Origin of the sequence: Mesorhizobium sp. M0615 (assembly GCF_040320805.1) — a bacterium.
GTDB lineage: Bacteria > Pseudomonadota > Alphaproteobacteria > Rhizobiales > Rhizobiaceae > Mesorhizobium.
The window spans coordinates 1-230,686 of record NZ_JAMYQI010000009.1 but is presented as its reverse complement, the minus strand read 5'-3'; the positions used below and the strand labels follow the sequence as shown (position 1 = coordinate 230,686).

The 230,686-nt window shown below is 64.0% G+C and carries 202 protein-coding genes and 1 pseudogene (1 of these 203 cut by a window edge); 75 read left to right on the top strand and 128 right to left on the bottom strand.

Annotated features, from left to right (window positions below):
• Both NKI46_RS18000 and NKI46_RS17995 read left to right on the top strand, forming a co-directional pair.
• Positions 1 to 1,115, top strand: partial view of a cytochrome P450 gene (locus NKI46_RS18000; RefSeq protein WP_352498027.1) — the 3' portion only. It extends 79 nt beyond the left edge of the window; only the last 1,115 of its 1,194 coding nucleotides appear in the window; its start codon lies beyond the left edge, outside the window; its stop codon occupies positions 1,113 to 1,115.
• Positions 1,112 to 2,599 (top strand): aldehyde dehydrogenase, encoded by a 1,488-nt coding sequence (locus NKI46_RS17995; RefSeq protein WP_023818585.1) that lies wholly within the window; start codon positions 1,112 to 1,114, stop codon positions 2,597 to 2,599. Before NKI46_RS18000 ends, NKI46_RS17995 begins: the two co-directional genes overlap by 4 nt.
• A 177-nt stretch (positions 2,600 to 2,776) precedes the next feature.
• Here NKI46_RS17995 and NKI46_RS17990 read toward each other — a convergent pair whose 3' ends face one another.
• A complete protein-coding gene (locus tag NKI46_RS17990) occupies positions 2,777 to 5,065 on the bottom strand; it encodes a mechanosensitive ion channel family protein (RefSeq protein ID WP_352747204.1) in 2,289 nt (762 codons plus the stop codon).
• A 282-nt stretch (positions 5,066 to 5,347) separates the two neighbouring features.
• On the opposite strand from NKI46_RS17990, the gene NKI46_RS17985 reads away from it, so the two are divergent.
• The 8 genes from NKI46_RS17985 (at position 5,348) to NKI46_RS17950 (ending at position 16,275) form a co-directional block, all read left to right on the top strand.
• Positions 5,348 to 5,950 (top strand): ANTAR domain-containing response regulator, encoded by a 603-nt coding sequence (locus NKI46_RS17985; RefSeq protein ID WP_023667842.1) that lies wholly within the window; start codon positions 5,348 to 5,350, stop codon positions 5,948 to 5,950.
• 2 nt (positions 5,951 to 5,952) lie between these two features.
• The gene (locus NKI46_RS17980) at positions 5,953 to 7,191 is read left to right on the top strand and encodes a CmpA/NrtA family ABC transporter substrate-binding protein (RefSeq protein ID WP_352747289.1); all 1,239 of its coding nucleotides are present in this window, start codon (positions 5,953 to 5,955) and stop codon (positions 7,189 to 7,191) included.
• Between the two features lie 338 nt (positions 7,192 to 7,529).
• Positions 7,530 to 8,858 carry a CmpA/NrtA family ABC transporter substrate-binding protein gene (locus NKI46_RS17975; RefSeq protein WP_352747201.1) on the top strand — a complete coding sequence of 443 codons (1,329 nt, stop codon included), beginning with the start codon at positions 7,530 to 7,532 and terminating at the stop codon, positions 8,856 to 8,858.
• A 92-nt stretch (positions 8,859 to 8,950) separates the two neighbouring features.
• Positions 8,951 to 9,841, top strand: coding sequence for a nitrate ABC transporter permease (gene ntrB / locus NKI46_RS17970; protein WP_352747198.1), 891 nt, complete (start codon positions 8,951 to 8,953; stop codon positions 9,839 to 9,841).
• An 11-nt stretch (positions 9,842 to 9,852) separates the two neighbouring features.
• Positions 9,853 to 10,650, top strand: coding sequence for an ABC transporter ATP-binding protein (locus tag NKI46_RS17965; protein ID WP_023682696.1), 798 nt, complete (start codon positions 9,853 to 9,855; stop codon positions 10,648 to 10,650).
• A 4-nt stretch (positions 10,651 to 10,654) separates the two neighbouring features.
• Complete coding sequence (nirB, locus tag NKI46_RS17960) at positions 10,655 to 13,105, top strand: nitrite reductase large subunit NirB (protein WP_352747195.1); 2,451 nt, start codon at positions 10,655 to 10,657, stop codon at positions 13,103 to 13,105.
• 5 nt (positions 13,106 to 13,110) lie between these two features.
• Positions 13,111 to 13,434: a nitrite reductase small subunit NirD gene (gene nirD, locus NKI46_RS17955; protein ID WP_352747194.1), complete on the top strand. Its 324-nt coding sequence runs from the start codon at positions 13,111 to 13,113 to the stop codon at positions 13,432 to 13,434.
• 3 nt (positions 13,435 to 13,437) lie between these two features.
• The gene (locus NKI46_RS17950) at positions 13,438 to 16,275 is read left to right on the top strand and encodes a molybdopterin-dependent oxidoreductase (protein WP_352747192.1); all 2,838 of its coding nucleotides are present in this window, start codon (positions 13,438 to 13,440) and stop codon (positions 16,273 to 16,275) included.
• Positions 16,276 to 16,406: 131 nt separating this feature from the next.
• Here NKI46_RS17950 and NKI46_RS17945 read toward each other — a convergent pair whose 3' ends face one another.
• From NKI46_RS17945 to NKI46_RS17925, 5 genes are read right to left on the bottom strand one after another with little or no spacing between them, the layout of a single operon-like run.
• A complete protein-coding gene (locus tag NKI46_RS17945; protein ID WP_023682692.1) occupies positions 16,407 to 17,702 on the bottom strand; it encodes an NAD(P)/FAD-dependent oxidoreductase in 1,296 nt (431 codons plus the stop codon).
• Positions 17,699 to 18,682, bottom strand: coding sequence for a branched-chain amino acid ABC transporter permease (locus NKI46_RS17940; RefSeq protein WP_023682691.1), 984 nt, complete (start codon positions 18,680 to 18,682; stop codon positions 17,699 to 17,701). The genes NKI46_RS17945 and NKI46_RS17940 overlap by 4 nt, the downstream gene beginning before the upstream one ends.
• Positions 18,679 to 19,587 carry a branched-chain amino acid ABC transporter permease gene (locus tag NKI46_RS17935; RefSeq protein ID WP_023745643.1) on the bottom strand — a complete coding sequence of 303 codons (909 nt, stop codon included), beginning with the start codon at positions 19,585 to 19,587 and terminating at the stop codon, positions 18,679 to 18,681. Before NKI46_RS17935 ends, NKI46_RS17940 begins: the two co-directional genes overlap by 4 nt.
• On the bottom strand, positions 19,584 to 20,333 hold the full coding sequence (locus NKI46_RS17930) for a branched-chain amino acid ABC transporter ATP-binding protein (RefSeq protein WP_352460170.1): 750 nt from the start codon (positions 20,331 to 20,333) through the stop codon (positions 19,584 to 19,586). Before NKI46_RS17930 ends, NKI46_RS17935 begins: the two co-directional genes overlap by 4 nt.
• Positions 20,330 to 21,130, bottom strand: a complete 801-nt coding sequence (locus NKI46_RS17925; RefSeq protein WP_352460169.1) for an ABC transporter ATP-binding protein — start codon at positions 21,128 to 21,130, stop codon at positions 20,330 to 20,332. The genes NKI46_RS17930 and NKI46_RS17925 overlap by 4 nt, the downstream gene beginning before the upstream one ends.
• Positions 21,131 to 21,253: 123 nt before the next feature.
• Between NKI46_RS17925 and NKI46_RS17920 the strand changes: the two genes are divergently transcribed.
• The 6 genes from NKI46_RS17920 to NKI46_RS17895 are packed head-to-tail and all read left to right on the top strand — an operon-like array spanning position 21,254 to position 25,593.
• Complete coding sequence (locus NKI46_RS17920; RefSeq protein ID WP_023686960.1) at positions 21,254 to 21,976, top strand: GntR family transcriptional regulator; 723 nt, start codon at positions 21,254 to 21,256, stop codon at positions 21,974 to 21,976.
• Position 21,977: 1 nt separating this feature from the next.
• The gene (locus NKI46_RS17915) at positions 21,978 to 22,466 is read left to right on the top strand and encodes a DUF3830 family protein (protein WP_023738365.1); all 489 of its coding nucleotides are present in this window, start codon (positions 21,978 to 21,980) and stop codon (positions 22,464 to 22,466) included.
• Positions 22,467 to 22,820 (top strand): TIGR04076 family protein, encoded by a 354-nt coding sequence (locus tag NKI46_RS17910; protein WP_023738366.1) that lies wholly within the window; start codon positions 22,467 to 22,469, stop codon positions 22,818 to 22,820.
• Positions 22,817 to 23,872, top strand: coding sequence for an aldo/keto reductase (locus NKI46_RS17905; protein WP_023738367.1), 1,056 nt, complete (start codon positions 22,817 to 22,819; stop codon positions 23,870 to 23,872). Before NKI46_RS17910 ends, NKI46_RS17905 begins: the two co-directional genes overlap by 4 nt.
• Positions 23,869 to 24,297, top strand: coding sequence for a hypothetical protein (locus NKI46_RS17900; protein ID WP_023667860.1), 429 nt, complete (start codon positions 23,869 to 23,871; stop codon positions 24,295 to 24,297). The genes NKI46_RS17905 and NKI46_RS17900 overlap by 4 nt, the downstream gene beginning before the upstream one ends.
• Before the next feature lie 36 nt (positions 24,298 to 24,333).
• The gene (locus tag NKI46_RS17895) at positions 24,334 to 25,593 is read left to right on the top strand and encodes an ABC transporter substrate-binding protein (protein WP_023692246.1); all 1,260 of its coding nucleotides are present in this window, start codon (positions 24,334 to 24,336) and stop codon (positions 25,591 to 25,593) included.
• Between the two features lie 81 nt (positions 25,594 to 25,674).
• On the opposite strand, the gene NKI46_RS17890 is transcribed toward NKI46_RS17895, so the two are convergent.
• The 10 genes from NKI46_RS17890 to NKI46_RS17845 all read right to left on the bottom strand — a co-directional run bounded on the left by NKI46_RS17890 (position 25,675) and on the right by NKI46_RS17845 (position 35,499).
• A complete protein-coding gene (locus tag NKI46_RS17890) occupies positions 25,675 to 26,697 on the bottom strand; it encodes a LacI family DNA-binding transcriptional regulator (protein WP_023738368.1) in 1,023 nt (340 codons plus the stop codon).
• Complete coding sequence (locus NKI46_RS17885) at positions 26,691 to 27,482, bottom strand: transporter substrate-binding domain-containing protein (protein ID WP_023726283.1); 792 nt, start codon at positions 27,480 to 27,482, stop codon at positions 26,691 to 26,693. The genes NKI46_RS17890 and NKI46_RS17885 overlap by 7 nt, the downstream gene beginning before the upstream one ends.
• Positions 27,483 to 27,499: 17 nt before the next feature.
• Positions 27,500 to 28,420, bottom strand: coding sequence for an isoaspartyl peptidase/L-asparaginase (locus tag NKI46_RS17880; protein ID WP_352460167.1), 921 nt, complete (start codon positions 28,418 to 28,420; stop codon positions 27,500 to 27,502).
• Positions 28,421 to 28,422: 2 nt separating this feature from the next.
• A complete protein-coding gene (locus tag NKI46_RS17875; protein ID WP_023710015.1) occupies positions 28,423 to 29,157 on the bottom strand; it encodes an amino acid ABC transporter ATP-binding protein in 735 nt (244 codons plus the stop codon).
• 1 nt (position 29,158) lies between these two features.
• Positions 29,159 to 29,830, bottom strand: coding sequence for an amino acid ABC transporter permease (locus NKI46_RS17870; protein ID WP_023825949.1), 672 nt, complete (start codon positions 29,828 to 29,830; stop codon positions 29,159 to 29,161).
• On the bottom strand, positions 29,830 to 30,501 hold the full coding sequence (locus tag NKI46_RS17865; RefSeq protein WP_352460166.1) for an amino acid ABC transporter permease: 672 nt from the start codon (positions 30,499 to 30,501) through the stop codon (positions 29,830 to 29,832). Before NKI46_RS17865 ends, NKI46_RS17870 begins: the two co-directional genes overlap by 1 nt.
• Before the next feature lie 357 nt (positions 30,502 to 30,858).
• On the bottom strand, positions 30,859 to 31,968 hold the full coding sequence (locus NKI46_RS17860; protein ID WP_352460165.1) for an alcohol dehydrogenase family protein: 1,110 nt from the start codon (positions 31,966 to 31,968) through the stop codon (positions 30,859 to 30,861).
• A 9-nt stretch (positions 31,969 to 31,977) separates the two neighbouring features.
• Positions 31,978 to 33,357, bottom strand: coding sequence for an aspartate aminotransferase family protein (locus NKI46_RS17855; protein ID WP_352460164.1), 1,380 nt, complete (start codon positions 33,355 to 33,357; stop codon positions 31,978 to 31,980).
• Between the two features lie 30 nt (positions 33,358 to 33,387).
• Positions 33,388 to 34,881 (bottom strand): NAD-dependent succinate-semialdehyde dehydrogenase, encoded by a 1,494-nt coding sequence (locus tag NKI46_RS17850; RefSeq protein WP_352460163.1) that lies wholly within the window; start codon positions 34,879 to 34,881, stop codon positions 33,388 to 33,390.
• Positions 34,882 to 35,010: 129 nt separating this feature from the next.
• Positions 35,011 to 35,499, bottom strand: coding sequence for an Lrp/AsnC family transcriptional regulator (locus tag NKI46_RS17845; protein ID WP_023686966.1), 489 nt, complete (start codon positions 35,497 to 35,499; stop codon positions 35,011 to 35,013).
• 82 nt (positions 35,500 to 35,581) lie between these two features.
• Here NKI46_RS17845 and ehuR point away from each other — a divergent pair, with 82 nt between their 5' ends.
• From ehuR to doeB, 10 genes are all read left to right on the top strand, one after another.
• Complete coding sequence (gene ehuR, locus NKI46_RS17840) at positions 35,582 to 36,967, top strand: MocR-like ectoine utilization transcription factor EhuR (protein ID WP_023682676.1); 1,386 nt, start codon at positions 35,582 to 35,584, stop codon at positions 36,965 to 36,967.
• Positions 36,968 to 37,090: 123 nt separating this feature from the next.
• Entirely contained in the window at positions 37,091 to 37,876 is a 786-nt protein-coding gene (gene ehuA / locus NKI46_RS17835; protein WP_023682675.1) for an ectoine/hydroxyectoine ABC transporter ATP-binding protein EhuA, read from the top strand.
• Positions 37,877 to 37,939: 63 nt separating this feature from the next.
• Positions 37,940 to 38,791: an ectoine/hydroxyectoine ABC transporter substrate-binding protein EhuB gene (ehuB, locus tag NKI46_RS17830; RefSeq protein WP_023682674.1), complete on the top strand. Its 852-nt coding sequence runs from the start codon at positions 37,940 to 37,942 to the stop codon at positions 38,789 to 38,791.
• 206 nt (positions 38,792 to 38,997) lie between these two features.
• The gene (ehuC, locus tag NKI46_RS17825) at positions 38,998 to 39,657 is read left to right on the top strand and encodes an ectoine/hydroxyectoine ABC transporter permease subunit EhuC (protein ID WP_023738378.1); all 660 of its coding nucleotides are present in this window, start codon (positions 38,998 to 39,000) and stop codon (positions 39,655 to 39,657) included.
• The gene (gene ehuD / locus NKI46_RS17820; RefSeq protein WP_023729203.1) at positions 39,657 to 40,316 is read left to right on the top strand and encodes an ectoine/hydroxyectoine ABC transporter permease subunit EhuD; all 660 of its coding nucleotides are present in this window, start codon (positions 39,657 to 39,659) and stop codon (positions 40,314 to 40,316) included. The genes ehuC and ehuD overlap by 1 nt, the downstream gene beginning before the upstream one ends.
• 8 nt (positions 40,317 to 40,324) lie before the next feature.
• The gene (eutA, locus tag NKI46_RS17815; RefSeq protein WP_023686971.1) at positions 40,325 to 41,104 is read left to right on the top strand and encodes an ectoine utilization protein EutA; all 780 of its coding nucleotides are present in this window, start codon (positions 40,325 to 40,327) and stop codon (positions 41,102 to 41,104) included.
• Positions 41,105 to 41,109: 5 nt separating this feature from the next.
• Positions 41,110 to 42,096 carry a hydroxyectoine utilization dehydratase EutB gene (gene eutB / locus NKI46_RS17810; protein WP_352460161.1) on the top strand — a complete coding sequence of 329 codons (987 nt, stop codon included), beginning with the start codon at positions 41,110 to 41,112 and terminating at the stop codon, positions 42,094 to 42,096.
• A 232-nt stretch (positions 42,097 to 42,328) separates the two neighbouring features.
• Positions 42,329 to 43,321: a cyclodeaminase gene (locus NKI46_RS17805; RefSeq protein WP_352460160.1), complete on the top strand. Its 993-nt coding sequence runs from the start codon at positions 42,329 to 42,331 to the stop codon at positions 43,319 to 43,321.
• A gap of 38 nt (positions 43,322 to 43,359) precedes the next feature.
• Positions 43,360 to 44,538, top strand: a complete 1,179-nt coding sequence (gene doeA / locus NKI46_RS17800; protein ID WP_023738380.1) for an ectoine hydrolase DoeA — start codon at positions 43,360 to 43,362, stop codon at positions 44,536 to 44,538.
• A gap of 5 nt (positions 44,539 to 44,543) precedes the next feature.
• A complete protein-coding gene (gene doeB, locus NKI46_RS17795) occupies positions 44,544 to 45,548 on the top strand; it encodes a N(2)-acetyl-L-2,4-diaminobutanoate deacetylase DoeB (protein ID WP_023738381.1) in 1,005 nt (334 codons plus the stop codon).
• Positions 45,549 to 45,573: 25 nt separating this feature from the next.
• Here the strand turns inward: doeB and NKI46_RS17790 are convergent, their stop codons facing one another.
• On the bottom strand, positions 45,574 to 47,070 hold the full coding sequence (locus NKI46_RS17790) for an aldehyde dehydrogenase family protein (RefSeq protein WP_352514639.1): 1,497 nt from the start codon (positions 47,068 to 47,070) through the stop codon (positions 45,574 to 45,576).
• A 532-nt stretch (positions 47,071 to 47,602) separates the two neighbouring features.
• On the bottom strand, positions 47,603 to 49,120 hold the full coding sequence (locus tag NKI46_RS17785; RefSeq protein ID WP_031245143.1) for a winged helix-turn-helix domain-containing tetratricopeptide repeat protein: 1,518 nt from the start codon (positions 49,118 to 49,120) through the stop codon (positions 47,603 to 47,605).
• Positions 49,121 to 49,372: 252 nt separating this feature from the next.
• Between NKI46_RS17785 and NKI46_RS17780 the strand changes: the two genes are divergently transcribed.
• Both NKI46_RS17780 and NKI46_RS17775 read left to right on the top strand, forming a co-directional pair.
• Complete coding sequence (locus NKI46_RS17780; RefSeq protein ID WP_023729208.1) at positions 49,373 to 49,600, top strand: DUF1127 domain-containing protein; 228 nt, start codon at positions 49,373 to 49,375, stop codon at positions 49,598 to 49,600.
• 102 nt (positions 49,601 to 49,702) lie between these two features.
• Complete coding sequence (locus NKI46_RS17775) at positions 49,703 to 50,884, top strand: MFS transporter (protein ID WP_023704772.1); 1,182 nt, start codon at positions 49,703 to 49,705, stop codon at positions 50,882 to 50,884.
• Here NKI46_RS17775 and NKI46_RS17770 read toward each other — a convergent pair.
• The 5 genes from NKI46_RS17770 to NKI46_RS17750 all read right to left on the bottom strand — a co-directional run bounded on the left by NKI46_RS17770 (position 50,875) and on the right by NKI46_RS17750 (position 56,642).
• Complete coding sequence (locus NKI46_RS17770; protein ID WP_023682661.1) at positions 50,875 to 51,009, bottom strand: hypothetical protein; 135 nt, start codon at positions 51,007 to 51,009, stop codon at positions 50,875 to 50,877. The genes NKI46_RS17775 and NKI46_RS17770 overlap by 10 nt on opposite strands.
• A 212-nt stretch (positions 51,010 to 51,221) precedes the next feature.
• Positions 51,222 to 51,386, bottom strand: a complete 165-nt coding sequence (locus tag NKI46_RS17765; protein WP_023667887.1) for a DUF3309 family protein — start codon at positions 51,384 to 51,386, stop codon at positions 51,222 to 51,224.
• A 363-nt stretch (positions 51,387 to 51,749) separates the two neighbouring features.
• Entirely contained in the window at positions 51,750 to 53,636 is a 1,887-nt protein-coding gene (locus NKI46_RS17760; protein WP_352747179.1) for an ABC transporter ATP-binding protein, read from the bottom strand.
• Entirely contained in the window at positions 53,636 to 55,525 is a 1,890-nt protein-coding gene (locus tag NKI46_RS17755) for an ABC transporter ATP-binding protein (protein ID WP_502896819.1), read from the bottom strand. Before NKI46_RS17755 ends, NKI46_RS17760 begins: the two co-directional genes overlap by 1 nt.
• 202 nt (positions 55,526 to 55,727) lie before the next feature.
• Positions 55,728 to 56,642: a dihydrodipicolinate synthase family protein gene (locus tag NKI46_RS17750; protein WP_352460151.1), complete on the bottom strand. Its 915-nt coding sequence runs from the start codon at positions 56,640 to 56,642 to the stop codon at positions 55,728 to 55,730.
• A gap of 264 nt (positions 56,643 to 56,906) precedes the next feature.
• Between NKI46_RS17750 and NKI46_RS17745 the strand changes: the two genes are divergently transcribed.
• Positions 56,907 to 57,839: a LysR family transcriptional regulator gene (locus NKI46_RS17745; RefSeq protein ID WP_352460150.1), complete on the top strand. Its 933-nt coding sequence runs from the start codon at positions 56,907 to 56,909 to the stop codon at positions 57,837 to 57,839.
• Here NKI46_RS17745 and NKI46_RS17740 read toward each other — a convergent pair.
• The 3 genes from NKI46_RS17740 to NKI46_RS17730 form a co-directional block, all read right to left on the bottom strand.
• Complete coding sequence (locus NKI46_RS17740; protein ID WP_352460149.1) at positions 57,790 to 58,521, bottom strand: SDR family oxidoreductase; 732 nt, start codon at positions 58,519 to 58,521, stop codon at positions 57,790 to 57,792. The two genes, NKI46_RS17745 and NKI46_RS17740, sit on opposite strands and share 50 nt — an antisense overlap.
• A 163-nt stretch (positions 58,522 to 58,684) precedes the next feature.
• On the bottom strand, positions 58,685 to 59,293 hold the full coding sequence (locus NKI46_RS17735; RefSeq protein ID WP_352460148.1) for an NAD(P)-dependent oxidoreductase: 609 nt from the start codon (positions 59,291 to 59,293) through the stop codon (positions 58,685 to 58,687).
• Between the two features lie 52 nt (positions 59,294 to 59,345).
• On the bottom strand, positions 59,346 to 59,981 hold the full coding sequence (locus NKI46_RS17730) for a DsbA family protein (protein ID WP_352460147.1): 636 nt from the start codon (positions 59,979 to 59,981) through the stop codon (positions 59,346 to 59,348).
• 102 nt (positions 59,982 to 60,083) lie between these two features.
• Between NKI46_RS17730 and NKI46_RS17725 the strand changes: the two genes are divergently transcribed.
• The 3 genes from NKI46_RS17725 to frp all read left to right on the top strand — a co-directional run bounded on the left by NKI46_RS17725 (position 60,084) and on the right by frp (position 61,781).
• On the top strand, positions 60,084 to 60,995 hold the full coding sequence (locus tag NKI46_RS17725) for a LysR substrate-binding domain-containing protein (RefSeq protein WP_023699792.1): 912 nt from the start codon (positions 60,084 to 60,086) through the stop codon (positions 60,993 to 60,995).
• 96 nt (positions 60,996 to 61,091) lie between these two features.
• Entirely contained in the window at positions 61,092 to 61,367 is a 276-nt protein-coding gene (locus NKI46_RS17720) for a hypothetical protein (RefSeq protein WP_023729215.1), read from the top strand.
• 78 nt (positions 61,368 to 61,445) lie between these two features.
• Positions 61,446 to 61,781, top strand: a complete 336-nt coding sequence (gene frp / locus NKI46_RS17715) for a fluorescence recovery protein (RefSeq protein ID WP_023738388.1) — start codon at positions 61,446 to 61,448, stop codon at positions 61,779 to 61,781.
• Positions 61,782 to 61,858: 77 nt separating this feature from the next.
• Here the strand turns inward: frp and NKI46_RS17710 are convergent, their stop codons facing one another.
• From NKI46_RS17710 to NKI46_RS17670, 9 genes are all read right to left on the bottom strand, one after another.
• Positions 61,859 to 62,887: an ROK family protein gene (locus tag NKI46_RS17710; protein WP_023738389.1), complete on the bottom strand. Its 1,029-nt coding sequence runs from the start codon at positions 62,885 to 62,887 to the stop codon at positions 61,859 to 61,861.
• Positions 62,887 to 63,612 (bottom strand): ribulose-phosphate 3-epimerase, encoded by a 726-nt coding sequence (locus NKI46_RS17705; RefSeq protein ID WP_023714874.1) that lies wholly within the window; start codon positions 63,610 to 63,612, stop codon positions 62,887 to 62,889. The genes NKI46_RS17710 and NKI46_RS17705 overlap by 1 nt, the downstream gene beginning before the upstream one ends.
• 4 nt (positions 63,613 to 63,616) lie before the next feature.
• Positions 63,617 to 64,438 carry a sugar phosphate isomerase/epimerase family protein gene (locus tag NKI46_RS17700; RefSeq protein ID WP_352747170.1) on the bottom strand — a complete coding sequence of 274 codons (822 nt, stop codon included), beginning with the start codon at positions 64,436 to 64,438 and terminating at the stop codon, positions 63,617 to 63,619.
• 38 nt (positions 64,439 to 64,476) lie between these two features.
• Positions 64,477 to 65,319, bottom strand: a complete 843-nt coding sequence (locus NKI46_RS17695) for a carbohydrate ABC transporter permease (RefSeq protein ID WP_023726308.1) — start codon at positions 65,317 to 65,319, stop codon at positions 64,477 to 64,479.
• 4 nt (positions 65,320 to 65,323) lie between these two features.
• Positions 65,324 to 66,220: a carbohydrate ABC transporter permease gene (locus tag NKI46_RS17690; protein ID WP_023738391.1), complete on the bottom strand. Its 897-nt coding sequence runs from the start codon at positions 66,218 to 66,220 to the stop codon at positions 65,324 to 65,326.
• Positions 66,221 to 66,359: 139 nt separating this feature from the next.
• Positions 66,360 to 67,607 carry an ABC transporter substrate-binding protein gene (locus NKI46_RS17685; protein WP_352747167.1) on the bottom strand — a complete coding sequence of 416 codons (1,248 nt, stop codon included), beginning with the start codon at positions 67,605 to 67,607 and terminating at the stop codon, positions 66,360 to 66,362.
• Positions 67,608 to 67,722: 115 nt separating this feature from the next.
• Positions 67,723 to 68,868, bottom strand: a complete 1,146-nt coding sequence (locus NKI46_RS17680; protein ID WP_023682644.1) for an ABC transporter ATP-binding protein — start codon at positions 68,866 to 68,868, stop codon at positions 67,723 to 67,725.
• 90 nt (positions 68,869 to 68,958) lie between these two features.
• On the bottom strand, positions 68,959 to 69,909 hold the full coding sequence (locus tag NKI46_RS17675; RefSeq protein WP_352514642.1) for a PfkB family carbohydrate kinase: 951 nt from the start codon (positions 69,907 to 69,909) through the stop codon (positions 68,959 to 68,961).
• A gap of 3 nt (positions 69,910 to 69,912) precedes the next feature.
• Entirely contained in the window at positions 69,913 to 70,713 is an 801-nt protein-coding gene (locus NKI46_RS17670) for a beta/alpha barrel domain-containing protein (RefSeq protein ID WP_023692211.1), read from the bottom strand.
• Between the two features lie 162 nt (positions 70,714 to 70,875).
• On the opposite strand from NKI46_RS17670, the gene NKI46_RS17665 reads away from it, so the two are divergent.
• From NKI46_RS17665 to NKI46_RS17655, 3 genes are all read left to right on the top strand, one after another.
• Positions 70,876 to 71,637, top strand: a complete 762-nt coding sequence (locus tag NKI46_RS17665) for a DeoR/GlpR family DNA-binding transcription regulator (protein WP_352747286.1) — start codon at positions 70,876 to 70,878, stop codon at positions 71,635 to 71,637.
• A 254-nt stretch (positions 71,638 to 71,891) separates the two neighbouring features.
• Positions 71,892 to 73,040, top strand: coding sequence for a Gfo/Idh/MocA family protein (locus tag NKI46_RS17660; protein WP_023714869.1), 1,149 nt, complete (start codon positions 71,892 to 71,894; stop codon positions 73,038 to 73,040).
• Between the two features lie 13 nt (positions 73,041 to 73,053).
• Positions 73,054 to 74,031, top strand: a complete 978-nt coding sequence (locus tag NKI46_RS17655; protein ID WP_031197971.1) for an alpha/beta hydrolase — start codon at positions 73,054 to 73,056, stop codon at positions 74,029 to 74,031.
• Here the strand turns inward: NKI46_RS17655 and NKI46_RS17650 are convergent.
• Complete coding sequence (locus tag NKI46_RS17650; RefSeq protein WP_031197970.1) at positions 74,019 to 75,083, bottom strand: LacI family DNA-binding transcriptional regulator; 1,065 nt, start codon at positions 75,081 to 75,083, stop codon at positions 74,019 to 74,021. The genes NKI46_RS17655 and NKI46_RS17650 overlap by 13 nt on opposite strands.
• A 224-nt stretch (positions 75,084 to 75,307) precedes the next feature.
• Between NKI46_RS17650 and NKI46_RS17645 the strand changes: the two genes are divergently transcribed.
• Positions 75,308 to 76,693, top strand: coding sequence for an FAD-binding oxidoreductase (locus NKI46_RS17645; RefSeq protein WP_023667911.1), 1,386 nt, complete (start codon positions 75,308 to 75,310; stop codon positions 76,691 to 76,693).
• Positions 76,694 to 76,706: 13 nt separating this feature from the next.
• Here the strand turns inward: NKI46_RS17645 and NKI46_RS17640 are convergent, their stop codons facing one another.
• Positions 76,707 to 77,351, bottom strand: coding sequence for a YjbE family putative metal transport protein (locus tag NKI46_RS17640; RefSeq protein ID WP_023667912.1), 645 nt, complete (start codon positions 77,349 to 77,351; stop codon positions 76,707 to 76,709).
• A 257-nt stretch (positions 77,352 to 77,608) separates the two neighbouring features.
• On the opposite strand from NKI46_RS17640, the gene NKI46_RS17635 reads away from it, so the two are divergent.
• The 3 genes from NKI46_RS17635 to NKI46_RS17625 all read left to right on the top strand — a co-directional run bounded on the left by NKI46_RS17635 (position 77,609) and on the right by NKI46_RS17625 (position 80,797).
• Entirely contained in the window at positions 77,609 to 78,250 is a 642-nt protein-coding gene (locus NKI46_RS17635; RefSeq protein ID WP_352747162.1) for a ThuA domain-containing protein, read from the top strand.
• Between the two features lie 139 nt (positions 78,251 to 78,389).
• Positions 78,390 to 79,496, top strand: a complete 1,107-nt coding sequence (locus NKI46_RS17630; protein WP_352747159.1) for an OmpA family protein — start codon at positions 78,390 to 78,392, stop codon at positions 79,494 to 79,496.
• Between the two features lie 56 nt (positions 79,497 to 79,552).
• Positions 79,553 to 80,797, top strand: a complete 1,245-nt coding sequence (locus tag NKI46_RS17625) for a caspase family protein (RefSeq protein WP_352460812.1) — start codon at positions 79,553 to 79,555, stop codon at positions 80,795 to 80,797.
• A 58-nt stretch (positions 80,798 to 80,855) separates the two neighbouring features.
• On the opposite strand, the gene NKI46_RS17620 is transcribed toward NKI46_RS17625, so the two are convergent.
• Positions 80,856 to 81,419 carry a DUF6931 family protein gene (locus NKI46_RS17620; protein WP_352460806.1) on the bottom strand — a complete coding sequence of 188 codons (564 nt, stop codon included), beginning with the start codon at positions 81,417 to 81,419 and terminating at the stop codon, positions 80,856 to 80,858.
• A 229-nt stretch (positions 81,420 to 81,648) separates the two neighbouring features.
• On the opposite strand from NKI46_RS17620, the gene NKI46_RS17615 reads away from it, so the two are divergent.
• On the top strand, positions 81,649 to 82,185 hold the full coding sequence (locus NKI46_RS17615; RefSeq protein ID WP_352460805.1) for an OmpA family protein: 537 nt from the start codon (positions 81,649 to 81,651) through the stop codon (positions 82,183 to 82,185).
• Positions 82,186 to 82,273: 88 nt separating this feature from the next.
• Here the strand turns inward: NKI46_RS17615 and NKI46_RS17610 are convergent, their stop codons facing one another.
• From NKI46_RS17610 to tagH (NKI46_RS17575), 8 genes are all read right to left on the bottom strand, one after another.
• Positions 82,274 to 83,929, bottom strand: a complete 1,656-nt coding sequence (locus tag NKI46_RS17610) for a caspase family protein (protein WP_352460804.1) — start codon at positions 83,927 to 83,929, stop codon at positions 82,274 to 82,276.
• 223 nt (positions 83,930 to 84,152) lie between these two features.
• Positions 84,153 to 86,549, bottom strand: coding sequence for a M23 family metallopeptidase (locus tag NKI46_RS17605; protein ID WP_352747155.1), 2,397 nt, complete (start codon positions 86,547 to 86,549; stop codon positions 84,153 to 84,155).
• On the bottom strand, positions 86,546 to 86,959 hold the full coding sequence (locus NKI46_RS17600; protein ID WP_023738403.1) for a DUF1036 domain-containing protein: 414 nt from the start codon (positions 86,957 to 86,959) through the stop codon (positions 86,546 to 86,548). The genes NKI46_RS17605 and NKI46_RS17600 overlap by 4 nt, the downstream gene beginning before the upstream one ends.
• A gap of 59 nt (positions 86,960 to 87,018) precedes the next feature.
• Positions 87,019 to 89,430: a serine/threonine-protein kinase gene (locus NKI46_RS17595; protein WP_023738404.1), complete on the bottom strand. Its 2,412-nt coding sequence runs from the start codon at positions 89,428 to 89,430 to the stop codon at positions 87,019 to 87,021.
• Positions 89,427 to 90,185 carry a PP2C family protein-serine/threonine phosphatase gene (locus NKI46_RS17590; RefSeq protein ID WP_023692196.1) on the bottom strand — a complete coding sequence of 253 codons (759 nt, stop codon included), beginning with the start codon at positions 90,183 to 90,185 and terminating at the stop codon, positions 89,427 to 89,429. Before NKI46_RS17590 ends, NKI46_RS17595 begins: the two co-directional genes overlap by 4 nt.
• Positions 90,186 to 90,342: 157 nt before the next feature.
• Positions 90,343 to 93,864 carry a type VI secretion system membrane subunit TssM gene (tssM, locus tag NKI46_RS17585; RefSeq protein WP_023738405.1) on the bottom strand — a complete coding sequence of 1,174 codons (3,522 nt, stop codon included), beginning with the start codon at positions 93,862 to 93,864 and terminating at the stop codon, positions 90,343 to 90,345.
• A complete protein-coding gene (gene tssL / locus NKI46_RS17580) occupies positions 93,861 to 95,387 on the bottom strand; it encodes a type VI secretion system protein TssL, long form (RefSeq protein ID WP_023738406.1) in 1,527 nt (508 codons plus the stop codon). Before tssL ends, tssM (NKI46_RS17585) begins: the two co-directional genes overlap by 4 nt.
• 250 nt (positions 95,388 to 95,637) lie before the next feature.
• Complete coding sequence (gene tagH / locus NKI46_RS17575) at positions 95,638 to 96,660, bottom strand: type VI secretion system-associated FHA domain protein TagH (RefSeq protein ID WP_023738407.1); 1,023 nt, start codon at positions 96,658 to 96,660, stop codon at positions 95,638 to 95,640.
• Positions 96,661 to 96,931: 271 nt separating this feature from the next.
• Between tagH (NKI46_RS17575) and NKI46_RS17570 the strand changes: the two genes are divergently transcribed.
• The 3 genes from NKI46_RS17570 to NKI46_RS17560 are packed head-to-tail and all read left to right on the top strand — an operon-like array spanning position 96,932 to position 100,872.
• The gene (locus NKI46_RS17570; RefSeq protein WP_023704806.1) at positions 96,932 to 99,265 is read left to right on the top strand and encodes a type VI secretion system Vgr family protein; all 2,334 of its coding nucleotides are present in this window, start codon (positions 96,932 to 96,934) and stop codon (positions 99,263 to 99,265) included.
• A gap of 7 nt (positions 99,266 to 99,272) precedes the next feature.
• The gene (locus tag NKI46_RS17565) at positions 99,273 to 99,698 is read left to right on the top strand and encodes a DUF6484 domain-containing protein (protein WP_023682625.1); all 426 of its coding nucleotides are present in this window, start codon (positions 99,273 to 99,275) and stop codon (positions 99,696 to 99,698) included.
• A gap of 10 nt (positions 99,699 to 99,708) precedes the next feature.
• Positions 99,709 to 100,872, top strand: a complete 1,164-nt coding sequence (locus tag NKI46_RS17560) for a hypothetical protein (protein WP_023704807.1) — start codon at positions 99,709 to 99,711, stop codon at positions 100,870 to 100,872.
• A gap of 33 nt (positions 100,873 to 100,905) precedes the next feature.
• Here NKI46_RS17560 and NKI46_RS17555 read toward each other — a convergent pair whose 3' ends face one another.
• The 18 genes from NKI46_RS17555 to tssA form a co-directional block, all read right to left on the bottom strand.
• Complete coding sequence (locus NKI46_RS17555; protein ID WP_023682623.1) at positions 100,906 to 101,952, bottom strand: hypothetical protein; 1,047 nt, start codon at positions 101,950 to 101,952, stop codon at positions 100,906 to 100,908.
• Positions 101,940 to 103,031, bottom strand: a complete 1,092-nt coding sequence (locus tag NKI46_RS17550; protein WP_023682622.1) for a DUF2169 family type VI secretion system accessory protein — start codon at positions 103,029 to 103,031, stop codon at positions 101,940 to 101,942. The genes NKI46_RS17555 and NKI46_RS17550 overlap by 13 nt, the downstream gene beginning before the upstream one ends.
• Before the next feature lie 3 nt (positions 103,032 to 103,034).
• Positions 103,035 to 103,514 carry a hypothetical protein gene (locus tag NKI46_RS17545; RefSeq protein ID WP_023682621.1) on the bottom strand — a complete coding sequence of 160 codons (480 nt, stop codon included), beginning with the start codon at positions 103,512 to 103,514 and terminating at the stop codon, positions 103,035 to 103,037.
• Positions 103,515 to 103,532: 18 nt separating this feature from the next.
• On the bottom strand, positions 103,533 to 103,982 hold the full coding sequence (locus NKI46_RS17540; protein ID WP_023682620.1) for a hypothetical protein: 450 nt from the start codon (positions 103,980 to 103,982) through the stop codon (positions 103,533 to 103,535).
• Positions 103,983 to 103,985: 3 nt separating this feature from the next.
• The gene (locus NKI46_RS17535; RefSeq protein WP_023708137.1) at positions 103,986 to 104,825 is read right to left on the bottom strand and encodes a DUF4150 domain-containing protein; all 840 of its coding nucleotides are present in this window, start codon (positions 104,823 to 104,825) and stop codon (positions 103,986 to 103,988) included.
• Positions 104,826 to 104,857: 32 nt separating this feature from the next.
• On the bottom strand, positions 104,858 to 105,394 hold the full coding sequence (gene tagF / locus NKI46_RS17530; RefSeq protein ID WP_023704809.1) for a type VI secretion system-associated protein TagF: 537 nt from the start codon (positions 105,392 to 105,394) through the stop codon (positions 104,858 to 104,860).
• Complete coding sequence (gene tssM, locus NKI46_RS17525) at positions 105,376 to 108,915, bottom strand: type VI secretion system membrane subunit TssM (protein WP_352460799.1); 3,540 nt, start codon at positions 108,913 to 108,915, stop codon at positions 105,376 to 105,378. The genes tagF and tssM (NKI46_RS17525) overlap by 19 nt, the downstream gene beginning before the upstream one ends.
• Before the next feature lies 1 nt (position 108,916).
• A complete protein-coding gene (gene icmH / locus NKI46_RS17520) occupies positions 108,917 to 110,242 on the bottom strand; it encodes a type IVB secretion system protein IcmH/DotU (RefSeq protein ID WP_023804377.1) in 1,326 nt (441 codons plus the stop codon).
• Positions 110,243 to 110,246: 4 nt separating this feature from the next.
• Entirely contained in the window at positions 110,247 to 111,581 is a 1,335-nt protein-coding gene (gene tssK / locus NKI46_RS17515; RefSeq protein ID WP_023709959.1) for a type VI secretion system baseplate subunit TssK, read from the bottom strand.
• Positions 111,582 to 111,737: 156 nt separating this feature from the next.
• Positions 111,738 to 112,190 (bottom strand): type VI secretion system lipoprotein TssJ, encoded by a 453-nt coding sequence (tssJ, locus tag NKI46_RS17510; RefSeq protein WP_352747147.1) that lies wholly within the window; start codon positions 112,188 to 112,190, stop codon positions 111,738 to 111,740.
• A 3-nt stretch (positions 112,191 to 112,193) separates the two neighbouring features.
• Entirely contained in the window at positions 112,194 to 113,675 is a 1,482-nt protein-coding gene (gene tagH, locus NKI46_RS17505) for a type VI secretion system-associated FHA domain protein TagH (protein ID WP_352561273.1), read from the bottom strand.
• Positions 113,672 to 114,715, bottom strand: coding sequence for a type VI secretion system baseplate subunit TssG (tssG, locus tag NKI46_RS17500; RefSeq protein ID WP_352747143.1), 1,044 nt, complete (start codon positions 114,713 to 114,715; stop codon positions 113,672 to 113,674). Before tssG ends, tagH (NKI46_RS17505) begins: the two co-directional genes overlap by 4 nt.
• Entirely contained in the window at positions 114,679 to 116,553 is a 1,875-nt protein-coding gene (gene tssF, locus NKI46_RS17495) for a type VI secretion system baseplate subunit TssF (RefSeq protein ID WP_352747140.1), read from the bottom strand. The genes tssG and tssF overlap by 37 nt, the downstream gene beginning before the upstream one ends.
• Before the next feature lie 3 nt (positions 116,554 to 116,556).
• On the bottom strand, positions 116,557 to 117,312 hold the full coding sequence (gene tssE / locus NKI46_RS17490; RefSeq protein WP_023714850.1) for a type VI secretion system baseplate subunit TssE: 756 nt from the start codon (positions 117,310 to 117,312) through the stop codon (positions 116,557 to 116,559).
• Positions 117,299 to 117,748 carry an Hcp family type VI secretion system effector gene (locus NKI46_RS17485; protein ID WP_023673716.1) on the bottom strand — a complete coding sequence of 150 codons (450 nt, stop codon included), beginning with the start codon at positions 117,746 to 117,748 and terminating at the stop codon, positions 117,299 to 117,301. The genes tssE and NKI46_RS17485 overlap by 14 nt, the downstream gene beginning before the upstream one ends.
• A 52-nt stretch (positions 117,749 to 117,800) precedes the next feature.
• Positions 117,801 to 119,306, bottom strand: a complete 1,506-nt coding sequence (gene tssC, locus NKI46_RS17480) for a type VI secretion system contractile sheath large subunit (RefSeq protein ID WP_023682611.1) — start codon at positions 119,304 to 119,306, stop codon at positions 117,801 to 117,803.
• A gap of 3 nt (positions 119,307 to 119,309) precedes the next feature.
• Complete coding sequence (gene tssB / locus NKI46_RS17475; RefSeq protein WP_023673718.1) at positions 119,310 to 119,846, bottom strand: type VI secretion system contractile sheath small subunit; 537 nt, start codon at positions 119,844 to 119,846, stop codon at positions 119,310 to 119,312.
• A 6-nt stretch (positions 119,847 to 119,852) separates the two neighbouring features.
• Positions 119,853 to 121,031, bottom strand: a complete 1,179-nt coding sequence (gene tssA / locus NKI46_RS17470) for a type VI secretion system protein TssA (protein WP_023701537.1) — start codon at positions 121,029 to 121,031, stop codon at positions 119,853 to 119,855.
• A 324-nt stretch (positions 121,032 to 121,355) separates the two neighbouring features.
• On the opposite strand from tssA, the gene tssH reads away from it, so the two are divergent.
• Positions 121,356 to 124,160: a type VI secretion system ATPase TssH gene (gene tssH / locus NKI46_RS17465; protein ID WP_023823513.1), complete on the top strand. Its 2,805-nt coding sequence runs from the start codon at positions 121,356 to 121,358 to the stop codon at positions 124,158 to 124,160.
• Here the strand turns inward: tssH and NKI46_RS17460 are convergent, their stop codons facing one another.
• From NKI46_RS17460 to NKI46_RS17435, 6 genes are all read right to left on the bottom strand, one after another.
• A complete protein-coding gene (locus NKI46_RS17460) occupies positions 124,161 to 125,396 on the bottom strand; it encodes a VWA domain-containing protein (protein WP_023823512.1) in 1,236 nt (411 codons plus the stop codon). It abuts the gene before it with no gap.
• A 2-nt stretch (positions 125,397 to 125,398) separates the two neighbouring features.
• Positions 125,399 to 127,651, bottom strand: coding sequence for a DUF5682 family protein (locus NKI46_RS17455; protein ID WP_352460791.1), 2,253 nt, complete (start codon positions 127,649 to 127,651; stop codon positions 125,399 to 125,401).
• A 4-nt stretch (positions 127,652 to 127,655) separates the two neighbouring features.
• Entirely contained in the window at positions 127,656 to 128,735 is a 1,080-nt protein-coding gene (locus NKI46_RS17450) for an ATP-binding protein (protein WP_023673899.1), read from the bottom strand.
• Between the two features lie 19 nt (positions 128,736 to 128,754).
• Positions 128,755 to 130,188: a DUF5691 domain-containing protein gene (locus tag NKI46_RS17445; RefSeq protein ID WP_023738416.1), complete on the bottom strand. Its 1,434-nt coding sequence runs from the start codon at positions 130,186 to 130,188 to the stop codon at positions 128,755 to 128,757.
• Positions 130,185 to 131,588, bottom strand: a complete 1,404-nt coding sequence (locus NKI46_RS17440; RefSeq protein WP_352747135.1) for an SWIM zinc finger family protein — start codon at positions 131,586 to 131,588, stop codon at positions 130,185 to 130,187. Before NKI46_RS17440 ends, NKI46_RS17445 begins: the two co-directional genes overlap by 4 nt.
• A 98-nt stretch (positions 131,589 to 131,686) precedes the next feature.
• The gene (locus NKI46_RS17435) at positions 131,687 to 132,226 is read right to left on the bottom strand and encodes an Lrp/AsnC family transcriptional regulator (protein WP_023687041.1); all 540 of its coding nucleotides are present in this window, start codon (positions 132,224 to 132,226) and stop codon (positions 131,687 to 131,689) included.
• Between the two features lie 48 nt (positions 132,227 to 132,274).
• Here NKI46_RS17435 and NKI46_RS17430 point away from each other — a divergent pair, with 48 nt between their 5' ends.
• Entirely contained in the window at positions 132,275 to 133,453 is a 1,179-nt protein-coding gene (locus NKI46_RS17430) for an MFS transporter (protein WP_023825978.1), read from the top strand.
• A gap of 60 nt (positions 133,454 to 133,513) precedes the next feature.
• Positions 133,514 to 133,933 carry a GNAT family N-acetyltransferase gene (locus tag NKI46_RS17425; RefSeq protein ID WP_352747132.1) on the top strand — a complete coding sequence of 140 codons (420 nt, stop codon included), beginning with the start codon at positions 133,514 to 133,516 and terminating at the stop codon, positions 133,931 to 133,933.
• On the opposite strand, the gene NKI46_RS17420 is transcribed toward NKI46_RS17425, so the two are convergent.
• Positions 133,930 to 135,045 carry an anhydro-N-acetylmuramic acid kinase gene (locus tag NKI46_RS17420; RefSeq protein WP_023701528.1) on the bottom strand — a complete coding sequence of 372 codons (1,116 nt, stop codon included), beginning with the start codon at positions 135,043 to 135,045 and terminating at the stop codon, positions 133,930 to 133,932. The two genes, NKI46_RS17425 and NKI46_RS17420, sit on opposite strands and share 4 nt — an antisense overlap.
• 213 nt (positions 135,046 to 135,258) lie before the next feature.
• On the opposite strand from NKI46_RS17420, the gene NKI46_RS17415 reads away from it, so the two are divergent.
• From NKI46_RS17415 to NKI46_RS17395, 5 genes are all read left to right on the top strand, one after another.
• On the top strand, positions 135,259 to 135,942 hold the full coding sequence (locus NKI46_RS17415; RefSeq protein WP_023668581.1) for an SDR family NAD(P)-dependent oxidoreductase: 684 nt from the start codon (positions 135,259 to 135,261) through the stop codon (positions 135,940 to 135,942).
• Positions 135,943 to 136,114: 172 nt separating this feature from the next.
• A complete protein-coding gene (locus NKI46_RS17410; RefSeq protein WP_023668580.1) occupies positions 136,115 to 136,969 on the top strand; it encodes a MetQ/NlpA family lipoprotein in 855 nt (284 codons plus the stop codon).
• An 83-nt stretch (positions 136,970 to 137,052) separates the two neighbouring features.
• Positions 137,053 to 138,141, top strand: coding sequence for a methionine ABC transporter ATP-binding protein (locus NKI46_RS17405; RefSeq protein ID WP_023687042.1), 1,089 nt, complete (start codon positions 137,053 to 137,055; stop codon positions 138,139 to 138,141).
• Positions 138,122 to 138,778 (top strand): methionine ABC transporter permease, encoded by a 657-nt coding sequence (locus NKI46_RS17400; RefSeq protein ID WP_023668578.1) that lies wholly within the window; start codon positions 138,122 to 138,124, stop codon positions 138,776 to 138,778. Before NKI46_RS17405 ends, NKI46_RS17400 begins: the two co-directional genes overlap by 20 nt.
• A 136-nt stretch (positions 138,779 to 138,914) precedes the next feature.
• Positions 138,915 to 139,979 (top strand): isopenicillin N synthase family dioxygenase, encoded by a 1,065-nt coding sequence (locus NKI46_RS17395; protein WP_352747128.1) that lies wholly within the window; start codon positions 138,915 to 138,917, stop codon positions 139,977 to 139,979.
• A gap of 201 nt (positions 139,980 to 140,180) precedes the next feature.
• On the opposite strand, the gene fba is transcribed toward NKI46_RS17395, so the two are convergent.
• The 3 genes from fba to mtnK all read right to left on the bottom strand — a co-directional run bounded on the left by fba (position 140,181) and on the right by mtnK (position 143,927).
• The gene (fba, locus tag NKI46_RS17390; protein WP_352625580.1) at positions 140,181 to 141,245 is read right to left on the bottom strand and encodes a class II fructose-bisphosphate aldolase; all 1,065 of its coding nucleotides are present in this window, start codon (positions 141,243 to 141,245) and stop codon (positions 140,181 to 140,183) included.
• 316 nt (positions 141,246 to 141,561) lie between these two features.
• On the bottom strand, positions 141,562 to 142,656 hold the full coding sequence (gene mtnA, locus NKI46_RS17385; protein WP_023668575.1) for an S-methyl-5-thioribose-1-phosphate isomerase: 1,095 nt from the start codon (positions 142,654 to 142,656) through the stop codon (positions 141,562 to 141,564).
• The gene (mtnK, locus tag NKI46_RS17380; RefSeq protein WP_352747125.1) at positions 142,653 to 143,927 is read right to left on the bottom strand and encodes an S-methyl-5-thioribose kinase; all 1,275 of its coding nucleotides are present in this window, start codon (positions 143,925 to 143,927) and stop codon (positions 142,653 to 142,655) included. The genes mtnA and mtnK overlap by 4 nt, the downstream gene beginning before the upstream one ends.
• Before the next feature lie 137 nt (positions 143,928 to 144,064).
• Here mtnK and NKI46_RS17375 point away from each other — a divergent pair, with 137 nt between their 5' ends.
• The 3 genes from NKI46_RS17375 to NKI46_RS17365 all read left to right on the top strand — a co-directional run bounded on the left by NKI46_RS17375 (position 144,065) and on the right by NKI46_RS17365 (position 147,746).
• Entirely contained in the window at positions 144,065 to 145,576 is a 1,512-nt protein-coding gene (locus NKI46_RS17375) for a sugar ABC transporter ATP-binding protein (protein WP_023735628.1), read from the top strand.
• A 74-nt stretch (positions 145,577 to 145,650) separates the two neighbouring features.
• Positions 145,651 to 146,646 carry an ABC transporter permease gene (locus NKI46_RS17370; protein ID WP_023668572.1) on the top strand — a complete coding sequence of 332 codons (996 nt, stop codon included), beginning with the start codon at positions 145,651 to 145,653 and terminating at the stop codon, positions 146,644 to 146,646.
• 47 nt (positions 146,647 to 146,693) lie between these two features.
• Positions 146,694 to 147,746, top strand: a complete 1,053-nt coding sequence (locus tag NKI46_RS17365) for a substrate-binding domain-containing protein (RefSeq protein ID WP_023692173.1) — start codon at positions 146,694 to 146,696, stop codon at positions 147,744 to 147,746.
• Positions 147,747 to 147,816: 70 nt separating this feature from the next.
• Here NKI46_RS17365 and NKI46_RS17360 read toward each other — a convergent pair whose 3' ends face one another.
• From NKI46_RS17360 to NKI46_RS17340, 5 genes and pseudogenes are all read right to left on the bottom strand, one after another.
• Complete coding sequence (locus NKI46_RS17360) at positions 147,817 to 148,065, bottom strand: type II toxin-antitoxin system RelE/ParE family toxin (protein WP_023684448.1); 249 nt, start codon at positions 148,063 to 148,065, stop codon at positions 147,817 to 147,819.
• A 32-nt stretch (positions 148,066 to 148,097) separates the two neighbouring features.
• The gene (locus NKI46_RS17355; RefSeq protein WP_023692171.1) at positions 148,098 to 148,358 is read right to left on the bottom strand and encodes a ribbon-helix-helix domain-containing protein; all 261 of its coding nucleotides are present in this window, start codon (positions 148,356 to 148,358) and stop codon (positions 148,098 to 148,100) included.
• Between the two features lie 88 nt (positions 148,359 to 148,446).
• Positions 148,447 to 148,793: pseudogene (locus tag NKI46_RS17350) on the bottom strand (D-alanine--D-alanine ligase A); the annotation flags it as partial.
• A gap of 213 nt (positions 148,794 to 149,006) precedes the next feature.
• Positions 149,007 to 151,061, bottom strand: a complete 2,055-nt coding sequence (locus tag NKI46_RS17345; protein ID WP_352747121.1) for a bifunctional aldolase/short-chain dehydrogenase — start codon at positions 151,059 to 151,061, stop codon at positions 149,007 to 149,009.
• A 94-nt stretch (positions 151,062 to 151,155) separates the two neighbouring features.
• Positions 151,156 to 152,127, bottom strand: coding sequence for a sugar-binding transcriptional regulator (locus tag NKI46_RS17340; protein WP_023696641.1), 972 nt, complete (start codon positions 152,125 to 152,127; stop codon positions 151,156 to 151,158).
• A 190-nt stretch (positions 152,128 to 152,317) separates the two neighbouring features.
• Here NKI46_RS17340 and NKI46_RS17335 point away from each other — a divergent pair, with 190 nt between their 5' ends.
• The 5 genes from NKI46_RS17335 (at position 152,318) to NKI46_RS17315 (ending at position 160,932) form a co-directional block, all read left to right on the top strand.
• Positions 152,318 to 153,958: an acyl-CoA synthetase gene (locus NKI46_RS17335; protein WP_023684444.1), complete on the top strand. Its 1,641-nt coding sequence runs from the start codon at positions 152,318 to 152,320 to the stop codon at positions 153,956 to 153,958.
• A gap of 153 nt (positions 153,959 to 154,111) precedes the next feature.
• Entirely contained in the window at positions 154,112 to 154,717 is a 606-nt protein-coding gene (locus tag NKI46_RS17330; protein ID WP_023668564.1) for a TetR/AcrR family transcriptional regulator, read from the top strand.
• Between the two features lie 58 nt (positions 154,718 to 154,775).
• Positions 154,776 to 155,915, top strand: coding sequence for an efflux RND transporter periplasmic adaptor subunit (locus NKI46_RS17325; RefSeq protein WP_031243088.1), 1,140 nt, complete (start codon positions 154,776 to 154,778; stop codon positions 155,913 to 155,915).
• Between the two features lie 248 nt (positions 155,916 to 156,163).
• Positions 156,164 to 159,301, top strand: a complete 3,138-nt coding sequence (locus tag NKI46_RS17320) for an efflux RND transporter permease subunit (protein WP_023729265.1) — start codon at positions 156,164 to 156,166, stop codon at positions 159,299 to 159,301.
• Positions 159,302 to 159,576: 275 nt separating this feature from the next.
• Positions 159,577 to 160,932 carry an LLM class flavin-dependent oxidoreductase gene (locus NKI46_RS17315; RefSeq protein ID WP_023704836.1) on the top strand — a complete coding sequence of 452 codons (1,356 nt, stop codon included), beginning with the start codon at positions 159,577 to 159,579 and terminating at the stop codon, positions 160,930 to 160,932.
• 62 nt (positions 160,933 to 160,994) lie between these two features.
• On the opposite strand, the gene NKI46_RS17310 is transcribed toward NKI46_RS17315, so the two are convergent.
• The 16 genes from NKI46_RS17310 to NKI46_RS17235 all read right to left on the bottom strand — a co-directional run bounded on the left by NKI46_RS17310 (position 160,995) and on the right by NKI46_RS17235 (position 178,739).
• Positions 160,995 to 162,704 (bottom strand): trimethylamine N-oxide permease, encoded by a 1,710-nt coding sequence (locus tag NKI46_RS17310; RefSeq protein ID WP_352747116.1) that lies wholly within the window; start codon positions 162,702 to 162,704, stop codon positions 160,995 to 160,997.
• A gap of 307 nt (positions 162,705 to 163,011) precedes the next feature.
• Positions 163,012 to 165,381 carry a trimethylamine N-oxide demethylase gene (locus NKI46_RS17305; RefSeq protein ID WP_352747113.1) on the bottom strand — a complete coding sequence of 790 codons (2,370 nt, stop codon included), beginning with the start codon at positions 165,379 to 165,381 and terminating at the stop codon, positions 163,012 to 163,014.
• Positions 165,382 to 165,636: 255 nt separating this feature from the next.
• Complete coding sequence (locus NKI46_RS17300; protein ID WP_352747110.1) at positions 165,637 to 166,263, bottom strand: sarcosine oxidase subunit gamma; 627 nt, start codon at positions 166,261 to 166,263, stop codon at positions 165,637 to 165,639.
• Positions 166,256 to 169,249 carry a sarcosine oxidase subunit alpha gene (locus tag NKI46_RS17295; protein ID WP_352747108.1) on the bottom strand — a complete coding sequence of 998 codons (2,994 nt, stop codon included), beginning with the start codon at positions 169,247 to 169,249 and terminating at the stop codon, positions 166,256 to 166,258. The genes NKI46_RS17300 and NKI46_RS17295 overlap by 8 nt, the downstream gene beginning before the upstream one ends.
• Positions 169,250 to 169,432: 183 nt before the next feature.
• Positions 169,433 to 169,708, bottom strand: coding sequence for a sarcosine oxidase subunit delta (locus NKI46_RS17290; protein ID WP_023732171.1), 276 nt, complete (start codon positions 169,706 to 169,708; stop codon positions 169,433 to 169,435).
• A gap of 10 nt (positions 169,709 to 169,718) precedes the next feature.
• Positions 169,719 to 170,972 carry a sarcosine oxidase subunit beta family protein gene (locus NKI46_RS17285; RefSeq protein WP_023732170.1) on the bottom strand — a complete coding sequence of 418 codons (1,254 nt, stop codon included), beginning with the start codon at positions 170,970 to 170,972 and terminating at the stop codon, positions 169,719 to 169,721.
• 36 nt (positions 170,973 to 171,008) lie between these two features.
• Positions 171,009 to 172,316, bottom strand: coding sequence for a type III glutamate--ammonia ligase (gene glnT, locus NKI46_RS17280; protein ID WP_023696631.1), 1,308 nt, complete (start codon positions 172,314 to 172,316; stop codon positions 171,009 to 171,011).
• Between the two features lie 30 nt (positions 172,317 to 172,346).
• Positions 172,347 to 173,675 carry an FMN-binding glutamate synthase family protein gene (locus NKI46_RS17275; RefSeq protein WP_023668552.1) on the bottom strand — a complete coding sequence of 443 codons (1,329 nt, stop codon included), beginning with the start codon at positions 173,673 to 173,675 and terminating at the stop codon, positions 172,347 to 172,349.
• A gap of 6 nt (positions 173,676 to 173,681) precedes the next feature.
• Positions 173,682 to 174,410 (bottom strand): GltB/FmdC/FwdC-like GXGXG domain-containing protein, encoded by a 729-nt coding sequence (locus NKI46_RS17270; protein ID WP_023668551.1) that lies wholly within the window; start codon positions 174,408 to 174,410, stop codon positions 173,682 to 173,684.
• Between the two features lie 4 nt (positions 174,411 to 174,414).
• Positions 174,415 to 175,311 carry a class II glutamine amidotransferase gene (locus NKI46_RS17265; RefSeq protein WP_023668550.1) on the bottom strand — a complete coding sequence of 299 codons (897 nt, stop codon included), beginning with the start codon at positions 175,309 to 175,311 and terminating at the stop codon, positions 174,415 to 174,417.
• 84 nt (positions 175,312 to 175,395) lie between these two features.
• Positions 175,396 to 175,719 (bottom strand): hypothetical protein, encoded by a 324-nt coding sequence (locus NKI46_RS17260; protein WP_023738434.1) that lies wholly within the window; start codon positions 175,717 to 175,719, stop codon positions 175,396 to 175,398.
• On the bottom strand, positions 175,716 to 176,405 hold the full coding sequence (locus NKI46_RS17255) for a hypothetical protein (RefSeq protein WP_352747104.1): 690 nt from the start codon (positions 176,403 to 176,405) through the stop codon (positions 175,716 to 175,718). The genes NKI46_RS17260 and NKI46_RS17255 overlap by 4 nt, the downstream gene beginning before the upstream one ends.
• 42 nt (positions 176,406 to 176,447) lie before the next feature.
• On the bottom strand, positions 176,448 to 177,842 hold the full coding sequence (locus NKI46_RS17250) for an APC family permease (protein WP_023668547.1): 1,395 nt from the start codon (positions 177,840 to 177,842) through the stop codon (positions 176,448 to 176,450).
• A gap of 14 nt (positions 177,843 to 177,856) precedes the next feature.
• Complete coding sequence (locus NKI46_RS17245) at positions 177,857 to 178,018, bottom strand: hypothetical protein (protein WP_023668546.1); 162 nt, start codon at positions 178,016 to 178,018, stop codon at positions 177,857 to 177,859.
• A gap of 27 nt (positions 178,019 to 178,045) precedes the next feature.
• Positions 178,046 to 178,423, bottom strand: a complete 378-nt coding sequence (locus NKI46_RS17240; protein ID WP_023668545.1) for a hypothetical protein — start codon at positions 178,421 to 178,423, stop codon at positions 178,046 to 178,048.
• Between the two features lie 28 nt (positions 178,424 to 178,451).
• Positions 178,452 to 178,739: a hypothetical protein gene (locus tag NKI46_RS17235; protein WP_023684429.1), complete on the bottom strand. Its 288-nt coding sequence runs from the start codon at positions 178,737 to 178,739 to the stop codon at positions 178,452 to 178,454.
• A 286-nt stretch (positions 178,740 to 179,025) separates the two neighbouring features.
• Between NKI46_RS17235 and NKI46_RS17230 the strand changes: the two genes are divergently transcribed.
• The 4 genes from NKI46_RS17230 to NKI46_RS17215 are packed head-to-tail and all read left to right on the top strand — an operon-like array spanning position 179,026 to position 182,810.
• Positions 179,026 to 180,159 (top strand): aminomethyl transferase family protein, encoded by a 1,134-nt coding sequence (locus tag NKI46_RS17230; RefSeq protein ID WP_023668543.1) that lies wholly within the window; start codon positions 179,026 to 179,028, stop codon positions 180,157 to 180,159.
• Positions 180,160 to 180,201: 42 nt separating this feature from the next.
• Entirely contained in the window at positions 180,202 to 180,798 is a 597-nt protein-coding gene (locus tag NKI46_RS17225) for a dimethylamine monooxygenase subunit DmmA family protein (protein WP_023668542.1), read from the top strand.
• Positions 180,795 to 181,760 carry a PDR/VanB family oxidoreductase gene (locus tag NKI46_RS17220; protein ID WP_023687064.1) on the top strand — a complete coding sequence of 322 codons (966 nt, stop codon included), beginning with the start codon at positions 180,795 to 180,797 and terminating at the stop codon, positions 181,758 to 181,760. Before NKI46_RS17225 ends, NKI46_RS17220 begins: the two co-directional genes overlap by 4 nt.
• 9 nt (positions 181,761 to 181,769) lie before the next feature.
• Positions 181,770 to 182,810, top strand: coding sequence for a heme-dependent oxidative N-demethylase family protein (locus NKI46_RS17215; RefSeq protein WP_023687065.1), 1,041 nt, complete (start codon positions 181,770 to 181,772; stop codon positions 182,808 to 182,810).
• A gap of 122 nt (positions 182,811 to 182,932) precedes the next feature.
• Here NKI46_RS17215 and NKI46_RS17210 read toward each other — a convergent pair whose 3' ends face one another.
• Complete coding sequence (locus tag NKI46_RS17210) at positions 182,933 to 183,643, bottom strand: helix-turn-helix domain-containing protein (protein WP_023687066.1); 711 nt, start codon at positions 183,641 to 183,643, stop codon at positions 182,933 to 182,935.
• 267 nt (positions 183,644 to 183,910) lie between these two features.
• Here NKI46_RS17210 and NKI46_RS17205 point away from each other — a divergent pair, with 267 nt between their 5' ends.
• Positions 183,911 to 185,269, top strand: coding sequence for a trimethylamine monooxygenase (locus NKI46_RS17205; protein WP_023668538.1), 1,359 nt, complete (start codon positions 183,911 to 183,913; stop codon positions 185,267 to 185,269).
• A gap of 41 nt (positions 185,270 to 185,310) precedes the next feature.
• Here NKI46_RS17205 and NKI46_RS17200 read toward each other — a convergent pair whose 3' ends face one another.
• The 11 genes from NKI46_RS17200 to NKI46_RS17150 form a co-directional block, all read right to left on the bottom strand.
• Positions 185,311 to 186,105, bottom strand: a complete 795-nt coding sequence (locus tag NKI46_RS17200) for a hypothetical protein (protein ID WP_352747101.1) — start codon at positions 186,103 to 186,105, stop codon at positions 185,311 to 185,313.
• Positions 186,106 to 186,260: 155 nt separating this feature from the next.
• Positions 186,261 to 186,398: a hypothetical protein gene (locus NKI46_RS17195; protein ID WP_023726364.1), complete on the bottom strand. Its 138-nt coding sequence runs from the start codon at positions 186,396 to 186,398 to the stop codon at positions 186,261 to 186,263.
• Between the two features lie 4 nt (positions 186,399 to 186,402).
• Positions 186,403 to 187,203: a hypothetical protein gene (locus NKI46_RS17190; RefSeq protein WP_023738438.1), complete on the bottom strand. Its 801-nt coding sequence runs from the start codon at positions 187,201 to 187,203 to the stop codon at positions 186,403 to 186,405.
• A gap of 7 nt (positions 187,204 to 187,210) precedes the next feature.
• The gene (locus tag NKI46_RS17185) at positions 187,211 to 189,190 is read right to left on the bottom strand and encodes an ABC transporter permease (RefSeq protein WP_023735615.1); all 1,980 of its coding nucleotides are present in this window, start codon (positions 189,188 to 189,190) and stop codon (positions 187,211 to 187,213) included.
• A complete protein-coding gene (locus NKI46_RS17180; protein ID WP_352655981.1) occupies positions 189,187 to 190,266 on the bottom strand; it encodes a quaternary amine ABC transporter ATP-binding protein in 1,080 nt (359 codons plus the stop codon). Before NKI46_RS17180 ends, NKI46_RS17185 begins: the two co-directional genes overlap by 4 nt.
• Before the next feature lie 72 nt (positions 190,267 to 190,338).
• On the bottom strand, positions 190,339 to 191,313 hold the full coding sequence (locus NKI46_RS17175; protein WP_023709181.1) for an ABC transporter substrate-binding protein: 975 nt from the start codon (positions 191,311 to 191,313) through the stop codon (positions 190,339 to 190,341).
• A gap of 425 nt (positions 191,314 to 191,738) precedes the next feature.
• Entirely contained in the window at positions 191,739 to 192,557 is an 819-nt protein-coding gene (locus tag NKI46_RS17170; protein WP_050593112.1) for an SDR family oxidoreductase, read from the bottom strand.
• A complete protein-coding gene (locus NKI46_RS17165) occupies positions 192,535 to 193,299 on the bottom strand; it encodes an SDR family oxidoreductase (protein ID WP_023684416.1) in 765 nt (254 codons plus the stop codon). Before NKI46_RS17165 ends, NKI46_RS17170 begins: the two co-directional genes overlap by 23 nt.
• A gap of 106 nt (positions 193,300 to 193,405) precedes the next feature.
• Complete coding sequence (locus tag NKI46_RS17160) at positions 193,406 to 194,914, bottom strand: sugar ABC transporter ATP-binding protein (RefSeq protein ID WP_023687072.1); 1,509 nt, start codon at positions 194,912 to 194,914, stop codon at positions 193,406 to 193,408.
• A 29-nt stretch (positions 194,915 to 194,943) separates the two neighbouring features.
• Positions 194,944 to 195,882 (bottom strand): sugar ABC transporter substrate-binding protein, encoded by a 939-nt coding sequence (locus NKI46_RS17155; protein ID WP_023668529.1) that lies wholly within the window; start codon positions 195,880 to 195,882, stop codon positions 194,944 to 194,946.
• A gap of 129 nt (positions 195,883 to 196,011) precedes the next feature.
• Positions 196,012 to 196,995 carry an ABC transporter permease gene (locus NKI46_RS17150; protein WP_050587411.1) on the bottom strand — a complete coding sequence of 328 codons (984 nt, stop codon included), beginning with the start codon at positions 196,993 to 196,995 and terminating at the stop codon, positions 196,012 to 196,014.
• Between the two features lie 284 nt (positions 196,996 to 197,279).
• Here NKI46_RS17150 and NKI46_RS17145 point away from each other — a divergent pair, with 284 nt between their 5' ends.
• On the top strand, positions 197,280 to 198,242 hold the full coding sequence (locus NKI46_RS17145; RefSeq protein WP_023668527.1) for a sugar-binding transcriptional regulator: 963 nt from the start codon (positions 197,280 to 197,282) through the stop codon (positions 198,240 to 198,242).
• Between the two features lie 16 nt (positions 198,243 to 198,258).
• Here the strand turns inward: NKI46_RS17145 and NKI46_RS17140 are convergent, their stop codons facing one another.
• From NKI46_RS17140 to NKI46_RS17105, 8 genes are all read right to left on the bottom strand, one after another.
• A complete protein-coding gene (locus tag NKI46_RS17140; RefSeq protein ID WP_156929750.1) occupies positions 198,259 to 198,852 on the bottom strand; it encodes a hypothetical protein in 594 nt (197 codons plus the stop codon).
• A gap of 96 nt (positions 198,853 to 198,948) precedes the next feature.
• The gene (locus tag NKI46_RS17135) at positions 198,949 to 200,436 is read right to left on the bottom strand and encodes a xylulokinase (RefSeq protein ID WP_023696611.1); all 1,488 of its coding nucleotides are present in this window, start codon (positions 200,434 to 200,436) and stop codon (positions 198,949 to 198,951) included.
• 20 nt (positions 200,437 to 200,456) lie between these two features.
• Positions 200,457 to 201,779, bottom strand: a complete 1,323-nt coding sequence (locus NKI46_RS17130; RefSeq protein ID WP_023668524.1) for an NAD(P)H-dependent oxidoreductase — start codon at positions 201,777 to 201,779, stop codon at positions 200,457 to 200,459.
• A 161-nt stretch (positions 201,780 to 201,940) separates the two neighbouring features.
• Positions 201,941 to 203,044 carry a mandelate racemase/muconate lactonizing enzyme family protein gene (locus NKI46_RS17125; protein WP_023738443.1) on the bottom strand — a complete coding sequence of 368 codons (1,104 nt, stop codon included), beginning with the start codon at positions 203,042 to 203,044 and terminating at the stop codon, positions 201,941 to 201,943.
• Positions 203,045 to 203,061: 17 nt separating this feature from the next.
• Positions 203,062 to 203,769, bottom strand: a complete 708-nt coding sequence (locus NKI46_RS17120; protein ID WP_023738444.1) for a GntR family transcriptional regulator — start codon at positions 203,767 to 203,769, stop codon at positions 203,062 to 203,064.
• A 180-nt stretch (positions 203,770 to 203,949) separates the two neighbouring features.
• Complete coding sequence (locus NKI46_RS17115; RefSeq protein WP_023692135.1) at positions 203,950 to 205,104, bottom strand: efflux RND transporter periplasmic adaptor subunit; 1,155 nt, start codon at positions 205,102 to 205,104, stop codon at positions 203,950 to 203,952.
• Positions 205,105 to 205,118: 14 nt separating this feature from the next.
• Entirely contained in the window at positions 205,119 to 208,307 is a 3,189-nt protein-coding gene (locus tag NKI46_RS17110) for an efflux RND transporter permease subunit (protein ID WP_023735605.1), read from the bottom strand.
• Positions 208,301 to 208,561 carry a hypothetical protein gene (locus tag NKI46_RS17105; protein WP_023692134.1) on the bottom strand — a complete coding sequence of 87 codons (261 nt, stop codon included), beginning with the start codon at positions 208,559 to 208,561 and terminating at the stop codon, positions 208,301 to 208,303. Before NKI46_RS17105 ends, NKI46_RS17110 begins: the two co-directional genes overlap by 7 nt.
• A gap of 242 nt (positions 208,562 to 208,803) precedes the next feature.
• Between NKI46_RS17105 and NKI46_RS17100 the strand changes: the two genes are divergently transcribed.
• A complete protein-coding gene (locus NKI46_RS17100; RefSeq protein ID WP_023668517.1) occupies positions 208,804 to 209,385 on the top strand; it encodes a TetR/AcrR family transcriptional regulator in 582 nt (193 codons plus the stop codon).
• Positions 209,386 to 209,721: 336 nt separating this feature from the next.
• On the opposite strand, the gene NKI46_RS17095 is transcribed toward NKI46_RS17100, so the two are convergent.
• From NKI46_RS17095 to NKI46_RS17065, 7 genes are all read right to left on the bottom strand, one after another.
• The gene (locus NKI46_RS17095) at positions 209,722 to 210,744 is read right to left on the bottom strand and encodes a LacI family DNA-binding transcriptional regulator (protein ID WP_023668516.1); all 1,023 of its coding nucleotides are present in this window, start codon (positions 210,742 to 210,744) and stop codon (positions 209,722 to 209,724) included.
• Positions 210,745 to 210,880: 136 nt separating this feature from the next.
• Entirely contained in the window at positions 210,881 to 211,675 is a 795-nt protein-coding gene (locus NKI46_RS17090; protein WP_023668515.1) for an ATP-binding cassette domain-containing protein, read from the bottom strand.
• A gap of 4 nt (positions 211,676 to 211,679) precedes the next feature.
• A complete protein-coding gene (locus tag NKI46_RS17085) occupies positions 211,680 to 212,666 on the bottom strand; it encodes an ABC transporter permease (protein ID WP_023668514.1) in 987 nt (328 codons plus the stop codon).
• A gap of 109 nt (positions 212,667 to 212,775) precedes the next feature.
• The gene (locus tag NKI46_RS17080) at positions 212,776 to 213,708 is read right to left on the bottom strand and encodes a substrate-binding domain-containing protein (protein ID WP_023687083.1); all 933 of its coding nucleotides are present in this window, start codon (positions 213,706 to 213,708) and stop codon (positions 212,776 to 212,778) included.
• 296 nt (positions 213,709 to 214,004) lie between these two features.
• Positions 214,005 to 215,033 carry an ABC transporter permease gene (locus NKI46_RS17075; RefSeq protein ID WP_196814808.1) on the bottom strand — a complete coding sequence of 343 codons (1,029 nt, stop codon included), beginning with the start codon at positions 215,031 to 215,033 and terminating at the stop codon, positions 214,005 to 214,007.
• Complete coding sequence (locus NKI46_RS17070; protein WP_352514468.1) at positions 215,030 to 216,574, bottom strand: sugar ABC transporter ATP-binding protein; 1,545 nt, start codon at positions 216,572 to 216,574, stop codon at positions 215,030 to 215,032. The genes NKI46_RS17075 and NKI46_RS17070 overlap by 4 nt, the downstream gene beginning before the upstream one ends.
• 137 nt (positions 216,575 to 216,711) lie before the next feature.
• Positions 216,712 to 217,869: a fumarylacetoacetate hydrolase family protein gene (locus NKI46_RS17065; protein WP_352514469.1), complete on the bottom strand. Its 1,158-nt coding sequence runs from the start codon at positions 217,867 to 217,869 to the stop codon at positions 216,712 to 216,714.
• Between the two features lie 176 nt (positions 217,870 to 218,045).
• Between NKI46_RS17065 and NKI46_RS17060 the strand changes: the two genes are divergently transcribed.
• The 6 genes from NKI46_RS17060 (at position 218,046) to NKI46_RS17035 (ending at position 224,141) form a co-directional block, all read left to right on the top strand.
• Complete coding sequence (locus NKI46_RS17060; RefSeq protein ID WP_352747092.1) at positions 218,046 to 219,323, top strand: NAD(P)/FAD-dependent oxidoreductase; 1,278 nt, start codon at positions 218,046 to 218,048, stop codon at positions 219,321 to 219,323.
• Between the two features lie 96 nt (positions 219,324 to 219,419).
• On the top strand, positions 219,420 to 220,301 hold the full coding sequence (locus NKI46_RS17055; RefSeq protein WP_023747934.1) for an ABC transporter permease: 882 nt from the start codon (positions 219,420 to 219,422) through the stop codon (positions 220,299 to 220,301).
• Entirely contained in the window at positions 220,298 to 221,125 is an 828-nt protein-coding gene (locus NKI46_RS17050; RefSeq protein WP_023709184.1) for an ABC transporter permease, read from the top strand. The genes NKI46_RS17055 and NKI46_RS17050 overlap by 4 nt, the downstream gene beginning before the upstream one ends.
• 25 nt (positions 221,126 to 221,150) lie before the next feature.
• Positions 221,151 to 222,257, top strand: a complete 1,107-nt coding sequence (locus NKI46_RS17045; protein ID WP_023668506.1) for an ABC transporter substrate-binding protein — start codon at positions 221,151 to 221,153, stop codon at positions 222,255 to 222,257.
• 209 nt (positions 222,258 to 222,466) lie between these two features.
• Positions 222,467 to 223,066, top strand: coding sequence for a helix-turn-helix domain-containing protein (locus NKI46_RS17040; protein WP_023684396.1), 600 nt, complete (start codon positions 222,467 to 222,469; stop codon positions 223,064 to 223,066).
• The gene (locus NKI46_RS17035; protein WP_352747089.1) at positions 223,056 to 224,141 is read left to right on the top strand and encodes an ABC transporter ATP-binding protein; all 1,086 of its coding nucleotides are present in this window, start codon (positions 223,056 to 223,058) and stop codon (positions 224,139 to 224,141) included. The genes NKI46_RS17040 and NKI46_RS17035 overlap by 11 nt, the downstream gene beginning before the upstream one ends.
• Before the next feature lie 440 nt (positions 224,142 to 224,581).
• Here the strand turns inward: NKI46_RS17035 and NKI46_RS17030 are convergent, their stop codons facing one another.
• Positions 224,582 to 225,286 carry an SOS response-associated peptidase gene (locus NKI46_RS17030; protein ID WP_352747087.1) on the bottom strand — a complete coding sequence of 235 codons (705 nt, stop codon included), beginning with the start codon at positions 225,284 to 225,286 and terminating at the stop codon, positions 224,582 to 224,584.
• 188 nt (positions 225,287 to 225,474) lie between these two features.
• Between NKI46_RS17030 and NKI46_RS17025 the strand changes: the two genes are divergently transcribed.
• Positions 225,475 to 225,828, top strand: coding sequence for a nuclear transport factor 2 family protein (locus tag NKI46_RS17025; RefSeq protein ID WP_023668502.1), 354 nt, complete (start codon positions 225,475 to 225,477; stop codon positions 225,826 to 225,828).
• 89 nt (positions 225,829 to 225,917) lie between these two features.
• On the opposite strand, the gene NKI46_RS17020 is transcribed toward NKI46_RS17025, so the two are convergent.
• Complete coding sequence (locus tag NKI46_RS17020) at positions 225,918 to 226,397, bottom strand: SRPBCC family protein (RefSeq protein ID WP_352747084.1); 480 nt, start codon at positions 226,395 to 226,397, stop codon at positions 225,918 to 225,920.
• A complete protein-coding gene (locus tag NKI46_RS17015; protein ID WP_023687094.1) occupies positions 226,394 to 226,750 on the bottom strand; it encodes an ArsR/SmtB family transcription factor in 357 nt (118 codons plus the stop codon). Before NKI46_RS17015 ends, NKI46_RS17020 begins: the two co-directional genes overlap by 4 nt.
• A gap of 165 nt (positions 226,751 to 226,915) precedes the next feature.
• Between NKI46_RS17015 and NKI46_RS17010 the strand changes: the two genes are divergently transcribed.
• Positions 226,916 to 227,263: an ArsC family reductase gene (locus NKI46_RS17010; RefSeq protein WP_023709906.1), complete on the top strand. Its 348-nt coding sequence runs from the start codon at positions 226,916 to 226,918 to the stop codon at positions 227,261 to 227,263.
• A 210-nt stretch (positions 227,264 to 227,473) separates the two neighbouring features.
• Here the strand turns inward: NKI46_RS17010 and NKI46_RS17005 are convergent, their stop codons facing one another.
• The 3 genes from NKI46_RS17005 to NKI46_RS16995 all read right to left on the bottom strand — a co-directional run bounded on the left by NKI46_RS17005 (position 227,474) and on the right by NKI46_RS16995 (position 230,104).
• Entirely contained in the window at positions 227,474 to 227,830 is a 357-nt protein-coding gene (locus NKI46_RS17005) for a DUF488 domain-containing protein (RefSeq protein WP_352747082.1), read from the bottom strand.
• 16 nt (positions 227,831 to 227,846) lie between these two features.
• Complete coding sequence (locus tag NKI46_RS17000) at positions 227,847 to 229,103, bottom strand: aminopeptidase (RefSeq protein ID WP_352747079.1); 1,257 nt, start codon at positions 229,101 to 229,103, stop codon at positions 227,847 to 227,849.
• 86 nt (positions 229,104 to 229,189) lie between these two features.
• Entirely contained in the window at positions 229,190 to 230,104 is a 915-nt protein-coding gene (locus NKI46_RS16995) for a LysR substrate-binding domain-containing protein (protein WP_023752591.1), read from the bottom strand.
• A gap of 94 nt (positions 230,105 to 230,198) precedes the next feature.
• On the opposite strand from NKI46_RS16995, the gene NKI46_RS16990 reads away from it, so the two are divergent.
• Complete coding sequence (locus NKI46_RS16990; protein WP_023684387.1) at positions 230,199 to 230,402, top strand: hypothetical protein; 204 nt, start codon at positions 230,199 to 230,201, stop codon at positions 230,400 to 230,402.
• Positions 230,403 to 230,686: the final 284 nt, after the last annotated feature.

Genomic DNA, 230,686 nt, shown 5'->3' with positions numbered 1-230,686 from the left:
CGCCTGTCGCTTTCGTGCCGGCGGTCAATCTCTGGTTCGTCACCCGCTGGAAGGACGTCGAGACCGTCGCAAAGTCACCCGACATCTTCTCCGCCGTCGTCGGTACGTCTCCGGTCGAACGCTCGTTCGGCAAGCCGACCATCCTGACCACCGACGGCGAAACGCATAGACAGCTGCGCCAAGGCGTCGATCCGAAATACCGGCCGCGCACCGTCGCCGCCTATGCCGGCGATCTCGTACGGTCGATTGCCGAACCTTTTCTCGACCGGATCGCCGAACAAGGCTCCGCCGAGCTGATGGCGGATTATTTCGAGCCGGTGTCGACGCTCAGCCTGGCGCGCTCGCTTGGCCTTGCCGACATCGACATGCCGACGCTGCGCCGCTGGTTCTATGGCCTTGCGCAGGGCGCCATCAATTTCGAGAACGACCCGAAGCGGCAAGAGATCGCCGACGCGATCAGCGCCGAGGTCGGCGCAGCCATCCGGCCGACTCTGGATAGACTGGCGCGCGCACCCGACGACTCGGCGCTGTCGCATATGCTGCATGACGGCATGCCGGAAGGCACGACGCGGCCGATCGATTTCTTGATGCCAAGCATCAAGGTCATCCTGCTTGGCGGCATGCAGGAGCCCGGACATGGTGCCGGTTCGATCCTCGCCGGCCTGCTTGCGCATCCCGAACAATTGCGGCAGGTGCTCGCCGATCCCGAGACCTTTGTGCCCAGGGCTGTCGATGAAGGCTTGCGCTGGGTGGCGCCGATCGGCACCCAGACGCGGCAGACGACGCGGGCGGTCGAGCTTGGCGGCGTAACGATCCCTGCCGGCGCCGCGGTCGCTGCACTTGTCTCCTCGGCAAGCCGCGACGAGAGCCGCTTTGCCGATCCAGACCGCTTCGACATCAACCGCAGGGAAGGCAATCATGCCGCCTTCGGCTTTGGTCATCATTTCTGTTCGGGCCGGTTTTTCGCGCGCGAGCAGATGTGCCTTGCATTAAGGCTGCTGCTCCTGCGCTTCCCCGATCTCAGCCTGGTGCCGGGCAAGGTGCCGGTGTTTCGCGGCTGGGAATTCCGAGCGCCAACCACGTTGTATGTTTCCCTGGGAGTCCGCCACCAATGATCAGCCAGAATGCCATCGACGCGCTGCGCAAGACGGAGATCGGCGAGCGGGGCTTGTTTATCGACGGCGTACAGGCCGCAGCGACGAGCGGCGCGACGCTGGCGGTGATTTCGCCGATCGACGGCCGCCCTTTTGCCAGCATCGCCGACGGCAATGCCGCCGACATCGATCGCGCGGTCCGATCGGCGCGAAAAGCATTCGAGAAGGGTTCATGGTCGCGCGCCGCCCCTGCCTTTCGCAAGAAGGTGCTGACGAAATTTGCCGAGCTGATCGAAGAACATGTCGACGAACTGGTCGTGCTTGGCGTGCGCGACAACGGCACCGAGATCGGCATGGCCTACAAGGCCGAGCCACTGTCGGCGGCCGGCACCATCCGCTACTACGCCGAGGCGATCGACAAGGTCTATGGCGAGATCGCGCCGACGGCCGACAATGTGCTCGGGCTGATCCACAGGGAGCCACTCGGTGTCGTCGGCGTCATCGTGCCGTGGAACTTCCCGCTGATGATCGGCGCCTGGAAGATTGCGCCCGCACTGGCCACCGGCAACAGCGTCGTCGTCAAGCCGCCGGAGATCGCCTCGCTGACCTTGCTGCGGCTGGCCGAACTCGCAAGCGAGGCTGGACTTCCCGAAGGCGTGTTCAACGTCGTTACCGGGCATGGTGCTGTCGCCGGCGAAGCGCTTGGCCTCCACATGGATGTCGACGCCATCGCCTTTACCGGATCGGGGCCGGTCGGCCGGCGGCTGCTCGAATACTCCGCCCGTTCCAATTTGAAGCGGGTCTTCCTCGAGCTTGGCGGCAAGTCGCCCAACATCGTCTTTGCCGACGCTCCGGACCTGAAGCAGGCGGCGGTCGTCTCGGCCAACGGCATCTTTCGCAATTCAGGCCAGGTCTGCGTGGCGGGCTCGCGTCTGCTCGTCCAGTCGTCGGTCTATGATCTTTTCATGGACGAACTTGTCTCGGCAACCACGCGGCTCAAGGTCGGCGACCCGCTCGATCTCGCCAGCGATATCGGTGCGGTATCGAGCGCCGAACAGCTGGACAAGAATCTCGGCTTCGTCGCCATGGCGCAAGCCGAAGGCGCCCGTCTCGTCGCCGGTGGCGAACGGATACTGACCGAGACCGGCGGCAGCTACATGGCGCCGACGATCTTCGAGAACGTGACGCAAGAGATGCAGTTGGCGCGCGAGGAGGTGTTCGGACCGGTGCTCGGCGTGATGCGCTTCGAGACCGAGGAGGAGGCGGTGCATCTCGCCAACTCCACTGTCTACGGACTTGCCTCGGCGGTGTGGACCGCCAATCTTTCCACGGCCCATCGCATGGTGCGCGCCATCAACGCCGGTGTCGTCCACGTCAACACCTATGGCGGAGCCGATATCACCGTGCCGCTTGGCGGCGTCAAACAGTCCGGTTTCGGCCGTGACAAGTCGCTGCATGCGCTGGAGAAATTTGTCGACCTCAAGACCGCCTGGATTGCGCTCTGAGCCTTGCGGAAAGGCCAGCGTATCTGCTCTTTTCGTCAAGCTTGGCCTCAGAAACGCCACGCTGGTGCTGGTTGGCGGCGATCGCGTCACCGCTATCGGCAGTTCCGACTAGCGTGGTGTCGTGGGTCCTGGTTTTGCGCGGAAAGCCGTGTTGCGGCCGGCCGGTATCACGGCGTCCTACTCCGTTGTGCTCGCTTTTTTTCTGCGCCGATTGGTGTGCGACTGGGCGACGGCCATTCGTAATTCGGGTGTGACCTCCAAAGGCGCATTCTCTGTCCCATGCGGGTCTTGCAGCCCCTGGACGTGGACGGTCGGGAATGGGAGTTCGATGCCCTGCTCCTTGAAGGCCTGGCGGAGGCGCAAAAAGAACCTGCCTTTCATGCTGAAGGCGCCTCCAGGTCTGGTCGTAACCTTGACCCTCAAGACGATGCCGTACTCGCCGAACTCCTGCACGCCCTGCATCTTGATCGGTTCGATCACCCAGTGTTTGAACCCCGGATCTTCGGCCAGTTCCAGGCCAATTCGCTTGATCAGTTTGCGAGCAAAGTCGATATCGGTGTCATAGCCAACGGTGATGTTGAATTTGTCGGTGACCCAGTCACGGCTCTGGTTCTGCACGGCGCCGAGTTCACCGAAAGGTATCGTGAACAGCGGACCACGATGGTGGCGCAGCTTCACCGAGCGCAGCGAAAAGCTCTCCACCGTACCCCTGTAGCTGCCCGATGAAATGTATTCGCCGACACGGAAAGCATCGTCGAGCAGATAAAACACGCCAGAGATCACGTCCTTGACGATGGTTTGCGCGCCAAAACCCACCGCGACGCCGACGACGCCGGCGCCGGCGATCAGCGGGCCGATCTGGATGCCGATCGAAGCGAGCATCATCAGCACCGCCATCACGATGATCACTGCTAGCAGAATGTTCTGGATGATCGGCAACAGCGTGTGCAGCCGCGCCTGATGCGGATCGAGGGTGAGGATGTCTTCTTCGCTCACCACCGCTTGCGGTATCGCGACGCCCAGCTTTCGTTCGATCAAGGCTTTGATGATCGACCAGCCGAAATCGGCAGCAAGGGCAATGACCACGACGTTGATCAAGCCGCGCAATATGAGCATGGTGGTCGTATCGCTGCCGCGCATGGATTGCATGTCCAGGCCCAGTACGCGTGCGAGAAGGTAAGCCGCCGCGAGGATGAAAATCATCCGGATACCGCGATCGATGACAGCGATCGTCACCGCCGGGATCGTCGGCCGGCCCGCATCTTCCGAACCGGGCCGCAGGACGAAATTAACCCCGCGCTCTGTCAGCACAATTGCCAAAGGCAGGAAGAATGCGGTGAAGGTAAACCAGAAGAATGTGTAGAGGCCGGCAATGCGTTCGAGGAACAGAACGACGAAATAAGCCGTCAACAACCATGTCACTGCCGTGTGACCGCTGTGGCGCGCGCCGTCTCGCTGCGTCCTTGGCCGACGCCAAATGGCCAGCAGGAAGAGCAACAGCAGGATGAAATCGGCGCCGACGGACAGGACCATCATTCCGTCCTGGTCTATGCCGAGACCCGGCAAGAGGACAAACGCGGCGGCGAAGAAGGCGAAAACGCCGACGATCCGGGGCAGCCAATAAGCCCAATGGTCAGCAGCTCCGTTGGTGATCGGCAGGGCACGAACCTCGATGGCGTGCTCGACCTCCATGAAAGAAGGGACGAGCGTGGCCATCACGTATAGGCGCACAGCCCACGTAAAGACCGCAGCCATCAGAAATGTCAGCACAATCTCGCGGATGAGCGCTGGCCAGTCGAACAGCATGAACGCACCGGCGCTGCCCAGCGCGAACGAGCCGATCATCATGCTGGAATAAAGCGTGCGGCCGCCGATCTTCTTGGCCCGCCCGATGGGCGTATCTCTGGGTTGCGCGATGATCCAAAGACGAAATGGACGGGTGAGCTTGTATATTGCCCAGGTGAGCGCCAGGCCGGCAGCGATAAAGATCGCAATCAGCACCAATATGCTGACGGGGCCCTTGCTGGACATATCGTCCATTGTCTGGGCCCGGACGCATGCGAACTGGCCCGGCAGTGTGGGCACGGTTCGCACGATTTTCTCGATGTGATGCTTGATCCGATCGAGCGTCGAGGATGCCATTGTATTCATCTGGCTCGGTGCGGCCACGGCGTCGGCCGGCGGAGCGCCAGCCTCGGCAGGCGCTTCCGTTGATCCAGCGGCCTGATTTCGTTGCTCGGCCACCCAGGCCTTCACCGACGGATCGTCGAGAAGCTCGAACAGCTGTTTGACCTTCTCGGGCGCGACGGCGGCCGGTGACTGCGCCTGTGCCGGGCCAGCCAGCAGGAGGGCGATGCCAAGGATGAGCGGCCCGGCAATCAGGGCAAACATCGTCGTCAGGCCTCCGAGACGCCGTGCCGGGCGCGCCAGCTTGCTGGCTCCCAATCGTCGTTTCATGAGCAGCATCGTGCGGTAACCTTCCGGTCAGATCGGCGAGCAAGGACAGCTATGTCCGTCGTTGCCCCCACCTTTAACAAGCCGATGTTGCGGTGCAAGTCTCATCGCACCTAGACCGTTGGGTAGGGCACCAGGCGACCGGCAAGGCTGTCATCACCAGCGCCAGCGTTGCGCTGCGTTCCTTGTCCCGACCACCTAGACCGGGTCGTTGTCGGTCGTCGGTTGCTCCGCGGCGGGAGCCTGTGACCATGCCGCATTGCACAATTTTGCGACCTTGCCCACAATGCACGCATGGTCCGCAGCTCACTCGCCGTCCTGGTCATCGACGAAAACCGTATCCGCGCCGCGATCATCGAGGCAGGTTTGCGCGAGGCCGGCCATGAGCGGGTCACCGTCATCCACGACGTGACCGGCATTGCGCGGCGCATCGCCGAGATCGAGCCGGACGTCATCGTCATCGACCTGGAAAACCCGAACCGCGACATGCTGGAAAACATGTTCCAGCTGTCGCGTGCGGTGAAGCGGCCGATCGCCATGTTCGTCGACCGATCGGACCAGGCATCGATCGAAGCGGCGGTCGATGCCGGCGTTTCGGCCTATGTCGTCGACGGCCTCAGGCAAGAGCGCGTCAAGCCGATCCTGGACATGGCGGTCAGCCGCTTCAACGCTTTCTCGCGCATGGCGCGCGAGCTGGAAGAGGTTCGAGGGGAGCTTGAGAGCCGCAAGGTGATCGACCGTGCCAAGGGCATCCTGATGAAGTCGCGCGGCCTGACCGAAGAGGCCGCCTACACGCTGCTGCGCAAGACGGCGATGAACCAGAACCGCAAGATCGGCGACATTGCCCAGAGCCTGGTGACTGCCGCCGGGCTGCTCGGGCCGTCGGAGGACGAATGAGCATGAGCGCCGAGCACCAGATCACCGCCGGCTTCATGCCGCTCTTCGACAGTGCCGTGCTGGTTGCGGCGGGTGAGCTTGGATTTGCCGCACGCGAGGGCATCGATCTCACACTGCACCGCGAGACCTCCTGGGCCAACATCCGCGACCGCATCGCCATCGGCCATTTCCACCTGGCGCACATGCTGGGGCCGATGCCGCTCGCCTGCAATCTCGGGCTGACGCCGCTTGCTTCCGAGACCATCGTGCCGTTTTCGCTCGGGCTTGGCGGCAATTGCGTCACCATCTCCAACGCCGTCTGGGAAGGCATGGCGGCACACGGCGCCATACCCGATCTCGAGCCCGCGCGCGCGGGCGCAGCCCTTCGTGCCTTCATTCGCGAGCGCGCCGGGGCTGGCGGCGATCCGCTGCGCTTTGCCGTGGTGCACCCGCATTCGGGGCATAATTACGAACTGCGCTACTGGCTTGCCGGGTGCGGCATCGATCCGGAGCGCGAGATCGAGATCGTCATCGTGCCACCGCCCTTCATGGCCGATGCGCTGGTCGCCGGGCGGATCGACGGCTACTGCGTCGGCGAGCCCTGGAACAGCGCCTCGGTCGCCGCCGGCACCGGCCATATCGTCACCATCAAGGCGCTGCTGTGGCGCAACAGTCCGGAGAAGGTGATCGGCGTGCGCAAGGCCTGGTCGCAGGAGAACCCGGTCGCGCTGGCAGCATTGCTGCGCGCGCTGCATCATTCGGCGCGCTGGTGCCAGGATCCGGGCAACCACGCCGAACTGGCTGGTGTGATGGCTCAAGCTGGCTTCCTCGGCCTGCCACCAGCTGTCCAGATGCCGATCCTGACCGGCCATCTTGAACTGGGCGGCGGCGCCGAACTGGATGTCGACGACTTCTTCCTGCCCTTCGACAAGGCGGCGAACTTTCCGTGGAAGAGCCATGCGCTGTGGTTCTATACGCAGATGGTGCGCTGGGGGCATGTCGAGCACACGCCGGAAAACCTTGCTATCGCCCGTGACTGCTACCGTCCGGACCTCTACCGCTCGGCGCTAAAGCCGCTTGGCGTTGCACTTCCCGGCGCCAATGCGAAGGTCGAGGGCGCGCTTAAGGTCGCCACGGCTGTCGGTGCGACTGGGGCAGGCTTGGTGCTTGGGCCGGACGGCTTCTTCGACGGTCAGACCTTCGACCCCGACGAGATCGACGGCTATATAGCGCGCCAGAAAGTCGCTCGCGCGGAAGCCTGATCATTCTCGCGCCATTCTTGTGCATTGCACAAAAAATGTGCGTGCGATTGCTGTAATGAACAATCTTTGACCTGCTTGCGATGTCGCCTCGCGTGCCGGCGTCTGGCGCGTAATGTTGATTTCATTTAGGTTTTTCGTTTCACTCAGAACTGGCACGGTTCCTGCTTTGAATTAGCCAGACCCTTCGCGGGTCACGGAACAGGCGTCCAATGGCGGGCGCCACAGGCAAAGCTGCCGCTCAGGTCAACGACGCGATCCCGGATGTACGGACGCGCGAGGCCTGGACGGCGGCTTTTTTGTTTTGGGCCACTCGACGAAGCGTTCAACCGGAGATCACGATGAAAGAAAAAATAGGGAAATGGATCGGGACGGGAACATCGCTCAAGGATGTGACGCGCCGCGATTTTCTTGTCAGCAGCGCCATGACGGCCGGCCTGTTCGTGGCGGCCCGCAAGCTCTTCCCCTCGGGCGCCTATGCCGCCACGACCGCTCCGGAGGTCACCGGCGCCAAGCTCGGCTTCATCGCGCTGACCGACGCGGCGCCGCTGATGATCGCCAAGGAGAAGGGGCTGTTCGCCAAGTTCGGCATGCCCGACGTCGAGGTGATCAAGCAGGCCTCCTGGGGCGCGACGCGCGACAATCTGATGCTCGGCGGCGAAGCCAACGGCATCGACGGCGCTCACATCCTGACGCCGCTGCCCTATCTCATGCACACCGGCAAGGTGACGCAGAACAACCAGCCGATGCCGATGGCTATCGTGGCGCGGCTCAACTACGACTGCCAGGGCATTTCGGTTGCGCAGGAATACGCCGGCACCGGTGTCGGCCTCGACGCCTCCAAGCTGAAGGACGCCTTCGCCGCCAAGAAGGCGGCCGGCAAGGAAATCAAGGCCGCCATGACGTTCCCGGGCGGCACGCATGATTTGTGGCTGCGCTATTGGCTGGCCGCCGGCGGCATCGATCCCGACAAGGACGTCTCGACCATCGTCGTGCCGCCGCCGCAGATGGTCGCCAACATGAAAGTCGGCAACATGGACGTGTTCTGCGTTGGCGAACCGTGGAACGAACAGCTCGTCCACCAGGGCGTTGGTTTCACCGCCGCCACCACCGGCGAACTGTGGAAGGGTCATCCCGAAAAGGCGCTCGGCCTCCGCGCCGAATTCATCGACAAATACCCGAACGCCACCAAGGCGATCGTGATGGCCGTCATGGAGGCCCAGCAATGGTGTGAGCCCACGGAGAACAAGGACGAGATGGCCGCCATCATCGGCAAGCGGCAATGGATGAACGTGCCTGTCGCCGACATTATCGGCCGCCTCAAGGGCGACATCAACTACGGCAATGGCCGCGTGGCCACCGGCACTGACCTCTACATGAAACTCTGGAAGGGTGGCGTCTCCTATCCCTACAAGAGCCACGACAGCTGGTTCCTCGCCGAAAACATCCGTTGGGGAAAATTCGCGCCGACCACCGACATCAAGACGCTGGTCGATCAGGTCAATCGCGAGGATATCTGGCGCGAGGCGGCGAAGGATCTCGGCGTTGCCGCAGCCGATATTCCGGCCTCGTCGTCGCGCGGCGTCGAGACCTTCTTCGACGGCAAGATTTTCGACCCGGCCAACCCGTCGGCCTATCTCGACAGCCTGAAGATCAAGGCATCGGCTTGACCAGCGCAAACGGCGCGTTCCGCCGTTTGTCGCCCCAGCGCAACGGCGCTTCGCCGTTGTCGACCGCATCGACCCCGGAGTTATTGTCAGACATGTCCATCCAAGCCATTGAGGAAACCACGGTGAAGGCGTTCCCCGCGAAGCCTGCCGCGGTCATCGCTTTCACCGCCAGGGCGCGGCGCCGCTTCGACCCGATCGCGATCGCCGGCAGGCTGGCCACCGCCCTGGTGCCGCCGGTCATCGTTATCGCCTTCATGCTGGTCGTGTGGCAGATCGCCTGCTCGTCGCCGACCGCCAGCCTGCCGCCGCCCAGCCAGGTGTGGAACGAGGCCTATGACCTGATCGCGCATCCGTTCTTCAACAACGGCCCGCAGGATATCGGCCTTGCGTGGCGGGTGCTGATCTCTCTGCAGCGCGTCGCCATCGGCTTCGGCCTGGCGGCGATCGTCGGCGTCGCGCTCGGCGCCCTGGTCGGCCAGTCGATCTGGGCCATGCGTGGCCTCGATCCGGTGTTCCAGATACTGCGCACCGTGCCGCCGCTGGCCTGGTTGCCGCTGTCGCTGGCTGCTTTCCGCGATTCCAGCCCGTCGGCGCTGTTCGTTATCTTCATCACCTCGATCTGGCCGATCATCATCAACACCGCCGTCGGCGTGCGCAACATTCCCGAAGACTACCGCAACGTCTCGCGCATCCTGCGGCTCAACCAGTTCGAATTTTTCGTCAAGATCATGGTTCCGGCGGCTGCACCTTACATCTTCACCGGCTTAAGGATCGGCATCGGCCTGTCCTGGCTCGCCATCGTCGCCGCCGAAATGCTGACCGGCGGCGTCGGCATCGGCTTCTTCATCTGGGACGCCTGGAACTCGTCGCGGCTGCCCGACATCATCGTCGCGCTCGCCTATATCGGCGTCACCGGCTTCTGCCTCGACCGCCTGGTCGCGGCAGTCGGCTCTTTCGTCACCCGCGGCACAACGGCAAAGTGAGGAGAAGGGCGATGACGGCCTATCTGAAGCTCGACCATATCGACAAATCCTTTGCCCGCGGCGGTCAGGTCAGCGAGGTGCTCAAGGACATCAGGCTGACCATCGACAAGGGCGAATTCGTCTCCATCATCGGCCATTCCGGCTGTGGCAAGTCGACCTTGCTCAATCTGATCGCCGGGCTGACCAAGGTTTCCGCCGGCGCCGTGCTGCTCGAAAACAAGGAGGTCGACAGCCCCGGACCCGAGCGCGCCGTGGTGTTTCAGAACCACAGCCTGCTGCCATGGCTCACCGTCTACGAAAACATCAGCCTGGCGGTATCGAAAGTCTTTGGTCGTTCCAAGAGCAGGACCGAACGGCATGACTGGATCATGCGCAATCTCGATCTCGTGCAGATGGCCCATGCCAAGGACAAGCGGCCGGCCGAGATATCGGGCGGCATGAAGCAGCGCGTCGGCATTGCCCGGGCGCTTGCCATGGAGCCGAAGATCCTGTTGCTCGACGAGCCGTTCGGAGCGCTCGACGCGCTGACGCGCGCCCATCTGCAGGATGCGGTGATGGACATCCATTCCCGGCTTGGCTCGACGACGATCATGATCACCCACGATGTCGACGAGGCGGTGCTGTTGTCCGACCGCATCGTCATGATGACCAACGGTCCAGCGGCGACCATCGGCGAGGTGCTGGCGGTGCCGCTGGCGCGGCCGCGTCGCCGAGTCGAACTCTCTTCCGACCGCACCTTTTTGCGCTGCCGCGAAGCGGTGCTGAAGTTCCTCTATGAACGTCATCGCTTCGTCGAAGCCGCGGAGTAACGCCATGACCGAAAAACTCGTCATCATCGGCAACGGCATGGCCCCTGGGCGCATGCTGGAGCATCTGCTCGAACAGGCGCCGGGCCGCTACACCGTGACCATCTTCAACGCCGAGCCGCGGGTGAACTACGACCGCATCATGCTGTCGCCGGTTCTCTCCGGCGAAAAGGCCTATGAGGAAATCATCATCCACGGCGACGGCTGGTACATCGCCAACAACATCACCCTCTACAAGGGTCACAAGATCGTCGCCATCGACCGGGCGGCCAGGACCGTCACCTCCGACCACGGCGTCACCGAGCCTTACGACAAGCTCGTCATCGCCACCGGATCGGTGCCCTTTATCATTCCGGTGCCCGGCCATGATCTGCCGGGGGTGCTGACCTATCGCGACCTCGACGATGTTCAGGCCATGATGCTTGCCGCCCAGTCGCGCGCCAAGGCCGTGGTCATCGGCGGCGGCCTGCTCGGGCTGGAGGCGGCAGCAGGTTTGAACGCCCAAGGCATGGACGTCACCGTGCTGCATGTCATGCCGACATTGATGGAGCGTCAGCTCGATCCAGCCGCCGGCTATCTCCTGCAGCGCGCGGTGGAACAGCGCGGCATCAAGGTCATCACCAAGGCCAACACCCAGGCGATCACCGGCAACGGCAAGGTCGGGCAGGTGGAGCTTGCCGACGGCACTATTATCCCGGCAACGCTGGTGGTGATGGCGGTCGGCATCCGGCCGAATGCGGCGCTGGCCAGGGAGGCCGGCATAGCCGTCAATCGTGGTATTGTGGTCGATGCCGGCATGCGCAGCAACGACCCCGACATCTACGCGCTCGGCGAATGCGCCGAGGTCTACGGCCAGGTCTACGGGCTGGTCGCGCCGCTCTATGAGATGGCGCGCGTTGCCGCGAACCAGTTGGCCGGCAACGAGGCAGCGGCCTTCGTCCACATGGACACGCCGACCAAGCTCAAGGTCACCGGCATCGACCTGTTCTCGCTTGGCGACTTCGCCGAAGGCGAGGACCGCCAGGAGATCGTGTTGCGCGATGCCGCCGCCGGCGTCTACAAGCGCCTTGTCCTGAAAGACGACCGCATCATCGGCACCGTGCTTTATGGCGAGACGGCGGATGGGGCCTGGTTCAACGATCTCAAGAAGAAGCAGACCGACATATCGGAGATGCGCGACACGCTCATCTTCGGCCAGTCCTACCAGGGGGGTGCCCCGCTGGACCCTATGGCGGCCGTTGCAGCCTTGCCGGATGATGCGGAAATCTGCGGCTGCAACGGCGTTTGCAAGGGCAAGATCACTGGCGCGATCACGGCCAAGGGCCTGGCTTCGCTCGACGACGTGCGCGCCCACACCAAGGCATCGGCTTCCTGCGGTTCGTGCACCGGGCTGGTCGAGAAGCTGATGGTGCTGACCATCGGCGACAAATACAACCCGGCGGCCGTGCAACCGATGTGCGGCTGCACCACGCTCGGTCATGACGAGGTGCGCCGGCTGATCATCGCCAAGAGCCTGAAGACCATTCCCGCCGTCATGCAGGAGCTGGAATGGACGACCTCCTGCGGCTGCGCAAAATGTCGGCCGGCGCTCAACTACTACCTCGTCTGCGACTGGCCGAACGATTACGCCGACGACTATCAGTCGCGCTTCATCAACGAACGCGTCCACGCCAACATCCAGAAGGACGGCACCTATTCGGTGGTGCCGCGCATGTGGGGCGGCGTCACCAACGCCGCCGAACTGCGCGCCATCGCCGACGTCGTCGACAAGTTCGAGATACCGATGGTCAAGGTCACCGGCGGCCAGCGCATCGACATGCTGGGCATCCGCAAGGAGGATCTGCCGGCGGTGTGGGCCGATCTCGGCCAGGCCGGCTTCGTCTCAGGCCATGCTTACGCCAAGGGCCTGCGCACGGTGAAGACCTGTGTCGGCTCCGACTGGTGCCGCTTCGGCACGCAGGATTCGACCGGCCTCGGCATTCGCATCGAGAAATTCATGTGGGGCTCGTGGACCCCGGCCAAGGTTAAGATGGCGGTGTCGGGCTGTCCGCGTAACTGCGCCGAGGCGACCTGCAAGGATGTCGGCGTGATCTGTGTCGACAGTGGCTACGAGATCCATTTCGCCGGCGCCGCCGGCCTCGACATCAAGGGCACCGAAGTGCTTGGCCTAGTCAAGACCGAGGACGAGGCGCTGGAGCATATCGTGGCGCTGACGCAGATGTATCGCGAGCAGGGCCGCTATCTCGAGCGCATCTACAAATGGGCCAAGCGCATCGGCATCCCCGAGATCAAGCGCCAGATCATGGACGACGGTGCAAAGCGCAAGGCCTATTACGAGCGCTTCGTCTTCAGCCAGAAATTCGCCCAGGTCGACCCGTGGTCGGAACGCGTCTCCGGCAAGGACAAGCACGAGTTCCGGCCAATGGCTTCTGTCGGGTTTGCGCAGGCGGCGGAGTGATCAAAATGGACTGGATATCGATCGGCTCACTCTCCGACATCCCGCGGCGTGGCGCGCGCTGCGTCGACACACCCGAGGGTAAGATCGCCGTCTTCCGCACGCAGGACGATCAGGTCTACGCCATCGACGATCATTGCCCGCACAGAGGTGGGCCGCTGAGCCAAGGCATCGTCCACGGCACCGCCGTCACCTGTCCCTTGCACAATTGGGTCATCTCGCTGGAGACGGGCAAGGCGCTCGGCGCCGACGAGGGCGCCGTGCGCACCATTCCTGTGCGGATCGAGGGCGAGCTCCTGTTCATGAAAGCGCTGGCCAGCCGCGCGGCCTGAAGCATGGAACTGGGCGAAGCGCGCGAGGTGAGGACCACCTGCCCCTATTGCGGGGTGGGTTGCGGCGTGCTGGCGAAAGTCGCCGCCGGCGGTGTACTCCGCGTGCCCGGCGCCCCCGACCAAACCGCGGACATAGGCCGGGGCTGCTCCAAGGGCTCGGCCCTGGCCGAAACCATCGACCTCGACGGCAGGCTGCTCTACCCCGAAATCCACGGTCGCCGTGCCGGCTGGGACGAGGCGCTCGACCGCGTCGCTTCGACCTTTTCGCAAACCATCGCCGAGCACGGTCCTGACTCCGTCGCCTTCTATGTCTCCGGCCAGTTGCTGACCGAAGACTACTATGTCGCCAACAAGCTGATGAAGGGCTTCATCGGCTCGGCCAACATCGACACCAATTCGCGGCTATGCATGGCCTCCTCGGTTGCCGGCCACCGCCGCGCCTTCGGCTCCGACACCGTGCCCGGCACCTACGAGGATCTCGAGCTCGCCGACCTGATCGTGCTGGTCGGCTCCAATCTCGCCTGGTGCCATCCCGTGCTCTTCCAGCGCATCGCGGCGGCCCGGGAAAAACGACCGGAGATGAAGGTCGTGCTGGTCGACCCGCGCCGCACCATGACCGCTGATATCGCCGACATTCACCTGGCGATCGCGCCGGATGGCGACGTTGCTTTGTTCACTGGTCTGCTCGCCTGGCTCGGCCAGCACAACGCACTCGACCGCGCTTACATCACCGCCCACACGACCGGCTTCGGGCAAGCGCTCTTCGCTGCCTCGAAACTCGATCTTGCCGGCGTTGCCGCCGCCACCGGCTTGAGCGAAGAGGAGCTTGCCCGCTTCTATAGCCTGTTTGCCACCACCGCAAAGACAGTGACGGTCTACAGCCAAGGCGTGAACCAGTCGTCTTCGGGCACTGACAAGGTCAACGCCATCATCAACTGCCATCTCGCCACCGGCCGCATCGGCAAACCTGGGGCAGGACCGTTTTCAGTGACCGGCCAGCCCAACGCCATGGGCGGCCGCGAGGTCGGCGGCATGGCCAATATGCTGGCCGCCCATATGGAGATCGAAAACCCCGAGCACCGCGACCGCGTGCAGCGTTTCTGGAATGCGCCGGCCGTCGCCTCAAAGCCCGGTCTGAAGGCGGTCGAGATGTTTCAGGCGATCGCCGCTGGCCGCATCAAGGCATTGTGGATCATGGCCACCAACCCGGTCGATTCGATGCCGGACGCCGATGCCGTCGAGGCAGCGATCAAGGCTTGCCCGTTCGTCGTGGTGTCGGACGTGCTGGCGAGCACGGACACCGTGCGCCACGCTCATGTGCGGCTGCCTGCCGCCGCATGGGGCGAGAAGGACGGCACCGTGACCAATTCAGAGCGCCGCATCTCGCGCCAGCGCAGCTTTCTTGCGGTGCCTGGTGAGGCGCGGCCGGATTGGTTGATCGTCGCCGAGGTGGGCAAGCGGATGGGGTTTGACGAGGCGTTTTCCTATTCGTCGCCAGCGGAAATCTTCGCCGAACACGCCGCGCTGTCGGGGTTCGAGAATGACGGCGCACGGGATTTCGATATTGGTGGTTATGCTGGTGTTGATAAGGAGGCCTATGCAGCGCTTGAGCCTTTCCAATGGCCGGCGCCGAGCCCAGCCATCCCCCTCTGGCCTGCCGGCCATCTCCCCCGCAAGGGGGGAGATCAGCCGTCGCCTCGGCCTTCGCCAATTACCAACGATGCAGAAGATATGCCGGCGTCAAAGCTGCCAATCTCCCCCCTTGCGGGGGAGATGTCCGGCAGGAGAGAGGGGGGTGTTCAAGCGGGACTTGACCCTTCCAACACCCGCTTCTTCGCCAACGGCAATTTCTACAATCCCGACCGCAAGGCCCGCTTCATCGCCATTCGTCCCATCGTCGAGACACGCACCAGCCCGGACTATCCGCTGATCCTCAACACCGGCCGCGTTCGCGACCATTGGCACACAATGACCCGCACCGGCAAAAGCCCACGTCTCTCCCAGCACATGGCCGAGCCCTTCGTCGAGATCCACCCGGCGGATGCCACGCATCACGGCATTGGCGACGCCGACATCGTGCGCGTCTCCAGCCCGCGCGGCGATGTGCTGGTGCGCGCGCTGGTGACGGCACGCCAGCGCCAGGGGAGCGTGTTTGCGCCGATGCACTGGACTGACCAGTTTTCGGCAAAAGGCCGGCTCGACACGCTGACCGCGCCTCTGACCGATCCGGTTTCCGGTCAGCCTGCGCTGAAACATGTCGGCGCCCGCATCGAGAAGTTCGCCGCGAGAGCCTTCGGCTTCGCCGTGGTGCGCCGCAAGCCGGTGGCGGTCGCAGCAGATTACTGGGCCGTGGCCAAATGCAAGGGCGGCTGGCGGGTGGAGCTTGCCTTTGCTGACGACGACATCGACTGGGCTGGTTTTGCTGGTTCGCTTTTCGATGTTCCCGTAGCCGATACGCTCGCTTATCACGACCGCGATACCGGCCAGCATCGTATTGCTGCCTTCGACGACCAGCACCTCGCCGGGGCTTTGTTTATCGCGTCGGGACCGGTGGCGGTTTCGCGGGGTTGGGCGGCACAGCAACTCCAGGAGGTTCACACCAGCCAGCGCGAACGCTTCAGGATCGTCGCCGGTCGCGCCGGCGCCGATCGGCCCGATTCGGGCGCGACCGTCTGCTCCTGTTTCAGCGTCGGGGTCAACCAGATCGCGGCGGCAGTGGCAGCCGGGTGCGCGACAGTCGAAGCCATAGGCGGCGCCCTGAAGGCCGGCACCAATTGCGGCTCCTGCCGGTCCGAGATCCGGGCGGTCATCCAGGCCAATCGGGTTCAGGCTGCGGAGTAGATGCGGCTGGACGGGGAGGGGATCTGAAGATACCCTCTTGGGCCACCAAGGCCATCGATTGCGGAAGGTGGTGGCGGTCCTTTTCGGGCCGCTATGAGCGCGCCGGCAGGGGGATCACCTGGCTTGGCTGTCTAATCCAGCCGGTCGCGCAGGATGCTCCAGGGAAGCAGCATATTCGGCGCATAGCGCACGAGGCTGTGCAGCGGGATCGGCGCTGGCGGCGCGAAGGGGAGCGGCAGATATCGGGCGTCCGTTCCGCTCGCCCAGTCCGCCAGAACTTTGCCCATTGCCGTGGTCATGGCGATGCCGCGGCCGTTGCAGGCGAAGCCGGCGATCAGGCCCGGGCCGAGGTCGATGAGACGCGGCAGGAAATCCGGCACCACCGCCGCCACGCCTGTCCAGCTGTAGGCAAGCGGCGGCAGGTCAGGCAAATCGAGATGCCTGGCGAGCCGTCGCCAAATCGTTTGCGGCAAGCGCGTCTCGGCGCCGGCGCCGACGACATGCATGCCGCCGCTGATCAGCCGGTTCTGGCCATCGAAGCGGCAGGTAAAGAGATTGCGCCTGGTGTCGCCGACGCCCTGGCCGCCCGGCAGCAGGCGCGCTCGTATGGCGCGCGGCAGCGGCGCGGTGGCGATCTGGAAGATTTTCAGCGGGATATAGGTCCGCGCCAAGGTCGGGTTCAGCTCTCCACCATAGGCGTTGGTGGCGACCAAGACCTTGCCCGCTCGCACAGTGCCGGACGCCGTCTTCAAGGCCCAGCCATCCGGAGTGCGGTCGATGGAAGTGACACGCGTCTGCTCGAAGATGCGCGCTCCTGCCTTTTCCGCGGCATCTGCCAGGCCGCGTGCGTACTCGACCGGATTGAGGACACCGCCCGAGTTATCCATCCAACCGCCGGCGTAGCCGCCGATACCGGTGAGCGTCGTGACCGCCATGGCATCGAGCGCAACGGTCGGCCTGCCCCGCGCCGCCCATTGCTCGGCGCGCGATCGCGTCTTTTCCAGCGCGGCGGACGAATGCGCCGGCTGGATCCAACCATTCTGCACAGCGTCGCATTCGATGCCGTGCCTCTTGATCAGGCCGAAGACGAGATCAGCGCTGCCGGCGGCGAAGTCAACCAGGCGCCCGCCGCGCTCGGGTCCGAGTTCGGTGATGATGTCGTCTGGATCCCGCTTGGCGAAGTTCGGAACGACGAAGCCGGCATTCCGGCCGGTCGCACCCCAAGCGATGAATTCGGCTTCGAGGACCGCGACCGAAAGCCCTTTCTCAGAGGCATGCAATGCCGTCGACAGGCCGGAAAAGCCGCCGCCCACAATCGCGAGATCGACGTCGAGTCCGCCTTGCAGCGCGCCCCGGTCGCGGCGGTTGCGGCTGACGGCATGCCAGAGCGAAACGCCATACGCTTGCTGCCGGATCATGGCATTCATGATCCGGCCTCGTTCTCGTTGGCCGCCGCCTTTGTCTGTGTGCCGGGCTTCGGACGGCGCGGCCGGTCGCCGAACAATCCGTTAGGCCGGATCAGCAGGATGACGCAGAGCATGACGCCGATGGCGATGATCTGCAGTGAGGCCGCGCGTGCTTGCTGCTCGGGCGCAAACAGCACGCTGGTCAGCGTGCCCGACCCCGCCCATATCGCCCAGACCAGGATGCTGCCGGCAACGGCGCCGGCATTGCTGCCCGAGCCGCCGACGATCAGCATCACCCAGACCTGGAAGGTCAGGATCGGCAGATAGTTATCGGGCGCGATGAAGCCGGTGAAATGCGCCTGCAAAGCGCCGGCCAGCGCCATGATAGCGCCGCCGACGGCGAAGGCCTGGACGCGGTAGAAGCGCGCGCTCTTGCCCAGCGAAATCGCCGCTCGCTCGTCCTCGCGCAGCGCCTTGAGCACGCGGCCCCAGGGGCTGCGCGACAGGTGCTCCAGAGCGAGATAGGCGATCAGCGTCACAGCCGAAACGACGGCGAGGTTCGACAGGTTGAACAGCAGCGGCGTTTCGGCAAGGCCGCCGAACGGGCGCGGGATGAAACCGATGCCGAACGGGCCGCCGGTTGTTTTCTGCGCGTTGAGCGCGACCAGCTGCACGACGACGGCGACGCCGAAGGTGGTGATTGCCAGGTAGTCGGATCGCAGACGCAGCGTGGCCATGCCGGTAAGTGCTGCGGCGATACCGCCGACGACCATGGCGCCCGCCCAGCCGACCAGGATCGGCAGACCGAAGCCGCCGAAGCGCGCGGCATCGTCCGGGGTCGTCAGCAGCGCCGATGTATAGGCGCCGATGGCGACGAATCCGGCAAGGCCGACATTGAAAAGGCCAGTCAGCCCCCACTGCAGATTGAGCCCCAGTGTGACCAGCGAAAAGATCAGTGCGGTGGTCAGGAAGAAGGCGCCGTAGCCGAGCAGGTCCATCAGCGTTCCCTCACACCAAACAGGCCGATCGGCCGAACGAACAGCACCGCCATCAGGATGATGAAGGAGATTGCGGCGCGCCATTCGGCGCCGATCAGCTGCACCGCACCGGCTTCGGCAAGACCGATGATCAAGCCGCCGAGCACAGCGCCCGGAATGCTGCCGATGCCGCCGAGGATGGCTGCTGCAAACATCGGCAGCAGCATGTCGAAGCCCATGAACGGGCGGATCTGCACCAGAATGCCGATCATCACGCCGGCCACGCAGGCCAGCGCCCCGCCGATGATCCAGGTGACACGCACAACGGAGGCAACGTCGATACCGACGATGCGGGCCAGCGCTGCATTCTGGCTCAGCGCCTGCATGGAGCGGCCGGTCTGCGTGCGTGTCATCAACAGATGCACGCCGAGCACCAGCACTGCGGTCAGCAGCAGCAGCGCGATCTGATCGGGCGTGATGCGGATGCCGAAGCCGACCGGCATGGCGATCTGGATCGCCCGGCTGAAATAGGTCGGGCGTGAGCTGAAGGTGAATTCGAGCAGGCTGCGCAGCGCCATCGAGGCGCCGAAGCTCGCCATCACCACGATGATGGCTTGCCCCTGCGAACGCAGCCGCGAAAACAGCACCTTGTCGAGCAACAGCGCCAGCAGGGCGGTGAAAGTCATGCCGACAACCAGCGCAACCAGCAGCGGCCAGCCGAAAGACAGCGGTCCAATGGGCGCCACCTTGCCGAACATCGCGCCGATGGCGCTGACGACGGCGAGCGTCGCATAGGTTCCCCAGGCCATGAAGTCGCCATGGGCAAAATTCGAGAAGCGCAGGATCGAATAGGTCAGCGTCACGCCGATGGCGCCAAGTCCGATCATCGAGCCGGTCAGCAACCCATCGACGACAAATTGCAGGCTCATGCCGCGCCTTCCTTGCCGGCGTGAGACGGGCGTTGGCCGAGATAGAGTTCGGCGACGACAGGATCGTTCCACAATTCGGACGCCACACCCTCGTGCCGGTCCTTGCCTTCGACCAGCACATAGGCGCGGTCGCCGATGGCCAGCGCTGCCTTGGCGTTCTGTTCGACCAGCAGGATGGTGACGCCGGACCTGCGGATGCCGGCCAGCATCTCGAACACCATCGATACGAATTTCGGCGACAGGCCGGCCGACGGCTCGTCGAGCACCAGCACCTTGGGATGGACGATCAGCGCGCGTGCGACGGCGAGCATCTGCCGCTGTCCGCCCGACAGATTGCCGGCGGCGGTGCGGCGCTGGCGGACGAGGTCGGGGAAGGCCGCATACATTTCCTCGATGCGGGCAGGGATTTCGCGTCGCTCGAGGATGCCGCAGGCGACTTTCAGATTGTCCTCGACCGACATCAGCGGAAAGATGTTCTCCGTCTGCGGTACGAAGGCGAGGCCGAGCCGGACCATGGTGTGGGCGGGCGCGGCGGTTATGTCCTTGCCGTCCAGGAACACCGCGCCGCCGGTGATCGGGACAAGGCCGGCGATCGCCTTGATGAAGCTCGACTTGCCGGCGCCGTTGGGGCCGAGCACGACGACGATCTCCCCCTTGCTGACGGTGATCGAGGCGCCGCGCACGATCGGCACGCCAAGCTCATAGCCGGCTTCGAGGTTGCGCACGTCGAGGACGGTCTCGTTCATGTGGCGCCCCCGAGATAAGCCTCGATGACGCGCGGGTCGCGGGCGACTTCCTCTGCCGTGCCTTCGCTGAGCAACTGGCCGCTCGCCATGACCAGCACGCGGTGGCAGAGCCGCGTTACCATGTCGATATTGTGCTCGATCAGCAGGAAGGTGATGCCGCGCGCGTTGATGTCGCGGATACGGTCGATGATGATCTCGAGCAGCGTCGCGTTGACGCCGGCCGCCGGTTCGTCGAGCAGGATGATCGCCGGGTCGGCCATCATGACGCGGGCGAGTTCGAGCAGCTTGCGCTGGCCGCCGGAAAGCACGCGTGCCGGCTCGTGCGCGAGATGGGTGAGAGTGACCAACTCCAGCAGCTCGAGCGCCTTTGTCCTGGCAGCCCTTTCTTGTGCCGCGACCCGACAAGGCGTGACGAAGTTGGCGAGCAATTTTTCGCCGGCTTGGCCCTGCGCCGCCAGCATGATGTTTTCGATCAGCGTCAGATTGGGCAGGGGGCGCGGGATCTGGAAGGTGCGGCCAAGACCACGGCCGATACGCAGATGAGCGGCTTCGCCGGAGACGCGCGTGCCATTGAGCAGGATATCGCCGCTGGTTGGCAATATGCTGCCCGCCAACAGATCGAACATCGTCGTCTTGCCGGCGCCATTCGGCCCGATCAGGCCGAGGATTTCGCCCGCTTTGACATCAAACGAGACATCGTTGACGGCGACAAGGCCGCCAAAACGCCTGACGACGTTTCGTGCCGTCAGAACCGGCGCACGGGTCTCCTGCCGTTGGCGCTCCGCTGCATCGCTCATCAAACCCTCTGGCCGAAGACGATCGTTGTCGCCTCCTGATTTTGATTTGTGATCACACTTGCTTTGATCACGCTATTCGGCTTTAATTCCATTCGCAAGCCGAAAACGGGGCAAATGCCGGTAATGCAGAAGGCTGCCATCGAAAAGAACAACGAGACGATCGCAGCCCAGCTTACGCCGGTCGGCCGCGAGACCGTGCAGGATCGCGTCTATTCCGAGCTGCGCCGTGCTCTGATCGGTGGCCTTTTCGAGCCGAACCAGGTGCTGACCATCCGCGGTCTTGCCGATGCGCTGGTCACCTCGACCATGCCGGTACGCGAAGCGCTCGGCCGGCTGATCACGGAAAAGGCGCTGGAGGCGCTGCCCAACCGTTCCGTGCGCGTGCCGCCGATCACGCTGGAGCGCATCGACGACCTCCTGCGTGCCCGCTCCCTCATCGAAGGCGAAGCGATCGCGCTTGCCGCCAGGCGCATGAGCCCGCGCCAGATCGCATCGATCGAAGCCATGCTGGGCGAGTGGGACGAGATGCGGGCCCTGAAGCACAAGAAGGATATCGATCGCGAAGCGACGCTCAACCAGAGCTTCCATTTTGAGATCTACCGCTGCTGCGGCTCGGCTGTGCTGATCCCGATGATCGAAAGCCTCTGGCTTCAATCGGGTCCCTGCATCCGCGTCGCCATCTATGCCTTCTCCGAGGCAGGCGAGGTTGATACCGCCCACTATCATCGTCGAATTGTCGCGGCACTTGCCAAACAGGATGCGCAAGCGGCGCGCGAGGCGCTGGTAGCCGACATCAGCCGCCCCTTCGCCTTCCTGCGCGACAAACTTCAATCGGCGAAGGACTGACATGACCAAGCCCGCCATCGGCATCACAGAACCACGCTCGAAGCTTTCCGTGACGGCGCTGCTATTGCCCGAAAAGGCGCCGGAGAATGCCGCCTTCCTGCTGGCGTATCTGGCGCAGCCACGCATCATCCCAGGCATCCATGCGATGTGGACAGGACCGGAAATCTCGTGCCCGGTTCCGTCAGCCGATCTCCAGGGCCAGGCCTATGCCCAGCCTCTGCCACCGGAGAATGCAACGCTGACGCCGCAGCCCGGCGATATCGTGCTGTCCTATGTGCCGCCACGCGTGTGGGGCGGCAATCCCAATGCCATCTTCGATATCGGCCTGTACTACGGGCAGGGGGCGCGGCTGCTGTTCCCGATCGGCTGGCTGGCCGGTAGCGTGGTCGCGCACGTGCTTGCCGGAGAGCGCGATCAGTTTGCCGCCGCCTGCGGCGTCATCCGCCGCAACGGCGCCTGTGACATCACCTTCAGCCTGGTGGAGGCCTGAATGGCCGACGACAGTTTCGAACTCTTCGATCTGCGCGTCGAAGCGGTCATCCCCGAGGGCAGGCCGGTCTATTGCGGCGCCAGGGCCGGCGACTATTTCGAACTCAAGGGCGAAATGCTGTCGCTGCCGGCGGGGCAGGGTTTTTCGATTTATTCGATCTCCGCCGTGTTGCCGCTCCTGGCGGCAAAGCAGCGCCCGACGCATGCAAATGACTGGATGACCTCGGATGCCGAGATCGCCTGTCCCGATCCCAATTGCGCCAGCCGGCTCCGCATTGTCAGGATTGCCAAGCGGCGGTTCAGCCATGCCGAAACCACAGCGGTGCCGCTGCCGAAGGAGACCGACAAAAGATGAGCGCCAGGACGATCGAACTCAGCCCCGGCTATACGATCTCGCGCGTCATCCGCGGCGGCTGGCAGCTCGCCGGTGGCCATGGCGCCGTCGACCGCAGCCAGGCGGTGACCGACCTGATCGCCACTTTCGATGCCGGCATCTGGACCTATGATTGCGCCGACATCTACACCGGCGTCGAGGAACTGATCGGCGCCGCGCGCCTGCGGCTGGCGCGCGATCGCGGTCTCGATGTTGCGGCCAGGATGAAGGTGCACACCAAGCTGGTGCCGGACCTCGAACGACTGGCAAGCATCAGCCGCGACTACATCAGGGGCATCGTCGATCAGTCGCTTCGCAGGCTGAAGACGGAGCGGATCGATCTCGTGCAGTTTCACTGGTGGGATTATGACCAGCCTCGTTACGTCGAGGCGATGGGTTGGCTCGACGAGCTTCGGCTGGAAGGCAAGGTGCGCAATCTCGGCACCACCAATTTCGATACGCCGAGGCTAGCCGAAATCCTCTCCGCGGGCATCCCGCTGGTCAGCCAGCAACTGCAATATTCAGTGCTCGACCAGCGGCCGGCAAACAGCCTTGCGGGTCTTGCCGCTAAGAACGGTGTCCGCTTCCTCTGCTACGGCTCGGTGGCCGGCGGCTTCCTCAGCGACAAATGGCTTGGCGTGGCCGAGCCCTCCACGCCGCTCGAAAACCGCTCGCTGGTCAAATACAAGCTGATCATCGACGACTTCGGCGGCTGGGAGCTGTTCCAGTCCCTGCTCAAGGCGCTGAAAGCGGTCGGCGATCGCCACGGCGTCGACATCGCCACCATCGCCTCGGCATGGGTGCTCGAGCAGCCGCAGGTCGCGGCCGTCATTGTCGGTGCGCGCAACCAGGCACATGCGCTGGCCAATACGAAAATCATGGACGTCGCGCTCGACGCCGACGATCGCGCGCGGATTGCTGCCGCCATCGCACAAGGCACCGGCCTCGCGGGCGATGTCTACACGCTGGAGCGCGACCGTCACGGCCGCCATGGCTCGATCATGCATTACAACCTCAATGCGGGGAAGAAATGAGCGGAGAGCCTTCCCTTTTTTCGCGTGCCAGCGCTGAAATCATCGACCTGCATCGCTTCTTCGTCGACTGGTTTGTCGCCGCGCGAGCCGACGCTGTGGAGTTCGGCCGCTTCGAGGCTGTCATGGGCGAAGGCCTCACCATGGTGGCGCCGAATGGCCAGATCCTCGATCGCGACGCGGTCGTAGATCATGTCCGGACAAGCCGCGCCACTTGCGACGACGGTTTTGCCATATCGATCGAGGACATCAGGCCGGGTTGGCAGGACGCGGACACGATCGTCATCTTCTACATCGAGGCGCAACTGCGCGCCGGCAAACACAGTCGCCGGCAGTCCAGTGCGGTCTTCACCACCAGTTCATCGGCACCAAACGGCGTCGAATGGCGGCATCTGCATGAGACCTGGCTGCAGGCGCCGGAAGGCTGAACAGGCAAAAGTTCAAACAAGAAAAGGGGAACGGCAATGAAGAAGACGATACTTCAAATCACCACAGCACTGGCTCTCGTGACGATGGCCGGCGCCGCACACGCAGCGGACTGCAAGATCACCGTCGGCCTGGTCATGGAGCTCACCGGTCCGGCCGGCGAATACGGCCAGGCCGGCGCGAAGTCCGTCGAAATGGCCTTCCGCGACATCAATGAAGCCGGTGGCGTACGCGGCTGCGATCTCGCAACCGACACGCGCGACAGCCAGAGCCAGGGCAATATCGCGGTCGATGCCGCGACCCAGCTGGTACAGGTCAAGAAGGTGCCGGTGATCATCGGCGGCATCATCTCCTCGGTGTCGATCCCGATTTTGACCTCGGTCACCGGGCCGGCCAAGATCGTGCAGGTGTCGCCGGCTTCGTCCTCGCCGACGCTGACCGCCCTTGGCCGCGACGGCAAGACCAACGGCATCTTCTTCCGCACCATCACGTCGGATGCGCTGCAAGGCGTGGCCGCCGCCAAATACGCCATCGACAAGGGCTTCAAGAAACTGTCGATCATCCATGTCAACAACGACTTCGGCGTCAACATGGTGGCCGAATTCTCGCGTGCCTACAAAGCGCTCGGCGGCACCATCGTCTCCGACACGCCCTATAATGAAAAGCAGTCGAGCTATGCTTCGGAAGTGACGGCGGCGATGGGAGGCGAGCCGGACGGACTCTACCTCGTCAGCACGCCGGTCGACGGCGCAACGGTCGCCCGCACCTGGATATCGCAGGGCGGCGTGCAGAAATTCCTGCTCAATGACGGCATGAACAGCCCGGACTTCATCGAATCCGTCGGCGCCGATTATCTGAAGGATGCCTATGGTACCTCTTCCGGCACCAGCCCGACGGCATCCACCGACTATTTCCTGAAAAACTACAAGGAGTTTTCGGGCATCGAACCGTCGAACCCGGCAGCCGACCGTTCCTATGATGCCGGCGCCATTGTCGGTCTCGCCATTGCCATTGCCGGCTCCGAGGATCCAGCCAAGATCAAGGATGCCATGTACAAGGCGGTCGATCCTGCCGGCACACCGATCTATGCCGGCAAGGACGAGTTCGCCAAGGCGCTCGGCCTGATCAAGGACGGCAAGCCGATCCGCTATGAAGGCGTCATCGGTCCGGTCAGCTTCGACAAATATGGCGACATCACCGGTCCGTTCCGGCTGTGGAAGATCGTCGACGGCAAGGTGACGACCGACGGTGAAATGACAACCGACGACGTCAACGCGCTGCAGGCGAAATTGCAGTAGGCGCCGGTACATTGTCCGGCGCGATCTCCGTTCGATCTCTGGGAGATCGACGCCGGACAAGCAGTCCAACATCGGCGCTAGTTACGCGGTCAAGCGCGAAATCAGCCGGGTCAATATAACGACAGGCGGCTGGCCGGGCATGAAGACCTGCGGATTGGAGAGGGCGCCGACGATATGACCCACATAGTCTGATTTGTCGTAGCCGATTGACGATATCGGGTAGGCGTCGAAATTGGTCAGGGACACATTGTCGAAGCCATAGAGGCGGAAGCGGCTGGGCCGGTTGTCGGGGAAATCCGCCCGGCAGACATCCAGAACACCCATGGCCATCGCGTCGGACGTACAAAAGACCGCATCGGGACAGCCGCGTCCCGTCAGGCCGGCGGCTGCCGCATAGCCCGACTCGTAGGAATAGTCTCCCTGGACCGTCTGCAGCAGTTCAATTCCATGATGCCGGAACGCTTCGAGGTAGTGGCCGATGCGCAGCTGTTCGACCCGCGAGGACGAACGGCCGGTCAGCAGGCTGGCCGTGCGCGCGCGCTTGGCCGCCGCATCCGCCACGGCCTCGACGATGCCGACGCCTTCATCGGGAATGATTGTGGGTGACAGATCGTCATGCAGTCCGTTCAGCATGATGACCAGGTCCGAGCGAAACATGCGCCGCACCGTCGCTGCATCGGCAAAGTCGGAGAACACCACGGCGGCATCGACATGATAGGCAACGCCGTTGCGCAGAAAATCCTCGACCCCTTCCGCCGAGCCGATGCGGATGAGGATGACCTGCTTGCCGATCGACTGGATTGCGTCGAGCAGCCGGTCGAACAGGTCGAGATCTGAAAGGTCGTGAATGTGGTTGACCACGACGGCAACCAGATTGACGGTCTTGGTGGTCAGGCTTTGCGCCAGGAGATTGGGTTTGTAGCCGAGCTGCGCGGCGGCCTGCACGACACGTTCGCGTTTGTCCGCCGAGACCGGTCGCGGTCCGCTCGACAGCGCACGGCTGGCCGCGGCACGCGACACGCCTGCCAGCCGCGCGACATCGGCGATCGTTGCGACGGCGCCTCGAGTGTGCGCCGATCGGTTAACGGTAGTGGGTGTCACCACAGCGGGTTGAGCGCCGGCGGGTTGGAGTCCGGGCCCCACCACTTCTTGTAGGTCGTCTCATAGGTGCCCGACTGGATGAAGTCGGACACGAACATGTCGAGCCAGCGGACGAATTCGGGATCGCCCTTGGCGACCGCGATGCCGATCGGATCGTTGGAATAGAGGCCAGGCAGCGTCACCAGGCTCGGTGTCTTGGTTGCGAGGTAATCGAGCAGCGAGGAATCCTCGATCGCCGCATCGACGCGCTTCTGTTGCAGCTGCAGAACCCCGTCGGGCGCGAACTGGTCGACATAAACGAGCTCTGCGTCCGGCACGGCTGCCTTGAGGAAGGTTTCGCCCGTGGTGCCGCGGCCGACGACAACCTTCTTGCCCGCGAGCCCCTTGAGGTCGGTTATCCCGGCATCCTTCTGGACGATGACGCGCAGCCCGGCCCGGTTGTAGGGGATGGTGAAGTTGACGGTCTTGGCCCGCTCGAGCGTTGCCGAGGTGTTTGCGACCGCGACATCGATCTGTCCCGACACCAGCATGGAAATACGCGCATCGCCCGAGACGTCGACGAACTCGACCGGCACGCCGAGCTTTTGCGCCAGCAGCGTCGCGACATCGACATCGTAGCCGACAGGGTTGTTTTGTGCATCGCGAAAGCCGATCGGCTCGCCGCCGAGCGATACGCCGATGCGAATGGTGCCGCGTGAGCGGATGTCGTCAATCATGCCGGCAAGGGCTGGAAATGCCGAACCGGCCACGATGGCCAGCGCGGCGAAGGCACGCAGTACGGTCTTCATGGTTCCTCTCCTTATTTTCAAGTGACGCGTCTTGCCGCCCGCAATTCGGGTGCGGACATGGAATCCTTCCAGAGCCAGTAGCGGACCTCGCCCTCGCATCTGAAATTCACCACCTCGTGGTTCTGCTCGGCGTCGACGGCGTGGATGACCACTCCGGCCAGGAAGCCGGTGTCGAGTTCAGCCAGTTCCTCGACCGCCAGCGCGACCGCATCCGACAAGGATCGGCCAAGCTTCATGGCCAGCACGACGGTCCGTGCGGTGGCGCAGCGCATCGTCATCTCGCCGGTATGGGTGCACGCCGCCGCGCCATAGCGGCTGTCGGCGTAAAAGCCTGCGCCGGGAATGGGAGAATCGCCGAGCCGGCCCGGATATTTCCACGCCCAGCCCGAGGTCGAACTCGCGGCATGGACGCCGCGCCGCGCATCCGCCGACAGGAAGACGGTGGTGTCGCGGACCCGCTCGGGATCGGTGATAGTACGGCTGAGCGGCGCCAGATCGATATCGGGGAATTTCGCCAGCTGTTGCGGTGTGAGTTCCTGTTGCAGCCGCTCCCACCAGACGCGCTTGCTGTCCTCGAACAAGACTTCGTCTTCGGCAAAACCGATTTCGCTGGCAAAGCGCCGCGCCCCTTCGCCGGTCAGCATCACATGCGGCAGGCGCTTCATTACCTGCTGCGCCAGGGCAGCGACCGCCAAGGTCCTTGGCACGGCGCCGACTGAACCGACCTCTCTTGTATTGCCGTCCATGACGCCGGCGTCGAACTCCATCTCGCCCAGCATGTTCGGCCAGCCGCCATAACCGACGCTGCGAACCTTGACCTCTTTCTCCACCATGCCGATGCCGGCAACCATCGCGTCCAGGCTGACGGCGCCATCGCGCAGCATTTGCACCGAGGTTTCGAATCCCGGCCATGCTTCGTTGTTGGCTAACAGCAGCATTCCTAGTCCTTGCGCATCCTGGAGAGAAACTGCGCAACCCGCGGCTGCGCCCGGCCGCCGTCCGCGGCGAAGAAACGATCCGTTGGCAGATCGACCACCAGCCTGCCCTTGTCGAGGAAGACGATGCGGTTGGAAATCTCGCGCGCGAATTCGATCTCGTGGGTGACGAACAGCATCGTCGTGCCTTGCGCGGCGAGCTTTGCCAGGATGGCCAGCACCTCGGAAGTCATTTCCGGGTCGAGCGCGCTGGTCACTTCATCGAGCAGCAGATAGCGCGGCTGCATGGCGAGCGCCCGGCAGATGCCGACACGCTGGCGCTGCCCGCCCGACAACTGCGCCGGGTAGGCGTTGGCCCGATCGGCGAGGCCGACGGACTCGAGCAGCTTGCGCGCCAGCGCCTCGGCCTCAGGGCGCGGCATCTTCAGCACCTCGATCGGGGCGAGCGTAATGTTCTGAAGCGCGCTCATATGCGGATAGAGGTTGAACAGCTGGAAGACGGTGCCTGAGCGCTTGCGCGCCTCGGCCAGCTCCTTCGGCTTGCTGACATCGAAATCGTCGACCGTGATGCGGCCCGACTTCAGCTTTTCGAGGCCGTTGATGCAACGGATCAGTGTCGACTTGCCGGACCCCGACGACCCGAGGATCGAGACCACTTCGCCGGGCGCGATCGTCAGGTCGACGCCGTCCAGCACAGTGACCTCGCCGAACGCTTTGTGCACGTTTTCGATCTTGAGCATGTTAAAGCCCCCGCCAGGCGCTGTGCGCCCGCAGGCGGTTTTCAAGACGCTCGCCAAGCAGGGCGACCAGCTTTGCCGCGCCATAGTAGAGCAGCCCGACGACGGTCCAGACCGCGAACGGCTTCAAGGTTCGCATGTTGAGGATGTGGCCAATCTTGGTCAGGTCGACGACGCCGATGACAGAAATCAGCGACGTCACCTGAAGCTGGTTGACCAGCAGCGCGACGAGCGGGCCGACCGCGAAGGCGGCAGCCTGGGGCGAAACGATATGGCGCAGGACCTGCCACCGGGTCAGGCCGAAGACACGCGCGGCCTCGACCTGCTCGCGTTCGATCGACTCGATCGCCGAGACCGCGATGACATAGACGAATGCCGCGGTGTTCGCCGACAGAGTGATGGTCGCTGCGGTGACCGGCGTCACCCTTATATGCAACAGCGCCGGCAGGCCGAAGAACACCAGGAACAGCTGCACCAACACCGGCGAGTTCTTCAACAGCTCCGACAGGAAGGTGACGACCTGGGCCAGAACCGGCACACGGTAGAACCGCACCAACGCCCAGCTCAGGCCAATCAGCAGTCCGATCAGAGAGGTGACGAGAAACAGCGCGATGTTGGTGCCGAGACCTTGCGCCAGCAGGATCAGGTCGTAGGAGGTGAAGTCGCTGAACCGCATCAGTCGACCGCCTCCATCATGTCCCGATTGAGATGGCGGTGGAGCAGGGTGACGCCCAGCGAGACCAGATAGGTCAGGGCCGCATAGGCACAGAGCAGCACCACATAGACCTCGAAGGGCCGATAGGTCTGCGAGACCACGATCTGGGCCGAGCCGGTGAGCTCGTTGAGCGTGATGGTCGAGAGGATCGAGGACGTAAGGATCATGTTGATGAGCACGGATCCGAGCGGTCGCACGGAGGTGCGCAGCGCAATCGGCAGCACGATGCGGGTGAAGATCTTGCGCCTGGACAGGCCGCTCACTTCAGCGGCGTCGATGATGCCCTGGTCGATGGCGAGGATGCCGGCGCGAATGATGTCTGAGGCATAGGCGCCGCCGGCAATGGAAAGCGCCACGACGCCGGTGGTGAAGGCGTCGATGTAAATGCCGAGCTCGGGCAGGCCGTAATAGAAGAAGAACAGCTGGACGATGAACGGCACATTGCGGAAGAGATCGACATAGACGAAGGCGATCCGTCGAAGCAGTGCCGAGGCGGAGGTGCGTGCGATCGCCACCAACGCGCCCATGACGACGCTTCCTACCAGCGACAGCGCGCAAGCCGCGGCCGTGAGTTCGGCGCCGCGCGCCAGAAAACCCAGATTCGGGAGCAGAGTGGACAGATCGAAATGCACCGGCGGTCCCCAGTGAAACCGGTTTCACTCTTTTGGCTTTCGCCTCGTCTGTCAAGATGCAGGGTCTGGTTGCCGGCCTGTGGATTGCATTCGTTGCGATGATTCCGGTTCGCCTCATGCGCGCTATGTCTCAAGCGCCGGCAATTCGCCGCCGGCTTTCAGCTTGACGACGCCGCCTATGCCAGCCGCGCGTCGCCGCAAACCTTCGGCCATGGCGGATGGGGCGGCGCCCTCGGTTTTGCCGGTCCCGGCGCCGGCGTCGGATTCGGCTACGTCACCAACCCCATGCTGGGTTCGACGACTCCACGCCGCAAGGTGTTGATGATGCCGTTTACGACGAGCTCTGACGTAGGGGCGTTATGTGCGGATATTCGGGTTCCACATGGCGTCCGGCACGATCACCAGCTTGCCGACGAAATCCTTGGCGATGAAGTCGGCCTGCGCCTTGTGGAAATCGGACAGTTTGTAGACACCGCCGACCAGCGGCCGGATTTTCTTCGCTTCGATGTATCCAACGATGCGGCGGAAGTCGGCGCGCGTCCCCTGGCTCGATCCGTGCAGTTGCAGCTGCTTCAGATACATGGTCCGGAGATCGAGCTGCACAACCGGACCGGCAATCGCGCCGGCGGTGGTGTAGCGGCCTTCGGGCCTCAGGATGCGCAAGAGGTCGTTGAAGATCGCGCCGCCGACGAGATCGGCGACCACATCGATCGGCTGGCCGCCAGTGGCTTCATTCACGGCGGCGGGAAGATCGGCAACCCCACGGGTAATAACCGCTTCGGCGCCGATGTCGCGCACCGCCTGCTCCTTGCCCTTGCCGACGACGGCGTAGGGAATGGCGCCGCGCGCCCGCGCCAGCTGCACGATGCCGGAACCGACGCCGCCCGAGGCGCCGGTGACCAGCACGCGTTCGCCGGCTTTCAGCCCGGCGCGCTCCAGCATCTGTTCGCCGGTGAGGTAGGCGCAGCAGAAGGTGGCGAGTTCGACGTCGCTCATGTCAGTATCGACGAAATGCGCATTCTCGCCCGGCACCGTCTGGTACTCGGCGTACCCGCCGTCGCGACCGTGGCCCATATAGTCAATGTCGGCGAGGGAATCGTCGTCGCGGTTGTAGATCGAAAAATCGACCATTATCCGTTCGCCGATACGGCCCGGGGAAACGCCTTCGCCGACGGCAGCGATGGTGCCGACCGTGTCGGTCCCCTGGATGCGCGGGAAGGTAAGCGTGTTGCCTTGCCGCCGCCACGTCGACACGGCGGCAGCGTCCTCCTCCGTGCCATAGGCGCCCTGGCGTACCCAGACATCGGTGTTGTTCATACCGCAAGCGCTGACCTTAACCAGCACCTCGCCGGCGGCAGGCACAGGCACTTTCACATCGCTGCGATAGACGAGCTTTTCCGGTCCGCCATGCCCGGTGAGCAGCACGGCGGCCATGGTGGCGGGGAGGGTCTTGGTCATGGCATTCATGGGTCGATCTCAGAGATTGGAAAACACGCTGTTGACGGCATCGGCGGTTTTCGAAACGACGATGTCGGCTTCCTCACGCGTCAGGCAGAGCGGCGGCGCGAAGCCTAGTATGTCGCCCTGCGGCATGGCGCGGCCGATGACGCCGCTGGCGGCAAGTGCTGTCGCCACTTGCGGCCCGATCTTGAGCGAGGCGTCGAAGAACACCCGGTCGTCCTTGTCGGCGACAAATTCGACCGCCGCCAGCATGCCATCGCCGCGCACGTCGCCGACGTGTCTGTGCCCGCCGACAGCCTTGGTCAGTTCGGCGCGGAAATAAGCGCCGGTCTCACCGGCGTTCGTCACCAGGTTCAGTTCGTCGATCAGTTCGAGATTGGCGACACCTGCGGCGACGCAGATCGGATGCGCGGCATAGGTCCAGCCATGGCCGAGCGAGCCAAGCTTGTCGGAGCCCTGCACCAGCACCTGCCACATCTTGTCGGCAACGATGACGCCCGACAGCGGTGCATAGGCCGAGGTCAGGCCCTTGGCGATGGTGATCAGGTCCGGCTTGATGCCGTAATGGTCGGAGCCGAACATGGTGCCCAGACGGCCAAAGCCCGTCACCACCTCGTCGGCGACCAGCAGCACGTCATATTTCTTCAGCACCGCCTGGATTTTCTCCCAGTAGCGGGCCGGCGGCGGCACGATGCCGCCAGTACCGAGGATCGGCTCGCCGATGAAGGCGGCGACGGTTTCGGGACCTTCGGCCAGGATCATCTCTTCAAGCTTGTCGGCGCAATGCTGCGAGAACTGCTCCTCGCGCATCGAGCGGTCGGCGCGGCGGAAATAGTAGGGCGCTTCGGTGTGCAGGACCGGCGCGCGCGGCAGGTCGAAGGCGTTGTGGAACAGGTCGAGCCCGGTCAGTGATCCCGTCATCACGCCCGAACCGTGATAGCCGCGCCAGCGCGAGATGATCTTCTTCTTCTCCGGCCGCCCAAGCACGTTGTTGTAGTACCAGATCAGCTTGATGTTGGTTTCGTTGGCGTCCGAACCGGAGAGCCCGAAATAGACCCTGCTCATGCCCTTCGGCGCGCGGTCGATGATCATCTTGGCCAGCGTGATCGAGGCCTCGGTGCCGTGGCCGACATAGGCATGATAGTAGGCGAGGTTTTTCGCCTGGGTGGCGATGGCATCCGCGATCTTTTGGCGGCCATAGCCGACATTGACGCAATAGAGACCGGCAAAGGCATCGATGCTCTTCTTGCCATTGTTGTCCCAGACGGTGACGCCTTCACCGCCGGCCATGATGCGGGTCGGGCTCTCGCCTCGCGCATGCGTGCCCATATGGGTCGAAGGATGGAAGAAATGGTCGCGATCCCAGGCGTTGAGTTCGTTGGACTGGTTGAGCATTTTTGACTCCTTGAGGGATGGCCGGACGGACTATGCGACGTCCAGGCAGAGGTACTTCAGATCGGTGAAAGCTTCGAGCCCATGGCGCGAGCCTTCGCGACCGATGCCGGATTGCTTGACGCCGCCGAAGGGGATCGGCGCGCCGGTGATCTTGACGCGGTTGATAGCGACCATGCCGTAGTCGAGCGCGCGGCCCAGGCGCTGCTGGCGGGCGCCGTTCTCGGTAACGACATAGGCAACCAGGCCATATTCTGTGGCGTTGGCACGGGCGATCACTTCGTCCTCACTGTCGAACGGCGTGACGGCGGCGACCGGCCCAAAGGTCTCCTCGCGCATGATCAGCGCTTCGTCGCTGACATCGGCCAGCAGCGTCGGCTGGTAGAACAGCGGCCCGGCCTGATGCCGCTTGCCGCCGGTGAGACAGCGCGCGCCACGAGCGATGGCATCGGCGACCTGCTCTTCGACCTTTGCGACGGCACGCTCATGCATCAGCGGCCCGATGTCGATCTTGTCGGTAAGGCCGTTGCCGGTGCGCAGCGCCTCGATACGCCTGGCAAAAGCGGCACAGAAGCGATCGTAGATCGGGCGCTGGACGTAGATGCGGTTGGCGGCGAGGCAGTCCTGGCCGGAGGTGGCGAATTTGGCATCGATGGCGATGCTCACCGCCTTGTCCAGATCGGTGTCGGCAAAGACGATCAGCGGCGCGTGGCCCCCAAGCTCCATCACCAGCCGCTTCATCGTCGGCGCGCTCTGTGCCGCGATCAACCGGCCGATCTCCGTCGAGCCGGTAAAGCTCATGGCGCGGACGCGCGGGTCTTCGCACATGCGGCCGACGATGGTTGCAGCCCTTCCGGTGATGACGTTGAAGACACCGGCGGGGATGCCGGCGCGCTCGCCAAGTTCCGCCAGCGCCAGCGCCGACAGCGGCGTCTCGGATGAAGGATGCGCGACGATGGTGCAGCCGGCGGCAAGGGCGGCCGCCGCCTTGCGGGTCAGCATCGCCGCCGGAAAATTCCAAGGCGTGACGACGCCGACGACTCCGAGCGGCTCGCGCCTCACCATCATCTCGGCATTCGGCAGATGGCTGGTGACGCTCTCGGCATTGAGGCGCTTTGCCTCTTCGGCATACCATTCGACGAAAGAGGCGGCATAGTCGATTTCGCCGAGCGATTCCTGCAGCGGCTTGCCCTGTTCCAAAGTCATCAGCAGGGCAAGGTCGTCTTTCGCCGCGATGATCAGCTCGAACCATTTTCGCAGAATTCTCGACCGCTCCTGCGGCAGCAGTGACCGCCAAGCCGGGAAGGCACGCGCGGCGGCACCGATTGCCCTTGTCGTTTGCTGCGCATCGAGCGCGGCGACAAACGCGACCGTCGCGCCTGTGGCCGGATCGGTGACTTCAAAGCTTTCGGCCGCTTCGCTCGCGGTCCAATGCCCATCGACATAGGCAAGCTCGCGCAGCAGCCGGCGGTCGGAGAGGCGGTCGAGCGCCTCATGGCGATGCGAGCGGGCAAAATGCGCGGACATGGTCGAGGCCTCCCGGATCGGACGATGCGGGAAGACTATCGGTCACATGCAGACAGAGAGACTGTTTCGACGCCCTGAAGGAGAGAGAGTCTCTCTATTGTGCCGTCCCGACAGACATTCTCTCCGGGCTTATGCCGACGCCGGCAGCAGGTCGGCTATCGGCAGCACGATTTCGTCCTTCACCGTCTTGGTGACGATGTAGGTGAAGTAGCGGTCGATGCCGATCTCGCGCTCCAGCAGGTCGTCGACCAGCCGCTGATAGGCGTCGATGTCGCGCGTCATCACCTTGACCACATAGTCGACGCCGCCGCCCACCGACCAGCAGGCGACGATTTCGGGGATGTCGCGGATGACGCGTTCGAAGCGGTCGAAATCGGCCTGGCGATGGCTGGCCAGCGTCACCTCCATCAACACGGTGGCGACCGGCGCCACCACGCGCATGGCGATCCTGGCGTGGTAGCCCGAGACGATGCCTGCCTTCTCCAGCTTGCGCAGCCGCATCCAGCACGGCGTCGGCGACAGCCCGACCTGTTCGGCCAGCGCCAGCTTGGTGATGCGCCCGTCGCGCTGGATGGCGTCGAGTATCCTGAGGTCGACCGCGTCGAGTTTCGATGTCATCGGCGTCCGCTTTTTGTCGGCATCACCATGACGGCGCATTATTTCGATTGTCAATTGCACTGATTTCGATCTCTATTAAGTCATGACATCATGGCAACCCGACCCTGCGCTCATCCGCCGGCCAGCCTATCAAACGCTGGCCGACCAGTTCGCCCGCGCCATTCATGACGGGCGGCTGGCCAACGGCGCGCGGCTTCCAACGCATCGAAGGCTGGCAGACGATTTAAAACTGTCGGTGCAGACGGTCAGCCGCGCCTACGAAGAACTGATCCGGCGCGGCCTGATTTCGGGCGAGATCGGCCGTGGCAGCTTTGTCCAGACGCAGCGCCGCGACCCGGAGCCGCCCTATCTGCCGGAGCGCCTCGGCGAGGTCATCGATCTGTCAATCCTGAAGCCGGTCTGCGAGCCGATGCATTTGGAGCGGCTGAAGCAGGCGCTGGGCTGGCTGGCCGAAAACCTGCCATCCAGTTCGGCGTTGTCGTTCCGGCCCAACATGGTGTTCCCGCGTCACCGCGCGGTGGCTGTCGAATGGCTGAAACTGTGTGGGCTCGACACCTCCGCACAGAATATCAGCCTGACCAATGGCGCGACCGCCGGGATGACCGTGGCGCTGATGAGCGTTGCGCCGCCGGGATCGACTGTCGCCACCGAGGCCATCGGCCACCACACGCTGGTGCCGCTGGCGCGCTATCTCGGCTTCAACCTGGAAGGCCTGCCGATCGACGGCAATGGCCTGATCCCGGAGGCGTTGGACGAGGTCTGCCGGCTCACCGACATTCGCGCGGTATTCGTGCAACCGTCGGTGATCAACCCGACGGCGACGCTGATGGACGCTCGGCGGCGCGAAGAGATCGCCGCGGTCGCGCGCAAGCACGACATCGCCATCATCGAGAACGATGTGCTCGGTCCGCTGATCGAGGACCGGCCGCCGCCGGTCGCCGCCTTTGCGCCGGAGCGCACGCTCTACGTCACTTCCTTCACCAAGATCACCGTACCTGGCCTGCGCATCGGCTATCTCGCGGCGCCCGACCGCTATGTCGCCGCCGTTGCCAACCGGCATCTGGTGTCGAACTGGATGGCGACGCCGCTGGTGGCCGAGATCGCCACCAAATGGGTGACCGACGGCACGGCGATGGAACTCGTTCGCTGGCAGCGCGCGGCATTGCGCCGCCGCCAGGACATCGCAGCCGAGGTGCTGGGCGGGGTTGGTTATCGCGCCAGGCGCGACGGGCTGCATGTCTGGTTGCAACTGCCCGCGGACCGTGCCGAGGAAAGCTTCGTCGCCCAGGCCCGCCTGCAAGGCGTGGCGATCGCGCCCGGCACCTCCTTCCGCATCTCGGATGCGCCCTGGCATCCGGCGGTGCGCATCTCGCTCGGCTCGACCACCGAGGGGGAACTGCGCGCCGGCCTCGGCGTTGTCACCAAGTTGCTGCTTGGCGATCCGGAGCATCTGCTGCTCGCAATCTAAGCGGGAATTGCTCTGGAATCATGCAGTGCCGGAAATATTGTCATGATTTTATTTTCCCAATTGACATGATTTGGCGCGTTCCGCATCGTTAAGGGCACAGGCTTCTCCAGCAGGGGAAATTCATTGTCCTCACCCATCATCAAGGTCGACGCCATTTCGAAGAGCTTCGGCTCGTTCAAGGTACTGGACGGCCTGTCGATGCAGGTCATGCCCGGCGAGAAGCTGGCGCTGATCGGCCCGTCCGGCTCGGGCAAGACGACGATCCTGCGAATCCTGATGACGCTGGAGAAGATCGACGGCGGCCATATCCAGATCGATGGCGAGCAGCTCTATCACATGGAGCGCAACGGCCAGCTGCTGCCCGCCGACGAGCGGCACCTGACCAAGATGCGGCAGAAGATCGGCATGGTCTTCCAGCTGTTCAATCTGTTTCCGCACAAATGCGTCATGGATAACGTCACGCTGGCGCCGATGCTGACCAAGGGCACGCCTCGCGCCGCCGCTGAAAAGCGGGCCATGGAACTGCTCGACATGGTCGGCATGGCCGACAAGGCGAAGTCGATGCCGGCGCAGCTGTCCGGCGGCCAGAAGCAGCGCGTGGCGATTGCCCGTGCGCTGGCATTGTCGCCGAAGATCATGCTGTTCGACGAGGTGACGTCGGCCCTCGATCCGGAGCTGGTCGAGGAGGTGATGAATGTCATGCGCAAGCTCGCCGCAGAGACCGACATGACCATGCTGCTGGTCACCCACGAGATGGGCTTTGCCCACGACTTCGCCGACCGCGTGCTGTTCTTCGACCGCGGCAAGATCGTCGAAGAGGGCAAACCAGACGAGATTTTCCGCCATCCAAAGCAGGAGCGCACGCAAGGCTTCCTGAAGAAGATCATCGCGGCCGGACATCGTGTCTGACCGCTTTGCGGGGCGGAAGACCGCCCCAGACAAAACCAAGAAGACAACAAGGAGTTGGGAACAATGAAGAAACTTGGCATTCTGGCCGGCGTCGCCGGTCTCGCACTGACGGCGGTGCTCGCCGCGTCGAGCACCGGTTCGGCCGATGACAGCAAGCTCGAGCAATTGAAGGCACAGGGCTTTGCCCGCGTCGCCATCGCCAACGAGCCGCCCTATACTGCGGTCGCTGCCGACGGCAAGGTTTCGGGTGCGGCGCCCGACGTGGCGCGCGAGGTCTTCAAGCGCCTCGGTGTTGCCGACATCGTCGCTTCCATTTCGGAGTATGGCGCGATGATCCCCGGCCTGCAGGCCGGCCGCTTCGACGTCGTCACCGCCGGCCTGTTCATGAAGCCGGAGCGTTGCGCGGCGGTCGTCTATTCCGAGCCGGTGCTGTGCGACGCCGAGGCGATGTTGGTGAAGAAGGGCAATCCGAAGGGCTTCAAGAGCTACGAGGACGTCGCCAAGGACACGTCGGCCACCATCGGCGCGCCGGGCGGCGGCACCGAGGAGAAGCTGGCGCTCAACGCCGGCGTGCCGCGCGAGCGCGTCATCGTCGTGCCGGACGGCCAGAGCGGCCTGAAGATGCTGCAGGACGGTCGCATCGATGCCTATTCGCTTCCCGTCCTGTCGATCAACGACCTCGTCAAGAAAGCCAACGATCCGAACCTCGAAGTCATCGCCCCGGTGGTCGGCGCGCCGGTCTATTGCGACGGCGCCGCCTTCAAGAAAGGCGATGAGGCCCTGCGCGATGCCTTCGATGTCGAGCTCGCCAAGCTGAAGAAATCCGGCGAGTTCGCCAAGATCATCGAGCCCTACGGCTTCTCGGCCGCAGCCGCGATGTCGACCACGCGGGACAAGCTCTGCGCGGCGAAATAGCGCCGTTTTTGCCTTCTCCCTGTTCACGGGGAGAAGGTGGCCCGAAAGGCCGGATGAGGGGCGGCGCCAGGTTCTGAGAATTTAGCGCTGCCCCTCATCTGCCTGCCCGTCCTCCGCAGCAGCTGCGCTGCAGCTTCGGAGGGTGGACTGGCATCTTCTCTCCGTGAACGGGGAGAAGGAAGCTAACCGCCAACGTTGGAACCCGAATGACCCAGTGGTCCGGCTACCTCGGCCTCATATTGCAGGGAGCGCTTGTCACCATCGAGCTGACGCTGATGGGGTCGGTGCTCGCCCTGATCATGGCCTTCCTCGCCGGCATGGGCCGCGTGTCGCGCTTCTTTGCGCTGCGCTGGCTGGCCACCGCCTATATAGAATTCTTCCGCGGCACCTCGATCTTCGTGCAGCTGTTTTTTGCCTATTTCGTGTTGCCGTTGATCGGCCTCGAACTGACCCCGCTGCAGGCGGGCGTGCTGGCGCTGGGCCTCAATGTCGGCGCCTATGCGGCCGAGGTGGTACGCGGCGCCATCCAGTCGGTCGGCCGCGAACAATATGAAACCTGCATCGCGCTCAACCTCGGCCGCTGGCAAGGCATGCGCCACGTCATCCTGCCGCAGGCGCTACTGGTCATGCTGCCGACCTTCGGCAACAATGCCATCGAACTGCTCAAGGCGACCTCCGTGGTGTCGCTGATCTCGCTCGCCGATCTCACCTTTCAGGCGCAGGTCGTGCGCTCGCAGACCGGCAACACGCTGGCGCCGTTCACCACCATCCTGATCATCTATTTCGCCCTGGCGCTGATCATCTCCTGGGGCGTGCGTTCTCTGGAACGCCGCATGGCGCGCGGCCTCGACGGGGTGCGCGTCTGATGGATTGGGATTGGAACTTCGTTTGGGAAATCCTGCCAACGCTGATCCAGGGCGTGAAGATCACCATCCTGGCGACGCTGCTCGGCTCGGTGCTGGCCGCGATTGTGGGTCTGGGCATCGCGCTGGCGCGACGCTCGCCCAACAAGGTCCTGTCACGCAGCATCGGCTGGGCGGCCGAATTCATCCGCGGCACGCCACTTCTGGTGCAACTTTATTTCATCTTCTATGTCCTGCCGGATTTCGGCATCCTTTTGCCGCCCTTGGTCGCCGGCGTCATCGGGCTCGGCCTGCACTACGGCACCTACACGGCGGAAGTTTATCGCGCCGGCATCGACAACGTGCCGCGCGGCCAGTGGGAGGCGGCCAAGGCCTGCAATCTGAGCGCCACGCAGACCTGGACCAACATCATCATTCCGCAAGCGATCCCACCGATGATCCCGGCTTTGGCCAACTATTTCATCGCCATGTTCAAGGAGACGCCGCTCCTATCGGCGATCACCGTGCTGGAGCTGATGAACCAGGCCAAGAGCGTCGCCAACACCTACTACCGCTACATTGAGCCGATCACGCTGGTCGGCGCTTTCTTCCTCGTCATCAGCCTCTTCTCGGTCGTGCTGCTGCGCTGGCTGGAACATCGCTACGGCAAGATCGAAAGGTAATTCTCAAGATGAAACCGCTGCCCGAAATCAGGCTGATGCCGACAAGGCCGGCGCTCGATGCGCGCCCGCTGGAAAAGCGCGTCGGCCTGATCATCCTTGCCACCGACCACACCAGCGAACCGGATTTCCGCCGCATGGTGGCGAGCGAGCGGGTCGGCGTCTATGTCGCGCGCATTCCCTACAAGAATCCGACGACGCCGGAAAACCTTCGCAAGATGCAGCCGGAGCTGGCGGCGGGCGCCGCGCTGATCCTGCCAGACGAGCCGCTCGACGCGATCTGCTACTCCTGCACCTCGGCCTCGGTGGTGATTGGCGACGCTGAAATCGAGGCCGCGATCCAGTCTGCCAAGCCGGGTGTTCCCGTCGTCACGCCGCCGATGGCCGGCGTGCGCGGGCTGCAGGCGCTGGGCGCGAAAAAGATCAGCATCCTCACCCCTTACACCGTCGAAACCTCCAGGCCGATGGCGACGTATTTCGGCGAGCGCGGCTTTGAGATCGTCAGCTTCACCTGCCTCGGCTTCGAGGATGATCGCGAGATGGCGCGCATTGCGCCGGCAGCGATCGTCGATCTCGCACGCGAGGCGACGCATGCGCAGGCCGATGCACTGTTCGTGTCCTGCACCGCATTGCGCGGAGCGCTCGCGGTTCCCGGCATGGAACAGGCGATCGACCGCCCGGTCGTCACCAGCAATCAGGCCAGCGCCTGGAATTGTTTGCGGTTGTGTGGCGACGGGACGTCGCATCCCGAATTTGGCCGTCTGATGACGCTGCCTTTGCCGCGCGATTGACGATCATGACGACAGTCACCCTTAACGATATTCGTGCCGCCCGGGAGCGAATTGCCGGCAAAATCGAACGCACGCCGACAGGGTTATCTCACAGCCTTTCCGAACGACTGGGCATCCCCGTCCACCTCAAGCTTGAACACCGCCAGACCACCGGCAGCTTCAAGCTGCGCGGCGCCTCGAATGCCGTTACTTCGCTGAGCGCCGAGGAGAAGGCGCGCGGCGTGGTCGCGGCGTCGACCGGCAATCATGGCCGTGCGCTGGCCCATGCCGCGAAGCTCGAAGGCATGCGTGCGGTGATCTGCATGTCGCGACTGGTGCCGGGCAACAAGCTCGACGAAATCCGTCGGCTTGGCGCGGATGTCCGCATCATCGGCAACAGTCAGGACGAGGCGCAGCAGGAGGTCGAACGGCTGGTGGCGCAGGAGGGACTGGTGATGCTGCCGCCCTTCGACCACCCGGCCATCATCGCTGGGCAGGGCACGCTTGGACTGGAGATGATCGAGCAGGTCCCGGATGCCGCTCTCGTCCTCGTCCAGCTTTCCGGTGGCGGCTTGGCCTCGGGCATCGCCGCAGCTATCAAAGGCACTAGCCCCAGGACAAAAGTGATCGGCGTTTCGATGGAACGTGGCGCTGCGATGAAGGCCAGCCTCGACGCCGGCCGGCCGGTCGAGGTTGAAGAACTGCCGACACTGGCGGATTCGCTCGGCGGCGGCATCGGTCTCGACAACCGGCTGACCTTCGCCATGTGCCGCGATCTGCTCGACGACGTGATCCTGCTCACCGAGGACGAGATCGCCGCCGGCATCCGACATGCCTATGAACAAGAGCGCGAGATCGTCGAAGGCGCCGGTGCGGTCGGCATCGCTGCGCTACTCGCCGGCAAGGTCAAGGCGACCGGGCCGGTGGTCGTTCTTCTCTCGGGCCGCAATATCGACATGAACACGCATCGCAAGATCGTCTGCGGTGACGCAATCGCGGAGCGCGCGGCATGAAAACTCTCCCACGCCGAATTCCCGCCCACCCCCCTCTGTCCTGCCGCACATCTCCCCCGCAAGGGGGGAGATCGGCAGCTTCGATGCGGTCGCTGTTCTTGCTGCGCTGGAGATTGGCGAAGGCAGGAGTGCAGTCCAATCTCCCCCCTTGCGGGGGAGATGGCCGGCAGGCCAGAGGGGGGTGTGACGGAACACTATCCTTCGTGGTGCGCGCTAGTACGGAGCGCGACACATGAGTCCGATGACCATCCTCACCGAGAAGGAACTGCGCACAATCGTGACGCTCGATCTCGACGCTGTCGCCTGTGTCGAAGACGCTTTCCGCGCGCTCGCCACATTGCCGGTGGCGATGCCGCCGATTCTGCGGTTGGACATTCACGAGCAGCGCGGCGAGGTCGATGTGAAGTCGGCCTATGTGCCTGGAATAGACGGTTTCGCCGTTAAGATAAGCTCCGGCTTCTTCGACAATCCGAAGCTCGGTCTGCCCAGCGGGGGCGGCATGATGGTGTTGCTCTCGGCAAGAACCGGTGTGGTCGAGGCGCTGCTGCTGGACAATGGCTATCTCACAGATGTCCGCACCGCTGCTGCCGGCGCCGTCGCGGCGAAGCATCTGTCGCGGCCGGATTCGTCCGTCGCCGCAATCTTCGGCGCCGGCGTGCAAGCCGGGCTGCAACTCGAAGCGCTCATGTTGGTGCGGCCGATCGCCGAGGCACGTATCTGGGCGCGCGATGCCGTCAAGGCGGAGGCGGCCGCAGGCGCGCTGCGCGAAAAACTTGGCGTCCTCGTGCGCGCCGAGCCGGATGCAGCCAAAGCAACCATCGGCGCCGACATCATCGTCACCACCACGCCGTCGACCGAGCCGCTGATCAAGGCCGGCTTTGTCGTTGCCGGGCAGCACATCACCGCCATGGGCTCGGATGCCGAACACAAGAACGAGATCGCGCCGGCGATCCTGCGCATGGCCGATCTCTATGTCGCCGACAGCGCCAAGCAGACACGGCGTCTGGGAGAACTGCATCACGCCATCGCATCGGGCGTGATGGGAGCCGATGCCGATGTCACCGAACTCGGCCAGATCATCGCCGGCGAACGGCACGGAAGGCGCTCACCCAGCGATATCACCATTGCCGACCTCACCGGCACCGGCGTGCAGGATACGGCGATCGCCACGCTCGCTCGCGACCGGGCGCGGGCGGCCAATGCCGGAACCATTTTTGAAAGCTGATGCTGGCCGCAAGGCCCAACAAACGAGGACCAAGAACAATGCAGCCGAACCTGAAATTCTCGCGTGGCGAATTTGCGGATCGCCTCGCCAAGACGCGAAAAGCCATGGAGGGGAAAGGCGTCGATCTGCTTGTTATCAGCGACCCATCCAACATGGCCTGGCTGACCGGCTATGATGGCTGGTCGTTCTATGTGCATCAGGCGGTGATCGTGCCACCATCGGGCGAGCCGGTCTGGTACGGTCGCGGCCAGGATGCCAATGGCGCCAAGCGCACCGCCTATCTCGCGCATGACAACATCGTCGGCTATGCCGACCACTACGTGCAGTCGACCGAGCGCCACCCGATGGATTTTTTGGCAAGCGTGCTTAGTGATCGCGGCTGGGGCAAGCTGACCGTCGGCGTCGAGATGGACAATTACTGGTTCTCGGCTGCCGCCTTCGCCGCGTTGCAGAAGCACCTGCCCAACGCCCGCTTCGTCGACGCGACAGCGCTGGTCAATTGGCAGCGCGCGGTGAAGAGCCCGACTGAAATCGACTATATGCGCAAGGCGGCTCGGATCGTCGAAGCCATGCACCAGCGCATCGTCGACAAGATCGAAGTAGGCATGCGCAAATGCGATCTGGTCGCCGAGATCTACGATGCCGGCACGCGCGGTGTCGATGGCGTCGGCGGCGACTATCCGGCGATCGTGCCGCTGCTGCCGTCGGGCGCCGACGCCTCGGCGCCGCATCTCACCTGGGACGACCAGCCGATGAAGTCGGGCGAGGGCACCTTCTTCGAGATCGCCGGCTGCTACAACCGCTACCATTGCCCGCTGTCGCGCACCGTCTTTCTCGGCAAGCCGACACAGGAATTCCTCGATGCCGAGAAGGCGACACTGGAAGGCATGGAGGCGGGGCTGGCGGCGGCAAAGCCCGGCAATGCCTGTGAGGACATCGCCAACGCCTTTTTCGCCGTGTTGAAGAAATATGGCATCGTCAAGGACAACCGCACCGGCTATTCCATCGGTCTCTCGTATCCGCCGGATTGGGGCGAACGCACCATGAGCCTGCGCCCCGGCGACCGCACCGAACTCAAGCCTGGCATGACCTTCCATTTCATGACCGGTCTCTGGCTGGAGACCATGGGACTGGAAATCACCGAATCCATCCTGATCACCGAAACCGGTGTAGAGTGCCTCGCCAATGTACCGCGCAAACTGGTGGTGAAGAATTGAGCCCGATGCCTAGCCTCCGCCCTTCCCCGATCGCCCCGACCGTCGATTTCGACAAGGACGGCGTGCAACATGGTTTCCTGCGCCTGCCCTACAGCCGCGACGACTCGGCCTGGGGTTCGGTGATGATCCCGATCTGCGTCATCCGCAACGGCAAGGGGCCGGCCGCGCTGCTCACCGGCGGCAACCATGGCGACGAGTATGAGGGGCCGCTGGCGCTCTACGATCTCGCCCGCACGCTCGATCCCAAACAGGTCAGCGGCACGGTGATCATCGTGCCGGCGATGAACTATCCGGCCTTTCGCGCCGGCACCCGGACGTCGCCGATCGACAAGGGCAACATGAACCGCTGCTTTCCCGGCCGTCCCGACGGCACGGTGACCGAGAAGATCGCCGACTACTTTCAACGCGAACTGCTGCCGCGCGCCGACCTCGTCTTCGATTTCCACTCCGGCGGCAGGACGCTGGATTTCGTGCCCTTCTGTGCCGCCCACACGGTGCCCGACAAGGCGCTGGAGCAGAAAGCCTTCGACGCGGTCGCCGCGTTCTCGGCCCCGTTCTCGATGCGCATGATCGAGATTGACTCCGTCGGCATGTATGACACGGCGGCCGAGGAATTGGGCAAGGTCTTCGTCAGCACCGAGCTTGGCGGCGGCGGCACCTCGCGTGCCCAGACCGTGCGGATCGCGCGGCGCGGCATCAACAATGTGCTGCGCCATGCCGGTATCCTTGATGGTGCGGTCGAGAAGGGCAGAACTCAGTGGCTCGACATGCCGTCAGGCGATTGTTTCTCCTTCGCCGAGGACGACGGCATGATCGAGACCATGGTCGATCTCGGCGAGCCTGTGAAAGAAGGCGCGGTGCTGGCGCGCATCCATTCCACCGGCCGCACTGGCATCGCCCCGCAGGAGATCAAGGCAAAAATGTCCGGCATGCTGGCTGCGCGGCATTTCCCCGGCCTGGTCAAAGCCGGTGACTGCGCGGCCGTCCTGGCCGTTTTGGTTTCATCGTGATTTCGCATAGAACGCCGCGCGAATATCAGTCGGTCTGGATCCAGACCGACTTGGTCTCCAGATACTCGTGCAGATGCTCGATGCCGCCCTCGCGGCCATAACCCGACATCTTCATGCCGCCGAACGGCACCGCCGGGTCGATGGCATGGTACATGTTGACCCAGACCGAGCCGGCCTTGACCCGGCGCGCAAGCTTGTGGGCGGTGCCCAGATGCGTGGTGAAGATGCCGGCGGCCAGGCCATAGGGCGTCGCATTGGCGCGCGCCACCGCTTCGTCGAGCGTGTCGAAGGGCATCGCCGAAATCACCGGGCCGAAAATCTCCTCGCGCGCGATGGTCATCTGGTCCGACACGGCGCCGAAGACCGTCGGCGCAATGAAGTTGCCGCCATCGTAGAGCTCGCCGGTCAGCCGCGAGCCACCGGCGACCAGTTCGGCGCCTTCGTCGCTGCCGGCCCTGATATAGCCCTCCACCTTGCCTGCCTGCCTGGCATTGATGAGCGGTCCGATTTCCGTCTCTGCCTCGATGCCATGGCCGATCCGCAGTCTGCCGGCGAAATCGGCGAGCCGGCGGACGAACTCGTCATGGATTTCGCGCGCCACGAACAGCCGCGAGCCGGCAATGCAGATCTGGCCCGAATGCACGAACACCGCCATCGCCGCGATCGGAACAGCCTTGTCGATGTCGGCGTCGCGGCAGACGATGATCGGCGACTTGCCGCCGAGCTCCAGCGAAACGCGCTTGAGGTTAGCCACGGCTGCCCGCGCGATGGCCTGGCCGGTCAGCGTCGATCCGGTGAAAACGATCTTGTTGACGTCTGGATGTTCGGCGAGCCGCGCACCGGCTTCGGCCCCGGTGCCGGTGACGACGTTGACGACGCCGTCGGGCACGCCGGCTTCCTGCATCAGTTGCGCGATCAGCAGCGGCGTCAGCGACGCATCCTCGGACGGTTTCAGCACGATGGTGCAGCCTGTCGCCAGCGCCGGCGCGATCTTCCAGATCGAGGCGGCGGTCGGCGCGTTCCAGGGAATGATCGCACCAACGACGCCCACCGGCTCGCGCCGGGTGAAGGTGACGATCTCGCCGGGAATCGAATTGTCGATCGTCTCGCCATGCAGCGCCGTCGCCATGCCGGCATAGAAGCGCAGCATGCCGATGACGCGGCGCCGGTTGGCGAGCGTGCGCGTGATCGGCAGTCCCATATCGAGCGTGTCGGAAACGCTGAGCTCTTCCCAATGCGTCTCGAAGAGATCGGCGATCCTGAGCAGCACGCACTGCCGCTCGTAGGGCGAGAATTTGGACCATGGGCCTTCGAAGGCCGCGCGCGCGGCGGCCACCGCCGAGTCGATATCGGCAGCCCCGCCGCGCGGCACTGTCGCCAGCACCTCGCCTGTTGCCGGATTGAGTGCCTGCATGCCGTGGCCGGACTGCGCCGCGACCCACTTGCCGCCAATGAACATCGGTCGGAATTCGCCATGGTAAAGCGCCGTGGCCTTCGCCTTCGGGTCGAAGTTCAGCGTCATCTCTTCCTCCTCGCAATTCCGTGGCGACTATTACTCCCGCCGCCGACCTCAAACAAGGAAAGCTAAAGGGCGCTCGGACAATCAGATTGCGCGGACTTCCCGATCACGCCAGCCGCTAGAGCGTGATCCAGAAAAGTGGGAAACGGTTTTCGGAAAAGATCATGCTTCGACAAACGGCATCTAGAAAATCACCGGCATCTAGAAAAATCATCGCGAGTTGTCGGAGCGCGTCGCTGAAAGCTCAAGGAGGCAAGCCCGATCATTGCCCACGGCGACCGCGATGCCGGCATTGCAGACGAGAGCGCAACAGGTAGTCGCCAGCCGCCACCCAGCGCTCACCCGTGGCCGGATCGATCGTGGCCGTTCCAGCCGGCTTCACCGTGACAGAGGTTTCGCGCGCCGCTTCGCTGCAATCGCTGTTGGATGACTGCACGCGGAAGCAAGATCGGTCGAGCGGCCTCGCGACTTGCAAACATTGACAGATTGAGCCGCAACCGACGGTGCCTGGCATTCGATCGAGCACGCCGGTCCGTCACTCCGGAAGGCCGGCCTTTCGGAAGCCATCGACGAAATGGTCGAGCGTGGCCGTGTCGCGGAACGGCTCCGTCTCGACCCAGTGGCTGGTGGTGAAATGTGGGTTCGCGACAAGGAACAGGTCGACCTCGGCGCGCGCCTCATCGATCCGGCCGAGTTGCGCAAGGCTTGCCGCAAGGAAACGGCGCGAGCTTGTCCGATACGTCTCGTCCCGGCGCGTCGTCTCGACGGCGGCTTCATAGTCGCGCGCCGCATATTGCGCCTGGCCGAGCGTCAGGTAGTACCAGCTTGCCGGAAACGGGTTCAGCCGGAACGCCTTGCCGATATAGTCGAGGCCGTCCTCGACGCGCCCGGCCAGGACCGCGATGTCGGACAATGTCGCCCAGGCATCGGCCTCGTTCGGGTCGAGTTCGAACGCCTTGGCAAATCCCACATCCGCTTCGTCGAATCTGCGCTCATAGGCAAGCAGGTTGGCAAGCACCCAGTGGCAGCCGGCATCGTTGGGATCGATCGCCACAGCCTTGCGCGCCAGTTCCAGGGCAAGGCCGCGGGCAGGCTCAATGGGCTCTCCCCAATGCACCCATCCCATCCAGTGGTTCATGGCAAGCCAGCGATAGGCTTCGGCATAGTCCGGATCGAGCGCAAGCGCGCGCGTCAGCAACAGATGCGCTTCGCGCGCCGTCTCCGGCGAGACGTCGATCAGGTTGCGGGCCCGCACGCACAGATCGTAGGCCTCGAGATTTCGGGGCCGATTGCGCGGCAGCGGCGCGCGCAGCCGGCCAAGCAGCGCCTCGACGATCTTGGCCGTCACCTCGTCCTGAACGGCAAAGATATCTTCCAGGCCGCGATCGAAGCGGTCTGCCCATAAGTGCTCGCCGCTCAGCGCGTCGACCAGCTGGGCGTTGATGCGCACGCGCCCGGCGGCGCGTCTGGCGCTGCCCTCCAACAGATAGCGCACGCCAAGTTCCCTGGCGACCTCGCGCACATCCACCGCCTTGCCCTTGTAGGCAAAGGTCGAGTTGCGCGCGATGACGAACAGGCCGCCGATCCTCGACAGGTCGGTGATCAGGTCTTCGCTCAACCCGTCGGCAAAGGCTTCCTGCTCGGGGTCGTTGCTGAAATTGGCAAAGGGCAGCACGGCTATCGACGGTTTGGCGGGCAGCGGCAAAGCCTGTCGCTTCTCGTCGCCGAGCTGTTCGATGGCGCCGGCGAAGCGATAGCCGACGCGCGGAACGGTCGATATCCATTCTCCGCCGTTCGTGGCCGGACCCAGCAGCTTGCGCAATTGCGCAATCTGGACGGTGAGGTTGCCTTCCTCAACGGCGGTGCCTGGCCATGCCGCATCCATCAACTCGGCCTTGGCCACGATCTCGCCGGGCCGGGCGACGAGCGCCGCCAGCAGCTGCAGTCCGCGGTGGCCGGCGGCGACGGGAACTTGGTCCCGAAGGAGCGTTCCCGCACCCGGATCGAGCACGAACGGACCAAAGGCAAAGCGCGATCCCTGCATAACGCGCATCTATAGAGCAATTCCAGGAAAGGTGTGAAGGCGGTTTTCCCACGGGAAAGCGCAGAGCGCTTCACGGACGTATGGCGTCAAAACAAAGAGTTGAGCACCTCGTCGTTTCGATGAATCGGCGAGGTGCTCTAACTGCTTTGGAACTTTTGAGAACTATTTGGCCGCGCTTAATTACGGCGCCGTCCGCATGCGGCAGAATTCAACCTCTTTCAAGCCGAGGGCTGTCGCCCCTCAAACCGAATGGAGGTTGCCATGAACGATACCCTTGCTTCTGCTCGTGCAGCCTTGCCGGAAAAGGCGGTGTCATCGGGCCGGCGTCCGACGGGCCCGCGGGGCATGATCGCGGCCTGGCGCGAGCGGATACGCTTTCGCTGGGACCTCAAGCAGATGGCGGAGACCAATCCGCACCTGATCGACGATATCGGTCTGACCAGACGCCAGGTCGAGGCCGAAATCGTCAAACGCTTCTGGCAAGTGTGAGCTGATGTCGCGGATAAGACCCGCCCGCCTGTTTGGGCGTACCGCGGCGTTTTGCCGGCATTTGCACTTGCCGGAACGTGCCGATCCTGCTTCGAAGCCGGCATGAGCGCCGAAGACGCGACGTCACCGCCGGAGAACCACATCGCATGGGCCGCGATGGCCGGCATCATCGCGACAGTTACGGTGTTCGCCATAGCACAGGGGCTGACGTATCCGCTGCTCAGCTTCATCCTGGAACGGCAAGGGACGACACCGGGCCTTATCGGCCTCTCGGCCGCGATGACGCCTCTGGGTTTCATTATATCGTCGCTCTTCACGCCGGCGCTGGTCCGGCGGGTGGGCGCGGCGCGCTTTGCGGTTGTGTGTTCGATCCTGGCAGCAACCGTCCTGATCGCGATTGCCTGGACGCAGGATGTATGGGCCTGGATGCCGTTGCGCTTCCTGCTCGGCTTCTTTGCCAATCCGCTTTACGTGATCAGTGAAACCTGGCTGGTCTCGATCACACCCGCCGCACGCCGAGGCCGCATCATGGGCCTATACTCCTCCATCGTTTCCGCCGGCTTTGGCCTCGGCCCGCTGTCGCTAGGCTTGGTCGGCACGCAAGGATGGCCACCCTTCATCATCGGCAGCGCGGCCTTCCTTGTCTGCGGCCTGATCGTGCTTGCCGTCGCGCCACGCCTGCCCGACATGCCGCGTGAGGGCGAAGCGGTGTCGGTCGGCGGCTTCTTCGCGCTGGCGCCGCTGCTCTTGTTCGCAGTCTTCACGGCTGCCGCCTTCGAGCAAGTCCTGCTTTCGCTGTTCGCGGTCTATGGTGCCGCGCTCGGCAGCACTGAGCAGCGCATCGCTTCGCTCATCACCTGTTTCATCGCCGGCAATGCCGTGCTGCAGGTCGTGCTTGGGCGCGCCGCCGAACGGTTTGGCTCGAAGCCGATGATGCTGTTCTGTGTCCTGGCTTGCCTGGCCGGTTGTTTGCTGTTGCCGTTGCTCTTCGCTACATGGCTTGTCTGGCCGCTCTTCTTCGTCTGGGGCGGGGTCTCGTTCGGGATCTACACGCTGTCGCTGATCCAGCTCGGCGAGCGTTTCACCGGTCAAGCCTTGATCGCCGGCAATGCCGCCTTCGCGTTCGTATGGGGGGTAGGCGGCATCGTCGGCTCACCCGTGGCCGGGCTGGCGATGCAACTGACCGGACATCAGGGACTGCCATTGTCGCTTGGCCTGCTGTGCTGCGTGCTGGTGGTGTTTCTGCTGGCGGAGTTACGGCGGGTTGACCGCGTTCAGGCGTAAGGCGTGCCTGCCATTGCGGCCTTCAGGCCGATGCTGCCCTTGTCGACAATAGCGAGAAAGGCCGGACCCGCCTCGTCGCCGTCCTGGGTTTCTCGAAGCGTCCGATCCGCCTCGATGAACGCCACGGCCGCCAGGCGGGTGTCGGGGTCTGCAGCTTACGCCCGCCGCCTTCGGATAGTGCCACCATTAGGATATCCCAGCTCGTCGCGTTCGCTCTCGCTCGCGCCGACGCCGGCCCAGTCCGGACCAGCAATGTCTTCAGCTGCCATGTCTTCAAACCTCGATGTCAGGCGAAAACGCGGCCGCCGTAGAAACTCGGCGGCCGCCAATGGCGACGCTATATTCGCCCGAGAACAACCAGAATGATCACGATGATCAGCACCAGCCCGAGGCCACCGCCGCCATAGTAACCAGTGCCGTAGAACGGGCCGCCGCCGAGGCCGCTGAAGCCGCCGAGCAACGCGATGATCAGGATGATAATAAGAATGGTACCCAGGCCCATATGCCGTCTCCTTCGCTGCCGCGCCGTTCACGGCGCGGCTCGAAGAACTAAACTCCCAGCATGCCTTCCTGTTCCCCGGCGATTTTCATCCGACGGCTAAGGAACGAAAGCCATCATGACGGCGTTTGCTGAGGTTCAGGCGCAAGCTGCGCGTGCATCGCGCGCCAGGCGGCGCGTAGAATTCAGAATTTACGCGGGATTGCCCTTTAGGCGGCCGGCCGCTCCTCCACCTGAACGCGCGGCAGGCGTGACGCCGGGCTTACGCTGGAAGGCGAGCTGAAACGTGTCGTCATCTGAAGCCGAATTGGTCGACGACGAGTTTTGGCCCCGCACCATTCCCAGTCGAGCTGAACCGGCAGCAGCTCACGTCGCCTTGCCGGCCGGCGCGCCTATGTCTTCCTCGGCAATATCGTCGAACGATGCGTAGTTCATGTTGTAGAGCCTGGCATAGAGGCCCTTGGCCGCCATCAGCTGCTCGTGATTTCCGCTCTCGACGATCTCGCCGTTCTGTAAGACGATGATGCGGTCGGCGCCGCGTATGGTCGCCAGCCGGTGCGCGATGACCAGCCCGGTGCGGCCTTCCAGCAGCGTGACCAGTGCCTTCTGGATCAGCATCTCGGTGTAGGAATCGATGCTCGCCGTCGCCTCGTCCAGCACCAGGATTTTCGCATCCGCCACCAGTGCGCGTGCAAAGCTGATCAGCTGGCGCTGGCCGAGGGACAGATTGCCGCCGCGCTGTTCGAGCTCGGTGTCGTAGCCGTCAGGCAAATGCTCGATGAAGTCGTGCGCGCCAACGGCTTGCGCGGCGCGCACAACCTCTTCGCTGGTAGCCGATGTCTTGTGGTAGCGGATGTTCTCCAGCACCGTGCCGGAAAACAGGAACGGCTCCTGCAGCACCATCGCCACCTGATCGCCGAGCGAATCCTGCGTCACGTCGCGCACATCGTGGCCGCCGACCCGCACCTCGCCCGACCAGACATCATAGAAGCGGTGCACCAGCGCCATGCAGCTCGACTTGCCCGAACCGGTCGGGCCGACAAGCGCAACCGTCTCGCCCGGATTGACGCGGAAGGAGATGTTTTTCAGCACCGGCTGGTTCTGCCGGTAGCCGAAGGTGACGTTCCTGAACTCGACCGAACCGTCCATGTCGCGCGTCAGCGTCACCGCGCCCTGTCTGTCGCTGACGTCGACCGGTACGTCGAGCACTTCGGAGATGCGTTGGCCCGACGCCATGGCGCGCTGCATGACCGAGTACTGCATGGTGAGCGAGCGGATCGGGTCGAAGAAGCGCTGGATATAGAACAGGAACGCCACCATGACGCCGATGTCGAGGCTGTGCGACAGCACCATCGAGCCGCCGACGACGATGACCGTCGCCATCGCAATGCCGGTCAGCGTGTCGACGATCGGCACCATCACCTGCGCATATTTGGCCGAGGTCAGGTGGGTCCTGAGATTGGCCAGCACCTTCTCGTCATAGAGGTCGAAATTGACGTGCTGGCGTTCGAGACTCTGCACCGTGCGCACGCCATGGATGCCTTCCGCCAGCGCCCCATTGGCAATCGAGTTGGTCTCGTGCGCGGCCATGAAAGCGACCTTGGCGCGCGGCAACCAGAACAGGCGCACGACGAACAGCACCGGCATGGTCGACAGCGTCAACAGGCCGAGACGAAAATCGAGCCACAAAAGCACGCTGACGATGCCGAACAGAAGCACGATGTCGCCCACCGACATGACCGACGTCTCAAGGAATTCCTGCATCGAATTGACGTCGCCCTGCAGGCGCGACATCAGCCGGCCCACCTCGGTCTTGTCCATGAAGCTCAGCGAGACGCGCTGCAGATGGCTGAACATGGCGCCGCGCAAATCCGACAGCACATTCTCGGCCACCTTGCCGACGACACTTTCCTGGACATAGCTGGCGCCATAATTGATCAGGATGATCAGAGCGAAGGCGCCGATCGCCCAGTTCATCACCGAGCGGTCGGCCTTCCCCGCCGCCATGCCGTGGTCGATAGCGTAACGGATGACCAGCGGGATCGCCAATTGCGTCAGAGTGAACACCAAAACGGCGGCGACCGAGATGAAGATCCGGCCCTGATACGGTCTCACGAAGCTCCAGATGCGGCGCACGATGCGCGGATCGTAGACCTTGCCGAAGACCTCTTCCTCGTCGCGGTGCGAACCGACGACGGCCCTGGTGGGCCGCCGGCTGGTGTCTTCCTTCTGGTCGTCGTTCTGTGTCGACATCATGCGGCTCCCACCGCCACCGGCAAATCGTCGTCCGGCCGCAGCTGCAGGTCGTAAAGCGCGCGGTAGCGTCCACCCAGCGCCAGCAATTCCTGGTGCATGCCGCGCTCGGCGATGCGGCCATTCTCGACGAACAGGATCTGGTCGGCATGCATCAGCGAGCTCAGCCGGTGCGAGATGATCAGCGTCACGCGGTCCTTGGCGAAGCGCTTCATCGCGGTGCGGATTCGCTGCTCGGTGCCGGCGTCGACAGCCGCGGTGGAATCGTCGAAGACCAGCACCGAAGGCCGCAGCATCAGGGTGCGGGCGATGGTCAGGCGCTGCCGCTGGCCGCCGGAAAGCGATGACCCGCGCTCGCCCACGACCGTGGTGTAGCCGGCCGGAAGCCCGATGATGTAATTGTGCAACTGGGCGTATTCAGCCGCCTGCCCGATGCGGGTCTCGCGCGCCCACGGATTTCCATAGGCGATGTTGTTTTCGATCGAGGTGGTGAACAGGAAGGCGTCCTGCTGCACGACGCCGACCGCCTTGCGCAACGATTGCAGCGTGACCTCGCGTATATCCTGCCCGTCGATGGTGATCGCGCCTGACGTCACATCGTAGAAGCGCGGGATCAGATGCGCGATGGTCGACTTGCCGCTGCCCGGCGGGCCGACAATGCCGACGGTCTCGCCGGACCGGGCCTCGAAGGAAATGCCCGACAGTGCCGGCCGGCCGCCGGCGCCCGCGTAGCGGAAGCCGACATTGTCGAAGCGCAGCACGCCTTCGGTGACCACGAGATCCTTGGCATCGGGCGCATCCTGAATGTCGAGTTCGGCGTCAAGCAGTTCGAACAGCCTTGTGCCGCAGGTCGAGGCGCGGGCGAACGAGTTGACCATCAGCCCGAGCTGGCGCACCGGCATTTGCAGGATGGTCATGAAGGTGAGGAACTGCGCCAGCGTGCCGACGCTGATCTGGCCTGCGATCACCTTCTGGCCACCGAACCACAGCACCAGGCCCATGGCGGCCAGGAAGGAAAAATTCATGGCGCTGGTGTTAGAGACGCGGATGTCGACGCGCTGGTCGGCAAGCTCCAGCGCCGACTTCTTGGCGCGGTCGAATTTTTCCAGCTCATGCCGCTGCGCCGCAAAGGCGCGCACGACGCGGATTCCGCCGAGGTTCTCGTCCATCACCCGGCTCAGCACTGACAGCCGCTCCTGCAGCGTCAGCCAGGTGCTGCGCAGCCTGAGCTGTGTGACCGAGGAGCGCCAGGCGACGAACGGCACGAAACTCAGACTGAGCAGCCCGAGCTCGAGATCGGTGCTGATCAGGAGATAGGAGCCGACGCCGATCAGCACGCCGAGCAGCACCACGCGCAATATGCCGGTGGAAAAGAACATGCGCACGCCGTCGAGGTCGAGCAGGCCAAGCGTAATCAAGTCGCCGGTATGCACCCGGTCATGGAAGGAGAAGCTCAGCCGCTGGATCTTCTCGTAGAAGGCCAGGCGCAGCTCATAGCCGGTGCGGTGGCCAACGGCCTCGCCATAATAATTCTGCGCCATGGCGAAGAGGCCGCGCAGGATGCTGACGACGAGCAAGGTGATCGCCGTCGTCCACAGCGCCTGCTCAGCCGCCGCGCCGCCGCCTCCAGCCATCACGCCTTGCGCCTGGTCGATGGCGTGGCCCAGCAGGCGCGGGATGAACAGCTGCAGCGTCGCGGCGATGAAGGTCGAGGCGATGGTGACCGCAACCTGCCAGGGATGGCGCAACGTCATGCGCACGATGCGCAGCAGCGTGCTGAGGCCCTCGCCCCAGGACGCCTCCGCCACATGGGCAAACGATTTGCCGCGCTTCGCCGCGCCGCTGGTTGCGTCCCTTGCCAAGGAAAATATCCAATCCGGTCCGGACATTAGCCCAGACGAATGAAAACAGACTCAGTTCAGATACCGTGATGGTACGCCTCCATTTTGACCGTTCAAGGGCCAATGGCGGTATCGCACTGTGCCTGAAAGAGGCTGATCGTCCGCGGCTGCCTAAGCCCGAGTCGGCGTTAGAAGCGGCTGGTCGTCACTTTAGGCCGATTGAAAAGATGCGAGCATGCACCAGCCACCATCATGCCCGACCTCGACCAATATGGTCCGCCGCGGGACCGAGCGCAGTGAGCAGCGCCTTGCCGCTTTCCAGCGTCGCATTCTCATGCGGCGCGCGCAGGTTGAGCCAGCGTTTGTCGCCGGAGCGCACCGCCAGCACGGCCTTCATTGCCGGGATCAGGCCTGCATCCTGGATCACCTTGCGGAACGCCCTGATCGCGGCGTCCGCTTCCGTGACGTCTTGGCCAGCGATCGTCGCGTCGTAGAGGGCGCGGATGGCCGCAGCGTTGAGATTGACGGTCGCGGAGATACAGCCCGCAGCACCACTGGCGAGCCCCTTGGTCAGTTGCGCCTCCGAGCTGGGGAACACCGCGACGTCGGGTGCGGCGGCAATCACCGCCGCCGTGTTGTTCCAGTCGCCGGCGCTATCCTTGTAGGCGACGACCGTCTCTGGAAACGCCGCGCTCAACCGGGCGGTCAGGGCAGGGCTTACCGGCACGCCGGAGTTCTGCGGGATGTGGTAGAGGATCATCTTCAGCGCCGGGTTGGCCACCCTTTCGATCAGCTCGCTGTAGTAGCGCGCCTGGCCATCGTCCCCGGCGGCCGTGTAGAAGAACGATGGCAGCACCATCACGGCGGCGCAGCCGAGGCCGACCGCGTGCTTCGACAGTTCGACGGTTTCGGGCAGTGCGGTGACGCCGGTGCCGGGCATCATGCGCCCCGGCGAAATGCCTGATGCAACCAGCCATTCCAGCGCCTGCATGCGCTCGTCGAGCGAGAGCGACAGTGCCTCGCCCGTGGTGCCGAACGGCGACAGCAAATGGGCGCCCTGGCCCAGCACCCATTTGGCATGTGAGATCCACAGGTCACGGGCAATGCGGCCATCGTTCTCGAACGGCGTCAGGATCGGGGCGATGGTTCCTTGCGGGCGGGGCATGTCGGTCCTTCCATCGGTGCTGGAAATCAGCTTGGCATAGAGCATACGTACGATGCGATCTGCCAGAGGCGATCTCTTGGGCCACCGCGCCGGCCGTGGGAAAACTTGCGGGTCATTGCCGCGAAATTCTGGCCCTTCGGTCTGCCGCAACCAGATGACGCCGGCGTCAATGGGTTGCAAATGGACCGGGGTTGCAAATGGACCAGGGTTGCAAGTGGACCAGCCAAGCCCGAAATGTCGAACAGAGACAGATCCGGAAACGGCATGCACCCACGATTGCTCAAGACCTTCCTCGCCGTGGCGCGGCACCGCAACATCACCCGCGCAGCGCGGGAGGTTCATCTGGCGCAGTCGAGCGTCAGCGACCAGATCCAGTCGCTGGAAAGCGAACTTGGTGTCGTCCTCTTCATCCGCTCGCGCCACGGCCTCGACCTGACGACGGCCGGCGACGCGCTGAAACCCTATGCGGAAGAGATTCTGCAACTGGCGGAGGAGGCGCGTATTGCCGTCGAGGCAACGACGGGAATGACCGCCGGAACGGTTACGGTCGGCGCGCTGGAGACGATTGCCACCGTCAGACTTCCGCAATGGCTGGCGGCCTTTCGAGGCGACCACCCGGAGATCGGTCTGCGGCTGAAAATCGCCGGCAGCGATGCCCTGCTGCGGCAGCTCGAAGAGAGCGAGATCGACGTCGCCTTCTGTTTCGACAAGGGCGGTCTGGACGAACGTCTGGCCCGGCGCACGATATTGGCCGAGCCGCTGGTCCTTGTCGCATCAGCTGAGCATGCGGCCGCATCGCGACAGAACGACCTGGCCGCGCTCGCCGCGATGAGTTTCGTGGTGACGGAAACCGGATGCGTCTACCGGCATCTGTTCGACACTGCCTTTGCCGAGATTGCAGCGCCAGAACTTGCCGCCGAAGTCGGCAGCATCGGCGCCATTGGGGGCCTGGTGGCGACTGGTGTCGGCGTGAGCCTGGTGCCGCGGCTGGCCGTTGCCGACGCGCTCGATCGCGGCGAGATCGTCGAATTGCCATGGCCGGGTCCGGCCCGCACGGCGTCGCTGGTCATGATCTGGCGCCGCCGGCGCGTCCAGCCGCCGGCGCTGAAACTGCTGCTGGCGGCCGCGGCCAGGAATTTCGCTGCGCTCAGATCAGCCGGTGACCGCCCTCGACATGCAGAACCGTCCCTGTCGTAAAACCGTTGCCCATCAGAAAGGCGATGGCATCGGCAATGTCGTCCGGCTGTCCGACGCGGCCGACCGGCAGGCGCCTGGCCATTGCATCGAGCGTCTCGTCCTTCTTGTCGCCGGCCACAAAACTCCAGATCGGCGTGTCGACCCAGCCCGGCGAGACGGCGTTGACACGGACCGGCGCCAGCTCGACCGCCAGCGCCCGCACCAACCCTTCCAGCGCAGCGTTGACAGCGGCAACGACCGAGCCGCGCGCCGCCGGCCGGTAGGCGGCAATGCCTGAGGTGAAGGTGATGGAGCCGTTGGCCGAAAGCTGCGGCGCGCCATGCTTGGCGAGCAGCAGCGGCCCGTAGAATTTGCTTTCGACGACCCGCTGCGCCGCCTTCAGGTCGACTGAAGGCAATAGCTCATAGGCGCCTTCGATGTCGGCGGCGGTGCTGACAATATGGTCGAGCCGGCCAGTTCGCTTGAACAGGTCAGCGACCTGATCCTCCCTGGCGATATCGGCCGCGACGGCGCTCAAAGCGGAAGGGTTCTGCAGCGCCTCGCCGGCACGCTTGAGCCTGGCTTCACTGCGGCTGACGATGATGACTTCGGCGCCTGAGTCCAGGCACCGCCTTGCCAACGCCAGCCCCATTCCGGAGCTGCCGCCAATGATAGCGATTTTCGATTTTGCGATGTCTGCCATGTTTCCGTTCCTGTCCTGAACCGCTCCGGCGAGAGTCGCAGACCGGCGGCAGGAGTGGAAACGGAAGAAAGCGATAGTGCCATCGGAGGCTCCGATGGCACTATCGCCGATAGGAACCGACGCGGGCCGCTCCGTCGAGTGCCCGCCTGTCAATGAAGTGCGCTCAGTAGCCGACCGTAAAGCGCTGCTTGATATGCGCCGGCTTTTCGATCTCGTCGGCCATGACGATGGCGTAGTCCTCGAAGGAAATGCTGCTGCCCTTGTCGGACGTCAGCAGCGTGTCCTTGCCGATGCGGTATTTGCCGGTCCGCTCGCCGGCGACGAACAGCGCCGAAGGCGACAGCAAGGTCCAGTCGAGATCGTCGACCGTCCGCAGCGTGTCGAGGAAGTCGGCGCCCTTCTGCGCCTCGGCCTTGTAGATATCAGGGAAGGTCGGCGTGTCGACCAGGCGCTTGCCGGGCGCAACCTCAAGGCTGCCGGCGCCGCCGACGACGAGGTAGCGTTTGACGCCGGAAGCACGCACGGCTGCGACGAGCGTATCGGGATCGCTGTCGAGGAAATGCACCGAGGAGATCACCGCGTCATGACCCTTGATCAGGGCGGCAATGCCATCCTTGTCGAAGACGTCGCCCTTCTTGGCAGTCACGCCCGGAAGTGCCGCGATCTTGTCTGGATGCCGGGCAATGGCGGTGATGCTGTGACCGCGATCGGAGAGTTCCTTAAGCAGGCGCGAGCCGACCTGGCCGGACGCGCCGATAAGTGCGATTTTCATGGGGATTTTCCTTTCGTCTGGGGAGAATTTCGTCTGGGGAGAATTTCTGGGACTACGCCGCCTCGATGTGAGCGACGAGATTGTCGTAGCTGCCGAACAGCGCGTTGGCGCCGATCAGGCGCGGCGCCGTTTGGCCGATCACCGCGAGCGCGGGAACGCCATTGGCATGCAGCCGCTGGAACAATGTCCGCCCGCGGCTGACCAGGTCGTCATGCTTCGCCAGAAACGCCTGCGTCGGCGCTTTCAAAAGCGTTGCCGCGTCGCTCATGCCGGCGTCGGCCAGTACCGCGGCGACGCCGTCAACCGTCACAATATCGCGGCCGTCGACATAGCGGGCATGCTGGATCGCCTTCAGTGCCGCAAGTCGCTGGCGCCAGTCGTCCAGTCCGGCGGCGTTGATGCCCATGGTGGCAGCGGAAGAATCGAGCAAGGTGCCGCTGACATTGAGCACATTGTCGAGATAGGCCTGGCTGAAGCGCTGTCCGCTCAGCCGTGCGATGCGCTGGTCATTGTCCCAGGCATGGGCGGCGAAGCCTGCATCCAGCGGCCGCGCGCCGGCACCGGAGAAAAGCCCCACCGGCAGCAGTTCGAGCGCGGTCCCGGCGGCCAGTCGATCCAGCATCGGCGTGGCGCCATAGCACCAACCGCAGAGCGGGTCGAAAAGATAGGTTAGGGTTACATTGGTCATGGCGGCCTCATTCTGTTGCCCGATAGATGACAGCTGGACGGCTTGCGAAAAATAGCGATCAATCATACAAACTGTCTGATAAAATCGGACAATGAGCGGCCTGTGACCGAACTCCTCAATCTCAACCGGCTCGTCTACTTCGCCACCGTGGTGGAGACCGGCTCGTTCACGGCCGCTGCCGACCGTCTCGATGTTGCCAAGGCTGTGGTCAGCCATCAGGTCGGCAAGCTCGAAGAAGAGCTTGGCGCTACGCTGTTGCGGCGCACGACCCGGCGCGTGACGGCGACCGAAGAGGGTCGTCTGTTCTATGACCGGACCGCGATCATCCTGCGCGAGGCGGAGGCAGCCTATGGCGACATTTCGCAGCGAGCGGCGCAGCCGACGGGGACGCTGCGGCTGACGGCGCCGCTCGATTATGGCGAGAAGGTGGTGGCGCCGACCATCGCCGCCTACATCAGAAAATACCCGAAAATGCGGGTCGAGACGATCTTCGACGATGCGGTCAGCAACCTGGTCGACGAGCAGATCGATCTTGGCATCCGCGTCGGCTGGCTTGCCGATTCCAGCAATCTGGCGCGGCGGCTGGGCAGCCTGCAGCAATTCGTCGTCGCCAGCCCGGAACTGGCCGCCAGGCTGCCTGGGGAAGCCAGCCCCAGGCAGGCGAAGTCGCTGCCCTGGGTCGGCAACGCCCAGTTGCGCGGGGTCGGCCAATGGCTGTTCTCGAGGGGCACGGAAACGGTGCTGGCCGAACTCAACCCCGTCGTCAGCTGCGACAAGACACCAGGCGTGCTGTCCTGCGTGCTGGCCGGCATCGGCCTCGGCATCTTTCCGGATTACAGTGTCGCCGACGACATTGCGCGCGGCCGGCTGGTGCGGGTGTTCGCGGACTGGACCTTGCCGTCCGGTGGCATCCATGCCGTCTTCCCGCCGGCGCGCTTCAGGCCGGCCAAGGTGCGCGCTTTCGTCGACCTCCTGGTTGCAGCCGAACGGCGGCGCGCGCGCAGTGCGGGCTGATTTCGGCACCGGCCGGCAATGCCGGCGAGGGAACCTTTGTTCGGCAGGCGCTTTTGGATATGCTGCGATTCCGAACCGTCAGAAGGGGTACTGCCGATGACCACCAAGATCTTTGCGACCTGCATGCTCGCTCTCGCTGTCGGCTGCAGCCTGTCCACAGCGGCTGTCGCCAAGGACAAGCATCGCCATCGTCAGCCAGAACCCGAACGCTACGTCCCCGCCCATCGCGACCTCATCTACGCCCTGTTCGGCGGCCCGCGCTACTATGACAAAATGCTGATCACCACGGCGGCCGGCCCGTGCTCTTACGACCGGGTCGGGCCGGACGCGAATGCGCTGAACAAGGTCAACGATCACCATTGCGGAAAGTAGATTGGTCCCAACGGCGGGGTTGTCCTGCGTCGCAGGTTTTACCGGCTGACGCCGCCGCGAACACGATAGAGACAGTCGATGACCGCTGGTGAGAAATGGTCTCCGTCCGAAAAGAAAGTCGCCCGCACTGCCCATGACGCAGCGCTGAAGGTGACGCTCGACAAGACGTTGGCTGAACTCAAGAGCAGGGCCCACGTTGCGGCAACGCCTTCCGAAATATGGGATGTCGAAGACTTTCTGCGGCAGCAGCGACGGAAGATCGACCAGATGTTCGCCTATCGGTATTCACAGCTAATACAGGTCTTCGCCAATCTCATCCGGCAAGGCTATCTCGAGGAGAATCTCCTTGTTGGCTTGTCGGAAGACAAGCGGCAAACGATCCGAAAATACGCCAGCTGGAATCGCGAAGGGTAGGGGTCCTCTTCGGGGACCTTGGCGCTGCATTCAAACTGGACCATTCACCATCTTCGCGCGCGCCGCGCAGCTCGAGTTCAGCCATGGCGTGCCTCCGTGGCATCGGCGGTCGCGCCTCTGTCCTTGTCGTCCTGCGCCATCGCCAGCGGCGCACCCGGTTCGCCTTCCCACAGGATCAGGCTGGCGGCGCCGATCAGCCCGGCGCGGTCGCCGAGTTCAGCCTGCACGATCGGCACGTCGCGATAGGCCGGCATCGCCCGCTGCTGGATGACCGCTCTGATCGACGGTGCCAGAAGGTCGAACCCGTTGGAAAGGCCGCCACCCATGACAATCAGATCGGGCGAATAGAGATGCAAGAGATTGGTGAAGCCGATGCCCAGCCATTGTGCTTCCGCCTCGACCAGTTCGAGAGCGTTGGCGTCGCCGGCCTTGGCAGCCTCTACGACATGCCTGGCCGAGACGTCGCCGTCATTTGACAGCCGTCGTAAGAGCGAGCCGTCGCCCGGCGCGGTCAGTCGCGTGGCGCGGCGGCCGAGCGCGGTTCCGGAGGCAACGGCCTCGAAGCAGCCGATGGCGCCGCAAAAGCAGCGGTCGCCTTCACCGGTGATGGTCATGTGGCCGATCTCGGCCGCCAGTCCGCGCCTGCCGTGATAGATGTGGCCATCGGCGACGACGCCGCCGCCAATGCCGGTGGACACAGTCACGAACACCAGCGATCCGCTGCCACGTCCGGCGCCAAAACGCCATTCGCCGAGCGCCGCCGCATTGGCGTCGTTTTCCAGCCGCACCGGCAGCCCGAAATGCCGCCCCAGAATGTCGATCAGCGGCACATCATGCCAGCCGGCCAGCGTTGGCGGCGCAATGACGATCCCCGCCTTGGGGTCGAGTGGCCCCGGCGCACCGACGCCGATGCCGGCGACGTTTGCCTGCGGGTGTTCCCTGAGGAGCGTGCCTGCCAGAGCGACGATCTGGCTGATCACCGCCTCCGATCCCGCACCGGCAAGCGTCGGCGCCGAAGCATGAGCGACGATACGGCCATCGCTCTCGACCAGCGCACCGCGCAGCGCCGTGCCACCGAGATCGAAGGCGAGCGCAAGCTTGGTCATCAGGCGGCGACCTCCAGCCCGTGCAGCCAGGCCATGCGCCGGGCAAGGTCGGGATCGCCGAAGGCCAGCGAGCCCAGCACCACGGTCTCCGCACCTGCGGCGCGCAGCAGCGGCACGGTCTCGTGGCGGATGCCGCCATCGGCGGCAAGCACGATGTCGGCCTCGCGGCCGGCTTTGCGCATCAGCGCGCGCGCCTCGATCAGGCGCGGACACGCCTGCTCCGACAGGCTCTGGCCCTTGACGCCGATGGAGGTGCCGAGCAGCGTCACGAACGCCACTTCCGCCAGGAAGGGCGTGACGGCCGCGACCGGTGTTTCCAGCCGCAGTACCACGCCGGCCTCGGCCCCGAGTTCATGCGCCAGTTTCACGGCGCGCAGGCCGGTCTCGCCGTTTTCGGCGTGCACGCTGATCAGGTCGGCGCCGGCCTCGATGAACTGGCGCGTCTGTTCTTCGACGATCTCGGCTTCGACCATCAAATGGACATGGATCGGCTTCGCGGTGAGCTTGGCGATGCGCGCCACCAGGTCCGGGAAGAACAGGAAGCCAGGGGTGAAGCGGGCGTCGGCGACGTCGATATGATGGACATCGGCATGGGTCTCGATGCGCTTCAAATCGCGCTCCATGTTGGCGAGGTCGGCCGACCACAGCGAGAACTCGCCGATCAGCCGGTTGCGCGGCAGGGCAGCGATCGCGGCGGGGCCGGACAGGGGCTTGTTCGTCGTCATCGTCTCAGGCTCCGTAGCCGCGCATTGTCTGGCGGTTGGCTTTGACGGCGCCGGCAGGGTCGGCGGCGGCCGTTTCGGATTCTTCCTCCAGCACCAGCCAGCCGTTGAAATTGGGTGCAGCACCAGCGATCTCGATCACTTTGGCCGTGTCACAGACGCCCTTGCCGAGCATCGCCCAGGTTCCATTCGCGTCGACATCCTTCAGATGCACATAGCGGATGCGGTCGCGATAAGTGGTGAGCGTATCCGCCATGTCCTGGCCACCGCGCAAGATGTGGCCGGTGTCGGGCACCCAGCCCACCAGCGAGGCGTCGAGCAGCCCGAAGATGCGGTCGTAGTCGGCGCGGTCGAACAGCAGCGTGTTGTGATGCGAGCTTGGATGCACCGCGACCTGGACGCCGGCCTCGCGCCCGAGCTCGCCGGCTTTGTTGTAGACCTCGGCGGCGATGGCAAACTTGTCGTCGCGCGGCCCGTCGGAAACGATCGTGGCCGAGCCCATCGACACCAGCGCGCCGGGAAAGGCGGCGGCGAAGTCGATCCAGCGTTTGGCGGTCTCGAGGTCGGCGCCGATCTCATCCCTGAGCGTGAAACCGCTCTTGGAGCCGAAGGCGAAGGAGACGAGCGTCAGCCCGGATGACTTCAGCGCGGCGCCGAACTCCGTTGGCTTGCCGGCATAGCGGCCGATCATCGTGTCGGTGATCTCGATGCCGGCATAGCCGCCATCGGCGATCGCCTTGAGCAGATCGTCCGGGCCGCCGGCGAAGCGGTCGCCCAGCATTTCCCAGGTAAAGGTCTGGCAGCCGACTTTCAGGTCTTTCACGGTCATCCTTTCATTCCTTGATTCCACCTCGTTGGAGGGACATCCTACTTGACTGAGCCTGCGGTCATGCCGGCGAGGAAGAACCTCTGGGCAACCAGGTAGATGACCAGGAGCGGCAGCGAGCCGAGCACGCTCATCGCCATCATCTGGTTCCATTCGAAGGCGTGTTGCCCCATCAACAACTGGATGCCGATCGGGACGGTGCGCATGGACGTCGACTTCGTCAGTGTCAGCGCAAAGAGAAATTCGTTCCAGCACAACAGGAAGGTGTAGACCGACGTCGCCACGATACCAGGCAGTGAAATCGGAACGATCACCCGCCACAGTGCGGTCCAACTGGTGCCGCCGTCGACAGCCACCGCTTCATCGAGGTCGCGCGGCAAGGTGTTCAGATATCCCGTCATCAGCAGGATCGCATAGGGCAGCGTGAACACCAGGTAAGTCAGGATCAGCGCGACATAGGTGTCGAAGATGCCATACGAGACGACCAGCCCGAAGAACGGGATCAAAAGCGTGATCGGCGGGATCGTCTGCGTGCTGATGATGAGCGTGTTGAGGCTGCCCTTGCCGCGGAAATTGAAACGGCTGAACCCATAGGCCGCCAGCAAGGCGATCAGCACCGTCAGCACGGTCACTGCTCCGGCGACGAAGTAGCTGTTGAAGAAGAAGCGCAGCTTTACCGGATCACCAAGGATGGCCGCATACGCTTCCAGCGTGAAGGCCTTCGGCAGGACGGTTGGCGGCAGGGCAAAGATTTCGGTGTTCGACTTGAACGAGCTGCTCAGCATCCAGTAGATCGGGAAGGCCGCGAAAAAGAGCCCTGCGGCAAGCGCGACATGGAGCGCGGCGGTGATCAGCCTGTCTTTCGGCGTGTGCCTTTTCCTCATGTGACTACCGAGCCTTTTGATAGCGGATGTAGAACAGCGTCAGGCCGAGAGAGATCAGCAGGATGACCACGGCGCTCGCCGAGGCCTGCGACAGGTTGTAGCTCGAAAACGCCAGCTTGTACGTGTAGGTGCTGAGGACCTCGGTCGAGTAGATCGGACCGCCACCCGTCGTTATCCAGATCAATGGAAAGACCTGCATGGTCCAGATGAAGTCGAGCAGCGAGATGCTGATGATGATCGGCATCAGCTGCGGAATGGTGATGAAGATCAGCTTCTGGTAGGCCTTCGCGCCGTCGATATCGGCGGCCTCGTAGAAATCCTTGGGAATGCCCTGCAAGCCTGCGAGCAGGCCGACCATGAAAAGCGGGTAGCCCGCCCAGATGTTGGCGAAGGTGACGGCGTGCAGCGCGGTCGCGGGCGACGAAAACCACTCGACCTTGGAACCGATGATGCCCATCTGCATGAGAACGCTGTTGACGACACCGTTCGGCTCAAGCAGCAGGCGCCAGATCACCGCGATAATCACCGCGGTGAACAGCCAGGGCAGTATGTAGAGCACGCGCAGAATGTTGCGCAGCGTAGGATTGATGCGGTCGCTGTTCAGCATGAGTGCGAAGAGCATGCCGATGGTCATATGGAAGACGACACTCATGCAGGTGAAGTAGAGCGTGTGCCACAGCGAGGCCCAGAACACCGGATCGGCAAAGATCGCCTGGTAGTGTTTCAATCCGGCAAAGGACGGGTCGCGACGCAGCACCGCGCTGTTCTGGAACGAATAGCCAATCACCGTCACCATCGGCAGCAGCATCAGCAGGCCGATTATGAGGAGCGAGGGTGACAGATAGAGATAGGGTGCGACCGCTCGTTTCAGTCGATGGTGGGAGCGCTTCTGCCGAGTCATGTGCCACCCCTGGGGTATGCCTTCAAGAGGAAGGTGCGCTTCGCAAACAGGTCCATCTCAAGTTGCCGATCCGTTGTTGACGGGTGGCCTGGCCGAGGCCGGGCCACCCGGCGGAAGATAGCAAACGGGAACAGGCAGCTCAGAATTTCTCCACCCAGCCCTTTTGAGCGTTGGCTGCGGCTTGTTCCGGAGACTGCTCGCCGGCGAGCATCTTCTGGGCTTCCACATCGAACTTGGTCATCAGGTCTTCGGCCACCGGCAGCCCCGTGAACTCGTTGGCGAGATAGCCGGTCTTGAAGATTTCGAAAGCCTTGGCGAAAGCCTTGTCCGAGGTCACGAAATCGGGCTTGGCGTTGACGTTGCCCGGGAAGGCGTTTGCAAGCGACACGAGCTTGGCATTCACCTTCTCGCTCATCAGATATTGGACGAGCTTCCAGGCTTCATCCTGATGTTTCGAGGCGGCGGAGATGCCGATGCCCCAGGAGGCGTAGGGAAGGCCGCGCTTGCCGCTGTAGTCCGCCACGACCGGGACCGGGATCAGGTCGAAGTTCAGCTTGGGATTGCGTTTGCGGATGAGGTTCACATGCGCAAGCGAGTCGATCATCATTCCGACCCGATCGTTGACGAATTCCTCGACCTTCTCCTGCTCGGTCTTGGTGGCAATGCCGGGCGAGATGACGCCGGCGTCGTTCAGCGATTTGACGAAGGTGAGCATATCGACCACCGGCTTGCCCTCGAGAGCCGGCTTGCCTTCAACCATCATCGATTGGCCCGAGGCCCAGACCCACGACATCAGGTCGTTCTGGACACCGGACGGCGTTTGCAGCGACAGCGGCAGCACCCAGCCATACTGGTTCTTGTCGGCATGGGTCATCTTCTTGGCGGCTTCGAGAAACTCCGCGCGGGTCGACGGCAGCTTGGTGACGCCTGCCTGGGCGGCGAGGTCCAGATTGACGAAGACCGGATAGACGAACGAAGCCACGGGAAACATCACCGCCTTGCCGTCCACCTTGATGATATCCGCGACCTGGGTCTTGTCGAACCCGCTCGCATCCATCATCGGGTTCATGTCGGCTAGCGCACCCTGCGCGTTCAGATTGTTCACCCAGGCGCCGTCGAGACCGACGACGTCGCTGAGCGTTCCGGTTGCGGCGCCGACCGAGATCTGGTCTCGCGTGGTCGCATAGGGACCGCTGACCAGCGTCACCTTGATGCCGGGGTTTGCAGCCTCGAAGTCGTTCATGATTGCCCTGAGCGATCCCGCCGGCAATTCGGGCTCCCACCATTGGGTGAATTCCAGCGTCGTGTCCGCCATGGCGCCGGTTGCACCAAGCAACCATGCGGCCGCGGCTATTTTCAGCATCTCGGGTCGTATCCGAAACATCATTTTCTCCTCCTTCTTCAAGATCGGCCGCACAATGCGGACGATCGTCTGTTCATTCAGAAGCCTTCTTGTATCTTCCGCAGGCACCTCGCTCCCGCCCGCGGTCTTCCGCAGATCTTCAGATCGCCAGATGCGTTTCGGGATCGAAGAAATGGAACTTGGCATCATCCACGGCCAACCGGATTTCCGAGCCGGAGCGGACGGCGCTGATCGGCTCGAACCTCGCCACCGCGTTCGACGCCAGGCCGAAATCATCCACCGCATCCGGATCGCCGGAGTCCACCCGGACCGCGTCGATGTTCATGTGGACGATCTGTTCGGAGCCGAGTTCCTCGATCGAGGTCACCCTGGCCGGTATCGTCTGATACTTGCGACCGGATTCAAGGCTGCTGTCATAAAGATCCTCCGGTCTGATCCCGAACACGACCTTGCGCCCCGCATACGACCTCAAGGCCGGCCTGCGCACGAGGGCTGCATCCTGCAGCCGGACGGCGAAGTCGCGAAAAGCGAGCTCGCCGCCCTTCAGGGTCGCCTCGAAAAGGTTCATCGAAGGAGAGCCGATGAAGCCGGCAACGAAGGCGTTAACCGGCGATTCATAGAGCCTCTTGGGGGTGTCGACCTGCTGCAGCACACCGCCTTTCAGCACCGCGACCCTGTCGCCCATCGTCATCGCTTCGATCTGATCGTGGGTCACGTAAATGGTCGTGACGCCGAGCTGCTTTTGCAGGCTGGTGATTTCGGCGCGCATTTGCACACGCAGTTTCGCATCCAGATTGGAAAGCGGCTCGTCCATGAGAAAGGCGGCCGGCTCGCGCACCATGGCGCGGCCCATGGCAACCCGTTGACGCTGCCCGCCTGACAGGTTCGCGGGTTTGCTGTCCAGCAAAGACGTCAGCTGAAGAGTTTTGGCGATCTCGTCCACGCGCTTCTTGCGCTCGGCCTTCGGCTTGCCTGCCAGCCGCATCGAAAAGGCGATGTTTTCGGATACCGTCATATGCGGGTAGAGCGCGTAGCTCTGAAACACCATCGCGATGTCGCGGTCCTTGGGCGGCATGTCGACGACGTCGACCCCGCCGATCCGAAGGCTGCCGCTGGTGATGTCTTCCAACCCCGCGATCATTCGCAACGCCGTGGATTTGCCGCAGCCGGAAGGCCCGACGAGGATCAAGAACTCGCCGTCCTTGACCGACAGGTTCAACTGGTCGATTGCGCGAAAACTGTTCCCGTAGGTTTTGCAGATCTTCTCAAGAATGACTTCTGCCATATTCCTCCCTCCACAAGTATAAGCCCTGATTTTTTATGATTCTCCTGGGCTTGTGTTCGCCTGCGAAATGTTTCGTCGGATCGTTTCAGGTCATGCTCCAGCATCCACATGCGCATTTTTCAGGTTGACTGCTGACGGCGCGTTCGCCGATGCCAGGAGTTGCGTGACCTGGTCCTCGGTCGGAAGCGCCTCGCGCCCGCCACGCCCCGTTATCGAAACGGCCGCCGCCGCGGCCGCGAATGCCACCCGGCCCGCGGTGTCGGCTCCGCGCGTCAACGCATGGGCATAGGCGCCATGAAAGCAGTCACCCGCGCCTGTGGAGTCGACGACCGCAACCCGGTGCGGGGGCAGGTGCCAGAGACCTGTCTCTTCACGGCCGCGATAGTACACACCCCTGCCTCCATCGGTCAGAACCACGGCGGATCGCGATGGCAACCACAAGGCATCGAGCATCTCGGCAGGCGATCGGCGCCCCGTGGCAGTCCGTGCAAAGCTAAGTGGAACAATGAGATGGTCGCAGAGCGCGATCAGCCGCTCCGTGGCGGGGCCGCTGCTCCATTCGATATCGCCGAGGATCGCAAGGCCGAGATCGCGAGCCCGAGCCACGACATCCAGCGACCCGGTCGCATAGCTATCTACGATCAGGACGGTTGCGCGGCTGAGGATATCGTCCGGAAAGTCCGGAGCGGTGCCCAGCATCGCATCGTCGTCATACGCGATGAACCTTTCCCCGTCCGAGCCGACGGTGATCCGCGAGTGCACCGGGCGCGCGTCGGGATGGCGCGGCGCGAATGCGGTTTCAATACCGCTCGCCACGAGATCGAGCTGCACCGCGTTGTCCGAGGCACTGGCCAGCCATCCGACGAACCCGGCGGTTCCGCCGAGCCGCGCGACGGCGGCCAGCGCCGTCGCGACATTTCCCCCGAAGGCGCGGGTACTTTGCAGAACCTTACCCTTGCCCGCCGACAATGGCTGATCGACGTAGACGATGTCGTCGATCGCAATAGCGCCGAAGCCGAGGATCGAGGGGATGGTGGGCATCGTTCAGGCACCCGCCTTCGCCAGGGCGTCTTGCGCCGAAAGGCCGTCATGGATGACGCCGCGAAAGGCAAGCGCTGCCTTCTCCGGATCGCCGTGCCCCCAGAGATTGCGGCCGACCACGGCGCCGCGCGCGCCGGCACGGATGGCGTCCGCCGTCTGCTGAAGCGCGCCGAGCAGCGTATCGGTCTTTGGACCGCCCGCGATGACAACCGGCACCGGGCAGGTCCGGACGGTCTCCCGGAACGACTCGAAATCGCCGGTGTAGCCGATCTTGATCACGTCGACGCCGGACTCGTAACCGATGCGCGCCGCATAGGCGATCTCGTCGGGGGTGAAGACGATCTTTGCTCCGTCGGTGAAATCGCGAGGGTAGATATGCGCCACCACAGGCATGCCGTAGCGGGCCGCCGCATTCACCGAATCGGTCAGCCAGCGTATGTATTTGCCCTCCGTCGCGCCGCGCACCGGAATGGCCACGGCCAACGCATCGGCGCCCGCGCGCACCGCATCCTCGGGCGTTGCGATCAGCTCGCTGATGCGATCGTCCGCGGTGAAACAGCCCGCCTGAATTACCAGGGAAGCTTTGCCCGCATATTGCGGCCACAGATGGCGCGCAGTGCCAGGCTGGATGCTGACATAGTCGGGTTTGCCCGCCATGACGCGTGCGAGCGCACCCGGCAGGTCGGCAAGGCCGCCTTTGCGCACGTCGCCATAGCCGACGAAGTGGTCGACCGCGCCGCCAAAAAGGTTCCCCGATGGATGCGAGAAGAGGCGCGCGAGACGCACCTTGGTTCCTAGGCTCATGAGTCCAAAATTCCCTGATCGGTTGATTTAAAAATGCTCAATCCAGTGTTTCCGAAAGAAAAAAGAAAAACAATCTTTCGAAAGCTTTCGAATCTGCATATTTCCGGTAAGGTGAGCCGAGGCCGGCGCGATTGCTCGGCGCAGGCAGGCAAGGGCAGGGCAATGTTGTCGGAGCAGAGACGCCAATCGATCCTGGGCGAGGTGCAACGCAGCGGACAGGTTCGCATCAAGGACCTGTCGGACGGGTTTGGCGTGTCGGAGGTCACGGTGCGCTCCGACCTCGAAATACTGGACCGCAAGGGACTGCTGACCAAGACCCGTGGAGGAGCGGTGACCCGGACCACCGATTCGACGACGGCCGCGTTCGCGCGGCGGATGCAAACGAACCTCGACGCAAAGAAGCGCATCGCCCGGGCGGCGCTCGACCTTTTCGAGGACAACCAGTCGATCATCTTCGACGGTGGCTCGACCTTGATGCAGCTTGCCATGCAGTTACCGCCGCTCAGCAATGTCGTGGTCGCGGCCACGGCCATGAATATCGTGCAGCATCTTATGCATCGTCCCGGGCTCGACGTTCATATGATCGGCGGCCGGGTCTATCCCGACACGGTGAGCACGCTGATCACCGATGCCGATACGGCTCTCGGCGGCCTGGTAGCGCATCAGGTCTTTGTTGGAGCGCATGCGGTAGACTCGTCACTGGATGTGGTCGACGTGAACGAAGACATGGCGCGAACGAAGCGAAACCTCGTTCGCATGGCCCGGCGCGTTGTCCTGCTCGCCGATTCGAGCAAATGGGGCGTCAGCGGGACGTCCAAGGCATTTTCGCTGTCGGCCGTCGATGTGGTGATCACCGACGATGGCCTGCCCGGTCCAATACGCAGCGAGCTTGATGGGATCGGGGCCAAGGTGATCTATGCCTGAACCCATCCCGGTCTCTGATGCGCGACGGAAAGCGCGCATGAGCCACGGGCTTCGCAGCGGCCGTCGGCCGTTTTTCATGCCGGTCATGTTCTCCTCCTCACGCTGGCGGCCTCCCAGTGCACGCCAGAATTCTCATAAGCTCTATAAAAATTTTACGCGCGTCAACATTTAAAGTCCTGTATAGCGGATTGCGGGGGGTCGTGGGAACTGCAACGGTTGCGCAGCATGCCCTTGGCTTCGGAGGAAAGCTGGAAATGCACGGAAAATCAGAGACAAAGCTCGGCATCGGTGTCATCGGCTGCGGCAACATCTCGATGACCTATCTGCGCAATGCAGCGCTCTTTGGTGGTGTCGAGCTACGCGCCTGCGCCGACATTTCCGCTGACATGGCCGAGCTGCGCGCCAGGGAATACGGCATCCGCGCCCTCGGCGTTGACGCGCTGCTGGCCGACCCCAATATCGACCTCGTGCTGAACCTGACAATCCCCGCGGCGCATTTCGATATTTCGTTCTCGGCGCTTTCGGCGGGCAAGCACGTCTTCACCGAAAAGCCGTTGGCAACCTCCGCCGCCGACGGCCGCCGGCTTGTCGCCGAGGCCGCGAAGCGCGGCCTGCTGATCGGCTCGGCGCCGGACACATTCCTGGGTGCAGCCGGCCGCCGCGCGCGCCGGCTGATGGATGACGGCGCGATCGGCAAGCCGGTGACCGGCACCGCTTTCATGATGGGACGGGGCATGGAGCACTGGCATCCCAATCCGCAATTCTACTATCAGCCCGGCGGCGGTCCGGTGTTCGACATGGGTCCCTACTACCTGACCATGCTGGTCAACCTGCTCGGACCGGTCGAGCGCGTCATGGCGATGGCGACGCACGGCCAGGAGGAGAGGCTGATCACGGCCGACGGGCCGTTCAAGAACACGACATTCAAGGTCGGCACGCCGACAAACATAGTGTCGCTGCTCGAATTCCGTTCCGGCGCCACCGTCACCTTCGGCGCCTCCTGGGACGTGTTCAAACACTCCAACCATCCGATCGAACTGCACGGCACCGAAGGCTCGCTCAGGCTGCCCGACCCCGACACGTTCGGCGGCACCGTTTCGCTGTCGGAGCGTGGCGCCGACTGGGCCGATTTCGCCAGCGAGAGCGAACTCTATGGCGACCGCAACTGGCCCTATTCCGCGCCCGACCGCGCCAATTACCGCATGCTCGGCGTCGCCGATCTGGCGCGCGCGCTGGCCGCGGGCAGAAAGCCGCGCGCCTCCGGTGAGCTGGCGCTGCATGTGCTTGAGATCATGGAGGCGATCCTGGGTTCGGGCGAAAGCCGTGGCTCGGTTGCCGTCAACGGCACGGTCGACCAGCCGCCGCTGCTTGGCGAAGACGAAGCCGCAACCCTGCTTGCCTGACGGAGGTTCGCCCGTGACGCCACCGTCCCCGTCGCCCCTAGATCCGGAGGCCCGGCATGTGCTCGAGCTCGGCAGCCAGGCCGGCGCGCCGCCGTTCGAAACGGGAACGCCTGAGCAGGCGCGCCGCGCCTACAATGAAGGCTTCCCGACCCTGCAAGGCGAGCGCGAGCTGGTCGCGTCGATCAGCGAGCGCATCATTGCAGGACCCGGCGGTCCGCTGAGGCTCAGGATCTATCGCGGGCAGGGCGCGCCTTCGGCAGGCGCTCCGGCGCTGCTCTATCTCCATGGCGGCGGCTGGGTAATCGGCAATCTCGACTCGCATGACGAGATCTGCCGCTGGTTCGCCAACGAGGCAGTCGCTGTCGTCGTTTCCGTCGACTACCGGCTGGCGCCGGAACACAAATTCCCGGCGGCAATAGAGGATTGCCGCGCAACGCTCAACTTCATGCAAAGCGCGGCGGACGAACTCGGCATCGAGGCTGCCAGCATTGCGGTTGCCGGCGACAGCGCCGGCGGCAATCTCGCTACGGTGCTCGGCCTGCTCACGCGGGGGGACAAAAATCCGCCGGCAGCGCAGCTGCTGTTTTATCCCAACACCGATGCCGGGCAGACGACGGACAGCTATCGCCGCTTCGCCATAGGCTTTGGCCTGACCGCCTCGACCATGGCCTGGTTCCGCGACCATTATGTCCGCAATGCCGCCGACATCGGCGACTGGCGTACCTCACCGCTGAAGGCGGAAAGCCTCGCCGGTGCGCCGCCCACCTTCATCGCCATCGCCGGTCACGACATCCTCGCCGACGAAGGCGAGGCCTATGCCAGGCGTCTGCAGCAGGCTGGCGTGCCGGTCGTGCTGGAACACTGGCCCGGTCAGATCCACGGCTTCGTCTCGATGGGCCGTCACGGCCCGGCAGCGAGACAGGCGGTTGCCGCCGCCATTGCCGCGTGGCGAAGCTTCGATCCTGCCTTTGGAAAGGCTCAAGCGGACTGACGCATCACCAGGGCGGCGTCGAGGCTGACCTTCGGCGCGACGTTTGCCGTATCCTCGTTGAGCAAAGCGAGCAGTGTCTCGACGCTGCGCCCCGCCATGGCGGCAAAATCCTGCGCGATGGTGGTCAGTGCGGGGCAGGTGTAGCGGCTCAGCGGATGGTCGTCATGGGCGGCGATACGCAGGTCGCAATCGGCCTTGCGGCCGATCTTCAGCCCTTTCGCGAAGGCTGCCGCCATCACGCCGAAAGCCAGGCGGTCATTCGCACACAGTATGGTCTTGCCGGGCAGACCTCCGGTCTTGCCGGGCAGACCCCCGGTCTTGCCCGGCAGGCCGCTGGCCCCGAGCATCTGTTCCATCTGCTTGTAGCCGATGCGCTCGAAATCCCATGTGTAGTCTCGGGTGTTGCCGATAACCACCGGCTCCTGGCCAAGTTGACGCATCGCGGCGACGTAACTGTTCAGGCGCTCCGGCGAATTGTGATTGACATGCGGGATGTCGAAATAGACCGGGGCGTCGCCGGAGCGGCAGAGATAGTCGACGATGGTCGAGACGCTCTGGGCATTGTTGTTGCCGACAAAGGGCGTGCCGCCTTCAAGATAGGTGTCGAAATAGACGACCGGCATTGTCTGGGTCAGCTTCTCCAGCGTGCGCCGGTCCGAGCGCAAGCCGAGCGGCGCGATCAGCGCGCCCGAAACTTTCAGCGACAGGATGGTACGTGTCGCCTCCATTTCGAGCTCGGTTGAGCCATGCGAGGAGATGACGATCGGCCAGTAGCCCTCGTCGCGCAGCCTGAGCTCGATGCGGCTGACCATTTCGGAATAGAAGGGATCGGTGACCGTCGGTACGACAATGCCGATGGCGCGGGTGCGCTTGCGGTTGAGGTTGCGGGCAAACAGATTGGGCTGGTAGTCGGACGACCGCAACGCCTCTTCGATGCGCTTGCGCGTTGCCGGCTTGACGCTGGTCGGATCGTCGAAATATTTCGACAGCGTCGGCCTGGAGACGCCGCAGGAGCGGGCGAAATCCTCCATCGTCTTGTGCGTCATTGGCATTCAATCCTCGTCTGGCACGCGCCAGAACCTCGGTCATCCCTTGACGCTGCCCACGGTCCTGCAGCCGGCGCGTCCGCCACGCAACGGCAGACGAAATTTACAGGAAACGTCAGTGGGTTCAACGCGCAATGACAGATTATACCTGCGTAAATTTGTTCAATTGACGCGAAAATTGTCGCGCATCAAAGTCTCGGTCACAAAGAGCGCTGAAAAGTCCAGGCACCATGACACAACAGATCGATCGGCTTCTTTCCCAGCTATATCGTCGGCTCGATGCCGCCGCGATTGTGATCTGCGATGCTATCGATCCGCGCTATGGCGACGACCTCTCCGGCAAGGGCGGCGGCCAGCCCGAACTGGTCTTGCGTCCGCGCAACGCCGCCGACGTCGCCGAAATCCTGCGCCTATGCAGTGGTATCGGCCAGAAGCTGGTCGTCCATGGCGGCCGCACCGGGCTGGCCGGCGGCGCGCGCGTGCAGCCGGGCGAAGCGGTGCTGTCGCTGGAGCGCATGACCGCGGTCGAAGCGCCCGACGGCGCCGCGGCAACCATCATCGCGGAAGCCGGCGCGCCGCTGCAAATGGTGCAGGAAGCGGCCGATGCGTCCGGCCTGATGTTCGGCGTCGATATCGGCGCGCGCGGCACGGCGACGGTCGGCGGCAACATCGCCACCAATGCTGGCGGCATTCGCGTGCTGCGCTACGGCATGTACCGCGCCCAGGTGCTGGGGCTGGAGGCCGTGCTTGCCGACGGCTCGATCCTGACTTCGTTGCGTGGCCTGGCCAAGGACAATTCGGGATACGATCTCAACCAGCTTTTCATTGGCAGCGAAGGCACGCTGGGCGTGGTTACTCGCGCCTGCCTGCGGCTGCATCCCAAGCCCGCCACCGAGGTTGCCGCCTTTTGCGCACTTGGCTCGCTGGAGGCGGCGATTGCGTTGCTGGGGTTGCTCAAGCAGCGGCTCGGGCCCTTGCTTTCGGCCTATGAGGTAAACTTCTCGCCGCTCTACGGCGCCATGATTGCCGGCATGGCCGCGCCGGCGCCGCTGCCTGCCGGCGCGCCGGTTTATGTTTTGGCCGAGATCCAGGGCAACCAGGCCGAGCTGGACGGCGAGCGTTTCGCTTCGGTGCTGATGCAGGCGGTCGAGGACGGCATCGTCGCCGACGTGGTCGTCTCGCAGTCGCCGCGCGAATTCCGTGCGCTATGGGATGTGCGCGAAGAGGCCAACCGCTTCCTGTTTGCGATCGAGGGCATGATCGGCGTCGACATCAGCATCCCGTTGGCGACCATGGCGGGTTTCCTGCGCAACGCCGAAGCCGCGATCCACGCCGTCGACAGCCGCGCCGAGATCTACGTCTTCGGCCATCTCGGCGACGGCAATCTGCACTATCAGGTCGACACCACGGAACCGGCGGCCGCCTATGAGATCATCTATCGCGGCGTGGCGGCATGCGGTGGCGCCGTCTCGGCCGAGCACGGCATCGGCCTCGACAAGAAGAAATGGCTGAACCTCGTGCGCAGCGACGCCGAAATATCAGCCATGCGCCGGCTGAAGGTGGCGTTCGATCCGCACAACATTCTCAACCCAGGGCGGATTTTCGATATCATTTGATCGCCAGGAGAATCTAGCTTGCAACTGGCGAGAGCAGCGCGTGTAAGTCGACCGTTCTCATCTGCTCGACGCCGTCCAGAGTCATATTTCCCGCGACATAGACGATGATTGCCAGACCGAGCCAGCCGATCCAGCGATACCTGGCAAGCAGCGCCGCCACCAGCGTCGAGGCGACCGCCATCAGAACCACCGACAGGATGAGACCGAACACCAGCGCATTCATGTCGTGGGCGGCGGCGCCCGCCACGGCCAGCACATTGTCCAGCGACATCGAGACATCGGCGACGACGATCTGCAGGATCGCGGTGCGCAGCGCCTTGGCCGGCCGCGCCGTCGCAAGTGCTACGGCTTCAGTGTCGACGTCCTCGCCGTCGCCGGCCGAGCGCAACTCCTGGAACATGTTCCAGCACACCCAGAACAAAAGCATGCCGCCGACCAGCATGATCCCCGGAATTTCCAGCAGTTGCACCGCGATCACCGCAAAGACGACGCGGATCACCGCCGCCGCGGCAATGCCGGCGATGATCGCCTTCTGCCGCAACGCCTTGGCGAGGCCTGCGGCCGCCATGCCGATCACCACGACATTGTCGCCAGACAGCACAAGGTTGATGGTGATGACTTCCAGATAAGCGGCGACAGTCGTCTGGTCGAAACTCATAGAGCGGTCTCCCCGGAAGGCTCCGGCTGGTTGCGGCGGATCGGACCGATGTCTGCGCAAACGCGAAGACAGCTGATTTGAGTGCAGCCCGGCATTGAAACAAGACGCCAGCGCGGCCAATCGGTCCTCATCCACGGAATTCATCGCCGGGTCGTGATTTCCGACCAGAAATGCCCGTCCCAGAATGCCCATCATGGAAGGGAAGACAAAAGCGTTCCGCTTGCCTATCAATATTGCCGACCAAAGGAGAGACGAGCATGAGCAAGACGGCACTGATTTTCTGGGGCGGATGGGAGGGTCACACGCCGGCCCGCAGCTCCGCTGTCGTCAGCGAGATATTGACGGGGCATGGCTTCGAAGTGCGGATAGAAGAGGGCACATCGGCGCTCGCCGATCCGCAGCTCCCGGCCATCGATCTGATCGTGCCGGTGATCACCATGTCGACGATCGAGAAACCGGAGCTGCAAAACCTCACCGCCGCCGTCAGCGGCGGAACCGGCCTTGCCGGGTTCCACGGCACCATGGGCGACAGTTTTCGCAACGAGCCGGCCTATCAGTTCATGACCGGCGGCCAATGGGTCGCGCACCCCGGCGACATCATCCACTACCGTGTCGACATCATCAGCGACGATCCGATCGTCAGGGGTATCGAGGGTTTCGCCTACCATTCCGAGCAGTATTACATGCATGTCGACCCGAGCAACGAGGTGCTGGCGACGACGACGTTCAGCGGTGAGCATCTCGACTTCATCGACGGCGTCGTCATGCCCGTGGTCTGGAAGCGCCGCTACGGCAAGGGCCGCGTCTTCTTCAGCGGGCTCGGCCACACCGCGGATGAGTTTTCCGTGCCGCAAATGCGCACCATCTTCGAGCGTGGGGTGCTGTGGGCCAGCCGGTAACCGGGGCCTGTCCGAGCATGCAACGGCGATATCACGCCTCCGCTACTCGCTAAGCCGCGGCTAACGCTCTATGCTGGCTGAGGTCACGGCGTTCGACCGCCGTCATCGCAACTGAAATGTGTTGTCACGGGGGACATGCATGTTCGGGGTCGTCGGATTAGTAAGGCATGGAAAGTGGTCGCAGCGCTGGCGTCCGCCCGCTCTGGTGGTCGTGGTGTTCGGTCTGTTGCTGCTTGCGCCGCAGGCGGCCAACGCGCAGCTGAACTGGACGCTCGATCCGGCGAATTCGACACTCACCTATCAATCGGTGAAGAAGAACACCATTGTCGAAACCAACAAGATCAGGAACCTCTCGGGCACGCTGACATCGGATGGCGCCGCCAAGGTCACGTTCGACCTCAACTCGGTCGACACCGGCATCGACCTTCGCAATGTCCGCATGCGCTTCCTGTTCTTCGAAACCTTTAAATTCCCGACGGCGGAAGTGACGGCGAAAGTCGATCCCGCCGCTTTTGCCGATCTCGCCACCAAACGGCGCATGAGCGCGCATATCCCGTTTCGCCTGAGCCTGCACGGCGTCGACAAGGACCTTGAGGCCGATGTAGTGGTCACCATGATCACCGACAGCATGGTGTCGATCGCCTCGGAGGCGCCGGTCGCCGTGCATGTCGAGGATTTCGGCCTGTTGCCCAACATCGAAAAACTCCAGCAGGCGGCCAATGTCAGCAGCATCGTCCCGACGGCTTCGGTGTCGTTCGACTTCGTCTTCACCGCTGATGGGGCCAAGCCGGCGGCGGCGCCTGCCGGCGCCGCCGCAGCCCCAGCCGATGCCGGGCCGGTCGCCACAGATGCAGGCAAGACGTCCTTCAGCGACGATGAATGCCTGAACAGGTTCGAGGTGCTGTCGCGCACCGGCGCCGTCTATTTTCGCCCAGCCAGCGCTCGGCTCGATGAAAAGAGCCGCCCACTGCTGGCCGAGGTGGTCGGCGTCGTCGGCAAATGTCCGAAACTGAAGGTCGAGGTTTCGGGCCATACCGATTCCGACGGCTCGCCGACGGCCAACAAGAACCTGTCGGAACGGCGCGCCAAGGCGGTCGCCGACGCGATCATCGCTGCGGGCATTCCATCGGCGCAGATCACGGCTTCCGGCTATGGCGAGGAAAAGCCGGTGGCGCCGAACGATACGCCGAAGAACAAGGCGCTGAACCGGCGGATCGAGTTCTCCGCCACGCCGCTCTCCAACTGAGCCGGTCCTTAACTGAGAAGGCCCGTCAACCGAAAAGGAATCCGGTGCGTTTGGACATGATTGCAAGTTGCGGCAACTTCATGCGCGGCATCGGCCTCGCCGTGCTGGCGCTTGCGTTGACCATGACCATTACCATGACCGCGGCCAGTGCCGAACGCCGCATCGCCCTGGTGCTCGGCAATTCCCATTACCGGAACGCGCCGGTGCTGCCCAATCCGGTGAACGATGCGCAGGCAATGTCCGATCGCCTGAAGGGGCTGGGCTTCGAAATCGTCTCCGGCCTCGATCTCACCAAGGCGCAGACGCAGGAAAAGATCGCGCAATTCGCGCGGCAGGTGCGTGGCGCCGATATCGCGCTGTTCTTCTATGCCGGTCATGGCCTGCAGGTCTCGGGCAGGAATTACCTGCTGCCTGTCGATGCGGCGCTGGAGGACGAGACCTCGCTCGACTTCGAAGCCGTGCAGGTGGACTTCATCCTGCGGCAGATGTCGCGCGAGACCAGCATCAGGCTGGTGTTCCTCGACGCCTGCCGCGACAACCCGCTCGCCGATGTGCTTGCCAAGGAGACTGGCGGCGACAGCACGGCAAGCAGCGGCCTTGCCGAAATACCGATCGAGAATGGCGGCGCCGGCACGCTGGTCGCCTTCGCTGCCAGTCCCAACCAGCTCGCCTATGACGGACCGGGCGAGCACTCGCCATTTTCGGCGGCGCTGCTTGCCCATATCGGCGAGGTCAACGTCTCGATCACCGAAGCGATGAACCGGGTTACGTCGGATGTGTTCAAGGCCACAGCCGGACGCCAGCGGCCCTGGATCAACGTTTCGCTGACCACCGATGTCGTGCTTCACAAGGTCGATCTCAAGGCGCCGCTGATCGTCGGCGATTCCGGCGCGGCTGCGCCCGAAGGCGATACGCAGGCGCGCACCGGCGCGGCCGCCAATCCGCCGGGTACGGACGCCGGCGAGCAGGCGCTGGAACAGCTGCGTGAGGAAATTCCGAAGCTGGGCTCGGACGCGCCAGTCCTTTTCGACGTTCCGGTCAATTTCGGCGACCCGGCGATCGACGGCAAGAGCATCGCCCAACTCATCCAGGGCAAGCCGCACTTCAGTCCGGTCGAGGGCCTGGAAAAGTCCGTCTGGGACAACCAGTGCAGCAACTGTCATCAATGGACCGAGGAGCGGCTGTGCGACCAGGCCAAGACCTACGTCACCAATGATGTCTCGGTGTTGCGCCTGCAACACCCGCTGGGCACGCGCTTCAAGGTGGCACTCGGCAAATGGGCGCAAAACGGCTGCAAATGAGACCGCCAACAATGGGTTGGATCAGATTTCAATGAAATCTCATCACGATCCAGAGCAATCAGGCTCGGCGCAGCGCCTCGGTTTCGGCCAGATGGATGCCCATCTCGACAAAGGCGGTGAGCACGGAGAAACGGTCCGCCACCGCAACCCGCGCCAGTCCGGCCAGTATGCCGGCATTGACGGCATGCGCAGCCGGCAGCGGCCGCAGCCTCGACCCGTTGGTCTGCGGCGTCAGGCCATTGATGTGCCGTTGCGCCGCTAGCGCGATCCAGCCGGCAGGCGTGTGCTGCTGCGTCATCGCCGCCCCGGCGACAGCCTCCCGGCGGCTTGCATTGTTGGGGTCGCCGACCCACTCCTGGATCAGTGCCAGCGTTGCGAGGTCCTGCTCTTCGAGCAGCTCGGTCAGATGCCCCAGGCACTCATGGCCCCACCAGATTGCGGCCCGGTCAGGCAGGAGATAGGCGCAAAAGGTAATCGCTTCCTCGGGGATGCGCCCGGCCATCAGCCGGCGGCAGAACTCGAGCGAGGGTTGGTCGGTCGGAACGGCCGTCATGTCCCGGGCGACAGCCGTGGTCGCGGCGAAGAGATCGCGTGCGGTCTGGAATCGAAGCCCGTTGACCATCGCTGCTGTTATCCTCCCCAAGCCCTCACTCAACCCGCCTGCGAGGCGCGGGTCAAGTCTGTCGACCACCACATGTCCATGACGTTGTTCACAGACAAACGCCTCACGGTTTGGTATATTCCACAGCCGACCGTGATCTCGACAGATCATTGTCGAACAGGAAGAGTTGGCCCGGATCCATGGATCGGGCCTGAGTGAAAATCGGATGCTCGAAACGGGAGTAACCGTTATGCAGCGGCACATTTTAGTCTTGGCATTGGCGACCGTGCTTTTCTCGACCCACGTCTATGCCGACCCACTTCAGAGATCGGAAGACATTGTGAAGTTCTTTGCCGGCGCGATCGATCACGGCGCGGCACGCGGGATTTGTGTCGGCACCGAGGACGAGTGCAAGAGCAAGACCAGCCAGAAAGAAAAGCCCCCGGAGAAGACCGGCCTCGATATGCTGATCAATTTCAGCCTGGATTCGTCCGAGCTCGACGCCAAGGCGCGCAGCGAACTCGACGAATTCGCCAAGGCGCTGAAGGACGATCGGCTGAGCAAGCTGTCCTTCGTCGTCGAAGGCTATACCGACGCATCCGGCTCGGCTACCTACAATGAAGGCCTGTCGCAGCGCAGGGCGCAATCGGTCACCGCCTTCCTCGAATCCAACGGCATCGAATCCACCCGCATCAAGGCGGTCGGTCTCGGCGAGGCCAATCCACGCAATCCCGATCCCTACGATCCCGTCAACCGGCGGGTCGAGATGCGGATCAAGGCGCAGTAGCTTCGCCGGCTGCGTCTTCCGGCCGTCGTCAAACACAACGCCGCGCGTCCAACGGACACGCGGCGTTTTTATTGTTTGACATGATCGATCAGTTCTTGAGCACGCCGCCGACCGCTACGCCGGTGCCGAAGATCAGCGCCTTGGTCAGGAAATCATTATTGTCCCGCGGCGGCGGCTCATCCTCGCGCACGACCTCGCGGTTGCGCCTTTTCTGCACGAACTGCTGTTGTCGGCGCGGCTTCTGGGCGTACTGCTTCTTGCGTGGCTTTTCCGCCACCGGCTTCAGCGTGCGGGCCTTCTGCACCACCTGTTTTTTCGGCTTGTCCACGCCGGCCTGGTCGGCCTCATGCTTGGCACGCACGGCCTCCATCATCGGATCCGTCTGGATAACCAGGAACGCCAGTTGCTCGCGCGTCAGGAAAGTGGTCGGAGGCAGCCCGTTCCCCTCTTGCCAGTCGCCGATCGCTTGCCGGGTCTTGGCGCCGATATTTCCGTCGACGCGGCCAAGCTCGTTGCCCAGCGCCTCGACGCGCAATTGCAGGTCGATGCGGCCCTGGCGATCGAGACCGATCGCGTTCTCCGTCGCCTCGGTGCCCAGCACCTTCTTCATGTCGTCCGAAATGCCTACCGAGGTGCGCACGGCAGAACCCGAGTTCGCTTCTTCGGCAGCAAGCGCGGCGACTTCCCGTTCCTGGGCTTTCGGATCGTTCAGCGCATCGATGTTGAGCCGCGCCACCGTGGCGAAGCGGCCATTCGGGAACTGTTCGAGATAGGCTTCGTAGAATGGCGCGGTGTTGCGCTTCGAGGCCTCGTCCCAAAGCCGCTGCTCGACTTCCCACGAAGGCGGTTCGCTGGTGACGAGAGCGGGGGCGGCCGCTGCCGCGGCGTTCGCGTCATCGGCGGCCGGTTTTGCCACCGGCACGGCTTCGGCGGCCGGTTTGCCAAGGAAAACCTCGCGGCCCAGCGATGCGTTGTGCCATGGCCGCTGGCGGCCTTGCGTGGTCTCGGCCACTTCGCCGCGCACCCGCGTCAGCGCGCTCTGGATCTCGACGCCGGGTTCGGTCAGGTGCCTGGCGAGCGCGGTCGAGTAGGGGCTGTCGACGCCGTTGCCGTCAAAGGCGATGGCGCCCGGGTCGGTGGCATAGGCAATCAGGATGCCGCCGGTGCCGACGCCCTCTGATTTAGGGTCGATCGGCGCCAGGCCGGTGCCCAGCGCGGTGGAGCGGGTCTTCGGCATCGCGGCCGCCAGTGTGCGTGCCAGCGGATTGTCGCGGCAGGCATCGAGGATGATGACGCCGACCGCCGGGTCGGGTGGCAATGCGGCCATGAGGTCGTCGATCTGGACGGTGCGGGTCTTGAGATAGGCAGGTGACGTCAATTCGGCGTCGACCGGGATCAAAAAGTTCTTGCCGTCCACCTGCATGCCGTGGCCGGCATAGAAGATGACGGCGAGGTCGGCATCGTAGGACCGCTCGGTGAATTTGCTGATCAGGCTGTGCATGCCGGCATTGTCCTGGTCGACGCCCTCGATCACCTCGAAGCCGGCATTGCGCAGCGTCGATGCGATGAGATGCGCGTCATTGGCCGGATTGGGCAACTCGACGGCATGGACGTATTTGCTGTTGCCGATGACCAGCGCGACGCGTTTGACGCCACCGGCATCCGGCGCCGCCGCCTGGACGGTGCCAAGCGCGGTCAGCACTAACAGAACAATTCCGCTCAAAAGGACGGCAAACGCTTTCATGGGATCGGCCCTCCGCCCCAATGGGGCGCGTTATTGATGGCTGCGCATGCTAAATTTCACCAGCGACTGTATCGCTTCTGCCAAAATGGCTGTTGGGCGTATGTGATCCCAGCCACAGTTTTGGTTCACAAGGACCCAAAAACCTTCCCAAATATCCGCAAACATACCATTCGCCGGCCTCAGAACCAATCGGCTTGGCGAAAGCCGGGGCAAACTGCCAGCTCTAGCCCGGCTCAAGCGTATTTTGGATGGAGCCGACCAGTGCCGTTATCGCCTCCTTGTATTTTTCGAACTCCGGCGATGTCTGGCGGACTTCCGTCGTCGTCTGCTGGCCCGCATCGGTGGTGGCGGGCGTCGGCAATTTGCGGCCCATCTTCCGTTCCGCCCAGTCGACGACGTAGCTAGCGGTCTTGCCGGTAAGAAATGGGTTGGCCTGGATAACGGACGATCCGAGCACGGCGCTCAACTGCGCCGATCCTGGCGACGCCAGCACCTGATGGGCGCCTTCCATGCCGAGGAAATGGCAGAGATAGAGCCGGCCGGCGGTGATCTGGTGGCCACGCGCCTTGAGATAGGCTTCGCCCTCGCGCGCCAGATTGCGCACCATCTCACGCGAGATGGTGGCGTCGTAGCGCAGCGCCAGCAGATCGGCCGTCGACAGCGATCGCGCGAGTTCGGGACGATAGGTGTTCATCATCCGGATCCAGGTCTTGGATATGAACTGGCCGGCGCCTGTCGCCGAAGACAGCGGGTTCTTGGCCCGCGCGCTACCGCCCGATTCGACGTGGACGATACGGTCGGTCAGCGTTTCGACGGCGGGATCGCTGGAAGTGACGGCGATTGCAGCGGTCACTGTTCCGAGCGGATCGATCGCCTGACCGCTCTGATAGAGTTCGAAATGCAAATGTGGCCCGGTCGACAGGCCGGTGGTGCCGATATAGCCGATAATGTCGCCGGCCTTCACCTTGGTGCCGACACCGCTGGCAATGGCGAATTTCGACATATGCGCGTAGCGCGTCTCGCGGCCGCCGCCATGGGCGATCTTGACCACATTGCCGTAGCCGCCGCCGTCGCCCTGGAAGATGATCTCGCCGTCGAAGGCTGCTGCGATCGGGGTCCCCACGGGTGCTGCCCAGTCGACGCCCTTGTGGATGCGAACAACGCCCAGGATCGGATGCTTGCGCGGCCCGAAGGTCGACGTCATGACACCGTTGACCGGCGTCACCATGCCGTTGGCCACCGTCAGCGAGCGCACCTGGTCATCGCCCGAGACGCAGGAAAACTGGCCGTCGCCCTGCTGGAAAACGAAACAATCCAAGCTCTTTTGCGTGCCTTGGATACCGACATAGAGCACCCGTCCGTCGGTCTCGTTCTTGCCGCGCGGCGTCTGCGAATAGATCAGCACAAGGCGCTGGTCCTCGCTGGCGAAAGCATCCAGATCCTGTCCGCGCGACAGATACATAATGGCTTCGCCGATGATGCCGCTCGGCACATTGTTGCGGGCCGCCGTCGAGTAGATCGCGTCGAGCAGGCGGTATTGCCGTTTCTGCGTGCCTTCGGTCTCGGCGCCCGAATAATTGAACAGGTCCTCGCGCACCCACGGGTCGACGCCCGACACGAAGGCGCCCGCCGCGTTGCGTGTCAGCGTGCCGACAAAGACGTTCCTGGCGTAGATCGAAACCTGCATCAGCGACATCGTCGTGGTCTCGCGCGTCGGCCTGAAGCCGCGCATCGCCACGACATAACCAGGCTGCAGGCCGTCCTTGTCGAACAGCGCCTTCAGCGCCTCGCCGGCAAGCTTTGCGTCGTCGGCGGAAAAATGCGCATCGAGCGCCACGCTGTCCAGGCTGCGGTCGTTGAGGATTTTCACGAAAATGTCCTCGGTCGCCTCGAAGCGCTGGTATTCCGAGCTGACGGTGGCAACGCTGGTGTTGTTTTCGACCGGTGTCTTCTGAAAGGCGGGGAGTGCTGCTTCGCCCTCATCGATGGTCTCGCCCCAGCCGGCCTCGGGGTCATCGGCCGCCGCCGATGCACCCGGAGCGACCTGCGGGTCAGGAGCTGGGCCGGAGGCCGCCGGAGCCCCGTCCGCGCCGGGCGATGGTTGAAGATCGTTCTGCAGGTCATTCTGCGGATCGTTGGGTTCGGCGGGTGGCGCGACCGCGGTCTTCCGCTGCGCCTGAAAGAAAGCGAAATCCTCTTGCGTCGACGGGATCGTCGTCATGAATTTTTCGCTGGCGCTCAGCATCACGTCGGAGAGAACCATGATCTGAGGGGAGATGCCGGCCTGGTCGAGCTCCGTCGGGCGCGGCATCCTGCGGCTCTTGGCGGCGCCGGCCTCCGGCGCCAGTGTGATCCACATCGGGTCGCCGGCAAGGTCGATGATGGCCGGCACATAGACCGATGCGTCGGCCGGTACGTCGTCCGAGCCTTCGACGGCGTGCAGTTCCTCGTCCTCGTCGCCGAACGACCAGTAGTCGGCGGTAAGATAGAAGCCGGTGGCAATCGCGGCGAGGACGATTGTCGCCAGGCCAGCCGCCAGCCCGAGCCAGTTCCTGCGCCTGCGCAGCGCGGCGCGCGCCTGCTTCTTTGCCTTGAAGCTGGTGTCGATGCTGTGCGTCACGGCGCGCTTCCGGTCAGGAAGAAGGTCCAGCGCCCCTGTTCCTGGGTGTCGACTTCGAGAAACTTCGCCGCGATATGGCCGCGCTGCCAGCATTCATCGATGCCGCGGATCGAGAACCGCCGCCGCTCGATGCACATGTCGGTGGAGCCTGCCAGAATGGCGTGGCCGAACACATCCGTCGCGTAGATGTAGATGTAGCGGTTGGTCAGCTCCTCGCGAATGACGTTGACGCATTGATTGGCGCCGATGGTCCACCAGCCATCGGTCTGGTCGGCATCGTCGATCTTCTGACCTACGGCAAGATTGACGACGTCGAGCGTCTGGTTGCAGACGGTGAATTCGGCGCGCGCCTGCCCAGTGGAAAGAAGCGCCAGCAACAGCGTCGCAACCGCGCTCGCGGCGAGCTTCACCCGCACATTCCGGGCAAGCAGGACGGGATCTCGGCGACGGCGTTGCATCGGCGTCGGTGCTAGCCGCCGAGGCGGAAATATTTGGCGGTCGCCGAAAATGCCGAACTCCTGGCGCCGATCTCGTCGAGTATCCTGGGCAACAGCACCGAGGCCGGCGTCGGCGTTGTGAAGTCCGCCGCCTTAATGTCCTGCGGCCCGGTGATCACCATGATGATCTGCGGCAACGCCTTGCCTGCCGCCTTGTCGGCGGCGCCGAGCCCGATCGGGATCGAGAAGGTCGCCTTGTCGGCTTGTACGACAACATGGTCGTCGAGGTTGAAGGCGATGCCCCTGTGGTCGATCAGGAACACGCTCGACACCAGCCCGCCATGCGTCACCAGCGTGCCGTCGATCGGCGAGCCGTCCGGCACCGATGTCTGGTCGAGGACAAGCTGCGGCCTGTCGGCCGTGCTCGCGCCCATGAAACGCAGGAAGCCGGTGATCCCGCATTGCGGGGGCTGGATAAGGCGGACGCTGATATCCGGCTCGACATGGAACTTCGCCTGGAATTCCCCAAGCAACTGTTCGAAGGGTGGCACCGACGTGCCGAAGCCCTCGATCGCGACACCCTTGTCGGTGGCCGACGTCACCGTCGCATAAAAACAGTCACCACCATTGAAGGCGCGTACCCAGGTGGCCCGCTCCGCGGCCGCATCGGCCGGTGGCGGCACCTCCGGCTTGGGCACGTTCATGGCAATTTCGGGCTCTGCCGGCTTGTCGGCCTGCTCACCGCTGGCGATATCGGGCTGGCTTGGCTTGGGCTCCGCGGTCGATTCAGGCGCCTGCGTGTCCGGCTTGGGCGCCTGCGCGGCCGGTTCAGGGGCCTGCGCCTTGGGCTCGGGCGCTTGAGCGGTGGGTTCCGGCGCCGGTGCTGTGGGCGTGGGTGCCTCGGCCGTCGGTTCAGGTGTTTGCGTGGCCGGCGCTGTCGCCTTGGGCTCTACCGGCGGACTGACAGGCTCGGGGTTCTTCGCGGCATCGGACTGTGACGGGCCGGATGGCGGTTGCAGCGCGACGGTCTTGTCGGTTGGTGCGGCCGGCAGCGGGGCCGTAGCGCTCGACGCGACTGGCGGCGTCGGCTGCGGCTCGACCGGCGCTTTGGCCTGATCTTCAGCCGGAGTCTCCGCTGGTTGCGGCTTTGGCACCGTCTTCTCGACCGGCGCAGTGTCCGGAACGGGCTTGTCAGCGACGATCGGCTTTGTCAGTTCGGGTTGGAGCGGCTTGCCGGTGTCGGCGACGCGAGGCCGGTCTCCGAATCCCACGATACTCGATGCATAGAGCCCTCCAAGCGATACCACGGCCACCGCCGACAGCACCGCGATCGTCAGATTTCTGCCTGTAGTAGCACGCTTCGGTGGTGTGCTTGCTCGCTTGGGAGTTTCAGCAGCCGGTTTCGGCTGCGACAGGTGCGCCGGGCGCACGTGCGGCACGAAAGACGGCTCCGCCGTGCCGCTTGGCGGGGCCGAACCGAAGCCTTGGGCCGGCGAGTCCCCGACCTTCGAGACAGGCCCTGCGGTCTGCCCGGTTCGCGGCAGGCCGGGCCGGGGCGCGAGCGATGCCGGCGGCAAGGTCGCGTCGCTGTCGTCGCGCGTCAACCGGGCGATTTCGGCCATGCTGGCCGGTCGATCATCCGGGTCAGGCTGCAGCATCGCTTCGACAATGTCCCTGAAATCGGCATCGATGCCGGAGAGATCAGGGACGGTCCGCCGTTTTTCGACGATCTCGTATTGCGAGCCGCCCATGTCGATCGGCTTGCCGCGCAGCGCCGCCGCCAGCACCAGCCCCAGGCTGTAGATGTCGGACTGTTCGCTGACCTCGCCGCCATAGAGCCCGAGCTGCTCGGGGGAGACGTAATTGTATTTTCCGGCAAACTTGCCGCCGATCAGCGTCTCGCCACCGACCGCGGCCGATCGCGCAATGCCGAAATCGATGATCTTTGCCCGCTCGACCCGGCCGCCCGGCAGGATGATGTTGTCGGGCGACAGATCGCGGTGGATGGCGCCGGCCTGGTGCACGGCGCTCAGGCCCGAGGCCAGCCGGTGGCACAGTTTGCGCACATCCGGAGTCGCCATCGCCCCGCCGCGCATGACGTCGTACAGCGACTGGCCGTCGACGAATTCCATCGCCAGATAGGGCCGCCCGATGCCGGGATCTATGGTGAAGACGTGGTAGCGCACGACCGCGTCATGCGACAGATGGTTGAGGATCGAGGCTTCCTTGCGAAACAGCGACAGGATCGTCTGGTCGCGGGCGAATTCCGGCAGCACGATCTTGATCGCGACATGATCGCCGGTCTGGATGTTGTGGCCGCGATAGACTTCGCCCATGCCGCCCGACGCGATGCGTTCGTCGAGCTCGTAGATGCCGCTGAGCTGCGTGCCGACGCTGGTATCCGCCATGTTGGGCAATAGCCGAGTCTTGTCGTCGGAGCTCATCGGTCGCGGCCTTCTGCTCGGGACAGGCCATTGCCTTTGTCTCTGATCTTGACCAGAACGATGGTGACGTTGTCCGTGCCGCCGCGCTCAAGCACCATGGAAAGCAGCTTTTCGCAGGCAGCCTGCGGCGCTGCCGAGAGCACTGCAGCCGCAATCTCCGCGTCACTGACATGCGCCGTCAGGCCGTCCGTGCTGAGGATGAAAATGTCGCCGGCAAGGGTCTCTCCCTGCTGGAAGTCGATGGCGATTTCATCGTTGACGCCGATGGCGCGGGTGATGACGTTGCGGCGCGGCCAGTTCTCCGCTTCGGCCGCGCTGATCGCGCCGCTGTCGAGCAGTTCCTGGACCTCGGTGTGGTCGCGCGAAATCTGCGAGATCGCGGCGTTGCGCACGAGATAGACGCGGCTGTCGCCCGACCACAGGCAGGCGAACCTGCCGTCCATGGCCAGCAGTGCGGCAACGGTGGAGCCGATGGTCACGCCGCGTGAGCGCGAAATCCGGCGGATCTCGGCATGCGCCCGGTTCAGCCGATCCTCAAAGCGGGCGCGCAGATCCGGCGCCGAACTGGCGATGCCGATCGTCGCCAGATGCTCGACAATGCTTGCCGAAGCGACTTCTCCGGCCTCGTGCCCGCCCATGCCGTCGGCCACCACCCAGAGGCCGATCCGCGGCTCGACCAGGAAGCTGTCCTCATTGTGGTCACGCACGCAGCCCTTGTGGCTCACGCCGTAGCTCTCAAAGGCGGCATCGTTCACTTGCCTACGCTCCGCAACGCCTTGGCTGACGTGCCTGGCCAGTCTGCCACAGCCCCATTCATTAGAGTATCGAAATCTAAGCCGCTGATGACGGACCGTGTGGTGCCGCCGCTGTCTCTGCGTCCTGCAATCGCTGGTCCTGCCATGCAATTCCCCATCAGAAAGCCTTCGGACAGCTGAACGCGGAAAGCGCCGGCAGCGTGAATGGGTTGCCGTCCTCCCCGGTCTTGATCGTGTAGGCGACATCCCGTCCGCCGATGACGAAATGCGCTTCGAGACTATCGCCATTGGCGGTGACCTGCCCCTTGTCCAGCAATCGTTTCAAAGCCCAGGGACCGTCGAACTTGATTGCGGACTCGCGGCCGGGCAGCTCCGGCGTCAGGCTGAGACTGGCCGAACCGGTCTTGCCCGGCCACGGAATCAGGCCCGGCGTGTTGCCGGCTTGGGTGGCCTGCAGCACCTGGCCGTCGATATTGAGCAGCGCCATGTCGGCATCGCCATGCAGCGACAGCGGCGTGAAGGTGATGTTGATCGACGGCACCGGCCCGCCGAGCGGAAAGAAAGCCGCGCGGATTTGTGCCGCGAGCTGAAAGTTCTTCAGCGTCGATTTCGCCAGATTGCGGCCGAACCTGGTGTCCTGTTTCCAGTCCCAGTCCTGGCCGCTCATGTCGACCAGCGACGCCAGGTTCTGCGCGAAGAACCGGTCGAGAACCCCGCCCGGAGAAAACAATCTGGCAAAATCCGCCATGGCGACATCGTCGGTGCCGGCGGGGGCAAATGGAAAGCGCCCGGCAATCACCTCCTCGCACGGACGGCCGACGGTCTCCTCCAGCATCTCGTTGAGACGCGTGGTCGATGTTTCGGCGACGGTGCCCTCGAAATCGTCCGCCGCCGCGCTCACCATCCTGGCCAGCGCCTTCGGCAGCCGCGAAGCATTGGCGCGCAACGTCGAGATCTGCAGCTGCAGATTGGCGTTGGCCTGGTCCGTCTGGGCGGGGACATCGGCGGCCAGCCGCACGCTCTGATAGATTTCGCGGAAATTCTGGGTGAGGGCGTCGAGCGGCCGCTGCCCCGGCGCCCCGGCCACCAAAGCCTGGAAAGACCGGAACTGGGCTTCGATGTTGGCGCCGGGATCCTGGTTCTGGGTGTTGACAAAGGCGGCCCCGGCCCGGCTCTGCGATTTGCGCGCCGCAAGCTCGATGCCGATGCGGGCGAGGCCCTTGGCGCGCGCGGCGATTTCCTGGTCGCTGTCTTGAGACGGCGCAGCCGGATTGCGCTCTTGCGTCAAAGCTGTTTCGCGCGCGATGGCCTCGAACAGCTGCATCAGCGGTGAGGTCGGTGATCCCGCTGCGGACAGCGCCAGATATTGCGGTTTGTCGGCGGCCATTGGCTTGAACTTCAACCTGTCGAGCACCTCGTTCCACGCCGCCGCAAAACTCTTGCCGTAGCGGTCGAGAAGTTCCGGGCCGAGCTTGAGCAATTCCTGGTCGAAGCCGCCTTGCTCGCCGCTCGAACCGATCACCCATTGATCGTCGACCAGCGCCTGCGCGCTCTTGGCAAGTTGCGCCAGATAGAAGTCGAAGCCGGCATGGGTGTAGAGACCGGGGACGCGAAGGCCGGCGAGATCGTTTCCGTCATTGCGCTCGAACAGCATCGGCGCTTCCGGGCCGGCTTGCGAGGCCACCGAAAAATCGTCCAGCGCCGCCGCATAGGTGGCCGACTGGATGAGAGCGGTGGCGCGATCGGCAAGGCTCATGCGGCCGAGCGAGCGCTGGGCGGATTCGACCAGCGTGCGGTTGAGTTCGAACGAGGGATCCTGGTCGTTGTCGAGCGCCAGCATGGCGCGCAAATGCTTCTCCAATTGCGCCCGGCCGTCGCGATTGTGGGCGCCGGGATAGCGGTTCTGTTCCCAGTCCAGTTTCAGCCAGGTGACGACCAGTTCGTCATCCACTTTCGGCGCCTTGCCGCCTAGCATCAGGTAAATCTTCAGCGGCTCGTACAGCGCCATCGGATCGGCCATCCTGGCCTCGATCGTGCGTTCGAGCTGGAACAGCAGGCGCGAGCGGAACATGCGCTCCAGCCCTTGCCGGTAGGCAGTCTCGGAAGCCGAAAGGATACGCTCACGCTGGCTGAGGCCGAACGTCGCCGTGGCCGGGGTGGGCTGGTCTCTCGTATCGTAGCCGGCCGGCAGGCCGCGCAGCGCATCGAGCGCGCCGATGACGGTTTCGAGGTCGGCATCCAACACCGTCGTGCTGGCCAGCAGCGGCGCGGCTGTCGCGCGGTATTGGCCTGCCGCCTGGCCGGTCGCGGCGACCAGCGATTTGTTGGTCGTAAAGCTCAGGCCGAGAACGCCAAGCGCGGCGATCGCTATGGCCGCGATCGCTGTCAGGCCGGCGTAGCGGGCGATCGCAACGCGCCTGTCGGCCGCCCTGTCATAGGACACCCAGCCAGACTCGGCGAAAATGACGCGGCTCAACAGATCGTGCAGGAAGAAGCTTTTGCCGGTGCCGGAAAGATGCGCCTGGGCATTCCTGCCGAAACTGCGGCCTATGCTGCCCAGCAACTGGTCGATCGGCGTGCCTTCCTGCGTGCCGGAAGAAAAATACAGGCCGCGCAGGGGGGCGTTCAGCTGCTTGCGCGTCGGCTCGAAAACGCCCTCGAGGAAATTCACGATCCGGCCTTTCAGCGCACCGAGCTGCGCGGCGAAGCCGAAAATGGCGATGCGCGCGACCGGATCGGTCTCCGCCTGCAGCCGCTCGCTCATCTCTTCGGTCAGGCGCTTCACCAGCGCGTCGAATTCGGCTGGCGCTTCTGCGATCATGTTCAGGCCGCGCTCGGCGGTCTGGAAGGTCGCGCCCCACACCTTGCGCCGGCGTGCTTCGTCGAAACCGCCGAAATATTCCATGAATCCGGAGACCAGGTCGGCCTTGGTGAACAGCACGTAGACGGGAAAGCGGACCTTCAGGACCTCGTGGAGTTCCTGCAGGCGGCTGCGGATCTCGGCGTCACGGGCCGCCTGCTCTCCGTCCGCCATCAGATCGGCAAGGCTGATCGCCAGGATGACGCCATTGATCGGCTGACGCGTCCGGTGCCGCTTGAGCAGCGACAGGAACGCCAGCCAGCTTTTGCTGTCGGTCCGTGCATGGGAATCCTGCGTCGTGTAGCGCCCGGCCGTGTCGATCAGCACCGCCTCGTCGGTGAACCACCAGTCGCAATTGCGCGTACCGCCGACACCCGCCACCGGCTGCGCCTGGCCCGACCCGGCAAGCGGAAAGTTCAGGCCGGAATTGACCAGCGCGGTGGTCTTGCCGGCGCCCGGCGGGCCGATGACGATGTACCAGGGGACGTCGTAGAGGAAGTTGCGCTTGCCGCTCGACTGCCTGAGCGTCGCGACTGCTTCGTTCATGCGAGCTTCCAGCACCTTTGCATCGCTGCCGTCATCCTCGGCGCTGGCCATGGCGGCTTCCAGCGCCTTCTGCGCCTTGCGCCTGCGCCAGAACCGGATTGCATAGATGATCGCCACCGTTCCGACGACGATGCCGATGATCGCTGCCCGCAGCCAGATGGGATCCAACGGCCGGGCGCCGGCAAAGCGGATTAACGGGCCGGCGTACCAGACCGCGGCGGCAAAGCCGGCGAGCGCGAGCGCGCTGAAGATGCGCAGCAGCCAGCCGGTCACAGCATCTCCTCCCGCGGGATCATTACATCGACACGGCGGTTTTTGGCGCGGCCCTCCGGCGTTGCATTGTCGGCGATGGGCTCGTCCTCGCCCTTGCCCTCGACCTTTGTCCGCGACGGATCGCTGAAATGCGCTGCGATCATCTTTTCCACCGACTGGGCACGTGCGACGGAGAGGTCGAAATTCGATTTGAAGGCGCTGGTCTTCTTCGGTTTGACGTTGTCGGTGTGGCCGACGATCCGGATCGGCCCGCGCTCCGCGTCGAGAGCCGCCGCGATGCTGGCGGCCACCGGCTCGAACTCCGGCTTGACCTCGGCTCGTCCCGACTGGAACAGCAGGGCGTTGCTGATTTCCACGATGATGAAATCACCCTTAGTGCCGACGCTGACGCCGCGGCCTTCGATCTCCTTGGCCAAGGCAGTGCGGATGCGATCGACCTGCGCAATCGTCGTTGGCGCTGCGACGACTTTCACCTCCTCGGTCAGCGGCACGAAACCGGTGCGCTCGATGGTGACCGGCGTCGCCGGATTGAGCGCCAGCAACTCGCCGGCAACAGCCTCGCCATCATTGGTGATGAGCACGCGCAGCGTGAAAAAGGCTGCGGTCAAAACTGCCGCGGTTGCAGCGGCTATGGCCCAGAGCGGAACCCGCCTGGAGCCTTGCGCCGATGTGACCGACAAGCCTTGCCAGCGCGGCGAGATGTCGTCGTCACCGAGGACGCGGAAATAGGCTGATGTCTCGTAGACGTCGCGGCGGACCCGTTCGAGGCTCTCGCGCGGCTGGCCGCGATACTGGCCTTCGAAGCCAAGCGACAGGCAGACATGCATCAGCTCGATGAGATTGCGATGAGGTTCCGGCGTCGCCAGCACCGTGTTCAGCGCCTGGAAAAAACCGGCGCCGGTGGGTTTGACCTGGAAGAAGCGCTGCAGCATGGCGTCCTGCGCCCACGCATCCCGGCTGGAACCGGGCAGATTGGCGACGATATCGTCGGCGGTTTCGCAAAGCACATAGCTGGCGATGCGCGCATCCTCTTCCGAGGTATCGGTCCTGGCGATCTTGCGGTCGAAATCCTCGATCAGGCCGGCGACATGCTGCGCCAGCGGCTCGGCCGGTCTTTCGACAGCCATCAGCCGCAGATGCCCAAGCAGTATCAGCAAGGGCGCCGCGGCAGCGACGATCGGGTTGGCCGCGCCATAATCGACGGCATCGCTGGCGCCGAGCAGCGCATCCCATGGCGGTTTCCCCGCCGTCCCGGCTGAGCCGTGAACGGGCGGATCGGCCGGCGCGTTGGCGAAGGGCGTTCCCTGATAGATCACCGTCCCCGTGACGTCGGACGGCGGCTGGCGGCCGGCGTTGGGATCGAAAACCGTGGGTTCCGGGACGCTGGCAGGGGCGATCACCGTACTGCCGGGGGCCGGCGCATCGCGGGCGAGAACCGTCTTTTGCTTGCGGCCGGGATTGGGGCGGCTGGGGCGGATGACGGTTTTGCCGGTCGGATCGAAAGGATCATCCTTCGAGCTCATCGCCGATCCCTGCCTCTACGCCCGCGCGCCGCGACGCACAGCGCCATGTCCGCGCAAACGCGGACCGCAGGACGCTATCTCGCCGTGACATGACATGTGCCGCAGACCCCCGAGGTCGACCAACCGTACCCGCGTGCTCAATCGTCGTATGTGATCGTAGTCTCAGAAGGTTGCGATGGAAACCCGGCGCAATTTTGGTGGCCGGCCCGTGCTCGGGTCGCCTTCACGGTGTCTTCAGCGGTGCGCGGGCTTAGCCCTTGCCGGTCTTCGGTTTGGCGGCCTTGGCATAGGCTTCACTGAAATAGGTGAGGAATATGTCCAGCATGCCATTCTCGTGCGCTTCCTCCTTGGCCCGCCAGGTCGCGACCAGCGCGTCCCAGGCGCGCGTTTTCTTCGAGGCAAAGGAGGATGGCGGCAGTTTTTTCGCAATCGCCTCGGGCGACAGATCGTCAAGCAACCGCGACAGCGCTGCCTGCATGGCGGCGAAGGTGGCGAATTCATGTGTTTTGAGGTCGTGGAAAGCGTCTTCGATGCTGTGCCTGGCATCGAGATAGCCGGCCCTGCGCCGCGCGAACATGATGTCGAGGATTTCGTCTGTCCCGGGCACGAACTTCAGCGGATTGTTGTCGGCGGAATTGATCATGGTCCGGTCGCTGGTCTTGGCCAGGACTTTTGCAGCGGCGCGCGCCTTCAACAGCAACACCAGCTCGTCGACGACGATGCGCAGCACCGCGCCGATCTCGCCGGCTACCTCCTGCGGTTGGCGCAGCAAAAGCACCTCTGGCGGAATGCCGGCGCCGGCGGCAATCGCGCGCAGGATCTCGTCGGCTTGCTGCGGCCGGCTGGAGACCGAAGCGGGTGGCGCGGTCGGTGACCGTGGCGATGCGACATGGTCTGGAAAGGATCCGGCAACGGGCATCTGCCGTTGCGTCGAACCATGGCCACCGAAGGCTGGGTTCCCGTCATCGATCGACACCGAGACGATATAGCGGCCGATCCGGAGCCGGTCACCTTGCGCCAACCGATGCGGGCCGGTCAGGCGCTGGCTCGACCCGTTGACGAATGTGCCGTTGCGCGAGACGTCGTGGAGAAAAAAGGCGCCGCCTTCGTAGCGGATTTCGCAATGTCGGCCGGAGATGAACTTGTCCGGATCGGGCAAGGTCCAGGCGCAGTTCTCCCGCCCGATCTCGAAGCCGCGGTCGCGCGATGCGTAGCCGGGCGGCAGCCCGGCAGGCAGGACATCGACATTGCTGATCTGCAGACTGATGAACATGCGCTATGGACCGTCGACCGCTGCCGTTTCCATTGATCCGATGTGCCACAGTCTAGCAGCTTGCGGGCACAGCGGGAGAGCGGCGTTTCACACTGGCGAAAGCGGCGCAAACAGCAACGGCCTGCCGCTTGTCCTCTTTGGTCTGCCATAGAACATGTGGTAGGCTCAACATGGCTTGGGTGGCAAGTTGCGAAATATCCCTGAACGTGAGGTCGTTAACACAAGAAGGGCTTCGAACCTGCCACACTAGCGCTCAGGAGGGGCACGACCCATGCCGAGTGAACAACGCGCCGCGCTTGTGCAGACGCCGGTCGGCGCCGAGCTGTTGACCTTTACGCATCTCGTCGGCCGCGACGAGATCAGCCGCTGCCTTGCCTACACCGTTGGATTTGTCTCGACCAATGCCGATGTCGACCCGCTGAAGATGCTGGGCGGCGCCGTTTCGATCGAAGGCGAGGCCGACCCCAAGCGCTGGTTCAGCGGCCTCATCGCCGAGTTTCGCCTTACCCGCATCGAAGATCGGCTGGCTCACTATGAGGCGGTCGTCAGGCCGTGGCTGTGGTTCCTCGGCAATACCACCGACTGCCGCATTTTCCAGGACAAGACCGCCGTCGAGATCGTGGAGGAGATTTTCTCCAAATATGGCGGCATCGCCAAGTTCGAAAAGCGCTTGCAAGGCTCTTATCCGCCGCGCGAATATTGCGTGCAATATGACGAGAGCGACCTCGATTTCGTGCAGCGGCTGCTCGAGCACGAAGGCATAATGTACTTCTTCGAGCATGCCGAGGGCGAGCACACGCTGATCCTGGCCGACGCCATGAGCAAGCTGAAGCCAGCGCCGGGCTATGAGACGGTGCTCTATCAGTTCGAAGGGCAGGGCTCGCGCCGCGACGTCGAGTACATCACCGACTGGATTCCAGGCAGCGCGGTGCGCCCCGGCGCCTATGCCCACACCGACTATGACTTCGAAAAACCCGCCGCCGATTTGATGGCGAAGTCGGCGCAGCCCTTCGGCCACAAGCAGGCCGCCGGCGAGAACTATCGCCACCCCGGCGCGCATCTGGAAGTCGGGCGCGGCGACAGCCTGGCGGCGATCAGGCGCGAAGAAATCCAGGCGCCGCATATGCGCATTGCCGCTGTCGGCACCGTGCGCGGCCTGTTCTCCGGCTGCACCTTCAAGCTCGACGGCTTTCCGCGCGACGACCAGAACAAGGAGTATCTGGTGATCAGCGCCGAGTACCGGCTGTTCGATCCGGGCTATCGCGCCGGCGTCGACACCGATGGCGAGAATTTCAAGGTGGTGCTCGGTGTGGCGCCGACCTCAGTTGCTTATCGGCCGCCGCGCATCACGCCAAGGCCGATCATGCGCGGGCCGCAGACGGCGACGGTCGTCGGTCCGTCCGGCGAGGAGATCTTCACCGACAAATATGCCAGGGTGAAGGTGCAGTTCCACTGGGACCGCCTCGGCAAGAAGGACCAGAAGAGCTCCTGCTTCGTGCGGGTGTCGCAGACCTGGGCCGGAAGCGGCTGGGGCTTCATCCAGATCCCGCGCATCGGCCAGGAAGTGATCGTCGATTTCATCGAAGGCAATCCGGACCTGCCGATCATCACCGGCCGGGTCTACAACGCCTCGCAGATGCCGCCCTACGGACTGCCTGGCAACGCCACGCAGTCCGGCTGGAAGTCCAACTCGTCGAAGGGCGGTGGCGGCTACAACGAACTGATGTTCGAGGACAAGGCCGGCTCGGAGCTGGTCAACTTCCAGGCGCAGAAGGACCACCACCTTCTGATCAAGAATGATCGCCAGAAGCTGGTCCAGCACGACCAGTCCGACCGCATCGACCACGACGCCAAGCACTCCGTCGGCCACAACCTCGACGAGGACGTCGGCAACAACAAGACGGTCAAGGTCGGCGTCGACCAGACGACCAATATCGGGTCGAACGACACCGAGACGGTGGGCAAGAACCGCTCACTGACGGTGGGGGTCGATGAGACGATCAACATCGGCTCGAACTCGACCGAGACGATCGGCGCCAACCACACCCAGACCGTCGCGATCGTGCAGACGGTGACTGTTGGCGCGGCGCGGGTCGATTCGGTCGGAGCATCCGAGACCCGAACTGTGGGCGGTCCGCAGACGAACACGATCGGTGCGACGCGGTCGGTCACCGTAGGTGCTGCGCAGAGCCACGATATCGGCGCGGCTGATAGCTGGAACATCGCGGCGGCGCAAAGCGTCAATGTTGGCGCCGATCAGAGTTTCACCATCGGCGGGGCACAGTCGTCGCAGATCGGCAAGGGCAGGTCGGCAAAAATCGCTGCGGACGACGCAACCGATGTCGGCGGCGGGCACGCGCTCAAGGTCGGCAAAGGCAGCGGAATCCAGATAGCCGAAGACAGTGTGATCAAGGTCGGCAAGAATCTGATGATCGAGGCGGCCGACTCGATCACGCTCAAATGCGGTTCGGCCTCGATCACGATGAAAAAGGATGGCACCATTGTCGCTGATGGGAAGGATATTACCCTCAAGGGCAGCGGCAAGATCACCGTCAAGGCCGACGGCGAGGTGATCGTCAAGGGCAGCACGATCAACAACAATTGAGGGCATCATCATGGAAGTGCTGGAGCGTATCGACGGCGTCGTGATCGGCCTGCTGATCGGCTTCCAAGGCGGGGCGCCGCTGGTTGTCTTCGTCGGCAATCCGCGCGAGACCGCGATAGCGGCGCGCAGCCTGACGGAGCTGGACGTTTCGGCCGTCGGATCCGAACTGGCTTTGCTCTTCGAGGGCGGCGACCCGGCGCGGCCGCTGGTGGTCGGGCGCATCGTCGATCCTGCGCCCCGCGGCAGGAGCCTCGAAGTCGTCCGCGACGGCGAACGTGTCGTCATCAACGGCGATGAGCGCATTGAACTGCGCTGCGGCCTGGCATCGATCATTCTGGAGAAGAATGGACGCGTGACCATTCGTGGCACCCAGTTGACCAGCCAGGCCAGTGGCACCAACCGCATCCGCGGCGGGGCCGTGCATCTTAACTGAGGCATTGCCGATGCACAGCATCGCGACCATTGCGGCGATCGTGGACCAACACGCCGAGGACGCGGCGTTCCTGTGGCTTCGACGTCGTCTGGAGATCGACGGTCCAATCCTCGACGAGACCGATATCGGCCGCATCGACCAGCGTCTCGAAGCCAATCTCGAAGGGCTCATGGCAGCCGGCAAGGCCGGTTGGGAAGCTGCTCAAGCGCGCTTCGCCGACTACGCCGAACCGGGCGAGATTTTCGTGCTTGGCACTCTGGCAATGCGTTGGAGCGATGCCAAATTGGTGACCTCTGCAATCGACGCGGGCGCAAGCCTAGGTGACGCCGGCATATCGAGCCTGTCTGCCGCGATCGCGCGCACGCCGGGCGAAAACCTGCGCCCGTTCGTGGCGCAGTGGCTGGACACGCGCGACGCGCGGCTGCGCTGTCTTGGGCTATCTGCGCTCTGGCATCATCGCGTCGATCCGGGACAGCGCCTGCATGATCTGGCCAGCCATTCCAATGCGAACGTGCGTTGGCGCGCCGTCCGGCTCGCCGGCGTGCTCAGGCGGCGCGACCTGCTTCCGGAAGTCCTGGCTGGGCTTGACGGCGAGACAACGAAAGAACGTCTTGCGGCCGCCTTCGCTGCTTGCCTGCTTGGCGAGGCTCGGTCCGCGCACTCGGTGATCGACAAGATCGTGCTGACGGAGACGGACCATGCGCAGGCGGCGATCGAGTTGCGCCTGCTGACGACGCCGCCGAAGGCCGGCAAGGCCTGGCTGCAATCACGTCTCGGACAGCCTGTCTTGCGCATCGCGGCCACGGCATCGATCGGGCTGCTCGGCGACCAAGCGGTGGTGCCGTGGCTGATCGAGAAGATGCGCGAGCCGGAACTGGCATCCGCAGCGGGTGCAGCACTTCGCGATCTGTTCGAGGTGGACTTCGGCGACACCGACCTTTTCGTTGCCGATCCAGCTGTTCTTGGCGAGGGCTTTGCCCAACTCGACGACAGCTCGCTGCCGGCCGCCGATCGCGTCGAAGCATGGTGGGACGAAGGGCGCGGCGGGCGCAACCATCGTCTGTTCCGTTCGATGCGCAGGCTCAGGGTGGATGCGTTGCGCGCGGCAATCGCCACGCCCGAGGCGCCGCTGGCAGACTGGCGCAGGACACGCAAGTTCCCGGCGTGGATGTGATCGCTTTCGCCGAGGGAAGGCTTGTCCCTCCGTTCAGCGTTGGCGGAGGTCGGTAAGCGCGATCGCCGACCGGTTGCCACCCTCGGATGCAAGCTCGCAGGCTGCGACGCGGCCCGGCGCGTAACCGCTTATAAAACTGTCGGCCGCCAGCATCAGAACAAGTGCCGCACTAGCGGCTCCAATGTCGCCGACCGTCATCGCAGGGTAGGCTGTCGGGAATATCTCGCGGTGCGTGCGGTAGAAGCGCGAGCGACCGACCAGTTGTTCGAGCCCGCTGTACCGTTCCCCGTTTCCATTGCTGACAAGGAACTCGATATCGGGTTCCTTGGGTCCGGACCCGCTGAAGGCAGCAAGCAGCGAAGCCACCATCGCACGGCCTTGACTCTGGCGTTCGGAAAGAACGCTGTCGATCTCTTGAGCCAGGCCCGCCCCGCAAATCATTGCAGCCGGCCCGCTCCCCGGCGCTCGCGTCAGGCGCACGAAGACAGCGCCCTCGCCAGGGACTGCCCCTTGAGCATTGTTTTCGGATTTCAGACGATTGGCTCGCATCAAGCGCGCAATGTCGGTCCCGTTGACGAGGCTGTCCACACCACCCAGCAGCACCTGCGCGACGGTCCCGGATTCTAGCATGTCGCCGGCATAGTCGAGCAGTCCGGCGCTGGCTGCGGCACCGCCGTCAAATACCCGCGAGCCGGCATTGAAGCGCAGGCCGCATCGCTCGAAAATGGCATTCAAAAGGCGCCCCCGCTCGACCTCTTCATACGCCGGATGGTCGCGGAAACTCTCCGGCAGCGCGAGCAGAACAGCGGTCTGGTCCGGCGTTGCCTTGTTGTCGAGCATCGCCTCCTTGAGAGCGCGGGCGCCCATGCTGGCGAGCCATACCCCGTCATTGCGTCGCAGGCCCGCCTTGGCTGGAATGCGTGCCACGATCTGTGTGGTGGGAAACGGCTCTGAAAGAGGCACCTCCTGAAATGCTGACAGGTTGGCGCGAATGGCTGAGATGGTCTGGCGCGCGTTCAATCCAGCAGGCGTGACGGCGCCACCAACCGAGATGTAGAGCGGCCGCTTCACGGCTGCCACGCCGAGCGATCGCGCAGGGCCCCGTCGCCGCCGAGAAGATTGAGATAGAGTTTTCGCTTGCGGCGCGCATTGATCCAAACAGGAGAAATGTGGCCGAAGGCGATTTCCCGCAGCGCCGGCACGTTGCGCCGGATTACCACTGCCAAACGAGCCTTAAGGGTCACGCGCTTCAAGTCAGGCTCGATGAGCACGGTGTCAGGCTTGAACGCGTTTTCTTCTACACGATCGTCATAAATGAGCCGAAGCGGGGCCGTGATGCGCGGCAGGCGGAAATCCCATCTGCCCGAAGCCGTCATGCCGATCACCGTGATATCCTCGCCGTTGCCGATGCCGGCCATCTGCTGATCGGCTGGGGCGCACATATAATGCCGCGTGTCGAAGTCTTTGGGAGCGAGCGGCCATTGGGATTCGAGCCAAGCCTTGTCGTAGGTTCCGGCGAAAGCCAGGCGCGGTTGCCAGCCCCGGCCAATCGTCCCGAATCCCGCCGGCCTCAGGGATTCCCCAGGTCGGGCTTGCGCTTCGCCCGGATACATGACGTTGGGCGCCTCGGTTCTGACCGCAGGATCTGCAGACCGGGCGTTATGGTACCCCACGCCGACTGGGTTGCGCTGGTCCGTGCGCAAGTCTTCCAAAGTGCCGCCATAGGTGCGTTCATAGACGATCGGCATGGTCCGGAAAGGCGCCGGTGCGCTGTAGCCGCCGGAGTCGTAGATCCGGTCCCCGACGACCTGCAATACCTTGCGGATCGAGTTACCGACACGCAGGCCAACCTGCATCTCGCGTACCGGCCTTCCATCCGGCGCGTGCGCGACGCCATTCACGATCACCTCGGCGCCAGGCTTGACGGGCGCGATGTCCGCTTCGTAGCGGGTCGATGAAAGGGCCGGATCGCCAAAAGGCTCATCGCCAAAGATCACCGGCACCTGTTCGGCCGCTGGCTGGAATTCCTTTCCTTCATCCGTCGCCGTGAAACTTGCCGATAGCATGACAATCAGAGTTTCTTGGCCGTCAGCATTCAATTGGACGTGCGTCGCGGCGGCGAAGGGTGTCCTGTTTTCCAGCCAGACATCGAAGGCCATCGTTCAGCACCACCGGCCGTTTTCATCAAGCCCGATCGGCCAATAGGGCATGGCCGTCAGCAGTTCTACATATTCCTTGTTGCCTTCATCGACGACCCATTGCAGCAGGAACACCTCAGGCGCGAGGCGGTCGGCCGCGGGCAGCGTTTCCCCCACCGCAACGCATCGCAGCCAGTATTCCCGCACGAGCCACACCACCGCCGGATGATTCGCCGGGCCGGCCGCTGCATCATCCAGCTGGGCCGTGATCGCTTGATTGACGGTCAGGCCGCCATCGACCAGTTCGTCGAGGCCAGCTTCCCAGATCTCGGAAGCCACCTCGAACGTCTCCTGCAAGTCAGCGAGGTAGGCCTTGAACAGGGACCTATAGGCAGCAGAGGCCTCGCGGCGCGAAAGGCGGATTCCATGATCGGGACCGACAACGTCCTGGGGTGCGTTGAGAAGCCGGTTCAGGCCGAGTTCGACACTATGATCAATCCGCATTGCCATCTTCTTCTAGCCTCAGCACATTTCGAGAGATGGATCCTCGCCGATCGGGACATAGACGAAGTACTTGAAGTACTTGAATAGTTCCGTGTCGTATTCGGACATCATTTCGACCAGCAGCAGATTGGGCGGCACGGGACCGCTGGCGTCCGCTTCGTCGCCATCCTCACCCCAGTTCGATTCATCGTCCTCGTCGTCATCATCGGTCTGTCGGGCGTACCGTTCAAGGTTCAGGCCGTGAACCTTGAAGTAGTGCTTGCGGTAGATCGCCAGAATCCGTGGATGGGCCACCAGCCCGGCGGGCCAATGCAGATTGGCTATGTTCTCACCGGAGGCGTTCAGGCGCTGCTGCAGTGCGCCCCACCATTCCTCGATCGCCGGCATGACGGCGTGGAGCTCTGCGGTCCACGCATCGATTATCGCCGTATAGTCAGCGTCGAGATCGGCAAAACCCGTTGCACTCATCGCCTAGATCCCCCGAGCGTTCATGAACTTCCTAATCGCCTTGTTGTCCACCTTCGACTGCCGGCCCGGCTGGCTGTTGCTGTGGCTGGAGCAATGCGGCCTGACGTAAAGCGCTTTCATCGCATCCTTGAAGCCTTGTGGGACGATCTCTATATTGCATCCACCCGCGTACCACGCTGCCTTCTGCGTCGGCTGGTGATCGGCGATCAGCGGGGCTTCCTTCCCCGAAATTTGCCGGTTGACCTTGGCCTCCAGTCGCTTGATCGCGGTCTTGTTCTTGCCGGTCGTGCGTTTCTTCAACCTGTCAAGGTTACGTTTGCATTCCCAGCATGGCCGGTTCTGAACCTTGGCTTTCTGCGGGCCTGTTGGCTGGGTGTAATGATCGTCGTAGCAATAATCGGTCGTGCATTTCTTCTTCTCTTTCACCAGAAGAGCATTGCGGAAGTTGACCAAGGCGGCGGTATCGATGGTGTTCGGGAGTGGACTTGCCGTGTTCTGCTCCATGGTGTCGCCATGGCGGCAGACACCCTTACCCTCCACCTTGACGACGAACGACCAGAGCTTGAACACTCCCTTGCCCTTGATCTTGTGCGTTATGACCCCCGCGCCGAGGCCTTGGGTGGCCGGCTCGTTGCCGGTGCTGGTCGCAACCTCCGACGAGCTTTCGAGCGCGGTCGGATTGCCTTCGATCTTGACGCTCTTACTGCCTTTGGTGAGATCGCTGGAAGACAGCATGTTGACGTATGGAACCGGAACCGGGCCTGCCGGCGGGGAAGGCGGGCTCAAGCACACATCTCCCGGCGCCACGCCCTTGCCGCCGCTTCCTTTGTGGAAGAAGCCCATGCCTTCAGCAAAGACTGTGCTGCCCATCAGAGCTATTCCGTCTCAGGGCGCGGGGCGCGCATTTTCGGCAGGGCGTTGGCCGCCAGGTCGTGAATATCCGAGAACGCGAACTCATGCACCGACCAGTCGTCGAGCCAGAAGCCAATCCGGTTCGGATCGCCATGGCTGTTGCTGGGCGCGGCAAGGTTGGCCAAGCCTTCGGCTATCCAGGACTGCGTCCTCTGCAATTCGACCGCTTCATCAACGATTGACGCAACGCCGTCGAACCATGCATCGTCAGGTGCCGGTGTAGCCCCAATCCCGATGATCGCGAACGGATAGCGGCGTCCCACGCGGTCCTCGCTCATGCGCCATGCGCCGGCACAGGGCCGGTCGCCGAAAATGCCGCTCTTGACGATGAAGCGCCAAACACGCGAATCCAATTCCCCCTCGTCTGGCCTCTCGCGCAACTCCATCGACATCCAGCGGTCCCAGCGGTCGATGAAGGTCCGCGGCAGGTTTACGGCAACGAAATCTCCGGTCGCCGGAATCTTGCCGAAGAAGCCGGTGTTCAGATCTGCGGCGGACATGAGAATTTCTTGAACATCTGGAGGTTGTAGGGATTTTCCACGCTCGCCGCCTTGAGCTTGAAATCGGCGTACATGCCTTTCGTCCCCAGCCGCAGGCTGTAGACATCGGACAGCGACGTCCCGGTGAAGCGGCCGCCGCGCAGCATCCTCAGCCACGCCCAGCTTCCCGTCTCGTTGAGCATGATTTCGGGCGAGCCGTCGATCGGCTGGAAGGCGAGCGAGATGACGCCGGTGCCGTCCTTGCCGGGCCAGGTCATCGGCTGCGGCCGCGTCGCATTGTTGAAATAGACCAGGTTCTGGCCGTCGAGGTTGAGCGTGACGCGGGTCACGTTGGGCGACAGGTCGGTCGGCTCGAGCGTGAAGGCCATCACCGGGCCCTGACCGCCGGGAAAGAGATCGTCGCGGATGCGCCGCGCCTGCTCGAAGGCGGCAAGTGCGGACGGGTCGAGGCCGAAATCGGCACGCCATTTCCAAGGCTGCGCCGAGGTGTCGACATAGCCGATCAGATGGTCGTTGATGAAGCCGTCGATCATCCCTGCCGGTCCGAACAGGCGGGCGAAGTCGCGCACGTTGACGTCGACGGCACTGTCGGGGCTGAACGGATAGCGGTCGTTGAGCGCGGCCTGGCAGAAGGGCAGGATGTCGGCACGCCAGATGGCGTTGAGCTCGGAGGCCACGGCCTTCTGCGTCAACCCGCTGGTGTCGCCGGCAATGCCGCTCAGCCAGGTGTTGACCGGGTCGGGCAGGATTTGCGCCTGGCGGGCGACGGCGCCGGTCAGTTCGGCAAGCCCGCCCTGTTTCTTGATCGCGTCCTGCGGGTCGGGATTGGCGGTCACCGTCTGCAGCACGTTGGACAGCGCCGTCAGCGCGACGACCGCGGCATCGAGCGCCGGCGGCTGGCCGTCGACCTCGGCAATCGTGCTCTTGAGCGGCTTGAAGTGCTCGGCCACCAACGTGCCGGTCAGGTCGACTTCGCTGGCCGATCCTGCGCGCGGCAGCAGCTTGGCGCCGGTCTTGACGATCTTGCCAAGCTTGCCGAGTTTGCCCAGCAGTTTCGAGCCGCCCTTCGCCGCCGCCTTGTCGTCACCGGCCGGCGCGTCGTCCGAGCGGGTGAGGTCGACCTCCTGGACCACCGCCGTCAACAGCCGCTTCAGCGCGGAATCGGCGCTGGAAAGATCCTTCAGATTCTCGCTGGCAATGTTGAGATCGCTCAGCGGCGCCAGCCGCATGTCGCGCAGGAAACTATCCCACTGCGCGATATAGTCGTCATAGTAGAGCTTCAGGATATCTTCCGACAGCGCCGACACCGACGTCTCGGAATTTTCCGAGCAGCCGCCGGCAAACACGGCGCGGTCGAGTGCCGCCTGGGCGGCGACATCCTCGACCCGGTCGAGGATCGCATCGTGGAAGCCGTCATAGGTGAAGGCGCCTGATATGCCGACGCGCAGCGTCTTGTCGGAGCGTCGCGAAAACACCTTGGCGCCGTTCGGCCCGGCGAAATTGGCGGGGATCCATTCCTTCAATCCGGCCACCGCCGGATCGGCCAGCAATTGCTTGTAGGCCCGCGCCGGCAGCGAGATCGTGCAGACCGTTTTCAGCGCTTCGGCGACCAGCGCCTGGTCGGGCGCGATGTAGCTGTCGTCGACCGCCATGCGCCGGATCGCGGCCAACTGGTGTTCTTCCGCATCGGCGGTCGGGAAGGGCGCGGCCGGCGCGAATTCGGGCAGGTCGTTCACCCACCAATTCTCGACGAAGTCGGAGTCCATCTGAGACAGGCCGGTCATCATGCGGTAGGTCTTGAGTGCGCCCAGCATGAAGTCCGGATCGCGGATCTGCCGCCACATGGTCGCTTCGAGCAGCGCCACCATCCGCGGCTCCAGCACGTTGCGCAGAGCGTGGTCATAGGTGTCGGTCTGCGCCCGCATCATCTCGGCCGAAGCCGATGGTCCGAGCAGGTCCTGCGCCTTGTTCGGAGGCGCAGTCCTGGCATTGACGACTTCGTCCATGGCGGTCAGGGCAACGTCCATCGCCGGCTGCAGCACCGAGGCGGGCGTCGCCGCGGTCGACGTCAGCGGCGCCTGCAGCGCTTCGAACTGGCCGGCTTGCGCGGCGATGGCGTTGCGATTGTCGTAGTAGGACCAGGTGAACAGGCCGCCGGCGAGTATGGCCGCAGCCGCGCAGGCAGCGGCGGCACCGCGCCAGATCCAGCTGCGGCGGCGCTGCGCCAGCGGATCGAAGGTGCCGAGCCCGGCCTCCTTGAAGATCACCTCGGTCAAAAGGTTCTTGAGGAAGAAGCTGCGCTTCTCGAAACGCTGCGCCGGCATCGAGCGTCGTGCCGGCAGGCCGAAGGAGGAGGCGAGCGCCGCGGTCAGCCGGTCGATTGGCGCGCCTTCCTGGGTGGCCGAGGTCAGATAGAGGCCGCGCAGCCAGGCCGCCTCCTCGTAGCGGCTCTCGCCGAACATCGCCTCGACCAGCACCTGGATCGGCTCGGACAGGCTTTGCAGCTGTGCGGGAAAGCGGAAGATCTCGGCCCGTTCGGCCAGCTTGTCCTCGTCTTCCAGCCGCGGCACCAACCGCTTTTCCAGCTCCCTCGACAGCGTCGTGATTTCGCCCGCGATCGTCTTGGCGTCGACGCGTGCATCGAGCGGGAAGGTCGTCCCCCATACCTGTTCGCGCGCCGCCGTCGACAGGCCGCTGAAGAAGGCCTCGAAGCCTCTGATCAGATCGGCCTTGGTCAGCATGAGATAGACCGGCAAGCGGATTTCCAGCCGCTCCTCGAGCTCGGCCAAGCGCCTGCGGATCTTGCGGCCATGCGCCTTGACGGCTTCGTCGCCCTCGGACAGCGCGTCGATCCCAAGCGCAACGATGACGCCGTTGAGCGCACGACGGCCACGATGCTTCTTCAACAGATCGAGGAAACCCAGCCATTCCACGGCGTCGACCTCGGGCTGGCTTTCCTGCTGGACATAGCGCCCGGCGGTGTCGATCATCACTGCGTTTTCGGAGAAGAACCAGTCGCAGTTGCGGGTACCGCCGATGCCCTGCAGATCGTCGGTGAGGTCGATCGGAAAGTTGAGGCCGGATTGGCGCAAGGCCGTCGTCTTGCCGGTCGCCGGCGGGCCGACGATCACATACCACGGCATCTCGCGCAGGAACTTGCGGCCGCCGAGCTTGCGGCGCTTCAGCTCGACCATGACGTCCTGGAATTTGGCGCCGACCGCTGCGACGTTTTCCTCGCCGGGGCTGAGCCGCTTTTCCTCGACAGGTGCGGAAATCTCGGCGACGAACATGCGGTTGGCGCGGATCGCGCGGCGCTGGGCGACGATCAGCCAGATCAGCCAGAAGATCACCAGAAGCGCGATGATGACGATGCGCACCGTCTCCGACGCCATCGGCACATAGTCGCCGACCCGTACGATCGGGCCGAACACCCAGATGATCAGCGACAGCAGCGCCAGACCGATCAGCGTCCACAGGAAACGCGATGTCAGGACCGCCCAGAGGAAGCGCAGGATGAACATGTCACAGCCTCTTCTCGACCAGCACTTCGACGCGGCGGTTCAAGGCCCGGCCTTCGCGTGTGCCGTCGTCGGCCACCGGATCGGTGGCGGCCCGGCCTTCGGAGCGCACGCGCTCCTTCGGCACGCCGTTCTGAATCAGGATATCGGCAATTTCCGCGGCGCGGGCTTCCGACAGCCGCTGGTTGGTGGACAGTGGGTTGGTCTTTTGCAAGGGAACGCCGTCGGTGTGGCCGACCACGGTGATATCGCCGATCAGCTCCTGGTTCTCGAGGATCACCTTGGCGACCGAGGCGATGAGCGGATCGAAGCCGTCTGTCAGCTGCGCGCGCGACGACTGGAAGAGTTCGGGATTGGAGGCCTGGATGACCAGCCGCGCCAGCGACACGCTCTCCGTGCCGCTCAGCGCTCTCTTGAGCTCGTCGGGTGCTGCCGCCTGGAATTCCGGCAGCAGCGCGAAATCCACCGCCACCGGCGGCGGCGCGTCGACCTTCGGCGAAGCGCGGGTGACATCCGTACGCGTCGGCGGCGGCAAGGCGCGAACCAGCGCCGAAAGCTCGACCGCCTGGCTGCTCAGGCTCATCGACAGCCCGATATGAATGGCGGTGGCGATCACCGCCGCTGCCGCAACCATCACCCAGATCGGCACGATGAAGCGCTGCGGCTCGTCGGAGGCGATCACGCCCTTCCAGTTGGGCGAAAGCTGTGCGCCTTCGGCGTCGCTGTCGCGCAGGAAGCGCGCCGCGGCCACACGCACGGCATTGAGCGAACGGTCGCCGGAGCGGCCCGGCACGCGATATTTGCCGCGGAAGCCGAGCGCCATGCAATGATATTGCAACTCCAGCATTTCGCGGTCGCGATTGGGATGGCGCTCCAGCTCTTCAAGACGGGCGAAGAACTGCGCGCCGGCATCGACGTCGCCGCGCAGCATCACCACCAGCGGCTGGCGTGGCCATGCGCTGGCGCCGCCCCACGGCGTGTTCAGCGCCAGATCATCGAGCAACGCGGCCACCAGCCACGCGGCCTGGTCGGCGCGCTCAAGTGACGATCCCTGTGCCATGGTGGCGTCGCGGCAGCGCACGAGTTCGTCGAGCAGCCTGGTGCGCAGGGCTTCCGGGTTCTCAGGCGGCTGCGCGTTTTCGAGTTCGGGTGCAAATTCCAGCAGCGGCGAGAACGCGTTGACGAGCACGTTCGGATGCGCGCGCGCGGAGCGTTTCGCGGTCACCCCTGACGCCGGCAGCGGCATGGCGCGCGGCGTTGGCGCTCCGCTCAGCCGAATGCGCGTCCGCTCCCGATCCTCGGACAGTCCGAATGGATCGTCCCTGCTCATCATCTCACCTGTTGACCGAGTAGCAGTCGACCTGCGGTTCGCTGGGCAGCACGCCCGAAACGCCGATCACAAACCCGGGCGCTTCGAGCAGCGAGGCCCAGTGCTCGCTTTTCTGGTCCAGTTCGAGGCACAGCCGGTCGCCGTCATAGGGAATTTCGCGCGGCTGCGAATGCAGGGGCTTCAGCGGAATGCCGGGCAGGCGTGATTTCCACAGCCCTTCGAATTCGCTGGCCGAGCCGACGGTCGCCTGGTTGACGAAAATCTTGCGCAAGGCATCCTCCGAGAGTTCGGAGCCGATCCGCACCACGATGCGGCTCGCCACCAGAAGTTTCGGGTTGTCGATGCGGATCTTCCACACATTGGTCGCATGGCGCATGACCGGCAGGGCGCGGGATTTCGGCTCGATGTAGCGCAGGCTGAGGATGAGGGAGCGTAGCGCGTCGGCCAGCGCCGAATAGGCCGGGCCTGGCGCCATGTGGTCGTAGACAGGCAGTTCGCCGAGCCGCCTTGCACTCGAGCCATAGGTCGCCATCGAGCCGGCGAGACCGGCCAGCTCCATATAGACCTCGGCCGGATGGAACACGTCCTGCGCCAGCATGTGCGCCAGCCGCGGCCGCGCGGCGTTGACTAGGTTGAGGATTAATAGGTCCTCGACGCTGCGGCCGGGGCCGCCCAGCACCATCTTGCCATGCGCCTCGGCGATCTGGTCGAGGCCGGTGACCACTTCCTGCAGCAGGCGGCTGTACCAGGACGCCGCGCCGATGACCAAGGTCGGCGGCAGGAAGGTGTCGTCCAAGGCCACGCCGCCATCGGCGCGCACGCCCTTGAGTTCGGCCACCGGCAGCGCGGTGTAGCCGCCGACGGCCGTGCCCGGCGCCAGCAACAGCGCCTGCGGCCGTGCGATCTCGATTTCCTCGGGATCGGAGCCGCCATGCACGGCGTCGCGCACCGACACGATCCGGCCGCGATAGCGCGCGCCGGACGGCTCGGCGTGAGCAGGGTCGAAGCCGACGCCGCCTGGCGGCTCGAGCGGCAGCGCTATCAGCACCGGTCCAGCGCCCATCTCCGGCGTCACCGCCAGCGGCCGCGGCGCATCCATCGTCTCGGGGATCGCGAACGGCGTCCCGTCTGGAAAGATGCCGCGTGCCGAGAGCACCGAAATCTGGCCGGCATCGAGCTGTGCCTGATCGAGCGTCAGCGTTCGAAAGCCGAACGTATGCAGATGCCCGGCCTGCAAGGCGCCGCGCACCGTCGCTTCGAAGAAGCGGTCCTGTTGCTGGAAATGCTGGGTGCGAAGGAAAAGCCCCTCCGACCACAGCACCCTGTTTGCATCGCTCATGCCGGCACTCTCTGCTTCCTGCTCATCATGTTGCGCGGCTTGCGGACTTTTGCCGCCAATGCATGTCGCTCAAAAGTGGTCACGGTTTTGAGAGAACGATGCATAAAAACAAAGACCTAAAGCGCGTCGCCTGGATCCGTTCAAACGCGACGCGCTCTAGGCGGAAATCCCGCTGCTGCCGAGCTTCACATTGACGGTGAACTTCGATCCCGGCGAAACCGATTTGGTCGTGCGCCAGTTGCGTCCGCCGGGTTCCCTGATCAGCGCGACGAAGCCGAGTGCTGCCACTTCCGGCTCGACCGTGATGGTCTTCGATGCGGTCTTGCCGGGTCCGACGGAAATCGTGTCGGAGCCGATGAGATCGCCGCCAAGTGCGGAGCCGGCACCGCCCTGCAGGGCGAAATAATCGGCCGAATTGAAGGCGCCGGTGCTTTTCAGCCGCAAGATCATCACCGTCACCGGCCTGTCGCCGCCGCCCGGTCCCGGGTTCATGCCGGCGCCGCCGGCAAGATTCACTGTGATGACGGATGGTTTGGGCGGGCCGCTCTGGCAAGCCGTCAGCAGTCCCGTCGCCCCGATGGCCAGAATGAATTCGCGTCTGTCGATCATGTCTCAGTCCTCCTCATATGCATCACGAAAATCAGCGCCGATCTCGCCCAGAAAGCGCGTCTCGGCGCTGTGAGCGATTTCACGGTGGCGTTTCTGGTACAATTCCCAGAGCTTGGCGCCGCGCCCGCCGGTCAGCAGATTGCCGATCGCCGAGCTCGACTTCAGTTCCTGCTCGATCGCCGCCGGATCGAAGCGGTCGATCATGCGCTTGAGCGCGCCTTGCACGCCGCGCCAGGCACGAACGTGGTGCTGAGCCAGATCGCGCACCGCGTCCTTGATCGCCGCTTCGGCGCCGAGAAAACCGGGGCTGCGCTCGGCCAGCATGGTCACCAGAGCATCGTCGACCGAAGGCAGGAATTTGAGTGGGTTGACCTCGGACGCGCCAACCACGGTCTGGGCGACGCGGGCGTTGCCCTTCTCTTCGGCGCGCTTGCGCAAAAGTTGCATCAACCCTTCCATCATCAGCCGGTATTCGCGGCCGAACTTCTCCATGTCGGCCACCGGATCGCTGCCGGGAAAATCGGACTCGTCCATGCCCATGCCGCGCAGGAAAGCGGCGCGCAATTCCGCGTCCGCCTGTCCGGTCGACGGCCGCGCAGCAGCTTGCCGGACAGGAGCACGTGGGGGCGGTGGAGGCGGGGTTGGCGGTGGCCGCTGTGGCGATGCCTCGGCCGCGCGGACCGGCAGATCCCAGGGCGCCGGGGCAGGCGAGGGCGCATCCACTGCGCCGCCATCCGTCGCGCCTGCGTCGAGACTGGTGGACTCGGCCGGGCCAAAACCAAACCCGTCATCGTAGGCCGGCGGCTGCTCGGAACTGGATCTGCTCGGCTCTCTCGACAGCGGTGCGGAATCGAGGCCGAAGGGATCGTCGAACAGCGGCTTGCCAACACCCTTGTCGGGGGCGGTCTCGGCCACCGGCGTTGCCACAGGGTCGAGGCTGAACGGATCGTCGAACGCCTGCGAGCTGCGTTCATCGGACCGCGCACGCGCGAATGCGCCGGGCACCGGCTTTTCGAATGGATCGGGCAGGTTGGCAGGGCGTGGCCGTCCCGGCTCTTCTTCCGTGGTGGACGAAAAGAAATCGTCGCCGCCGAGGCTGACCGGCGCCCGCGACGCCGCCGGCTTACTGGCAGGCGCTGAAGGCCTGGAGGCCGGCGCCTCGGTCTTCGCCGTCTGCAAATCGACCCACACCACATAGTCGCCCAGTCGCAGTCGCATGCCGCTTTGCAGGCGCGCGGTATTTCCCGCGCCGAGCGGGCTGGCGGCATCGTCGATGAACAACCCACTGCTGGAGGTATCGGTGACGAAATAGCCGCCCTGCTTGCTGGTGATCTTGCAGTGGGCGCGCGAGACGAACATGTCGGGATCGTTGATCTGCCAGTCGGCGTCGGCGCTGCGGCCGATTACCAGCTCGCCCTCGTCCAGCCGCGCCTGCCGCGTGACTTGCGCGCGTGGTCCCTGTTCGAGAGTCAGAAGCAGGCTCATGCCGCCACCTCTTCCCGCCAGCCGACGATGGTCCGCAACCGCATGTCGTCGGCGTCCCCCTTTTCGACCGGTCGCGCCAGCCAGGTGGTGCGGGCAAGCTGGACGGTGCCGAGCTTCGCCGGCGGCACTGCCTTTGCCGCAAGCACGATCCTGAGATCGACATCGATGGTCTCGCCGATCAGGTCGCGCACCGCCTGCTTCAACAGCTTCAGCCGCTCACCGCCCGGCAGGAAGGCCTTGTAATCGATATAGCTGAGCGCGCCGATGCGCAGCTCGATGCGGCTCTGCCGGCTGAAGCTGCGCGGGCCGATGGTGGCGCTGCGGCCGAGCGTGGCATAGCTGCCGGCAAGCCGCGTCTGCAGCGCCTTGGGGATGGTCATCCAGGCCGCGACGAACTCCTTCAGCACCACCGGCACTTTGAAGGCTTCGGCCAGGAACAGCGTCAGTCGCTCGGGACCGTCGACCTGGCTGGCGAGCGAGGCGGCCTGGCGAAGTTTTACTGTATCGAGTTCGGCATCCTGCGTGCCCGGCAGCCCGATGCCGGCCATCGCTTCCAGCATGGAACGGACGCGGCCGCCGACACCGCGTTCGACCTGCACGGCCGGATGCGCATCCGCCCAGGCGCGATAATAAAGCGCGATCATCCGGTGCTGCAGGATGTTGACGAAATCGACGAAGGTCGTGTCGCTCGTTTGCCGCGCCTCGGCGCCTGCATACCAGCGCTGCGAAAGCCGATCGAGCACCCAGCGCGTCAGATGCAGCGGCATCGGCCCTTCAGGCCCGAGCAGGCCGAGATTGTTGACCGTCACCCGCGCCGGCGACTTGTCGGTCGGCTCGCGGAAATCCACCACGTCCTGCACCGCGAAGGACAGCCGCACATTCTGGCCGAGCCTTGCCGGCTCGCGGTCCGGCCGGCCGGAATGGCCGAACAGGCCGCCTTGCCGCTCGAGCCGGCGCAGCAGTTCGAAAAAGTCGAAACTCTCGGACAGGGTTGCGGCTCGCTCTAGATCAGGTAGCGATTGCCGGGCGTCATCGGCCATGGCACATCCTCCTGTTTCTGGAGCAAGCGCGTGCGTGTGCGCACGAACCCGTTTATTCCGGCATGACGGGCAAACAGCCGCGACAGCAGGCCCGACATCAGCAAGGTGCTCTGCCCAGCCAGCACCGACTGGTCGACATGCAGCGTCACTTCCGTGCCGCGCCCAAAACACATCGGACCTTCAATCGCCAGCCTTTCGATCACCGCGCGCGAATCGATGCGCACGATCGAGCGTACATTGCGGGCAAGCCCGGGATCGCCGCGTTCGGCATAGAGATCGAGCAGCGCATGCAGCGGATCGACGCCGCGCCCTTCCTTGGCCAGGCTGAGGAAGTTTAGCGCCAGCTGTGACACCAGCCGCCAGGCCAGGTCGTCGGCGCGCGACTCGCCGTCGGCGCCGGTCGGCAGCGCTGCCGGGATCGCCGGCTGCGGCGAACGCAGCGCGCCGAGCAGCCTGACCGATTCCACCGGGTCGCCCGCTTCCAGCGTCAGCGTTGGCGTGTCGTCGAGGATGGCAAGATCGCGGTTTGTGCACAGTGCCACGACGTCGACGCGCTTGAGCGGCCGGTTGGCCTGACTGTTGACTGGGCGCGAAACCGCCAGGAAGACGTCGTCGCCGGCATAGGAGGTCCGCGTCACGCCCTGGCGCCGCTCGTCCTCGGTCGGCCGGCGCGGCCGCCGCTCCGTCGAATAGACCCAGCCGCTGCCGCGATTTTGCCCAAGGCTGAAGAGTTCCGGTATCTCCGCGTCGGGTCCCTCGGCATCGGCGTCTTCGACGCGGATGACGCGGTAGATTTCAAAGTCGCGCGCCCGCGTGCGGTCGGCATGCAGCACCTGGCGCGTCTTGCGCTGGTCGAGCTCGACGATGTTGCACTCGCGCTCGAAGAGATTGATGATCGGGGTGGCGAAGAGATCGAAATCCGCCGGCGTCAGATCGGCGAGTTCGGGCACCGGACGCCGGAACAGGAAGATGATTTCGAGCCCGGCCTGGCATTTGCGCACGACCGGCAGCAAGCCGGTGACGCGCCCATAATGGAAGCGCTCGGGCATCATGAAATATTCGCGCAGCAGGCGGTAGCCTTCGAAGGTCGGCCGCGTGCGCGGCATCAGCGCCTCGGCATCGGCAATGCCGACCATCTCCGGCGGCGGTAGCGGCGACAATGGATTGGTCTTGCCTTCCGGTCGAGCGCCGACACCAGAGCAGACTCCGAAGATGGCGTCGAAGATCAGCGGCGCCTTGGTGCGGTTGGCGAAATAGAAGTCGAGCCGGTCGAGCGCCAGTTCGTCGAGCTTGCCTTTGCCGGTCCGCGCCAGCGTGATGCGAAGTGCCGCTTCGCCGGCCTTGCCGGCGATCGGGCCGATGCCGGCGGCGGCAAGCGCGCTGCGGTCCTGGAAATAGCCGACCGAACTGATCGCGATCGGAAACAGCGTCATGTCCTGCGCGGTGGTGAAGGTGCAGCGTGTCGACAGGCCGGCCTGCAGGCTGGAGACCAGCCGCGTGCCGCGCTTGACTACGTGGCCGGCAAGCATTGTCTGCACCTGCTGGCCGGGCTTCAGCACCACCATGGCGGTTGCCGGCACCGGCGTGACGAGATCGGGATAAAGCACGTCGAGGATGCTGCGCGAAAACCGCGAGCGCTCGGCATCCACCTTCAGGCGCGTGCGCGCGGCGAGGAAGGCGACACCGTCAAGCAGCCGCTCGACATAAGGGTCGGGACACGGCACCGTATCCAGCGACAAATTGCGGGCGACCGCCGGATGCATGTCGGCGAACTCCGCCGCCAGCCCGCGTATGTGGGACAGTTCCTCCTCGTAATATTCTACGAAGACCCGGTCCATCTCTCAGGCTTCCCTGAACTCGGTGCGCGCCAGTCCGTTGTCGAGATTGATCGTCGTGCGCAGGCGCATGCGCTCGGGCGTCGGCGTCATGATCAGCACGGCGTCGATCTCGATCTTCAGGCCGGTCTTGTCGCCGAGGTTGACCGTGACTTTCGTCGCGCTCTCCTTCAGCCGCGGCTCGAATGCGGCGAGCACGGCGCGGATCTCGCGTGCCAGAACATCGCGATCGAAGTCGCGCGACGACCGGCCGGAGAAGGACGGCACGCCATAATTGACAACGCTGCGGCGCACCTCCGGAAAGTCGGCCAGCGATGTCGGACGGTCGGTCATCTGCTCGGCCTCGAGATCGGATAGCAGCGGCGCGGATTCGAAACGCTCGGTGTTGAACAGCGCCTCGATGTCGCGCCGCACGGCCTCGCGCAGCACATCGGGCGACACCACGATGCCTCGGCTTTCAAGCTCGCCACGGTGCCGGTTCTGAAACGCCAGCCGGTGCAGCCGGCGCTTCTGATCGGGGTTCAATGCGTCATCGGCGTCGATGCGCCTCGGTCCGTCTGCCAGCAGCTCGTCCAGGCGCTCTGCGCCAAGCTCCTCCTGCAGAGCCTGCCTGAGCCCGTCTATCTCCGAGCTCAGGCCCGGCAGATCGTTGACGAGGCGGTCCCACAGCGAAGGCTGTACCGCCTCGCGCTTGGCCCGTGAACCGCCCGCCTGTACCTTGTCGGCGGCAGGGCGCTTTGCTCGCCCCTCACTTGCCGACATAGACATCCATTTCGGCTTCGTCATTGTCGTCATAGACGAACTTGATCTTCTTGTAGGCGAAGGAGACTTCCTCCTGGATCAGGTCGGCTTCATCATCGGCCTGCGACATGTCGTATTCCATGATCGAGGCGTCGGTCAGGGTAACGACCAGATAGTCCTTGCTCTCGCCGTCGATGGTCCGCCGCGCGGAGAATTTGACCTCGTCCAGCGCCTTGTTTTCGAACAGGGCCTTGGCCAGATAGGGTGAGGCCTTGTCATAGTGCTTGGTGAACTTGATCATGCCCATCGACACGCGGCCTCGGCGCGAGAGGGAATTGGGGTCGTAGGGCGCGACCATCTTGTAATCGACGCCATGGATTTCGATCTCGTCGTCATGGCCGTCGCGTGTGCTGGGCCCCTTGATATCCGGAACTTTCAGAAAACCGTCGATCTTCATTGTGGGCATTTTCGTTCTCCACCGCTTTCAAACAAAGGTTTGGTTGCTGCAATCAGGTCTTCACGGACGGCAATTCCGACACCAGCCTAAGCGAGGCGTTGATGCCCTCCAGCTGGTAGTGCGGGCGCAGATAGAAGCGGGCGTTGTAGTAGCCCGGCCGGCCCTCCACGCTGTCGACCTGCACCTCGGCGGCGGCAAGCGGACGCTTGGCGCGCGCCTTGTCGTCGGCGAAGGCCGGGTTGGCCAGCACGTACCGGTTGATCCATTCGGTCAACCAGATCTGCATGTCGGTGCGTTCCTTGAACGAGCCGACCTTGTCGCGCGCAATCGCCTTGAGGTAGTGGGCGAAGCGCGAGACCGGGAACAGATAGGGCAGGTTGGCGGAGAGCCGCTCGTTGGACTGGGCGTCGGGGTCGACCAGGCGGCCCGCCCGCGTCTCGTCATCCTGCAGCGAATGGGCGCCGATAAAGGCCGCGAGATCGGTGTTCTTGCGGTGCAGGATCGGCATCAGCCCGAGCTTGGCCAGTTCCGCCTCGCGCCGGTCGTCGATGGCGACTTCCGTCGGGCATTTCATCGCGATCGAGCCGTCATCGGTCGGGAAGGAGTGCACCGGCAGGTTAAGCACAGTGCCGCCATTTTCGACGCCGCGGATCTGGGTGCCCCAGCCATAGAGCTTGTGGCTGCGGTTGATGTTGACGCCCATCGGGAAGGCAGCGTTCATCCAGACATATTTGTTGTGATCGCCCTGCACTTCCTCCTCGAAGGAGAAGCCCTTGACCGGGACTGTCTCCGAGCCGTAGGGCAGCCGCGCCAGCACGCGCGGCATGGTCAGCCCGATATAGCGCGCATCCTCGCTCTCGCGCAGCGATTGCCACGAGGCGTAGGCCGGGTTGGAGACGATCTGCTGCAGGTCCTGCGGGTTGGGCAGTTCCTGCCAGCTGTCCATGCGGAACAGCCGTGGCGAGGCGGCGGCGATGAACGGCGTGTGCGCCGAGGCGCAGATGCCGGAGATGTTGCGCAACAGGCCGACGTCGCGCGGGTGGTTGGAGAACTCGTAGGCGCCGATGACGCAGCCGATCGGTTCGCCGCCGAGCATCGAATACTCGTCGGTGTAGACTTTCTTGAAGATCGGGCTCTGGTCCCACATCTGGCCTTCATAGTCTTCGAGCGTATCGGCCAGCTGCTCCTTGGAAATGTTCATCACCCGGATCTTCAGCTTCTGATCCGTCTCGGTGTTGTTGATGAGGTACCAGAGGCCGCGCCAGGTGCCTTCCATCTGCCGCACTTCCGGCGCGTGCAGGATTTCGTTGACCTGGGTCGTCAGCATCTTGTCGATGCCGGCGATCAACGACTTGATCGACTTGATCGAGTTGGACGAAATCGTCGTCGTCTCGGAGCGCGACTGCGCCGCCAGAGCCAGGTTGCGAACCAGCTGCTGCAGCTTCTCGCTGTCGTCCTTCTTGACCTTGAAGTCCTTCTCCAAGAGCTGGCTGAATTCGCCGAGATCGACGGCCTCGGCCTCGGCGACGGATGCTGCGGTCTTTTGCTGTTCGGCCATGATCTATTCCTCACCCTTGTCGTCGGACAGCGCCTGGGCGGCGATCTGGCCAAGCAGCGGCTGGTTGTTCAGCAATTGGGCGATGCGCTTTTCGGCATCGACGCGGCCGTCCATGAAGCCGAGCAGCTCCTCGAGCTGGCGCCGCATCTTCAGGATTTCGGCCAGTTGCGGGACCTGTTCGGCGATCTTGTCGGGGGCGAAATCGCCCATCTTGGTGAAGGTCAGGTCGAGCGCCAGTTCTTCGTCGCGCTCCTGTCCCTCGGCCTGCGGCAGCGTGTTCTTCACCCGCGCCTTGACCCTGGGCCCCAGCGCTTCCATGAATTTGGGGAAGCGGTTGGCATCGGTCTCGACAAAGGAACGGTCGAGCACCGTCTTGGACGCTTCCCTGGTCTGCGATGCGCCCGACAGGTCGGCCATCACGCCCATGACGAACGGCAGTTCGATCGTCGTCGGGCTGCCGTAGGTTTCGACATCGTAGGCGATCTGCACGCGCGGGGCGCGATTTCGCTCGATGACCTTCGCTTTGCTTTCGGCTGGCATGTGTTGCTACCTTTCATCCTTCTGGGCAGTCTTCTTGGCGTCGGGAACGCCGGCGAGCAGCCGGAATTCCTTGAGCCCCGACGGGGCGAGGTCTTCCATCAGTTCAACGAAATCCATGTGCACCATCCTGCGCACCCGGCGGGCGAGATGCGGGATCGGACTCGACGGCTCAGTGCGGTCGTAGAACGCGACCACAAGGTCGAGGCACTTCACCACATCGTCGCGCGAGGAAATCCTGTCCGGGAGCCCCGCACCGGTCTCCGCGTAGCTTGCCATCGTCTCGGCTCCATGACCGTTTCTGACCGGCGCGGCCGGGCTTGCCGGGGGAGCAGCCGGGCTGGCCGCCCCCTTCGTCGCTGCCTCTTCCGTGGTCTCGACCGCCGTATTGCGTTCCAGCGTCGTCAGCACGCGCTGCAAAAACCGCTTCAGGTCCGGGACGGCAGCCCCGTTGCTGTCGAGGCGGGCATTCAGCGCCGCATCGACTGCGTCGAGCGCCTCGATCGCTGCGTGCGCCCCGGCGATGAGCGCCGTCATCTGTTCACCGGCATGGTCCTGATAGGCGGCACAACCGCTGCCCACCCGGTTCAGGAGCTGTCCGTGCGCGCTGACCAGCGCTGCCTTCTCCGTGGCATTCAATCCCGACGCCGCTTCCTGAAGCATGACGCGATCGTCGAGCGCACCCTGTTCGAGATCGCGTCCACTGATCGGCCCGATGGGACGCGGCGCGAAGAAGACCATCTGCCTGAGGTTCGCCAGCAGGCCTTCCTGGCCGTTCTGCAGGTCGGCCAGCGCGTTGAGGCGGCGCAGGGCGGCCTCGCGTGGTTGGGGGCTGGCCCGCAGCGCCGGGTGCATCGTCTCCCAATGCGTCTCGAAGGTCCTTGCAATCAGGGTCAGGCCCTGTGCCAGTCCGGCCAATCCCTCTTCATTGGCCAGCGCCCGGGCGACAATGACAAGCAGGCGCAGGTCGCGGCCATGCGAACGCAACTCCTCGGCCTTGCCGAGCACGGCAGGCCAGTCGACCGGAATGGTCGATTGCGCGGCTGGCTTGTTGCGCCCGTCATGGACGACCTTGACCTGCGGCTCCGTGAGCCGCTCCAGCTCATGAAAAGCCGGATCGTTGCGCAAGTCTTCGCCTGACGGATTTTCACCGTCCAGCGGAGCAAGCCAGAGTGCGAGATCGATCACAGATACCCCCGGCGACCGGCTCTAAAACCGTACGTGACCCAACGTTAGCACACGGTTGCATATTCCCACAATTCGCCATCCGCTCAAAAGTTAACGAGCGCTAATGAATGTCGGTGCAACTGCGTCTCGGATGGCGCAATTCATGGCGTGCTTGGCCAACCTCGTATGTGAAGCGCATCGCATAGGATTAGAAAAAATCGTGGTTGTCTGCATTTGGCGGCGCGGGACTCTCCACAAAGGGAAAAGGCCGGCTGCATCAAGCGCTTTGTCAAGCGGCTGCTTATGTGGCAGGCTGTCGACGGGCAGATTGCAGGAGCACGTTCGATGGAACAGCGCCGGTCGTCGCAGGGTTTCAAACGCAAGGAACTGGTTGGCAAGCTCAATCCGGTCTGCCTGCGCGCCTTCAAGGCCGCCGCCGACAGCGCCAAGCTGCGCGGCAATCCTTACGTCGAACTCGTCCATTTCATCGAGCAGCTGGTGCTGTCCGAGCGCTCGGATGTGCAGATGATCCTTGCCGATGCCGGGCTGGATGCCAGCCGGCTTACCAGCGACATGACCCGCGCCGTCGACAAGCTGCCCTACGGCGCCACCTCGATCGAGGAGTTTTCCGACCACATCTTCCACGCCATCCAGGAAGCCTGGAACCTGGCGACGCTGGAATTCCGCATGGAGGAGGTCCGCAGCGCCTATATCGTGCTCGCCTGCCTGAAGACGCCGGTGCTGGAAGGCCTGGTGTCGAAGATCAGCGGCGAATTCGACAAGATCGACGCCGACGCGGTCATCGCCCGCTTTGCCGAGGTGGTGGAGGGCTCGCTCGAAGCCGGCGCCACTGCCGCCGCGGCTCCCACTGCCGAGGCGCCGCGGCGGGTTCCGGGCGGGGATTCGGCCCTCGCCAAATACGCCACCGACCTGACCCAGCGCGCCCATGACGGCAAGATCGATCCGGTCGTCGGCCGCGATCCGGAAATCCGGCAGATCATCGATATCCTGATGCGGCGCCGGCAGAACAACCCGATCCTGACCGGCGAGGCCGGCGTCGGCAAGACTGCGGTGGTCGAGGGCTTTGCCCTGCGCATCGCCCAGGGCGACGTGCCGCCGCCACTCCAGGGTATCAGCGTACGCATGCTCGACATCGGCCTGATGCAGGCCGGCGCCAGCGTCAAAGGCGAGTTCGAAAAGCGCCTGAAGGCGGTCATCGACGAAGTTCAGTCATCCGAAACGCCGGTCATCCTGTTCATCGACGAGGCACACACGCTGATCGGCGCCGGCGGTGCGGCGGGAACCGGCGATGCCGCCAATCTCTTGAAGCCGGCGCTGGCGCGCGGCGAACTGCGCACCATCGCGGCAACGACCTGGGCCGAGTACAAGCAGCACATCGAAAAGGACCCGGCGCTGACCCGCCGTTTCCAGGTGGTCAAGATCGACGAGCCGTCGGAAGCGGTCGCCGTGCTCATGCTGCGCGGTGTCGCCGGCGTGCTCGAACAGCATCACGAGGTGCAGATTCTGGACGAGGCGATCGAGGCGGCGGTCGGCCTGTCGCATCGCTACATCCCGGCGCGGCAATTGCCCGACAAGGCGGTCAGCCTGCTCGACACCGCTTGCGCCAGGGTCGCGATCTCGCAGCATGCGACGCCGGCCGAGGTCGAGGACATTTTGCGGCGCCGCCAGGCGTTGGAAGTCGAAAGCGGCATCATCGGCCGCGAGGCCGCGATCGGCATCGAAGTAACTGACCGGCAGGCGCGGGTCGAGGCCGGGCTCACTGAGGCCGGGACCATGCTCGCCGCCGCCGAGGAGCGCTGGGAGCGCGAAAAGGCGCTGGTTGCCGAGATCCTCGAACTGCGCGCGCGGCTGCGCGGCGACGGCGTGCCGCTCGATGCGGTGGCGACAGCCGAGACCGATGCCGAACCAGCAGCGCCGGACGAAGAAAAGACCAAGGTGCCCAAGGCTGAACCGCCCAAGGCCGAAACGTCCGAGCCTGAAACGCCGAAGGCCAAAGCGTTCGAGACCGAAGCGCCGGCTGCCGAAGCTGCGCCGTCAGATCCTGTCGCCGATCTGGCGCGGCTGCGTGAACTCATGGCCGAGCTTGCCACCGCGCAAGGCGAGACGCCGCTGATCCTGCCGTCGGTCGACCGCAATGCGGTCGCTGCCGTGGTCCAGGACTGGACCGGCATCCCGACGGGACGGATGCTGTCCAGCCAGACCGAAAAGGCGCTCAAGCTGGCCACCACGCTGTCCGAACGTGTCGTCGGCCAGGATCACGCCATGGAGATGATTGCCAAGCGCGTGCAGACCAGCCGCGCCGGGCTCGGAGCGCCGGAAAAGCCGGTCGGCGTGTTCCTGCTCTGCGGCCCCTCGGGAGTCGGCAAGACCGAGACGGCCCTGGCGCTGGCCGAGACGCTCTATGGCGGCGAGCAGAACCTGATCTCGATCAACATGTCCGAATTCCAGGAGGCGCACACCGTCTCGACGCTCAAGGGCGCACCGCCCGGCTATGTCGGCTACGGCAAGGGTGGCATTCTCACCGAGGCCGTGCGCCGAAAACCCTATTCGGTGATCCTGCTCGACGAGGTCGAGAAGGCCCATCCCGACGTCCACGAGATCTTTTTCCAGGTCTTCGACAAGGGCATGATGGATGACAGCGAGGGTAGGCGCATCGACTTCAAGAACACGCTGATCCTGCTGACATCGAATGTCGGGTCCGAAGTCATCATGGAGCGGACGCAAAACGGCACGGTGAGGGCGGGGCTCGACGGCCTCGATGCAGCCTTGCGCGCTCCACTGCTGAAAGTCTTTCCGGCAGCGTTCCTCGGCCGCGTCGTGACCATCCCTTACTATCCGCTCTCGGATTCGATGATCGAGGCCATCACGCGCCATCAGTTCGGCAAGATCGCGCGGCGGCTGCGCGCCAGCCACGACGCCGAACTGGTGATCGGCGACGGCGTCATGGCGCTGGTCAAGGCGCGCTGCACCGAAATCGAGTCCGGTGGCCGCATGATCGACGCCATCCTCACCAACACGCTGTTGCCGGAACTCAGCCGCGGCGTGCTGAACCGGTCGCTCGACGGCGAGAAGATGACCAAGGTGACCGTCAGCGCTTCCACTGACGGGTTTGCCTATTCGTTCGAATAGTCAGGCCTGACTGCTCGGCTCCGTCTCGGCGCGGATCAGCTTGATGTCGGCGCCGGCTGCCCAGGCGCCGATATCCTCGCGCCGCAACGCCGCCGCCATCATGTCGGGAAACAGGTCCGGCGTGCAGGCGAAGACCGGTATGCCAAGTGCCGCGACCGAAGCCGACATCGCCGGATCATAGCCCGGCCGGCCCTGATCGGTCAGCGCCAACAGCACGATGACATTGACGCCGGACCGGACCAGCGCCGCAAGCCGCCGCAGCAAGTCCTGGCCGTTGCCGCCCTCATAGAGGTCGGTGATCAGCACGAAGTGGGATTTGGTCGGCCGCTCGATGCGGTCGGCGCAATAGGCGACCGCCTGGTTGATGTCGGTGCCGCCGCCGAGCTGCACGCCAAACAGCACCTCGACCGGGTCGCTGAGCTCTTCGGTCAGGTCGACGATGGCCGTGTCGAAACAGACCAGCTTGGTGCGCACGACCGGCAGCGACGCCATCACCGCGGCGAAAATCGAGGCGTAGATCACCGAGCTCGCCATCGAGCCGGACTGGTCGACGCACAGCACCACTTCGTCGAGATCGACCAGCCGGCGTTGCTTGCGCATGAAGCCGACCAGTTTTTCCGGCACGACGGTTTTGTGCCCAGGCTGGTAGTGGCGAAGATTGGCCGAGATGGTGCGCGGCCAGTCGATGTCGCGTTGGCGCGGCCGGTTGGTGCGTCGCGACTTGTCGAGCGCGCCACGGATCGCCTCGGCGGTCTTCTGCTCCAGCCGCTGCATCAGCTTGGCAACGATGTCGGCGATGATGGTGCGGGCGATGTCCTTGGTCTTGGCCGGCATCACCGAACGCAGCGAGATCAGGTCGGCGACGAGGTTGACGTCGGCCTCGATCGCCTTGAGGAATTCCGGCTCCATCAGCATCTGCTTCAGGTTCAGCCGCTCAAAGGCATCCTTCTGGACGATCTGGACCACCTGGGCGGGAAAGAAGGAGCGGATATCGCCCATCCATTGCGCCACGCGTGGCGCCGAGCGGCCGAGCCCGCCGCGCCGCTTGCGCGGGTCGGCATCGGCATTGGCGCCGTCGCCGTAAAGCGCATCGAGCGCCGAAGACAGTTTTTTGTCATCACTGGAAAGGGCGGAGGAAGCCTCGTCATCGGCGCCGATCGCCAGCCGCCAGCGGCGCTCGCGCCCGCTATCGGAGGATGCTGGGCCGGGTTCGGGCACTTCGGCTTCGTCATCCATTGTCACACTCCGCCCGCCAGCAATGGCCCAAGCCGCTCCAGGTGACGGCGCCAGCCCTCGCCGCCATCCGGCGCCGGCGTCAGGCCGGCCGGCAACCTTGCGGTGCGGCCGAGCACGGCCTCGATCAACCGCCGCCGCTCCATCGAGTCCAGATTGGAGAAGACGCGGCGCAGCAACGGAAGATGCGCGATGAAAGCGTCCTCGCCTAGCGATTTAAGCCACCCATCGACGGCGCCGCGCAGGCCCTCGTCGTAGATCAGCCGCTGGCCGGCAGTGCTGAAGAAACCTTCGAAGAACCCCGCTGCCTGGGCGACCGGCGTCCCCGGCGACAGCCTGCGTCCGAGCAGCCCGGCGGCGTCCTCTGCCGACAGTTGGCCGGCTTCATAGAGCAGATGCGCGGCGCAGCCGGCGAGCAGCGCCGTCGAGCGCGGACCTTCCAGCACGCCGGTCAGGCCGTTGCGCCATGCATCGAGCACGTCTTCGCCGGGCTCGACCAGCCGGATCGCCGTGTCGGCCTTGCGCACAGCACCGACCAGCGTGGTGGCGGCCTGCTCGTCCAGGTCGCGCACCGCATAGGGCAGCGCGATCGCGCCCTCGACGATCAACCGTTCCAACAAACCGGACAGCCGGTTGGTTTCGGTCTTGCGCGCCTCGCCGTAACGGATGATGTCGGCAAGCGGCGGCACCGAGGCCAGCATCTCCAGGCATTCGCTGCTGTGCGCTGCGCGCGCCTCCAACGCTACAAGGCCGGCGCTCGCGGCCTCCGACAGATCCGCCGTAATGGCGCTCTGGACAAGGGCGGCAAGCGTGTCGAGGCTCGCGGCCGCACCGAGCATCTGGATCAGGCGGCCATTGGCGGCCTTTTCGATAGTCGGGCCGTAGATCAGGTTCTCGACCAGGCGCACGGCATATTCCGGCTCCCAGGCCAGCGTCCATTTTTCGCGAAAGGTGCCGCGGCTGCGGCCGGCGTCGGCCAGCCTGCCCCATTGCACGCCAAGCACGTTCAGCCGGTGCAGCAATGTCGAACGAAACAGTCCGCTTTCGCTGCGCAGATCGACCGACAGCTCGCGTTCCAGCGCCTCCGGCTTCAGCCGCGCCGCCTTCTGGTTGCGCTGCAGGTCCTCGATCAGCGGCGCCAGCGGCGTGTCGGGCGGAATCTCGCCGACATCCGCGCCCAAAAGCAGCTCGGCCTCGACCAGCGCCCACAGCACCGCTTCGCCGTTGAACAGCGCCGCGATCGCGGCATCGCGCAATTCCTCGAAGCCGGGCTTCGGCCGCTCGCGAATGGCAGCCAGTGTGCGCGCAAGCCGCTCGGCCTCGATCAGCGACGCGGTCGACACCAGATGGCCCTTCGCCCGCAGCACCGCCGCGATCGTCGCCAGCCACAGCGTCGCGGCGTCGCGCCGCCCTCGTGTGCGCCACAGATGCTTGCACCAGCCGGGCGCGACGACGCCAGCGCCATAACCATAGCCCAGCGCAAGACGCGGCCCGGTCCATGGCGCCCATGTCATGATGCTTTTGCGCCGGGCAATTCCCTTGATCAGCGCCTGGTCGTTCTTCTGCGTGTGCGCGGCCTGCAGGGCCGGCACATGCCATGCGCCGCAGACGACGGCGATCGGTCCGGCGAATTCCTTGCGCGCGGCGGCGATTTCCAATCGCATATGCGCTTCACGCTTGGCCTCGAACGGCGCGATCGCACCTTCGCCGTCGCGCAGCGTCGTCATCGCATCGGTGATGGCAGCGAAGATTGGACCCGGCTGCGGATTCTGCTCGATAATGTCGGCCCACCAGCTTTCGCCATCTTCATAGCCGGCGGCCGCAGCCAGCGTGCCGATCGGGTCGCGATGCGATGCGGGCTCGCCATCCTCACCGGTTTCGTCCTTGGGTTCGGGCTTGTCGGCGTCAGCCGTTTTCTCGGTGTCGTCGGTTGCCGGTGCCGCGAACCGTGCCGATGACGGCAGGTCGATGAACCGCAATGCCGCCTTGTTCTCCACCGCCCACACCGCCGCCTGGTATTCCGGCGAGAACTCGGCGAACGGCCAGAAACTTGTCGCGGCCGGATCGTCCTCGGGGTAGCAGAGCAGCGCCACCGGCGGCTGCATCTGCGGGCGCGCCAGCAATGGCAGCAGGGCGGACGCGTCGCTCGGCCCTTCGATCAGCACCGCGACCGGCTGCAAGTCCCGCAGCGCCTGCACCAGGCTGTCGGCGGAGCCCGGCCCGTGATGGCGGATGCCGAAATAGGCGACGTCGCTCATGACCTCAGATCGCTGCGTTCAGCGCCGCGTAATAGCCGGCATAGTCCGGCCGCTTCTTGAGCACCGTTTCGAGATATTCCTCCAGCACCACCTTGTCCTGCACCGGGTCCTTGACGATGGCGCCGACAAGGCTGGCGGCGAGGCCTTCGGCGCCGAGCTTGCCGCTGTCGAACCACGCCGCCTGGCTGAGGCCGCCGACCATGGTGGCGATCGCCTCGGCGGTCGAGAGCGAACCCGAAGGCGTCTTCAGCGTCACCTTGCCGTCGGCGGTTGCGCCCGAGCGCAGCTCGCGGAAAATGGTCAACACTCGAGCGATCTCCTCGCCGACATTTTTCGGCACCGGCAGGTCGAGCCCGCCGGCCATCTCGTCGACCCGCTTGGAGACGATCGCCACCTCTTCCGCCATGTCCTCGGGCAGCGGCAGCACCACCACATTGAAGCGGCGTTTCAGCGCCGAGGACAGCTCGTTGACGCCCTTGTCGCGGTTGTTTGCGGTGGCGATGATGTTGAAGCCGCGCTGGGCATAGAGCGACGTGTTGAGTTCCGGGATCGGCATCATCTTTTCCGACAGCACGGTGATCAGCGTATCCTGTACATCGGAGCCCATGCGCGTCAACTCTTCCAGGCGGCATAGCTTGCCGCTCTCCATGGCGCGGTAGAGCGGCGTCGGCACCAGCGCCTCCTGGCTCGGCCCTTTGGCCAAAAGCTGCGCATAGTTCCAGCCGTAGCGGACCTGGTTCTCGTCGGTACCGGCCGTGCACTGCACGATCAGCGTGGAATTGCCCATGATGGCGGCGGCGAGATGTTCCGACACCCAGGATTTTGCGGTGCCGGGAACACCGAGCAGCAGCAGCGCGCGGTCCGTGGCGAGTGTCGCCACCGCCGTTTCCATCAGCCGGCGGCGGCCGACATATTTTGGCGATATCACGGTGCCGTCGCTTGCCTTGCCGCCGAGCAGGTAGGTCAGAACGGCCTTTGGCGAGAGGCTCCATCCCGCAGGTTTTTGCTTGTCGTCATTGCGCGCCAGCGCCTGCAGTTCAGCGGCATAGGCCTGCTCGACGGGGAGGCGGATGGCTGCGTTCATGGTGCTGTTCTCCGGATTGTCATGGGTTGGTTCCCGTCAGGGCCGCGTTGAGGCGCAGGAAAGCGAGCGAGGCTGCCGCCGGCGGCATGCCGGCCGCAACGACATGCTCGATCAATTTTTCCGCTGTCGCCGCAGTGGCCAGAAAGCCCAAAGTTTCCAACAGGTCGTCGACGGTTCGCTTCATCGCGTCATCATTGCCGGCGACAGCCGAACGCAACACCGCCAAGCTCTGGCCGTTCGTCAGGTCGGGCCAATCCAGCCAGTTGGCTTCGAAGCCCTCGGCAAGGGTGAGCGTGCTAACATACTGCGGCGTATCTTTCAGGATCAATCTGACCAGGACACGCTTCCTGCGGCTATCCAGGCGCGGTGTCAGGTGCAGCACGAACAGTGCCGGCTTGCCACCCTCGGCGATCAGCGTGTCGGCCATCTGCGTTACTGCAGCGTCGCTGCCCGACGCGGCGACCATTCGTGAGATCTGGATGTCGGCATTGTTGTCGGCACCGAACTGCCAGGCTGCAATGAAATCGGGTTCGCTGACCCCAAATCGGGAAGCAAGGTCGACCAGATTGCAGGTCTCGAACAGTTCGGCGCGGCGCTTTTCCTGCGCCGGGGATTTGAGTTTTGCCGGGGTGTAGGTGGTGCGGCGGCGGATAAAGCCGGATTTGCCTTCTGCGATGAAGGCGGCAAGTTCGGCAACGGGATCGTCGGCACCGCCACCAACACGACCGTGCTCGCCCAACCTCGCCAGCAGCCGGCTCGCCAGTTCCTGCACCTTGCCGGAGCGGTCAGTGGCCAGGCTTTTCAGGAACGGCGCGTCCTCAGGCGTCAGGCCGAAATGCATGAGTTCGATCAGTGCCAGCCGGACTTCCGCCGGCTCGCCGGGCGCCTTCGCTTCCATCAGGCTGCGGGCCGTGGCCGGATCGCGACGGCGCATCTCGGTCAACGCGATACGGCGCGCGGCGGGGTAAAAGTCATCCCAGTTCTGCACCGTCAGTTGCTCCTGCGGCGCAATCTTCAGCCCCTCGACGCTGGCCTGCCAGTCGATCCACGGCGCATAGATGTCAGGGCTGTTCTGGTCTGATGCCGACGGCATCCAGTCCATCGGATGCAGCACGTAGCCACGGCCGGCGACGAGCGTCGCCACGCGCGCCTTGCGCCGCGCATCGGCGGTGTTCTTCAAGGCAGCCCGCAACAGCGGCCGCAACCGCTCCGGCAGCAGCGGCAGGCCAAGCCTCGGCAGCGGCGGGCGCCGCTTCAGCGACTTCGGCGCGGCTGGCCTTAAGCCCACATCGAGCGCCTGCGCGGCGATGGCCAGCAACAGCCGCTCCCGTTCGTCCGGGCTTGCGCCGCCGGCGATTTCCTTCCACGCGGCTGGCGCCAGATCGAACGCAGTTCCGCCGGTGATCCAGCAGTCGCGCATCGTCGCCAGGCCGGTTTGCTCGAGCTCGTTCATGACAGATCGAGCCTCCCGAAGCCGCTTTGCGCGGCGAGCAGATCGAGCCGCGCGCCGTTCCACAGGGCTGCCGTTGCCGAAAGGTCGAGACCGAGCACGGTTTGATCGACGGTTCCGGCGACAGGCAGGGCGATCCCTTGCGGGTCGTGCGCCGCTTGCCACCAGGCGGTGCCGCGCTCATCGAGCAGGATCGCGCCGGCAGGCAGCATCAGCGGGCTATCGGTCGACCAGGGCGCTGCGTCCTGGTGCGCCGCATGCGCCGCGAGCGGGTCCTTGACAGCGTCGCGGCCGAAATCCGGCCAGGCGCCCGACACGACGTCGCCCTTGCGCTCCGCCACCAAGGCCCGCAGTGGCTGGCGCGACGGGTAGAATACCAGGCGGGCGTGGAACCGGTCACCGGGCGTGAACGCGGCCGAGCGGCGGCCGGCCGAAGCCGGAAAGAAATCGAGCAGCAGCCCAAACTGCGGCGTCGGGCTTTTCAGATCGAGCAGCCAGGTCGAATGGCTGACGAGACCGTCGCGGCGGGTCTCGATCTTCTCGCCGACGACCTCCCAATGGCTGTCGACCTGCTTCGCGTCGGGACTGGACAGAACCTGGTCGCGGGTTTCGGACGCCGACACCAGTCGCTTCAGCTCGGGATCGTCGGGCGCCGAGCGCCAGGCTTTGGCCAGCAGCACCAGCTTGCCGAGTTCGCGGATCGCCGTGTCCGGCCGTTCCTCGCTGCGCAGCGCCATTAGCCGGGCCGGGATTTCGTCGATGCGTCCGGCAAGCGCCGTCGCCTTCATGTCGACAAGCCGCGCGGCAATGCGGCGGCAGCGCTCGCTGCTGGCGTCGGCAAAGGCGGAAAGGCCGAGCCGCAGCTGGTCGGCAATCCACTGGTCGAGTTCGTCCAGCGCGCCTGCCACCGCGGTGCGCGTATCTTCCGCCCGCTTGCGCTGCGCCGTCTCGCGGCGCTCCGTCGCGGCGGCGTCATCGACGGTGCTTTCCTCCGCCTGCGAGGCCTCGCCAATGCTCTTGCCAGACGCGCCCCTGCCAGGCTTTGCGTCGACCAGCGGGGGCGCAGTCTTCCTGCGCCGGCCAAGCCAGTCATTGACCCATTCCGGCGTTGTTTCGGCTGATGTGAAGCTGGCCGGCGCCGTGGCGGCGATCCACATCAGCGCCAGCGTGTGCTTGCAGGGAAATTTTCGCGACGGGCAGGTGCATTTGTAGCCGTGGTCGCCGGTGTCGACGACGGTGCGATAGGGGTTGGATCCCGAGCCCTGGCATTCGCCCCAGATCAGCGCCTGCTGCTCGTTCTTCTCCAGCCGCGGCCAGTTCGAGCGCTTGGTGAGCTTCGAGGCGGCGCTTAGCGACGCCTGATCGGGGGCCAGCGCCTCGATGGTTTTCAGTTCGAATTCCAAGCCGCGCCTCTCGTCACCCCAAATCAATGCCTGGCATCAATATAGGGTGCCGTTTGTGAAGGATTGTTGTGGCCCCGGCAAGACGAAGATAGCGCAGATCAGTACAGCGGCGTGGCCATATGCCGGGGCGTCGGCCATTGCGCCGTGATCTCGGGCTGCACCGGGCGCTCGAGATAGGTCGACAGCACGACATAGCTTCGCGTCGAGGTGACGCCGGGCGTTTCGTAGAGACGCGCCAGCAGGCCTTCGAGCGCCCTGGTGTCCTCGGTGCGGACCTTGAGAAGCATGCAGGTGTCGCCGGCCACCGAATGGATTTCCTCGACCTCAGGATATTGGGAGACGGCCATCAGCTCCGGTGTCTTGCCCCAGCCCTTGGTATCGATATGCACGAAGGTGAGCAGCGGCTTCTTCACCGCCTTCGGGTCGATGATCACAGCCGTGCCGCGGATGGCGCCGCTGCGCCGCAGGCGCTTGACCCGCTCATGCGCCGCCGGCGGCGAAAGGCAGACGCGTTCGCCAAGTTCGGCGTAGCTGATCGTCGCATCCTCGACCAGCACGCCTAATATTTTTCGGTCGATTGCGTCGAGCTCGCGGGGAGCTACCTTGTTCTGCAGAACCCCATCTGTTTCTTCGTCCATATCGAAATTCCTTGTTGTCGCGGAATTCAGTTCGGCCATTATGACCCGATGACGAACGCGCATCAAGCTGCAACGCTCCATCAGCCGATCCCGGCGCTGGCCTATCTCCTGACCGGCTGCATCGCCGTCATCGGCTCGAACTCGCTGGTCCTGGGTCCAATTGCTCCGGCAGTCGCCGCATCCTTCGGCACCAGCGTGCCGGCGGTGATGGCCGCGTCGGCTGCCTTCGGCCTCGGCACTTCGGCCAGCGCTTTGTTCCTCGCCTGCTATATCGACGGCGTCGGCGCCCGCCGCATGCTGCAGGGCGCTCTGCTGTTGCTGGCGGTCGGGCTTCTCGCCAGCGCGCTGGCGCCGACGGTGATCATGCTGGTCGCGGCCCAGGCCGTCGCCGGCATCGCCGCCGGCGTCGCCATGCCGGCCATCTATGCCAGTGCAGCGGCAATTGCGCCGCCCGGCCGCGAAAGCGGCACGATCGGCGTCGTGCTGACCGGCTGGACGGTCTCCATGGTGGCCGGCGTGTCGCTGTCGGCCGTGCTTGCCGATCTCGTGCACTGGCGCGCCGTCTTCGCCGCCGTCGCGGTGCTTTCCGCCATTGCGCTTGCTGCCTTGTCGATGACCTCGCTCAGCGACGTCAGGAAGAGCGGCCCGGCGCCGTCGCCGTTCGTTGCGCTGGCCATTCCGGGGATCGTGCCGCTGCTCATCGCCTGCACCGCCTTCATGACCGCTTTTTACGGCGTCTACGGCTATCTCGGCGATCATCTGCACCAGGATCTGGGCGAGCCCGTCAGCGCCAATGCGCTGGCCGCGCTCGCCTATGGCGCCGGCTTCGGCGCCGCGGCCTTCCTCGACGGCGTCATCGACCGCATCGGCGCGCGGCGCGTCATGCCCTTCGCCTATCTGCTGGTCGCCGTCGTCTATGTCGCCATCGCGCTCGCAAGCAGCAATTTCGTGCTGATCCTGGCTATGATCGCCATATGGGGCCTTGCCAATCATTTCGGCCTGAACGTGCTGGTGATGCGCCTTACCGCGCTCGATCCGTCGCGCCGTGGCACCATCATGGGTCTGAACAGTTCGGTCACCTACCTCGCCGTCTTCATCGGCACCACCAGCTTCGGGCCGCTTTATTCATCGTTCGGCTTTGCCATCTGCGCGATCGTCGCCGCCGTGCTGATGCTGGTTGCGGCAGCAGCGGGGTCATGGCGGTCGCCTCCGCCCATCAAGCCGTAAAGCTTGCGTCCTCATCCCGTCCTTCGCTAGAGCTTGGCTTGCCATGCGAGCCCCGCCCGGATGAAGACGACGCTTGAAACCACTGCCGACCCCTCGTCAGACGACCTCGCCTTCCTGGCCGAGCGGCTGACGGCGTTCAATGACGGCGCTGTCGGCCCCTCCGGCCGCAAGCCGATCGCGGTCTTCGTTCGTGACGAGCACGGCGCTGTTGTCGCCGGCATTTCGGGATACACCGCCTGGGGCTGGCTCTATGTGCAATGGCTGTGGGTCGACGAACGCCTGCGCGGCCGGCATATGGCCGGCGACATGCTGGACGCTGCCGAGCGCGAAGCAGTCGCCCGGGGCTGCCAGAACGCCTGGATCGACACGTTCAATCCGACAGCGGCCAAAGTCTATGAGCGGCAAGGCTACCGGCGCTTCGGCGAACTGCCTGACTTCCCCATCGGCCGCAGCCGCATCTTCCTGCAGAAGAAGCTCTAACCTGCCAGCCGCCCGCCTTGCATCGGCCGCGGCACGCCGGTGGTGCTGGGAAAGCTGATCGGCAGGCCGCGCAGCACGCGCACGGCAAGGAAGGCAAAGCATTCGGCCTCCACCGCATCGCCTTTCCAGCCCAGTGTCTCGGCCTGCACCACCTCGACGTTGGCGCGCCTCGCCAGCATCGCCATCATCGTCGGGTTGCGGCGGCCGCCGCCACTGACCGCCAGCCGCTTCGGCCGGCGCGGCAACAAATCGAGCGCCTTGCCGACGGCCGAGACGGTGAAGGCCGTCAGCGTCGCCGCCCCATCCTCTGCGCTGAGGCCGTCGGCCATGGCGGCGCCGAAGTCGAAACGGTCGAGCGATTTCGGATAGGGCTTGGTCAGATACGGATGCTGGAGCAATTTGGCCAGCCGCACTTCATCGACGGTGCCGGCCGCGCCCAGTGCGCCGTCGCGGTCCATCTCGCCGAGGCCGTTTGCCTTGATGAAATCGTTGAGCGGTGCGTTGGCCGGGCCAGTGTCGAAGGCGACGATGTTGTCCTTGCCGTCCCACCAGGTGACGTTGCCGACACCGCCGAGATTGAGCACCGCCGTGTCGCCGCTGGCGTCGGCTTCCCTCAAAAGCGCCGCGTGGTAGGCAGCCGCCAGTGGTGCGCCCTGGCCGCCAGCGCGCACATCGTCCGAGCGGAAATCATAGGCGACCTTGGCGCCCAAAATGGAATGCATCAGCGCGCCATCGCCCAACTGGCGCGTATCGCCGCGCCGCCCGGGTTGCGGGGCACGATGCAGCACGGTTTGGCCGTGAAAACCGACCACGCCGATATCGCCCATGGTCAGGCCGTAGCTTTCGACAAGGTCCTTCACCGCCGCCGACTGCGCCCGCGTCAGCGCCTCCTCGGCTTCGGCAAAGATCGCCGGCTCCGGCCCGTCGAAATTCCACACCCGGGCCTGACGCAGCGTCTCCTCCAGCAAGGCACGGATCGCTGCGGGGTAGGGGGCCAGCGTATAGGTGCCGAAATCGGCGATCCGCTCGCCATCGGTCTTGATCAGCGCGACGTCGATATTGCCGTCAAGCACGGTGCCGGTCATCAGGCCGACCGCCCAGATTGGTTCCACGGTCGACTCCCTTGCGACACCGTTTGCGATTCCAACGCAATCACCTGTCGGACGGATTGTCTCGCCAGGCAAGACCCTGGCCGCGGTCGATTGCTCCGAACCTGCCGGCAGAGTTTTTCACCGAACAGCGAAAATCGAGCAACGCCGTTCTTGCGTCTCGCCGCTCAAGACGCCAGCTATGAGACGAACAGGTCATCGCCAAGGAGAAACGACATGGCATCCGAAGTCGCAGTGATCGCCGGCGCGGGTGCGGGCCTGAGCGCCTCTTTGGCACGCCTTCTCACCACGGAAGGCTATCGTGTGGTGCTGGCCGCCCGCAACACGGCCAAACTCGCGGCGCTGGTCGGGGAAACCGGCGCGCTGGCCGTCGAAACCGACGTCGCCGATCCGGCCTCCGTCGCCGGCCTGTTTGACGCCGCCGACAAGCAAGGCCCGCTGGCCCTTGCCGTCTTCAATGCCAGCGGCCGCACGCGCGGCCCGATCGCCGAGGTCGATCCCGATGCGGTCAAACAAGCCTTGCTTGTCGGCGCCTATGGCGGCTTCCTGGTCGGCCAGCAAGCGGCGCGGCGGCTGCTTGCGCGCGGCTCCGGTTCGATTCTTTTCACCGGCGCTTCCGCCAGCATCAAGGGCTTTCCCAACTCCGCCGGCTTTGCCATGCCGAAATTCGGCCTGCGCGGTCTGGCTCAGTCGATGGCGCGCGAACTCTTCCCGAAGAACATCCATGTCGCCCATTTCATTATCGACGGCCAGATCGAGCCGGTCGGGACGAAGCCCGAGCGACCGGACAGCCAGCTGTCGCCCGATGCGATCGCGCAGACCTATCTCGCGACCCATCGCCAGCATCGCAGCGCCTGGAGCTTCGAGGTCGAGCTGCGGCCCTTTGTCGAGACATTCTGACCGGTCCGGCGTTACTGTTCTCGCAATTGCGAAATCTTTGAGAGAATATTCCCGGCTTCGTGTTTGAGAAGAAATGCGGTTCTTTGATCCGGCAAGCAGCATTGCCGATGATGTCGTCAAGGCTTGGTATTCCACCTCGCCGCAATGACTTCAGGATTACGAGGGATCGACAATGTCCGAACGCGGAAACGCTTCCAGCTCTCTTCTTTTTTCAGCCATCAGCCGGCGAGCTGCCCTTGCGGCACTTTTTGCCTCGGCCGTCACGCTTGCCGGTCTGGCTCAGCCGACGCCGTCCTTCGCCGAGGACAAGAAGTCTATCAAGGTCGGCATCATCAGCGGCGAGGATGAGGATGTCTGGCGCGTCGTCGTCGCCCAGGCCGCCGAAAAAGGCCTGACCGTCGAGACCGTGGTGTTCAACGACTACACCCAGCCCAACGAGGCGCTCGAGCGCGGCGAGATCGACGCCAACGCCTTCCAGCACCAGCCCTATCTCGACAACCAGATCAAGACCCAAGGGTACCACATCGTGCGCGTCGGCTACACCGGCGTCTGGCCGATCGGCCTCTACTCCAAGAAATACACCAAGGTTGCCGACCTGCCCGAAGGCGCCGTCATCGGCTTGCCGAACGACCCCTCGAATGAGGGCCGCGCGTTGCGCGTTCTGCAGAACGAAGGCGTGATCAAGCTGAAGGACGGCACCGGCATCCTGGCGACCACCGCCGACATTGCCGAGAACCCTAAGAAGGTCGTCATCAAGGAACTGGACGCCGGCATTGTCGGCCGCTCGGTCGAGGATCTCGACGCGGCTGTCGTCAACACCGACTGGGCGCTGAAGAGCGGTCTCGGCCCGGACAACCGCATCGCCCAGGAGCCGGTGGCCGACAACCCCTACCGCAACTTCATCGCCGTGAAATCCGGCAACGAGAACGAGGCGTGGGTGAAGACGCTGGTCGCGTCCTACCAGAACGAGGCGGTCAAGGCCGAGTTCGACAAGGTCTACAAGGGCACCGGGATCAGCGCCTATTGATTGGCGCCTGGTTGTCAGGAGCAGGCGGCCCGCTGTTGAGCGGGCCGCTGTCGCATTTGTCGAGCGTTGAAACGGACAGTGAGATGAACCAGCACGTCACGGCCGAAGCATCCGGTCCGGTCAATATATCGGCCGGGCAGGAAGATGTCGTACGCCTGGTCGACCTCAAGCGCCGCTTCGGCGCGACGCCTGCGCTCGACGGCGTCTCGCTGACGGTGCGCAAGGGCGAGATCCTCGGCATCATCGGCCGCAGCGGCGCCGGCAAGTCGACGCTGATCCGCTGCCTCAACGGGCTGGAGCGGCCGGACTCCGGCGACGTCTTCATCGAGGGCCGCGAGATCGGCCGGCTCGGCGAGCGTGAATTGCAGCCGCTGCGGCGTCGCATCGGCATGATCTTCCAGCACTTCAATCTGCTGTCGGCCAAGACCGTGGAGGACAATGTCGCGCTGCCGCTGAAGATCGAGGGCCGCCCAAAGGCCGAACGGCTGGCGCGCGCCGCCGAATTGCTCGACCTCGTCGGCCTGTCGGAGAAGGCGAAGGCCTATCCGTCCTCGCTGTCGGGCGGCCAGAAGCAGCGCGTCGGCATCGCCAGGGCGCTGGCCGCGCGGCCGGCGCTGCTGCTGTCCGACGAGGCGACCTCAGCGCTCGATCCGGAGACGACGCGCTCCATCCTGGCCTTGCTGAAAGACATCAACCGGCAGCTCGGCCTCACCATCCTGCTCATCACCCACGAGATGGAGGTGATCCGCTCGATCGCCGACCGCGTCGCGGTGATCGATGCCGGCCGCATCGTCGAACAAGGCCCAGTGTGGTCGGTCTTTGCCGAGCCGCGTTCCGAAATCACCAGGAGCCTGCTCGGCGGCATCCGCCCGCAACTGCCGGCCGAGATTGCCGGCCGGCTTGCTCCCGGAGGCGGCGCCGAGCTCATCCTCAGGGTCGACGTCGCAGGTGAGGCCGCGCGCGGTCCGCTGCTGTCCGATCTTGCGGTGGCGGTGCCGGGGCGGTTCCGCCTCGTCCATGGTGGCATCGACCATGTCCAGCAGCAGCCGGTCGGCACGCTGTTCCTTGCGGTCGCGGGCAATGATCCGAAACATCTGTCGAAAGTAATCGCATTCCTGAAGGCCCGCGACGCGCGGGTGGAGGTGCTTGGCCATGTCGCCGGTTCTGTTTGAACTTCTGCTGCGTTCGATCTGGGAGACGGTCCTGATGACGGCGGCATCGGGCCTCATCTCGCTCGTCTTCGGGCTGCCGCTCGGCCTGGCATTGATTGCCACCGAGCGCGGCGGCATTGCCGAAAGCCTGTGGGTGAACCGCGCGCTCGGCGCCGTCATCAACGGCTTCCGCTCGGTGCCTTTCATCATCCTTCTGGTGGCGCTGATCCCGGTGACGCGGCTGATCGTCGGCACCTCGATCGGCACCTGGGCGGCGATCGTGCCGTTGTCGATTGCGGCGACGCCTTACTATGCCCGCATCGCCGAAGTGTCGCTGCGCGAGGTCGATCGCGGCCTGATCGAGGCGGCGCGCGCCATGGGCGGCAACCGCTGGACCATCATCCGCGAGGTGCTGGTGCCCGAAGCATTGCCCGGCATCGTCGCCGGTTTCACGGTGACGCTGGTAACGCTGATCGGTGCCTCGGCCATGGCCGGCGCCATCGGTGCCGGCGGGCTTGGCGACCTCGCCATCCGCTATGGCTACCAGCGTTTTGAGACCAGCGTCATGGTCGCCGTGGTCATTGTGCTGATCATCCTCGTTTGCGGCATCCAGTGGGTCGGTGACCGGCTGGTCGCCAGGCTGGACCGGCGCGGATGAGCGCCACGAACGTTATTTGCCGGCAGGCTGCCAAACGCAGCGCCGGCTTTCTCTATCGGCGCCGAGATTGGATTGCGCGTTGCTTTGATCGGACCGGCCTGCGTGCCACCGTGACAGCGGAACAAGGAGCTTGACCATGCCCAGGATCGTACCCGTGCTTGATCTCGGCCGTCTCGAACAGGGCGCTTCCGAGCGGCGAACGTTTCTCTTCGACCTGCGCACGGCCGCGCGCGATGTCGGCTTCTTCTATTTGACCGGCCACGGCATATCGGCTGCGGATACCGCAGAAGTGCTCGACGCCTCGCGCCGGTTCTTTGCCTTGCCGGAAGCCGACAAACTGGCGATCGAAATGGTGAAGTCCTCGCAGTTCCGCGGCTATACGCGCGCCGGCGGCGAGCTGACCAAAGGCAAGGCCGACTGGCGCGAACAGCTCGACATCGGCGTCGAACGCCCGGCCATCGAACAAGGCCCCGGCGTGCCCGCCTGGACGCGGCTGCAAGGGCCCAACCAGTGGCCGGCCACGCTGCCCGAGCTGAAGCCGGCGCTACTCGCATGGCAGGCCAAGGCGACGGCGGTGGCGATCCGGCTGCTCCGGGCCTTCGCTTTGTCGCTCGATCAGGCCGAGGACGCCTTCGATCCCGTCTACCGGGCCGAGCCCAACCATCGCATGAAGATCGTGCGCTACCCCGGCCGCGACGCCACCGGCGACAACCAGGGCGTCGGCGCGCACAAGGATGGCGGTTTCCTGACGCTTCTGTTGCAGGACGAGAGCAAGGGGCTGCAGGTCGAATATGACGGTGCCTGGGTCGACGTCGATCCGCTGCCCGACACGCTGGTGGTCAACATCGGCGAACTGCTCGAACTGGCGTCGAACGGCTATCTCCGGGCGACAGTCCACCGTGTGGTGACACCGCCGGCCGGCGTCGAGCGCGTCTCGGTCCCGTTCTTCTTCAGCGCCCGGCTCGACGCCACGATTCCGCTGCTCGACCTGCCCGAGGAACTGGCGGCCGAGGCGCGGGGCCCGGCCAGCGATCCCGACAATCCGCTGTTTCGCAATGTCGGCACCAATGTGCTGAAGAGCCGCCTGCGCTCGCATCCCGACGTGGCGCGCCGGCACTACGCCGATCTCCTGGAACCGGCGCCTCACCGGCTGAAATCTTTCAAAACGAGATCGAAATTTCCGAATCTCGCGTTGTTTTAGAAAGCCGTTCGTCGCCATCTGCCGCGAATACGCGCATATAGGAATTATCGTTCGGCGGTTTCCTCCCATTCCACCGAGCGGTGTTCCCCTCTGAAGGTTCTTGACCTTCTTTTGGCCGGGCCGCTTTCGCGCCCGGCCTTTTTTATGTCAATAGCTCTTCTTTCTTCCCCACAAGGGGAGAAGGAAGAGGCGCCAGGGACTTCACCCAAACTTCGGATCAAGGCTGCCCGACTTGTACCGCTTGGCCATCTCAGCTACCGGCAGCGGCTTGATCTTCTGGGCATTGCCGGCGGTGCCGAACTGCTCGAAGCGCTGCTTGCACAGCTTGCGCATCGCCGCCATCGCCGGCGTCAGATATTTGCGCGGATCGAACTCGCTCGGGTTTTCGGTCAGCACCTTGCGGATGGCGCCGGTCAGCGCCATGCGGTTGTCGGTGTCGATGTTGATCTTGCGCACGCCGTGCTTGATGCCGCGCTGGATCTCTTCCACCGGCACGCCCCAGGTCGGCTTCATCTGGCCGCCATATTTGTTGATGATCTCCTGCAGGTCCTCGGGCACCGAGGACGAGCCGTGCATGACCAGATGCATGTTGGGCAGGCGGCGGTGGATTTCCTCGATGACATTCATCGCCAGCACCGCGCCATCCGGCTTCCGCGAGAATTTGTAGGCGCCGTGGCTGGTGCCCATGGCGACAGCCAGCGCATCGACATGGGTGTCCTTGACGAATTCGACCGCCTGCACTGGGTCGGTCAAGAGCTGGTCGTGGCTGATGGCGCCTTCGACGCCGTGGCCGTCTTCCTGCTCGCCGCCGCCGCTCTCAAGCGAACCGAGCACACCGATCTCGCCTTCCACCGACACGCCGCCCCAATGCGCCATGTCGACGACGCGCCGGGTGATGCCGGAATTGTAGGCATAGTCGGCCGGCGTCTTGCCGTCCTCTTTCAGCGAGCCGTCCATCATGACAGAGGTGAAGCCGTACTGGATGGCGGTGACGCAGGTGGCTTCGTTGTTGCCGTGGTCGAGATGCATGCAGACCGGAATGTCGGGGTGGATTTCGACCAGCGCGTCGATCAGCTTGGCCAGCACCACATCATTGGCGTAGGCGCGGGCGCCGCGGCTTGCCTGCAGGATGACCGGCGACTTGGTCTCCTCGGCCGCCTCCATGATGGCGAGGCCCTGTTCCATATTGTTCATGTTGAAAGCGGGTACGCCGTAGCCGTACTCGGCGGCGTGGTCGAGCAATTGTCTCAGTGTTATGCGAGCCACCCAATAGTCTCCCGTATCTGGTTTCAAGCGCAACGTCGCGGGCCGGCCGATTGCCGGCCTAGATGCTTCTGGCCGGATTTCGCCAGAACCGCAACCGTCAGCGGCCATCGAGGCCGCAATTCTTGTTGCAGGGCTGAAATCCGGTAGCCAGCCGGTGAGGCGCTAATCTCCCCCATTGAGGGGGAGATGGCCGGCAGGCCAGAGGGGGTCGGTTCGACTGGAGCGCTAGCATCATCTGTCGGTGCTGGGAGGTCGCGTCAGGACGCGCCGACCCCCTCTGTCGCCTTTGGCGACATCTCCCCCTCAAGGGGGGAGATTATCCGCGTTCGGGGAACATCGCCTTCAAGCCTTCGCGCGAAGCCTTGGCCACACCGCGCTCGGTGATCAGCCCCGTCACCAGCCGTGCCGGCGTCACATCGAACGCCGGATTGGCCGCCGGCGTCGCTTCGGGCGAAACCCGAACCTGCGCGATCTTGCCGTCCGCCGTCTTGCCCCAGACCAGCGACACCTCGTCACCGGAGCGTTCCTCGATCGGGATTTCGGTGAGGCCATCACCCACCGTCCAGTCGATGGTCGGCGAGGGCAGAGCGACGTAGAAGGGCACCTCATTATCGGAGGCGGCGAGCGCCTTGAGATAGGTGCCGATCTTGTTGCAGACGTCGCCATTGGCCGTGGTGCGGTCGGTGCCCACGATCACCATGTCGACCGCGCCACGCTGCATCAGATGGCCGCCGGCATTGTCGACGATCAGCGTGTGCGGCACGCCGTGGCCGGCCATCTCCCAGGCGGTCAGCTGGGCGCCCTGGTTGCGCGGGCGCGTCTCGTCGACATAGACATGGACCGGAATGCCGGCCTCGACGGCGAGATAGATCGGCGACGTGGCGGTGCCGTAATCGACCGTCGCCAGCCAACCGGCGTTGCAGTGGGTGAGGATGTTGACCGGCTCGCCCGGCTTCTTGCGTGCCGCGATCTCCTTGATGATGGCAAGCCCGTTCTCGCCGATGGCGCGATTGAGATCGACATCCTCGTCGGCGATTTCGGCAGCGCGCTTATAGGCCGCCTCCGCGCGCTGTCCCAATACGATCGGCCTTAGGAACCGCCGCATCTCGTCCAGCGCCCAGCGTAGATTGATCGCAGTCGGCCGCGTCTTGTGCAGTGTCTCCCAGACCGCGTCGAGCGCTTCGTCAGACGGATCGTCCGCCATCTGGATGGCGACGCCGTAGGCCGCGGTGACGCCGATCAGCGGCGCGCCACGAACCCACATGTCACGGATCGCGGTGGCGATGCCGGCAACGCTCCCGATCGTCTCGACCCGGAACTCGTGCGGCAGCCAGCGCTGGTCGATGATCTCGACCGAACGCTGGTCGTCGCTCAGCCAGATGGTGCGGTAGTGGCGCTCGCCGACGTTCAAATCCTGCTCTCCCGTTCGATCAAAGCGGCCAGATTATTAACCTCGTCCATGCCGTGAATCTGGCGCCGGTTGACGGCGATGTGACGGCCGAATTTCAGCGCCTTGGCCTCGCAGGAGGCCCGCAGATCCTCGTCCTCGATGGTCTCGAAATCGGCATTGTGGGCGAGGCCGAGGATGCGCCGGTGCACCTCGATGCCGGCAAAGCCCAAGAGGTCGGTCCAGATCTGGTGCAGCACATGGTCGAGCGCCTGCTCCGAGGCGAGAATGTCGCCCTGATCCTCGAACAGGCTCTTCTGGTAAAGCATGCCGGTGCGCTCGGTGCGCCATAGATGCGAGAACTCGGCGCGGAACACCGTCCAGGTGTCGTTGGTCACCCCGAGCAGATAGGCACGCATGGCGTCACGCTTGCCCTTCTGTTCATGGCCGCGCTGCGAGAAGTAGGACATCCAGAAATTGGCGAGCAGCATGCCGACGTCGAAGGCCATCGGACCGTAGAAGGCGAATTCCGGATCGATCATCCGCGTCTCGGTGTCGGTGACCATGATCGAGCCCGAATGCAGGTCGCCATGCAGCAGCGTCTCGGCGTTGGCGGCGAAGATATGCTTCAGCCGCTGCGCCTCGACCTTGAGGTCGCGGTCGGCGCGCAGCTCGGCGACCAGGCCGTCGAGCTGCGGCGAGGTGTGCCGGTTCAGCTTGGCGTCGAAATAGGGATCGGAAAACACCAGGTCTTCGGTGATGCCGCAGAGCTCGACATTGTCGGCGAACAGCGCCAGGTCGGCCTTGCGGTCCTTGGTCGGCATGGAGAGATCGGAGCCGCGGAACAAAGTGCGGGCCATGAACAGGCCGATGTCGCGGGCGATATTTGGCAACTCGCGGCCGCCGATCAGGGCACGGCGCAGGATGATGTGCGGCGGCGCCAGATATTCCATGATGATCAGCGCCTGGGCTTCGTCGAAATGGAGGATCGCCGGCACCGAACCCGGCGCGCGCGCCTCTTGCCGCGTCAGCGCGTGATACTCGAAGAAGGAGCGTTTGAGCGGCAACGGCCAGCTGTCGCCGACGAGGCGAACATAGGGCAGGGCCTGCTTGACCACGGCCGCACCCGACACGCCCTCGACGATGAAGACGAGGTTGAGATTGCCGTCGCCGACCTCGCGCACCTTCCAGGCACCGGTATCGGGGCCGATTTTTGCGCACAGCGCTTCGTTCGTGCCGAGGCGCGTTGCAAGCGTCTCCACCGACAGTGCTTCGAACGGCAATTTCGCAGTCATTCCTCACCCTCCCGCTTGCTCGCTCAATCATAGTGGAGCGATGGCGGTGAGGCCAAGCTAGGAAGCTGACTGGCAATTGTCAATCGAGTTGACAATTGATGACGTAGCCCATAGCGTCATGGTCAGGGAGGAAACGAATGGGCAATGATGCCGTGTTCCGCGTGGACGGGCTGAGGAAGTCCTTCGGCCATATCGAGGTGCTTGGCGGCGTCTCGCTCGAACTGCATGCCGGTGAGATCACCGTGCTGATGGGCGCCAATGGCGCCGGTAAGTCCACCCTCGTGAAAATTATCAGCGGCGTCTACGACCATGCCGGCGGCACCATGCACCTGGCCGGTCATGATTTCGCGCCGAACACGCCGGCCGAGGCGATCCGCGCAGGCGTCGTCACCGTGCATCAAAACATCAATGACGGCGTCGTCGCCGATCTCGATGTCGCCACCAATCTGACGCTGGATAGGTTGAGCGGCAAGGGCGCGCCGCTGCTGTTCAACCCCGGCCGGGTGCGCCGCGAAGCCAAAGCGGTGGCCGACCGCATGGGGCTCGCCATCGACCTCAAGGCCCGCATCAGCGATCTGTCGCTGGCCGATCGCCAGATGGTGGCCATCGCGCGCGCCATGGCGCACCAGCCGAAAGTGCTGATCCTCGACGAGCCGACCTCCTCACTGTCCAGCGCCGAGGCGGACCGGCTGTTCGCCCTGCTCGACCGGCTGCGCGAGCAAGGCGTCGCCATCCTCTACATCTCGCACCGCATGTCGGATATCAGGCGGCTTGCCGACCGCATCGTCTCGATGCGCGATGGCGTCATCTCAGGCGTCTTCGACAGCGAGCCTCTCGACTATGAGGGCGCCGTTAACGCCATGCTCGGCCGCAAGATCCATCTTGACCGCATCGAAGCCAGGAGTTCTGCCAAGCCGATCCTGACCGTCGATGCCTTGCGCATCGCCCCTGGTGCCCGGCCATTCTCGCTGACGCTCGGCGACGGCGAGGTCGTTGCCATCACCGGCCTCGTTGGCGTCGGCAAGACCGCGCTCGCCGAGACGCTGTTCGGCTTGCGCAAGCCGCTGTCCGGTACGATGACTTTATATGGCAAGCCCTATGCGCCCGCGTCGACCGGCGAAGCCATCGCCGCCGGCGTGTTTCTGGTCGCCAAGGACCGTGGCGAAAACGGCATCGTCGGCGGCTTCAACATCCAGGAAAACATCAGCCTGCCCTTCCACAAGCGCATGTCGCGCTTTTCAGTTCTCAAACGCGGCCTTGAACGCACTATTGCCCGCCGGCAGATCGAGGATCTCGGCATCGTCTGCCGCTCGGAGAAGGACGAGATGACCACTCTGTCGGGCGGCAACCAGCAGAAGGTGATGGTGGCCCGCTGGATGGCGCAGGACGCCCGATTGTTCATTCTCGACGAACCGTTCCAGGGCGTCGATATCTCCGCCAGGCGCGACATCGCCGCCAAGCTGAGGGCAAGCGCCAATGGCCGCGCCACGCTGCTGTTCGTCACCGAACTCGACGAGGCACTGGAGACGGCCGATCGCATATTGGTGATGTCCGAGCAGACCATCGTCGGCGAACACCGCAACGCCGATGTCGATCTCGACCGTCTGCTGGCCGAAGTCGCGGGCGGGCCGTTGCACAGTGCGGCCTGAGCCACGATGATTGAAGAACTGAGGGTTGGAATGGAGTGCACGGGTTTGAGTTGGGTATTGACGGCGGGCGCTGAATGACGCTGCGCGATTACGCTATCCGCTACGGGTTCATCGTGCTTCTGTTCGGGCTGATCGCGTATTTCGCCATCGCCGCCGACGGGTTCGTCTCGCCGCAAAGTGCCGTCTTCATTTTCCAGTCGGTCGCCATCACCGGCGTGCTGGCGCTGGGCGTCACCGCCACACTGGTTGTCGGCGGCTTCGATCTCTCGATCGGCTCGGTTGCCACATCGGCCATGATGGCGGCTGCCTATGTCATGGTGGTGCTGGAGCAGAACGTTGTCGTCGCTGTCCTCATCTGCCTGCTCATCGGCGCCCTTGTCGGCCTCATCAATGGCTGGCTGATCGTCTATATGCGCGTGCCCGATCTGCTGGCGACGCTCGGCATGATGTTCCTGCTCGTCGGCCTCCAGCGCATCCCGACTGAAGGACGCTCCATCGCCACCGGTATGACAATGCCGGACGGCTCGGTCGCCAACGGCAAATTCTCCGACGCCTTCCTGGCGCTCGGCCGCCACCGCTTCGACTTCTTCATCCCGAACCTCATTCCGGTCTCGGTGGTCGTGCTGATCGTGCTCGCCGTGCTGATCTGGTTCTTCCTCGAATACACACGCTTCGGCCGCATGATGTATGCCGTGGGCAGCAATGAACGGGCCGCCGAACTCGCCGGCGCGCCTGTCAAGGCATACAAAATCTGGGCCTACGTCATTTCAGGAGTTTTTGCCTCGATCGGCGGGATTTTGCTGGCCGCACGGCTTGGACGCGGTGACATCGCGTCGGGTAATAATCTGCTGCTCGATGCGGTTGCCGCGGCGCTGATCGGCTACGCGGTGCTCGGCGCCGCCAAGCCGAACGCCTTCGGCACCGCCATCGGCGCGCTGTTCGTCGGCATCCTGCTGCAAGGCCTGACGATGATGAACGCGCCTTACTACACGCAGGATTTCGTCAAGGGCGTGGTTCTCGTCGTCGCCCTTGTCTTCACCTTCGCCCTGTCGGGCAGGGGGCGGAGATAGTTCTGGCCGGAACAGGATTTTTGCAAGTTCAACAAACGGAGGAAAAAATGAACATCACAAGACGACTTTTGGGGAAGGTCGCGCTCGGATTGGCCGGCGCAACAATGCTGATGCAGGTCCCGGCCTTTGCCGCCGACAAGCCGGCGCCGTTCGACAAGCCCGGCGTCAAGATCGCGCTGGTGCGCTATCTCTCGACCGGCGATTTCTTCCAGGCCTATCTCTCGGGCGTCGAGTCCCAGTCCAAGGCGCTCGGCATCGATCTGCGCGTGCTCGACAGCCGCCAGGACGCCGCCCTTCAATCCGACATGGTCGACCAGGCCATCGCACTCGGCGTGCAGGGCATCATCATCCAGCACGGCCTGACGGAATCGATGAAGGACGCCGCCCAGCGCGCGGTCGATGCCGGCATCAAGGTCGTCGCCTTCGACGTCAATGTCGAAAACCCCAAGATCCCGCAGATCGAACAGTCCGACAAGGACCTTGCGCGCCTGGCGCTCGAGCAGGCGGTCAAGGACAATGGCGAGAGCTGGAACGCCGGCTATGTCTATGTCGCCGGCATCGCGCCGCTCGACCGCCGCAACGAGACCTGGGTCGACGTGAAGAAGAAACATGCCGGCATCAAGGAAGTCGCGATGTTCGGCACGCTCGACAACCCGATCGCCAACTCGGTCGCCAACCAGGCGCGCTCGGTGCTGCAGGCGCATCCCGACATCAATGTGATGTTCGCGCCCTATGACGAGTTCGCCAAGGGTGTGAAGATCGCCGTCGACGAGGCGGGGCTGAACAAGAAGATCAAGATCTACTCCGCCGACATCTCTACCTCGGACATCGCGGCCATGCGCGAGACCGACAGCGCCTGGGCCGCCACCGCCGCCACCAACCCTGCCGTCGTCGGCCAGGTCTCGGTGCGCGCGCTGGCGCAGCTGCTCGCCGGTGAAGATCCCGGCCACAACGTCATCGTGCCGCCGACGCTGATCACCCAGAAGGACCTGATCGACAAGGACATCAAGAACATGGAGGACCTGTCGGCCAAGCTGCCGCAATTCGCCCATGCCGATGTCGCCATGCCGGCCTGGATGCCGAACCCGAACGCGAAGTAGGATCGGACATCTGATAGATGCGAAGGGCGGCATGGGCCGCTCTTTTCATATTGATCGTAAGCCTGCCGGCCTACAACCAATGGTCTGGATCGCGCATCCCGTGGACAATCGCCACAGCGATAACACCATCGGGCTGCGGCTCGTAGATGATGATATAGCGGCCTTCGACGAGCACGCGGGCCGTTGCGCTTAACTCGGGCCGTGCGCTGCCCATCTTGGGGTGCTGCGCCGCCAGCTCCAGTCTTTCGAAAATGCGCATCAACAGTCTGTCTGCTGCCTTTTCATTGTCGGCGGCGATGGTGTGCCAGATGTCTCGCAAAGTCCTGCGAAGCGCGCGGTGTGAGCCTATAGCTAGCCACGGGCGCGGCGTTCTGCCTTCAGGCTGCCGATGAACTCGGTGGGGTCGACAGCCACTGGCTTGCCGCTGCCCATCCCGTCGGCATAGGCCCGCTTCAAGTGCTGGAGTTCGAGCGTGCGCAATTCCTCGCGCTGCTCCCATAAGCGCAGGGCGTCGCGGACAATCTCGCTGTTGGAAGCATAACCGCCACCTTCGATAGCGCTTTGCAGGCGAGCTATCTGCTGCGCGGTGAGGGATATGGTGAGGGTGCGCATAGGTTCGTTTTTCATACCCACATTATAATGCGTCCAACAAGGTCTAACAATATCTGTTAGGAATCTGCCCCTGCATCATGACCGCCCGACTCGCACCAGCCACCGCGCCGTCCTGGCCATGCAGGCGTGCAGTACCGGAACACCATATTCGATGGCAGGCAGGTCGTGCGGCGCACCCTTGGCGGGGATCGCCAGCATCCGCCCATGCCCGCCCGGCGCCAGGCAAAGCTGCGTCCCATCAGACGGTGTCGCCAGCGCGCCGTCCTTGAAATTGCTCAGCAGCCATTGGCCTTCGCGGGTGACGAAGATGGGAACGGCGTCGTATTTCGCCGGGTCCAGCGCGGCTATGACATTGGTTGCCGAAAGCAGCGACACCTCATGCTCGGCGGAGCGCCCGCCGAACAGCAAGCCGACACGAAGTCTCTTCGCAGCCATGGACAACTCCACCAAGGATCAGGGTCGGAGCTCGCATGCGAAACACAAGGCGCGCCCTAAAGTGGTCGAGCGATAGGCCAAGGATTGGAGTGGATTTTGACCAGTTCGAGCAGTTTTTCAGCACGACCTGCAAAAGCAGTTCTCCGCCTGGAGTCCTTCAGGTGGGAGAGCGGTTCGTCGTTTGGTGAAGGATGAACCGCTCCAGGTCTATGTCTAGCGCAGCGCTGCGGCGATGTTGCCACCGTCGACCGTCGTCACATCGGCGGTGGTGCGTTCGGCCAATGCTTGGTGCAGGAAGGCCTGCGCCACGTCTTCTGCCGTCACCTCCTGTCCGAGCAGATTGCCCGACATGTATTCCTTCTCCGACACGCCGCGCGCGCCGGAACGGCTGGCGATCATGGCGTCGGTCAACAGGCCGGAGCGGATGCGGTCGGCGTTGACCGCATTGGAGCGGATGCCGTGCGCGCCGTAGTCGAGCGCATATTGCCGGGACAGGAATAGCGTCGCCGCCTTCGGCACACCATAGGCGCCGAATTTCGGACCCGGGTTGACCGCCTGCTTGGAGGTGTTGAACAACAACACACCGCCGGTGCCCTGTTCCAGCATGATGCGCACCGCGTTCTGCGCCGCCGACTGGTGAGCGAAGAAGTTGAGCTCGAAACTCTTGCGCAGCAGGGCATCGTCGAGCTCGCCGATGCGGCCTTCCCAGGCGGCACCGGCGTTGGAGACCAGAATGTCGACGCCGCCATAGACAGCGACAGCTTTGTCGAAGGCGGCGCGCAGCTCGGCCGGGTTGGTGATGTCGGCGCCGACGCCGATCGAATTGTTGCCGGCTGCCTTTGCCGCCTCGGCCGCCCTGGCCGCATCGAGATCGACGACGACGGCATGCGCGCCATTGGCGGCGAACAGTTTTGCCGTCGCAGCACCGATCGCGCCGGCGCCGCCAGTGATCAGCACCACCTGGCCGGTCAGCGGCTTCGGCTTGTTGGAGGCGAGCTTGGCCTGCTCAAGCGACCAGTACTCCAGCGGGAAGAGGTCGGCCTTCGATAGAGGATGGAAGCTGCCGACGGCCTCGGCGCCGCGCACCGCCTCGATCCACATCTCGCCGACATCAGATGCGATCTTCGCATCCTTCAGCGTGCGGCCATGGCCGAACATGCCGAGGCCCGGCACCAGCGTCAGCCGCGGCATCGGGTCGAGCATGGTGCGCTGGACGTCGTCCAGCGCATCGTTGGTTTCGAAATAGGCGCGATAGTCGTTGGCGAAGGCGTCGACATGGCTCTTGATGACGGCCTTGTAGTCGCCAATCTTGTCGGCGTCTGGCGCCGGAACCGCCATCGGTCCGGTCTTGATGCGGATCGACAGATCGGGCGTCGACACGCCGCGTCCGGCATAGTCTGCAATGCCGGCTGAGTTGATGAAATCGACGATGGCGTCCGAAGTGCGGAAATCGCTGATCATGCGGTCGAAGCGGCCTTCGCCACGCGCCACCGCCACCGCGCCACGCAGCATCGGCGCGATCGCTGCCGGCGTTGCGAGCTTGGCCGGCAGTGCGGCTTTCGCTGGCTTCGGCTTGCCGTTCTTCGCCACATAGTCTTCGGCCACGTTCACATAATGGATCATGCGGTCATAGGCCTGCTTCGCATCGTCGCCGAAGGTGAAGATGCCATGCTTGTCGAGGATCAGGCCTTCGACGCTGGGGTCGGCGTCGTAGACATCGGCGGCCACCTTGGCGAGGTCGAAGCCGGGCTTGATATAGGGCACGTACCCCATCTTGTCGCCGAACACGGTCTTGATCAGCGCCTTGCTGTCCGCCTGGTCGACGATGGCGAGGATCGCGGTCGAATGCGTGTGGTCGACGAATTTATGCGGCAGGAAGGCGTGCAGCAGCGTCTCGACCGATGGATTGGGGGAGGCGGGGTCGATGAGGTTCGCCCGCTGCAGCGCCACCATGTCCTCGTCGGCGAGGCTGGCCAGCGCACGCGCCTTCAGCAGCGCGCCGAGCTTGACCGCCGGCAGGCCTTGCGGCTCGATCACGCCCATGTCCCAGCCGCTGCCCTTGACGCACAGCACGTCCCATTCGTCGCCGACGAGGTCTGTGGCCTTGGTCTTGCAGGAAGTGTTGCCGCCGCCATGCAGCACCAGCCGCGGCTCGCCGCCGAGCAGCCGGGTGGTGTAGACGCGCAACGCGAGGTCGCGGGCCACGCCCTTTTTCGCATAGTCGGCCACCAGTCTTTCCGCGTCGTCGTCATTCCAAAGGTTCTTCATGTCGCTATGTCCGCTTTGCTGTCTTTGATGTTGCTGTGAACAGGAGTACCGCGACGCCTTGATGACAATGCGCCGGCTGCTGGGATTTCGTTGGTCAGGAAGCCTTTTTTGCCCCCGCACTGGCTCCGGCATGGTCGAGCAGCCGCCGCGCCATGCTGGCGCCGACGACGAGATGCGTGCAGAGCCCGCCGGCGAGCGCGGCGAGCAGCGGTTCGAACTTGCTGTCTTCCTGCACCACCATCAGCCGCTTTTCGATCTGGCGCAGTGACGACAGCGAGGCCGAGATGACGCGGCGGTTGTAGCTGCAGTCGAGCGCCTTGCCGGCGGCATCGATGATCTGGCCGGCAACGACGCCGGCGGCGCCCGCTTCGCGCAACAGCCCCATCTCGCCGGGGCTGAGCGCGCCGCATTTGACGACATGGCTGTCGGCGTCGACGGTGCCGACCGAATAGAGCGCCAGATCGCAGTTGGCAATATCGGCCAGTTGTTCGCGGATCACCGGTTCGGCGCGCAGCCCATGCGCCAGCAATTCCGTTGTCAGCACCAGCGGCGCGTAGAAATTGAGGCCCTTGGCGTTGAGCCGCCGGGCGATCTCCATCGTGCACTGGTCGGGACGGTAGGAGTAGGGCGCGCCGAGATTGCCGCAGAGCTGCACAACGGTGACGTCCTGCAGGTCGGCATAGGACATGACGTCGGCGATAGTGTAGACGGTGCGGCCCCAGGCGACGCCGATCCGGTCGCCCTTCTTGACCAGTTCGAGAAAGACGCCCGCCGCCAGCACCGCAACGTCCGTCGAAGGGTCGACGACATAGGCATTCTCCGGCGCGATCCACACCGCATCAAGCTTGAGCGCGTCCTCGAGCTGGCGCGCAAGCACGTCGTCGGTGAACAGCTGCGTCGAGGTCGAGATGTTGACGATGCCGGTCTCGCGCGCCTTGCGCAAATACATGGCGACCGAGGCGCGGGAGATGTTAAGCTGGCTGGCGACCTGGTCCTGGCGCAGGCCATGGGCATAATAGAGCCATGCGGCCTTGTGGATAAGCTGTTCTGCCGGTCGGATCGCCATGCCGTCTCCTCGGCTGACATTATTCACGGCTCTCGACAAAAGTCAAACTGGCGTGGGTACACGATACCTCTTTGCCCATCGAATCTGGACGATCATTGCGCCAAATGTGCCCGGTCGGGAATCGCCGATGGTGACGTGGCGGGAAGCTGTGGTTAGAAGTTCTCAACAATGAAAATTCGGGGAGCACGGGATGGGCAGTCCCTACGAGCAGGATCTCGGCAAGAACGCCGCCAACCATCAGCCGCTGACGCCGCTCACCTATCTGGAGCGGGCGGCAAGCACCTATCCCGATCATGTCGCCATCATCCATGGCAGCCAGCGCATCACCTATCGCACCTTCTGGCAGCGCTCGCTGAAGCTCGCCTCGGCTCTGTCGAAGCGCGGCATCGGCAAGGGTGATACGGTGACCGTCATGCTGTCCAACACGCCCCCCATGCTGGAGGCGCATTTCGGCGTGCCGATGGCCAAAGCGGTGCTGCATTCGCTCAACACAAGGCTCGATGCCGCCGTCATCGCGTTCCAGCTCGACCATGCCGAGACCAAGGTGCTCATCGTCGACCGCGAATTCGCTGCTGTCGTCAAACAGGCACTGGCACTGGCCAAGGTCAAGCCGCTGGTCATCGACTATGACGATCCCGACTATGCCGCCGATGCACCCTATCCCAAGGGCGAGCGCATCGGCGCGATCGACTATGAGGCGTTCGTCGCCGGCGGTGACCAGGGCTACGCCTGGTCGATGCCCGACGACGAATGGGACGCCATCTCGCTCAACTACACCTCCGGCACGACAGGCAATCCGAAGGGCGTCGTCTACCACCATCGCGGCGCTGCCCTGATGGCTTACACCAACACCATCCATGCCGGCATGGCCAAGCACGCCGTCTATCTGTGGACGCTGCCGATGTTCCACTGCAATGGTTGGTGCTTCCCATGGACAATGGCCGTCCAGGCCGGCACCCATGTCTGCCTGCGCTGGGTGCGGCCGAAGCCGATCTACGATGCCATCGCCGACCACGGCGTCACACATCTTTGCGGTGCGCCGGTCGTCATGTCGGTGCTCATCAACGCCAGCGATGAGGACAAGCGCCACTTCCCGCAGACCGTTACCTTCAACACCGCTGCCGCGCCGCCGCCGGAAGCCGTGCTGTCAGGCATGGCCGATGCCGGCTTTGCCGTCACCCATCTCTACGGCCTGACCGAGACCTATGGCCCGGCGGTCGTCAACGAATGGCACACCGCCTGGGACGGTCTCGACAAGGGCGAACGCAGCGCCAGAAAGGCCAGGCAGGGCGTGCGCTATGCCGCACTCGAAGGCCTGACGGTGATGGACGCGGAGACGATGCAGAAGACGCCGGCCGACGGCGAGACCATCGGCGAGGTCATGTTCCGCGGCAACATCGTCATGAAGGGCTATCTGAAGAACAGGAAGGCGACCGACGAGGCTTTCGCCGGCGGCTGGTTCCACTCCGGCGACCTCGGCGTCATGCATCCCGACGGCTACATCCAGCTCAAGGACCGCTCCAAGGACATCATCATCTCCGGCGGCGAGAACATTTCATCGATCGAGGTCGAGGAAGCCCTCTACAAACACCCGTCCGTGGCGTCCTGCGGCGTCGTCGCCAAGGCAGACGACAAATGGGGCGAGGTGCCGGTCGCCTATGTCGAGCTGAAGCCCGGCAAGGTGGCAAGCGAGGCCGAGATCATCGAACACTGCCGCGCGCTGCTCGCCCGCTTCAAGGTGCCGAAGGCGGTGATTTTTGCCGAGATCCCGAAGACATCGACGGGGAAGATCCAGAAGTTTCAGCTGCGGGAAATGGCGAAGGGATCTTAGTTCCAGAGCGCAACGGCACGCGCAAGGTCGAGTTCGCGCACACCCTCTGTCACCAAATTATACGCGTACGTCGAATTCGCATTGACACTTCCCTCTTTTCGATTTACGACTGACGAAAGTTGAAATTCGTCACTCATAAATCGACAGAGAGCCATGTCCGAAGCCGCCAGCATAATGGCCGACTCCACCCGCCAGGAGAATGTCACCCGCATTCTCGACTGTGCCGAACGCCTGTTCCGGCACTATGGTTACGGCAAGACCAATGTCGCCGACATCGCCCGCGAACTCGGCATGTCGCCGGCCAATATCTACCGTTTCTTCGCCTCCAAGGTCGAAATCCACCAGGCCGTCTGCGGCCGCATGCTCCTCGCCAGCTACAACATGGCCTACGAGATTTCCCGGTTGCCGATCAGCGCCGAGGAGCGGCTGCGCCGCTACGTACATGCGCAGTACAAGATGACGCTGGAAGTCATGCTCGACGACCAGAAGGTCCACGAAATGGTCATCGTCGCGCTCGAGCGCGACTGGGGCGTCATCGACAAGCATATCGACAGCATTCACGACCTGTTTGCCGAGGTCATCCGCGAGGGCATCGAGGCCGGCGAGTTTGCCGACCAGGATCCGGTCATCGCATCGCGCTGCTTCGGCGCCGCCACCGTCATTCTGTGCCACCCGCAAATGGTGGCGCAGTGCCTTGCCAAGACCAATCGGGCGATGCCCGACGATCTCATCGATTACGCGATCAAGGCTCTGAAGTAATAGCCGCCGCCCGCCGGGCGCCGGTGTCGACCGTTCATCTCCAGTCGGGAGTACGAAAGTGTCTTTGTCCAGTTCCATCATCCGCAAGCTGCCGGTCGCCGGCCTGATCGTCGCCACGCTCGGGCTCGCCGCCTGCAGCCAGGAGAAGACCGAGGTCCAGGACATCATCCGTCCGGTCAAGGTGGTCGAGATCGGCCAGGCCGAAAAGAGTCGCGAACTCACCTATTCCGGCTCGGTGCGAGCCCGTACCGAAATGAACCTCGGCTTTCGCATCTCGGGCAAGGTCACTGAGCGTCTGGTCGACATCGGCCAGCATGTGACGACAGGCGATGTGCTAGCCCGTATCGATCCCACGGACTATGAGTTGTCGGTCAAGAGCGCCAAGGCCAGCCTCGACGCCGCCGAGCGGCAGGTCGAGACGGTCGATCTGTCCCGCAAGCGCGCCGAACAGCTTTTTGCCAAGAACTTCACCTCCAAGTCGCAGCTCGAACAGGCGACGCTGAGCTACAACCAGGCGGTAGCGACGCGCGATGCCGCCCGCTCTACCCTTGCCCAGGCGCAGAACCAGGTCGTCTACACCGATCTCAAGGCGAGCGAGAACGGCATCGTCACGGCGGTCTCGGCCGATGTCGGCCAGGTGGTCGGCGCCGGAACGCCTGTGATGACCGTTGCCGTCGACGGCGAAAAGGAAGTGCTGATCGCGGTTCCCGAAATGGACATCGCCGCCTTCAAGCCGGGAAAGGACGTCAAGGCCAGCTTCTGGTCCGATGACGCGCTGGCGCTCTCCGGCAAAGTGCGTGAAGTCGCCGGCAGCGCCGACCAGCAGTCGCGCACCTTTGCCGTCCGCGTCTCGCTGCCCGACGACCCGCGCGTGCTGCTCGGCATGACCGCCAACATCGAGGCCTCGGTGGCCAAGAAGCAGGAGATGGTGTCGATCCCGCTCAGCGCGCTTGCGGAAAAGGATGGTCGCAAGATTGTCTGGACCGTCGACCGCGCCGGCGAGACGGTGCACGAGCGCCTGGTCAAGGTTGCGGAGTTCACCGCCGACGGCGTCAGCGTCGCCGACGGGCTCAAGCCGGGGGATGTCGTCGTTGCCGCCGGCACCCAGTTCATGACCGAGAATCTCAAAGTCAAGCTGGCCGGCGATGCGGTCCAGGCCGCCTCTGCGGAAGGCGATGCCGCAAAGGCCCTGCGCTGACCGCAGGCATGAAGCCGGCTTGATCGTCGCTTCGGCGAAAGGGCTGGGCAAGCGAATTCAGGGTTTCCGGGCGGCGAGCGCCCGATGGTCGAGACGCCAAGATCGAGTTCCCCCGCATCGATCCGCGCGTCCCACCGCGATGAGTGTCTCTCCGCTCGGAAAGCCTCGCCGCCCGGAAGCCAGCATCGGAATATCCTAGCTGCATGCAAAGCGCATGCGCGCACGATCAACGAATTGGACTGACGCCGATGACCACCACCGACAGCACTGAAAAGCAGCCTTTCAATCTTTCGCGCTGGGCCATCGGCCATCCCTCGATCGCGCGCTTCCTGTTCGGTCTGATCATCATTGCCGGCGCGCTCGGCCTGATGCGCATGGGCCAGAAGGAAGACCCCGATTTCACTTTCCGCGTCATGGTCGTCCAGGCGATCTGGCCGGGCTCCTCGATCCAGGAGATGGAAGACCAGGTCGTCAACAAGATCGAGCGCAAGCTGCAGGAAACGCCGCACCTCGACTTCGTCCGTTCCTACACCCGCGCCGGCAGCGCCATCATCACCGTCCAGATCAAGGGCGACACCAATGCAGAGGAGGTGAAGGACGCCTTCTACCAGGTGCGCAAGAAGGTTGGCGACATCTCCGGCGACCTGCCGCAAGGCCTGCTCGGGCCCTATTTCAACGACGAGTTCGGCGACACCTTCATCACCCTGCACTCGATCGGCGGCGACGGCTACAGCTATCCGGAGCTGAAGAAATTCGCCACCCAGGCTCGCGACATGCTGCTGACGACGCCGGGCGTCGAGAAGGCCGTCATCATCGGCGACCAGCCGGAGAAGCTTTATATCGACGTCTCGTCCAAGGCCCTGGCCGAACGCGGCCTGACGCTGACCGACCTGCAGAACGCCATCAAGGGCCAGAACAATGTCGATCCGGCGGGCTCCGTCGACACCGGCCTGCGCTCGGTGCGCATCTCGGTCGAGGGCGATGTCACCAGGGCTGCCGACATCAGGGAATTGCGCCTGCGCGCCGGTGGTCAGGTGACACGTCTTGGCGATATTGCCACCGTGAGTTCCGGTCTCGAAGATCCCTATCAGCGCAAGTACCGCTTCAACGGCCACGAAAGCGTCCAGGTCGGCGTCGTCATGGCCAAGGGTTTTAACGTCAGGGACGTCGGCACGGATGTCGAGGCGACCTACAAGCGCTTTGAGGAAGCGCTGCCCTACGGCGTTGCGGTCGACCAGATTTCCAACCAGCCCGAGGTTGTCAAGGACGCCGTCAACGAGTTCATGGAGGCGCTCGGCGAGGCGCTGCTGATCGTGCTTGCTGTCTCGCTGCTGTCGATCGGCTGGCGTTCCGGCCTGGTCATCGCCATTGCCATTCCGCTGGTGCTGGCCGCCACCTTCGCCATCATGTACGAGCTCGGCATCGATCTGCAGCGCATTTCGCTCGGCGCCCTGATCATCGCGCTCGGGCTGTTGGTCGACGACGCCATGATCGTCGTCGAGATGATGGAGCGCAAGCTGGAAGAGGGGCTGGTCAAGATCGATGCGGCGAGCTTCGCCTATTCCTCGACCGCCTTCCCGATGCTGAGCGGCACGCTGATCACCATCGCCGGCTTCATCCCGGTCGGCTTCGCCGCCTCGACCGCAGGCGAATATGTGCGCACGCTGTTCTATGTCGTCGGCATCGCGCTCGTCGTGTCGTGGTTCGTCGCCGTCTATTTCACGCCGTGGCTGGGCTACATGATCCTCAAGCAGCGCAAGCATGCCGGCAACCATCATGACGCCTTCGACACCGGCTTCTACCGGCGGCTGCGCGCCACGGTCGGCTGGGCGGTGCGCCACCGCATCATCGTTCTGGTGATGACGCTGGTCACCTTCGCCACCAGCCTGTGGGCGTTCCAGTTCATCCCACAAAACTTCTTCCCGCAATCCTCGCGGCCGGAAATCCTCGTCGATCTCTGGTTGCCTGAGGGAACCTCGATCAAGGAAGTCGAGACGCAGGCCAAGGCGCTGGAAGCCCGGATGATGGACGACAAGGACAAGCGCTTCATCGCCACCTATATCGGCGAAGGCGCGCCGCGCTTCTTCCTGCCGCTCGACCAGCAATTGCGCAATCCGAACTATGCGCAGCTTCTGGTGATGGCCAATGACGAGCCGGCACGCGAGCGGCTGATCCTCAAGCTGCGCTCAATCCTGGCGCAGGATTTCCCCTCGATCCGTTCCAAGGTCGACCGTCTGTTCCTCGGCCCGCCGACCGGCTGGCCGGTGCAGATGCGCATCATGGGTCCGGACCGCCAGGAGGTGCGCCGCATCGCCGACCAGGTGAAGGCGAAATTCGCCGAAAATCCGCTGCTCGGCGCCGTCCATGACGACTGGCTGGAGCCGGTACCGGCGATGAAGCTGATCATCGACCAGGACCGCGCCCGTGCTCTTGGCGTCACCTCGCAACGCATCCGCCAGATGCTGCAGGCAGCGATGTCCGGCGCGCCGCTCGATGACTTCCGTGATGGCGAGGAGACGGTTTCCATCGTCGCCCGCGAACCGGACGCCAGCCGCAGCCTGCTGTCCTCGGTCGACTCGGTCTATATCCCGACCGATTTCGGCGGCTTCGTGCCGCTGTCGCAGGTGGCCAAGGTGGTGCCGGTGCTCGAGCAGGGCGTCGAATGGCGGCGCGACCGCCTGCCGACCATCTCGGTGCGCGCCACGCTGCCGGATGGCGTGCAGTCGAACGACGTCGTCACCAAGCTCTACAATGACATGCAGGGCATGCGCGCCGGCCTGGCGCCCGGCTACAAGATCGAGATCCAGGGCGGTGCGGAAGATTCCGCCGAAAGCCAGGCCTCGATTGCCGCCAAGGCGCCGATCATGCTGGCCGTCATCGTCGTGCTCCTGATGATCCAGCTGCAGCATTTCGGCAAGGCGATGCTCGTGCTCGCCACCGGTCCGCTCGGCATCATCGGTGCGGCGGCGGCTCTGTTGATCAGCGGCGCGCCGTTCGGCTTCGTCGCCATCCTCGGTGTCATCGCGCTGCTCGGCATCATCATGCGCAACTCGATTATCCTGGTCGACCAGATCGATCAGGACATCGCCAGGGGGATGGACCGATCGGAGGCCATCATCGGCTCGGCCGTGCGCCGTTTCCGGCCAATCGTGCTGACGGCGATGACGGCGGTGCTGGCGCTGATCCCAATCTCGCGTGCGGTGTTCTGGGGACCGCTCGCCTACGCCATGATGGGCGGCATCCTCGTCGCCACCGTACTCACCATCCTGGTGCTGCCGGCAGGCTACGCGCTGTTCTTCGGCCGCGAGCCGAAGAAAGGCAGGAAGCCGGCTGATGAGGCGGTGCAGGACAATGACAGGCCGCCACTGGCGCTGGCCGCCGAGTAGGCGCTGCTGGGGCACAGGATCTTCCTTGGAAAATGCTGGAACGCCGTACGCTTGACGTGCGGCGTTCTGGCTTTCTCCTTGCCGGTGGCACCGAGCACCCAGGCAAGTATCTCAACACCAGGCGGGTTCATCAAAATAGGTTGAACGGCCACCTGTATGAAAATGCTTCGCGGCGCCGGTTTTGCAAAACAGAATTCCTTTCCAGGACGGCAAAGCCGTCCGATCCTGCTTACATATCGGAGCGGCAACGCTCATTCGCATCAGGTGATCATCCCATGGTAGACAATAAGCAATTGCGGCTCGGCGCCTTCATGCGTCCGGTCAGTCTTCACACCGGGGCCTGGCGCTATCCCGGCTCATATCCCGATGCCAACTTCAACTTCGCCCATCTGAAGCGCTTCGCGCAGACGCTTGAGGCGGCGAAGTTCGACGCCTTCTTCATGGCCGACCATCTGGCCGTTCTCAACATGCCGATCGAGGCGCTACGGCGCAGCCACACGGTGACCTCGTTCGAGCCGTTCACGCTGCTGTCGGCGCTCGCCGCCGTCACTGATCATATCGGCCTTGTCGCCACCGCATCGACGACCTTCGACGCGCCCTATCACATTGCCCGTCGCTTCGCCTCGCTCGACCATATCAGCGGCGGCCGCGCCGGCTGGAACATCGTCACCACATCCAATCCCGACGCCGCGCTGAACTTCGGCCTCGACGAGCATGTCGAGCACGACGAGCGCTATCACAATGCGCGGGAATTCTACGATGTGGTGACCGGCCTCTGGGACAGCTTTGCCGACGACGCCTTCATCCGCGACGCCGAGAGCGGGCTCTATTTCGATCCCGCGAAGCTGCATGTGCTCGACCATAAGGGCGAGCATCTCTCGGTGCGCGGCCCGCTCAACATTGCGCGGCCGGTGCAGGGCTGGCCGGTCATCGTCCAGGCCGGCGCATCTGAGGCCGGGCGGCAGCTGGCAGCCGAAACGGCGGAGGTGATCTTCGCCGCCCATTCCGATCTGGCGTCCGGGCAGCGCTTCTTTGCCGATGTCAAAAGCCGGGCCGAGAAGCTCGGCCGTTCGCGCGACGACATCAAGATCCTGCCCGGCGCCTTCGTCATCGTCGGCGACAGTGTCGAGGAAGCACAGGCCAAACGCGCCAAGCTCGACAGCCTGGTCTATTACGAGAGCGGCATTGCCTCGCTGTCGATCGCGCTGGGGCACGACGCATCCGGCTTCGATCCCGACGCGCCCTTGCCCGAAATCCCCGAGACCAATGCCTCCAAGAGCGGCCGTGAGCGCGTCATCGAGCTGGCGCGCCGGGAGACTTTGACCGTCCGCCAGCTGGCGCAGCGGCTCGGCGGCTATTCCGGCCTTGCTTTCGTCGGCACGCCGAAAACCATCGCCGATTCGATGGAGGAATGGCTGTTTGCCGAAGGGTCAGACGGCTTCAACGTCATGTTCCCCTATCTGCCAGCCGGGCTCGACGACTTCGCCGAGAAGGTGGTGCCCGAGCTGCAGCGGCGAAAGCTCTTCCGGCGCGAGTATGAGGGCACCACCTTGCGCGAGAATCTCGGCCTGAAGCGGCCGCCGAACCGGTTCTTCGAAGGCTCCGAAGGGGCCATTCGCAAGGCCGGCTGACGTCCTGCCATAAAAAGAAACAGGCGCGCCGAAGCGCGCCCATTCTTTTCAAGCCATCACTTTCAGATGACGAAGTACCAGTTGGCGAGCAGCATCACCACCACGCCGGCGACCAGCGTCAGGTAGGGCAGCATGCCTGCCTTTTTGACCGAGAGGTCTGCGCCCGCCATGCCGAGGTCGGCCAGCATGTGGTCGGGGAACTTGCCCTTGTCTTGGACGTAGTGCCGGTAGCAGAACACCGGGATGATCAAGGCGGCTGTGATCAGGCCGGCCCAGAGCGCCATCGGGTTCCACACCTTGGCGCCGGCGCCCATGAAGATGGCGTTTACATAGGCGAAGATGGCGCCGAGGCCGAGCAGCCAGCTCGGCGCCTTCCACGGCCGGACGATGTGGCCGTTGTCGATGCGGTGGATCCAGCCGGCATTGAGGTTGAGGAAGTTGAAGATGATGTAGCCGCAATTCGACACGGCGAGGATGAAGAAGAAGCTCGTCGCGTCGGCCGAGGCGATGGCCAGCACGATCAGGTTGAAGACAAGATCGGTCCACATGGCGCGCGTCGGCGCGCCATGCTCGTTGACGTGGCTGAGATAGCGCGGCAGCCAGCCATCGACCGAGCCCTGGTAGAGCGTGCGCGACGAGCCGGCCATTGCCGTCATGATGCACAGCACCAGCGCCAGGATCATCAGCATCACCAAGAGGCTGTGGATCAATGCGCCACCCCCGACCATGCCGGCCAGTGCATCGGCGACACCCGAGCCGTCGACGATCGGCGTCGCCAGCATGCCGTTGAGGCCCAGCACGCCCTGGAAGGTGAAGGGCACCAGGATGAACAGAAGCATGCAGAGCAGGCCGGAATAGAAGATCGCCTTGAACGTGTCGGTGCCCGGGTTCTTGAACTCCGATGTGTAGCAGACGGCGGTCTCGAAACCATAGGTCGACCATGCGGCGATGAACATGCCGCCCAGCACCAGCGTCCAGCCGGCAATGTTCCACGAGCCGGGCTCCGGCGCGTAAGCCGCCGCCAGCGGCACCAGCGGCGAAAAGTTCGCCCAGTTGATCTGGCCGGTGACGATCGGCACGACACCGACGATCAGCATCGGGATGATGACCAGCAGGCCGATATACTTCTGCACATTGGCGGTGCCGAGAATGCCGCGATGCTGGATCGAGAAGATGATCAGCATCAGCACCGCGCCGATGAAGAAAGTGGCATTGAGGGTGAAGGAGACAGGACCCAGCGTGTGGCTGAACAGTGTCCAGTTGCGGATCGCCGGCGTGGTCGCCGCGGTCACCGCGGCGATGGCGTCGGCAGGCACCGTTCCGGCGTGCGCCGCGATATAGGCGACGACGTCCGGCGACGCCTCGGTGAACAGCGGCACCGGCGCCAGCGCGTTGAGAATATAGGCGGCGGCGATCGAGCAGCCCAGCGACAGCACCGGCGACCAGGCGAACCAGTTGCACCACACCGACAGCGGCGCGATGAACTTGGAATAACGCAGCCAGGCGGTGGCGCCGTAGATCGAGGCGCCGCCCGACTTGTTCGGGAACAGGCCGGCGATCTCGGCATAGGTGAAGGATTGCAGGAAGCCCATGATCATGGAAGCGATCCAGATCCCGAAGGCCAGCGTTCCCGTCGTTCCGGCAATGCCGCCGATCGAAAACAGGACAAGGGCAGGAACGCCGCTCGCCACCCAGAAGGCGCCGCGCCAGTCGATGTTGCGGAGCAGCTTGCCTTCAGCGGGCTGCTCCAGGGCAGTGGTAATCGTGCTCATCTGTCTGAATTCCCCATTTTTGTGTTCCCGGCCGGTGATGCCTCGGCTTCGCGAAGCTTGTTCCCCGGTACATGACCGCACGACTCCAGTGTTTCCACTCAGTCGTATTTTTTTCTTAACAGTGAAGATTGATCCGGCGCGCTTTCACGTCAAGTGATTTGTGGCGTCGTGCACATCACGGTTGCGAAACGCTCGCTTTGTCCTTCTCCCCTTGTGGGGTGAGAAGCGGTCCGCGGTAGCGGACGGAAAGCCAATTGCTTTCGAGCTTCGAACGCCCTGAGCCTGCGAAGGGCCGGGGGTGCAACCCTCAGGATCGCGGCCTGGTCTTTTGCGGATCGTAGTGGGCGAAGGCCACCACCCGCGCCGGCAGCCGCTTGGCATGACCGTCGAGCTTGCCGATCTCCACCTCTGTGCCGGTGGCCGCATGGGTGACGTCAAGCCTCGCCAGGGCGATGTTCTTGTCCAGCACCGGCGAGCGCATGCCCGAGGTGACGACACCGATCTGGGCGCGGCCGACATGCACGCAATCGCCATGGCCGACCGCGACATTGCTGTCGATGTCGAGGCCGACGAGCTTGTGCTGCGGATGTTCCTTGCGCCTTATCAGCGCCTCGCGGCCTATGAAATCGTCGGTCTTGGTCTTCAACGGCACGGTGAAACCAATGCCCGCCTCGAACGGGTCGGTCTGGTCGGAGAATTCGTAACCGGCGAAGATCAGCCCGGCTTCGATGCGCACCATGTCGAGTGCCTGCAGGCCCATCGGCTTCAGCCCGTGCGGCTGGCCGGCCTCCCAGATGGCATCGAACACTTTTTCGGCGTCGCGTGGGTGGCACCAGATTTCGTAGCCGAGCTCGCCGGTATAACCGGTGCGCGACACCACGACCGGAATGCCATTGCCGCCGCCGATGCGCGCGACAGCGAAGCGGAACCATTCGAGTTCGTCGATCGACGGTTGCAGCGGCGAGGTCCAGACCACCTCTCGCAAAATGTCACGGCTCTTCGGCCCTTGGACAGCGACATTGTGCATCTGGTCGGTGGACGAGCGCACCAGCACTTTGAGGCCGAGTTTTCTGGCGGTGTCGCGCAGCCATTCGCCGGACAGGTCATCGCCGCCGACCCAGCGGAAATTGTCCTTGCCGAGCCGCAGCAGCGTGCCGTCGTCGATCATGCCGCCATGCTCGTAGCACATGGCGGAATAGACGACCTGGCCGACGCCGAGCTTCTTGACGTCGCGGGTCAGCGTGTATTGCAGCAGCGCCTCGGAATCCGGGCCGGTGACCTCGAACTTGCGCAACGGCGACAGGTCCATGATCACGGCATCCTGCCGGCAGGCCCAGTATTCGGCGATGGCGCCTTCCTTGGCGAAGGAATTGGCCAGCCAATAACCCCGGTATTCCACGAAGTTGCGGGTGTGCTTGGCGAAGCTTGAATGGAAGGCGGTCTCGCGGGTCATTTTCGGTTCCGAATCGGGCGTCATGCGTCTGGCGATCGCTCGCGAGAATTTGTGTTGGCCGGAATAGGTTCGCACATGGATGTCGGTCGGGTTCCAGCCATTGGCCGGTGTCGTGTCGTCGGGACAGGCGGAGGAGACGCAGACGATGTCGGTGAGCGCCCTGAGCAGGACATAGTCGCCGGCGCGCGACCACGGCTCATCCGACACCATGACGCCATGGGCGTCGATCGCCGTGTTGAAGAAGAAGTTGATCGCCATCCAGCCGGCACGTGGGGTGACACCCTTGTCGGCCAGCGCGCGGTTGAAATTCTCCGAGCAGTTGGTGTGGCCGGGATAGCCGATGTCGTCGTAATATTTGGCGGCACACGCCAGCGCGAACGCGTCATGCCGGCCGCATGTGTCCTGGATAACCTCGACCAACGGCTCCATGTCCTGGTCGTAATATTTCGAGTGAAGGCCGGGCATCGGGTAGCTCGACCCCATCAGCGTGCGCGTGGTCGTTACGTCGAGCGGATGGTCCAGCCCCTTGTCCAGCTTGCGCGCCGAGAAGCACTGGAAATCGGTGCACTGGCGGCCGTCGACATCGATGATCTGCAGGTAGTCGCCCGCCTTGACGAAATAGGGTTCGGCTGTCGCCGAATGGACGCGCAGATCGAGCACCGGATCGGCAAGCGGATCGGCCAGCTGCGACTTTGTCTTCAGGCGCACGGTGGCGCGGCGCACCATGACGGTGAGCGGCGTTGCCGTGTCGTGGCCGTCGACCAGCATCGGCCCGCTAGGCGCTGCAATCAGCAAGCCGCCATCGCGCGCGACGGTGAAGGCCTGCTCGGTGCCTGCCGGCGTGGCGCCGCCGAAGACGCGCACCGCCTTGGCCTGGTCAAGCTGCACCTGGCGGCGCTCGAGTCCGCGGCGCACGGAAGCGAGGCTATCGTCGCCCTCGGCCAATAGCGCCTTGATCCCGGCGGCATTGCTATTGGACTTTTCGCCGAAGATGGCGGGGTCGGTGGCGCCTGACTTGTCCCAGGCCAAAAGCTCGCAGGCCTGGCCGCCCTCGACATTGCGGATGGCAAATGTATCGCCGGCCTCGATATCGATCAGCACCGCGCCGTTACCGGGGGCCGCATACCGCTCCATGCCCGGCGGCAGCGCGATCTGGCCGGGCCGCAGGATGAGGCTTGGCCGGGGCGGCCCGGCTGTCACTGAAGGGTAGGGCGACTGGCTCATCTCAGCCTTGCGGTTCGAGAAACAAGTTTGCCTGTGTGTAAAATTACTTTAGCTGCAAGAATAGCAGCGCAGTTGCGTTTGGCAAGGCTGGCTCCCCCTTCTCCCTCTGTGGGAGAAGGTGTCGCCGCAGGCGACGGATGAGGGGTGTTCCAGCGGTGAGACGTTGGCGTACCCTGGAACACCCCTCATCCGTCTCGGCACTAACGCGCCGATCTTCCTTCTCCCACAAGGGGAGAAGGAAGAAGCGCACAAGCGCTACGCCAAATCCTCGGAATGCCCGATCTCGACACCATACTCCGCCGCCGAATCCAGCATCGTGTGCCACAGACTTTCAGCAAATGTCGCAAACATCAGCACGTTGAACACCGCCTGCCCATCCGGCCGGTCATTCCCGCGCCAGAGCGTGACGCTGGTGTGATCCATCGAGGTCGCGGCAGCCGCCCCAACCAGAAATGCATCGGGATGCAGATCGATCGACGACAGCTTGCCCAGCATCGCCCGCGCCTTGGTACCGGAGATACTGATCAGCACTCGCGCATGCGACTGGTCCGATAGCGAAGCGGAAGACGCGAACGTCTGGGCGAGTGCTTCAGTCCCATGCTTGCCGCCCTTCAACAGCACGAAGAACTGGTCCGGTCCCGACCAGATCAGCGTCGCATCCGCGGTGCCAACCGCCTTCGGCGTTTCCGGAGCCGCGACGCCGAAACGAGCGTTCGCGGCCTCGGCCAAATCACCCGCCTTGCCGCGCCGTGCCATCACCTGGACGAGGTCGAAATTGCGGATCTCGGTCAACGACACACCGGCATCGCCTTGCACGCCGTAAGCGCCAGGAGCGAGCGCGCGCTTGAGCGGGCTGCGAACATCCCAGGAAAAATCAGCCACGCTGGCGCCCTCCATCGGGATCGTAGAAGACGGGATTGCAGAGTTCGACATCATAGTCTTCACCGCGCAGCGGATCATGCGCGTGGACGATCTCGCCGATGCGTTCGCGGCCGCGCTCGACAAGGCCGAGACCGATCCACTGGTCGAGCGCCGGCGAGAAGCAGACCGAGGTGACGTAGCCCTGGTCGTTATCAGGCCCGGGCGTCTGGCCCTTCGGGATGATGTGCGCGCCGGAGCGCAGGCGGCGCGCCTTGTCGACCGGCTTGATCCCGACCACGACCTGCCGGTCCGGCGCCACCAGCGCCTCGCGGCCGGCCATGACGCGACCGATGAAATCCTTCTTGGTCGACATCATCTTGCCAAGGCCGAGATCGGCGGCGGTCGTCGTGCCGCTCAGTTCCGGCCCAGCGACATGGCCCTTTTCAACGCGCATGACGCCGAGGGCTTCTGTGCCATACGGCGTCACGCCGAACGGTTTTCCCGCCAGCATCAAATTGCGTGCCATCGCTTCACCGTAACGCGCCGGCACCGAAATCTCGAACGCCATCTCGCCGGAGAAGGAGATGCGGAACAGCCGCGCCTTGATGCCGCCGCGCAAAGCGACTTCGCGCACGCCCATGAAGGGAAAACCTTCGTTCGAAAGGTCCTCGGCAGGGTCGACGATTTCCTTCAACAGGTCTCGCGTCCTTGGCCCGGCAATCGAGAATTGCGCCCACTGGTCGGAGACTGAGGTCAGTTGCACGTCGAGTTCGGGGAATAGCACCTGCCGGCAGAATTCGAGATGCTGCATCACCAGCCCGGCCTTCGCCGTGGTCGTGGTGAGGAAATAATGGTCATCGGCCAGCCGCGAGGTCGTGCCGTCATCATAGACGAGGCCGTCCTCGCGCAGCATCAGCCCGTAGCGGGCTTTTCCCACGGCAAGGTTTGAGAAGGTGTTGATGTAGACGCGGTCGAGGAAGGCGCCGGCATCGGGGCCGTGCACATCGATCTTGCCCAGCGTCGACACATCGCAGAAGCCGACGCCGCCGCGCACCGCCTTGACCTCGCGGGTGACCGATTCCAGCCAGTCTTTCTCGCCGGCGCGCGGATACCATTGCGCGCGCTTCCACAGGCCGGTGTCGACAAAGATCGCGCCCTGTTCGGCCGCCCAGTGATGCGACGGCGTCAGCCGCGTCGCATGGAAATTTTCGTCGCGATGGTGGCCGGCAAAGGCGCCGATGGCGACCGGCACGTAGGGCGGGCGATAGATGGTCGTGCCCGTCTCGGGAATGGATTTGCCCGACACCGCCGCCATGATGGCGAGGCCGGCGACATTGGACGTCTTGCCCTGGTCGGTCGCCATGCCGAGCGTGGTGTAGCGCTTCAGATGCTCGACCGATTCAAAACCCTCGCGCTGCGCCAGCTCGATGTCGGACGCGGTGACGTCATGCTGCTGGTCTACAAAGGCCTTGCCTTTGCCGGCGACGTGCCAGAGCGGGGTCAGTGAGAAGGACTCGTCGCCGGCAACAGCTGCAGAGCCCGGATTGCCATTGCGTCCCGCGTCCCGCGCCGCTGCGGCGCCGGCCTCGAAACCTGCGCGCAGGCAGGCGCCTAGCCCGAAGTCGCCGTTAGCCGCACCTGCGGCGACCATACCGGGCGGCGCGCCGTCCGGCACGAAGGCGGCGATGTCGTCTCGCCATTTCGGCCGGCCGCGATGGTAAGAGGTGAGCCCGACCGCCGGATTCCAGCCGCCGGAAACGGCAAGCCCGTCGGCCTCGACCTCGGCGCGCGCGCCGCCGGTCAGCGACACCGCTATTTTTCTTACGCCGTCCTTGCCGCCGTCGACGCCGCTGACCGAACCATGCAGCACGGTGAAGCCGTTCCTGGAAGCGAGAGAACGATGGGCAGGCGAGACGTCAGGCCGCGCGTCGATCACCGCCGCGATCTGCAGCCCGGCGCCGAGTGCCGTCTCGACCGTGCGCCAGCCATCCTCATTGTTGGTGAACAGCGCGATCCGCTTTGCCGGCGTCGCCGCATAACGTGTGACGTAGGTGCGGATGGCGGACGCCATCATCACGCCGGGCGTGTCATTGCCGGCAAAGACGATGGGACGCTCAATCGCGCCGGCGGCGACGACGCAGCGCTTGGCCACGATGCGCCACAGGCGCTGGCGCACCTGATGCTCGGGCGGCACCGGCAGATGATCGTTGACCCGCTCGATCGCGCCATAGGTACCGCCGTCATAGACGCCGAACAGGGTCGTGCGGGTCATGATGCGGACATCCGGCATCGAGCTGAGCTCGGCCAGTGTGCGCGACAGCCACTCCGCGGCCGGCAGACCGTCGATCGTGCCGCCATCCGACAACAGACGGCCGCCGGGCGCAAAATCTTCTTCGCACAGGATGACGCGCGCACCGCTGCGGCCTGCAGCGAGTGCGGCGGCGAGACCGGCCGGACCGGAGCCGGCGATCACCACATCGCAATGCGCCCAGGCCTTGTCGTAGTGATCCGGATCGGGGGTGACCGCCGCGCGACCCAGACCCGCGGCGCGTCGGATCGCCGGCTCGTAGACCATTTCCCAGAATTTTGCCGGCCACATGAAGGTTTTGTAGTAGAAGCCGGCGACGAAGATCGGTGCGAACAGCTGGTTCACCGACATCACATCGTGGCGCAGCGACGGCCAGCGGTTCTGGCTGGCCGCTTCGAGGCCTTCATAGAGTTCGGCCGTCGTGGCCTTGGTGTTGGCCTCGCGCCGTGCGCCGGTGCGCAGTTCGACCAGCGCGTTGGGTTCTTCCGAGCCCGCAGTCAGAATGCCGCGCGGACGATGGTATTTGAACGAGCGGCCGACCAGCTTGACGCCATTGGCGACCAGCGCCGACGCCAGCGTGTCGCCCTGGAAGCCGGAAAATGTCGTGCCGTCGAAGCGGAAGGTGAGGGGGGTGGAACGGTCGATGAGACCGCCGGATGAGAGACGATGAGAGGTCACGATGTCCAGCCTCTGATCCATATGGTGTCATGGCGAAGGATGGCGCCGCCCCTTACCCTCCCCCTTGTGGGGAGGGTCGCTGCGCAGCAGCGGGGTGGGGGTGCGGCACCGACCCCCCCCCCGCCCCGCGGGGCGGCCCCCCCCCACAAGGGGGAGGTAGGGGGCTGGCGCTTTTCGCGACGGCTACGATTTCGACAGGATAGCTCATTTCGCCACCTGCCTCGCCCCGGCGCCCGCCGCCGGCTCCACCGCCGAGATCTCGTGCGTCAGCGTGTTGCGGGTGACCTTCAGCCAGGCCCGGCAGCCACCGCCGTGATACCAGTTCTCTGCCATCACGCCGGCGATGTTGTCGCGCAGATAGACATAGTCGTAGACGGCATCTTCGCCGGCATCCGCCGCCGGCCGTACAGGCTTGGCGTCGCCGAGATAGCTGAACTCGCCGAGTTCGCGTTCGCCGCAGAAGGGACAGACAATACGCATCTCGCCAGCCTCAGTGCAGGTTCGGTTGGGCGCCCTGGCCCTTTTCGTCGATCATGGCGCCAGTCCGGAAGCGGTCGAGGCGGAAACGAGCCGCCTCCTTGTGCGTTTCGTCACGCGCCAGCAGATGGGCAAAGACCAAGCCCGACCCCGGCGTCGCCTTGAAGCCGCCATAGCACCAGCCGGCATTGAGATAGAGTCCGTCGACCGGCGTCTTGTCGATGATCGGCGAGCCGTCCATCGACATGTCCATGATGCCGCCCCATTGGCGCAACAGCCGCACGCGACCGATCATCGGGATCAGCGCCATGCCGCCCTCGCAGACATCCTCCATGACAGGCAGATTGCCGCGCTGGGCATAGGAATTGTAGCCGTCGATGTCGCCGCCGAAGACCAGCCCGCCCTTGTCCGACTGGCTGACATAGAAATGGCCGGCGCCGAAGGTCATGACGCCGGGAATGAGCGGCTTGATCGCCTCCGAGACGAAGGCTTGCAGCACATGGCTTTCGATCGGGAGGCGCAGGCCAGCCATTGCGGCGACGCGCGAGGAGGAACCCGCAACCGCCATGCCGACCTTGCCGGCGCCGATCTTGCCGCGCGAGGTCTCGACACCGGCCACCTTGCCGTTGCCATCCCGGACAAAGCCGGTGACCTCGCAGTTCTGGATAATGTCGACGCCGAGTTCGCTCGCCGCATGGGCATAGCCCCAGACCACCGCGTCGTGGCGCGCCGTACCGCCGCGGCGCTGCAGGAGGCCGCCCTGCACGGGAAAGCGCGCATGGTCGAAATTCAGGAACGGCAGCATCTTCTTCAGCGCCGCCTGGTCGAGCAGTTCGGCATCTATGCCATTGATGCGCATGGTGTTGCCGCGCCGCGCATAAGCGTCGCGCTGCGCATCGGAATGATAGAGGTTGAGGACGCCGCGCTGGCTGACCATGGCGTTATAGTTGAGGTCCTGCTCCATCCGCTCCCAAAGCTTCATCGAAAGCTCGTAGAAGCCGGTATTGCCGGGCAGGCCGTAATTGGAACGGATGATGGTGGTGTTGCGGCCGGCATTGCCGGAGCCGATCCAGCCCTTTTCCAGCACGGCGACGTTTCTGATGCCGAACTCGCAGGCGAGGAACCAGGCGGTGGCGAGCCCATGGCCGCCGCCGCCGATGATCACCACATCGTAGTGGTCCTTGGGCGGCGCATCGCGCCAGGTGCGCTGCCAATTCTTGTGGCCGGAAAGGGCAGCACGGGCGAGCGAGAAGATCGAATATTTCATCAGGTCATTCCGAGGTCGCTCGCACAGCTGGGACGATTATATGTCCAGCGTGTGGTCGCGCTCCCATTGCGTGAAGTGCGAAGCATAGGAATTCCATTCCTGGTGCTTCAGCTTTAGATAAGCCGACGAGAATTCCTCACCCAGCGCCGCCTTGAGCGATTTGTCCTTGTCGTATTCGCGAAGCGCGTCGAGCAGATTGAGCGGCAGCTTCGGCGCGCCTTTCACCGTGTGGCCGTTCTGGTACATGTCGATGTCGTAGCGCTTGCCGGGATCGGCCTTGGAGCGGATGCCGTCGAGACCGGCGGCAATGATGACGGCCTGCAGCAGATAAGGGTTTGCGGCGCCGTCCGGCAACCGCAGCTCGAAGCGGCCGGGGCCGGGCACGCGCACCATGTGGGTGCGGTTGTTTCCGGTCCAGGTCACCGTGTTCGGAGCCCAGGTGGCGCCCGAAATGGTGCGCGGCGCGTTGATGCGTTTGTAGGAGTTCACCGTCGGGTTGGTGATGGCGGCCAGCGCCGAGGCATGTTTCATGATGCCGCCAAGGAAATTCTTGCCCTTAGCCGACAGGCCGAGCTCCATCGCATTGTCGGCAAAGACGTTGACCTTGCCGGCCTTGTCCCACACCGAAATATGGGCGTGGCAGCCATTGCCGGTCAGGCCCTGGAAGGGCTTAGGCATGAAGGTCGCGCGCAGGCCGTGCTTTTCCGCCACCGACTTGACCATGAACTTGAAGAACGAGTGCTTGTCGGCGGTCGCCAGCACATCGTCGAAGGCCCAGTTCATCTCGAACTGGCCGTTGGCGTCCTCATGGTCGTTCTGGTAGGGGCTCCAGCCCAGCGCCAGCATATGATCGCAGATCTCGGCGATGACATCGTAACGGCGCATCACCGCTTGCTGGTCGTAGCAGGGTTTTGAAGCCGTGTCGTATTTGTCGGAGATGACGCTGCCGTCCGGCGAGATCAGGAAGAACTCAGCCTCGACGCCGGTCTTGACATGCATACCGTCAGTGGCGGCTTCCGCAATCAGCCGGCGCAGCGTGTTGCGTGGCGCCTGCTCGACTTCCTTGTCGTCCATGATGCAGTTGGCGGCGACCCAGGCGACATCGCGCTTCCACGGCAGCTGGATCACCGAATCCGGATCCGGCACCGCCAGCATATCAGGATGCGCCGGCGTCAGGTCGAGCCAAGTGGCGAAACCGGCGAAGCCGGCGCCGTCCTTCTGCATGTCGGCGATCGCCTGCGCCGGCACCAGCTTGGCGCGCTGGCCGCCGAACAGGTCGGTGTAGGAAATCATGAAATATTTGACGCCGTTCTCTTTGGCGAATGCGGCGAGATCGTTCCCCATTATAGTTCCTCGCTTATTTTGATGTGTTTTTTAGAAGCCGTTTTTCCCCGGTATCCAGTTGGTGCCGGCCAGCGGCACGCCGGCCATGGCGGCGGCTTCGATGGTGAGGGCTACGAGATCCTCGGGCTCGAGATTGTGCAGGCTGTTCTTGCCGCAGGCACGCGCAATGGTCTGCGCCTCCAGTGTCATCACCTTGAGGTAGTTCGCCAGACGCCGTCCCGCGGCGACCGGATCAACCCGCTTCATCAGTTCGGGGTCCTGCGTGGTGATGCCCGCGGGGTCGCGGCCCTCGTGCCAGTCGTCATAGGCCCCGGCGGTGGTGCCGAGCGCATTGTACTCCGCTTCCCAGCGCGGATCATTGTCGCCGAGTGCGACCAGCGCTGCCGTGCCGATCGACACCGCGTCCACGCCGAGCGCCAGCGCCTTGGCGACGTCGGCGCCATTGCGGATGCCGCCCGACACGATCAGCTGCACCTTGCGGTGCATGCCGAGATCCTGCAGCGCCTGCACCGCCGGCCTGATGCAGGCAAGCGTCGGCTGGCCGACATTTTCGATGAATACTTCCTGGGTGGCCGCCGTGCCGCCCTGCATGCCGTCGACGACGACGACATCGGCGCCGGCCTTCACCGCAAGTGCTGTGTCATAATAGGGGCGGGCGCCGCCGACCTTGACGTAGATCGGCTTTTCCCAGTCGGTGATCTCGCGCAGCTCGAGGATCTTGATCTCGAGATCGTCCGGCCCGGTCCAGTCGGGATGGCGCGAGGCCGAACGCTGGTCGATGCCCTTCGGCAGCGTGCGCATTTCGGCAACGCGATCGGAGATTTTCTGGCCAAGCAGCATGCCGCCACCGCCCGGCTTGGCGCCCTGGCCAACGACCACTTCGATGGCGTCGGCGCGGCGCAAATCCCTGGGGTTCATGCCGTAGCGCGACGGAAGGTACTGGTAGACCAGTTGCTTGGAATGGCCGCGCTCTTCCTCGGTCATGCCGCCGTCGCCGGTGGTGGTCGACGTGCCTGAGAGTGTGGCGCCACGGCCGAGCGCTTCCTTGGCCGGGCCGGACAGCGACCCGAAGCTCATGCCGGCAACGGTGATCGGGATTTTCAGCTCGATCGGCTTCTTGGCATAGCGCGAGCCCAGCACCACCGACGTGTCGCACCGCTCGCGATAGCCTTCCAGCGGATAGCGCGAGATCGAGGCGCCGAGGAACAGCAGATCGTCGAAATGCGGCAGCTTGCGCTTGGCCCCGGCGCCCCTGATGTCATAGATGCCGGTCGCCGCGGCGCGGCGGATTTCGGAAAGCGTGTAGTCGTCGAAGGTCGCGGATTTGCGCGGCGTCGTCGGCGGGTTCTTGTAGGTCATGCTGCCTCAATACGCGTCGGCGTTGTCGATATTGAAATTGTAGAGCGTGCGCGCCGAGCCGTAGCGCTTGAATTCCGACGGCTTGACGCCGGTGACGCCGGCGCGGTCGAGCAGTCCCTGCAGCAGTTCGATATGCTCGGGCCGCATCTCCTTGGCGATGCAGTCGGCGCCCAGGCTTTCGACCTTGCCGCGCACGAACAGCCGCGCTTCGTAGATGGAATCGCCAAGTGCGTCGCCGGCATCGCCCAGCACCACCAGATTGCCGGACTGCGCCATGAAGGCCGACATGTGGCCGATATTGCCGTGCACGACGATGTCGATGCCCTTCATCGAGATGCCGCAGCGCGACGAGGCGTTGCCCTCGATGACGAGCAGCCCGCCCTTGCCGGTGGCGCCGGCATACTGGCTGGCGTCGCCCTTGATGACGATCGAGCCCGACATCATGTTTTCGCCGACGCCAGGTCCGGCCGAGCCGTGCACTGTGATCGCAGCGCCGTCATTCATCCCGGCGCAGTAGTAGCCGACGCTGCCGCGCACATCGATGCTGACCGGCTGGTCGACGCCGACGGCAACCGAATGGCTGCCCTTCGGGTGCAGCACTTCCCACGCCGTTTCGTTGGAGCCGGGCGTCAGATTGTGAAGCGCCTGGTTGAGCTCTCGCAGCGACGACACATCGAGATCGAAGACCCGGGACGCCTGGTCTTGCGCCGCCTTCGAAAGTTTGGTTGCCGGCATGGGCTCAATGCTCCCAGAAATAGACGGTTGCGGGTTCCGGTTCCCAGACCCTCGCATTGTCTATGCCGGGCAGTTTGGTCAGCGCGCGATATTCCGAGCCGAAGGCGACATACTGGTCGGTCTCGGCCATGACGGCGGGCTTGCAGGCGATCGGATCGCGCACCACGCCGAAACCGTTCTTGGTGCCGACGACGAAGGTGAAGAAGCCGTCGAGGTCGGACAGCGTACCTTCCAGCGCCTCGCCGAGGTTCTTGCCATGCGCCATCTGCGACGAGAGATAGGCGGCGGCGACCTCGGTGTCGTTCTCGGTCTCGAATTTCATGCCCTCCCGCACCAGCTCACGTCGCACATTATTGTGGTTGGACAGCGAGCCATTGTGTACCAGGCACTGGTCGGCGCCGGTCGAGAACGGATGCGCGCCCATCGTGGTGACGGCCGATTCCGTCGCCATGCGGGTATGGCCGATGCCATGGGTGCCGGTCATCGAGCGGACGTCGAAACGGTCGACGACCGCTTCCGGCAGACCGACTTCCTTGTATATTTCCACCGCTTCGCCGGCGCCCATGATGCGCACGTCGGGGCGGATTGACTGCAGCGCTTCGCGCGCGGCATCGACCTTGTCGGGCGCGGTCCGGAGCACCGCATGCGTCGACTTCACTGCTATGCTCACCGGCGCGCCGATGGCCTTCGCGAGTTCGGCGTCGAGGCCGCGGAAATCGCGCTCGGGCTTCGCGGACTGGATGGTGATCTTGGCTTCATTCCTGGAAGGCGCGCCATAGATGGCAATGCCGGCGCTGTCGGGGCCGCGATCGCTGAGCGATATCAGCATCTGCGACAGCATCGAGCCGAGCTGCGGCTCAAGCGACTTGTCTTTCAGAAAAAGTCCGACGATTCCACACATGTCAGCCTCCCGGCGTTACCACTAGACGATGATGTATCGAATGCGTCGTGCGAATTCAATCATATGAAAAAAATATTCCTGTAGTTACGTATCCGGCTCGATGCGGCCTTGTGAACTATCGCCGCCGTCGCGGGCGCTGTGAATCCATGTGGCGGTGCGGATGCGGGCTATTCTGTAGGCATCGAGGATCGACAGCGCATAGATCAGGAAGCCGCCGGCGTGGCGGCCGACGAAGCTGGCATCGGCCGGCGCGATCTTGGCCGTCACCCAGGCGAGGATCACTATGAAGAACAGGAATTGCAGGCCGCGCACAGGCACGCCCAGAATGACGTGGCCGCTGGCCGGCAAGACGATGGCCGCGCCGAGCACGAGATACGGGTTTGTTGGAGCGGGAGAGGGAGCGCTCATGCCACCTGCCTTTCCTGTCGGTTGATGGCACCGCGCAGCGCCGATGCTGAGGTCAGCAGTCTCTCGACCAGCGTTGGATCCAGCCTGGCGCCGCCGAATGCGGCCTGCCGGAACACGCCGTAGCGCGCCCGCTCGGCCTCGGTCAGCAGCCAGACGATGCGCACGCCATTCGGTGTGATCAGAAGTTCCTTGGCGCGGCCTTCGGCAAAGATGTCGAGATGGCGGGCGATGAGGTTCTGCGGAAAGCGCGCCGCCCTGAGGTTGGTTCGCAGCACCGCTTCGGCCGGGAAGCCGGGTGCCTTCGGCAGCGTATGCTGAAGATGATCGAAATTGGAGAAGGTCGTCGGCGAGCCCGGCCGCATCATCATGTCGAAGGTCGCCGGCACCGCAACCGGCTCTGTGATCGTGACACTCAACCATCGCGCCGGCAGCTTTCGCGTCGCCAGCGTGTCGACGATGGTGCGCAGCTGCACGCGCTGTCCGTTCCACGAACCCGCCCAGGTGACAACGCCGGCTGTGCCATCGGAGACATCAACGGCATGTGTGATGACGGTCCGGATACTGGCTGCCTCGGCTGCAAGATCAGCCTTGGCCTTTTTGCGGCTGGCGCGCGCATGCCAGGCGAGGTGCAGGACGAGAGCCACGGCGACCGCCCCGGCCAGCAATGCTGTCGTCACGTCAGACACCTCGTCACGCCATGCCCGCCCAAACCGGCAGGCCCTCTCCTGTCAATAGCCCTGCGGCTTCGGCCACGGCATGGTGAACTGGTCGCCGCGACGCACATAGCGGTAACGGTAGAAGTGGAACCACAGCGAGATCAGGAAGTAGAAGGCGACCATGGCGATCAGCTGCGTGCCGTAGCCGAGGAAGATCGCAAAGAAGGTCACCACGCAGAGGCAAAACAACACGATGGCCGGGATCGGGTGGAACGGGTGCGTATAGCCGCGGCGGATCGTGCCCAGCGGCCACTTTTTGCGGAACATCATGATGTTGATGCTCATGAAGGTGTATTGCAGCACGCCCGACAGGATCGAGAAGGTGATCGCCTGGTTGAGGTCGGCAATGAAGGCGAAGGCGAGCGCGATCGGCAGCAGGAACAGGATCGAGCGATAGGGCGTGCGGTATTTCGGGTGCACGGCCGAGAACCATGTCGGCAGATAGCGGTCGCGTCCAAGCGAGAACCACGCGCGGGCCGCATCGTTGATACAGCCATTGGCCGACGCCAGTGCCGCGAGCAGCGTGGCCACGAACAACAGGTTTTCCAGCAGCGGGCTGCCGGTCAGCTTGCCGGCGTCCCACAAGGGATAATAGGTGATACCGAGGTACTCCCAGGGCATCAGCGAGGCGCAGACATACCAGGTCATGGCGGCGGCGATCAAAAGCGTGATCATGCCGGCCATGGTGCCGTAAGGCAGCGAACGCGCCGGCGAGCGCACTTCCTCGGCGGCCTGCGTGGTGCCTTCGATGCCGAGATAGTACCAGATGCCGAACTGGAAGGCCGCGATGACGCCAATCCAGCCATAGGGCAGCGCATTGCCGGGGGTGACCAGCTCGTTGAGCTTCAGCACAGCACCCTGCGTCCAGGGGCTGACCGAGAAGAACAGGATAACGATCGAGACATAGGCTATCGCCGTGATGACGAAGTTGACGTTGAGCGTCATCAGCACGCCGCGATAGTTCAGCCATGCCAGCACGACGATGGTGGCGGCAATGAAGGAGTTGTGGGTGAGCCCTTCGACGCCGGCCTTGGCGACGATGGTGTCGCCGAGCAGGATGGCGTCCGAAACCTCCAGCATGGTGTAGGCAAAGACCAGGAACAGCGCGACGTTGAAGGCCATCAGGGGCCCGACAATGTGCTTAGCCTGCGCGTATTGGCCGCCGGCGGCGGCAACCGTCGATGTCACCTCGGAGTCGATCATGGCGACCGAAGTGTACAAGAGCCCGACCACCCAGCAGACGATCAGCGCCGCCAGTGCGCCGCCCTTGTCCGCCGAGAAATTCCAGCCGGTGAATTCGCCGACCAGCACGATGCCGACGCCAAGCGCCCAGACATGGGCCGGGCCGAGCACGCGTAGCAGTGAAACTCTGTCGCCGTGTATTGCCGGTTCAAGCGTGATCGTCATTGTTCAATCCCCACTCAGATCCGGTGTTTTTCGGAAGCGGCTTCAAGCTCGCCTTCGCGCGAGGAAGTCAGCACCTCCTCGGAATAGGTCGTGTCGATCTTGAACCAGTCGTAGAGCATCCACAGCGCAAGCACGACCGAGATGCCCCACGATGCGTAAGAGAGTGCGACCCACATGAGCGTTCTTCCCCAAAATCTCTGGCGTTACTTGTCGTCGAACTTTTCGTTGATGACGTCGCGATATTCGCGGTCGGAGGCGCGGAACAGGAAGACGAAATAGCCGATCAGCACCGCCGCCATGATGATCAGCGTCGGCCAGTCGATGATGTAGTGGAAGCGGTTCTGGATGATGTCGTGCGCGGTCTCCGGCGTATAGCCGAGCTTTTCCCAGATCGAGGCCATGGTCGGGTTCTGTCCCAACGCTTCCCAGGTCTTGGCATCGAGCGCGTCGATGGATTTCGCCGCACCCGCCAGGCCGAGTTTCAATGGCAGCCACAGCGCCACGAAAATGGCGACCACGACGACCACGATATCGAAAATCTGCCCGGCCTTGCCTTGTTCCGGCGGCGTGTAGCGCGACATGTCTTCTACCCCTCAGGACGTTCTGTTTTCAGGACTTGCGGCTGCGGGCCGCGTCGGCGTTCTTGATGTCGAGACCGTAGATAAAGTCCTTGTCTTCCTTGTAGTGATTGACCATCGCCAGGATGGCGGCCGTGTTGAAGATCAGCACGGCGGCCGCCGCGATCGCGACGACGATCTTGATCCCGGTGTCCGGGATGTAGGGCCATGTCATGACGAGCACGAAGAGGATCGTCGCCCAAAGGCAGATGATCAGCAGCGCGGATCCGCGCAGGTCGGAACGGTACAGCGCTTCGATGCGCTGCTGCAGGTCTGACATCGGTTTTCCCCTTTTTCCAGCGCCCGACCCCGAATTGGCCGCCCGCTGCCCTCTTTCAACAGAGTGAAATTTTTTTCATAAATTCGGGCCGAATCCAGCAATTGTCAAGCCGATTTTACGTTGGGTTAACCGTTTGTCCCCAGCCGCGAATTTTGCCTGACAATGAAATTATTTGCTTGCGGGTATTGCGGCATCAGGACGTTTGCGATCAATATTCGACCAAATGCTCCCGCCTCCGCGCAGGGAGCCGGGAACACAATAGAATTTTCGAACGGAGGATTTGCGGATGACGGCATCCTGGAGATTTTCGACCCTGGCGGATCGCCATCGCGCGTTAGGCTCGAAGCTCGAAGACTGGAGCGGCATGGGCACCGCCTGGACCTACGACAAGGACGCCGACGAGGAATACACCGCCATCCGCACCAGGGCCGGGCTGATGGATGTGTCGGGCCTGAAGAAGGTTCACATCACCGGGCCGCACGCCTCACACCTCATAGACCTGGCAACGACGCGCGACGTGGAGAAGATCTATCCCGGCAAGTCGGCCTATGCCTGCATGCTGAACGAGGCCGGCAAATTCACCGACGACTGCATCCTCTACCGCACCGGGCCGAACGCCTGGATGGTGGTGCACGGCTCCGGCACCGGCCATGAGGAATTGCAGCGCGCTTCCGTCGGCCGCGACGTATCGCTGCGCTTCGACGACAATCTGCACGATCTGTCGCTGCAGGGGCCGACCGCGGTCGACTATCTCTCAAAGCATGTGCCGGGCATTCGCGACCTCAACTATTTCCATCATATGCAGACGCAACTGTTCGGCTTTCCCGTCATGATCTCGCGCACCGGCTACACCGGCGAGCGCGGCTACGAGATCTTCTGCCGCGGCCAGGACGCCGGCACGATCTGGGACAGGATCCTCGACGAGGGCAAGAGCGCCGGCATCATTCCCTGCCGCTTCACCACGCTCGATATGCTGCGCGTCGAGAGTTATTTGCTGTTCTATCCCTACGACAACTCGCAGAAATATCCGTTCGAGAATGAAGGCCCCGGCGACACGCTGTGGGAGCTCGGCCTCGACTTCACCGTCAGCCCCGGCAAGACCGGCTTTCGCGGCGCCGAAGAGCATTACCGCCTCAAGGGCAAGGAGCGCTTCAAGATCTACGGCGTGCTGCTCGACGGCAAGCAACCCGCGGATGAGGGCGCGCCGGTCTATCGCGACGGCAAAAAGGTGGGCGTGGTCACCTGCGCCATGTATTCGCCGCTGGTCGAGAAATCGATGGGCATCGCCCGCCTCGACGTCGACTGCGCGGTCAAGGACACCAAGCTCGAGATCCGCAACAAGAGCGGTTCGATCAGGGCGACGGCGCAGCCTCTGCCCTTCGACGATCCCAAAAAGACCAAGCGCACGGCGAAAGGCTGAGGCACAATCGACAGCGAGGGGTTTCGAGGTACGAAGTAGAGAATGGCAGCCAAAACGATCATCAGCCGGCCCATTTACGGAACCCTGTCCCCGCAGCCCGGCAAGCATCATCTTTTCGTGGCGGATGCGGAAGGCGCGCTGGCGATCGTCGATATGGCAAGGACGGCGCCCCCCGGCTTCTTCGACGGCGCCGAAATCGTCTTCATTCCCGGGGCCGACGGCAAGCACGTTGCCGCTCTTGAGGCACTGAAGTCCGCGCAATTTCATGTCGCGCCAACCTTCGCCAGCCTGCTGCCCCGGCTGAAGCAGACGCTTGCCAACGCGCATATGGGCCTGCGCCTCTATCTCGCCGGCACCGAAGGGCTGATCGGCCAGGCCATGCAGGTGGCGCTCGAAGCCGGCATCGATCATACCTCCATGCAGACCGAGCATCGCGGCTCATTGGCGCGGCGCATGCAGTGCGTGCATTGCAAAGGCATCACCGAAAATGTGACGACGCAGCCGGCCACCTGCGCGCATTGCGGCCTGCTGCTTCTGGTGCGCGATCATTATTCGCGACGGCTGGCAGCATTCCAGGGCGTCTGCATAAATGCCGAGGATCGCTCGGAGATCCCTCCCATAGAGGAGGTCTTCCCATGAGCACCGGCACCACCAAGCTCGATGTCGTCGTCAGCGACGTCGTCCCGGTCAACGAACTGGTGACGCGCTTCCATTTCCGCCGCCGTGACGGTGAGCTTTTGCCGACCTTTTCCGGCGGCGCCCATGTCGTGGTCGAGATGCGCGATGGCGACCGCACAAGGCTCAATCCCTATTCGCTGATGGGATCGCCGCTCGACACCCGCGAATACACCATCTCGGTGCGCCGCGACGATGTCGGCCGCGGCGGCTCGTTGTTCATGCACCGGAGCGTCAAGCCTGGCCTGGAGATGGTGGTCAGCTACCCCGTCAATCTGTTCTCGCTCGACCTCAGGGCAAAGAAGCATCTGATGCTTGCCGGCGGCATCGGGATCACGCCGTTCATGGCGCAGACCGCGCAGCTCGCCGGGTCCGGCGGCAATTTCGAGCTGCACTACACCTGCCGCACCGCCTCGCTCGGCACCTATGCCGATGTGCTGCAGGAGCGCTATGGCCGTCGCGTCCGGCTCTATCACGACGACCGCGACGAGCGCATCGAACTCGACCGTCTCTTGTCCTCGCAGCCGCTCGGCACCCATCTCTATGTCTGCGGCCCGGCCGGCATGATCAACTGGGTGCGCGAGCGCGCTGCGGCTCTCGGCTGGCCGGCGGAGACCGTGCACTACGAGCATTTCGCGGCACCCCAGCCCGGCCTGCCGTTCGACGTCACACTTGCCGTTAGCGGCAAGACCATCCGCGTCGGCGAGCAGCAGAGCCTGCTCGAAGCGATCGAGGCCGCCGGCGTCGATCCGCCCTATCTCTGCCGCGGCGGTGTCTGCGGCCAGTGCGAGACCAACGTCGTCTCGTATGACGGCAAGTTCATCCACAACGACCACTGGCTCAGCGAGGAAGACCATCGTTCCGGCTGCAAGATCATGCCGTGCGTGTCGCGCTTCGAAGGCAAGTCGCTGGTCCTGGAAAGATAGGAGGCCAGCTTGGGCATCACCTTTCGCAAGGAAACGTTTCGCGACGATTTCACCTTCAGGAACAGCCCGGAACACATCAGGCGGTTTCCGTTCCCGTTCCACGAAGACGCCTACATGTATGCGGTCAACATCGAGCCGCATGTGGTTGGCCCCAAGGGCAGCGTTCTGGAAAACCTGATCGACGTCGACGAGCACTATGTCGCCGAGATGCAGGACCGTGCACTGGTGCTGGCCGACGATCCGCTGCGCTGCCAGTCGCTGCCGCATATGACGCTGGCCGGCTGGGACCTGCTCGAACTTTTGATGGAGCAACAGGCACTTGGCTATCCCGAGCATTTCACCCTAACCCGCGACGGCGACCGCTGGCGCTGGATCAACCGGCCGCTCGGCATCGACGACACCTTCACCTTCGGCGACACCTCGACACTGCCTTACGGGCCGATGGAGTACATCACCCGCCAGAGCCAGGGTGATTTCTGCATTCTCGATCAGCGCGACGGCAATCTTTGGATGGACGCCGGCATGGTCACCACTCAGGCCGACTGGTCGCTCGATTTCGACATCGGCATGAATTTCTTCGAATGGCACGCGCCGGTGCCGCTGGCGCATGAGAAGGGGATTTTCGTCAGGGCGCTGAAGTTCCTCACCAACATCCAGCAGGGCAAGCCGGCGCGGCGTCTCAACTGGACGATGACCATCAACCCGCGCCTCGACACCAGTCCGGAGAATTACCACAAATGGGGCCCGGACCGCGCGACGGTGACGCCCGAAAATGTCGGCGACAAGGTGCATCTGCGCGTCGAACTGCAAAGCTTCTGGCGCCTGCCGCGCTCGAACGGCATCGTCTTCCCGATCCGCTGCTATCTGATCAAGATGGACGAACTGGTGACACAGCCGAAATGGGCAAGGCGACTGCACCGGGTGATCCGGGATTTGCCGGAAGAGCTGGCCACCTACAAGGGCCTGACGCGGTATCGGCCGACATTGGTGGAATGGCTGTCGAAGCTGGATGATGGCAGTGCGACGTCACCGGGGTTCGGGCCGGACTAAAGGCCCCCTCATCCGGCCGCTGCGCGGCCACCTTCTCCCCGAGCGGAGAAGAGATCGCCAGCGCTGACGCCAGACTCCTCTCCCCTCGGGGCAATCCGGGTGAGCGGGCTGCGGCGGTCCGACTACCCCGCGCTCTGCGGATAGCAAATAATCGACAGATACCGCATCGGAAGTTTCGTCAGTTGCTCCGGCCCGTGCGGCGCGTCGGCGTCGAAGAACAGGCTGTCGCCCGGCTTCATCGGATAGAGGTTGCTGCCGTGCCGGTACACCACCTCGCCCTCCAGCATATAGAGGAATTCCATGCCCTCATGCTGGAAGGTCGGGAACACATCCGAATCCTCGGTCAGCGTAATCAGATAGGGCTCGACGACGACGCCGCTGGTGTTGGAGCCGATATGGCCGAGCAGATTGTATTGATGGCCGGCGCGGGTGCCGCGGCGTTCGACATCTAGCCCTTCGCCGGCCTTGACGAAGACGGCGCTGCGCTCTTCCTCGAATCGGCGGAAGAAGGCGGTGACGGGAACGCCGAGCGCCCTCGACAGCGCCTGCAGTGTGGTCAGCGACGGCGAGGTGATGCCGTTCTCGATCTTCGACAGCATGCCCAGCGAAATATCGGTGGCGACGGCGAGATCGGCGACGGTGATGCCGAGCTTCTTGCGGAAGGCGCGCACCTCGCGCCCGATCGCCACCTCCAGCACTTTTTCGCGCGTGTCGCGAATGGCGTGCGGATTCTGCGTCAGCGGCGCGCGGATGGTTTTTCCGTCCACGGAGGCCTTTGCCGGTGGCTTTGCCCTTGTCGAAGCAGTCTTGGAATCGGAACTTGTCTTCGCCATCTCGCCTCCGAATCCCCATGATTATTTCACTCCAGGTGAACATATTCGGTGCCGATACAGAAACGCAACCGCGCAGCAAGCCCCTTAAGTCGAATGGTGTCCGAACAGGATTTACGCCGTCATCCGTTTTTCCGGAAATCCGCTGGGGCGAAACGCGGTTTCTCCACAAGGCCTGTTGACAGCATCCAAGAGGCAATTACTGTCCTGTGAGTGAAATTTGTTTCGTAAGAGCAATTCCAAAAATCGAATGACACCGGGAGGCCTGCCATGAAAACGCGCGTTGCCGTCATTGGAGCGGGGCCATCCGGTCTGGCCCAGCTCAGGGCCTTCAAGTCGGCTGCCGACAAGGGCGCCGAGATCCCCGAAATCGTCTGCTTCGAAAAGCAGTCGGACTGGGGCGGCCTGTGGAACTACACCTGGCGCACCGGCCTCGACGAGCATGGCGACCCCGTCCACGGCTCGATGTACCGCTACCTCTGGTCGAACGGACCGAAGGAATGCCTGGAATTCGCCGACTATACGTTCGAGGAGCATTTCGGCCGCCCGATCGGATCCTACCCGCCGCGCGCCGTTTTGTGGGATTACATCAAGGGTCGCGTCGAGAAATCAGGCCTGCGCAAATGGGTGCGCTTCAACAGCCCGGTGCGCATGGTCACCTTCTCGGACGAGACGAGAAAATTCACCGTCACCGCGCATGACCGCACGAACGACGTCACCTACTCCGAGGAGTTCGACAATGTCGTCGTTGCCTCAGGGCATTTCTCGGTTCCCAACGTTCCCTATTTCGAAGGCTTTTCGACGTTCAACGGCCGTATCCTGCACAGCCATGATTTCCGCGATGCCATGGAGTTCAAGGGCAAGGACATACTGATCATCGGCCGCTCCTATTCTGCCGAGGACATCGGCTCGCAGTGCTACAAATACGGCGCCAGATCGATCACTTCCAGCTACCGCTCCAAACCGATGGGGTTCAAATGGCCGGAGAACTGGAAGGAAGTACCGCTGCTGCAGAAGGTCGTCGGCAAGACGGCGCACTTCAAGGATGGCACCACCAAGGACGTCGACGCCATCATCCTGTGCACCGGCTACCTGCATTCCTTCCCGTTCCTCACGGAAGAGCTGAAACTGAAGACCGCCAATCGCATGTGGCCGGACGGGCTCTATGAGGGCGTCGTGTGGGAGAAGAACCCGAAACTGTCCTATATCGGCATGCAGGACCAGTTCTACACTTTCAACATGTTCGACGCCCAGGCCTGGTTCGCCCGCGACGTCATCATGGGCCGTATCAAGCTGCCGTCGGTACAGGCGATGGCCGAGCACGGCGCCAAGTGGCGGGCACGCGAAGAGACGCTGGAAGACGCCGAGCAGATGATCTGGTTCCAGGGCGACTACACCAAGGAACTGATGGACCAGACCGACTATCCCGGCTTCGACGTCGAGGCGGTCAACCAGACCTTCATGGAGTGGGAGCACCACAAGGCGGAAGACATTATGAGCTTCCGCGACCACGCCTACCGCTCGCTGATGACCGGCACCATGGCGCCATTGCACCATACGCCCTGGCTGCAGGCGCTGGACGACTCGATGGAAAGCTATCTCCAGGTGAAGGGCGTGGCGGCGGAATAGGTCGGCGTGATGCAAAACAATGCGCCGGCACCGGCCCAGTTTCAATTCAGAGGGTAGTCGGGAGCCGCATCGGTCTCCGTCACCTTGACCCACACCAATTCGCTATAATAGGCGCCCTCCGGGCCGGTGCCGTACATGGACAGTCTGTCAGCCATCAGCAGATGTGTCATGTCGTTGAGTGCCCGGCCGGTCGGCTCCTCGGGCCAGGCGAAGACGCCGTCGGTTTTGGCGCCGAACCTCACATCGGTGCATCCGAAATCGATCTCGACCTTCCACGACAGCAACGGCCTGATATCGCTGAGCGGCGGGCGCGGCGGATCGGGCTGCTCGAAGTGATGGTCGACCGAGACTCTCGTCGGCACTGCCGGCGTGATGCCTTTGGCTTTGAAGGAGGCGATGGCGTCGTCGCCAAATCGTGCGAGCAGGCCAGCGTGCCATAACCGGTAGGTCGCGCGGAAAAAGCCGCTGACCCGGATAGATTTGCCATCGTTGTTGAAGACGTTCACAGCGGCGTAGAAACGGCGCAGTCGTGGCGCCAGCGCCCGCCAGTCGCATTCGGCCGGTGTCCCCGGCGTCGCGATGAAATCGTCAAGCAGATCGCTGCCGCGCACATTGGCGTTCAGCACCGTGCAATCCTCACCATGGATATGCCAGTGCCGCCGGAGCTCGGCTGCTGCGATGCCAGGCTTGCGCAGCTCTTCCACCGAGGCGCGAACCCGAGCAATCGCGTAGGACGTAGCCGCATCCAACGTCTCAAACCCCGAAACCACATGCTCGCCGGTCTTGGTCATGTCGAAGACGACGACAGTAAAAGGCGGTTCGCGCTGATCGGGCATTCGGCAGCAAGCTCAGGCTGGTCGAGGATGAAGCAGCTTTCCGCGCGAAAATGCGTCAAAGTCAAGAGCTGGAGCGCGGCCTGCCATTTCCAGAAGAGGCGAACTCCAGAAGAGGCGAAACCGTTCTATCCGAGCCGTGCTTGAGCTTTCGCGGCTCAGGGGTCGAAGACCGACCGCGATGATGTCGATGGCAGGTTGTTGCCAGCCCGCGACAATGCCGCGACTTTGGACAGTGCGACCAACACTTCCTGGCCGAGATCGCGTGTGCCGGCCACGGGGCAGGTGATGATCATCACTTCAATCCAGCGGATAGTCGGGAGGCGCCTCCGTCTCGGTCACCTTGGCGGTTAGTATCTCGCAGTCGTTGGCCCAGTCGGGGCCATCGCCGCGCATGGCCATCATGTCGGCCATCAGCAGGAACTGCATGGTTCTGAGCGCCCAGTCGGTGGGCTCTTGCGGCCAGGCGAAGATTCCGGCGGCGTCGCCGCCGAACTTCACGTCATGGCAGACAAAACCGACCTCGACCTTCCAGGATCGCAGCGTCACGCCTGGCGGCGGGTAGGGCGGGTCGGGAAGCTCGAAGTAATTGGCGACCATGAGCTTCGTCGGCTCCGCCGGCTCGATCCCCTTGGCCTTGAAGGCGGCAATGGCGTCGTCGCCAAAGCGCTCGAGGAGGCCGTCTCGCGTCAGCCTGTAGGTCGAGCGAAAGAAGCCGCCCGCCCAGACGGATTCGTTGTTGCCGTTGGAGATCAGCAGCGAGGCGCGGAAGCGGCGCAGCCTTGGCGCGAGAACTTGCCAGTTGCATTCGGCCGGCATCGACGGCGTCGCAATGAAATCGTCGAGTAGATCGCTGCCGCGCCCTCCGGCGTTCAGCACCGAACAGTCTTCGCCATAGAGGTGCCAGAGCTGGCGAAGCTCAGCAGTGGCGATGCCGGGCTTGCGCAACTCCTCCACCGAGGCGCGAACCCGCGCAATGGCGTAGGACGTCGCCGCCTCCAGCGTCTCAAACCCCGAAACTACGTGCTCCCCGTCCGGCTCGCCGGTCTTGGCCATGTCGAAGACGAGTACGGCAAAAGGCGGTTCGCCGGGATTGGACATTCAACAATTATCCTAGTCTTGCCCGCGCCTTCGCCGTCCAGGCATTGAACAGCCGGTCTGCGACGATGCCGATGAAAGCGATGGCGAGACCCGCGACAATGCCGCGTCCGGAATCGGCCTTGGACAGCGCGATGAAGACTTCCTGGCCGAGGTCGCGTGTGCCGACCATGGCGCAGATGATGATCATCGCCAGCGCCATCAGGATCGTCTGGTTGACGCCCAGCATGATTTCGGGAAGCGCCAGCGGCAATTGCACGCGAAAGAAGGTCTGGCGCGGCGTGCAGCCGGAAACCTTCGCCGCCTCGATCAGCGCCGGCGGCACTTGCCGGATGCCGTGATTGGTGTAGCGGATCGCTGGCACCACGGCGAACGCGACCGTTGCGATCATGGCGGTGACGTCGCCGACCCGGAACAGCATCACCACGGGAATGATGAAGCAGAAGGACGGCAGCACCTGCAGCGTGTCGATGATGGGCGTGACGATCTTTTCGAAGCGGTCGCTGCGGGCGGCCGCGAGACCGATCGGAATGCCGATCAGGCAGGCGATGAAGGCCGAGATGCCGCAGAGATAGACTGTGGCCATAGTCTTTTCCCAAAGGCCGGTGACGGCGCAGAAGGCGGTCAGCGCCGCGACAAGGGCGGCCAAACGCAGGCCACTGAGCTGATAGCCGGCGAGGCCGAGCAGGGCCACCGCGCCGAGCCACGGAAAGCCTTCGCAGAAGGCGCGCAGCGGGTTCAGTACATTGAGGATGAGCGCCACGCGAAACGCTTCGATCACGTCGAAGAAGTTGATCGTCACCCAGCTCACCGCCGCCTTCCACAGTGGCGCGGTGGTGAAGGTGATCTCCTTCGGCACCGCTGCGAAGGCCGGTACGAACAGGCCGAGCAGCGTCGTCACGACCAGGATGGCGATGGCCAGCGACAGATTGGGATAGCGCCGCCAAACGCTCTGGTTCGCCTGCCGTTGAACGTGGCCTTTTGCCTGCTTATGCGCGATCGCCTGGCTCAGCCGGTCGAGCGCGATTGCGAGCGCCACAATGGCGAGCCCGGCTTCCATCGCTTCGCCGACCTTCAGCGCACGCAGCGCCAGCAGCACATCATAGCCGAGGCCGCCGGCGCCGATCATCGAGGCGATGATCACCATGTTCAGCGCCAGCATGATCACCTGGTTGACGCCGATCATCAGTGTCGGCCGCGCCGACGGCAGCTGCACGCGCCACAATTTCTGCCGCGCCGTGCAGCCGGCCATCTCTGAGAAATCGTCGATCTCGGAGGGCACCCGCGACAGACCCAGCATCGTTGCCCGCACCATGGGCGGCGTGGCGAAGATGGCGGTGGCGATCATCGCCGAGACCGGGCTGTTGCCGAACAGGAGCAGCATCGGGATGAGATAGGCGAAGGTCGGGATGGTCTGCATCAAATCGAGGGCAGGGGAGATGATCAGCCGCTCGGCCCATGGCTTGCGCCACGCCCAGATGCCGGCGAACAGGCCGGTGACGATGCAGAACGGCACCGCGATGGAAATCAGTGCCAGTGTCAGCATGGCGCTGGTCCACTGGCCGAACAGCGCGGTGTAGAGGAAGCAGCCGCCGACCAGCATGCCGAGTTTTCTACCGCCCACGGCGTGCCCGGCGATGAAGGCGGCTACGCAGACGCCGATCCAGGACAGGCGCGGCAGGACATAGGCATCGGCACCGTGACCAATCTTGAAATTCTTGGCCAGCAGGTCGAGCGCGAAATCGAGGGGAACGCCGAGCACCGCGGTGATCGAGCGGGTCAGCCAGGACAAGTTCGACTTGATCCAGCGCATCAGCGCACTGACCCAGTCGGCGACGGGAACGACCGCATCGGCCGGATAGTCGACCGCCCATGGCAGCCTCTCCTGCAGCAGGAATACCACCAGCACGGCGGCCAGCGCCAGCGCCCAGATCAGCAGCCAGCGCTGAACCGGTGGCCTCGTTTGGCTGGCGCTTGCAGTCACCGTCATGCGCCGGCTCTTTGCTTGTCGATGCCGGCCAGCAGTCCGATCACGGCTTGCGGCGTCACCTCGCCGATCGACTTGCCGCTGCCGTTGACCACCGCGAACGGTTTTCCCGAAGCGACGATGCTGGCCGAGAAGCTGGCGATCCTGGCGTCGGGCGAAACCGTGCCGCCATGCTCGGAGCCATCCAGGGCACGCATCAGGCTGCGCGCCGAAATCACCTTGGCGCGGTCGACATCCCGGGTGAATTCGGCGACATAGTCGGTCGCCGGATTGACCACCAGCTGTTCCGGTGTGCCGATCTGGATGACCTCGCCGTCCTTCATGATGGCGATGCGGTCGGCCAGCCTGATCGCCTCGTCGAAATCATGGGTGATGAAAACGATGGTCTTGTGCAGCATGGTCTGCAGCCGCATCAGTTCGTCCTGCATCTCGCGGCGGATCAGCGGGTCGAGCGCCGAGAACGGCTCGTCGAGGAACCAGATCTCCGGCTTGGTCGCGAGGCTGCGGGCAATGCCGACGCGCTGCTGCTGGCCGCCGGAGAGTTCGCGCGGATAGAAATGCTCGCGGCCGCGTAAGCCCACGAGATCGATCACCTCCCGCGCTCTCGTTTCGCGCGTCGGTCGGTCCTGGCCCTGGATGCTCAGGGGAAAGGCAATGTTGTCGAGCACGTTAAGATGCGGCAGCAGCGCAAAATTCTGGAACACCATACCCATGCGATGACGCCGCAGTTCGATCAGCGCCGCATCGGAAATCTTGAGCAGGTCGTTGCCTTCGAATTCGACCTTGCCGTGGGTCGGCTCGACCAGCCGCGACATGCAGCGCACCAGCGTCGACTTGCCGGAGCCGGATAGCCCCATGATGATGAAAATCTCGCCCTGGCGTATTTCGAGATCGACGGCGCGCACCGCGCCGACCAGTCCGGCCGCGGCGATGTCGGCCATGCTGGCCTTGCCGTCACGCTCGCGGATGAAGCTGGCCGCGTTCGATCCGAACAGTTTCCAGACATTGCGGCAGGCAAGCTTTATCGGCCGCACATCTTTGGGCGTGCCAGCCGCCTGCGGTTCAGTCGCTTCCGTCATCCAATGGCCCTTCTGGAAAATGAAGATATGGACCCGGCCGTTACGGCCGGGTCCGGCCTTCAGTCGGAGCCATCACTGCGCCCAGGCTTTCCAGTCGGCTTCGTGGGCGGCGATCCAGGCGGCGGCGACATCTTCGGGCGTCTTGCCGCCGAGGTCGATCTCGCCGCTCATCTTGTTGAGCTCATCGGTGTCGATCGTGTACGCCTTGGCCACCTTGTAGGCGACCGGCCATTTGTCCTTCATGCCGGACCAGGAGTATTTCCAGATTTCGCCATGCGGCTTGCCGCAATCATATTTGGCATCCGGGTTGGTGCCCCATTTCGGGTCGGTGTAGCACTCGGGCGTATACTCCGGGAATTCGACCCACTCGCCCTTGTACTTGGCCGGCGCCCAATGCGGCGAATAGATCCACAGCATGATCGGCGCCTTGCGCTGATAGGCCGAGTCCAACTCGGCGAACATCGCCGCGTCGGTGCCGGCATGGATGACGGTGAAGGGCAGCTTCAGCGCCTCGACGCGCTCGTCGTCAAAGCCTTCCCAGGTTACCGGGCCGCCGAGATAGCGGCCCTTCGGCGCCGTCTCCGCTGTCGAGAACGCCTCGGCGCATTTCGGGTCCTTCAGCGCTTCCCAATTGGGCAGGCCGGGGCATTTCTCCTTCATATATTCGGGAAACCACCATTCCTCCTTGGCCTTCGGCCCGAGCTTGCCGAGCCGCTCGGTCTGGCCGGTGGCGTCTGAAGCCTTCATCGCTTCGCCGGCCGTCGTGTCCCAGAACTCCAGGCCGACATCGAGGTCGCCATTGGTGAGGCCGGTGGTCAGGCTGGAGAGGTAGTCGGCTGTCGGATATTCGACGGTATAGCCGAGCTTTTCGAGGATACCGCCAAGGATCTTGGCGTTGAGGTTGACGCTGGTCCAGTCGAAGAGCGCGATCTTGATCGGGTCGTTGGATTCGGGTGCTGCTGCGTGGACCGGTGATGTAAGCGCACTTGCGGCGGCAAGTGCAAGGGCTCCCATTGATAGGTTCGAAATCACACTGCGAAATGACATGCTTGTTCTCCTGTCAAACCATGTGGAAATTTCTTGACCGTTCCCTTCTTGCGTCTTTTCTTGATTGTGTTGGAAAGGCGGGTCGTTGCGCAAGTTCGTTCGCACCATGCCATTGCCGCGGCCGCAACTTGCGCAGGCGAAATGGTTGCTCGACTTGGTGTTTATGTGATGCCGGGCGGGCCCGCGTCATGGCATCGGATGGATTGCTGCGTGAGCAATCGTCAACAGATCGATCGCCGCTCCAGCGGCGCTCTCAGACGTGCGAGCCATCAAGGTCCCATGGTCTCGGCCGGCGAGCCCCATCCCCGCCAAGGCCGTTTCATGAGATGAAATTATATATACCAACGTTCATGCGGCGCAACGGCTGATGCCCTGTGCACTGCGGAATTTCAGACTGGTCGATTGCCAACCGCCAGAGCTGACGTTCACGACATGATCAGGCCGCCATCGACATTGATGGTTTGGCCGGTGATGTAGGTGGCGTCGTCGCTGGCGAGAAAGCTGACCAGGCCGGACACGTCCTCGCCGCTGCCGGCGCGCCCCATCGGGATGTTCTTCACCCATTCGGCCATCAGCTCGCCGGGCTTGTAGTCACCCATCAGCTTGCCCCAGGCGGCGTCATTATAGGCCCACATGTCCGTGTCGATGATGCCGGGGCAGATGGCGTTGACGGTGATCTTTTCCTTGGCCACTTCCTTGGCCAGGCTCTGGGTAATGCCGACGACGCCGAACTTCGACGCCGCATAGTGCGGCGTGTAGATGAAACCCTGCCGCGCCTGGCCCGATGCCGTGTTGATCAGCCGGCCGCCATCGCCATGCTTGCGAATGCGCGCGATCGCTTCCTGGCAGCACAGGAACACGCCCTTGGTGTTGACGGCCATCACCTTGTCCCACTCGGCCTCGGTCATCGCCTCGATCCGGGCGATGGTGATGACGCCGGCATTCTGCACCGAAATGTCGACACGGCCGAATTCCTTCTCGGCGAGATCGTAAAGCGCTGTAACCTCATCCTTCTTGGTCACGTCCATGCGCATCGACGCGACCTTGGCGCCCCCCGCTTTAAGGCCGGCGGCGACGTCCTCGACGCGGGTATCGATGGCGCTGACCACGATCGCGGCACCTTCCTCGGCGAAGCGCTTCGCCATCGCCGCGCCGATGCCGCCGCTCGCGCCGGTGATGACCGCAGTCTTGCCTTCAAAACGCTTCTGCACTTTTCTTCTCCTACCAGCAGACAAAGCCGCCATCGACGATCAGGTCGATGCCGGTGACGTAACTCGCGGCGCGGCTGGCCAGGAACACGGTCGGGCCGACCATTTCTTCCGGCGTCGCCATGCGCCCCATGGGCGTGTCGCGTTCGAAGATCTTGATCTGTTCGGCGACCTCCGGCCGCTTGTTCATCGGCGTCAGCGTGTAGCCTGGGCTCACCACATTGACGCGCAGGCCGCGATCGGCCCATTCCATTGCGAGGCTTTTCGACATGTGGATGACCGCCGCCTTCGACGAATTGTAATGCGCCTGGGTCAGGCCGCGATTGACGATCGAGCCCGACATCGAGGCGATGTTGATGATCGAGCCCTTGCGCCGCGTCAGCATGGCGCGCGCTTCGGCCTGGCAGGACAGGAACACGCCGCTGACATTGACGTCGTAGATTTTCTGCCACTTCTCCAGCGACAGCGTCTCGGCGGCCTCGGCTCCTGCAATGCCGGCATTGTTGACGGCGATGGTCAGCGCGCCGAGCTCCTTTTCCGTGCGCTCGACTGCGGTCGCCAGGTCGGCCTCCGACGTCACCGTCCCGGTCAGCACCACCGCCTTGCGGCCAAGCGCGGCGATCCTGTGCGCGGTCTCATCCAGCCCGCCTTTCGAGGCATGGCCGAAACAGGCTATGTCGGCGCCGGCTTCGGCGAGTCCGATGGCAATGGCCTGGCCAATGCCGCTGCCGGCGCCTGTTACCAGCGCTACGTCGCCGCTGAGATCGAATAGTTTCATGTTGTTCCCCCTCCTGAAGTGAAGGGGCGCCAGTCTTTGCTGGCGCCCCGCGCGGTCCGGTCCTTGGGAGGATACCACCTGCTGCGCTTTGTTCCGACTCCTGTCCTCAGCTCGTGGCGAGTTCCATCACCGCGACATTGCTCGCCTCGCTGCGGTCGAGAATGCCGCGCTGGCGGCCGCGGCTCAGCACCAGCACCCGGTGTGACAGGCCCAGCACCTCCTCGAGGTCGGAGCTGACCACCACCACCGCCATGCCGGAGCGGGCGAGGTCGGCGATCACGTCGTAGATCGCCGCACGCGCACCGACATCGATGCCGCGCGTCGGCTCATCGAGGATGAACACCTTCGGCGGTCGCGACACCCATTTGGCGATGATCACCTTCTGCTGGTTGCCGCCGGAAAGCTTGCTGACCGCCTGGCCAGGTTTGCCCTTGACCCCGAGCCTTGCGATGCCGGCTTCGGCGAATTTCTGCACCGCTTTCGGAAACACCCAGCCTTTCGGCGCGACATGGTCGAAATTGCCGAACGCCAAATTCTCGCCGATGGTCTGGTCGAGAACGACGCCTTGCGCCTTTCGGTCTTCCGGCACCAGCACGACGCCGGCCTTGATGGCTGCCGCTGGCCCGCTGAGATGCACCGGTTTGCCGGCAACGCGCACCGAGCCCGACGAGATCGGATCGGCGCCGGCGATCGCCCGCACCAGTTCGGTGCGGCCGGCGCCGATCAACCCGGCAATGCCGAGGATCTCGCCTGCTTTGACCGAGAAGGAAACGTTGTTGAAGCTCTTCTCCGGCGAGGACAGGTTGTCGACCTCGAGCAGCGTCTCCTCGCGCGGTGGCGACAGATGCGGGAACATCCGCTCGACCGAGCGGCCGACCATCTGCTCCACCACTGTGCGCACGGGAATATCGGCGCGCTCGTGGCGGGCGACGATGCGTCCGTCGCGCATCACCACCACGCGGTCGGCAATCTGCGCGATCTCGTCGAGACGATGGCTGATATAGATGAAGGACATGCCTTCCGCCTTGAGCTTGCGGATCTGCTGGAACAAAAGCTCCGTTTCCTCGCCGCCAAGCGCTGCGGTCGGTTCGTCGAAGATCAGCAATTCGGCATTCAGCGTCAGCGCCTTGGCGATCTCGACCTGCTGCTGGGCGGCGATGCGCAGCGTGCCCACCTTGCGCTCGGGCGAGACGTCGAGGCCAAGCCGCTTCAACTGCGCCGAGGCATTGGCGTTCATTGCTGCGCGGTCGATGCGGCCGCCGCGCATCGGCAGGCGCCCGACATAGACGTTTTCCGCCACCGACAGATCCGGCAGCAGCTTCAGTTCCTGATGGATCATGCCCACACCGGCATCGATTGCCGCGGCAGGCGAGGCGGGGGAATAAGGTTTCCCCCGCCAGATGATGGTGCCCGCGTCGGGCCGGGTCGAGCCGGCGATGATATTGGACACCGTCGACTTGCCGGCGCCGTTTTCGCCGAGCAGCGCCACAACCTCGCCCGGCCGCACCTCAAAGCTTGCATCGGCCAGGACCTGGACCGGTCCGTAGCTCTTGCAAAGGCCGTTGACGAAGAGCCCGTTGTGCGGGCTTTCGCTGTGGCGAGGATCAGGAGACATCGTGGCGCTCTCTTAAGCGGTGCCGGTCGTTACGGATGCTTGGCGATGAACTGCTCGACATTGTCCTTGGTGGTCAGCGTCGCATCCTGCAGCTGTTCGGCCGGAACGCTCTCGCCCGCCACCAGCTTGATCGCCGCATCGACGGCGAGCCGGCCCATGCCTTGCGTCTGCTGCGTCGCGGTGACGTCGAACACGCCGTCCTTCAGCGCCTTGAGCGCGGCCACGTCGCCATCGAAGCCGGCAACCCAGACCTTGTGGCCGGGATTGGCGACCTTGACCGCCTGTGCCGCACCCAGCGCCAGCGCATCGGCCTGGCCGATGACGATGGAGACATCGGGATGCGACTGCAAAAGGTCCTGCGTCAGCTTGAAGCCTTCGTCCTGGTGCCAGCCTTCGCTCCACAATTCGCCGACCACCTTGATATCGGGATAGGCCTTGAGCGCTTCGCCGCAGCCCTTCGAGCGATCCACTTCCGGCGTGGTGCCCTTCTGGCCGTGGATGATGATCAGTTCGCCTTTGCCGCCGGCCTGCTTGGCGATGTAGTCGCACACCGCCTGCGCCGAGGCGACACTGTTGGTGGCGATGAAGGTGTCGCCGGGCGCGCCGTCGGCGTTGCGGTCGACATTGACGACCGGGATGCCGGCAGCCTTGGCGGTCTTGGTCGGCACGGTGGCGGCTGTGGCGCCGGCCGGAATGTAGATCAGCGCGTCGATGTTCTGCGTGATCAGATCCTGCACCTGGCTGACCTGGGTCGCTGAATCGCCCTTGGCGTCGACGGTGACGATCTCGATGCCCTTCTCCTTGCCGTAGGCTTCGACCGACTGCTTGATCTGGTTGAAGAAGTCGGCCTGCAAATTGGCCACGGCGAGGCCGAGTTTCTTGGCCTCCTTGGCCGAGGCCATGTCGGTCAGCCCGAGCATAGGAATGATGGCGGCAGCGGCGAGCAGCAGTGAACGTTTGGTCAGCATGTTTTTCCTCCGTTGATAGTCAAACTGTCCCGCCAGCGCATCGCGCCCCTTGGAACATCCCAGTTTCGGATCGACCGATCCGTCTATCGCCCGGACGCTCCGGGCGAATTCTCAATTGTGCCCCGTTCTCTATCGCGCCCTGCGCCGCCAGGTATCGCTGGCGACCGCCAGCGCGATCACCACGCCGATCACCACCTGCTGGATGAAGGGCGAGACGCCGAGCAGATTGAGCCCGTTGCGCAGCACGCCGATGATGAGTACGCCGACCGCGGTGCCGCCGATCGAGCCGATGCCGCCCGACAGGCTGGCGCCGCCGATCACCACCGCCGCGATGGTGTCGAGCTCATAGCCGAGGCCGGAACTCGGCTGCACCGAATCCAGCCGCGCGGCGAGCACGATGCCGGCAAGACCCGCAAGTACGGCGCAGATGGCGTAGACCCAGTTGGTCAGTGACTTCACCGGAATGCCGGAGAGCCGCGCCACCTCGGCGCTGCCGCCGATGGCGTAAAGGCTGCGGCCGGTGGCGCGGTAGTTGAGGAAGATGGCGAAGACGATCGCCAGCACCATCATCACCCCGACTGTGACCGACAGGAAGCCGAAATGGCGGATGATCGACAGGCTGGTGAACCAGTCGGGAAAGCCGACAATCTGCGAACCGTCGGTGATCATATTGGCAAGACCGCGCGCCACCGACATCATCGCCAGCGTCGCGATGAACGGCGGCAGCCGGGTGACGGTCACCAGCAGGCCGGACACCAGTCCGCAAAGGCCGGCGACGACCAGTGCTGCGACGACGCCGGCCGCAAGGCCGAGATTGAGATAGTCGGGGTGGGAGACAAAGCCCATCACCATGGCGGCCAGCGCCAGCACCGAGCCGACCGAGAGATCGATGCCGCCGATCAGGATCACCAGCGTCATCCCGATTGCCATGATGCCGAGCACCGTGATCTGGTCAAGTACGTTGAGGATGTTGCGCACGGTGAGGAACGTGTCGGTGGTCAGCGTCAGCGCCAGGCAAAGCAGCAGCAGCCCGATCAGCGGCCCCATGGTTCCGGCAAACAGCGCCGAAAGCTTCGCGGCCGTCGCACCTTGAGTGCCGGGCGCGGCTTTCAACTCGCCAGCCTTCGACTCGCTTGCATCATTACTCACGGCCACTTCGTCTCCTCCGTCAGCGAAACGACGATGGCCTGCCGTCCGCTCTTGTTCACCAGGCACCTCCCTGTGAACAATTTATCTTTGATATGCAATTTTGTTCAGCTAAACTGTTCATTAGAAAATTGTCAAGAGCCGTTGCGCCATTCGGCGGTGGTTTGCGCCACAGGGCGGTTTGTCCTAGGGAAGGCCAGGGGGCGGCGCTTGCGGAAAGATTTCCGAAATCTGCCGCGGGAGGGCAAAAGATGGCGACCGTCGAAAACGAGAAGGCCTCGCGCTTCCCCGATGCCGAGCTCAAGGCCCGGGCCGCCTGGCATTACTATGTCGAAGGTCTGACGCAAGAGCGCATTTCCGAGATCCTCGGCGTCGGCCGCATCAAGGTGCACCGCATTCTCTCCGCTGCGCGAGAGGAGGGCATCGTGCAGTTCCGCATTCGCGACAGTGTCGTCGAATGCGTGCAGCTCGAGGAGAGCCTGAAGCAGCGCTTTGGGCTAAGCCAGGCGGTCGTGGTGCCGTCGGCCGCCGACCGCAGCAACGCGCCGCTGATGATCGGCCACGCGGCTGCCGCCTATCTCGCCGACAACGTCAATGCCGGCGACGTCATTGCGCTGGGCTGGGGCCGGACGCTGAAATTCGCCATCAACGAATTGCCGAGGCGGCCGATTGCCAGGACGACGGTCGTCTCGATGCTCGGCGGCCTTACCCACGCGCAGCCGCTCAACCCGACCGAAAGCGCCTGGGAGTTCGCCGAAAAGATCGGCGCTGAATGTTTCCTGCTGCCGGTGCCGGTCTATGCCGACAAGCCGGAACAGCGCGATGCCTTCATGAGCCAGCGCAGCGTTCAGGATGTCGTCTTCCGCGCGCGCCGCGCCAACATCGCCGTGCTCAGCGTCGGCTCGTTTTCCAAGGACAGCCCGATCGCCAATTACGGCTTCATCAAACCGAGCGAACTCGAGGAATTGCAGGCGGCCGGCGCGGTCGGCGACCTCTTGTGCCATTTCATCGACGCCGAGGGCCACCCTGTCGACCATGAGGTCAACCGCCGCGTCTGCGCCTATCCGCTGCAGGATCTGTCCGATATTCCGAGCATCATCCTGGTGTCAGGCGGTCAGGAGAAGGTCGCCGTCATGCGTGCGGCGCTCGCCAACACCAGGATTTCGGTGCTCATTACCGATGAGGATGCGGCCAAAGGCCTACTCAACCGTTGAGCGCTGTCGGCCTCGGTCAGAATTCGCAGGGCTCCGGACGACTGTCGTCCGACCAGTCGGCCAGTGCGATCGGCACGAATTTTCCCGCGACCGGTTTGCCGTCGTCCAGGTCCTTTGAAGCGGTGCCTTTGCCGGTGAGAAAATTGATGTCGCAGCCGCCCAGCGTCGTCTCGACCGAGCCGTCGGCTTTCTGCACATTCCAGTCCCAGTCGCGACTGTAGCCGGCGACAAGGAATTTACCGCCGCGCCAGACGATGGTCAGCGTCGCATCCCATGATTTGTTGGCGCCGCAGCCGAAGCACGAGGTGACGACAAGCGATCCCTTGCCCTTGCTTTCGAACCCGAGAATACGGTCCTGCGTCAGCGCCTTTTTGACAAAATCAGGCTTGCGCGAAGGATCGAGCTTTCCTTCGCCGGCAGCCAGATAGATCGAGAGATCCGCCAGCCCGGTGTCGGAATCCGCCGCGATCGCGGCCCGATCCATCCGGCCGTCATTGTCCATGTCGAGCGTGACCTCAAAGGGCGGCTCGTCCTGCGCACGCGCCGTCATTGGAGCTGCCGCAAGCGCGACAATCCAGGGCAGGGCGGCAAGATGAAATACTGCTTTCATGAGCCCGATGAGTCTAGCATTGGCCGGGCAGGACGCAAAATCCCAAGCTGGGCAGGTTGGGCATGGGAGCCTCACGCAGGCAAGCTGCGCTTGAACTCAGATCGCACCGAGTCGCGCGTGGATGTCGCGTGTCGCGTGATAGAGGTCGCGGTAGATCGACTTGCGCGCCCGGTAAGCCGGCACCAGCGTCATATCCGGATCGACACGCCTGGCCGGCGCCGCCGCCATTGCCTTGGCGGCGTCTTCCGCCGAGGCGAACCAGCCGATCGCCGAAGCCGCCAGCATCGCCGCGCCAAGGGCCGCCGCCTCGTTGACCGGCGACACGAACAGCGGCCGCTCCAGCACGCTGGCCATGATCTTCATCAGCAGCGCCGAATTGGTGCCGCCGCCGGCGGCAATCATCTCTCCCGGCTTGCCGCCGCTTTCGGCCTCCATCGCCTCGCTGGCGATGGCCTGCTCCAAAGCGATGCCTTCCAGCGTGGCGCGGAAGAGATGCCTGGGCTCATGGTCGAGCGACAGGCCAACAACGGCGCCGCGCGCCGCGCCATCCCAATAGGGGCTCATGACGCCGGCCCAATAGGGCATGACCAAAAGACCGTCGCCGCCGGCCGCAACATCGACCGCACCCTTCTCCAGTTCTGCCGCGGAAGACGCGCCGGTGGTGCGCACGATCCAGTCGACCAGTTGCATGCCCGAGCGCAGCACGGTTTCCAGCATGAAGCCGGAGCCGGTCGGCGAGACCAGCGTGCGAAACGCGTCCGATGTGGTGACCGTGCCGGAATAGCAGCCGCTGACGACGCCGGAGCCGAGCGAGAGATAGCTCTTGCCGGCACCATAGACGCCCATGCCGAGACCCATGGCCTGGCCATCGCCGGCGCCGGCGACAATTGGCGTGCCCGCTTTGAGGCCAGTCAGCTGGGCAATGCTTTCGGCAAGGCCGCCGCAGATTTCGCCTGGGCCGATCAGCGCCGGCAACTGCCGTGGCTGCAGCCCTGCAGCCGCGACAAGCTCAGGGTGCCATTCGCCTGTCGCAACATCGAGCAAGCCGAGCGGGTCGGCACTTGCCGTGCTGGTTACCAGCCGTGCGGTCAGCCGGTGAACGAAGAAGCCATGAACATCGACCAGGGCGGCGGCGTTGGCCAGCACCTGCGGCTGGTGTTCCGCCAGCCAGGCTATGGCATAGAGCGCCGGCGTCGGATCCGGCGGCTTGCCGCTCCAATCGCGGATCGTCTCGCGGCCAAGCTCGGCCGACAGCTTGGCGACTTGAGGCCGGGCGCGCTCGTCAAGCCACAGGATCGCCGGGATGAGCGGCGTGCCGGCCTGATCGATCAGGGTGAAGGTCTCGCGCTGATGGGCTATGGCAATTGCCGCCACGCGCGCGGCGCCGACCTTGTCGGCAACCTGCTTCAGCGCACTGATAAGGGCTGCCCACCAATGTTCGGCATCCTGCTCGAAATGGCCGGGCTTAGGATTGGCCAGCGGATAGGCCTCGCGCGCCTGGAACAGCTCCGCGCCGTCGCCGGTGAAGGCGATCGCCTTCACCGCCGTCGTCGAGGCATCGATCCCGATAACGACATCGTCCATCACAGGGAGATCCCGAAGGTTCAGGCGGCGTTGGTCACAAACTGTCCATCCGACTGGTCTAGACGGCGGCGGATCTGCGTTATCACCATCGAATCGTCGGGTACACAATTTTCATAGGTAAGGAAGTCGCCTGTCTTGACCGGCTTGACCACCTTGGCGCGTTCGGCGATCCCGAGCGGCAGCGCGCCCTTGGCGCGGGCGTCCTCCCAGGTCATGGCGAAGCCGCGATAGTCGTTCTCGCCGATCATGCCGAGCGATTGGCCCGCGCCGAGATCGCTCTTGGCCACCGCCACCGCTTCGGCCACCGGGTGGTCGAGCGGCTCCATGTCGGCGCGTTTGTAGACCACGGCGCGCGCCGCCGACAGTGGCACTTCAAGGCTTGTCAGGTGATAGGGACGGTAGATCGTGAAATAGGGGCCCTTGCCGACCTTGAGGTCGACCATGCGCTCCAGCACGCGCGGATGCCTCGTTTCGATGATGCAGAACACGCCGGGCGCCACGCCCTTGCCGATGGAATAGTCGACCACGCCCTTGCGGTGCAGCACGCCGCCATCCTCGCGCGGGCAAAGCACGCTGGCCAGTTCCTCCAGCGTCGCCGTCGGGCCGTGCATGCCCGGCACGTCGGGCACCAGCCCGGTGGCGTTGGCAATCGCCACCATCTCGATCGCCGTCTTGGAACCGTCGACGAACTCGACCAGCATGCGCGCATTCATATTGCGCTCGGCCGCTTCCTTCTCGTAGTCGGCGGGCATGGCGTCGATCTTCAGCGGGTTGTTCTTGCCCTTGCCGGCGGCGATGATGTTGAAGCCGAGGCTCTTGGCGAAGCCGATGATCTCCAGCGTGCAGGCGGGTTCGTCGCCGGCCGCACCGGTGTAGACCACGCCGGCCTTGCGCGCTTCCTCCTTGAGGAAGCGGCCGATCGTAATGTCCGCCTCGACGTTGAGCATGACGATGTGCTTGCCGTTCTTCATCACTTCGAGCGCAAACAGCGTGCCGATGTTGGGATTGCCTGTCGCGTCGATGATGACATCAATGCGGCCGGCCGCGGCCAGCGCATGCAGATCTTCGGTGACAGCGATCTTGCCGGCCTCGATGGCGCGGTCGATGGCAGAGGCGTTCGCAGCCTGGACGATGTCGGAGCGGTCATGGCCGGCGAGCAGTGCGGCATCGATCGCCGCTTGCGGGCGCACCTCGGAAATGGCACCGATCCGCATGCCCGGCATCAGCGCCACCTGGACGACGATGTCGGTGCCCATCTGCCCGGCGCCGGCGAGTCCGATGGTGATAGGCCCTTGGGCTTCAGCGCGCTGCAGAAGTTCCGCTGCAAATTGCGGATGGGCCATATCGCTTCCTCCAGGCATGACGCGCCGCAGCGTCAAATCATCATTTTGAACATTCCTATTTCCATTTGAAAAATATTTCAACCCGCAAATCGGAGAATGGCTGCAGGGCCAAATCTCCCACGGAGGATTCGTGGGGTGACAGCTTCATGCTGGGCTTGATCTCAGCCGATCTCAAGGAAAGGCTTGCCGAGCAGATCGGGCACGACATCGACGCCGAGGCCGGGCCCGTCGGGAATGCCCATGTGGCTGCCGGTGACCGGTGGCGCGTTGGAGGCCGTGCGCACCGTCACCCACTCATGGAAGGCGATGGCGTGCAGCCGGCGTTCTTCCGGCGTCGACAGCGACAGATGTGCCATCGCCGCCGTGTCGATCTCGGCGCCGCCCGTATCCTCGACGGTGATCATGAAACCGAGATCGACGGCGACGTCGCGGATCTGCCTTGTCCTGGTTACGCCGCCAAGCCGCGAGATCTTCAGCGTCAGCCCGTCGGCGGCGCCCAGGCGATGGATTTCCAGCATCGCCTCGAGCGAGATGACGCTCTCGTCCAGCACCATCGGCTTGTCGAGCATGCGGCGCACCGACATGTTCTCCTCGATCGTTGTGCAGGGCTGCTCGAACGTGTAGTCGATGCCGCGCGTTGCATCGGCGAACTGCCGCGCCTGGTAGGGTGTCCAGCCGGCATTGGCGTCGCAGAAAATCACCGTGCCTTTCGGCACGGCCGAAGCGACTGCGCTCACCCGCTCGATGTCTTCATGCACATTGCCGCCAACCTTGACCTGCAGCCGGCGGCAGCCTTCGGCGATGATCCTTTTGGCCAGTGCCGCCATCTGGTCGAGCGTGCCGTGGGTGACGACGCGGTAGGTCTCCGCCATGTCGCTCTCGCGGCCGCCAAGCATGGTCACCAGCGGCACGTCGGCGGCGCGGGCGGCCAGATCCCAGCAGGCCATGTCGAGCGCCGACTTGATATAGGGATGGCCCTTGAACACCGTATCCATCAATCGGCCGATGCCGGCGAGGCCACGCGGGTCCTGGCCGATCAGGTGCGGCGCGATCTCGACCACGCCCGCGCGCGTTCCCGCCGGAAAGGCGGCCGAATAGAAATTGCCGAGCGGCGCCATCTCGCCCCAGCCGGTTACGCCGCTGTCGGAGGTGATGGCGACGATCACCGCGTCGAAACAGTCGGCCACACGCCCCTTGGACATGAGGTAAGGCCCGTCCACGAAGGGCTGCACGACGCGATAGGCCTTGATGGATTTGATCTGCACTTGTCTGTCCATTGTCTCTAGGTGTTGAGGAGGGTCAGCCCTTCGATGTTCCGCTGCTCGAGGCCACGCGCATAGGCAAGCAGCTCTTCGAAATCGAGGTCGATATGCTCGCGCGCATGGCGCTGGGCAGCGCGCATGTCGGCGCCCTTCAAGAGCCGCACATAGCTCTCGTGGAGATCTTCGGCCGGCACCGGCTCGTTGCGGGCCCGCTGGTGCAGGGCAAAATACATCTGCAGCCGACTGGTCAGCCGCTGCCAGGTTTCCAGCAGCACCGAATTGTCGGCCCATTCATAGATCAGCCCGTGCAATTGCAGCGCGGTCTCGATCTGGCGGGTGGTGTCGCGCGCGCGCGTTGCCTGCTTCACCGCCTCGTGGCGGCGGTCGAGTTCGTCGAAGAAGCGCTGGTCGCGCAGCTTCCATGTCCGCTCGATGGCGAATTCATCGAGCACCTTGTTCAGCGAATAGGCGTCGTCGATGTCTTTGGCGGTGACATCGATGACGAAGGTGCCGGCATAGGGAATGCTGGTCAGGATGCCTTCCTGCACCAGCTCGCGCATCGCCTCGCGCAACGGCGCACGGCTGACCCGCATCTGCTCGGCGATCCTCAGCTCGTTGAGCTTTTGGCCGGGTTCCAGCTGGCCGGTCAGGATCGCCCGCCGCAACAGCGCGACGATCTCGGCTCGGCGTGTCGTATCCGCGATCGGATTGAAGTCCAGCTTGGCCATTCCGTCACTCCAGTGAGAGCCGGAAACAGACAAGCAGATTGTCGACAATCCTACAATATGTCTGTTCCGGATTCTTGTGCCTTGCGGTTACTCCAAAAACGGCGTGCGGCGCTCCATAAAAAAACGGCGCCCTCGGCGTGGAAGCCGAAGGCGCCGCAGGACCGGGGCTGATGGGGGTTATCAGCTGGCCGGTTTCTCCTGGGGCAACGGCGAGATCGGCATTCCTGGTCCGATCTTCTGCAGATTGCCCGTTATCACTTGGTCGCCTTCGGCAACGCCGCTGAGGACCGCCACAAGGTCGCCGCTGGTCGCGCCAAGCGAGACGATGCGCTGGTCGACCGTGTTGCCCTTGCCGACGACATAGACATATTTGCCGAGCTGGCTCGAACCCAGCGCCACCTGCGGCACCATCAGCGCGTCGGGCAGCTGCTTGATGTGCAGCCGCACGCGGACATACTGGCCCGGCAGCAGCGAGAACTTCGCATTGCCGATGGTGGCGCGCGCCGTAATCGTGCCGGTCGAGTGGTCGACCGTGTTGTCGATGAAGGTGAGTTCGCCCTTCTGGCTGGCTTCGGTCTCGCCGGGCAGCAGCACCTCGACCTCGATCGGGCCGGCGGCCCGGGCCCGTTCGATTTCGGCCAGGTCCGTCTCGCTCGGATTGAAGGTGACGTAGATCGGGTCGAGCTGCACCAGCGTGTTCAGCACCGTACCGGCGACGCTGACCAGCGTGCCGACCGAAGCCTGGTTGCGGCCGACGCGGCCGGCAAACGGAGCGTGGATTTCGGCGTAGCTCAAATTGAGCTCGGCCGTGCGCACCGCCGCCTGGTTGACGGCAAGCGACGCTTCGGCCTGGCGCAAGGTGCTCGTACGCTGGTCGAACCCATCCTTGGCCAGATAGCCGCTCTTGGCGAGTTCGGAGCCGCGGCCGAGATTGGAGCGCGCATAGTCGAGGCTCGCCTGGTCGCGCTGCACTTCGGCCTTGGCCTGGTCGAGAGCCGCCTTGAAGTCGTCAGGCGAGATCTTGTAGAGCAGATCACCCTGGCGCACATCCGCGCCGTCCTTAGCCGTCTGCTCCTGCAGATAGCCGGGCACGCGGGCCTGCAAGGTGACGCTGCGGATCGCCTCGATGCGGGCGGCGTAGTCAAGGTAGATCGGGATCGTCTTCTTGACCACGCTCGTCACCGGCACCGGCATGACGAATGCCGCAGGTGCTGCCGTCGCTGCCGCCGTGCCGGCATTGAGGCTGAGATTGCCCATGTCGAGGAAGTGGACGCTTGCCACCGAGATCGCTCCCAGGGCGACGGCCGTTCCCAAAGCTATTTTCCATTTACGCATTTTGGTCTCCAATTCTATTCGGCTGCTTCGGCCAGGCGCATCGGCGCTGGTTCGGCAGTCGGTTCATTATTGTCCTGGTCATGAGCAGCGTTCGGTTCGCTGCGCACGCGGCCTTCGCGCAGCTGTTCGATGACCGCGTAGAAGACTGGCACGAACACCAGCGACAGGATGGTCGCCGCGACCATGCCGCCAAACACGGTGGTGCCGATCGACTGCCGGCTTGCCGCACCCGCACCCGTCGCAAACATCAGCGGCAGCACGCCGAGGATGAAGGCGAAGGCCGTCATCAGGATCGGCCGCAGCCTCAGCCGCGCAGCTTCCATCGCCGCGTCGACAATGCTCAGTCCCTCCTCGCGCCGCCGCCTTGCAAACTCGACGATCAGGATCGCGTTCTTGGCGGCGAGGCCGATCAGCATGACGAAGCCGATCTGCGAGTAGACGTCGATCTGCATGCCGCGCAGGAACAGGGCTGCGAAGGCGCCGAACAGGGCCAGTGGCACCGCCAGCAGCACCATGAACGGCATCGCCCAGCTCTCATACTGCATCGCCAGGATCAGGAAGACGAAGACGATGGCGAGGCCGAAGACGACCGACGCGATCGATCCTGCCTTGAGCTCCTGGAAGGTGATGCCGGTCCATTCGAAACCGAAATCCCTGGGCAAAGCGGTGGCGGCGGCCCGTTCCATCGCGGCAACCGCCTGGCCCGACGAGAAGCCGGGGGCTGCGCCGCCATTGATCGTGGCCGAGGCGTTGTTGTTGTAGTGCGGCACGGTTTCCGGGCCGACGAACGGCACCAGTTTGCCCAGTGTGCTCAGCGGCACCATGCCGCCGGAGGCGTTGCGCACATAGAGCCGCGAAAGGTCGCCTGCGTCGGCACGTGCATCCTTGTCGGCCTGGATGGTCACCCGGAAGGTGCGGCCGAACAGGTTGAAGTCGTTGACGTAGAGCGAGCCGAGATAGATCTGCAGCGTGTTGAAGACGTCGGGCAGGTTGAGGCCGAGCAGTTTGGCCTTGCTGCGGTCGAGGTCGTAGTTGAACTGCGGCGTCGAGGTCGAGAACGGCGAGAACAGCTGCTGCGGGTTGATTTCCGGCTGCTTGCGCGCCTCGGCGATCACGGCTTGCGTCGCGTCGTTGAGGGCTGAACTGCCTCGCCCGGTGAGGTCCTCGACGACGAATTCGAAGCCGCCCGTGGTGCCGATACCCGGGATCGAAGGCGGATCGAAGGACAGCGCGAAGGCTTCCGGAATCTGCATCAGCTTGCCGCGCACATCGGAGACGAGCTTGGACGCGCTCTGGTCGGGGCCGCGCTCTTCCCACGGCTTCAGGATGGCGAACTCGACAGCCGAGTTCGACTGCGCCGCACTGGTCAGGAAGTTCAGGCCGCTGATCGAGCCGACAATCTCGACGCCGGGTGTTGCCTGCAATATGTCGCGCGCTTTCTGCGCCACCGCATCGGTGCGTTCCAGCGAGGCGCCGTCAGGCAGCTGGATGACGACGAAGAAGTAACCCTGGTCCTCGACCGGAAGGAAGGTCGAGGGCAACTTCTGCCAGACGAAGTAGGTGGCCACCAGGCCGGCCGCGAACAAGCCGAGCATGATCCAGCGCAGCCGGATGAGGATACGCACGCCGTGCGCATAGGCATGCGACAGTCTGTCGAAGCCCGTGTTGAACCAGCGGAACGGGGCGAACTGCGTCTCGCCGCGATGGCGCAGGAAGGCGGCGCTCAGCGCCGGGCTGAGCGTCAGCGAGTTGAAGGCGGATATGCCGACCGAAATCGCCACCGTCAGCGCGAACTGATTGTAGAGCTTGCCGGAGACGCCGGGAATGAAGGCAACGGGCACGAAGACGGCCATCAGCACTGCGGTGGTGGCGATGATCGGTCCGGTGACCTCGGCCATCGCGGCCTTGGTCGCCGCCAGCGGTTTGAGGCCCGCCTCCAATTGTCGCTCGACATTTTCGACCACCACGATGGCGTCGTCGACGACGAGGCCGATGGCCAGCACCATGCCGAGCAGGGAGAGCATGTTGAGCGAGAAGCCCATCATTTCCATGACGACCATCGTCGCCACCAGCGACACCGGAATGGCGATGGTCGGGATGATCGTCGTGCGCCAACTCTGCAGGAAGATGAACACCACGGCCACGACCAGCACCAGCGCTTCGCCAAGCGTGATCAGCACGTCATGCATCGATGCCGACACGAAGCGCGTGGTGTCGTAGTGCATGGCGTAGCTGACGCCCTTGGGGAAACGGGCCGACAGTTCCTGCATCTTGTCCTTGACGTGCTGCTGCAGATCGAGCGCGTTGGAACCGGGCATCTGGTAGACGGCCAGCACCACCGTCGGGTCCTTGCCAAAGAATGCCGACGACGAATATTGCAGCGCGCCGAGCTCGATGCGGGCGACGTCGCGCAGTCGCACCAGCGAGCCGGTGCCGGTGTTGGCGCGCACGACGATGTCGCCGAACTCCTTGGGGTCGCTCAGGCGGCCGACGGCGTTGACCTGCATCTCGAAGGCGGTGCCGGCGGGCGCCGGCGACTGGCCGATCTTGCCGGCCGCCACCTGGACGTTCTGTTCCGAGATGGCGTTCTGGACGTCGACAGCGGTGATGCCGAGATTGGCGAGCTTGTCCGGATCGAGCCAGACGCGCATCGAATAGCGGCGTTCGCCGAAGATCTGCACGTCGCCGACGCCGGGCAGCCGCTTCAAAGGATCGACAACCTGCAGATAGGCGAGGTTGCTCAGCGCCACCGGATCGACCGAACTGTCGGGCGAGGTCAGATTGACGATGAGGACGAAATTCGGGTTCTGCTTCTTGATCGTCACGCCACCCTGGTTGACGATCGCCGGCAGCGACGAGGCGGCTTGCGAGACGCGGTTCTGGACGTCGACGGCCGCGGTGCTCAAGGAATAGCCGACATCGAAGGTGATGGTGATGGTCGAGGAGCCGTCATTGGAGCTCGACGACGACATGTAGGTCATGCCTTCGACGCCGTTGATCTGCTGCTCCAGCGGCGTCGTCACCGTATCGGCGACCACTTGCGCGCTGGCGCCCGGATAATGCGCACTGACCACGACCTGCGGCGGCGTGATGTCGGGAAACTGCGAAACCGGCAAAAGGAAATAACAAATCGTCCCGGCGAGCACCATGATGATGGCGATGGCCGAGGCGAAGATCGGACGATGGATGAAAAAGTTTACCACGACACGCAAACCTCTTTAGAAGAACCGGCCTCTTTAAAAGAATTGGCAGACCGGGACAGCCGCCGGCCGCGCACCGAACCCGGGTCCTGCAAAAAATACGAAGACGGCGCCGCACCGCTGAGGCCCTGCTCATCGGCAACGGTCCTCAGCATCGCTTCGAAGGCGCGCGGATTGACGCGGTCCGCTTTCATCACCAGCCGGATCATCGGATCCCGGATGGCTTCATCGATGGTCAAATCCTTGCGCTGCGACATTGGAGCGTCTCCATTCCAGCGGCCCGCATCGGACGATCGCGAACCGGTTTTCATCTCTTCACCGGCCGGAGCCGCATGACCTGCAATTTTCACCCTTTGTGATCTGGCAGGACCAGTTCACGGCCTTGTTATTGACGGAAGGCCACATAGGTGTTACCAGTAAGTAACATTCGGATAGTTACAGACCGGTAACACCCTAGTCAAGAGGTGAACCGAATTTTTAGGGAGACAAGGAGACTGCGATGGCAGACGGCATTACCGATCGCGTGCGCCCCCGGGACCGAATCCTGGAGACGGCGCAGGACATGTTTCACAAGCATGGCATCAAGGGCGTCGGTGTCGACGCCATCACGGAAGCCGCCGGCACCAACAAGATGACGCTCTACCGTCATTTTGAGTCGAAGGACGAACTGATCGTCCAATGCCTGCGCGCGTCGGCGGCTAAAGGCGCCGCGATGTGGGACCAATTCGAGGCTGAGCATCCCGGCGACAAGCTCGCCCAGTTGCATGCCTGGATTCGCATGGCCGCTGCTTGCCTGGCGGCTGACGGTCGCGGCTGCGACATGGCCAATGCCGCCGCCGAATTGACCGAGCCGGACCATCCCGCCAGGAGCGTGATCAAGGAGCTCAAGAGCGCTCAGCGCGATCGCCTCGTTGCGCTGTGCCGGGATGCGGGCATCGGTCAGGCCGAGCTTCTGGCCGATACGCTGTCGCTGCTGTTCGAAGGGGCGCGCGTCAGCGTGCAGACCATGGGCTGCCAGGGCCCCAGCACGCAGTTCGTGCGCATGGCTGAAGGCCTGATCAGCTCTTTCAGGGCGCGCTGAATTCCAGCTTTCGGAGTTGAGGAGTCCCCATCATCCGGCGGGGCTTTTGGCTATTCTCCGAACTTGCCCGTCAACTCTAATTTAGATTCATTTGAGAATGAAAAAAGCCCGCTGCCGGGAGGAGGTGGCAGCGGGCTCGATTTCGAACGAGATGCGGGAGGAGGTGCACCGCGCTCAGCGTCGGCATCGCATCTGGGAGGAGTAGATGGCCGACACCCAGATGAGTACGGGTTGCCCAATGATTCGGCAACAATGAAAGTTGCATGGCTGCTGTGCAGATTTGCGGCATCTACCCCGACTTGTCGTACAAATCGAAGAAACCGCCACGGCGCGACTTCACTGCACCGGCACGTTTTCCTTGAAGATCAGCCGTGGCTCGATGAACTTCTTCGTCAGGTATGGCGCGGCGGATGCGATCGAGCCAAGCAGGCGGATCACAGATTGCTCCGCGATCAGCCGCGCATTCTGGTCGATGACGACATCGGCGAGGTCGTCGACGAGATAGCCGCGCGTTTCCTTGGTCAGGTCGTGGCAGATGAAGACCGGCTTCTTCTTTGGCTTGGCCTCGAGCAGCGCTCTCGCCACACCTGAGCGCCCGGCGCCGACGCAATAGATGCCGAGCAGTTCCGGCTCGTTGTGCAGCGCCTGCATCGTTGCGGTGTAGCTGCCCTCCGGTTCGTCATTGATCTCGACCGCACTCGAGACCGTGAGATTGGGGAATTCCTCTGTCAGCACCGACCGAAAGCCCATTTCTCGCTCCTCGTGCCCGCGATAGGAACGCGAGCCGACGACCATCGCCAGATGACCCTGGCGGCCATTGAGGAAGCGCCCCATCAACAGCGCCGCCGTGCGTCCGGCAACCCGGTTGTCGATGCCGACATAGGCCGAACGCGGGGCGGCTGGAACGTCGGAGACCAGCGTGACAAGGCGGATGCCTGCCTCGACCACATCGCGCAATATGTTGCGCGTTCGCGGATGATCGACGGCAATGACGCCGACGCCATTGGCCTTCAGCGACAGATTTTCAACCGCCGCCTGCAGCGCTGCCGGCGAGATGCCGCCGAGATTGTGGATCCGGCACGAGGCGACCAGCGGCAGGCGCCCCGCATAGTCCTCGATGTGCCCGGCGAGGTCGATCATGAAACCGTTGGCGCCGATCGGCAGGAAGAATTCAAGATGCGCCGGCCGCGACGGCAGCGTCACCTGATCGACCACCGGCAAATAGCCGAGCTGCTTGGCCGCCTCCATCACCCGTTGGCGGTTGGCGGCGCTCGCGCCGGCCCGGTTGTTCAGAACCCGGTCGACGGTCGCGGTCGACAGGCCGCAGCTCCTGGCTATGTCGGCAACGGTGGCTTTCATGGCTGTAGTCATAGAGCATGATCCCGAAAAGTGGGAACCGGTTTTCTCGGACAAACGGGAACCGTTTTGTCAAAAGGTCATGCTCTACAACGAGTTAGAGCGGATGCGTTTCCGTGCCAGACGGCGCGAAGACGGTTCAGCCGTGCGATGGCCCGCCTTCGATGATGGCGTCGCGGATCTCCTTGTCGGACATCCCGGTGATGATGCGTTCGACCTCGGCCACGCTGGTCTTCTTCGGGTCGATGTCGTCGGCCACCACCTTGCCCCGGCGCATGACGACGATGCGGTCAACCACCTGGAAGACATGGTGGATGTTGTGGGCGATGAAGATGCAGGAATGCCCGGAATCGCGCGCGTTGCGCACGAAGCTCAGCACGCCTTGCGTCTCGGCGACGCCGAGATTGTTGGTCGGCTCGTCGAGGATGATCAGGTCGCTGTCGAAGTGCATGGCGCGCGCGATGGCGACGGCCTGCCGCTCGCCGCCGGACAGGGAGCCGATCGGCGTCGTCGGCGGGATGTTCTTGGAGATGCCGACCTGTTTCAACAGGTCGCGGGCGACATTGTTCATCGCCTCCTGGTCCATGCGGTTCAAAAAGCGCGGCGGTTTGATCGGCTCGCGGCCGAGGAACAGGTTGCGCGCGATCGACAGCTGCGTCACCAGTGCCGAATCCTGGTAGATCGTCTCGATGCCGTGCGCGATGGCGTCGCTGGTGCTGCGCAGATTGACCTTCTTGCCGCGGATGAAAATGTCGCCGCTGGTCAGCGGCACCGCCCCCGACAACACCTTGATCAGCGTCGATTTGCCGGCGCCATTGTCGCCGAGCAGGCCGACGATCTCCCTTTCGTTGACATGAAAATTGGCGTCTTCGAGCGCCTGCACGCGCCCGTAGGACTTTTTGATGTTGGACATGCGGATGAGCGGTTCAGCCATGGTTCTAGGTCCCTGCCTGATGCCGGCGTTCCAGCCATGAGTGCAGCGCCATCATGCCGAGGATGATGGCGCCGATGAAGATGTTGTAGGCCAGCCCGGGCACGCCGATCAGCACGATGCCGTTGCGCATGACGCGCAGGATGAGGATGCCGAGCACCGTGCCGATGATGGTGCCGCGCCCACCGGTCAGCGCCGTGCCGCCGATCACCACCATGGCGATGACTTCGAGCTCGTAGCCGGTGCCGCTGTTGGGGTTGGCGGCCGACGTGCGCAGCGACGAGATGACGCCGGCAAGCGAAGCCATCACCGACGACAGCACGAACAGGCCGATCTTGACGCCGCTGACGTTGACGCCGCGCGCCCTTGCGGCGCCTGGATTGCCGCCGGCTGCCTGGATCCAGTTGCCGGTCCGGCTTTGCGTCAGCACGTAGCCCAGTGCGATGGCCGCCGCGATGAACCAGAAGAGCGACATGTAGATGCGGAACGGGCCGATGAAGAAATCACCGACCAGCGCTTCGGCCAGCCAGCTGCCCTCGGCGCTCCACGTCCGCTGCGGAAAGCCGTCGGTGACGAACAGCGCGGTGCCGCGCACCACCAGCAGCATGCCGAGCGTCACCAGGAAGGATGGGATTTTCAGCTGCGTGACGAACCAGCCATTGACCAGGCCGATGAAGGCCGCGATCAGCAGCGCGGCGAGGAAGCCGACCTCCAGCGAGGTCAGGCCGCTGTTGAACAGCGTCCACATCAGCACCGGCGAAAAGCCGAACAGCGAGCCGACCGACAGATCGAATTCACCCGACGTCATCAACAGCGTCATCGCCAGCGCGATCAGCCCGAGCTCGACGGTGAAGGCCAGCGTGTTGGAGATGTTCTGCGGCGACAGGAAATCGTGGTTGATGCTCCAGAACACCGCGATTTCGACGATGAGCAGAACGAAGGGCCCGAATTCCGGCCTCGCGATCAGGCGTTGGATGAGCGAACGGTTTTCCACTGATAACCTGCGACAGGAAGGGGAAGGCTGAGCCCAGCGCGCAACGCGAAGGGCTCGGCGAAAAGACAGTCGCGACCGCGGCTGCGGCCGCGACTTTTGAAGGTCTGGGTTATTTACCGGACAGGATGTCGTCGTAGACCTGCGCGGTGTCCTTTTCATAGAGCGCGCCGGTGATGACGTTGAAGCCCGGGGGAATGCCTGACGCCGCCATGTTGGCCAGCGACAGAGCGACATAGCTGGTCGCCTGCGGGTCCTGCCACTGGCCGGCATTGACGTAGCCGGTCAGCACTTCCTGGGTGGTGTCGAGCGAGTTGCCCCAGCCGACGACCGGGATTTCGCCCGGCTTGATGCCGGCCTGGTCGAACACCCGCTTGATCGAGCCGGTGACCAGATCGCCGAGGCCGATGATTGCCTTGACCTTGGCCTTGTTGGCGGTGAGATAGTCGACCATGCGGTTGATGGCTTCGGCCTGGTCGAGGGTCGCTTCGGTGATCTCATAGGTGATCCCCAGCGGTTCGAAGACGCTCTTGATGCCTTCCTCTTCCTGGACGCCGTAGGTGGCGCCGGGGATTTCGACCGGCATCCAGACGAAGTCGCCCTTCTTCACCAGGCCCTTGTCGACCAGATATTGCGCCCAGTGCTTGCCGAAGGTGACGTTGTCGCCGCCGACATAGGCGTCGAAGCTTGCCTTGGGATCGGGCGTGTTGAAGTTGATGATCGGGATCTTGGCCGTGTTGGCTTCCTTGGCGATTTCGATCAGGCTGCCCGGATCGGGGCTGGTGGTGACGATGCCGTCGGCCTTTGCCGAGATCGCGGCGCGCACGGCCTCCTGCTGCGAGGCAACGTCGCCATTGTGGAACGAGGTGTTGACGGTGTTGCCGGTGTCCTTCGCCCATTGCTTGGCGCCGGCCAGGAAGTAGGTCCAGACCGGGTCGGCCGGGCCGCCATGCGAAATCCAGTAGAACGTCTTGGCCTGTGCCGCCGCCGGAACGGCCAGCGCCACAATCAAGCCAAGCACGAGTAATCGTAGCCTCGTCAGCATTTGCTTTCCTCCCATGTTGAAAAACGACCTCCACGTCCGGCGATGATCCGGGCGATGCCCTTGATCCTCTCTCCTGCCAGCGCCGACCCGGATGCGCAGAGCATCTTCTTTTGCGGCCGATGGCAAGCCTCTATCCGCCCAATGGATGGTGGCGCGATGCAACGCGCCATCAGCGATCCCATCAGATCGCATCAGTTAGAGGGCAATTCCAGGAAAAGTGTGAAACGGTTTTCCGCCCGGAATTGCGTCAAACCAAGAGATAGAGATATTCCCCGGCAAGCAGGCGGGGCTTAAACTCAGGCGCGCGGATTTTCCTGAAAGCGCTCGGCCTGGCGGTTGCGCAGCACCTTGGCCAGCCGGTCGAGCGCGAGCGCCAGCACCATCACCGCGCCGATCACGAACGGGCTCCATGCGGCGTCGATGCCGAACAGGGTCACGCCGCTCAAGATGACCTGGACGATCAGCATGCCGATCACCGCACCGAAGACGGTGCCGCGCCCGCCGGAAAGCGAGGTGCCGCCGATGATCGCCGCGGCAATCGCCATCAGCACGAAACCGCCGCCTTGGTCGACGTCGGTAACGGGAGAGCCAAGCCACAGCGCGCCCGCCAGCCCCGAGATGACGCCCATCAGCACCAGCGTCTGCAGCCGCACAGCACCTGTCGGGATGCCGGCATAGAGCGCCGCCTGCGGATTGCTGCCGACGGCCTGGATCCGGTAGCCGAAGCGGCTGCGGTGAAGCACGAGGTGCATCACCACCGCCATTGCGACGAAGACAAAGACAGCCGTCGGCACAAGGCCGAACAGCTTGCCGTGAACGATCTCAAAGAAGTCGCCGCCTGGGCTGGCCGGAGCTGTCGCTTGCATCTTGACGGCCACCGCCGCCACGCCCCGGAACATTGCAAAGGTGCCCAGCGTAACGACGATGGCCGGCAGTCGCAGCGCCACCACCAGCAGGCCGTTGACGAGGCCGAGCCCGGCGCCGAGCAGCACGCCGGCAAGGGCGGCAAGCCACGGGTCGATGCCGGCGGCCAGAAGGAATGCGGTGAGAAGGGCCGCGAGATGGAATATCCAGCCGACGGAAAGGTCGATCTCGCGGAGTGCGAGCACGAACACCATGCCGATCGCCAGCATGCCGGGATACGCAGCGGTTTCCAGCAACGACAGCACATTGGCCTCATCGAGGAAATCCGGCCGGGCAAAGCCTGTAATCGCCACCAGGACAACGAGCCCGATGAGCGGCCTGAGTTCGAGGGGCAGGCGAAGGCTGCGCTTCGGGTGGGCAGCCGAACCGGCAAGCTGTAGCATGGGATCCAATCGTGTCATGCCATGGCTCCCACGAGTTTCTTTTTCGGCCGCTCCGCCTCCGGCATCTCGCCGGTGGTGGTCAGTTGCAGCACTGTCCTTCGCTTCATCTCGACGCCGGACAGCTCGCCGGCGACCTGGCCGCGGTGGAAGACAAGGACGCGGTTGCTGAGGTTGGTCAGTTCGGACGGCTCGACCGAACGCAGCAAAACGATACAGCCATTGGCCGCCATCTGCCGGATCAGCGCATAGATCTTGCGCTTGGCAGCCGCCTCGATACCGCCAGCCGGATTGTCTAGGAGCAGCACTTGCGGCGCCGTCTCCAGCCATTTGGCGATTACGATCTTCTGCTGATCGCCGGCCAGCAGCGAATTCACCGGCGCGTCCGGCAGGCCCTTGATGCGCAGCGCATCGATCTGCCTTGCGGCGGCGGCGATCGCGGCCTTGGGCGAGTAGCGGCGAGACCCCCAGTTGCGGGCGCCTGTAGCGATGTTGCCTATGTTGAAGGCCAGCGACCGGTCGGGCATCAGGCCGTTGCACAGGCGGTTGGCCGGCACCAGGCCGATGCCGCGCCGCGCCGCTTCGGTCGGATTTCCAGGCAAGCCGTAGCCGTCGGGGAGCCGCACCCTGCCGCTTTGCGCCTCGCGCAGGCCAAACAGCATCTCGAACAGGTCTTCAACGCCCGACCCCTCAAGCCCGGCCAAGCCGAGGATCTCGCCGGAGCGGGCGGTGAAGCTGACGCCGGAAATCCGGCCGCCGCTCAGACCCTCCACCGTGATCCGCGGCCTTATCGTGCTGGCATTGGCCGGCAGTGCAGGCGGGAACAGGCTGCCGCGCTGCTGGCCGATCATGGCGTCGATCACATCGGCTTCGCTCAACGCCGAGCGCTCACTTGTCAGCACGTCACGGCCGTTGCGCATCACGGTGACCTGGTCTGCGATCGCAAACACGTCCTCCAGCCGGTGCGAGACATAGAGCACGCTCGTGCCCTTGGCCTTGAGGTCACTTAGTACGGTGAACAGGTGCTCGGTCTGGCGCCGGTCGAGCGCAGAATTCGGTTCATCGAGGATCAGCAGCCTCGGGCCTTCCAGAATTGCGCGGCCGAGTTCGACATAATGCCGTTCGCCCATGCCGAGTTGTCCCACAGGAGCGTGGACATCGACGTCGAGCTTGAGTTGCCGAAGCAAGGTGCGGCTGCGTGCCTCCATTTCGCGCCTGGAGACGAAGCCATTGCGCAACGGCTCGCGATTGACGAACAGATTGGCCAGCACCGAGCGGTCGGCAAACAGGCCGAGCCCCTGGTGGACGACGCCGAAGCTGTGCTTGCGTGCAGCGATCGGGCTGTCGACGGTGACGATCTGGTCGCCGACGCGGATGGTGCCGCTGTTGGGCCGGAGCACGCCGGCAAGCACCTTCACCAGCGTCGACTTTCCGGCGCCGCTTTCACCGACGACAGCATGGATGGTCCCCTGTCCGACAGACAGGTTCATATCCCTGAGCGCGACAACGCCGCCATAACGCATGGCGAGATTGCGCACCGATATCATCGGCAAACCGAGCATGCGATTCGGCCCCCACAGACCGCGCCCCGATCCTGGAGCGAATTTCCGATACAGTCACCCGGATTCCGCTAACAAACGGCTTACAGGGACCGGATGCGAACGTTTATCGGCTATCCGTTCGTCCCGCTGCTCCGAAATCAGATCAGGTCGGCCTTGGCGAGGTCCCGCATGAGATGGCTGGCGCCGTAGGTCCAGTGCGGGCAATCGGGCGACAGAAGCACGCGGTTCACCAGCGCGCCGAATTTCTCCGACGAGATGGTGACGATGTCGCCGATCTTGTGGGTGAATCCCTTGCCCTTCTCGCCGCGATCCTTCGACGGCACGAACATGGTGCCGAGATAAAGCGCCAAGCCGTCGGGATACTGGTGGTGCGGCCCCATGGCGGCCGCGACCAGCTCTTCGGGCGAACGGCTGATCTCGGCCATCGAGCTCGCGCCCTCCAGCGAAAACCCGTCCTCGCCCTCGACCTTCAGCCCCACCGTGGCGCGCTTGACATCGTCGATGGAAAAGCTTGCGTCGAACAACCGGATGAAGGGCCCAAGCGAGGCCGAGGCATTGTTGTCCTTGGCCTTGCCGAGCAGCAGCGCCGAGCGTCCCTCGACGTCGCGCAGATTGACGTCGTTGCCGATGGTCGCGCCGACGATCTTGCCGGTGCTGGCGGCGATCATGGCGATCTCCGGCTCGGGGTTGTTCCAGGTGGAGACAGGATGCAGCCCGACATCGGCGCCGAAGCCGACGGACGCCATCGGCTGGCATTTGGTAAAGATCTCGGCGTCGGGGCCGATGCCGACTTCCAGATATTGCGACCAGGCGCCGCGCTGGATGAGCTTGGCCTTGATCTCCATCGCTTCGGGTGAGCCGGGCTTCAGCTTCGACAGATCGTGGCCGATCAGCCCGGCAATGTCGGCGCGGATGGCGTCGGCCTTTTCCGCCGAACCGCGCGCCTGCTCCTCGATGACGCGTTCGAGCAGGCTGACCACGAAGGTCACGCCCGACGCCTTCACCGCCTGCAGGTCGACAGGCGAGAGCAGATAGGGTTTTGCCGGATCGCGGGTGGCCTGAAAACTGTTGGCGGCGATCGCGTCGAGCGAGCCGACCGGTTCGCCCTTGGCAGAGCGCACGTGTCCGGCCGGATCGGCCATCTCGCAGATGTCGCGCACTGTGGGTGCGGTGGTCGAGGTGACGTCGAAAACGATCCCGTCGCGCACGGTGACCACCAGCGGATGCGAGGCATCGCTTGCCCTGGCTCGGCCGATGAAGAGCCCGTCGGCGGGAAGCTGCATTGGGTTCGTCATGGCTTACGGTCCTTTGATGATCGAGATGGCAGCTGGGCCGCGGCACTTTCACCGGATTCACGCCAAAGGTCTATCCCGTGGCGCAGGCAATTGTCGGTTCTGACATGAGGCCCGCTCTTTCAAAAAAATGAAACTGGCACTAGAATTTTCATTTTCCGCATACTCCAGGTGAAGCCTTGCCCGCACCGTTTTCCGTTCCGATCTGGCAGAAGCCGCAGACCGCATCCGCCTTCCAGTTGCTCGTCACTGCGCCGGTCGACGTTGCCATCGTCGGCGGCGGCTTCATGGGCCTGTCGACCGCCTTGCACGCAGCCCGGCTCGGTCTCGGTGTACAGGTGCTGGAGGCCGGCGAGATCGGCCAGGGCGCCTCGGGCCTCAATGGCGGCCAGGTCATTCCCGGCCTGAAATATGATCCCGAATGGCTGCTCGAGCATTTCGGCCCCGAGCGTGGCCGGGCGCTGGTCGATTTCGCCGCCTCGGCGGCGGATACGGTGTTCGATCTCATCCGCGACGAAAAGCTGGCGGTGCCGTTCATGCGCAAGGGCTGGATCCAGGCCGCGCATACCGAAACCGCATTGAAAGCGGCGGCGAACAGGGATGGTCAATGGCGGGCGCGTGGCGCCGATGTCCGGCTTCTGAATGAAAGCGAGATCGCCGATATGACCGGCGCGCAAGGCTATCTCGGCGGCTGGCTCGACCGCCGCGCCGGCATCATCGATCCGCTCACCTATACAGTGGAACTGGCGCGCATCGCCGCCGCCGCCGGCGCCAGCATTGCCGAGCGGCAGAAGGTGGTGAAACTCCGCAAGGAGGCCGGCCTTTGGCGTGTCTCAACCGAAAGCGGCGCCGAGGTGCGGGCGAAAGCGGTTGTCCTGGCGACGAACGCCTATACCGATGGACTGCTTCCGGGCCTCGCGGAAACGATCGTGCCGCTGCATTCCTTCCAGGTCGCGACCGCGCCGCTGTCATCCAACCTTGCGGCGACGATCCTGCCGGAAGGGCAGGCGGTGTCCGACTCCAGGCGCATTCTCGTCTACTACCGCAAAACAGCCGACGGCCATCTGGTGCTTGGCGGCCGCGGCCGCAGGGCGCGGCCGAGGAGCGAGGCCGACTGGGCGCATCTGCAGCACGCGCTGGTGCGGCTCTATCCGGCGCTCTCCGATGTCGTCATCGAGAAGCGCTGGTTCGGCCGCGTGGCGATGACACCGGATCACCTGCCGCACATCCATGAGCCGGAAAAGGGCCTGCTCGCCGTGGTTGGTTGCCAGGGCAGGGGCGTCGGCCTGATGACCGCGCTGGGAAAACGCATGGCGGGCTACCTCGCGGGCGGCGATGTCAATCAATTGCCGTTCCCGCTGTCGCCGGTCCGGCCGATCCCGTTCCACGCCTTCCGCCAGGTCGGCGTCGCCGCGACCATCGCCTGGTACCGGATGCTCGACGCCTTCGAGCGCTGATTGGGTGCCGGTCGCCTAGGCCTCGTGGATTCAGCTTGACAGTTTCACAAATATGAAAAAAGCTAAGCCGATTTCATATTTCCGTTGAGCAGTCCGATGTCGAGCATCGTTGCAACAGAAGCGCCGGCAGGGTCGTCCCGAGGCTTCCGCTTCGCCATGTTGCTGCCGGGCGGGCTGGTCACCTTGTTCCTGATCCTGTTTGCCCTTGGCCTTGTGCTCTTCCTCTCACTTCGCGGCAATGACGGTTCGCTGCTCGGCGCCGGCTTCACGGCAGGCAACTTCATCACCGTGGTCTCCGATCCGCTCTACTGGACGGTGACGCTGCGCTCGCTGGTGATCGCCGGCCTGGTGACGCTGGCGACCGTCGTCACCGCCTATCCCGTCGCCTACTATCTCGCTTTCTATGCCGGCCGCCGCCGCAGCCTGCTTTTGTTTCTGGTGACCCTGCCGTTCTGGACCAGCTATCTCCTGCGCGTCTTCGCCTGGAAGATCGTGCTCGCCTACAACGGCGTCTTGAACTCGGCGCTGATCGAAAGCGGCATCTGGTCGGAGCCGACGCTGGCCTTCCTCAACACGCCGGCGGCGGTGGTCGTCACGCTGGCGCATGCCTATGCGCCCTTCGCCATCCTGCCGATCTATGTGGCGCTGGACACCATCCCGAAATCACTGCTCGAAGCCGCCTCCGATCTCGGCGCCAGACCGTTCACGGCGTTTCGCCGCGTCGTCTTGCCCAATTCGATGCCGGGCGTTCTGGCGGCCGCCCTCGTCGTCTTTGTGCCGACGGTCGGCGACTATGTCACCCCGGCCATGGTCGGCGGTCCCGCCAGCACCATGATCGGCACATTGATCCAGTCGCAGTTCGGCAAGGCCAATGACTGGCCGTTCGGGGCGGCACTTTCAGTCTGCGTGATGCTGGTCATCCTCTGCGTGGTGCTGGTCGCACGCGGCGCCGACCGCAAATTCGGCAGCCGCACATGAGCGCGGCGCGGAGAGATGATGGCCGCGGCTGGCTCGGCGTCTATGTGCTTGCCTATCTCGTCTTCCTCTATCTGCCGGTGCTGTTGATCCCGCTGTTTTCCTTCAACAACTCCATCCAGGCCGCGTTTCCGCTGCAGGGCTTCACGCTCGAATGGTATGCCACGCTCTATGGCAATCCGGCGCTGTCCGGCGCGCTTTTGAACAGTCTCGTCATTGGCGTCGTGGCCGCCGCCGGCGCCACGCTCTGCGGCATCACCGTCTCCTATATGGACCTCTACGGTCGTTCGCCGCTCGCCGCCACCATCAGCGCCATCTCCAGGCTGCCGATCCTGATCCCCGGCGTCATCGTCGGCATATCGTTGCTGATCCTCGTCAATCTCATCGGCCTCGGCCCGTCGCGCATCGCCATCGTTCTCGGCCACATACTGGTGGCGCTGCCGACCACCGTGGTGATCATGCGCAGCCGGTTTGCCGCAATTCCGAAAACCATTCGCGAGGCCGCACTCGATCTCGGCGCTTCCGACTGGACGACCTTCCGGCGGGTGATGTTGCCGCTCTCGCTGCCGGCCATCGTCTCGGCCTTCATGCTGGCCTTTCTGATTTCCTTCGACGAGTTCATCGTCGTCTTCTTCCTCGCCGGCACCGAGCCGACGCTGCCGCTCTACATCTGGAGCCAACTGCGTTTTCCTCGCTCGCTGCCGACCGTGATGGCGCTGGGGACAGCTATCCTTGCTGTGTCCGTCATCATCGCCGGCATCGCCGAAATCCTGCGCCATCGCGGGCTGAGCACAGCCCGTCGGACGGCGCCCACCAGTCCAGCCTGACCCATAACAAAAGAGGAGAACCGAAATGGCATTCGACCCGAAATCAATTACTGGGCTGAAATCGATCACTGGCCCGAAATCGATCACTGCAAAGACAGCCCGCACCGGGCTTGCCGCGCTTGCAATCGTCCTGTCGTCGACTGTCGCCTTCGCCGCCGACAAGCTGCAATATTTCACCTGGTCCGGCTATGAACTGCCAGACTTCAACAAGAGCTTCCTGACGGCCCATCCCGATGGCGTCGAGGCCTCGATCTTCGGCGACGACGACGATGCCTTCACCAAGGTCAAGGCCGGCTTCCGCCCCGATATCGCCCATCCCTGCTACGACAAGGTGGCGCGCTGGAACAAGGAAGGCCTGCTGCAGCCGATCGATACCAAGCGCATCAAGAACTGGGATTCGATCTTCCCGGTGTTCAAGAACCTGCCCGACATCCAGGCCGGCGACGGCAAGGTCTGGATGGTGCCGTGGGACTGGGGCAACACCTCGATCCTCTACCGCACCGATCTGGTGAAGAACCCGGAAGCGAGCTGGAACCTTCTGTGGGACAAGCAATATGCCGGCCGCATGGCGACCATCGATGCCGTGCATGACACGCCGATCGTTGCAGCACTTCTGGCCGGCGTAAACCCCTTCGATATGACGCCGGAGCAGATGGACAAGGTGGCGGAAAAATTGCGCGAGCAGCGTCCGCTGCTCTCCAACTACACCACCGACATGACCTCGGTCGAACAGGCGCTGGCCAGCGGCCAGCTGGTCGCCGCCATGACCTGGAACGCGTCGGCAACCTCGCTGAAGAAGCAGGGCGTGCCGGTCGAGTTCATGAAGCCGAAGGAGGGCATGCTGACCTGGGCCTGCGGCTTCGTCATGCTCAAGGACGCCAAAAACGTCGACCTCGCCTATGACTTCATCAACAGCCGGCTCGACGCCGACTCGGGTAAGTACCTGATCCAAGCCTACGGCTATGGCAGCTCGCTGAGCACCGCCTTCGCCGGCGTGGCGAAGGACGAACTGGACAAGCTGCAATTGCCGGCCGACCCGGAGGTGATGCTGAAGACCACCATCTTCACCGGCCCGATGAAGCAGAACGACGATGTGGCGAAGATGTTCGAGAAAGTGAAGGCGGGGGGGTGAGCAGCGCAGACCTCACCTTCTCCCCTTGTGGGAGAAGGTGGATCGGCGCGATAGCGCCGAGACGGATGAGGGGTGTTCCAGCGGAGTGAGACGTTGGCGTTCCCTGGAACACCCCTCATCCGTCGCCCTCGGCGACCCCTTCTCCCACAAGGGGAGAAGGGGAGCTCTTCGACGCCGCGCCGCGCCAACAAAGAGACAAGGACCCACGCATGGACATGCTTGAAGCGAAACCAAAGGCCGACGCCGACATTCGCGTCGGCCGGCGCGTGCGGGCGCTGCGGCTGGAGCGCAATTTGTCGCTGGCCGAGCTGGCAGCAAAAGCCGGCGTCTCCATCGGTGCGCTGAGCCAGATCGAGCGCGGCCTGTCTTCGCTGCGCGTCAAGGTGATCTGGCCGCTTGCGGCCGCGCTCGACATCGAGCCTTCGGCGCTGATCACCGACGGCAACGAAGCCGCCAACGATCTCTATTGCGTGCGCGCCGACAAAAGGCGGCAGCTCCCGGTCAAGTCGGAAGGCATCGCCAAGGCGCTGCTGTCGCCGCCGGGCGCGGCGCTGACCGGCCTCTTGGTGACCGTGGAAGCCGATGGCGGCACGGCGGAAGCCTACGCGCATATCGGTCACGAGTTCGGCTATGTCCTGTCGGGCGAGGTCGAACTGGTGGTGGACTCGACAAAATACGTGCTGAAGAGCGGCGACTCCTTTGCCTTCAAGAGCACGCTTCTGCACGCCTTCCGCAATCCCGGCACCGAGCCTTGCCAGATCCTCTGGGTCAACACCACCAAGCCGTCCGAGGTTCGCGATGGCGCCTGATGCGCTGGTACGCCTGGACACGGTCTCGAAGGTTTTCCCCGGCGGCATTGTCGGGCTCGACGCCGTCGATCTCGACATTATCAGCGGCGAGTTCATCACCCTGCTCGGGCCCTCGGGCTGCGGCAAGACCACCAGCCTGCGCGTCATTGCCGGTTTCGAGAGCCCGTCGAGCGGCAAGGTGCTGCTCGATGGTCGCGACATCACCGCGCTCAGGCCGTTCGACCGTCCCGTCAACACCGTGTTCCAGGATTATGCGCTGTTCCCGCATATGAACGTCGCCGGGAATGTCGGCTTCGGCCTGTCGCTGCGCAAACTGTCCGGCGCCGAGCAGGCAAAGCGCGTCCGCGAAGCCCTCGACATGGTCGGCCTCGCCGACAAGCTCGGCGCCCGCGTTTCCGAACTGTCGGGTGGCCAGCGCCAGCGCGTCGCGCTCGCCCGAGCCATAGTCTGCGAGCCGCGCGTTCTGTTGCTCGACGAACCGCTGTCGGCGCTCGATGCGCATCTGCGCGAACAGATGCAGGTCGAACTGAAGCGGCTGCAGTCGCGGCTCGGCACCACCTTCGTCATGGTCACCCACGACCAGACCGAAGCGCTGTCGATCTCCGACCGCATCGTCGTCATGAACAAGGGCCGCATCGAGCAGATCGCGCCCCCGGCTACGCTTTACGACCGGCCGGCGACGAAATTCGTCGCAAGCTTCATCGGCACCATGAACCTCTTGCAATCGCGCTTCATCGGCCGCGACGGCGACCGCCTGCGCTTCGCCGCTGGCGGGCTTTCGCTGGAAGCAACATCTGAAACCGGCGACACACCCGGCGAAGGCACTGAGCGCACCATCGGCGTTCGCCCCGAGGACTTGCTGGCCACCACCGATGCCGCCGCCGGCACCGCGCCGGCGCGCGTCAACTCCATCGTCTTCCACGGCCGCACGCTGCGGCTGCATGCTGAGCTGGGGCAGGGATTGCCGGTGGTGATCGATGCGCCGCGCCAGGCCGAGGGCTTTCAATTCAGCGTCGGCGACGTGGCGCATATCAGCCTGCGCCGTGGTGCCAACTGCCCTATGCTGCCAAGCTGATCCAACCCAATCCCTTCATCGACGGTTGGATTTAACCTGCTGTGAAGATCGCCAAGGTGGAATTAAGTGTGAATTGACTCGCAAAGGAACATATTCCTACTTTGCGGGATGCCCGAACTAAGCACCCGACCGCGCCGAAATGTGCAAACCCTCTGCTTGGCGCATGAAGTCGGGCAGCTAATTCGTGTTCGATGTGGGAACTGCAACATCACTCGACACTATCTGCCTGGCGATCTCGCAAAGCTGGTTGGTGATATCCCCTTTTGGGATGTGGAGCGGCACATGCGGTGCGAGCGCTGCAAAGGTCGTGAGCTCGATGCAGGCATCATTCTGCCAAGCGCTGCTGAACGCCTTAAAATTCGCGTCAGACGTCTTGTCGAAATCCGCATGGTTCGGCGGGTAATCTGGCGAGACGAAGATTGAGGAGAGCCGATTCCGGGTTAAAACAGAGACCCTTGGGCCGGGGCCTGTGGTGGGAACTTGATCTGTGTGGCTGGCTTCTCAACGATCACCAACGCGTCGTTGGGCGCCGTCCGCTGCAAATGCCGTGCTTCCGACCATGGCGCCGTCAGCCAAGCCTCGGTTTCCTCCGGCGTGGTGAGGATCACGGGCATAGCCTTCTCGTGGATCGGCGCGATGAGAGCATTAGGCTTGGTGGTCATGAAGGCGTATAGCTCGAAGTCGCCGGGACCGTCCTTGACCTTTCGCACGCCCTGCCAAGACGTCCAGAAACCAGCGAAGAAGAACAGCGGCCGGCTCTCGCCACGGGCAAACCAGTAATTTCGCTGGATTCCTGTTTCCGGGTCTTTATCGTTCGCCGCAGGGCTGGGCTCGGCAAAGCTGGTCACCGGCACGACACATCTGTGCTCGACCCCCACATATTGCTGCCAGTGCGAATATTGCGGATTGCGAACGTTGGTGGTGCCGTAGTCGGCCTTACCTTTCATGCGCTCGGGCGGCGTTGGCAAACCCCAAAGCAGTTTCGCCAGTTCACGCTCCCCATCCGCCCTGTTGCGAACGACCAGCCCAGGTTGATTGGGATAGACATCAAGCGAAGGTTCGAGGTTGCCGCTGATATCGTGCAATGTGCTGGTCCATTGGCGGACCGCCTCTTGCGTCGTCGTGATGTTGTAGAGGTTGCACATGCACCCAGCATTGCGGAATTGGCTTTTGTCTGCAACCGAAGTCGCTGTCCGACGCCGCCGCAATCATCGTCACACAGGCGCGCTATACCTATCGTCCTGACACACCGTGTCAGCTGTCGTGCGGGGTAAAGGTGGCGGGCCGGCAAGCGCTTCCCTACTTCAAACCAGTCTGAACAGGAGGAACACACATGACCATCGCGGATGTTGCCAAGGATTTCACCGAAATGCTCCAGCAGGGGGATCACCTGGGTGCTGGTGAAAAGTACAATGCCGATGATATCGTCAGCCTCGAAGCGATGGAGGGGCCGATGGCCATTGCCCGTGGCAAGGAAGCTCTCAGGCAAAAGGGCGAATGGTGGCAAGCGAACCACGAAGTCCATGGCGGCTCTGTCGAAGGCCCCTATGTCAACGGCGACCAGTTCGCGGTGCGCTTCAAGTTCGACATAACGCCCAAGGCCACCGGCGAACGGGTCACCATGGACGAGGTTGGCCTGTACACGGTCAAGAACGGCAAGATCACAGAAGAGCGCTTCTACTACTGAGCCCGGGTGCCGTCGGGTTCCGGCGCGCTTCGCTGCACGACCCAAAAACCAGGCGGCCGGGACAAAGTCCTGGCCGCAGTGGGAAAAGCTCAAATGGTCTTCACATACTGCGCCAACTGATCGGCCACCGTGCCCCAGCCGTCGAAGAACCCCATCTCTTCATGATTGTTGCGGGTAGCCTGGTCGCGATGGATGGCCGTTGCCGTGTAGCGCGTGCCCTTGCCATCGGACTGAAGCGAAATGACTGCGGTGATGAAGGGCTCGCCCGAGGGCCGATAGCCCGGCAGCAGCGCATCGGTCCACACCAGCCGCTCGTTCGGCACGATCTCGAGATAGCAGCAATGGCGGTCGTTGACCTCCTTGCCGTCGGGCGATTGCATGCGCGTCCGGAACAGTCCGCCCGGACGAAGGTCGATCTCGCAATCGGTGATCAGCCAGGGCTTGGGCGTGAACCATTGCTTGACATGCTCCGGCACCGTCATCGCGCTCCACAAGAGTTCGCGCGGCGCGTCGAGCTTGCGCTCCAGCACAAGGTCCAGTCTGGGGTCGGGCTTGAAGGGATAGCTCACTTTTCTTGCTCCTTGAGGCTCATCACATAGGCGTCGAATTGATCGAGTCGGCGCTCCCACAGCGTGCGCTGTTCGGCCAGCCAGTTTTCGGCGAGCTGCAGCGGTTCGGGCGCCAGCTGATAGGTCCTGGTGCGGCCGATTTTTTCCGATCGCACCAGTCCGCAGCCTTCCAGCACTTTCAGATGCTCGATGAAGGAAGGCAGCGCCATCTCGAAAGGCTGCGCCAACTCGCTGACCGAGGCCGGACTGCGGTTCAGCCGCTCGACCACGCGCCGCCGCGTCGGGTCAGCCAGCGCGCGGAAGATGCCGTCGATCGGCGGGAGACTTGTAGTTGGGGCGTGGAGGCTTGGCATGGGCGATCCTGAGGTCTGTCGACGCGGTGCAGACAGATACTTAGGAAATTTCCTTAGTATTGGCAACCTCTAAAAAAGCGCCGCTAGCGATTGGGACGCTGGCAAAGCGGGGAGGGCGGTTTTAGGCTGTCTGAGGATTCGACTGTCAGTCAAGGGAAGCGCGTTTTGACGATCACCATGTACGGCATCACCACCTGCGACACGATCCGCAAGGCGCGCACCTGGCTGGAGGGCCATGCTGTGCCCTACCGCTTTCACGACTACCGGGCCGAGGGGATAGAGGCGGGCAGACTGGACGGGTGGGTCGGCAAGGTTGGCTGGGAAAAGCTGCTCAACAAGGGCAGCACGACCTTCCGCGAGCTGCCGGACAAGGACAAGCAAGGGCTCGACGAGAAGAAGGCCAGGAAGCTGATGCTGGCCAACCCGACGATGATCAAGCGCCCGGTGCTCGAGGTCGGGGATGAGATTTTGGTTGGCTTCAAGCCGGAGGCTTATGAAGGGGTGGTGAAGTAGCGTCGCCTCGCTTCGTCATCCTGTGGCGAAGCTAGGTTCGAAGCGACGCAGCGCAGACCATGGGATCCTGTCGGTCTCCTTCCCACCCCAAACATAGCATGGGAACAACACACAGGATCCTCGGGTCAGCCCGAGGATGACGAACGCGTGGAGGGCGATCGCTAATTGTGAAGGCTTTCGCTTGCGGCGTATGCAGCGGTTCGCTGTCTCTCAACCCGTCCCGCGCAAATACCCCGCCAACGCCACCGCATTGTTATGCGCCTCGTCATGTGCGCCATAAAGCAGCGTCACCTTGGCCTTGCCGAGCAAGCCACGCAGTTGCGCCACCGCTTCGCTATTCCCATCCAGCTCGACCGAATACCGCACCTGAAATTCCGCCCACCGCGCCGGCTCATGTCCGAACCACTTCCGCAATTCATCGCTCGGCGCGATGTCCTTCAGCCACAGCGTCAGCGCGGCATCCTCCTTGCTGACGCCGCGCGGCCAGATGCGATCGACCAGCACGCGTTGCCCGTCATCGGGCGCGGGTGCTTCGTAAATTCGCTTGACCGTCACGTCGAAACCCATCCGCCCCTCCGCGAGCTTACGCCCACTCACCCTTGCGCATCACCGGCACGCGGCGGCCATCCTTATGCACGCCGTCTATGTCGACCTTGTCCGAGCCGATCATCCAGTCGATGTGGATAAAACTCTTGTTGCCGCCGCGCTGGGAGATCTCGTCCTGGCTGAGCGAGGCGCCATCGACGAAGCATTTGGAGTAGCACTGCCCGAGCGCGATGTGGCAGGCGGCGTTCTCGTCGAACAGCGTGTTGAAGAACAGCAGGCCGCTGGCCGAGATCGGCGAGGAATGCGGCACCAGCGCCACCTCGCCGAGCCGGCGCGAACCCTCGTCGGTGTCGAGCACTTTCTTCAGCACGTCCTCGCCCTTCGAAGCCTTGGCTTCGACGATCCTGCCCTCTTCGAAACGCACCGAGATATCGTCGATCAGCGTGCCCTGGTAGGACAGCGGCTTGGTCGAGGAGACATGGCCGGAGACGCGCCGTGCATGCGGCGTGGTGAAGACCTCCTCGGTCGGGATGTTCGGATTGCAGGTGACGCCGTTCTTGGCGGTCGAGGCGCCGCCCATCCATTCATGGCCATCGGCCAGCCCGACGGTCAGGTCGGTGCCCGGGCCGCTGAAATGCAGATCATGGAAATTGTGCTCGTTCAGCCACTTTGTGCGGCCGCGCAGCGCTGCATTGTGCGCCGTCCAGTTTGCGATCGGGTCTTCCACATCGACCCGTGATGCCGAAAAGATCGCATCGGCGAGTTTCACCACCGCGACATCGTCGGCATCGCCGGGGAAGACCTGTTTTGCCCAGGCGAGATCCGGGTAGGCGACGATGTTCCAGTTGATGTCGAAGCCGGTGATCTTTTCGAGCGCCGGCTGGTAGGCCATCGAGTTCGCCTTGTTGGCGCGCGCCACTTTCGCCGGGTCCTGCGCCGACAACAGCGACGGGTCCTCGCCGCGCACGGCAAGCCGCGCCGCATTGTTGGAAAAGGCCTTCGCCATGCCTTCATACATCCAGCCGGCGGCGCGGTCGAAGCCGGCATCTGCGCCGTAGTGGAAGCGCGCCAGCGTGATCTCGTCATCATTGAAGATTGGGGTCACCAGGCCGGCGCCCGCTTTATAAGCGTGCTCAACGATGCGCCTGGTCAGCGGCAGTGCGGCGATCGACGAGGTCAGCACCAGATCCTGCCCCGGCTGCAATTGCAGCCCGACCTTGATGGCGACTTCCGCCAGCCTGTCGAGCTTCACCGGGTCGATCGTTGCGGAAAGGCCGCGCGAATGTGTGGTCATGATCCTGCCTGTCTTGGTCTTGGGGGTGAAGCTTCCAACATAGGTCGGCGCGGCTGTGCTTTCCAGCACTGTCGCGACGGACAGCCCTAGGCAGCGCTTTCCAGCGCGCTGAACTGCGCCACGGTCGCCGCGATTTCCTCGCGGATCCAGATCTTGAAATCGCGCACCTTGCGGCTTTCGGTCTTGGTCGCCGAGGTCACCAGCCAGTAGCCGAGGCCGCTCTGCGCCCGCACGCCGAAAGGCGCGACGAGGCGGCCGTCGGCCAGCGCATCGGCGGCCAGCAATTGCCAGCCGAGCATGACGCCATGGCCGGCGATCGCCGATTCCAGGCACAGCATCGGGTCGGTGAAGCGCGCGCCTTTGCGGAAGGTGACCGGCTCGGCTCCGGCGGCCTTGAACCAGCTCTCCCAGTTGACCATCGCCCGCTCGTCGGTGATGGCGCAGGTCTGTGCGAGGTCTTCGATCGACGTCAGCTTTTTGGCGATCACCGGCGCACAGACCGGAAAGACCTCCTGCGCCAACAAAAGTTCCGCCCGGCCGCCCGGCCATTTGCCGTCGCCGAGCCGGATGGCGATGTCGATGTCGGAACGCTCGAGATCGGCGAGCCGCACCGAGGCGTCGATGCGCAGCAGCACGTTGGGATGGCGGTCGAAATGGCGCGACAATCGCGGCAGCAGCCATTTCGAGGCGAAGGCCGGCGCCACCGAAACCACCAGCGTGCACTGGCTTGCCTCGTCGGCCAGCGCCACCGCCTGCGCCAGCTCGCGAAAACCGGCGCCCAGCCGGGCGGAAAAAACCGTGCCGAACTCGGTCAGCACCAGCCCGCTCGCCGTTCGTTCGAACAGCGCCTGTCCAAGCTGCTTTTCGGTGCGGTTGATCTGCTGGCTGACGGCGCTAACGGAGACGTTGAGCTCGCCGGCAGCGGCCGCCAGCGAGCCGAGGCGGGCGACGGTTTCGACGGCGCGCAGGCCGTTGAGATGGACGCGGTTCAGCATAGCCATTCCAGTTTTTCTAAACCGGCGCGGCCGAAATCTCAATTGAAAGACGGCGAGACAGGGCAGATTCTAGCGGGACAGTCAGACCGAGGAGGCGAGGATGGTGACGATCGTATCATTGCTCAAAGTCTTTGCCGCCGGCTACACGCGGCGGCGCCATGACGGGGATGTCCTCAATTGGGTGACCGATCCGCTGTCGCATCCCGTGCTCGACACCATGTCGGAGCGCGAACTCGGCGACATGCCGTTTCGCCTGACGGCGCGCCGCACTGCATACGAGACGGCGCAAGCAGGCTGCCGCTGAAATCGCGGACGCGGTAACTGGGAAGGCGATACTGTCGGCGCCAGCGCTGCCGCTCATTGGCCTGCCGGGCATTTCTCCCCGTAAGGGAGAAAGGTTGCCGGCGCCGAAGGTTTCGCCAATCACCAGCCCTGCAGGCAAGGGCGCCGAGGCACACGGTTAACCACCTTTCTCCCCGTCACTATACGGGGAGAAGGTGCCGGTGTCCGAACCGGATAGATAGGTAACAGAATGGACCGATAGCATGGGTGACAGTTTTCTTGTCCGCCGGAGGACCGGCGATGGTT

Bases quoted from the DNA above. Each gene is read 5' to 3' on its own strand.
- NKI46_RS17995 (WP_023818585.1), top strand. From the start codon at position 1,112: ATGATCAGCCAGAATGCCATCGACGCGCTGCGCAAGACGGAGATCGGC.
- NKI46_RS17990 (WP_352747204.1), bottom strand. From the start codon at position 5,065: ATGCTGCTCATGAAACGACGATTGGGAGCCAGCAAGCTGGCGCGCCCG.
- NKI46_RS17985 (WP_023667842.1), top strand. From the start codon at position 5,348: ATGGTCCGCAGCTCACTCGCCGTCCTGGTCATCGACGAAAACCGTATC.
- NKI46_RS17980 (WP_352747289.1), top strand. From the start codon at position 5,953: ATGAGCGCCGAGCACCAGATCACCGCCGGCTTCATGCCGCTCTTCGAC.
- NKI46_RS17975 (WP_352747201.1), top strand. From the start codon at position 7,530: ATGAAAGAAAAAATAGGGAAATGGATCGGGACGGGAACATCGCTCAAG.
- ntrB (WP_352747198.1), top strand. From the start codon at position 8,951: ATGTCCATCCAAGCCATTGAGGAAACCACGGTGAAGGCGTTCCCCGCG.
- NKI46_RS17965 (WP_023682696.1), top strand. From the start codon at position 9,853: ATGACGGCCTATCTGAAGCTCGACCATATCGACAAATCCTTTGCCCGC.
- nirB (WP_352747195.1), top strand. From the start codon at position 10,655: ATGACCGAAAAACTCGTCATCATCGGCAACGGCATGGCCCCTGGGCGC.
- nirD (WP_352747194.1), top strand. From the start codon at position 13,111: ATGGACTGGATATCGATCGGCTCACTCTCCGACATCCCGCGGCGTGGC.
- NKI46_RS17950 (WP_352747192.1), top strand. From the start codon at position 13,438: ATGGAACTGGGCGAAGCGCGCGAGGTGAGGACCACCTGCCCCTATTGC.
- NKI46_RS17945 (WP_023682692.1), bottom strand. From the start codon at position 17,702: ATGAATGCCATGATCCGGCAGCAAGCGTATGGCGTTTCGCTCTGGCAT.
- NKI46_RS17935 (WP_023745643.1), bottom strand. From the start codon at position 19,587: ATGAGCCTGCAATTTGTCGTCGATGGGTTGCTGACCGGCTCGATGATC.
- NKI46_RS17930 (WP_352460170.1), bottom strand. From the start codon at position 20,333: ATGAACGAGACCGTCCTCGACGTGCGCAACCTCGAAGCCGGCTATGAG.
- NKI46_RS17925 (WP_352460169.1), bottom strand. From the start codon at position 21,130: ATGAGCGATGCAGCGGAGCGCCAACGGCAGGAGACCCGTGCGCCGGTT.
- NKI46_RS17920 (WP_023686960.1), top strand. From the start codon at position 21,254: ATGCAGAAGGCTGCCATCGAAAAGAACAACGAGACGATCGCAGCCCAG.
- NKI46_RS17915 (WP_023738365.1), top strand. From the start codon at position 21,978: ATGACCAAGCCCGCCATCGGCATCACAGAACCACGCTCGAAGCTTTCC.
- NKI46_RS17910 (WP_023738366.1), top strand. From the start codon at position 22,467: ATGGCCGACGACAGTTTCGAACTCTTCGATCTGCGCGTCGAAGCGGTC.
- NKI46_RS17905 (WP_023738367.1), top strand. From the start codon at position 22,817: ATGAGCGCCAGGACGATCGAACTCAGCCCCGGCTATACGATCTCGCGC.
- NKI46_RS17900 (WP_023667860.1), top strand. From the start codon at position 23,869: ATGAGCGGAGAGCCTTCCCTTTTTTCGCGTGCCAGCGCTGAAATCATC.
- NKI46_RS17895 (WP_023692246.1), top strand. From the start codon at position 24,334: ATGAAGAAGACGATACTTCAAATCACCACAGCACTGGCTCTCGTGACG.
- NKI46_RS17885 (WP_023726283.1), bottom strand. From the start codon at position 27,482: ATGAAGACCGTACTGCGTGCCTTCGCCGCGCTGGCCATCGTGGCCGGT.
- NKI46_RS17880 (WP_352460167.1), bottom strand. From the start codon at position 28,420: ATGCTGCTGTTAGCCAACAACGAAGCATGGCCGGGATTCGAAACCTCG.
- NKI46_RS17875 (WP_023710015.1), bottom strand. From the start codon at position 29,157: ATGCTCAAGATCGAAAACGTGCACAAAGCGTTCGGCGAGGTCACTGTG.
- NKI46_RS17870 (WP_023825949.1), bottom strand. From the start codon at position 29,830: ATGCGGTTCAGCGACTTCACCTCCTACGACCTGATCCTGCTGGCGCAA.
- NKI46_RS17860 (WP_352460165.1), bottom strand. From the start codon at position 31,968: ATGAATGCCATGACCAAGACCCTCCCCGCCACCATGGCCGCCGTGCTG.
- NKI46_RS17855 (WP_352460164.1), bottom strand. From the start codon at position 33,357: ATGCTCAACCAGTCCAACGAACTCAACGCCTGGGATCGCGACCATTTC.
- NKI46_RS17850 (WP_352460163.1), bottom strand. From the start codon at position 34,881: ATGTCCGCGCATTTTGCCCGCTCGCATCGCCATGAGGCGCTCGACCGC.
- NKI46_RS17845 (WP_023686966.1), bottom strand. From the start codon at position 35,499: ATGACATCGAAACTCGACGCGGTCGACCTCAGGATACTCGACGCCATC.
- ehuR (WP_023682676.1), top strand. From the start codon at position 35,582: ATGACATCATGGCAACCCGACCCTGCGCTCATCCGCCGGCCAGCCTAT.
- ehuB (WP_023682674.1), top strand. From the start codon at position 37,940: ATGAAGAAACTTGGCATTCTGGCCGGCGTCGCCGGTCTCGCACTGACG.
- ehuC (WP_023738378.1), top strand. From the start codon at position 38,998: ATGACCCAGTGGTCCGGCTACCTCGGCCTCATATTGCAGGGAGCGCTT.
- ehuD (WP_023729203.1), top strand. From the start codon at position 39,657: ATGGATTGGGATTGGAACTTCGTTTGGGAAATCCTGCCAACGCTGATC.
- eutA (WP_023686971.1), top strand. From the start codon at position 40,325: ATGAAACCGCTGCCCGAAATCAGGCTGATGCCGACAAGGCCGGCGCTC.
- eutB (WP_352460161.1), top strand. From the start codon at position 41,110: ATGACGACAGTCACCCTTAACGATATTCGTGCCGCCCGGGAGCGAATT.
- NKI46_RS17805 (WP_352460160.1), top strand. From the start codon at position 42,329: ATGAGTCCGATGACCATCCTCACCGAGAAGGAACTGCGCACAATCGTG.
- doeA (WP_023738380.1), top strand. From the start codon at position 43,360: ATGCAGCCGAACCTGAAATTCTCGCGTGGCGAATTTGCGGATCGCCTC.
- doeB (WP_023738381.1), top strand. From the start codon at position 44,544: ATGCCTAGCCTCCGCCCTTCCCCGATCGCCCCGACCGTCGATTTCGAC.
- NKI46_RS17790 (WP_352514639.1), bottom strand. From the start codon at position 47,070: ATGACGCTGAACTTCGACCCGAAGGCGAAGGCCACGGCGCTTTACCAT.
- NKI46_RS17785 (WP_031245143.1), bottom strand. From the start codon at position 49,120: ATGCGCGTTATGCAGGGATCGCGCTTTGCCTTTGGTCCGTTCGTGCTC.
- NKI46_RS17780 (WP_023729208.1), top strand. From the start codon at position 49,373: ATGAACGATACCCTTGCTTCTGCTCGTGCAGCCTTGCCGGAAAAGGCG.
- NKI46_RS17775 (WP_023704772.1), top strand. From the start codon at position 49,703: ATGAGCGCCGAAGACGCGACGTCACCGCCGGAGAACCACATCGCATGG.
- NKI46_RS17765 (WP_023667887.1), bottom strand. From the start codon at position 51,386: ATGGGCCTGGGTACCATTCTTATTATCATCCTGATCATCGCGTTGCTC.
- NKI46_RS17760 (WP_352747179.1), bottom strand. From the start codon at position 53,636: ATGTCGACACAGAACGACGACCAGAAGGAAGACACCAGCCGGCGGCCC.
- NKI46_RS17755 (WP_502896819.1), bottom strand. From the start codon at position 55,525: ATGTCCGGACCGGATTGGATATTTTCCTTGGCAAGGGACGCAACCAGC.
- NKI46_RS17750 (WP_352460151.1), bottom strand. From the start codon at position 56,642: ATGCCCCGCCCGCAAGGAACCATCGCCCCGATCCTGACGCCGTTCGAG.
- NKI46_RS17745 (WP_352460150.1), top strand. From the start codon at position 56,907: ATGCACCCACGATTGCTCAAGACCTTCCTCGCCGTGGCGCGGCACCGC.
- NKI46_RS17740 (WP_352460149.1), bottom strand. From the start codon at position 58,521: ATGGCAGACATCGCAAAATCGAAAATCGCTATCATTGGCGGCAGCTCC.
- NKI46_RS17735 (WP_352460148.1), bottom strand. From the start codon at position 59,293: ATGAAAATCGCACTTATCGGCGCGTCCGGCCAGGTCGGCTCGCGCCTG.
- NKI46_RS17730 (WP_352460147.1), bottom strand. From the start codon at position 59,981: ATGACCAATGTAACCCTAACCTATCTTTTCGACCCGCTCTGCGGTTGG.
- NKI46_RS17720 (WP_023729215.1), top strand. From the start codon at position 61,092: ATGACCACCAAGATCTTTGCGACCTGCATGCTCGCTCTCGCTGTCGGC.
- frp (WP_023738388.1), top strand. From the start codon at position 61,446: ATGACCGCTGGTGAGAAATGGTCTCCGTCCGAAAAGAAAGTCGCCCGC.
- NKI46_RS17710 (WP_023738389.1), bottom strand. From the start codon at position 62,887: ATGACCAAGCTTGCGCTCGCCTTCGATCTCGGTGGCACGGCGCTGCGC.
- NKI46_RS17705 (WP_023714874.1), bottom strand. From the start codon at position 63,612: ATGACGACGAACAAGCCCCTGTCCGGCCCCGCCGCGATCGCTGCCCTG.
- NKI46_RS17700 (WP_352747170.1), bottom strand. From the start codon at position 64,438: ATGACCGTGAAAGACCTGAAAGTCGGCTGCCAGACCTTTACCTGGGAA.
- NKI46_RS17695 (WP_023726308.1), bottom strand. From the start codon at position 65,319: ATGAGGAAAAGGCACACGCCGAAAGACAGGCTGATCACCGCCGCGCTC.
- NKI46_RS17690 (WP_023738391.1), bottom strand. From the start codon at position 66,220: ATGACTCGGCAGAAGCGCTCCCACCATCGACTGAAACGAGCGGTCGCA.
- NKI46_RS17685 (WP_352747167.1), bottom strand. From the start codon at position 67,607: ATGATGTTTCGGATACGACCCGAGATGCTGAAAATAGCCGCGGCCGCA.
- NKI46_RS17680 (WP_023682644.1), bottom strand. From the start codon at position 68,868: ATGGCAGAAGTCATTCTTGAGAAGATCTGCAAAACCTACGGGAACAGT.
- NKI46_RS17675 (WP_352514642.1), bottom strand. From the start codon at position 69,909: ATGCCCACCATCCCCTCGATCCTCGGCTTCGGCGCTATTGCGATCGAC.
- NKI46_RS17670 (WP_023692211.1), bottom strand. From the start codon at position 70,713: ATGAGCCTAGGAACCAAGGTGCGTCTCGCGCGCCTCTTCTCGCATCCA.
- NKI46_RS17665 (WP_352747286.1), top strand. From the start codon at position 70,876: ATGTTGTCGGAGCAGAGACGCCAATCGATCCTGGGCGAGGTGCAACGC.
- NKI46_RS17660 (WP_023714869.1), top strand. From the start codon at position 71,892: ATGCACGGAAAATCAGAGACAAAGCTCGGCATCGGTGTCATCGGCTGC.
- NKI46_RS17650 (WP_031197970.1), bottom strand. From the start codon at position 75,083: ATGCCAATGACGCACAAGACGATGGAGGATTTCGCCCGCTCCTGCGGC.
- NKI46_RS17645 (WP_023667911.1), top strand. From the start codon at position 75,308: ATGACACAACAGATCGATCGGCTTCTTTCCCAGCTATATCGTCGGCTC.
- NKI46_RS17640 (WP_023667912.1), bottom strand. From the start codon at position 77,351: ATGAGTTTCGACCAGACGACTGTCGCCGCTTATCTGGAAGTCATCACC.
- NKI46_RS17635 (WP_352747162.1), top strand. From the start codon at position 77,609: ATGAGCAAGACGGCACTGATTTTCTGGGGCGGATGGGAGGGTCACACG.
- NKI46_RS17630 (WP_352747159.1), top strand. From the start codon at position 78,390: ATGTTCGGGGTCGTCGGATTAGTAAGGCATGGAAAGTGGTCGCAGCGC.
- NKI46_RS17625 (WP_352460812.1), top strand. From the start codon at position 79,553: ATGATTGCAAGTTGCGGCAACTTCATGCGCGGCATCGGCCTCGCCGTG.
- NKI46_RS17620 (WP_352460806.1), bottom strand. From the start codon at position 81,419: ATGGTCAACGGGCTTCGATTCCAGACCGCACGCGATCTCTTCGCCGCG.
- NKI46_RS17615 (WP_352460805.1), top strand. From the start codon at position 81,649: ATGCAGCGGCACATTTTAGTCTTGGCATTGGCGACCGTGCTTTTCTCG.
- NKI46_RS17610 (WP_352460804.1), bottom strand. From the start codon at position 83,929: ATGAAAGCGTTTGCCGTCCTTTTGAGCGGAATTGTTCTGTTAGTGCTG.
- NKI46_RS17595 (WP_023738404.1), bottom strand. From the start codon at position 89,430: ATGAGCTCCGACGACAAGACTCGGCTATTGCCCAACATGGCGGATACC.
- tssL (WP_023738406.1), bottom strand. From the start codon at position 95,387: ATGAGCTCGAAGGATGATCCTTTCGATCCGACCGGCAAAACCGTCATC.
- tagH (WP_023738407.1), bottom strand. From the start codon at position 96,660: ATGTTCATCAGTCTGCAGATCAGCAATGTCGATGTCCTGCCTGCCGGG.
- NKI46_RS17570 (WP_023704806.1), top strand. From the start codon at position 96,932: ATGCCGAGTGAACAACGCGCCGCGCTTGTGCAGACGCCGGTCGGCGCC.
- NKI46_RS17560 (WP_023704807.1), top strand. From the start codon at position 99,709: ATGCACAGCATCGCGACCATTGCGGCGATCGTGGACCAACACGCCGAG.
- NKI46_RS17550 (WP_023682622.1), bottom strand. From the start codon at position 103,031: ATGGCCTTCGATGTCTGGCTGGAAAACAGGACACCCTTCGCCGCCGCG.
- NKI46_RS17545 (WP_023682621.1), bottom strand. From the start codon at position 103,514: ATGCGGATTGATCATAGTGTCGAACTCGGCCTGAACCGGCTTCTCAAC.
- NKI46_RS17540 (WP_023682620.1), bottom strand. From the start codon at position 103,982: ATGAGTGCAACGGGTTTTGCCGATCTCGACGCTGACTATACGGCGATA.
- NKI46_RS17535 (WP_023708137.1), bottom strand. From the start codon at position 104,825: ATGGGCTTCTTCCACAAAGGAAGCGGCGGCAAGGGCGTGGCGCCGGGA.
- tagF (WP_023704809.1), bottom strand. From the start codon at position 105,394: ATGTCCGCCGCAGATCTGAACACCGGCTTCTTCGGCAAGATTCCGGCG.
- tssM (WP_352460799.1), bottom strand. From the start codon at position 108,915: ATGTTCATCCTGCGCTTCCTCTGGGCGGTCCTGACATCGCGTTTCCTG.
- icmH (WP_023804377.1), bottom strand. From the start codon at position 110,242: ATGAGCAGGGACGATCCATTCGGACTGTCCGAGGATCGGGAGCGGACG.
- tssK (WP_023709959.1), bottom strand. From the start codon at position 111,581: ATGAGCGATGCAAACAGGGTGCTGTGGTCGGAGGGGCTTTTCCTTCGC.
- tssJ (WP_352747147.1), bottom strand. From the start codon at position 112,190: ATGATCGACAGACGCGAATTCATTCTGGCCATCGGGGCGACGGGACTG.
- tagH (WP_352561273.1), bottom strand. From the start codon at position 113,675: ATGAGCCTGCTTCTGACTCTCGAACAGGGACCACGCGCGCAAGTCACG.
- tssG (WP_352747143.1), bottom strand. From the start codon at position 114,715: ATGGCCGATGACGCCCGGCAATCGCTACCTGATCTAGAGCGAGCCGCA.
- tssF (WP_352747140.1), bottom strand. From the start codon at position 116,553: ATGGACCGGGTCTTCGTAGAATATTACGAGGAGGAACTGTCCCACATA.
- tssE (WP_023714850.1), bottom strand. From the start codon at position 117,312: ATGTCGGCAAGTGAGGGGCGAGCAAAGCGCCCTGCCGCCGACAAGGTA.
- NKI46_RS17485 (WP_023673716.1), bottom strand. From the start codon at position 117,748: ATGAAGATCGACGGTTTTCTGAAAGTTCCGGATATCAAGGGGCCCAGC.
- tssC (WP_023682611.1), bottom strand. From the start codon at position 119,306: ATGGCCGAACAGCAAAAGACCGCAGCATCCGTCGCCGAGGCCGAGGCC.
- tssB (WP_023673718.1), bottom strand. From the start codon at position 119,846: ATGCCAGCCGAAAGCAAAGCGAAGGTCATCGAGCGAAATCGCGCCCCG.
- tssH (WP_023823513.1), top strand. From the start codon at position 121,356: ATGGAACAGCGCCGGTCGTCGCAGGGTTTCAAACGCAAGGAACTGGTT.
- NKI46_RS17460 (WP_023823512.1), bottom strand. From the start codon at position 125,396: ATGGATGACGAAGCCGAAGTGCCCGAACCCGGCCCAGCATCCTCCGAT.
- NKI46_RS17455 (WP_352460791.1), bottom strand. From the start codon at position 127,651: ATGAGCGACGTCGCCTATTTCGGCATCCGCCATCACGGGCCGGGCTCC.
- NKI46_RS17450 (WP_023673899.1), bottom strand. From the start codon at position 128,735: ATGAACGCAGCCATCCGCCTCCCCGTCGAGCAGGCCTATGCCGCTGAA.
- NKI46_RS17445 (WP_023738416.1), bottom strand. From the start codon at position 130,188: ATGAACGAGCTCGAGCAAACCGGCCTGGCGACGATGCGCGACTGCTGG.
- NKI46_RS17435 (WP_023687041.1), bottom strand. From the start codon at position 132,226: ATGGACGAAGAAACAGATGGGGTTCTGCAGAACAAGGTAGCTCCCCGC.
- NKI46_RS17430 (WP_023825978.1), top strand. From the start codon at position 132,275: ATGACGAACGCGCATCAAGCTGCAACGCTCCATCAGCCGATCCCGGCG.
- NKI46_RS17425 (WP_352747132.1), top strand. From the start codon at position 133,514: ATGAAGACGACGCTTGAAACCACTGCCGACCCCTCGTCAGACGACCTC.
- NKI46_RS17415 (WP_023668581.1), top strand. From the start codon at position 135,259: ATGGCATCCGAAGTCGCAGTGATCGCCGGCGCGGGTGCGGGCCTGAGC.
- NKI46_RS17410 (WP_023668580.1), top strand. From the start codon at position 136,115: ATGTCCGAACGCGGAAACGCTTCCAGCTCTCTTCTTTTTTCAGCCATC.
- NKI46_RS17405 (WP_023687042.1), top strand. From the start codon at position 137,053: ATGAACCAGCACGTCACGGCCGAAGCATCCGGTCCGGTCAATATATCG.
- NKI46_RS17400 (WP_023668578.1), top strand. From the start codon at position 138,122: ATGTCGCCGGTTCTGTTTGAACTTCTGCTGCGTTCGATCTGGGAGACG.
- NKI46_RS17395 (WP_352747128.1), top strand. From the start codon at position 138,915: ATGCCCAGGATCGTACCCGTGCTTGATCTCGGCCGTCTCGAACAGGGC.
- mtnK (WP_352747125.1), bottom strand. From the start codon at position 143,927: ATGACTGCGAAATTGCCGTTCGAAGCACTGTCGGTGGAGACGCTTGCA.
- NKI46_RS17375 (WP_023735628.1), top strand. From the start codon at position 144,065: ATGGGCAATGATGCCGTGTTCCGCGTGGACGGGCTGAGGAAGTCCTTC.
- NKI46_RS17370 (WP_023668572.1), top strand. From the start codon at position 145,651: ATGACGCTGCGCGATTACGCTATCCGCTACGGGTTCATCGTGCTTCTG.
- NKI46_RS17365 (WP_023692173.1), top strand. From the start codon at position 146,694: ATGAACATCACAAGACGACTTTTGGGGAAGGTCGCGCTCGGATTGGCC.
- NKI46_RS17355 (WP_023692171.1), bottom strand. From the start codon at position 148,358: ATGCGCACCCTCACCATATCCCTCACCGCGCAGCAGATAGCTCGCCTG.
- NKI46_RS17345 (WP_352747121.1), bottom strand. From the start codon at position 151,061: ATGAAGAACCTTTGGAATGACGACGACGCGGAAAGACTGGTGGCCGAC.
- NKI46_RS17340 (WP_023696641.1), bottom strand. From the start codon at position 152,127: ATGGCGATCCGACCGGCAGAACAGCTTATCCACAAGGCCGCATGGCTC.
- NKI46_RS17335 (WP_023684444.1), top strand. From the start codon at position 152,318: ATGGGCAGTCCCTACGAGCAGGATCTCGGCAAGAACGCCGCCAACCAT.
- NKI46_RS17330 (WP_023668564.1), top strand. From the start codon at position 154,112: ATGTCCGAAGCCGCCAGCATAATGGCCGACTCCACCCGCCAGGAGAAT.
- NKI46_RS17320 (WP_023729265.1), top strand. From the start codon at position 156,164: ATGACCACCACCGACAGCACTGAAAAGCAGCCTTTCAATCTTTCGCGC.
- NKI46_RS17315 (WP_023704836.1), top strand. From the start codon at position 159,577: ATGGTAGACAATAAGCAATTGCGGCTCGGCGCCTTCATGCGTCCGGTC.
- NKI46_RS17310 (WP_352747116.1), bottom strand. From the start codon at position 162,704: ATGAGCACGATTACCACTGCCCTGGAGCAGCCCGCTGAAGGCAAGCTG.
- NKI46_RS17305 (WP_352747113.1), bottom strand. From the start codon at position 165,381: ATGAGCCAGTCGCCCTACCCTTCAGTGACAGCCGGGCCGCCCCGGCCA.
- NKI46_RS17295 (WP_352747108.1), bottom strand. From the start codon at position 169,249: ATGGATCAGAGGCTGGACATCGTGACCTCTCATCGTCTCTCATCCGGC.
- NKI46_RS17290 (WP_023732171.1), bottom strand. From the start codon at position 169,708: ATGCGTATTGTCTGTCCCTTCTGCGGCGAACGCGAACTCGGCGAGTTC.
- NKI46_RS17285 (WP_023732170.1), bottom strand. From the start codon at position 170,972: ATGAAATATTCGATCTTCTCGCTCGCCCGTGCTGCCCTTTCCGGCCAC.
- glnT (WP_023696631.1), bottom strand. From the start codon at position 172,316: ATGGGGAACGATCTCGCCGCATTCGCCAAAGAGAACGGCGTCAAATAT.
- NKI46_RS17275 (WP_023668552.1), bottom strand. From the start codon at position 173,675: ATGACCTACAAGAACCCGCCGACGACGCCGCGCAAATCCGCGACCTTC.
- NKI46_RS17270 (WP_023668551.1), bottom strand. From the start codon at position 174,410: ATGCCGGCAACCAAACTTTCGAAGGCGGCGCAAGACCAGGCGTCCCGG.
- NKI46_RS17265 (WP_023668550.1), bottom strand. From the start codon at position 175,311: ATGTGTGGAATCGTCGGACTTTTTCTGAAAGACAAGTCGCTTGAGCCG.
- NKI46_RS17260 (WP_023738434.1), bottom strand. From the start codon at position 175,719: ATGAGCGCTCCCTCTCCCGCTCCAACAAACCCGTATCTCGTGCTCGGC.
- NKI46_RS17250 (WP_023668547.1), bottom strand. From the start codon at position 177,842: ATGACGATCACGCTTGAACCGGCAATACACGGCGACAGAGTTTCACTG.
- NKI46_RS17245 (WP_023668546.1), bottom strand. From the start codon at position 178,018: ATGTGGGTCGCACTCTCTTACGCATCGTGGGGCATCTCGGTCGTGCTT.
- NKI46_RS17240 (WP_023668545.1), bottom strand. From the start codon at position 178,423: ATGTCGCGCTACACGCCGCCGGAACAAGGCAAGGCCGGGCAGATTTTC.
- NKI46_RS17235 (WP_023684429.1), bottom strand. From the start codon at position 178,739: ATGTCAGACCTGCAGCAGCGCATCGAAGCGCTGTACCGTTCCGACCTG.
- NKI46_RS17230 (WP_023668543.1), top strand. From the start codon at position 179,026: ATGACGGCATCCTGGAGATTTTCGACCCTGGCGGATCGCCATCGCGCG.
- NKI46_RS17225 (WP_023668542.1), top strand. From the start codon at position 180,202: ATGGCAGCCAAAACGATCATCAGCCGGCCCATTTACGGAACCCTGTCC.
- NKI46_RS17220 (WP_023687064.1), top strand. From the start codon at position 180,795: ATGAGCACCGGCACCACCAAGCTCGATGTCGTCGTCAGCGACGTCGTC.
- NKI46_RS17210 (WP_023687066.1), bottom strand. From the start codon at position 183,643: ATGGCGAAGACAAGTTCCGATTCCAAGACTGCTTCGACAAGGGCAAAG.
- NKI46_RS17205 (WP_023668538.1), top strand. From the start codon at position 183,911: ATGAAAACGCGCGTTGCCGTCATTGGAGCGGGGCCATCCGGTCTGGCC.
- NKI46_RS17200 (WP_352747101.1), bottom strand. From the start codon at position 186,105: ATGCCCGATCAGCGCGAACCGCCTTTTACTGTCGTCGTCTTCGACATG.
- NKI46_RS17195 (WP_023726364.1), bottom strand. From the start codon at position 186,398: ATGATCATCACCTGCCCCGTGGCCGGCACACGCGATCTCGGCCAGGAA.
- NKI46_RS17190 (WP_023738438.1), bottom strand. From the start codon at position 187,203: ATGTCCAATCCCGGCGAACCGCCTTTTGCCGTACTCGTCTTCGACATG.
- NKI46_RS17185 (WP_023735615.1), bottom strand. From the start codon at position 189,190: ATGACGGTGACTGCAAGCGCCAGCCAAACGAGGCCACCGGTTCAGCGC.
- NKI46_RS17180 (WP_352655981.1), bottom strand. From the start codon at position 190,266: ATGACGGAAGCGACTGAACCGCAGGCGGCTGGCACGCCCAAAGATGTG.
- NKI46_RS17175 (WP_023709181.1), bottom strand. From the start codon at position 191,313: ATGTCATTTCGCAGTGTGATTTCGAACCTATCAATGGGAGCCCTTGCA.
- NKI46_RS17170 (WP_050593112.1), bottom strand. From the start codon at position 192,557: ATGGCGGCTTTGTCTGCTGGTAGGAGAAGAAAAGTGCAGAAGCGTTTT.
- NKI46_RS17165 (WP_023684416.1), bottom strand. From the start codon at position 193,299: ATGAAACTATTCGATCTCAGCGGCGACGTAGCGCTGGTAACAGGCGCC.
- NKI46_RS17160 (WP_023687072.1), bottom strand. From the start codon at position 194,914: ATGTCTCCTGATCCTCGCCACAGCGAAAGCCCGCACAACGGGCTCTTC.
- NKI46_RS17155 (WP_023668529.1), bottom strand. From the start codon at position 195,882: ATGCTGACCAAACGTTCACTGCTGCTCGCCGCTGCCGCCATCATTCCT.
- NKI46_RS17145 (WP_023668527.1), top strand. From the start codon at position 197,280: ATGGCGACCGTCGAAAACGAGAAGGCCTCGCGCTTCCCCGATGCCGAG.
- NKI46_RS17140 (WP_156929750.1), bottom strand. From the start codon at position 198,852: ATGAAAGCAGTATTTCATCTTGCCGCCCTGCCCTGGATTGTCGCGCTT.
- NKI46_RS17135 (WP_023696611.1), bottom strand. From the start codon at position 200,436: ATGGACGATGTCGTTATCGGGATCGATGCCTCGACGACGGCGGTGAAG.
- NKI46_RS17130 (WP_023668524.1), bottom strand. From the start codon at position 201,779: ATGGCCCATCCGCAATTTGCAGCGGAACTTCTGCAGCGCGCTGAAGCC.
- NKI46_RS17120 (WP_023738444.1), bottom strand. From the start codon at position 203,769: ATGGCCAAGCTGGACTTCAATCCGATCGCGGATACGACACGCCGAGCC.
- NKI46_RS17115 (WP_023692135.1), bottom strand. From the start codon at position 205,104: ATGCGTAAATGGAAAATAGCTTTGGGAACGGCCGTCGCCCTGGGAGCG.
- NKI46_RS17105 (WP_023692134.1), bottom strand. From the start codon at position 208,561: ATGTCGCAGCGCAAGGATTTGACCATCGATGAAGCCATCCGGGATCCG.
- NKI46_RS17100 (WP_023668517.1), top strand. From the start codon at position 208,804: ATGGCAGACGGCATTACCGATCGCGTGCGCCCCCGGGACCGAATCCTG.
- NKI46_RS17095 (WP_023668516.1), bottom strand. From the start codon at position 210,744: ATGAAAGCCACCGTTGCCGACATAGCCAGGAGCTGCGGCCTGTCGACC.
- NKI46_RS17090 (WP_023668515.1), bottom strand. From the start codon at position 211,675: ATGGCTGAACCGCTCATCCGCATGTCCAACATCAAAAAGTCCTACGGG.
- NKI46_RS17080 (WP_023687083.1), bottom strand. From the start codon at position 213,708: ATGCTGACGAGGCTACGATTACTCGTGCTTGGCTTGATTGTGGCGCTG.
- NKI46_RS17075 (WP_196814808.1), bottom strand. From the start codon at position 215,033: ATGACACGATTGGATCCCATGCTACAGCTTGCCGGTTCGGCTGCCCAC.
- NKI46_RS17070 (WP_352514468.1), bottom strand. From the start codon at position 216,574: ATGCTCGGTTTGCCGATGATATCGGTGCGCAATCTCGCCATGCGTTAT.
- NKI46_RS17065 (WP_352514469.1), bottom strand. From the start codon at position 217,869: ATGACGAACCCAATGCAGCTTCCCGCCGACGGGCTCTTCATCGGCCGA.
- NKI46_RS17055 (WP_023747934.1), top strand. From the start codon at position 219,420: ATGTCGAGCATCGTTGCAACAGAAGCGCCGGCAGGGTCGTCCCGAGGC.
- NKI46_RS17050 (WP_023709184.1), top strand. From the start codon at position 220,298: ATGAGCGCGGCGCGGAGAGATGATGGCCGCGGCTGGCTCGGCGTCTAT.
- NKI46_RS17045 (WP_023668506.1), top strand. From the start codon at position 221,151: ATGGCATTCGACCCGAAATCAATTACTGGGCTGAAATCGATCACTGGC.
- NKI46_RS17040 (WP_023684396.1), top strand. From the start codon at position 222,467: ATGGACATGCTTGAAGCGAAACCAAAGGCCGACGCCGACATTCGCGTC.
- NKI46_RS17035 (WP_352747089.1), top strand. From the start codon at position 223,056: ATGGCGCCTGATGCGCTGGTACGCCTGGACACGGTCTCGAAGGTTTTC.
- NKI46_RS17030 (WP_352747087.1), bottom strand. From the start codon at position 225,286: ATGTGCAACCTCTACAACATCACGACGACGCAAGAGGCGGTCCGCCAA.
- NKI46_RS17025 (WP_023668502.1), top strand. From the start codon at position 225,475: ATGACCATCGCGGATGTTGCCAAGGATTTCACCGAAATGCTCCAGCAG.
- NKI46_RS17015 (WP_023687094.1), bottom strand. From the start codon at position 226,750: ATGCCAAGCCTCCACGCCCCAACTACAAGTCTCCCGCCGATCGACGGC.
- NKI46_RS17005 (WP_352747082.1), bottom strand. From the start codon at position 227,830: ATGGGTTTCGACGTGACGGTCAAGCGAATTTACGAAGCACCCGCGCCC.
- NKI46_RS17000 (WP_352747079.1), bottom strand. From the start codon at position 229,103: ATGACCACACATTCGCGCGGCCTTTCCGCAACGATCGACCCGGTGAAG.
- NKI46_RS16995 (WP_023752591.1), bottom strand. From the start codon at position 230,104: ATGGCTATGCTGAACCGCGTCCATCTCAACGGCCTGCGCGCCGTCGAA.
- NKI46_RS16990 (WP_023684387.1), top strand. From the start codon at position 230,199: ATGGTGACGATCGTATCATTGCTCAAAGTCTTTGCCGCCGGCTACACG.